145 protein-coding genes and 2 pseudogenes (1 of these 147 cut by a window edge) are annotated in these 182,157 nt (G+C 40.8%); 21 read left to right on the top strand and 126 right to left on the bottom strand.

The window, feature by feature from the left end:
- The 6 genes from RIL182_RS04695 to RIL182_RS04670 all read right to left on the bottom strand — a co-directional run.
- Positions 1–2,646: the 5' portion of a fibronectin type III domain-containing protein gene (locus tag RIL182_RS04695; protein WP_006856437.1), read on the bottom strand. Its footprint begins 507 nt before the window's first position; 2,646 of the gene's 3,153 nt are visible here — the first part of the coding sequence; its start codon is at positions 2,644–2,646; its stop codon lies beyond the left edge, outside the window.
- A 65-nt stretch (positions 2,647–2,711) separates the two neighbouring features.
- Complete coding sequence (locus tag RIL182_RS04690; protein WP_006856438.1) at positions 2,712–3,311, bottom strand: hypothetical protein; 600 nt, start codon at positions 3,309–3,311, stop codon at positions 2,712–2,714.
- 157 nt (positions 3,312–3,468) lie between these two features.
- Positions 3,469–3,879 carry a hypothetical protein gene (locus RIL182_RS04685; RefSeq protein ID WP_015559362.1) on the bottom strand — a complete coding sequence of 137 codons (411 nt, stop codon included), beginning with the start codon at positions 3,877–3,879 and terminating at the stop codon, positions 3,469–3,471.
- A 111-nt stretch (positions 3,880–3,990) separates the two neighbouring features.
- Positions 3,991–6,438, bottom strand: a complete 2,448-nt coding sequence (locus RIL182_RS04680) for an ATP-dependent Clp protease ATP-binding subunit (protein WP_006856440.1) — start codon at positions 6,436–6,438, stop codon at positions 3,991–3,993.
- 22 nt (positions 6,439–6,460) lie between these two features.
- A complete protein-coding gene (locus tag RIL182_RS04675) occupies positions 6,461–7,837 on the bottom strand; it encodes a cadherin-like beta sandwich domain-containing protein (protein WP_006856441.1) in 1,377 nt (458 codons plus the stop codon).
- A 69-nt stretch (positions 7,838–7,906) separates the two neighbouring features.
- Positions 7,907–8,773, bottom strand: a complete 867-nt coding sequence (locus tag RIL182_RS04670; protein WP_006856442.1) for a radical SAM protein — start codon at positions 8,771–8,773, stop codon at positions 7,907–7,909.
- Between the two features lie 131 nt (positions 8,774–8,904).
- Between RIL182_RS04670 and RIL182_RS04665 the strand changes: the two genes are divergently transcribed.
- Entirely contained in the window at positions 8,905–10,146 is a 1,242-nt protein-coding gene (locus RIL182_RS04665; RefSeq protein WP_022111945.1) for a 6-phosphofructokinase, read from the top strand.
- On the opposite strand, the gene RIL182_RS04660 is transcribed toward RIL182_RS04665, so the two are convergent.
- The 3 genes from RIL182_RS04660 to RIL182_RS04650 are packed head-to-tail and all read right to left on the bottom strand — an operon-like array spanning position 10,121 to position 13,039.
- Positions 10,121–11,047 carry an alpha/beta hydrolase gene (locus RIL182_RS04660; protein WP_006856444.1) on the bottom strand — a complete coding sequence of 309 codons (927 nt, stop codon included), beginning with the start codon at positions 11,045–11,047 and terminating at the stop codon, positions 10,121–10,123. The two genes, RIL182_RS04665 and RIL182_RS04660, sit on opposite strands and share 26 nt — an antisense overlap.
- 35 nt (positions 11,048–11,082) lie before the next feature.
- Positions 11,083–11,748, bottom strand: coding sequence for a DUF6320 domain-containing protein (locus tag RIL182_RS04655; RefSeq protein ID WP_006856445.1), 666 nt, complete (start codon positions 11,746–11,748; stop codon positions 11,083–11,085).
- Positions 11,741–13,039, bottom strand: a complete 1,299-nt coding sequence (locus RIL182_RS04650; protein ID WP_044998809.1) for a hypothetical protein — start codon at positions 13,037–13,039, stop codon at positions 11,741–11,743. The genes RIL182_RS04655 and RIL182_RS04650 overlap by 8 nt, the downstream gene beginning before the upstream one ends.
- A 275-nt stretch (positions 13,040–13,314) precedes the next feature.
- Between RIL182_RS04650 and RIL182_RS04645 the strand changes: the two genes are divergently transcribed.
- The gene (locus tag RIL182_RS04645) at positions 13,315–14,061 is read left to right on the top strand and encodes a hypothetical protein (RefSeq protein WP_006856447.1); all 747 of its coding nucleotides are present in this window, start codon (positions 13,315–13,317) and stop codon (positions 14,059–14,061) included.
- Positions 14,062–14,082: 21 nt separating this feature from the next.
- Positions 14,083–14,907, top strand: a complete 825-nt coding sequence (locus RIL182_RS04640; RefSeq protein ID WP_006856448.1) for a hypothetical protein — start codon at positions 14,083–14,085, stop codon at positions 14,905–14,907.
- An 88-nt stretch (positions 14,908–14,995) separates the two neighbouring features.
- On the opposite strand, the gene glyA is transcribed toward RIL182_RS04640, so the two are convergent.
- The 12 genes from glyA to RIL182_RS04580 all read right to left on the bottom strand — a co-directional run bounded on the left by glyA (position 14,996) and on the right by RIL182_RS04580 (position 29,120).
- Positions 14,996–16,237, bottom strand: a complete 1,242-nt coding sequence (gene glyA, locus RIL182_RS04635) for a serine hydroxymethyltransferase (protein WP_006856449.1) — start codon at positions 16,235–16,237, stop codon at positions 14,996–14,998.
- Positions 16,238–16,376: 139 nt separating this feature from the next.
- A complete protein-coding gene (locus tag RIL182_RS04630; protein ID WP_006856450.1) occupies positions 16,377–16,781 on the bottom strand; it encodes a DUF1294 domain-containing protein in 405 nt (134 codons plus the stop codon).
- A gap of 74 nt (positions 16,782–16,855) precedes the next feature.
- Positions 16,856–19,015 (bottom strand): protein translocase subunit SecDF, encoded by a 2,160-nt coding sequence (locus tag RIL182_RS04625; protein WP_006856451.1) that lies wholly within the window; start codon positions 19,013–19,015, stop codon positions 16,856–16,858.
- Between the two features lie 25 nt (positions 19,016–19,040).
- Positions 19,041–20,414 carry a thioether cross-link-forming SCIFF peptide maturase gene (gene scfB / locus RIL182_RS04620; protein ID WP_006856452.1) on the bottom strand — a complete coding sequence of 458 codons (1,374 nt, stop codon included), beginning with the start codon at positions 20,412–20,414 and terminating at the stop codon, positions 19,041–19,043.
- A 286-nt stretch (positions 20,415–20,700) separates the two neighbouring features.
- Positions 20,701–20,841 carry a six-cysteine ranthipeptide SCIFF gene (gene scfA, locus RIL182_RS04615; RefSeq protein ID WP_044998835.1) on the bottom strand — a complete coding sequence of 47 codons (141 nt, stop codon included), beginning with the start codon at positions 20,839–20,841 and terminating at the stop codon, positions 20,701–20,703.
- A gap of 147 nt (positions 20,842–20,988) precedes the next feature.
- Entirely contained in the window at positions 20,989–22,380 is a 1,392-nt protein-coding gene (locus RIL182_RS04610) for a uracil-xanthine permease family protein (RefSeq protein WP_172606698.1), read from the bottom strand.
- A 142-nt stretch (positions 22,381–22,522) separates the two neighbouring features.
- Entirely contained in the window at positions 22,523–22,915 is a 393-nt protein-coding gene (locus RIL182_RS04605; RefSeq protein ID WP_006856482.1) for a TIGR04086 family membrane protein, read from the bottom strand.
- Between the two features lie 118 nt (positions 22,916–23,033).
- On the bottom strand, positions 23,034–23,912 hold the full coding sequence (locus RIL182_RS04600) for an aldose 1-epimerase family protein (protein WP_242655514.1): 879 nt from the start codon (positions 23,910–23,912) through the stop codon (positions 23,034–23,036).
- A gap of 120 nt (positions 23,913–24,032) precedes the next feature.
- Complete coding sequence (gene trhA, locus RIL182_RS04595; RefSeq protein ID WP_006856484.1) at positions 24,033–24,686, bottom strand: PAQR family membrane homeostasis protein TrhA; 654 nt, start codon at positions 24,684–24,686, stop codon at positions 24,033–24,035.
- 264 nt (positions 24,687–24,950) lie between these two features.
- The gene (asnS, locus tag RIL182_RS04590) at positions 24,951–26,342 is read right to left on the bottom strand and encodes an asparagine--tRNA ligase (protein ID WP_006856486.1); all 1,392 of its coding nucleotides are present in this window, start codon (positions 26,340–26,342) and stop codon (positions 24,951–24,953) included.
- A 54-nt stretch (positions 26,343–26,396) separates the two neighbouring features.
- Positions 26,397–27,680 (bottom strand): trigger factor, encoded by a 1,284-nt coding sequence (locus RIL182_RS04585; RefSeq protein WP_006856487.1) that lies wholly within the window; start codon positions 27,678–27,680, stop codon positions 26,397–26,399.
- A 246-nt stretch (positions 27,681–27,926) separates the two neighbouring features.
- Entirely contained in the window at positions 27,927–29,120 is a 1,194-nt protein-coding gene (locus tag RIL182_RS04580; RefSeq protein WP_243128698.1) for a transposase, read from the bottom strand.
- Between the two features lie 260 nt (positions 29,121–29,380).
- Here RIL182_RS04580 and RIL182_RS04575 point away from each other — a divergent pair, with 260 nt between their 5' ends.
- Entirely contained in the window at positions 29,381–29,674 is a 294-nt protein-coding gene (locus RIL182_RS04575; RefSeq protein WP_006856490.1) for a hypothetical protein, read from the top strand.
- Between the two features lie 19 nt (positions 29,675–29,693).
- Here the strand turns inward: RIL182_RS04575 and RIL182_RS04570 are convergent, their stop codons facing one another.
- The 4 genes from RIL182_RS04570 to RIL182_RS04555 are packed head-to-tail and all read right to left on the bottom strand — an operon-like array spanning position 29,694 to position 32,859.
- Positions 29,694–30,440: a hypothetical protein gene (locus RIL182_RS04570; RefSeq protein ID WP_006856491.1), complete on the bottom strand. Its 747-nt coding sequence runs from the start codon at positions 30,438–30,440 to the stop codon at positions 29,694–29,696.
- A gap of 34 nt (positions 30,441–30,474) precedes the next feature.
- Positions 30,475–31,758: a diaminopimelate decarboxylase gene (locus tag RIL182_RS04565; protein ID WP_015520098.1), complete on the bottom strand. Its 1,284-nt coding sequence runs from the start codon at positions 31,756–31,758 to the stop codon at positions 30,475–30,477.
- 17 nt (positions 31,759–31,775) lie between these two features.
- Positions 31,776–32,108: a branched-chain amino acid transporter permease gene (locus RIL182_RS04560; RefSeq protein ID WP_006856494.1), complete on the bottom strand. Its 333-nt coding sequence runs from the start codon at positions 32,106–32,108 to the stop codon at positions 31,776–31,778.
- Positions 32,098–32,859: an AzlC family ABC transporter permease gene (locus RIL182_RS04555; RefSeq protein WP_006856495.1), complete on the bottom strand. Its 762-nt coding sequence runs from the start codon at positions 32,857–32,859 to the stop codon at positions 32,098–32,100. The genes RIL182_RS04560 and RIL182_RS04555 overlap by 11 nt, the downstream gene beginning before the upstream one ends.
- A 163-nt stretch (positions 32,860–33,022) precedes the next feature.
- Between RIL182_RS04555 and RIL182_RS04550 the strand changes: the two genes are divergently transcribed.
- The gene (locus RIL182_RS04550) at positions 33,023–34,117 is read left to right on the top strand and encodes a lytic transglycosylase domain-containing protein (protein ID WP_006856496.1); all 1,095 of its coding nucleotides are present in this window, start codon (positions 33,023–33,025) and stop codon (positions 34,115–34,117) included.
- A 103-nt stretch (positions 34,118–34,220) separates the two neighbouring features.
- Here RIL182_RS04550 and RIL182_RS04545 read toward each other — a convergent pair whose 3' ends face one another.
- The 4 genes from RIL182_RS04545 to RIL182_RS04530 form a co-directional block, all read right to left on the bottom strand.
- The gene (locus tag RIL182_RS04545; RefSeq protein ID WP_006856497.1) at positions 34,221–34,676 is read right to left on the bottom strand and encodes a MarR family transcriptional regulator; all 456 of its coding nucleotides are present in this window, start codon (positions 34,674–34,676) and stop codon (positions 34,221–34,223) included.
- Positions 34,677–34,845: 169 nt separating this feature from the next.
- Positions 34,846–35,757, bottom strand: a complete 912-nt coding sequence (locus RIL182_RS04540) for a S1 RNA-binding domain-containing protein (RefSeq protein ID WP_006856498.1) — start codon at positions 35,755–35,757, stop codon at positions 34,846–34,848.
- 400 nt (positions 35,758–36,157) lie between these two features.
- Positions 36,158–38,452 (bottom strand): sensor histidine kinase, encoded by a 2,295-nt coding sequence (locus RIL182_RS04535; RefSeq protein ID WP_006856499.1) that lies wholly within the window; start codon positions 38,450–38,452, stop codon positions 36,158–36,160.
- A complete protein-coding gene (locus RIL182_RS04530; RefSeq protein WP_006856500.1) occupies positions 38,424–39,131 on the bottom strand; it encodes a response regulator transcription factor in 708 nt (235 codons plus the stop codon). The genes RIL182_RS04535 and RIL182_RS04530 overlap by 29 nt, the downstream gene beginning before the upstream one ends.
- A 350-nt stretch (positions 39,132–39,481) precedes the next feature.
- On the opposite strand from RIL182_RS04530, the gene RIL182_RS04525 reads away from it, so the two are divergent.
- Complete coding sequence (locus RIL182_RS04525) at positions 39,482–39,775, top strand: DUF4870 domain-containing protein (RefSeq protein ID WP_015559342.1); 294 nt, start codon at positions 39,482–39,484, stop codon at positions 39,773–39,775.
- 125 nt (positions 39,776–39,900) lie between these two features.
- On the opposite strand, the gene RIL182_RS04520 is transcribed toward RIL182_RS04525, so the two are convergent.
- The 8 genes from RIL182_RS04520 to RIL182_RS21145 all read right to left on the bottom strand — a co-directional run bounded on the left by RIL182_RS04520 (position 39,901) and on the right by RIL182_RS21145 (position 51,438).
- The gene (locus RIL182_RS04520; RefSeq protein ID WP_006856503.1) at positions 39,901–42,360 is read right to left on the bottom strand and encodes a glycogen/starch/alpha-glucan phosphorylase; all 2,460 of its coding nucleotides are present in this window, start codon (positions 42,358–42,360) and stop codon (positions 39,901–39,903) included.
- Positions 42,361–45,552, bottom strand: coding sequence for an isoleucine--tRNA ligase (ileS, locus tag RIL182_RS04515; protein WP_134523062.1), 3,192 nt, complete (start codon positions 45,550–45,552; stop codon positions 42,361–42,363). It abuts the gene before it with no gap.
- 494 nt (positions 45,553–46,046) lie between these two features.
- The gene (locus RIL182_RS04510; protein WP_006856506.1) at positions 46,047–47,030 is read right to left on the bottom strand and encodes a DHH family phosphoesterase; all 984 of its coding nucleotides are present in this window, start codon (positions 47,028–47,030) and stop codon (positions 46,047–46,049) included.
- Positions 47,027–47,680 carry an HAD family hydrolase gene (locus RIL182_RS04505; protein WP_006856507.1) on the bottom strand — a complete coding sequence of 218 codons (654 nt, stop codon included), beginning with the start codon at positions 47,678–47,680 and terminating at the stop codon, positions 47,027–47,029. The genes RIL182_RS04510 and RIL182_RS04505 overlap by 4 nt, the downstream gene beginning before the upstream one ends.
- Before the next feature lie 56 nt (positions 47,681–47,736).
- Positions 47,737–49,239: a carboxypeptidase M32 gene (locus tag RIL182_RS04500; protein ID WP_006856508.1), complete on the bottom strand. Its 1,503-nt coding sequence runs from the start codon at positions 49,237–49,239 to the stop codon at positions 47,737–47,739.
- A gap of 218 nt (positions 49,240–49,457) precedes the next feature.
- Positions 49,458–50,522: a branched-chain amino acid aminotransferase gene (locus tag RIL182_RS04495; RefSeq protein ID WP_044999375.1), complete on the bottom strand. Its 1,065-nt coding sequence runs from the start codon at positions 50,520–50,522 to the stop codon at positions 49,458–49,460.
- Positions 50,523–50,710: 188 nt separating this feature from the next.
- Complete coding sequence (locus tag RIL182_RS04490) at positions 50,711–51,250, bottom strand: ECF transporter S component (protein WP_015559335.1); 540 nt, start codon at positions 51,248–51,250, stop codon at positions 50,711–50,713.
- On the bottom strand, positions 51,247–51,438 hold the full coding sequence (locus tag RIL182_RS21145; protein ID WP_172606697.1) for a hypothetical protein: 192 nt from the start codon (positions 51,436–51,438) through the stop codon (positions 51,247–51,249). Before RIL182_RS21145 ends, RIL182_RS04490 begins: the two co-directional genes overlap by 4 nt.
- Positions 51,439–51,586: 148 nt before the next feature.
- Here RIL182_RS21145 and RIL182_RS04485 point away from each other — a divergent pair, with 148 nt between their 5' ends.
- Positions 51,587–52,096 carry a flavin reductase family protein gene (locus RIL182_RS04485; RefSeq protein WP_006858173.1) on the top strand — a complete coding sequence of 170 codons (510 nt, stop codon included), beginning with the start codon at positions 51,587–51,589 and terminating at the stop codon, positions 52,094–52,096.
- A 75-nt stretch (positions 52,097–52,171) separates the two neighbouring features.
- Here RIL182_RS04485 and RIL182_RS04480 read toward each other — a convergent pair whose 3' ends face one another.
- Complete coding sequence (locus tag RIL182_RS04480) at positions 52,172–53,128, bottom strand: Rpn family recombination-promoting nuclease/putative transposase (protein WP_006858174.1); 957 nt, start codon at positions 53,126–53,128, stop codon at positions 52,172–52,174.
- A 376-nt stretch (positions 53,129–53,504) separates the two neighbouring features.
- Between RIL182_RS04480 and RIL182_RS04475 the strand changes: the two genes are divergently transcribed.
- Positions 53,505–54,020, top strand: coding sequence for a hypothetical protein (locus RIL182_RS04475; RefSeq protein ID WP_006858175.1), 516 nt, complete (start codon positions 53,505–53,507; stop codon positions 54,018–54,020).
- A gap of 61 nt (positions 54,021–54,081) precedes the next feature.
- On the opposite strand, the gene RIL182_RS04470 is transcribed toward RIL182_RS04475, so the two are convergent.
- The 19 genes from RIL182_RS04470 to RIL182_RS04375 form a co-directional block, all read right to left on the bottom strand.
- On the bottom strand, positions 54,082–55,815 hold the full coding sequence (locus RIL182_RS04470) for an ABC transporter ATP-binding protein (RefSeq protein ID WP_006858176.1): 1,734 nt from the start codon (positions 55,813–55,815) through the stop codon (positions 54,082–54,084).
- A gap of 3 nt (positions 55,816–55,818) precedes the next feature.
- Positions 55,819–57,603 carry an ABC transporter ATP-binding protein gene (locus RIL182_RS04465; protein WP_006858181.1) on the bottom strand — a complete coding sequence of 595 codons (1,785 nt, stop codon included), beginning with the start codon at positions 57,601–57,603 and terminating at the stop codon, positions 55,819–55,821.
- Between the two features lie 122 nt (positions 57,604–57,725).
- Positions 57,726–58,346 (bottom strand): TetR/AcrR family transcriptional regulator, encoded by a 621-nt coding sequence (locus RIL182_RS04460; protein WP_022113251.1) that lies wholly within the window; start codon positions 58,344–58,346, stop codon positions 57,726–57,728.
- A 188-nt stretch (positions 58,347–58,534) separates the two neighbouring features.
- Positions 58,535–59,098, bottom strand: coding sequence for a GtrA family protein (locus RIL182_RS04455; protein ID WP_006858182.1), 564 nt, complete (start codon positions 59,096–59,098; stop codon positions 58,535–58,537).
- Between the two features lie 47 nt (positions 59,099–59,145).
- On the bottom strand, positions 59,146–62,049 hold the full coding sequence (locus RIL182_RS04450; protein WP_006858183.1) for a glycoside hydrolase family 3 C-terminal domain-containing protein: 2,904 nt from the start codon (positions 62,047–62,049) through the stop codon (positions 59,146–59,148).
- A 414-nt stretch (positions 62,050–62,463) separates the two neighbouring features.
- On the bottom strand, positions 62,464–63,777 hold the full coding sequence (locus RIL182_RS04440) for a sensor histidine kinase (protein ID WP_006858185.1): 1,314 nt from the start codon (positions 63,775–63,777) through the stop codon (positions 62,464–62,466).
- Complete coding sequence (locus tag RIL182_RS04435; protein WP_015559327.1) at positions 63,774–64,484, bottom strand: LytR/AlgR family response regulator transcription factor; 711 nt, start codon at positions 64,482–64,484, stop codon at positions 63,774–63,776. The genes RIL182_RS04440 and RIL182_RS04435 overlap by 4 nt, the downstream gene beginning before the upstream one ends.
- 182 nt (positions 64,485–64,666) lie before the next feature.
- The gene (locus RIL182_RS04430; protein ID WP_006858186.1) at positions 64,667–67,063 is read right to left on the bottom strand and encodes a glycoside hydrolase family 3 C-terminal domain-containing protein; all 2,397 of its coding nucleotides are present in this window, start codon (positions 67,061–67,063) and stop codon (positions 64,667–64,669) included.
- A gap of 157 nt (positions 67,064–67,220) precedes the next feature.
- Positions 67,221–67,937, bottom strand: a complete 717-nt coding sequence (locus tag RIL182_RS04425; RefSeq protein ID WP_006858187.1) for a hypothetical protein — start codon at positions 67,935–67,937, stop codon at positions 67,221–67,223.
- A gap of 142 nt (positions 67,938–68,079) precedes the next feature.
- Positions 68,080–69,480, bottom strand: a complete 1,401-nt coding sequence (locus RIL182_RS04420) for a sensor histidine kinase (RefSeq protein WP_006858188.1) — start codon at positions 69,478–69,480, stop codon at positions 68,080–68,082.
- Between the two features lie 3 nt (positions 69,481–69,483).
- Complete coding sequence (locus tag RIL182_RS04415) at positions 69,484–70,158, bottom strand: response regulator transcription factor (RefSeq protein ID WP_006858189.1); 675 nt, start codon at positions 70,156–70,158, stop codon at positions 69,484–69,486.
- Between the two features lie 226 nt (positions 70,159–70,384).
- Positions 70,385–70,831 carry an Hsp20/alpha crystallin family protein gene (locus RIL182_RS04410; RefSeq protein ID WP_006858190.1) on the bottom strand — a complete coding sequence of 149 codons (447 nt, stop codon included), beginning with the start codon at positions 70,829–70,831 and terminating at the stop codon, positions 70,385–70,387.
- Positions 70,832–71,084: 253 nt separating this feature from the next.
- The gene (locus tag RIL182_RS21930) at positions 71,085–71,612 is read right to left on the bottom strand and encodes an acyltransferase family protein (protein ID WP_330369051.1); all 528 of its coding nucleotides are present in this window, start codon (positions 71,610–71,612) and stop codon (positions 71,085–71,087) included.
- Positions 71,521–72,036: an acyltransferase family protein gene (locus RIL182_RS21925; protein WP_006858231.1), complete on the bottom strand. Its 516-nt coding sequence runs from the start codon at positions 72,034–72,036 to the stop codon at positions 71,521–71,523. Before RIL182_RS21925 ends, RIL182_RS21930 begins: the two co-directional genes overlap by 92 nt.
- A gap of 97 nt (positions 72,037–72,133) precedes the next feature.
- Entirely contained in the window at positions 72,134–72,568 is a 435-nt protein-coding gene (locus RIL182_RS04395; RefSeq protein ID WP_044999388.1) for a helix-turn-helix domain-containing protein, read from the bottom strand.
- Between the two features lie 257 nt (positions 72,569–72,825).
- On the bottom strand, positions 72,826–74,322 hold the full coding sequence (locus RIL182_RS04390) for a glycoside hydrolase family 43 protein (protein ID WP_006858191.1): 1,497 nt from the start codon (positions 74,320–74,322) through the stop codon (positions 72,826–72,828).
- A 275-nt stretch (positions 74,323–74,597) separates the two neighbouring features.
- Complete coding sequence (locus RIL182_RS04385) at positions 74,598–75,932, bottom strand: sensor domain-containing diguanylate cyclase (protein ID WP_242655606.1); 1,335 nt, start codon at positions 75,930–75,932, stop codon at positions 74,598–74,600.
- A gap of 220 nt (positions 75,933–76,152) precedes the next feature.
- Entirely contained in the window at positions 76,153–77,733 is a 1,581-nt protein-coding gene (gene hcp, locus RIL182_RS04380) for a hydroxylamine reductase (RefSeq protein WP_006858192.1), read from the bottom strand.
- A 28-nt stretch (positions 77,734–77,761) separates the two neighbouring features.
- Positions 77,762–78,472 carry a 4Fe-4S binding protein gene (locus RIL182_RS04375; protein ID WP_006858193.1) on the bottom strand — a complete coding sequence of 237 codons (711 nt, stop codon included), beginning with the start codon at positions 78,470–78,472 and terminating at the stop codon, positions 77,762–77,764.
- Positions 78,473–78,667: 195 nt separating this feature from the next.
- On the opposite strand from RIL182_RS04375, the gene RIL182_RS04370 reads away from it, so the two are divergent.
- Positions 78,668–79,342 (top strand): Crp/Fnr family transcriptional regulator, encoded by a 675-nt coding sequence (locus RIL182_RS04370; protein WP_006858194.1) that lies wholly within the window; start codon positions 78,668–78,670, stop codon positions 79,340–79,342.
- Here RIL182_RS04370 and RIL182_RS04365 read toward each other — a convergent pair.
- From RIL182_RS04365 to RIL182_RS04300, 16 genes are all read right to left on the bottom strand, one after another.
- The gene (locus tag RIL182_RS04365) at positions 79,339–80,427 is read right to left on the bottom strand and encodes an HD-GYP domain-containing protein (protein ID WP_006858195.1); all 1,089 of its coding nucleotides are present in this window, start codon (positions 80,425–80,427) and stop codon (positions 79,339–79,341) included. The two genes, RIL182_RS04370 and RIL182_RS04365, sit on opposite strands and share 4 nt — an antisense overlap.
- Before the next feature lie 8 nt (positions 80,428–80,435).
- Positions 80,436–81,455, bottom strand: coding sequence for an HD-GYP domain protein (locus RIL182_RS04360; protein WP_118592240.1), 1,020 nt, complete (start codon positions 81,453–81,455; stop codon positions 80,436–80,438).
- 74 nt (positions 81,456–81,529) lie between these two features.
- On the bottom strand, positions 81,530–82,294 hold the full coding sequence (locus RIL182_RS04355; protein WP_006858197.1) for an HAD family hydrolase: 765 nt from the start codon (positions 82,292–82,294) through the stop codon (positions 81,530–81,532).
- Positions 82,295–82,442: 148 nt separating this feature from the next.
- Positions 82,443–83,189 carry a SigB/SigF/SigG family RNA polymerase sigma factor gene (locus RIL182_RS04350; RefSeq protein ID WP_006858198.1) on the bottom strand — a complete coding sequence of 249 codons (747 nt, stop codon included), beginning with the start codon at positions 83,187–83,189 and terminating at the stop codon, positions 82,443–82,445.
- A gap of 1 nt (position 83,190) precedes the next feature.
- Positions 83,191–83,640, bottom strand: coding sequence for an anti-sigma F factor (gene spoIIAB / locus RIL182_RS04345; RefSeq protein WP_015560890.1), 450 nt, complete (start codon positions 83,638–83,640; stop codon positions 83,191–83,193).
- Between the two features lie 184 nt (positions 83,641–83,824).
- The gene (locus RIL182_RS04340; protein ID WP_006858199.1) at positions 83,825–84,136 is read right to left on the bottom strand and encodes an STAS domain-containing protein; all 312 of its coding nucleotides are present in this window, start codon (positions 84,134–84,136) and stop codon (positions 83,825–83,827) included.
- Between the two features lie 136 nt (positions 84,137–84,272).
- Positions 84,273–85,637: a tetratricopeptide repeat protein gene (locus RIL182_RS04335; RefSeq protein ID WP_006858200.1), complete on the bottom strand. Its 1,365-nt coding sequence runs from the start codon at positions 85,635–85,637 to the stop codon at positions 84,273–84,275.
- A 48-nt stretch (positions 85,638–85,685) separates the two neighbouring features.
- Entirely contained in the window at positions 85,686–85,829 is a 144-nt protein-coding gene (locus RIL182_RS21140; RefSeq protein WP_015560889.1) for a hypothetical protein, read from the bottom strand.
- 178 nt (positions 85,830–86,007) lie between these two features.
- Positions 86,008–87,384 carry a DUF342 domain-containing protein gene (locus RIL182_RS04330; protein WP_006858202.1) on the bottom strand — a complete coding sequence of 459 codons (1,377 nt, stop codon included), beginning with the start codon at positions 87,382–87,384 and terminating at the stop codon, positions 86,008–86,010.
- 340 nt (positions 87,385–87,724) lie between these two features.
- Positions 87,725–90,388: a valine--tRNA ligase gene (locus tag RIL182_RS04325; RefSeq protein ID WP_134523059.1), complete on the bottom strand. Its 2,664-nt coding sequence runs from the start codon at positions 90,386–90,388 to the stop codon at positions 87,725–87,727.
- A 423-nt stretch (positions 90,389–90,811) separates the two neighbouring features.
- On the bottom strand, positions 90,812–94,714 hold the full coding sequence (locus RIL182_RS04320; protein WP_044999379.1) for an efflux RND transporter permease subunit: 3,903 nt from the start codon (positions 94,712–94,714) through the stop codon (positions 90,812–90,814).
- Positions 94,715–94,950: 236 nt separating this feature from the next.
- Positions 94,951–95,100, bottom strand: coding sequence for a hypothetical protein (locus RIL182_RS21135; protein ID WP_015520035.1), 150 nt, complete (start codon positions 95,098–95,100; stop codon positions 94,951–94,953).
- Between the two features lie 222 nt (positions 95,101–95,322).
- Positions 95,323–96,183 carry a carbohydrate ABC transporter permease gene (locus tag RIL182_RS04315; RefSeq protein ID WP_118412780.1) on the bottom strand — a complete coding sequence of 287 codons (861 nt, stop codon included), beginning with the start codon at positions 96,181–96,183 and terminating at the stop codon, positions 95,323–95,325.
- 5 nt (positions 96,184–96,188) lie between these two features.
- Complete coding sequence (locus tag RIL182_RS04310) at positions 96,189–97,103, bottom strand: carbohydrate ABC transporter permease (RefSeq protein WP_022112430.1); 915 nt, start codon at positions 97,101–97,103, stop codon at positions 96,189–96,191.
- Positions 97,104–97,303: 200 nt separating this feature from the next.
- Positions 97,304–98,740: a type 2 periplasmic-binding domain-containing protein gene (locus RIL182_RS04305; RefSeq protein ID WP_134523057.1), complete on the bottom strand. Its 1,437-nt coding sequence runs from the start codon at positions 98,738–98,740 to the stop codon at positions 97,304–97,306.
- Positions 98,741–98,884: 144 nt separating this feature from the next.
- On the bottom strand, positions 98,885–99,895 hold the full coding sequence (locus RIL182_RS04300) for a LacI family DNA-binding transcriptional regulator (RefSeq protein WP_006858210.1): 1,011 nt from the start codon (positions 99,893–99,895) through the stop codon (positions 98,885–98,887).
- Between the two features lie 437 nt (positions 99,896–100,332).
- Between RIL182_RS04300 and RIL182_RS04295 the strand changes: the two genes are divergently transcribed.
- Positions 100,333–102,777, top strand: coding sequence for a GH36-type glycosyl hydrolase domain-containing protein (locus tag RIL182_RS04295; protein ID WP_134523055.1), 2,445 nt, complete (start codon positions 100,333–100,335; stop codon positions 102,775–102,777).
- 67 nt (positions 102,778–102,844) lie between these two features.
- Here the strand turns inward: RIL182_RS04295 and RIL182_RS04290 are convergent, their stop codons facing one another.
- A complete protein-coding gene (locus RIL182_RS04290) occupies positions 102,845–103,690 on the bottom strand; it encodes a helix-turn-helix transcriptional regulator (RefSeq protein ID WP_006858244.1) in 846 nt (281 codons plus the stop codon).
- Positions 103,691–103,843: 153 nt separating this feature from the next.
- Here RIL182_RS04290 and RIL182_RS04285 point away from each other — a divergent pair, with 153 nt between their 5' ends.
- Entirely contained in the window at positions 103,844–105,181 is a 1,338-nt protein-coding gene (locus tag RIL182_RS04285) for an MATE family efflux transporter (protein ID WP_243128731.1), read from the top strand.
- Positions 105,182–105,247: 66 nt separating this feature from the next.
- Here RIL182_RS04285 and pyk read toward each other — a convergent pair whose 3' ends face one another.
- The 3 genes from pyk to yihA all read right to left on the bottom strand — a co-directional run bounded on the left by pyk (position 105,248) and on the right by yihA (position 108,914).
- Positions 105,248–107,026 carry a pyruvate kinase gene (gene pyk / locus RIL182_RS04280; protein WP_006858213.1) on the bottom strand — a complete coding sequence of 593 codons (1,779 nt, stop codon included), beginning with the start codon at positions 107,024–107,026 and terminating at the stop codon, positions 105,248–105,250.
- 70 nt (positions 107,027–107,096) lie between these two features.
- Positions 107,097–108,029, bottom strand: a complete 933-nt coding sequence (gene arcC / locus RIL182_RS04275; RefSeq protein ID WP_015520028.1) for a carbamate kinase — start codon at positions 108,027–108,029, stop codon at positions 107,097–107,099.
- Positions 108,030–108,287: 258 nt separating this feature from the next.
- Positions 108,288–108,914 (bottom strand): ribosome biogenesis GTP-binding protein YihA/YsxC, encoded by a 627-nt coding sequence (gene yihA / locus RIL182_RS04270; RefSeq protein WP_118412774.1) that lies wholly within the window; start codon positions 108,912–108,914, stop codon positions 108,288–108,290.
- Positions 108,915–109,191: 277 nt separating this feature from the next.
- Here yihA and RIL182_RS04265 point away from each other — a divergent pair, with 277 nt between their 5' ends.
- A complete protein-coding gene (locus tag RIL182_RS04265) occupies positions 109,192–110,361 on the top strand; it encodes an IS110 family RNA-guided transposase (RefSeq protein WP_134523052.1) in 1,170 nt (389 codons plus the stop codon).
- A gap of 202 nt (positions 110,362–110,563) precedes the next feature.
- Here the strand turns inward: RIL182_RS04265 and lon are convergent, their stop codons facing one another.
- From lon to RIL182_RS04210, 11 genes are all read right to left on the bottom strand, one after another.
- The gene (gene lon / locus RIL182_RS04260; RefSeq protein ID WP_006858216.1) at positions 110,564–112,888 is read right to left on the bottom strand and encodes an endopeptidase La; all 2,325 of its coding nucleotides are present in this window, start codon (positions 112,886–112,888) and stop codon (positions 110,564–110,566) included.
- A complete protein-coding gene (gene clpX / locus RIL182_RS04255) occupies positions 112,881–114,152 on the bottom strand; it encodes an ATP-dependent protease ATP-binding subunit ClpX (RefSeq protein ID WP_006858217.1) in 1,272 nt (423 codons plus the stop codon). Before clpX ends, lon begins: the two co-directional genes overlap by 8 nt.
- A 20-nt stretch (positions 114,153–114,172) precedes the next feature.
- The gene (gene clpP, locus RIL182_RS04250) at positions 114,173–114,769 is read right to left on the bottom strand and encodes an ATP-dependent Clp endopeptidase proteolytic subunit ClpP (RefSeq protein ID WP_260048015.1); all 597 of its coding nucleotides are present in this window, start codon (positions 114,767–114,769) and stop codon (positions 114,173–114,175) included.
- Positions 114,770–114,871: 102 nt separating this feature from the next.
- A complete protein-coding gene (tig, locus tag RIL182_RS04245; RefSeq protein ID WP_006858219.1) occupies positions 114,872–116,215 on the bottom strand; it encodes a trigger factor in 1,344 nt (447 codons plus the stop codon).
- Between the two features lie 157 nt (positions 116,216–116,372).
- The gene (locus RIL182_RS04240) at positions 116,373–117,416 is read right to left on the bottom strand and encodes a non-canonical purine NTP pyrophosphatase (protein WP_006858220.1); all 1,044 of its coding nucleotides are present in this window, start codon (positions 117,414–117,416) and stop codon (positions 116,373–116,375) included.
- 25 nt (positions 117,417–117,441) lie between these two features.
- Positions 117,442–117,921, bottom strand: a complete 480-nt coding sequence (locus RIL182_RS04235) for an NUDIX hydrolase (protein ID WP_006858221.1) — start codon at positions 117,919–117,921, stop codon at positions 117,442–117,444.
- Between the two features lie 75 nt (positions 117,922–117,996).
- Positions 117,997–119,790, bottom strand: coding sequence for an ABC transporter ATP-binding protein (locus tag RIL182_RS04230; RefSeq protein WP_006858222.1), 1,794 nt, complete (start codon positions 119,788–119,790; stop codon positions 117,997–117,999).
- Positions 119,790–121,520 (bottom strand): ABC transporter ATP-binding protein, encoded by a 1,731-nt coding sequence (locus tag RIL182_RS04225; RefSeq protein WP_044999386.1) that lies wholly within the window; start codon positions 121,518–121,520, stop codon positions 119,790–119,792. The genes RIL182_RS04230 and RIL182_RS04225 overlap by 1 nt, the downstream gene beginning before the upstream one ends.
- Positions 121,521–121,893: 373 nt before the next feature.
- A complete protein-coding gene (locus RIL182_RS04220) occupies positions 121,894–123,567 on the bottom strand; it encodes a hypothetical protein (protein ID WP_134523050.1) in 1,674 nt (557 codons plus the stop codon).
- 725 nt (positions 123,568–124,292) lie between these two features.
- Complete coding sequence (locus RIL182_RS04215; protein ID WP_006858223.1) at positions 124,293–124,931, bottom strand: hypothetical protein; 639 nt, start codon at positions 124,929–124,931, stop codon at positions 124,293–124,295.
- Complete coding sequence (locus RIL182_RS04210; RefSeq protein WP_006858224.1) at positions 124,928–126,457, bottom strand: hypothetical protein; 1,530 nt, start codon at positions 126,455–126,457, stop codon at positions 124,928–124,930. The genes RIL182_RS04215 and RIL182_RS04210 overlap by 4 nt, the downstream gene beginning before the upstream one ends.
- Before the next feature lie 91 nt (positions 126,458–126,548).
- On the opposite strand from RIL182_RS04210, the gene tnpA (RIL182_RS04205) reads away from it, so the two are divergent.
- The 3 genes and pseudogenes from tnpA (RIL182_RS04205) to RIL182_RS04195 form a co-directional block, all read left to right on the top strand.
- Entirely contained in the window at positions 126,549–126,887 is a 339-nt protein-coding gene (gene tnpA / locus RIL182_RS04205) for an IS66 family insertion sequence element accessory protein TnpA (RefSeq protein ID WP_006855327.1), read from the top strand.
- Positions 126,880–127,233 carry an IS66 family insertion sequence element accessory protein TnpB gene (gene tnpB, locus RIL182_RS04200; protein ID WP_006855325.1) on the top strand — a complete coding sequence of 118 codons (354 nt, stop codon included), beginning with the start codon at positions 126,880–126,882 and terminating at the stop codon, positions 127,231–127,233. Before tnpA (RIL182_RS04205) ends, tnpB (RIL182_RS04200) begins: the two co-directional genes overlap by 8 nt.
- 146 nt (positions 127,234–127,379) lie before the next feature.
- A pseudogene (locus RIL182_RS04195) lies at positions 127,380–127,670 on the top strand (transposase domain-containing protein); the annotation flags it as partial.
- 92 nt (positions 127,671–127,762) lie between these two features.
- On the opposite strand, the gene RIL182_RS04190 reads toward RIL182_RS04195, so the two are convergent.
- Both RIL182_RS04190 and istA read right to left on the bottom strand, forming a co-directional pair.
- Positions 127,763–128,500 carry an ATP-binding protein gene (locus tag RIL182_RS04190; protein WP_006855323.1) on the bottom strand — a complete coding sequence of 246 codons (738 nt, stop codon included), beginning with the start codon at positions 128,498–128,500 and terminating at the stop codon, positions 127,763–127,765.
- Positions 128,500–130,125 (bottom strand): IS21 family transposase, encoded by a 1,626-nt coding sequence (gene istA, locus RIL182_RS04185; RefSeq protein WP_006855322.1) that lies wholly within the window; start codon positions 130,123–130,125, stop codon positions 128,500–128,502. The genes RIL182_RS04190 and istA overlap by 1 nt, the downstream gene beginning before the upstream one ends.
- A gap of 163 nt (positions 130,126–130,288) precedes the next feature.
- On the opposite strand from istA, the pseudogene tnpC (RIL182_RS04180) reads away from it, so the two are divergent.
- The 5 genes and pseudogenes from tnpC (RIL182_RS04180) to RIL182_RS04160 form a co-directional block, all read left to right on the top strand.
- Positions 130,289–131,644, top strand: a pseudogene (gene tnpC / locus RIL182_RS04180) (IS66 family transposase); the annotation flags it as partial.
- Positions 131,645–131,870: 226 nt separating this feature from the next.
- Positions 131,871–132,209 (top strand): IS66 family insertion sequence element accessory protein TnpA, encoded by a 339-nt coding sequence (tnpA, locus tag RIL182_RS04175; RefSeq protein WP_006855327.1) that lies wholly within the window; start codon positions 131,871–131,873, stop codon positions 132,207–132,209.
- Positions 132,202–132,555 (top strand): IS66 family insertion sequence element accessory protein TnpB, encoded by a 354-nt coding sequence (gene tnpB, locus RIL182_RS04170; RefSeq protein WP_006855325.1) that lies wholly within the window; start codon positions 132,202–132,204, stop codon positions 132,553–132,555. Before tnpA (RIL182_RS04175) ends, tnpB (RIL182_RS04170) begins: the two co-directional genes overlap by 8 nt.
- A gap of 146 nt (positions 132,556–132,701) precedes the next feature.
- The gene (tnpC, locus tag RIL182_RS04165; protein WP_134523047.1) at positions 132,702–134,348 is read left to right on the top strand and encodes an IS66 family transposase; all 1,647 of its coding nucleotides are present in this window, start codon (positions 132,702–132,704) and stop codon (positions 134,346–134,348) included.
- Between the two features lie 298 nt (positions 134,349–134,646).
- Positions 134,647–135,816 carry an IS110 family RNA-guided transposase gene (locus RIL182_RS04160; protein WP_134523045.1) on the top strand — a complete coding sequence of 390 codons (1,170 nt, stop codon included), beginning with the start codon at positions 134,647–134,649 and terminating at the stop codon, positions 135,814–135,816.
- Between the two features lie 218 nt (positions 135,817–136,034).
- Here RIL182_RS04160 and RIL182_RS04155 read toward each other — a convergent pair whose 3' ends face one another.
- From RIL182_RS04155 to RIL182_RS04025, 28 genes are all read right to left on the bottom strand, one after another.
- Complete coding sequence (locus tag RIL182_RS04155; RefSeq protein WP_006856636.1) at positions 136,035–136,556, bottom strand: GtrA family protein; 522 nt, start codon at positions 136,554–136,556, stop codon at positions 136,035–136,037.
- Positions 136,557–136,601: 45 nt separating this feature from the next.
- Complete coding sequence (rfbG, locus tag RIL182_RS04150; protein WP_006856637.1) at positions 136,602–137,666, bottom strand: CDP-glucose 4,6-dehydratase; 1,065 nt, start codon at positions 137,664–137,666, stop codon at positions 136,602–136,604.
- Positions 137,659–138,621, bottom strand: a complete 963-nt coding sequence (locus tag RIL182_RS04145) for a glycosyltransferase family 2 protein (RefSeq protein WP_006856638.1) — start codon at positions 138,619–138,621, stop codon at positions 137,659–137,661. Before RIL182_RS04145 ends, rfbG begins: the two co-directional genes overlap by 8 nt.
- 15 nt (positions 138,622–138,636) lie before the next feature.
- Positions 138,637–139,698: a zinc-binding dehydrogenase gene (locus tag RIL182_RS04140; protein ID WP_006856639.1), complete on the bottom strand. Its 1,062-nt coding sequence runs from the start codon at positions 139,696–139,698 to the stop codon at positions 138,637–138,639.
- Positions 139,695–140,618, bottom strand: a complete 924-nt coding sequence (locus RIL182_RS04135) for an NAD-dependent epimerase/dehydratase family protein (RefSeq protein ID WP_006856640.1) — start codon at positions 140,616–140,618, stop codon at positions 139,695–139,697. The genes RIL182_RS04140 and RIL182_RS04135 overlap by 4 nt, the downstream gene beginning before the upstream one ends.
- Positions 140,615–141,763: a class I SAM-dependent methyltransferase gene (locus RIL182_RS04130; protein WP_006856641.1), complete on the bottom strand. Its 1,149-nt coding sequence runs from the start codon at positions 141,761–141,763 to the stop codon at positions 140,615–140,617. The genes RIL182_RS04135 and RIL182_RS04130 overlap by 4 nt, the downstream gene beginning before the upstream one ends.
- A 60-nt stretch (positions 141,764–141,823) precedes the next feature.
- Positions 141,824–143,665, bottom strand: coding sequence for a thiamine pyrophosphate-binding protein (locus tag RIL182_RS04125; protein WP_006856642.1), 1,842 nt, complete (start codon positions 143,663–143,665; stop codon positions 141,824–141,826).
- A gap of 23 nt (positions 143,666–143,688) precedes the next feature.
- Positions 143,689–145,029 (bottom strand): lipopolysaccharide biosynthesis protein RfbH, encoded by a 1,341-nt coding sequence (gene rfbH, locus RIL182_RS04120; RefSeq protein ID WP_006856643.1) that lies wholly within the window; start codon positions 145,027–145,029, stop codon positions 143,689–143,691.
- A 22-nt stretch (positions 145,030–145,051) separates the two neighbouring features.
- Positions 145,052–145,828, bottom strand: coding sequence for a glucose-1-phosphate cytidylyltransferase (rfbF, locus tag RIL182_RS04115; RefSeq protein WP_006856644.1), 777 nt, complete (start codon positions 145,826–145,828; stop codon positions 145,052–145,054).
- Between the two features lie 55 nt (positions 145,829–145,883).
- The gene (locus RIL182_RS04110; protein WP_006856645.1) at positions 145,884–147,767 is read right to left on the bottom strand and encodes a glucosyltransferase domain-containing protein; all 1,884 of its coding nucleotides are present in this window, start codon (positions 147,765–147,767) and stop codon (positions 145,884–145,886) included.
- A gap of 208 nt (positions 147,768–147,975) precedes the next feature.
- Positions 147,976–149,058, bottom strand: a complete 1,083-nt coding sequence (locus RIL182_RS04105; protein WP_006856646.1) for a hypothetical protein — start codon at positions 149,056–149,058, stop codon at positions 147,976–147,978.
- A gap of 20 nt (positions 149,059–149,078) precedes the next feature.
- The gene (locus RIL182_RS04100; protein WP_134523043.1) at positions 149,079–149,912 is read right to left on the bottom strand and encodes a glycosyltransferase; all 834 of its coding nucleotides are present in this window, start codon (positions 149,910–149,912) and stop codon (positions 149,079–149,081) included.
- A gap of 2 nt (positions 149,913–149,914) precedes the next feature.
- The gene (locus RIL182_RS04095) at positions 149,915–151,354 is read right to left on the bottom strand and encodes a class I SAM-dependent methyltransferase (protein WP_006856647.1); all 1,440 of its coding nucleotides are present in this window, start codon (positions 151,352–151,354) and stop codon (positions 149,915–149,917) included.
- Positions 151,347–152,651 (bottom strand): ABC transporter ATP-binding protein, encoded by a 1,305-nt coding sequence (locus RIL182_RS04090; RefSeq protein ID WP_006856648.1) that lies wholly within the window; start codon positions 152,649–152,651, stop codon positions 151,347–151,349. Before RIL182_RS04090 ends, RIL182_RS04095 begins: the two co-directional genes overlap by 8 nt.
- An 18-nt stretch (positions 152,652–152,669) precedes the next feature.
- Positions 152,670–153,455 carry an ABC transporter permease gene (locus RIL182_RS04085; RefSeq protein ID WP_006856649.1) on the bottom strand — a complete coding sequence of 262 codons (786 nt, stop codon included), beginning with the start codon at positions 153,453–153,455 and terminating at the stop codon, positions 152,670–152,672.
- A 17-nt stretch (positions 153,456–153,472) separates the two neighbouring features.
- A complete protein-coding gene (locus tag RIL182_RS04080; RefSeq protein WP_049938245.1) occupies positions 153,473–154,312 on the bottom strand; it encodes a glycosyltransferase in 840 nt (279 codons plus the stop codon).
- A 66-nt stretch (positions 154,313–154,378) separates the two neighbouring features.
- Positions 154,379–155,290 carry a glycosyltransferase family 2 protein gene (locus RIL182_RS04075; protein WP_006856650.1) on the bottom strand — a complete coding sequence of 304 codons (912 nt, stop codon included), beginning with the start codon at positions 155,288–155,290 and terminating at the stop codon, positions 154,379–154,381.
- Entirely contained in the window at positions 155,287–156,102 is an 816-nt protein-coding gene (locus tag RIL182_RS04070; RefSeq protein WP_242655531.1) for a glycosyltransferase, read from the bottom strand. The genes RIL182_RS04075 and RIL182_RS04070 overlap by 4 nt, the downstream gene beginning before the upstream one ends.
- 115 nt (positions 156,103–156,217) lie before the next feature.
- On the bottom strand, positions 156,218–158,287 hold the full coding sequence (locus tag RIL182_RS04065) for a glycosyltransferase (protein WP_006856651.1): 2,070 nt from the start codon (positions 158,285–158,287) through the stop codon (positions 156,218–156,220).
- Positions 158,284–158,892, bottom strand: coding sequence for a sugar transferase (locus RIL182_RS04060; RefSeq protein WP_006856652.1), 609 nt, complete (start codon positions 158,890–158,892; stop codon positions 158,284–158,286). Before RIL182_RS04060 ends, RIL182_RS04065 begins: the two co-directional genes overlap by 4 nt.
- Positions 158,889–159,290, bottom strand: coding sequence for a hypothetical protein (locus tag RIL182_RS04055; RefSeq protein ID WP_243128729.1), 402 nt, complete (start codon positions 159,288–159,290; stop codon positions 158,889–158,891). The genes RIL182_RS04060 and RIL182_RS04055 overlap by 4 nt, the downstream gene beginning before the upstream one ends.
- 88 nt (positions 159,291–159,378) lie before the next feature.
- Positions 159,379–160,662 carry an AAA family ATPase gene (locus tag RIL182_RS04050; protein WP_006856654.1) on the bottom strand — a complete coding sequence of 428 codons (1,284 nt, stop codon included), beginning with the start codon at positions 160,660–160,662 and terminating at the stop codon, positions 159,379–159,381.
- Positions 160,663–160,674: 12 nt separating this feature from the next.
- Positions 160,675–162,543: a polysaccharide biosynthesis protein gene (locus RIL182_RS04045; RefSeq protein WP_006856655.1), complete on the bottom strand. Its 1,869-nt coding sequence runs from the start codon at positions 162,541–162,543 to the stop codon at positions 160,675–160,677.
- Positions 162,544–163,106: 563 nt separating this feature from the next.
- Positions 163,107–163,358: a hypothetical protein gene (locus tag RIL182_RS21590; RefSeq protein WP_006856656.1), complete on the bottom strand. Its 252-nt coding sequence runs from the start codon at positions 163,356–163,358 to the stop codon at positions 163,107–163,109.
- Between the two features lie 32 nt (positions 163,359–163,390).
- Positions 163,391–163,531, bottom strand: a complete 141-nt coding sequence (locus RIL182_RS21130; protein WP_006856657.1) for a hypothetical protein — start codon at positions 163,529–163,531, stop codon at positions 163,391–163,393.
- Between the two features lie 219 nt (positions 163,532–163,750).
- A complete protein-coding gene (locus tag RIL182_RS04035) occupies positions 163,751–165,778 on the bottom strand; it encodes a hypothetical protein (RefSeq protein ID WP_241070766.1) in 2,028 nt (675 codons plus the stop codon).
- Positions 165,779–165,809: 31 nt separating this feature from the next.
- Positions 165,810–167,774 carry a hypothetical protein gene (locus RIL182_RS04030; RefSeq protein WP_006856659.1) on the bottom strand — a complete coding sequence of 655 codons (1,965 nt, stop codon included), beginning with the start codon at positions 167,772–167,774 and terminating at the stop codon, positions 165,810–165,812.
- A 363-nt stretch (positions 167,775–168,137) separates the two neighbouring features.
- Positions 168,138–169,880, bottom strand: a complete 1,743-nt coding sequence (locus RIL182_RS04025; RefSeq protein WP_006856660.1) for an IS1634 family transposase — start codon at positions 169,878–169,880, stop codon at positions 168,138–168,140.
- A gap of 204 nt (positions 169,881–170,084) precedes the next feature.
- Here RIL182_RS04025 and RIL182_RS04020 point away from each other — a divergent pair, with 204 nt between their 5' ends.
- Positions 170,085–173,150, top strand: coding sequence for a right-handed parallel beta-helix repeat-containing protein (locus RIL182_RS04020; RefSeq protein ID WP_243128728.1), 3,066 nt, complete (start codon positions 170,085–170,087; stop codon positions 173,148–173,150).
- Positions 173,151–173,233: 83 nt separating this feature from the next.
- On the opposite strand, the gene RIL182_RS04015 is transcribed toward RIL182_RS04020, so the two are convergent.
- The 8 genes from RIL182_RS04015 to RIL182_RS03980 form a co-directional block, all read right to left on the bottom strand.
- Positions 173,234–174,463 (bottom strand): polysaccharide pyruvyl transferase family protein, encoded by a 1,230-nt coding sequence (locus tag RIL182_RS04015; RefSeq protein ID WP_006856661.1) that lies wholly within the window; start codon positions 174,461–174,463, stop codon positions 173,234–173,236.
- A 20-nt stretch (positions 174,464–174,483) separates the two neighbouring features.
- Positions 174,484–175,566: an NAD-dependent epimerase/dehydratase family protein gene (locus RIL182_RS04010; protein ID WP_243128727.1), complete on the bottom strand. Its 1,083-nt coding sequence runs from the start codon at positions 175,564–175,566 to the stop codon at positions 174,484–174,486.
- Positions 175,567–175,585: 19 nt separating this feature from the next.
- Positions 175,586–176,347, bottom strand: a complete 762-nt coding sequence (locus RIL182_RS04005; RefSeq protein ID WP_006856663.1) for an IspD/TarI family cytidylyltransferase — start codon at positions 176,345–176,347, stop codon at positions 175,586–175,588.
- The gene (locus RIL182_RS04000; RefSeq protein WP_006856664.1) at positions 176,344–177,195 is read right to left on the bottom strand and encodes an ABC transporter ATP-binding protein; all 852 of its coding nucleotides are present in this window, start codon (positions 177,193–177,195) and stop codon (positions 176,344–176,346) included. Before RIL182_RS04000 ends, RIL182_RS04005 begins: the two co-directional genes overlap by 4 nt.
- Before the next feature lie 8 nt (positions 177,196–177,203).
- Complete coding sequence (locus RIL182_RS03995; RefSeq protein WP_006856665.1) at positions 177,204–177,989, bottom strand: ABC transporter permease; 786 nt, start codon at positions 177,987–177,989, stop codon at positions 177,204–177,206.
- A complete protein-coding gene (locus RIL182_RS03990) occupies positions 177,986–179,263 on the bottom strand; it encodes a CDP-glycerol--poly(glycerophosphate) glycerophosphotransferase (protein WP_006856666.1) in 1,278 nt (425 codons plus the stop codon). Before RIL182_RS03990 ends, RIL182_RS03995 begins: the two co-directional genes overlap by 4 nt.
- Before the next feature lie 21 nt (positions 179,264–179,284).
- Entirely contained in the window at positions 179,285–180,073 is a 789-nt protein-coding gene (locus tag RIL182_RS03985; RefSeq protein WP_006856667.1) for a LicD family protein, read from the bottom strand.
- 290 nt (positions 180,074–180,363) lie between these two features.
- A complete protein-coding gene (locus tag RIL182_RS03980; RefSeq protein ID WP_006856668.1) occupies positions 180,364–182,118 on the bottom strand; it encodes a CDP-glycerol glycerophosphotransferase family protein in 1,755 nt (584 codons plus the stop codon).
- Between the last annotated feature and the right edge of the window lie 39 nt (positions 182,119–182,157).

Here is a 182,157-nt window from a genome sequence, read left to right as displayed (position 1 = left end):
ATCTTTTGCGATCAGGTTACCTGTTGCTGCATAAAGTTTTTCGTCCGTATTACATAACGGCGTATATACAGAACGGACGACTTTATAATATTTCGCACCTTTTACCTTTTTCCAGGTAATCTTTACTGCATTCTTTTTCGTATCATAAACAGCTTTGATGGATTTTACTGTTGCAAGTGATGTAGATTCTTTTGACGATGACCATCCACTGTATTCTTTTTTGGAATTATAAGCCCTTACCGATACATTTACGTATTCTCCGCTCGATAATCCTTTAATGGTGTATTTATTTTTCTTTACCGTTACATATTTTTCTGCAACTGTTTTTTTCTCACCATATTTATCATATACCATGTATCGGATCTGATAGCCTGCAGCGTACTTGTCCGCATCCCATTTAACGCTTACATTTTTGCCTTTATTGGTAAGGACGAGATTTCGCGGCTCCTCGAGCTGCATTTTAACTCTGGTCGACGCGGTAATGTATTTTAATGTTTTTCCGTCTTTATAATATGCACAGATCAGATAGGTGTAACTCTCACCGAATTTTAACTTTTTGTCCGTGTATGTTGTCGTTTTTGCGTTTGTGATCGTTTTCACCAGTTCATACTTTGCATTTTCTACTGTTACGGCACTGTTGCCCGAATTGATCCATCCTGAAATTTCTGTGATATCCTTGTCACTCTCAGAAGTTCTGTAAATCTCATATTTTGTTGCAAAACCTACTTTTGTCCAGGTCAGTTTCACTGTATTTTTTGAGTTCTTAGCCACCTTTAATACAATGTTATTTACACGGCTGGTACTTACAGTAAAATTTTTATATATACTGTAACTTTTCGTTTTTCTGTCCGGATCATAATAATAAGAGCGTACCTTGTAGGAGTATTTTGTGCCTGCCTTTAAATTCTGATCTGTATAGACATAGTCTGTGGTCGTTGCTATTTTCTTATATTTTTTACCTGAAAGACGATAAATCTCATATCCGGTACAGCTTCCTCTGGTAAAAGATAACTTTATACTGTTTTTTCCCGCCTTTGTATATACACGCGGTACGGATACCTTATCCGTATAGCTTACCATATTCGAAGCAGGACTCATTGCCGTATAATAAGTCATGCCAACAGATATATTTTTATATGTTTGATTTTTTTGAGCATCTGTTACTTTTATTTCCTTATTTACGGTAAACACCGGCTTCTTTTGTATGTTATAAAGAGAACTGCCTGCATCATAGGTATGCGCAACAAATGTATATTTTACGCCCGGTTTTAAAGAGATTGCACTGTATGATCCATCGATTCCCTTCACTTTGTAAGAACGTACATAACTGCTTATTTCCTTACTTTCAAGCTCCGTAAGTGCATCTTTTAAATAAAGTTTTTTCTGCTGTCCCTGACCATCCGTATAGTAACCATAAGCGTTCAAAAGCTCATAATTATAATGCGCCGGCTTCTTTCCTTCTTCAAAAACATAAATGACTACATCCGCATCGATTGGCGTCCATGAGAGCTGCCAGTCATCTCCATTGTACGTCTTTTCTATTTTGAGATTTTTTACTGTCGGTATGTTTCCATTAATGCTGGCCGTTGCAGTTATGACATCTGAATAACTTCCATCTGAAAAATATCCTTCTTCCGCAGATTCCAGTCTGACGGAACAATAAAAATATGGCAGTCCTGAATCTATTGTAATATTACAATACGGATCTGATGCATACTCTGAATCCGTTTCATAGGAATCGTTTTCTCCTTTTGCATTTACATAAGCATCGTACAGCGTTCCCCTCTTATTGTAAAACTGTAAAAAGCTCTCTATATTCGTAATATTTAACGGTTTGCTGCTTCGCAGGTAATACACACGATAGCTATCCACTCCGTTTTGTGCATTCCAGGTAACTGACATCTCTTTTCCCTTTTCAGAAACTTTTGTACCGGTTACCGGTGATAACTTCTTTAAAGAGTAATTTTTATAAGTATAGGTGTCCGACCATTTACCATACATGTCCACCACATATTTCGTCTGTTTCGATTCTATAATATATTGGCTATTATCATTCCAGTTCCAATATACCTCCTGTTTGTTACTTGTCACTTCATGATAATATACAGCACGGACTTTTACGCTGACCTGCTGTCCTGAATTCAATATGACATATGGCAGTCTTGCTGCATCTGATGTTATCATCTCATGTACGGTTCCGTCTGACGCATCCAAAAATAATCCCGGCATATTATAGACCTTGGTATTTCCATCGCAGACCACTTCATATCCAACCTTCATCATGTCTCCGGCTTTATTTTTCATTGTGGCCGTATCATTATTAACCGGATTCCAGCTTATTTTTACATAAGTTTTTTCAAAAGAAATCTCTTCATAAGCATTTGCATATACAACATATTTATATTTTTTCGATGCTGAATCATATACCGATTCATACGTTAATTGCTTATAAAAATGTCCATTATAACTATAATAAAGAACCTGTGTATCATTTTTTACTGCATACTCATCTATCCGCTTTTTGGCATTTTCCGATGAATCACTTACAGTAATTTCTGTAATTTCATCACCTTCTGTCACATAATGATACCCTGTCGCATCACATGACCGCAATGCTCTATACGTCTTACCATTGACTCTATACATTCCATATGCATCTTGATATTTATCTGTGTTGCCTTTCAGTATGGCTTCTGCCTTATTATACAGGTTTACAAATCCATCAATATCCGTACCGCTGCAATCACTCCGTTCTGGAACCGATTCACATAAGCATATCTCAACTGCCGGCCAGACGCTGTTGTTATAATACTTCCGTCATCTTTTCCTCTTACATTGATTACCTTTGACGGTTTATCAATTGCAGCGAGTTCTTCCTCTTCTGTCTCTTCTTCGGTCTCTTCTTCTATTTCTTCTTCCGATTCTTCTTCCGATTCTTCTTCCGTCTCTGTTTCCATCACTTCGGTATCATCAACAGCCTCCGTATCATTCACGTTTTCTGTCTCTTCTACAGTTTTCTCAGTTTCTGATGCCTCTGATGTTTCTGGAATTTCCGATGCCTCGCTGTTCTCTGTCTGCCCGCTGTCATTTTCTGCAGACTCACTGTCCGTTTCGCTTTCTTTCTCTGTCTGTTCTGTTGCTAAAGCTGCTTCCATCGCATCTTCTTCCTGTATCACAGCCTCTGTTACTGTCTGTACATCTGTCTGCGGCAATCCAGCAGCACCTACTGATGTCCAATCTCCGACCGTCAGCGTAAGCGCCATCGCAAATGCCGCCATACGTTTCCAACCCGTGAGTCTCTTTCTTTTCATAACTTTTCTCCTTCTGATTTATTGCACATTGTCACGCGCATTTTTTATGTTAATGTAACAGTTTATCCCCGTCAATCGTACTTTCGTACTTGAAAGCGTAAAAAAGCTTACATGCCCTTTTGACATGTAAGCTTTTTTTGATCTCACTTTTCCGTTCTTAACACTTTGTAACTTTTACATCTACCGGATGGTCGCCAAGTTCTACACTTAAGCTTAATTTGCCGCCAAGATTTGTCTTCATCTTTCCTGCATCTGCGCCATCGATCGTGATGTCGTACTCTGACTCATCCTCAAGTTCTACTGTGATCTGTGCATCTTCCGGTCCCTCTACCTGAAATGTCAGGCCTGTATCTGTTGCATTCAGATTCATGACAGCCGTTCCCGGAACAGATTCATATACGAACATGCCATTGCGCTCCAACTTGGTGATCTCGGAAAATGTCTTCACCTTGTAGATATCTCCCTGATGTTCGAAATTATCAAGTTTCGCCTTTGCACCTAATGTGTAATCCCCAAAACTGATCGTTCCATCTGCTTCTGAACGAATTAATTCGCTGATCGTTGCCATTTTTTCCTCCTGTGATAAAGTAGTTTTCTCTTTATCGTAAAATTTTGTGCCCTTATTATATAATATCCCCGTCACGATTTCCAGTGCTTTCCCGGATATTTCAGTAAAATTTTATTTTGTTTCGAACACGACTTTTTCTTTGTGGATCGTCACGACCACTTCCGTATCTTTTTTCACTTTGCCGGACAGGATTTCTTCTGCCAGTTCATCCTCGATATCGTTCTGGATCTGACGGCGCAGCGGTCTTGCACCATACTTCGGATCATACGCTTTATCGACAATATGCTTTTTGACGCTGTCACGCACGGTAAGGTGGATTCCCATCTGTTTTTCACAGCGGTCTGTAAGTTCTTTTAACATCAGTGCAACGATCTGTTTCATATCGTCTTTGTTTAACGCTCTAAATACGATCGTCTCATCAATACGGTTTAAAAATTCCGGTTTAAAAATACGGCGTACTTCTTCCATCACGCTGTTTTTCATGCGGTCATAATTCTGTTTTTCATCATCCGAAACTGCAAATCCAAGTTTTTTCGGCTCAATGATCGCCTGTGCTCCGGCATTTGACGTCATAATAATGATCGTATTTTTGAAATCCACTTTGCGTCCCTGGGAATCCGTGATATGACCGTCGTCTAACACCTGCAGTAAAATATTAAATACATCCGGATGCGCCTTTTCGATCTCATCAAACAGGATCACCGAATACGGATTTCTGCGCACCTTTTCGCTGAGCTGTCCTCCCTCCTCATGGCCTACATATCCTGGCGGTGAACCAATCATCTTTGATACGCTGTGTTTCTCCATATATTCCGACATATCAACACGGATCATAGACTGTTCGCTGCCAAACACTGCCTCCGCAAGTGCCTTTGAGATCTCTGTTTTTCCGACACCGGTCGGGCCTAAGAACAGGAAAGAACCGATCGGGCGCTTCGGATCTTTTAATCCGACACGTCCTCTTCGCACAGCTTTTGCCACTGCACTCACCGCATCCTCCTGACCGATGACACGTTTGTGTAAGGTAGCCTCTAATTTTCTTAAGCGGGCAGCCTCCCCCTCGGCAATCTTTCTTACCGGGATCTTCGTCCATCCGGATACCACATCCGCAATATCGTCTTCTGTCACTTTTAACTTTTTACTGCGGCTGTCTTTCTTTGTCTTTGCCTGTATTTTGGCAAGCTCTTCTTCACACGCTTCTTTTTCGTTCTTCTTCTGCTTTGCACCTTCCACATCACCATCGTGCAGAAATTCTAACATTTCCTCTTCTAACAGGTTGATGCGATGTCTTAATTCAACGACTTCCTCCGGTTTTCCACCCGCGCGCAGACGTACCTTTGCTGCAGCCTCATCCATCAGATCGATTGCTTTATCCGGCAGGAAACGGTCATTGATATAGCGCGCAGACAGGCGTACTGCTGCCGATACCGCATCATCCGTAATCTTTACCTGATGATGTTTTTCATACTGTTCCCGCAGTCCCTCTAAAATCTGCACTGCCTCCTCTTCCGACGGCTCTTCTACCGTAACCGGCTGGAATCTGCGCTCTAGCGCAGCATCTTTTTCAATATATTTGCGGTATTCATCGATTGTCGTTGCACCGATCAGCTGCAGTTCCCCACGCGCAAGTGCAGGTTTTAATATATTGGAAGCATCGATTGCTCCTTCCGCTCCGCCCGCTCCGATGATTGTATGCAGTTCATCGATGAAGAGCAGGATATTGCCGGCTGCCCGTACTTCCTGAAGTACCTTTTTAATGCGCTCCTCAAACTCACCGCGATATTTTGAGCCTGCCACGATTCCGGACATATCCAAAGATACCACCCGCTTTCCCGCAACGGTATCCGGAACCATTCCGGTTGTAATACGCTCCGCAATTCCCTCAACGATCGCAGTCTTTCCAACGCCCGGTTCACCGATCAGACATGGGTTATTCTTTGTCCTTCTGCTTAAGATCTGGATCACACGGTCGATCTCTTCCTGTCTGCCGACTAACGGATCTAATACTCCCTCTGCCGCCAATGCAGTCAGATCTCTGGAGTATTGATTTAATACCGGTGTATCCGATGCTGTTTTTTTCACCGGCTTACCATTCATGAAATCTTCTTTGTACAGGCTCGCATCTTCTCCCATTGCGATCAGGATATCCACATACATTTTCTGGATATTGACCGCTAAGGTATTTAAAAGGCGGGATGCCACACACTCTGTCTCTTTCATCATCGCGATCAGGATATGCTCCGTCCCGATCTCCTCTGCATGAAAACGAGCTGCCTCCCTTGCTGCCCCTTCTAACACCTGCAGTGCCCTCGGCGAATATTCCTTAGCCTCTGCCGTCAGCACCTGTGCATCCGGTGCAATGAGTTCCTCGATCAGCTGCATGACTTTGTCAAGTTCTACTCCATTATCATTTAATACCTGCGCAGCGACGCCCGTTCCTTCTTTTAAAAGTCCGATCAGGATATGCTCCGTTCCGATATAATGATGATGCAGTGATTTCGACATCTTTGAAGCCTGATCGATTGCTTTTTTTGCTTTTGATGTATATCGTATCTGCATAGTTTCTCCATTCTTTTTCTATTTATAAATCATTTAAATCGATGATCTCTAAATCATCTTCTTCCTCTTCTTCTCTCGGAATGTGTTTTTTCTCCGGAGTATGTTTCCGCTCCGGCTTTTCTTTTCTCTCCGGCCTTTGTTTCTCCTCCGGTTTTTCTTTTCTCTCCGTGCGCTGTTTTTCCTCCGGTTTTTCTTTTCTCTCCGGCCTTTGTTTCTCCTCCGGTTTTTCTTTTCTCTCCGGACGCTGTTTTTCTTCCGGTTTTTTTCTTTCTACCGGCAGGAAATCTTCGTCCTCTTCCCAGTCCTCATCGTCAAGATCGTCAGACATGCCACGTCCAAACAATCCCGCACGCACTTTATGGATCTTTGATACGCCGACTTCGTTCTCTGTATCGTTTTCTTCCACATCATCCGGCTCTTCTTCCACTTTTTCTTTTGGTTTTCTGTGGAAAAATCCTTTTCTCTGTGTTTCTTCCTCCTCCCAGTCAGCGTCTTCCGGATCATCTACTTCCAAATCATCTTCTTCCACGCCAGGATTCTCTTCTATATTATCATCTTCTTCCAGATCAGTATCATCTTCTGCGTCCTGATCCTTTCCCTGTTTTTCGGACTTCCAGTCCCAGTCATCCTCTTCCTCATCCCAGTCGTCACTCTTACGTCCTCTCAATAGAAGATTGATAATAATAACGACAAGTACTGCGATCACAAAAGCCATAATTCCCATCATATTTCTGGAAAAAGACTTTTCTTTTGCATATTGTTCAGAGAGATCATTGTATTCCTGCTGGAGATATTCCATATTAGAAACATCTTCCGCTTCTTCTGTTTCAAACTCTGCGTTCTGGTCTGCTGCCTGTCCATCTGTTCCATCCGCCGGCTGGTCTGTTGTCTGACCGTCTGTTCCATCCGCCGGCTGGTCTGTTGTCTGACCGTCTGTTCCATCCGCCGGCTGGTCTGTTGTCTGACTGTCTGTTCCATCCGCCGGCTGATCCACTGTTCCGTCTGCTGTCTGTCCATCTTCTCTGGTCAGTGTGATCGTATACTGGGCGAGTGCTCCGTTCTGCGCCTTCACGACTACTTTTATCGTATTTGTACCGACCTGCAGATTGTCATTTCCTGTGATCGACTGCACCGTCGCAAATTCATTAACCGGTGTTGCCGTCACTGTAACGCTTGTGACATCATTTGGTACGGTAGCTGTATATTGTACTGTCTTTCCTGTAAAGTCCGGGGATAATGTTCCCGCAGAAAGTGATAACACTTCCAGCGAATTATCTGCGGAAAGTGTTGTCTGTGCAGCAGCCACCTGGATTCCGGCAGCCTTTATGTCTGCCGCAGGTTCTGTCGCAAGACATCCCATGCAGAAAAGTGCAGCTATGAATCTTACTTTTCTCTTCATTCGTTTCACACTCCCTCTATTGCCATCATTACTATGGAATTATATGAGATATTCGAAAATGCGTCAACCTCAAACTCCCTCATTGTCAAATTCCGGAATAAAACTCTCCTCCGCCGTCTCCCCCTCCTGGATAAAACCGTTTTCAATCCCTATATCGATTGCAAAATCAATAACCTCATCATATTCCCGATCCGTGATCTTACGGTTTAATTCCGGATATTTTTTCACGTTAGAGAGCGGTGTAAACTGGTGCATGATACTGATATATATTTGATTCTCATAGGTTTCATGCAGATATTTCAAAACTGCTTTGGAATCTTTCGTGCACCCCGGCAGGATCAGATGGCGCACGATCGTACCACGCTTCATCAGGGAATCCTCCCCGTTTTCAAAAACTGCCGCACCCGTCTGACGCACCATCTCCGCTATCACCGCCTTAGCCACAGCAGGGTAATCCGGCGCATGGGAATATTTTGCACTCAAAGCGGTATCAAAATACTTAAAATCCGGAAGATAGATATCCACAATTCCTTCTAAAGAACGGATCGTATCCACATTTTCATAGCTGCTGGTGTTATAAACGATGGGTATCTTTAAATTCTGATTTCTTGCAAGCTCTACCGCTTTTATGATCTGTGGTACAAACTGCCCCGGTGTCACAAGGTTGATATTATTTGCACCCTTTTCCTGGAGTTCCAGAAAAATTTCGCCAAGCCGCTCCGTACTTATCACCTTACCAGCCGTGCCATTTGCAATATTTTCATTCTGGCAGAACACACAGTGCAGTGCACAGCCGGAAAAAAAGACCGCACCGGAACCCATCTCCCCGGAAATGCAGGGTTCTTCCCAGAAGTGCAGTGCCGCACGCGCCACCTTAATCTCTGTGGTCTGTCCGCAGATGCCGCGCTCACCGGATTTTCGGTCCACAGCGCACATTCTAGGACACAATGTACATATTTTCATGGTATACCATCACTCTTTCTATTTAATTTAATGATTGCGCAACCGTGCCTTTTTTTGTATGATAGACATTGCAAAAAGAAGATCAAACACAAAGGAGTTTTCTTATGAGTCCAAAAAACTGTATGGTAGCACAGTCAGGCGGCCCTACTGTTGCGATCAATGCCAGCCTTGCCGGTGTGATCGACGGTGTAATGCGTTCTGACATGTATGACACGGTTTATGGTTCCTTAAACGGAATCACAGGTATTTTAAACAACGATCTGACGAATCTTTCTGAATTAATGCAGCAGAATTCGGAATATCTCGACCGCTTAAAGGTCACTCCGGCAATGTATCTTGGCTCCTGCCGTTACAAACTGCCAAATTATTTAGATGATGATTCTTCCTATGTATTCATTTTCAAACAGTTTGAAACTTACCATATTGATGCCTTCTTTTATATCGGCGGCAACGATTCTATGGACACCGTCTTAAAGCTCTCCGAATATGGCAAAAAAATCGGCAGTCCGGTGCGTATTGTCGGTATTCCAAAGACCATCGACAATGATCTCTGTGAGACAGACCATACACCAGGATTCGGTTCTGCCGCAAAATATATCGCATCTTCTCTTTTAGAAATCGCACATGACACATTTATCTATGCAGTCAAAAGTGTGACGATCGTGGAAATCATGGGACGTGATGCCGGATGGCTGACCGCTGCTTCTGCACTGGCAAGAAACGGTTATAATACAGCACCACATCTGATCTATCTCCCGGAGGTTCCATTTGACAAAGAGGACTTTTTACTGGATGTAAAGCGTATGCTTTTCGAGCGCAATAACGTGATCGTTGCCGTATCTGAAGGTATCCGCGATGCTTCCGGCAACTATATCAGTGCTTCCGAAAGTTCTGTTGACACCTTTGGTCACAGCCAGTTAAGCGGAGCCGGAAAAACACTTGAATTTTTAGTCAAAGAAAAACTAGGCGTTAAAGTCCGTTCCGTGGAAGTCAACGTATTACAGCGCTGCGCTGCACACCTTGCTTCAAAGACTGATCTTGATGAGGCTTTTACTCTCGGTCAGAAAGCGGTTGCTCTCTCCGAGGAAGGTGTTACCGCTTCCATGGTAACAATACGCCGTATCTCTGATTCTCCGTACGAAATCGCCTATGAGCATGCCGAGATCCGCCACATTGCAAACGAGGCAAAATCAATTCCGAGAGAATGGATCAATGATGCAGGCAATGATGTCACACAGCCACTGATCGATTACCTTTCACCTCTCATACTCGGTGAAGTTCCGGTAAAATACGAAAACGGTATCCCTGTCTATATGGATGTCAGTCATTTAGCAAAACATCAATAAATTTACCGATCTCAACCCACGCTCTTTTAGATTCCGGCAGCATTTTTGCTGCCATCTGAAAGATGTGGAACATTCCTTCATAAATACTGATTCTTACTTTTACTCCCTGTTCTCTGGCTTTTGCAGCCACATCCACAGAATCCGAGAGCAGCATCTCATAGGAACCAACCTGTATCAGCATCGGCGGAAATCCCCTGAAATCCCCATATAAAGGCGAAATATAAGCATTATACGGATCGTTATCCCCAATATAATCTTTATTATAAATAAGGCTGTCCCTTGTTTTTCCAAATAACGGGTCGCGCTCAAAGTTTGTCTCGTAAGATTCCCCGCTCGCCGCAAGGTCTGTCCACGGTGACATGGCTACGATCCCACACGGAAGCTGCTTTCCGTGATCTTTCAGATAATGGCATAATGCCATCGCAAGACCGCCTCCTGCGGAATCTCCTGCGATGATGATCTGCTCGGAAAACCACCCCTGTTCCAACAGATAACAGTATGCGGCATAGGCATCTTCTAAAGCCGCCGGATACGGATGTTCCGGTGCCACACGGTAATCGGGTGTCAGAACACTCATTCCATGGCTGACTTCACAGTAAAGTCCGGCAAACATACGGTATGCATTCCGCATCGCTCCGACATATCCGCCTCCGTGAAGCTGTAAGATTACTTTTTCCGTATTCGGATTTTCTTTTGCCTGTAAATACTCCATGGAGAAATTATCCATCTCGATCACATCTAATGAAAAACAGTCCGGACATTTCCACGGCGGCTCCGAATCCCCGATTTTTTTCCTCAGTTCTCCATTTTTTATCTTTTTCCCAATCAGGTGATCATTTGTCACATGGGCGATCAGGTCCCTCATGACTCTTCCCCTGATACTCGCTTCGCTCTCTCTCATCCGATTGCTCCTGTTCTTTTTATTCTAAATATAACTCAGCGGACATGAAATCTTCGTTTCAGTTCCACCCTTGCCCTGCGGTCTCCGATGATCAGTGTTCCAAGAAACAGAAACAGGGAAAACGCAAATGCGATCAGTGCAAAAAGCTGTGCCGTCACGATACCGGTAAAAATCAGTATTACCGGAACAATGCTGCATAAAATCATAAAAATCTGCCACATCATATAGCTCTGCCAGTTTCTGCGGTTTACGATCATACAGATGATAATACCAACATCGACTAAAATGATCGCCGACGGCAATGCATAATTGACAGACCATCCGCGGTAGCCGACCAGAAAATCGATTGCGATCACGATCAGTATCGCCATCAGCGTGAGTACCGTGATTTTGGCGCGGTAACCTGTCTTTCCAAGAATTGCAAAACGGATCAGCATATATCCGTAAAAGAATCCAAGCCCCGTGATCGCACTCCATGCAATCTGTGACTCGGTGACCACATTGATATAAATGAGCAGCACCTCAACCAAAAGTGCACAAAACAGATAGATTTTACTGATCATTGTCATTTTCCGGGTGTGCACTCTCACATCCGGGTACATATTCTCCACTTCACCTGTGTATTCTAACACGGATCCGCAGAGTGGACAGCGCTCTGTTTCATCTGATATCTCCACATTACAATTTCTGCATTTACTCATAATTTACTCCATTACTCTTTATTTCTACCGCAATCCCGTCCGAGGCTATTTTCCGGAAAAATCCACGCTGCACAGACGCATCGACAAGATCATAACTGAAACTGAATACAAGTGTATCCCCGTAAGAGCAGATCGTTCCTTTCAGATGCTGCCCCTTTGACATGGCAAGAAATGCATGAAACATTTCCACATAAGGGCGGTACTCTTCTGTCACGGAAATATTGCCGATATTTGTGATCGTCGCAGTATTGGCAAGTGCAGAAGTTGTATATACATACTTCATTGCAAGGTTTTTCAGGAAAAGCGGCACAACTCTTGCAATCAGCAGTTTTTCATTGGAAACGTTATAGGAAAACAGCTTTTCAAGATTTTCCCGGTTGATCTGGCTTCGCAGGCTTTCCTTCACGATTGCAGCCACCTCTGCAAACGTATAGGTCTCTTTGGTCGGATGAAATTCTGCGGACACCATGACAAAAAAGTTTTTCGTGGTAATAGAATTAAAATACGGCCGCAGATTAACCGGCACCGCAACACGGATCGGACACTTTGACGGCATGCCGTGCAGACATTCTGTATAAACGCTCCAGATGTACACACTTACCAGATATTCGTTGATACTGATTTCCATCGCATGACAGACCCGTTTCAACTCCGGTATTTTCATATAACCGTGCATCACGCCGAACTCGCCCGGTCTTAACTTTTCTCCACGGATCAGATATGCCTTTTTTGTCTGGTATCCTTTTGCGGAACTTTTTTTGTAATTTTTTAAGAAACTGTCTTCCCGGTTCAAAGACGTATCAACACTTAATGAATCTCCCAGCTTTTCCTGCAGGTCTTTATGTGCCAGACGCAGATACTGGTAAGTCAGCTCTTTTAAGAAATTGATTCCTCCCATTCCATCCGTCAAAACATGGAATACTTCCAGATTGATCCTGCATTTATAATAGGTCACACGGAACATATAACTGCGGTTTTTATTCTGCTGGATATATCTACATGGAAAATTGTTCTCCATGCGAACCTTTGGCGCCGCTTTTCCGTTTTCCTCAAAATAATACCAGAACACCCCCTGCCGCAGTCTTAAGTTAAACCCGTCAAACTTCGGAAGCACCATATCAAGTGCCCTCTGCAGTAATTCCGGATTGATCTCCTCTTTCAGTGTAACACTGATCCTGTACACATTGCTCATGCTCTCCCCGGCAATGACCGGAAAAAGGTGTGCTGTATTATCAAGTCTGTCCCAACGGATATCACGGTTTGTCGGAACTCCTTTATTCTGTTTTTTCATATATTCCTCGTTTCTGCATATTTTACAGGCAGGCTGGGTTTCTGTTTTTTCTTCTCTCCCCCCGCTCATAAAATACACAATCTATTGTATGCAATTATAAAATAACCTGACATAAAATACAAGTTTGGGCATATCAAAATTACCTGATATAATGCTATAAATTTTCTTAAAATTCCCTTATTTATTTTTTAATTTATGATTGTATAAAATTTTCCTTCATATTATAATGTTTTTGTAACATCTATAAAATATTTATAAACAAGAAGGATTCACTTATGAAAATTTTCAAACGAACAGTCAGCTTATTTTTAGCTTTCTGTCTCTGTGCCGGGATGCTTTTACTGCAGCCGCAGTCAACGGTATCCGCAGCCGTCAGGAACAAACCGACCACCACTGTACTTCGCATGTCCAGTAATTCTTTCGACAGTTCTGCAATCTATGTCAATCTGCCAAAAGCCAAAGTATGTTATATCAAAAACATCAAAACCAGCAGTAAAAATCTGATTGCAAAAAACACCCACTATTATACTACCAGTTCAGACGATACATACACGGATACCTTTGCGTCTATCGGCCTCTATGCCAAAAAAACCGGTAAATACAAAGTCACCTATAATATCTGCGATAAATCAGGAAACAAACTTTCTTCGGGTAAAGTAACGGTATATGTAAAAAATGACCTGCCAGTCAAATCTGTCAAATTTGCAGGTAAAGAAGTTAATTATGCCCTTACGAGCAAAAAATCCGGCAAATTATCTGTTAAAATGAACAAAGGTTACACGCTGAAAAAAATCACTGTCACCACTTACAATAAGGCAGGTAAAGAAGTTGTAAAAACAATGAAAAACAACAGCACCTTAAAGCTTGGCGAGTACGCATATATATTTGATAATTCATATTCCAGCGGCAGAAACTATTCTACCTCACTTGCTGCGCGTACCAAGATCACTATTACTTATATCGACAAATATACCAAGCAGAAATGTGAGAGTATTTATTCCATTTCCCGTCTTGCAAAATAATCCAACAGGAGGATATCTGATATGAAATTATTTAAGCAAATTACTTGCGCTGTTCTTACACTTTGCCTGTGCGCCGGATTATTACTGATCCCTTCTGCGCCGGTATCTGCTGCAACAGGTCCAAGCGCCCCAAAGGCTGTAGATGTTTCTTATTACAAAAATTATCCGATGGTCAATGATTCGGCTATCTCCGTACAGCTCGGTACAAACGGAAAAAACATCAAAAATATCAAAACATCGAGCAAAAACCTGAAAGCCAAAGTAACAAGACTTTCACTTTCCAGCTCCAGTAATTCCGGATACGTTGGTGTCTATGCCAAGAAAACCGGTAAATACACAGTATCTTTTGATGTATATAATGCACAGAATAAAAAGATTAAAAAATTTACTGTCAAAGTCAATGTAACAGAGCCGACATTCTCTAACAATAGTCCTTTTAAGAGTGTGACCTTTGACAACAAAGAATATGATTACGCAAAGACAGTCTACAATAAAAATTCTGTCAAAGTCAATGTCAAAATGAACAAGGGTTATAAATTAAAGAAGATCGAATACTCTACTTACAGCAAGCCAGTTGCAAAAACAAATTCTTCCTATTCAACCACTTATTCAAACTCCGAGATAACAAAAAAGGTAAAAAATGGAAAGAGTATCCAGTTAGGACATTATGGATACTATTACGGACATGACTACTCTTACGCATATGGTACTTACTCTTATGAGTCATACAGCCGTGATGGTGATATTATGGCACCGACAACCGTGAAAATCACATATCTCGATAAAAATAAAAATACGATTTCTACCTCGTACACACTGTACCGTATTGCAGATGATATAAAATAACAAACTCAAAAAGCACAAAAAACGAGGAACCTGTCACGAAACAGGTTCCTCATTTTTTATTCATTATTAAATTATATTCTATTCTCTTTTATCTCTCCAGCGGATATTTCTCTGTCAGCGATTTTACGATTGCACGCGCTTTATCAGCTGCCGGTTCACCCTCCTTGATCATCATGGCGATTGCCTCTGCAATCTGATCCATATCCTCTGTGTTTAGTCCACGGGAAGTAACTGCCGGTGTTCCAAGACGTACACCGCTTGTTACGAATGGGGACTTCGGATCGTTCGGGATCGTATTCTTGTTGCAGGTAATATTGACAGAATCGAGAAGTTTCTCCACTGCCTTTCCGGTCTGATCATAATTTGTCAGATCAACAAGCATCAGGTGATTGTCTGTACCGCCGGATACGATTTTAATATCACGGCTTAACAGTCCCTTGCAGAGTGCCTGTGCATTGTCAATGATATTCTGCTGGTATACTTTAAACTCCGGCTGAAGTGCCTCCTTAAAGCAGACTGCTTTCGCTGCGATCACATGCATCAAAGGTCCGCCCTGGATTCCAGGGAAAATAGCTTTGTTAAAGTTATATTTGTCTGCGATTTCCTGACTGGATAAGATCATACCTCCACGCGGTCCACGCAGTGTCTTGTGTGTTGTGGTTGTGACAACGTGTGCATACGGGATTGGGCTTGGATGAAGTCCTGCAGCGACAAGTCCTGCGATATGTGCCATATCGACCATCAGAACTGCTCCGCATGCATCTGCGATCTCACGGAATCTCTTGAAATCAATGGTTCTCGCATAAGCACTTGCACCTGCGATGATCATCTTCGGCTTGCACTCCATCGCGATCTCTTCTACTTTGTCATAATCAATAAATCCCTCGTCATTGACACCGTAAGGTACAATGTGAAAATAAGTACCGGAAAAGTTTACAGGGCTTCCGTGTGTCAAATGTCCACCGTGATCTAAGTTCATTCCCATGACCGTGTCACCCGGTTTTAAGATGGCAAACTGTACAGCCATATTCGCCTGTGCACCTGAATGTGGCTGTACGTTCGCATACTCACAGCCAAACAGCTCTTTCGCACGCTCTCTTGCAAGTTCCTCTACAACATCCACACACTCACATCCGCCGTAATATCTTTTCCCCGGATAACCTTCTGCATATTTATTTGTAAGAACGCTGCCCATCGCTGACATCACTGCCTTGCTTACCCAGTTTTCGGATGCAATCAGCTCAATATGACTGTTCTGACGTTCAAATTCATCGGTGATGGCATTTGCCACTTCCATATCAACTGCCTGAATATCTTCCAGTGTATACATACTCCGTAATTCTCCCTTTCTTTGCTGTTTGATCAATGTGTCTTTCTACGAAAAACACTTGTCTTTTGCTATGTTTATCATTATATATGACTTTCCTTTTTTTGGCAATTCCAAAAGCCAGAATAGTTATATCAAATAATTATAAATGATATAAGCCCTGACGATAAAGCCAGATGGTACCTGCGATCTGTAAAATGAGGATCAATGGCATTCCTATAACAAAATACCAGTGTCTCGTCTTGTGGCGGAACACATACATTCCCGCCCACGTTCCGATACTGCCGCCTAAAATGCTGACTAAAAAAAGCATTCTTTCTGAGATCCGCCATCGATGCATTTTCGCCCTTCTTTTATCCTCTCCCATAATAAGGAAGCCCACCAGATTTAAAAAGATCAGATAAGCTGCGATCGTATCCATATGTTTCTCCTTTTTTCTAAAATAGAATCCTGTCCTACAGGATTCACCGCCTGCGGCGGTGTCGCCTCCGCGACATAATTCATCTCCGACGCAGTGTGATCCCGCCCGGAGGGCTTTAAGATTCATAGGACGTAATTTCCTATGAATCTTAAAAGTCCCGGCAAATAACTGCCAGGACTTTCACTTTTCTTCAACAGATCTTATTCTGTTATTTTATTTTTACCAAGATGAACTTTCATCACATACCACAACTCGGTTGCAATGCAGATAGATGAATATGCACCGCAGATCATACCTGCCATCAGTGGCAGCGCAAATTCACGAATACTTGCTACACCAAGAAGGAACAGCATAAATACCATAATAAATGTTGTTATGGATGTGTTGATGCTTCGTGATAAGGTCTGTGTCAGGCTTCGGTTTGCTACTTCCATCAGATCTTCCCTTGTCTGTTTACCATGCTTTAATGCAAGGTTCTCACGGATACGGTCAAAGATAACGATCGTATCGTTGACAGAATAACCAATGATCGTCAGCATACATGCGATAAATGTATTGCCGACTGAAATACGCATCAGCGCATATACGGTAAGTACAACCAGTACGTCGTGGATCAGGGCAATGATCGCACTGGCACCGAAACGGATATCTTTAAAACGGAACCAGATATAGATCAGCATACAGATTGTTGAGATAATAACCGCCTTGACTGCATCCGCACGCATCTCACCACTGATCGTGGAACTGATACTCTGGAATGTAATGGTGGATTCATCTACATCAAAACTGTCTGCCAGCTTATTATTCAGATCATCACGCTCTTCTTTGGATAAAGTACGTGTCTTGATCGTAATCTGAGTTGTTCCCTCTACTTTGTTTGCCTGAATATTGCTGTCTCCAGTTACTTCTTTTACAACCGGGATAATCTTATTTTCAATATCTTCGATCGTATATTCTTCGCCAAAATCAGCGGTAGTGGAAGTTCCTCCCATGAAGTCAAGTCCATAATTCAGGGAGTTCTGACCAGATGCCTTATGTACTCCCATACCGATAAATCCGGCAGCTATAACTGCAATAGAAATTGCAAAGAATACATATCTCTTCTGCAGGAAATTGATCGTCTTTCTCTCTTTTGCACGTCCGTAGAATTTTTCATCTCTCAGTCCTAACCAGTAGAAAGAATAAAGGATCCATCTTGTGACAACAAGTGCTGTAAACATGGAAAGGATAATACCGATCATCAGTGTATATGCAAATCCTTTTACAGTACCGGAACCTAATCCCATAAGAACAATCGCTGCAATCAATGTTGTGATATTACCATCTAAGATTGCAGACATCGCTTTGTGGAAACCATTCTTCATTGCAGTAATCACGGATTTTCCTGATGCAATTTCTTCACGGATACGTGCAAAGATGATAACGTTCGCATCTACTGCCATACCAATACTTAAGATAATACCGGCAATACCAGGTAATGTTAATGTGATCTCGAATAAGTATAAAGTTGCAATCACAAGTGCTGTATAAATTGCAAGTGCTAAAGCTGCTGCGACACCCGGAACTGCATATACAATGATCATAAATACCATTACGATCACAAGACCGATTGCTGCCGCTTTTAAACTGGAGGAGATTGCCTGGCTTCCAAGCTGTGCTCCTACCACACTGGACTCTAACTCTGATAACTGCAGGGAAAGAGAACCGATTCTGATCTGTGTTGCTAAAGTCTGTGCCTCTTCAAAGGTGCTCTGACCGGAAATCTGTGCAGTACCTCCGGTAATTGCCTCCTGAACAGTCGGATAACTGATAACTTCTCCATCGTATACGATTGGAAGTGCTTTTCCGACGTTTTCAGAAGTAACTTCTCCGAAAGTCTTTGCTCCCTCATCTGTCAGTGTAAGCTGTACCACATACTGCTTGTTTCCATACTGATCTGTGGTTGTTGCAGCCTGTGCATCTGCCACCTGGTCACCCGTCATAAATACGGTACCATCTGAAAGCTGGAACTCTAAGGAACCCGGATTACCAAGTTCTTCCAAAATCTTGCTTGCGTCCGTAACACCCGGGATCTCAACGGCGATACGATCATCTCCAACCTGATATACGGATGCCTCTGTACTGTAACTTTCCACACGCTTCTGAAGTTTGTAAATCGTATCACTCATATCCTCTGCGCTCGGATTTTCATCCATGACCTGATAGGTGATCGATACACCACCGGACAGATCAAGTCCAAGCGGAATACTCATTTCTTCCCCAATACCGGTCGATGAAAGAATAATAGATGCATAATAGGCAAGTCCCGCAAATGCAACGAGAATCGCAACTAATATGACTGCTGCTTTACTCTTTTTCATTTTCTTTTTCCTTCCTGTTTCTTATTTATTCACAATCGGCCTCGGCAGCCTTGATCATGATCGCGCACTCAATACGTTTTTTCTGCAATTCACATCCGATATCATATGCCCCACAGATGTCACCGCTGAAATTATACGCATTTGCTGCACATCCGCCGCTGCAGTAGAATCTTGCGAAACATTTTCTGCATTTTTCTTTTGCATAGACATTACAGCACTTAAACTCATCACGGATCTCTGTATTTTTTATACCTTCATCCACATTGCCAAGTAAAAACTTTTCATTGCCGACAAACTGGTGACATGGATAAAAATCTCCCCATGGTGTCACTGCAAGGTACTCGGTTCCTGAACCACAGCCGGACAGACGTTTTGCCACACATGGACCGCCCTCAAGATCGATCATAAAATGGAAGAAGTTAAAATCATCTCCCTCTTTGTGACGTCTTACCATCTCCGCTGCAAGTTTGTCATATTCCTCAAACAGCTGTGGAAGATCTTCCTCTGTGATCGCATACGGTTCACTCGGTTCTGCAACTACCGGCTCCACGGAGATCTGTTTGAAACCAAGATCCGCAAGATGAAGTACATCTGCCGCAAAATCAGGATTGTAGTGTGTGAATGTACCACGCACATAATATTTGTCCTGATGTCTGCTCTCTGCAAATTTCTGGAACTTTGGAACGATCAGATCATAACTTCCTGCCCCTTTGCGGAACGGACGCATCTTATCATGAACTTCCTTTCTTCCATCGATACTTAAGACCACATTTGCCATCTCTTTATTACAGAATTCCATGATCTCGTCATTTAAAAGCACACCATTTGTGGTCAGTGTAAAACGGAAATTCTTGTCATGCAGCTTTTCCTGCTCTCTTCCATAGGCAACTAAGTCTTTTACGACCTGCCAGTTCATAAGCGGCTCGCCGCCAAAGAAATCCACCTCAAGATTTCGTCTGTTACCTGAATTGGCAATTAAGAAATCCAGTGCTTTCTTTCCAACTTCAAAGGACATCAGTGCCCTTCTTCCATGGTACTCTCCCTCCTCAGCAAAGCAGTACTGACATGCCAGGTTGCAGTCATGTGCAATATGCAGACAGAGTGCCTTGACAACCGTCGGGCGTTTTTTGAAATCCATGATATAGTTTTCGTAAGTGTCCTTTGTAAAAAGTGACTCCTCATCGATCAATGTCTGGACTTCATCGATTGCTTCCTCCACTTCCTCTTTGCCGTATTTTCCGGACAGTGCAGATACGATCTCATCCCTTGCATACGATTCCGGCTGGCTCTGATCGATCATCTCAATGACATCATAAGTCACGTCATCCACCACATGAATCGCTCCGCTGTTTACATCTAAAACAATATCATAGCCGTTGTTCTTATACTGATGAACCACTATAATATTTCCTCTCTTTCTATCTGATTTTACAGCAAAACATTTAAAGTTTTCTGCAAATCAATGTATTTTTTTCAAGTATTACGGCATTTTAATGTTGCCGATAAAACGTACAAATGACCGCACGCTATGCGAACGGTCGTTTGCAGATTTCACTTATATCCGACCGTATGATTTTCATCGTTGTATCACACAGTCATTTTGTATGATGCCATGATGGCATATCCGGCACTCATATGCACAATTTTTACCATGCTATGCATGCCCGGCTGTACCAGCTCAAATCTTATTTGTGCTCGCAGCTCTGGTTTCCTACTGTACAGGATGTTTTGCATGCAGACTGGCAGGATGTCTGGCACTCGCCGCAGCCGCCTTTTTTGATTGTGTTCTGTAATCTCTTGGTATTTAATGTCTTTACATGTTTCATGATGCTTCTCTCCTTTTTTGTAATTTCCGCACACATGGGATACGCCATTTGCCCGCTCCCCGTAATACTATGTATTTATTCGCTTTCGCGCGGAGTTCTGTTAACTTATACAGTATAACATAACTTTTTTCATATGGGAAGTTTTTTTTATTCCGCATCCTTCGGCAGGATAATATTAAAGATGATCGCCACAATGGCTGCCGGAACAATACCGGAACCGCCAAAGATCAGCTGGATGCCCTGCGGCAGATGTGCAAGGATGCCGCTGCTGGATCCGATTCCATAGCCAAGTCCCAATGCGACGGAGACGATCGTGATATTGCGCATCGTCATCGGTTCTTTGGTAATAAGCTGGATTCCGCTGATCACGATGGATGAAAACATCATAACGGCAGCTCCTCCAAGTACACTCTGCGGCATGATTGAAATCAGTGCTGCAAGTTTCGGGAATAAACCACATAAAATCAGGAATACGGCTCCAGATGCAAGCGCCATACGGTTTACGATTTTCGTCATTGTGACAAGTCCTACATTCTGACTGAAAGAAGTATTCGGCAGAACACCAAAAAGTGCTGCAAGCGAAGAACCGATTCCATCACAGATGACACCGCCGGAAAGTTCTTTGTCGGTAGCTTCTCTGCCCATTCCACCTTCCATAACACCGGAGATATCTCCGACTGTTTCAACCGCGGTAACAACAAACATGATCAGAACCGGAATGATTGCTCTCCAGTCAAATACCAGTTTGACCGGCATTAATTTTGGAACGGAAAACCAGGCTGCATTTGCAACCTTATCCCAGTTTAACACCCAGGCTTTTGTGTATTCCACACCATCCGCATTGACTGCTGTTGTCGGCAGTACCAGTCCCATGATCGCAGCAATGATATAGCCTGCCACAATACCGATCAGGATCGATGATGCACTCGCCATACCTTTCATCCAGTGTTTCACTGCTACAATGATCAGTAAAACAGCTGCTCCGAGCAGTAAATTTTCTACTGAACCAAAGTCGTTTGCCGTATTGCCGCCGCCAAAAGAATTGACGCCGACCGCGATCAGTGACAATCCGATCGACAGTACAACGGTTCCCGTTACAACCGCAGGGAAAAATCTGCGGAGCGGCTTTAACAGAAATCCAAGGATTCCCTCAAACAGACCACCAATGACGGATGCACACATAATGGCTCCATATGCAAGGATTCCTCCTCCCATTACCTGAACCACACTGTTAAACACACCGATAAATCCGGAACTCGTTCCCATGATGATCGGTACCTTTCCACCAACCGGTCCGATCGCAAATAACTGGATCAGTGTCACGATCCCGGCGATTAACATCGCATTCTGCAGCAGATCGACCTGCAGACTGCCGAACTCCTCACCTGCAATACCACATGCCCCTGAGATGATCAGGATCGGTGTCAGGTTTCCCACAAACATTGCCAGCACATGCTGTAATCCCAGCGGGATTGCCTTTTTCAGCGGGAGTTTTCCGTAAAACTCGTACTCTGCTCCCTGTCTCTTCTGTCTTTCCATGTCTTCCTCCTCGTGCGTATCTTTTTCTGCATGAAACATTGATAATTTTTTTCATTCATGCACATTTTCTTTGAGTATAGCACGCCGCTGATATTCTGCGCAAGTCCTGTCTATATGCTAATTGGCACCCTGACAGTAACCACTAACTTATCATTCCGCCCGCCATCCCGGATGCCGCACATAGAATAAATGTTGTCGCCACTTTCGGCAGTTCCATGGAAACTCCCTGTTTAACCAGCACTGATATCAGGAATAAAATGCAAAAATAAATGGCTCCCGCTGCAAATCCCCATAAAAATTTCTGTGTTTTCATGATCTTTCCCATGAAAAATCCACCGATCACTCCGGAGACGATATAAATGACAACGATTCCCACCTTTACTGCCGATTCACTCAGATCAAACTTATATAACAGTGCAGCCAACAGTAACAGGAACAGGCAGCTTAAAAGGAACATGACCAGCACGGACACCAATACCGCAGTGACCGGATTGTTTTTTGCATCTCTTGTTTTCATTTTTGACTGTATATTCATTGACCACTCCACAGGTTTTCGATTCTGTTTCACTATATGAAAAAAACGCAAAAGCTATGCTCTTTTTACATGCTTTTGCGTTTTTTATTTTTATGATCCACCTTTTGCTGACTCTATCTTACAGATATGCAATACTATAAGCTGCCTTGAATGTTCCGCCCTGCGGCAGCATGTTTTCGTAGTCGCGCTGCTGCAATGTGCCGGTAAAATCTGTGGCATCGCATCTTCCGTACCATGGTTCAATGCAGACGAAAGGTGCATTTTTTCCTTCCGGTGACCATACTGCAAACAGCGGGGTGTCAAATTTTACGGTTACATACGGGATGCCTTCACGGTCAAGCAGGGAAACCTCTCCGGTCTGTTTTCCTTCGACCATGTAAGTGCACTCATCAAAGAATCCTTCCGTAAATGTCACACAGCCATCTTTCAGTGCCAGGACTTTATCCTCCATCACCGCCATACCGTCCGGTGTGTTTCCATGATGATGAATAGTATCTGCCAGGCCGCCAAATTTGAGACCATATCCGGTTTTATTTTCCTCTCCGTGAACCGGGCAGTTGAATGCCGGATGTGCACCGATGGAAAAATATAATTCTTTTGTGTCGGTGTTTTCCACAGTCCAGTTTACTTTCACCTCGTTTTTGCACAATTCATAACCAATGTGCAGTGCAAAATGAAATGGATATTTTTCACAGGTTTCCGCAGTATCGGTCAGTACAAATGAGATGTTCTCTTCCGTCTGTGCCTCTAATGTAAACTCCATATCTCTTGCAAATCCGTGCTGTCCCATCGTATAAGTTTTTCCGTCATAACGGTATTCTTTGTTTTTCGGCGCACCGACAAACGGAAATAATACAGGGGATGTTCTGCCCCAGTACTTTTTATCACCACACCACATATATTCAAAGTTATCTGATTTTCTTTTTACAGATTTGATCTCTGCTCCAAATGAGTCAATCTCCACTTTTAAATTTTCATTTTCCAACGTATATCTCATATCTGTCTCCTCTTCATACAGGCATTTCATTTCTCATCTGCCTGTCACTGCTCATTTTTCATTGCTGTTACATTATAACCTAACTTTTCCATAAAATCTATCCGGCAATCGTTTTATTTTTCACGCTACATACTGATACATGAATACAAAATGGCAGATGCTTCCAGCCATGACAAACAGATGAAATACTTCATGGGAGCCAAACTGACTGTGCTTCGCGTTGAACACCGGCAGTTTTAATGCATAGATCACACCGCCGACAGTATAGATCAGACCGCCTGCAAGCAGCCACAAAAATGCTGCCTGGGAAAGAGTGGCTAACAGTTCCCGGAATACAAACAGACACACCCATCCCATTGCGATATAGATCACGGATGAAAACCACTTCGGGCAGTTGATCCAGAGCACTTTTATCAGCATTCCTGCCGCCGCAATGCCCCACACTGCCGCAAGCAGCGTATAACCCGACTTCCCGCCAAGTACGATCAGACATACCGGCGTATAAGATCCGGCAATCAGGACAAATATCATCATATGGTCGAGTTTGCGGAATATCTTTAAAATTTTATCCCGGACAACAAGCGAATGGTACACCGTACTTGCACCATAAAGCAGCACCATGCTTCCCATAAACACTGCCATTGCCAGAATCGTTGTATGATTTCCATTCAGCGCAGCCTTGACTAACAACGGTGATGTGGCAAATATTGCCATCATCATAGCTATAAAATGTGTAATGGCGCTTCCCGGTTCACGAATCCCTATCTGTAACATAATATGACCTCCTTTTAGCAAAATAGTATTTATTATTTTTACATGTAGTATTTGTTACTATATCTTTTGTATTTTGATACTACTACTTATTATACATTATGTCAATTATATTTATGCTACATTTTTTCTCAATTTTTGCAGGTTTTTGGGAGGTTTACACAAATTTGCAGAACGCATTTTCCTATGAAGATTCGGATATCAAAAAACTGCCGCCCGCAGAATCTTATTCATCCGGGCGGCAGTCCTCTGTAACTCTATTCTTTTTTATAATTCGCAGTTATTTACGGTTCTTGGGAACGGAATAACATCACGGATGTTAGACATTCCTGTCAAGTACATAACGCAGCGCTCGAAACCGAGTCCGAATCCCGCATGTCTTGCAGAACCATATTTGCGGAGATCCAGATAAAACTGATAATCTTCTTCTTTTAAGCCGAGTTCATTGATTCTTGCAAGAAGTTTATCGTAATCATCCTCTCTCTGGCTTCCTCCGATGATCTCACCGATACCAGGTACCAGACAGTCAACGGCTGCTACGGTCTTTCCGTCATCATTCATCTTCATGTAGAATGCCTTGATCTCCTTCGGGTAATCGGTTACGAATACCGGACGTTTGAAGATCTCCTCGGTCAGATAACGCTCATGCTCCGTCTGAAGATCAGTTCCCCAGGAAACTTTATATTCAAACTTGTCATTGTGTTTCTCTAAGATCTCAACTGCCTCTGTGTATGTCACGCGGGCAAAATCGGAATTTGCCACATGCTGCAAGCGCTCTAAGAGTCCTTTGTCAATGAAGTTGTTGAAAAATGCCATCTCTTCCGGTGCATTCTCCAGTACATAGTTGATGATGTATTTTAACATGCTCTCGGCTAAGATCATGTCATCTTCCAGATCTGCAAATGCGATCTCCGGCTCGATCATCCAGAACTCTGCTGCATGTCTGGTCGTGTTGGAATTTTCTGCACGGAACGTCGGTCCAAATGTGTAGATGTTCTTAAATGCCATCGCATAAGTCTCACCGTTTAACTGTCCGCTTACGGTAAGGTTGGTCGGCTTATTAAAGAAATCTTTGGAATAATCCACGGTTCCGTCCGGATTTTTCGGAAGATTGTTCATATCCAGTGTTGTTACCTGGAACATCTCTCCGGCACCCTCACAGTCGCTTCCTGTGATCAGTGGTGTGTGTACATATACAAAATCTCTCTCCTGGAAAAATTTGTGAATTGCATATGCAATCAGGGAACGTACACGGAAAACTGCCTCAAATGTATTTGTTCTCGGTCTTAAGTGGGAGATCGTTCTTAAGTACTCAAAGCTGTGTTTCTTTTTCTGAAGCGGATAATCCGGTGTGGAAACACCCTCGATCTCGATCTGCTCTGCCTGGATCTCAAACGGCTGCTTGGTTCCCGGTGTCGCAACAAGTTTACCTGTCACGATGATCGCTGCACCGACATTTAACTTTTCAACATCATCAAAGTTCTCTAAAACATTGGAATATACGACCTGAACCGGTTCGAAAAATGTTCCGTCGTTCACCACGATAAATCCAAAATTTTTGGAGTTACGGATGCTTCGCACCCATCCGCCGATCGTCACGGTCTGATCCACATATTCTTCCTGTTTCCGGAATAAATCCCTTACATTTACCATATCCATAATTGAATCCTCCAATCCCCATCTCTTTGGTCTTCTTTTGGGATATTTATTTGATTAATTTGCTGTTTCTGTCTCGGCAGCGTCGACAGCTTCCTGCGGTTCTGCACTCTCTGTGCCCTCAGTACTCTCTGTCTCCGCCGGAGCTTCCACAGTCACATCCGCATTATCTTTGACAGACTGCAATGCAAGATTATCAACATAGACCTGTCTTAAATATTTTTCACCATAAGCTGCATCACCGTAGCCATAGTTCTTATATAAATCGTCTTCAGATGACAGACTGTTATTGCTCATCAGAGTCTGCACATAAGAAGAAAATCCGTCCTCGTCAAGCTCGGTGCCCTCTTTTGCTGCGATCGCACCTGTGATAAACTCCATGGAAATATTTTTCTCCATGCCTGATTTCCACTCCTGACGCACCTCATCAAGTGTCATGTTGTACTGGCTGCTGACGTAATCCTCAAGTTTGGATGCATCCCCATCACAGTAATTCTGTACATACTGTTTCTCATAATCATTGACACGGGCTGTCAGATAATCTTCCGGGATATCCACTTTACAGTTTTCTAACAGGTACTCCTGCACTGCTGTGTAAGTGTCACTGTCCTTATTGCTGCTGGCCTGACTTTCAAGGAATGATTTAATCTGTGCATACATATCATCTACTGTGTCAGCCTGAAACTGTTTCTGCGCAAAATCGTCATCCACATCATCGAGTGTCATCTCTTTCTGGATTGAGTTGACGGTAAATGTGAATACAACCTGTTTTCCGGCAAGGTCTGCATTGCCATAGTTATCCGGGAATGTCACATCGCTGTCAATAACATCACCGACAGATGCACCTTTCAGATCATCTGTAAAGCCGTCAATAAAGGAGCTTGACTGGCTTCCTGCGGAACAGTTATTGTCCACATCGATATTCTGATCCTCGGCACTTCCATTATCAAATGCCACTCCGTCTAATTTTCCAACATAGTCCACGTTTACGATATCACCATCTCCAACGGTTGTTTTGGTATCATCTGCAACGTAGAACGGTCCGTAATAAGAAAACATCTGCTCAAAATAATCTTTTGCATCCTGGTCATCCACATCATAATCGCCTGTGATCGTAACCGGAACCCTGCTGTAATCACAGAGTGTCACATAATCGGAAGGATCCAGATCATAAGAAGGACTCTCATATTCCACTGTTTCTGTTCCTTCTGCTGTTTCCGTGCCGTTTACTGATTCTGCAGCCTCTGTCCCCTCTGCGGTATCATTCTTCTTCCCGCCGCATCCGAGTGCAGTGACTGCCATCATCGTACAAAGCATTAATACTACTACTTTTTTCTTCATAATTATAATTACCTTTCTAATCCTTTAAGACAAGCTTTTCCGTCTAACTTTAATAACATACCACAATTTCTGCAAAAATAAAAGTATGTTTGACAAAAGTCAGGGATTTCGCTTTTAACTTTTTTATCTATGCATTTTTATAAATAATCCAGTTATCAGCATTCCATCTGCGGTTACCCTTCGTTCCTGGTCAATACGCGCAAAATTCCCCCTGCTTTTTCCCTATATATTTTTTCTGCTGATTTTCTATCCGCCTTTTTCACATAAAATCTGTTTCACTTTTTCTGTTAGCAGCTCATCGCAAAAAATCCGGTTTATGCTCTTTCGGCTTATACCACTTCCTGCAAAGTTCCGGCTTCTTCGGTACAAATATAACTCTCTTACATTAAAGCCTATGATTATCAGATTAAATATGGTTTCAACCGCATCTCGACAGTAACAGTGCTTTGCGTGGTAATACGTTTTCAATTGATGGAAACCATTCTCCTCAATGTCCCACCTGCGGTGCATCATTTCCCATAAGACTCGGTAGTCTGCCGCTTCCAGAGTCGTTACAAGCCACATGAAACGCTCTGTTTCTTTTCCATTTTCTTCCCACTGCTCATGATACCGCACCACACGCAGTTTATATGGACACCCTTCCATCTTAAAACCAGAAAGATCCCATACTTCAATCTTCTTTTTCCCTTTCCAGAAAGATGCCTTTTTTCCCTCATCCTGTTTGAACAGACGCTCTGCATCCTGAAAAATCATTCTTCTTTCGTCTTTCAGGCGTATCACCCCTTCCAGACCATTTTCCTTCAGAGTGTTGATAAATGGAGCATTCAGATATAACGCATCCGCCACAATCACATCCGCAAAATGTCCATGCCGTTTCTTCAGCCGCTCAATCAACCTTTTTCCGCCTGTCAGTTCTCCTTCGTCTTTCCCAGAACCATCCCTTGGTTTTAACATTTCCTGCCCCAGAATTACGTGTGGCGATTTACCTATAATCATGCACACCACACTCCGGTAAAAGTATTCGGTTTCCCCTGTGTGTTTTTTTCGGCTCAGACAGTTCGGACAGGATTTTTTTGTACTGCTGAATAATTCCACACCATCGAGACCTGCCACAACATATCCGCCTATCGTTCCTTCCCGGAATACCCGGTTACGTTTTATGATATCAATCATTTCTTCATGTATGCTGCGTATTTCATCCGGGTTTATTCTGGAGAGAAGGTCGCGGACTGCATCAACTTTTGGAATCCTTCCACTGATACAGTTTTTCAGTCTTTTCGACATGCTTTCAGGGGCTGAAAAAATGGTATGGAAACTTTCATACTGCAGCATCAGAAAAAGCAGTACCGGCATGACAATGTTAAACAATGGAATAGATTTTCTTTTTCTTTCGTCCGTTAAACACTTGATTTTTTGCGGGATTTTATATACACTCTTCATATAAGTTAGCAGTTTCTTCAATGCTAATTTTTCATTCAGGACACCTTCTTTCGTATGTTTTGTTCCATAACATAATTATACAATAAAAGGTGTCCTTTTTGAGTGATTATACAGAAAAAAACAGTAATTTGATACCCAAAATTGATATCCCCTGCTTTGCCTGGAATTCACAGGCAGAACAGGGGCTTTTATTTTTTAAAGCGAAATCTCTGGACAAAAGTTATCGTATATGATAGTTTTTTGAAAAAGGGGAAGAAACTATGGGAAAAGCACTTATATTAGGAAAAGATACAAAACATCTCGACAAAGATATAGAGTTATGCCGCACAACCAATGAGCGGATCAGTGATCAGGCGGCACAGTTATTGATTGAAAATCAGATTCCATTTACGCGGAGTTTTATTAAGATACCATTTTTTCTGCGCGAAAAATACCGGGGTGCACACCAGTTTTATGTCATCCATACCAACCGCAACCGCTATTCCCAGGCAAGACATACACTCGATCATATGGATTCCGTGTTCCGGCGCAGACTGATCGTGAGTAACTATTAAAATCCAGATACCCTTTTTCTTATATCTCACAGACTTTATACAGGTAACTATTCCCCTGTTTTCCCACTCTGTCCACGATTTCTAAATCCGTCAGAATTAGAAGCACAGTCTGTGCAAGCGACAACGGAATTTTTGCAGATTTTGAAAAATCTTTCGTAGTAAAAGGTTCCGGCAGGTCAAATGGGATAAACTGCATATAATCTTCCCGTCTCTCAATACAGACTTCCTCCACAAACTGCACCGGGATCCGGTCGTAGCGCTCACTGCCTTTCTTTTTATCTCGGCTCCAGCCGTTTAACAGGCGGTACTCCTCCATATCGATCAGTGCAAACCGAAATCTTAAGTTTTCATTTTTTAAAAACGGACGTATTTTATACAATTCTTTAAATGCCACATACGGATTTCCTTTTTTGGGGGACTTGCGCTTCGGTGACATCTCGCCACTCTCCTCATCGATCCACGAAAGCCATTTGACATGCGGGATCGGATAGACGATCGTGACCGGATAGATTTTTAAGAACGCATCCAGTTTTCTCCGCATAACCTGAAAGGAGCGTGTCTGTATCTCAATGATCTCGGTCCCCGTAAAAATGTCCGCCACAAAATTTTCGATTGGGATTTCGTGCATATCCGTATCCGGCGCATAATAATTTTTCAAAACGGCATGTACCGTTTTCTCTGAGAGCGTCCCGATTCCCTGACGCTCCCTGTTTATCCAGATCACTCTGTTTTTTGCAGCTTCAAACCTCAATTCATCAATACACATGACACATGACACACTCCTCTTGCAGAATGAAGTCTTATTTTCTCTCCGGATGCTTCATATCCTTTAAAATATCAAAGCAGTCAAAAGTTCTGAAGTAGTCATCCGGTGTCTCCGCACGGCGGATCAGCTGGGTGGAACCATCCTCTTTTAACAATACCTCTGCGGAGCGCAGTTTTCCGTTATAGTTATATCCCATGGAGAAACCATGTGCTCCTGCATCGTGGATCACAAGCAGATCTCCCATATCGATCTTCGGCAGCATACGGTCAATGGCAAATTTATCACAGTTCTCGCAGAGGGAACCTGTCACATCATATTTGTGGTCGCAAGGCTCGTCCTCTTTTCCCATAACGGTGATGTGATGATATGCCCCGTAAATTGCCGGACGCATCAGGTTGACTGCACAGGCATCCACACCGATATACTCTTTATAGGTGTGTTTCTCATGGATTGCTTTCGTCACAAGGCAGCCGTAAGGTGCTAACATGAAACGTCCCATCTCTGTATAAATAGAGATATTTCCAAGTCCTGCCGGAACTAAGATCTCCTCAAAAGCTTCCTTGACCCCCTGTCCGATCACGCGGATATCGTTCGGTGTCTGATCCGGTGTATAAGGCACACCGACACCGCCGGAAAGGTTGATAAACTGGATATCACATCCGGTCTTGTCACGCAGTTCCACAACCAGTTCGAACAACTGTCTTGCCAGTTTCGGGTAATATTCATTTGTCACGGTGTTGCTCGCTAAGAATGCATGTACGCCGAAATGTTTTGCGCCTTTTTCTTTTAAGATCTTAAATCCCTCGATGATCTGCTCATGTGTAAAACCATATTTGGCATCACCAGGATTATCCATGATGCCATTGCTCATCTTAAAGACTCCGCCCGGATTATAACGGCAGCTGATCGTCTCAGGAATTTTGCCGATCGTTTTCTCTAAAAAGTCAATGTGGGTAAAATCATCTAAGTTGATGATCGCACCAAGTTCATTGGCAAATTTAAACTCCTCGGCAGGTGTATCGTTTGAGGAAAACATGATGTGCTTTCCGTCAAATCCCTGAGAGTCTGCCAACATCAGTTCTGTTAAGGATGCACAGTCGCAGCCGCAGTCATATTCTTTTAGGATATCAAGGATGTACGGGTTTGGCGTTGCCTTTACCGCAAAATACTCACGAAATCCGGGATTCCAGGAAAATGCTTCCTTGACCGCCTTCGCATTTTCACGGATTCCTTTTTCATCGTAGAGATGAAACGGTGTCGGATATTTTTTTACGATCTCTTCGAGCTGTTCTTTGGTTACAAAAGGTTTCTTCTTCATAATATTCCTCCATTTTATTAAAATACAGCCTGTATCAGCACCATATAAAGCACTGTCCCGACGCCGATACTAAGCAGGTTGTTTCGTTTCCAGACATGAAGCAGTATCACTACTGCCACCGCTATAAACTCCGGTAATCCATATGGATAGGATGTGATACTTACCGCCTTTAAACAATAAATCACCAACATTCCGATGACTGCCGGCGGCAATACTTTTCCAAGATACTGTATCACCGGCGGGATCGGTTTTCCCGGCGGAAAGAATAAAAACGGGCAGAGTCTTGTAAAAAAGATCGTTCCCGCAACTGCTGCAATGATAACAAGTGAACGCGCCACACTAACCGGCATGATGCTCTACCTCCTTTTTCTGGTCTGTTTCTTTATCCAAAAACTTTCTGCACGGAAGCAGGATCAGCATAATACAGATCATGGTCGGCAGAATAAAATTGTCTGCGCCAAAGATCAGAAGACAAACCAGTCCGCATCCAAGTCCGATCCGTACGCTCGGACGGTTTTTTGACTCCATCCACTGCTCCACCATGATCACGACGAACAACGCCGTCATCGCAAAATCAATTCCTGTCGTGTCGATTGGAAGTACTGATCCAAGCAGTGCCCCGATTGCGGAACCGATGATCCAGTAAAGCTGGTCTAACAGTGCGATTGCAAATAAAAACTGTCCTTCTTCCACATCCTTTGGCACCTTCGTGACAAAAAATAAGGAATATGTTTCATCTGTCAGGGAAAAGATCATATACAGACGCTTCTTCCCCATCTTTGCAAAACGTTCTAATAACGACAGACCATAAAAAATATGCCGGATATTTAACATAAACTCCATGAAAATTACCTGTAAAAGACTCACGCCCGGCGCAAAAAAATTCACGGCGAGATACTGTCCACTCCCTGCATAACACAGGACGCTCATCAGTATTGCCCACAGAAAATTATACCCTTTTTCCTGAATCATCACTCCAAAAGCCATACCGATAAACAGATATCCCGTCATGACCGGTATTGTATATGGAAATGCAGCTTTAAACGCTTTTTCATAGGAAGCTTTTTTACTTACTTTGTTTTTTTCTATTTCACAATCCATTTCTTTTTTCTATCCCTGTTACTTTATCACTTTAGCTTGTCGCACTATGTACTCTACAACAATTTTTGTGATACATCAAGACAATTTTCAACAAAAACTTCACTATTGCAAAAACATGTGCTATACTCTTTTTAGTCGCGTTTTACACGAAAAGGAGTTATGAATGAGTATTACCGTTTTAAATTATATGGATCACGCATTAGTCAGCCGCATCAATGAACAGGCTGCAAAGCGTGCCGAAGCTGCAAAACAGTCTAATACGGATGATTTTGCGGCTGCGTTAGCTGACAGTACAAAAGCTTTGGAAAACAGCCAGAATACCTCACAGACCGGTACCACAGGCGCAGATACATCAGGGATATCCGCAGCCCAGACAACTGCATCCTCTGCAAATTCCTATACTTCAGGCGAACTTGACTCTATTTTTGAAGAGGCCGCCAATTCCTATGGTGTTTCTTCTATTATATTAAAATCGATCGCCAAAGCAGAATCCGGCTTCAATCCCTCTGCCGTGAGCAATGCAGGCGCTGTCGGGATCATGCAGTTAATGCCATCTACCGCTGCTGCTCTTGGTGTTTCCAATTCCTATGATGCAAGAGAAAATATCATGGGCGGTGCAAAATATATCAGCCAGTTATTATCCAATTATCAGGGAAATATCTCCCTTGCGCTCGCCGCTTACAATGCCGGCAGCGCGAATGTGGACAAATACGGCGGCATCCCGCCTTTTACCGAGACACAGAATTACGTCAAAAAAGTACTCTCTTATATGGAAGAATTTGGTTCTGCTGTTTCAAATACCGTATCTTCTGTTTCAGATCAGCTTTCTTCTATTTTTAATCTGACCGGAAGTGCGAGAGATGAGGCAAATCAGATGCTTGCTGATTTCTTCTCATCCAAAAATATCAGCAAAGATGCACTCGATATCTTAACCGCTATTTTAAAATTGAAAAATATGATATCTGGTCAGACAACATCAACAGATGTCTCTTCTGCTTTACAGAATACGGATACTACATCATCTGCTGTGGGAAGTACCTCTGAAACCCCATCCGACCGCACTGCAGTCCTTACTTCCATAAATTCTGATTCTGAAACAATTGAAGATATCACAAAAGACATCCCTGTACGCGTGATTCCTTCTGCAGAAACAGATACGGACGAAGATACTGATACTGAAACAAACACAGATATTGATGCAGCTGTCAGCACAGATACTAATGACGATGTCAGTACAGACACTGACAGTGAATCTTAAATATCCTGTTGCCTGCGGATTGCCCGCAGGCAATTTTTATGTCGATCCTATGGATCTCAAAACTTCTGTCTGATCCGTAACTGTTTCATACTTTCCTACATCGTTATGATAATTCTTCAATCTGTCCCTCTAAGTAGTGATTAAATTCTTTCATAAACTGATACACCGTCTTTACATCCTCTGTAGAATAATGGGACAAAAACTCCATATCCCTTTTTTCCCAGCGTTTGTGACGTTTTGCATGTTCCTCAAACAACATTTTTCCTAGATCCGTCAGTTTAAAATAGACTTCTTTTTTGTTCGATTCCAAAGTGTATTTTTCAATCAGACCTTTCGCTAACAGCTTCTTTGTCATTTTGCTGATCGCGCCTCTTGTCATCCCCATATGTTCTGCGATCTTTGTGACATTCGGCAGCTCTAACCTTCCGATATAATCAATACAGTGTGTCTCGGAATATCCATACTCATCGAGACATTTCCCTTCGGTCAGCTTCGAGAGCATGTCCTGCCGCTCTAACATCAGCGCAAGCTCTTTTAACAGAAGTTCCTGCTCTTTCATACATCCACTCCCTTACATAAAAGCAAATATTGTTTCCTTGTCAACAATTACTTCTGTTTTAATATAGCGCAAGTTTGTTTCCTTGTCAACAATGTATGACAAAGATTCTGGGGCAAAAAACAGAGGCGTCAAGATTCTTGTCTCTTGATGCCTCTGATGTTTTTACTGCTTACGCGTCAAAGTGAAATCCTGCCAGTAAAGAGCCCAGGCTGGTGCCTGTGGATTCTGTATCGGTATATTTTTCTAATTCTTCCTCTGCAACACCTTCGGTATCAACCATCTCTTCCTGCAGTGCTTTCATGCTGAGGCTGATCTTATTATCGTTGGTATTGACAACTTTTACTTTTACCTTCTGTCCCTCTTTTAACACTTCGGACGGCTTTTTGATACGGCGCTCACAGATCTGTGAAATATGTACCAGACCACTCAGTCCGTTTCCAAGGTTTATGAATGCACCATATGGCATCAGTGACTCAACAGTTCCTTCCATGACAGTGCCAGGCACGATCATGGAGATCTTGTGGTTACGTTCTTCGGCTTCTGCCTCTCTTGCTACTGCCTTGCCGGATAAAACAAGTTTTTCTTTTTCTGCATCCACAGTGATCACGCGTACCTCGATCTCTTTTCCGATCCACGCGTCAGTATCTTCCACATAGTCAAGTGTGATCTGGGATGCCGGGATAAATGCACGGATGCCTTCCAGATAGGTGACAACGCCGCTCGGTACGCTCTCTTTGATGCGGACTTTGACTGTTGTCTCATCTTCCATCATCTGTTTTAATTTATCCCATGCGAGTATATCGTTCGCTTCTTTTTTGGAAAGTACGATATTTCCGGCACCATCGTCCGTCTGTACCACAGTTGCCTCGATCACATCTCCCTTGTGTACCTGTTCCATGATATTAAAATCAGGATCATTGCTCAGATCAGCAACTTTGATGATTCCCTGCGCATAATATTTTAAATCCAGAGTCACTTCCTCTTCATTTACATCAATGACTGTACCGGAAATGATGTCTCCCTCGTTGATCCTGCGGAAAGAGGCTTCCAGTTCGTCTTTGTAGTCGTCCATTGTTTCCATTTTGTTATCCTCCCATTTGTTAATATCATTTTCAAATCGTCAGTATATATGATGTTGGGATCAAATAGTGCATTTAAGATTTCTGATTGGCAACTTACACAAAGTCGTGCCTATTTTGTTCCGATGTCCGAAAATAAGAAAAACTAAGTATGCCTGAATTAGATTTTTTCAAAGTGACGTGAACGGCAGCAACGAGTCATCCCTGACTCGATGCTGCCTTGTTCTGCCATCCATGGCAGAACATCACTGTGAATAGACAGACATACTAAGATTTTCTAATTTTCTACCAAAGTCACAAAAATAATCCCGGCTTTGTGCAAGTTGCCAGCCGTTACGTTGTGAATACACTATTTAATCCCAACATCATTATATTCTAAACGGTATTATAACACACCCGTCCCTAAAACAAAATGACAACTTTGAACAGGTCCCCGTCGACCTCGACGTGGAATTCGCCGCCCTGGGCTTCGGTAAAACTTTTTGCGATCGCAAGACCAAGTCCGGAACCTTCTGTGTTTCTTGAACTGTCGCCGCGCACAAATCGTTCCGTGATCTCATCACCGCTGATATGTATTTCATCGGCGGACATATTTTTTAAGATTATTTCCACAAGGGATGCTTTCTTTCGCACCTCCAGATAAACCCTGCTGCCCTGCATTGCATATTTGACCACATTGACAAACAGATTCTCAAAAATACGATAAGTCTTTTGATTGTCCAGCATCAGCAGTACCTTTTCTTCCGGCACATTCCACTTAAGTTCGAGTCCCCGCTCTTTCATCTTATCCACATGTTCAATGCTGACCTGTTTGATCAGGTTTACAACGTCAAGTTCCATCTTATTAAGTACGATATTATTGCTGTTTGCCTTGCTGACTTCAAAAAGATCTTCGATCAGCACCTTAAGGCGCAGTGATTTACGCTCTAAAGTATCAATGTAAGAACGCCTTTCTTCCTCCGTGATGTCTTCTTTTTTCAGCAGTTCAATGTATGTCGTGATGGCAGTGAGCGGTGTTTTTAAGTCATGTGAAACATTTGTGATCAGTTCTGTTTTCATACGCTGGCTCTTTACCTCTTCCTCCACTGCTTTTTTCATACCGGTCTGGATCTGCGCAAGTTCGTCCCGGAACGGATTAAATATGCCAAAATCCCCCTGAATCTCCTGATCAAGATTACCTTCTGCGATCGTCTGCATGGCATCTAACATCGCATGATAATCTTTATTGATCTGCTCATAATGTTTCTTTATAATAAAAAACAGGACGATCGAATAGACAACTAATGCACCGATCCCAAAGAACCAGAACAAGGAACAGGCTGCAAGCACTGCAAAGTTTATAACGACAACTTTTAAGATCAGTTTTGTCGTTTCCTCACTGAAATCAATGTGTGTGATCTCCCCGGAGAGTGTGTTCCACCACTGTCTGATCCGGTTGCCTGTCTTTTTAAACTGTTTTTTTATCCATGGGAAGATCTGATAGACCAGACTGTATCTTTTAACATATTCCCATAGTCCGACTGAAAATACCGGTCTCAGCAGATATGCGGCTGCAAACCACATTGCATAGATCAGCCACAAAGTTCCAACTGCAGTAAGTACGCTGATCACAACATCATAAACCTGTCCACCCATCAGTTCATCTGCCGCATCCGAAAATGAATCAAATCCATATGACCAGATAAGTTCCATAAAGTAATTCTGCAGACACAGTCCGCAGATCACACCTGTGACTCCAAGTTCTGCCGCGTAAGCATGTACCTTTCCATCATTTAAGATATTGCCTCCGGCTTTTTTCCCTGTCATAAAAAACATAAATGCGATCACCGCTACAACAGATGCGCCATACAATGGAAGTGCCCCATTAATTTTATAGGCGGACAGCTTTTCAAAATAATCTTCTTCCTCATCACTGCCAGAATCATAAAGAATATTTTCAGATGCTTTCTCTTTGGAAATACCGATCACAAACTCTATATTTTCCGGTCCTTTGAGCACGGGCATGTCTGTTGGATTAAAATACTCTTCCAGATTAGTTTTTAACAGTTCACTGCGTTCCTGTGCCCCTAAGGATTTTACTAAAAGATCGCCGCTATTTTCCCTGTCTGACAGCAGAGGAATTACTTCCATCGCCCCGACTTCATTAAATTTTACCGCAAACAATTCGCTGTAATATTGTGCCAGTTGTTCACTGACATCCTTTTCCTCTCCACCGAGTACGCTCTCTAAATTCTGCGTTGTATTTTTCAGTTTACTTCCATCTTCGGATTCCATGACGCAATAATCAATCTGGGAACGGATTTTTTCAAACTGACTGCTCCATTCATCCATCACCGACAATACTTCATCATTGGTTACCTGCTCTAATTGTTCCTGTGACTCCCACCTGTCGGTTTCATCCGCTTTTGCATAAGATGCGATATAAAGATCTGTTGCTGACATCTCCGTCTCACTCTTCTGATTCTGATATTCCAGATCGAGCAGATAAAATCCCTCATACAGATTTTTCAGAAACTGTGTCCGAATCTGCGTATCACTGTCTGCACCTGTTTTTGCTGCTTCTGTCTTTTGCATCCAGTCTTTGCTTCTGCGATTGATTCCCGGATAGCATAAAAAATTGATAACTGCTAAAACAAGAAGAAACCCTGCTGTTATCACAATCCCCGCCTTACGGCTGTTTTTCCATTTTATATCCAACGCCCCACACCACCTTTAAATATTTTGGTTCTCTCGGATTGATCTCGATCTTATCCCTGATATTTCTCACATGCACCATGATCGTATCTGTATTGATTGCTTTTTCATTCCAGACACGTTCGTAAATCTCGTCTGCCGAATAAACTCTTCCCGGATTTTTCATCAGAAGTGCTAAAATCTTAAACTCGATCGGTGTCATTTTCACAGGTTTACCATCCACAAATACTTCAACCGTATCCTCGTTCAGTTCGATTCCGCCGATGACATGCACCCTGTCGTTTTCTTTTTTGTTCTGCCCTCTGTTATTGAATTTTGTGTAACGTCTGAGCTGGGAATTGACACGCGCCATCAGCTCTAACGGTGTAAACGGTTTGGTCACATAATCATCCGCACCGATATTAAGCCCAATGACCTTGTCCGTCTCCTCCGACTTTGCAGAAAGCATAATGACTGGAAAATCATGATGTTCCCTGAGTTTTAATGTCATTGTGACACCATCCATCCGCGGCATCATGATATCCACGATCGCAAGATGTATCTCTTTGCTCTCAATAATCTCTAATCCTTCCACACCGTCTGCCGCTTTATAAACATTGTAATTCTGACTCTTTAAAAATATCTCGATTCCATCACGGATCTCTTTGTCATCTTCTACGATTAAAATATTGTACTGTTCCATTATTTTTGTCTGTGTGAAAGATTTTCACACTTCTCCCCTTTTCTTTCTGTGCCGCAGATATTCCTTTTTGCCACACTTCCTATCAGTATATCATTTACCTTATCAAAATGAAACAAATCTTATGTTATTTCCGGCACACCTGAATTATTTCTGCTCTTATCCTCCTTTGTGTATTATCTTACCTTCCGAATGCAAAGAACGCCCGCAGAAAAAGATAAAGATTTTCAAAAGATTTACTTTACATTTTCCTTAATTTCTGCAAAATTTTCTTTTTTTCTCTATATTTTTTGCATTTTGCTGATAGGAGTGTTAGAATACAAATGTTATTAAATTTTCGAGGAGGTTTACTTATGGACAAGAAAACAACAGGAATCGTTTCCTACATCACGCTTATCGGCTGGCTGATTGCATTCTGCGCCGGTGACAAAGAGGGTGCAAAATTTCATTTAAACCAGTCACTGGTGTTATACCTTGCATCACTGATCAACAGCATTATTATTTCGCGCATTCCGATCTGTGGATGGGCTGTCAGCGGCATTCTCTCCATTGTATTCTTTATTTTCTGGATCATGGGATTAGTATATGCCTGCAAAGATGAAGAAAAAGAGCTTCCACTTTTAGGAAGTATTAAGATTTTAAACTAAGATATTAAAAAAACATTATTATGTAAAAACCCGGCTTTAAGGTTCATGACCCCAAAGCCGGGTTTCTTTTTTTGTGCACAGACCTGCCTGCTAAAACAGGCAGTCTGCTATCTTATACGATTTTCTTATACCTCTACGGTAATTTTGTCTAAGTGCCAGATATCATCCACATACTCCTGGATCGTACGGTCAGAGGAGAATTTACCGGCATGTGCGATATTTAAGATTGCACTCTTTGCCCAACCTTCTTCATCTTTGTATGCTTCCATGACGCGTTTCTGTGCTTCTGCATAAGAACGGAAATCTTTTAAGATGAAATAGGTATCTGCAAACTGTGTACACTGTGTATTGAGCAGTGAATTGTACAGGTCACGGAATAACTCAGGATCATTCGGTGAATAAAATCCATTGATGAGCTGCATCAGTACCTTGCGGATATCCTGATCACTGTTGAAGATCTGCATTGGATCATAGTCACGGTTTCTCTCATGTGCAATGACTTCATCGGAACTCATACCGAAAATAAATGCATTTTCTTTACCGACTTCCTCGACGATCTCAACATTGGCACCATCCATCGTTCCGAGTGTCAGTGCACCGTTTAACATGAATTTCATGTTACCGGTTCCGGATGCCTCTTTACTAGCTGTGGAGATCTGCTCGCTGACATCTGCTGCCGCAAAGATCCACTCTGCGATCGATACGCGGTAATCTTCAATAAATACGACTTTGATCTTGCCGTTAATGCTTCTGTCATTGTTGATAACGTCCGCCACATTGTTGATCAGTTTGATCGTAAGTTTTGCGTTCTTGTAGCCTGCTGCTGCCTTTGCACCAAAAATAAAGGTTCTCGGATAGAAATCCATATCCGGGTGCTCTTTTAATTCATTATACAGATACATGACATGTAAAATATTCAGCAACTGACGTTTGTATTCATGCAGACGTTTTACCTGCACATCAAAGATGGAACGCGGATCTACTTCGATGCCGTTGTGCTCTTTGATGTATTTTGCAAGACGCAGTTTGTTCTGATATTTGATATTCATGAACTCCTGCTGTGCTTTCTTATCAGTTGCATAAATCGCCAGCTTTTCAATATGGGCAAGATTTGTGATCCAGTCATTTCCGATATGCTCACTTACCCAGTCTGCAAGCAATGGATCACCATGCATTAAGAATCTACGCTGCGTGATTCCGTTCGTCTTGTTGTTGAACTTCTGCGGGAATAACTCATAAAAATCATGAAGCTGCTCATTCTTTAAAATCTCTGTGTGGAGTTTTGCCACACCGTTTACAGAATATCCTGCTGCGATCGCAAGATGTGCCATCTTTACCTGACCATCATAAACGATTGCCATACGGGCAACCTTGCCATTATCTCCAGGGAACTCTGCCTGGATCTGTAAAATAAATCTGCGGTTGATCTCCTCAACAATCTGATAGATACGCGGAAGCAGCCTTGAGAATATCTCGATCGGCCATTTTTCAAGTGCCTCAGCCATGATCGTGTGGTTGGTGTATGCACAGGTCTTTGTTGTGATCTCCCATGCCTCATCCCAGCTTAATCCTTCTTCGTCAAGTAAAATACGCATAAGTTCTGCCACTGCAACAGTCGGATGTGTATCATTTAACTGGAATGTCACTTTCTCCGGCAGCTTGTGGATATCATCATGATGTTTTTTGTAACGTGCTAATGCACGCTGTACACTTGCAGATACAAAGAAATACTGCTGTTTTAAACGAAGCTCTTTTCCTGCGATATGATTATCATTCGGATAAAGTACTTCCACTAAGTTGCGGGCAAGATTTTCCTGCTCTACTGCCTTGTGGTAATCTCCCTTGTCAAAGGAATCTAACTCAAAGCACTCCATCGGCTCTGCATCCCAGATCATTAAGGTATCTACCACATGATTGCCATAACCTACGATCGGCATATCATACGGTACCGCTAAAACAGACTGGTAATTTTCCTGTATAAAACGTGTTTTTCCCTCTTCTGTCACTTCTGCACGGACATAACCGCCGAATTTAACTTCATAGGAATACTCCGGACGGCGAAGTTCAAACGGATATCCATTCTTTAACCAGTTATCCGGCACTTCCACCTGAAAACCGTCTTTGATCTTCTGTTTGAACATTCCGTAACGGTAACGGATACCGCAGCCGTAAGCTGCGTATCCAAGTGTTGCCAGTGACTCCATAAAGCAGGCTGCAAGACGTCCGAGTCCGCCATTTCCAAGTGCCGGATCCGGCTCCTGATCCTCGATCTCATCTAAGTTCAGACCGATCTCCTCGAGTGCCTCTTTGACCTCTTTGTACATTTTTAAATTGATCATGTTGTTGCCAAGCGCACGACCCATTAAAAACTCCATGGACATGTAGTAAACCATCTTGGGATCCTGTTTGTCAAACGCTTTCTGTGTGGCAAGCCAGTCATCAATAATGACATCTTTTACCGTGTAGGAAACTGCCTGAAAAATCTCCTGCTGTGACGCCTCATCTAACGTTTTGCGGTAAAGATTCTTTACATTTTCTTTTACATCCTCAATAAACGCTTCTTTGTTGAAAACATTTTCCTTCATCTAGTTTTCTCCTTTTTTGACTCCGAGCAATACTTTTTCCCCATTGATGTTCCATTCTTTGCAGTAGATTCCGTTTTCTCCGGAGTCAAAAGAATCAGCTTCTGCTACAACCTCAGTACCTAAAACATCACCCATGATGTCATTTTCGTACTTATTAAAGATGTCGGCTACTTTTTCATCTGCATGATAGTAAATGGAGATTTTATCCATAACCTCAAATCCTGCTTCCTTACGCATGGTCTGAATCTTACTGATGATCTCGCGGACAAATCCTTCCTCTACCAGTTCCGGCGTCAGGTTTGTATCAAGTACGACAGTCACAGTATTATCGCCCTCTGTCACATAACCTTCCATCTGTGTCATGGTGATTAAAAGATCTTCCTCAGATAATTTTACATCATCACTAACTGACGGAAGTGTAAGTACACCGTCTGCCTTTAATTCAGCCATTGCCTTGTTTCCGTCTAACTCTGCAAGTGCTTTCTGGATCTGTCCTAAGAACTTGCCATATTTCGGTCCGACAGTACGAAGCTGTGGTTTGAACGTATAACTTGTATATGCACTGACATCCTCTGTGAAGTTTACTTTCTTCACATTTAACTCATCCTCGATGATCTCCACAAAATATTCTGGCAGTACATTCGGTGCTTTGACATACATATTTCCGATTGGCTGACGATTCTTGATATTTGCAGAGTTACGGCACGCACGACCCATAACAACGATCTTTAAGACCTCATCCATATTTTTCTCTAAATCTTTGTCGATCCATGCATCATTGACAGCCGGGAAGTCGCACAGATGGATGCTCTCCGGTGCCTCTGTATTGATGGAACGTACCAGGTTCTGATAGATCTCCTCTGTCATGAACGGGATCATCGGTGCAGCAGCCTTGCAGATCTCAACTAATGCAGTATAAAGTGTCATATATGCGTTGATCTTATCCTGCTCCATGCCTTTTGCCCAGAAACGGTCACGGCTTCTTCTGACATACCAGTTACTCATGTCATCCACGAACTCATCAAGTACCTTTGCAGCTTCCGGAATGCGGTAATTTGCAAGGTTCTCATCCGTTCCCTTGATTGCGGAATTCAATTTTGACAGCAGCCACTTATCCATAACGGATAATTTTTCATAATCTAAGGTATATTTTGTTGCATCAAACTGGTCGATGTTTGCATACAGCACGAAGAATGCATAAGTATTCCACAGGGTACCCATGAATTTACGCTGTCCTTCCTGTACCAGCTTGCCACTGAAACGCTTCGGGATCCATGGTGCACTGCTTGTATAGAAATACCAGCGGATCGCATCTGCGCCGTAAGTCTCTAATGCATCAAACGGATCAACTGCATTTCCTTTAGACTTACTCATCTTCTGTCCGTTCTCATCCTGTACATGTCCAAGAACGATGACGTTCTCATACGGAGCTTTGTTAAATAACAGGGTGGACTCTGCCATCAGAGAGTAGAACCATCCTCTTGTCTGGTCAACTGCCTCGGAGATAAATTTCGCCGGGAACTGTTTCTCAAAGACGTCTTTATTCTCAAACGGATAATGGTGCTGTGCGAATGGCATTGCTCCGGAATCGAACCAGCAGTCGATAACCTCCGGTACACGGTGCATTTCTTTGCCACAGTCCGGGCATTTGAAGGTAACTGCATCAATATACGGACGATGAAGTTCTACCTTTGCATCCTCCGGATTTCCGCTTCTCTCTGCAAGTTCTGCACGGCTTCCGATGCACTCCTGATGTCCACATTCACACTCCCATACCGGAAGTGGTGTTCCCCAGTAACGGTTACGGGAGATACCCCAGTCCTGGATATTCTCAAGCCAGTCACCGAAACGTCCTTTTCCGATAGAATCCGGGATCCAGTTTACAGTATTGTTGTTGCGGATCAGGTCATCTTTGACTGCAGTCATTTTGATAAACCAGGATTCTCTTGCGTAGTAGATGAGCGGTGTGTCACATCTCCAGCAGTGCGGATATTCATGCTCGAACTTCGGAGCATCGAATAACAGTCCCTTTTCATCGAGATCTTTTAATACCATAGGATCTGCTTTCTTTACAAAAACACCGGCATATGGTGTCTCTTTGGTCAGCTCACCTTTTCCGTCTACAAGCTGTACGAATGGAAGGTCATATTTTCTTCCGACAGCGGCATCATCTTCACCGAATGCAGGTGCGATATGAACGATACCGGTACCGTCTGTCATGGTTACATAGGTGTCACATACAATGTAATGCGCTTTTTTGTGCTGTTTTTCAATGATCTCTTTTGCACAGTCAAATAACGGCTCATACTCTTTGTACTCTAAATCGCTTCCTTTATAAGTCTCTAATACTTCGTATGCCTTTGTTCCCTCTGGCGCATCCTTGTCAAGCAGTTTGCCAAGTACCGTGTCAAGCAGTGCCTCTGCCATATAATAGGTATATCCGTCAACCGCTTTTACTTTGCAGTAAGTCTCTTCCGGGTTCACACAGAGTGCGACGTTAGACGGCAGTGTCCAAGGAGTTGTAGTCCATGCAAGGAAATATGCATCCTCTCCGATTACTTTAAAACGTGCAACTGCAGAGCGCTCTTTGACCGTCTTATAACCCTGTGCAACCTCCTGGGAAGATAACGGGGTACCGCAGCGCGGACAGTAAGGAACGATTTTAAATCCTTTGTATAAAAGGTTTTTGTTCCAGATTTCTTTTAATGCCCACCATTCGGACTCAATAAAATTGTCATCGTAAGTAACATATGGATTGTCCATATCAGCCCAGAAACCAACGGTCTTTGAGAAATCTTCCCACATTCCTTTGTATTTCCATACGGATTCCTTACATTTTTTGATGAAAGGCTCCATACCGTATTCTTCGATCTGCTCTTTTCCGTTTAAGCCAAGAAGTTTCTCAACCTCAAGTTCTACCGGGAGTCCATGTGTATCCCAGCCGGCTTTACGCGGAACGAATTTTCCTTTCATGGTCTGGTATCTCGGAATCATATCTTTGATCGTACGGGTCTCCACATGTCCGATGTGCGGCTTGCCGTTTGCAGTTGGCGGGCCGTCATAAAAGGTGTAGGTCTCTCCTTCCTTGCGGTGTTCCATGCTCTTCTTAAAGATGTCATTGTCATTCCAGAACTTCTCGATCTGTTTTTCTCTGTCTACGAAATTCAGATTCGCATCAACTTTCTTATACATTGTTAACCTCCATTGATTTAATAAAGAGTCGCTTGCGACTCTTTCGCGCCCGAGCGGTGCTGTTTACAGCAAACTTCTTCTCCGCGAAGTGCGCATCCCGCCCGGAGGGCTTTTTAATTCATAGGACGTAATTTCCTATGAATTAAAAAAGCCCTCGTCCTGTATATAGGACGAGGGCTTAAATACTTCGTGATACCACCTGATATACAAATGTACACGGAACTAATAAACTCCGGATACACGTTCCCTGTAACGCAGGAAATGCGTCAGCGCTTACTCTGTCACGGAAAATCCCAGTCGTGATCTGCCTTGACCATTTCAGACTGCGGCTTGGAAGTGATTTTCATTCAGCAGATACTCGCACCGGTTTCCACCTGCTCCGGCTCTCTGTTGCTTTTCCTGATGAACTACTGTCTTCGTCATTGCCTTTTGCCAAAAATCTAGTCTTTAGTATAGACTCGGAAAGTGAGAATGTCAAGAGGGCTTCATGCTTTTCACAGAGCACGTTTTTTCACATCTGCGATCACGTTTAAAAACCGCTCCTTCATCTGTGCCTCTAACAGTTTTACATCCATGTCGCTGCCCGTACACGGCACAAATCCTCCAGCCATCGATGCGTGGCCGCCGCCATTGCCAATTCCTTTCAGTGCCTCCGCCACAATCTTTCCTGCATCGAGCATACTCTTTTCACTGCGCACGGAAAGTTTGATTCCGTCTGACTTTCTCGAATACACGACGGAAAATGACACTTCTTTTAAAGCAAGCATGAAATCGGATATATTTGCAATGACCGGACAATCCTTACCAGTATTGCAGAAACTGATGTCATCATATACTTCAATACTTGAAATCGCACTCGAATATGCCATCAGATCATCAAAACACAGATTACTGTTTTCTAACATATGGATGACCTCATAATCACATTCATCAAACATCCGGTAGAGCATCTCAATATCGAGTTTTGACACTCCACGGCTCAGATTATTGGTATCGATCCGTACACCGTATGTCAGAGTCGTGGCGATTCTTCTATCCATCGGGATATTATTTTCAAAGAAATACTGTGCAACGATCGTCGCACATGCTCCCACTTTCGGCCGGATGTCTTTAAACCGGTATGGAAACTTTTCATTTTCCGGATGATGATCGATGCAGATGATCTCGTCCCCCGTAATGTCAACGATGTTTGAATTACCCTTTTGTGCATCCACAAGGATCACTTCATCCTCATCTGTCAAAATGGTACTAAGATCCTCCACATTCAAAAGTTCGATCTCCATCAGTTCACGCAGCTTGTCGGTACTGTAACGGTCTATTTTTCCTTTATAACAGATCGTGGAAGAAATTCCATTGTGCTTTAACAGCTCCTGGATCCCAAGCGCACTCGCAATGGCATCCGGGTCAGGGAAATTATGCGTCTGGATATACACATGCTTCCGGTTGATCTGTTTTAGTAGTTCTTGTAATTTTGTCATATTAATCCTCTAAAATATGTTTCTGCCACCCGTTTTGTCACAAGTTCTGAAAATGCCTGTATCTTATACTGTGCTTCCTGTACGATTCCAAAACCGTATGCAGCATGGATAAATCCAACGCCCGCTTTTCTGCTGGCATCATAATCTCCCTGGATATCGCCCACATAGACTGCTTCCTCTAAATGGTTCCGGTCTGCAAGCAGTCTGATATTGTCCCCTTTCTGTAAAAGATTATTTCCGTAACATTCGATATCGGAAAAATAATCCCAGAAATGATAATGATCCAAAAATGCCTCAATGTAACCTTTCTGGCAGTTGCTTACAATGTAAAGTTCATATGTCTTTTTTAATTCTTTGAATGTATCCTCAAGATCCGGATAAAGCACTCCGCCATGTTCTCTTAAATAATCGTTCTCGATCCTGCAGCACTCCGCTAAAAGTGTCTCCTGCTCTTTCTCAGAAATTTCCGGGAATAACAGTTTTGCGATCACATCCATGGTCTTTCCCATAACACCCTTGATATCGGCTTCTGTGAGTGCCTTATTTAACCTTCCATCCTGACGGATCGCTTCATTCCAGGATTCTGCCACATTGGCGGCTGAATCCCAAAGTGTGCCATCCATATCAAAAATAATTCCCTGTTTTTTCATATAAGTCCCCCTTCCTGCGTGTAAAAATTCTCATTTTTCACACGATTCTGCTTCATTTATTTTAAATCGTAAACGCTGGCATATTTTTTTTCAAAATAACGCACCAATGGCTCTGCTGATACTTCTTTTCCACACACATTTGCAATCACTTCTTTTGGTGTGCGTGTGCTGCCATACCAGTGGATCTTTTCATTCAGCCATTTTGTGATTTCTTTGATTCTGCCCTCTTTTAAGATCTCATCTACCGGCCCTAACTCTTTTTCAAGCTCCTCTAAGTACATGCCGTCATAGATGCTTCCTAACAGATAGCTTGGAAAATAGCCGAAGGAACCATCTGACCAGTGCATATCCTGTAAGATTCCCTCCGCATCATTTGCCGGAGTGATATCTAAATATTCCTTCATTTTCTGATTCCAAAGTTCCGGAAGCTTCTCAACCGGAACATTGTCACGAAAGATTGCCTTCTCCATTTCATAACGCAATATAATATGGAAGCAATAGGTCACCTCATCTGCCTCGGTACGGATCAGGCTGTTTCTGACATGATTGATCTCACGGTAAAACTCATCCAGTGAAATGTCCTTCATCTGCGGCATCAGTTCCTGCACTTTCTCATAGACAGGAATCCAGAAATTCTTATTGCGCCCTAAAATATTCTCATAAAAACGGGATTGGCTCTCATGCACGCCCATATAACGGCAGCTTCCTGCAGCCGTGTTGTCATATTCCGGATTGACATTCTGTTCAAAAATCGCATGACCACCCTCATGGATAGCCGAAAACATGGCAGAAATCGGATCATGTTCATAATAATGATTTGTCACCCGGACATCCTTGGAAGAAAAATTCAGTGTAAAAGGATGCTCTGTCTCTCCTACTGCACCGGCATCTTTGGAAAATCCGATGTAGGAAAGCAAAAGATCCTGCACTTTTCTCTGATCATCCGGATCAAAATAAGCATGGAATTTTGTATCATCCGGCTGTTTTGCGGCAAGTATTTTTTTCACAAGCGGAATCAGCGCTTCCTTTAGTTCACCAAACAGACGGTCAATCGTTGCAGAATCCATTCCCTCTTCATATTTATCTAACAATACATCATAAACTTCTTTGCCCGGATCTGTGTAACCTGCCATTTCTTTGGTAAGTGCAATCATTTTCTCCAGATGCGGTGCAAAAATGGAAAAGTCAGATGCATTTTTTGCATCTTCCCATGCATTTCCGGATTCTGCCTGCTCACGGACCATCACTTTATAACGGTCTTTTGGAATCCGTCTGTCTTTTTCCATATCGCGCTGCATGCGTGTCACGATAAATTTCATGGTATCTGACAGCTGTGCAAATTCTTCCGGTGTCTTTAAGGTCTCTAACATGCCGTAAAGTTCATCCGAAGTCGACATCGCAAAGCTCTCGGTTGAAAAATAAGTCAGTGCATCGATATGTCCTGCCTGCCCCAGTTTTGGTGCACAGGTTCTCATGTCCCAGTAAAGAAGCGTATTGATATGTTCATATTTTTTCATTTTATCGAGATACTGCTCGAATTGTTCTAATGTTTTACTCATAGTCGTCCTCCATTTTCAGAACGACGCCGGTCTGGCGTGTTACATTCCGTTCTTTCTGTTCCATATTAACACAGGACACCTGACCTGTCACTTATTTTTAGTATAACCAAAAACACCACGAACATGCGATTTTGCATGTCCATGGTGTTTTTCATAACAATCAGTCTGCCCGTAGTGCGTGCAATCTGTTTTTTCATCGGAAACCCTGACGCAACTACTTATTTTACCTCTACTGTCCAGCCATATTTATCCGGCAGTTTGCCCCACTGGATTCCGGTTAAGGTATCATATAATTTCTGTGTCAGCTCACCGATCTTGAAATCGTTGATCGTTACAACATCATCTTTGTAGCGGAGTTCTCCGACAGGGGAGATGACTGCTGCAGTACCTGTTCCGAATACTTCCTCAAGTGTGCCATCATGTCCGGCTTTCATCAGATCGTCTACGGAAAGTCTGGTCTCATTTACTTTATAACCCCAGTCTCTTAACAGATGGATCATGGAATCTCTTGTGACACCCGGAAGAACAGTTCCCTCGATCGGTGCTGTGTAGATCTCGCCTGCGATCTTGAACATGATGTTCATGGTTCCAACTTCCTCTACATATTTCCGATGTTCACCATCTAACCAGAGTACCTGGGAATATCCCATCTTCTCTGCTTTAACCTGTCCTAAAATAGAACCTGCGTAGTTACCACCGCATTTTGTAAATCCGGTACCACCTTTTACGGCACGAACCAGTTCATCCTCAACTAAGATCTTAACCGGGTTGATTCCCTCTGCATAATAAGCGCCAACCGGGCAGCAGATAATCATAAACTTATAAGCAGATGCCATATGTACGCCGAGTGCAGCTTCTGTTGCAAACATAAACGGACGGATGTAAAGAGATGTCTCCGGCTCTGATGGAACCCAGTCCTCTTCTACCTTTACCAGTGCTTTTACCGCCTCAACAAACATATCAACCGGGAACTCCGGCATGCAGAGTCTTGCGTTAGAGTTGATCATTCTCTTTGCGTTCATCTCCGGACGGAATAACTGGATCTTACCCTCTGCAGTACGGTATGCTTTCATACCCTCGAATGTTTCCTGTGCATAATGTAACGTTACACATGCCGGATCCATGGTGATTGGTCCTTCCGGAACGATTCTTGCATCTTTCCAGCCCTCTTCCTTTGTCCAATCCATAACAAACATATAGTCTGTCATATATTTTCCAAATCCAAGATGTTTCTGATCTGGTTTTTCCTTTAAATGTTCTCTTTTTTCAAATCTGATATCCATAACATATGCCTCCGACTCTCTATCGTTTTTTTTCTGACCACCATTATGATACTTTCTTTTTTGAGTGTCAAGATTATTCCAAAGGCTTATATTCGTCATTACTCAAATTCATATTAACGTTTATTTTTTATAATCATGCGTTATGATATGATTTTAAAATGTTTTGGAATTTTTGCCCTGAAAGTTTTTTAGTTCTGCTCTGCAATTACCTTTTTTAAAGGAATCCAGATAATAAATGCCAGCACACTTCCGATTACTGCTGTGATAAGCTGTGTCACGGAAAATGTTGTCTGGAACACTGCCATCTTTGGAACCATTGCCTCCGGAAGCAGGGACGGAATCAGAACCAGTGCAATCACGACTCCCATAAATAATGCCTTTACAATGCTGCCGGCTGCCATACCTGCGATCAGACCTGCATTGCCTTTGATTTTCTTTGCAATCAGACTAACTGCAACTACAAGAATGATATTTCCGATCATAACGCATGGGATGATTGCCGGGATCGCTGACATGATCGGGCTTCCTGTAATCAGGAATGATGTGACCGGTGTGATCACAGATAAAATAATTCCGCATGCCATTCCTGCACCCAGTGCCGCAATGATCAGACATGCATTGATGATCGGTCCTGTGATGTACACACTTGTGTTTTTAAAGAACTGGCTCACGATACAGATTGCCAGTAACACTGCTGTTGTTGTGATTTGTTTCGTTGTGATTTTCATAAATCCTCCTTGTTTTGCGGAGCAAAATGCGACTGCCTTTGCAGGAGCAGAGGATTTTCCTCCTTTGTTTTGCGGAGCAAAATGCCTGCTATGCCGCCTTTGCATAGCATGTGCCCTTGCAGGAGCAATGCCCAACACATTGGGCAGGATTTTCCTCCTTTGTTTTGTACAATTTTCGCAACCATCATAGTACAACACTTATGAAAAGTCAATTTTCCGTACACGGCTCACTCTGCCCCCGCAAACAACCGCAATTTTCTCTTGTCATTTAAACCAGGGAATTTTATAATAAAACCAACATATAAATATTTCGTATAAATATAAGGAGATTACGTTATGCATACATTTCAACCTATGACAGCAGATATGATGGAATTTGATCCATTTACAAAGATTGGAAAAGAATGGGCGCTGCTCACCGCAGGTTCCAAAGACAAAGCAAACACCATGACCATAAGCTGGGGCGGTGTCGGCATCTTATGGGGCAAAAACGTTGCCTTTGTATTTGTCCGTGACTCAAGATACACCAAAGAACTGATCGACAAAAATGAATTCTTTTCTCTCAGCTTTTTATCTGAAAAATACCGTGATGCATTAAATTACTGTGGAAGTCACTCCGGCCGCGACGAAAACGATAAGATCTCAGCCGCCGGTTTAACCCTTACCTCCCGCCACAGCATTCCGTTCATCGATGAGGGAAATATGATCCTGCTGTGTGAGAAAATGTCCGCAACGCGACTGACTGAGGATTCCTTCCTGATGCCAGAGATTGCGCAAAAATGGTATGCAGATCATGATATGCACACGATGTATATTGCGGAGATCATTGATATTCTGGCAAGATAAGAAAAACAGGCAGGTGGGAGTTCATATACGAAAACTCCTGCCTGCCCGTTTTATGTTTTTCAGATATATAATCTCTTAATCATTTTTTGTTCCATACATTCTAAAATACTCATCCGCCTGCTGCATAGATATGTTTAATTTATCCTGCAATCTTTTTATAATACCCTTTTTCGGTATGTTCATTTCGAGACACATTTCTATCATTCCCTCTGCTTTGCCACGAACTTCTCCACGCGCTTCGCTCTCCGCAATTAATTCTTCAATCGCCTGACACATCTCTATCCCCTCCTTTTCCTCTGATATCTTAATTGGTGTCTTCGTGATGGTTTTTATAACTCTGGCTGCATTCATTTCTATACTTTTATGGGTATCTGTCCTCAAAAAATCCAGCAGTTTTTCTTTATTATTAGAGTACTTGATATATCCCATAACCTCTCTCATACTTGTTGAAAATTTGTTCAGTTCTTCTTCCGTAAGTTTTGCCGGATCGATCAGGTGTATCCTGTAGTTCTCCACATAACTTAAAATTTCCATATCCCTTATCGGCATCATTTCATGTAAAGATAACGGTCCGTCCCATTCCTCTGCCCCAAAATGAATCACAAGTGTGATAACTGGTTTAATGTGATCTTCCTTTAAAAATCCCGATAAATATTCTCCACCGGTTTTTCCTGAATAATCTTTTTGGCTCCGTCGGTGCCCTGCCGCTATATCTGACACTTGTTTTCCATATTGTAAGGCATCATAGATAGCGTTTCTGACCGGCATTGCATAATGGACATCTGTCTGATTCTCAACCCCTAATAAAACATACGACATCTTTTCATCCTGTTTGATGACTGCTGCTTTTAAAACATCACGGTATTTTTGCAGTGCATCTTTTTTACCCACTGCCGATGTAGCAGTGTCAATCTCTGTAAGTCCTGCCGGATCGATCACCTTTTTTCCACCATAGATAAGATAATTAAACGCATCTGCAAATATAGCATTCTCCCGCATATACTCTTTTGTTACAATATCAACCGTCCCCATTCATTTCTCCTCCTTTGTTTAATCCGGGAGCAATTCGTGGTTTTCAAGAATTCTCCCTGCTTATATGTGTGAATGATAAAAGCATTGGAAATTCTTAAGTTGAATGTATAACTTTTTATACATTTTTCACTATGATAAAAGAATGGTCTATAACCATGTAGATGATTTCAGAATATCATGCTTTGTCTGGATTTTAGCATACTGTTCTTATAATGTCATTAAAAAGCCGATATTCCAATGATATTTGTAAGTTTTGCACAAAAAATCCAGTGTATAAAAACAGATATAACATACACACACCTTGCTTTTTCCAAAAATCAATGCTACAATATTTTTTGAGTTTTGTTCTAAAAAGTAAATATATGGAGGATTATTTATGAGCCCAGTTACTATCGTATTACTGGTTATCTTAGCCGTCTTAATCATCGGACTTGTTGTCCTTTATTTTCTCGGGAAGAAAGCACAGAAAAAGAAAGCCGAACAGGATGAACAGCTTGCCGCTGCCGCACAGACCGTATCCATGCTGATCATAGATAAGAAGCGAATGCGCATTACCGAATCCGGTCTTCCGCAGGTTGTGATCGACCAGACACCGAAGATGATGCGCCGTACCAAACTTCCAATCGTAAAAGCAAAGGTTGGACCAAAAGTAATGTCTTTGATCGCCGATGAATCTGTATTTGATTACATACCGGTCAAAAAAGAAGTGAAAGCTACCGTGAGTGGTATCTATATCACAAAAGTTACCGGTGTACGCGGACCTCTTGAAAAACCGGAAGGTAAAAAGAGCTGGAGGACCAAATTAAAAGAAAAAGCAAATCGCGCAAATAAAGAACTCGAAAAAGAAAAAGCTGAACTTGAAAAAGAGAAAAGTAAGAAAAAGAAAAAATAAGTGATGAAACCTGAAAATACCGCAAATGTGAAAATCGCATTTGCGGTATTTTTATCATGAACTACAGTACCCAGCCTGCCGCCTGCATCTGTGTCTCCACCATATGGTGATAGATTCCATCTTTTCCGGACAGCTCATCAGGTGTGCCTTCCTCTGCAACCACACCGTCTTTTAACACAACGATCTTATCTGCGTTTGCAACCGTTCGCATCCGGTGCGCAATGATAAGAACTGTCTTATTCCGGATCAGTTTTGACAATGCCTCCTGGATCAGTGTCTCATTATCTACATCCAGTGATGCGGTCGCCTCATCTAATAAGATAATCGGTGCATCCTTTAAAAACGCCCTTGCGATCGAGATTCTCTGACGTTCTCCGCCAGAGAGTTCTGATCCGTTTTCACCAATCATCGTCTGCCAGCCGTCCGGCAGCTTTTGGGCAAATTCATCACAGTGTGCTAACTTGGCAGCGACAATGACTTCCTCATCCGTCGCATCCTGTCTGCCGATACGGATATTTTCCATAATCGTATTATTAAAAAGTGTGACGTCCTGAAATACAATGGAATACAGTGACATCAGAGTTTCCGGATTGATCTTTGAAATGTCCATGCCTCCAACTGTGATCTTTCCCTTTTCAATGTCCCAGAATCTAGCCGCAAGTCTTGATACGGTCGTCTTTCCACCGCCGGATGGTCCGATCAGTGCCGTCACCTCACCCTGTTTTGCAGTAAATGTTACATCCTTTAATACAGACTCCTTTCTGTCGTAAGAAAATCTCACATTTGAAAATGTAATATCATATCCTTTATGGCTTAACTGATCTGTTCCTGTCTGAATTTCATGGGAGAGGATCTCGTCTAAACGTTCGCTCTGTATATTTGCGCTGATCATTGCCGCTAAATTCTGCAGGGAAATCTGCATCGGATCATAGATTCTTGATACAACAAGCAAAAACATGAAAAATGTCAGTACATCGATACTTCCCTTTGCAAGAAGGATTCCCCCTGTCAGGGCAACCGTTGCAATACCAAGTTTTAAGATCATCTGGGCACTTGCGACAAATACCGCCATGCCAAGTTCTGTCACGATCGCATGTTTCTCGACCGCTTTAATTTTTTTATCCAGACCTTTCATATAATCATCCTGTGCATTGTTGGCGCGGAGATCACGGACCGTCTCAAGTCCTTCCTGAATCCCGTCGGCACAGTCCATTTTCAATTTCATCTGTTTTCTGCTCAGACTGTTTTGTACTTTACCGGAACAGCCAACGATCAGAAATGAAACCGGAAGCACCCACAGCGCCGCTAAAGCCATTCTCCAGTCAAAGAAAAAGAGACTTAATGCCACGAGTGCCGTAGAAATACATGCTCCGATCAGTTCCGGTATCACATGGGAAGAAACCGTCTCCATCGTCGCACAGTCCGCCATGATCGTGCTGGTCAGATCCGACAGATCTTTTTTGCCAAAGAACGAGAGTGGTATTTTTCTCAGTTTTTCCGCGAGTGTGATGCGTCTGACACCACTCTCCACATAAGTTGCAAAAAATGTTGCATTATACTGGATATAGGTAGTAATTGCGATCAATGCCAGACAGATCAGGCTGCCTGCAAGATAAAACCCGCCTCTTCCACCAAGTGTTCCTCCCATATAATCCTTTACCAGAAAATAAAGCATTCCTACCGGAAACATCAGCACAATATCCGATATCGTGACGGAAACAAATGCTTTTATCATATCCTTCGCACCCTGCTCTGAAAGTGCATATTTATGCTGTATTTTTTCTTTGAATGACATTTTTTATTCCCCCACTTTCCAACGAACCGATTTATTGTATGCATCCCCCATATGAGCATACAGTTTCTGTGCTTCTGACAGTTCTTTATGCGTTCCTGACTCCACGATCTCTCCGTCCTTTAACACGCAGATCCGGTCGGCATCCACAACGGAGGACAGACGATGTGCGATCATAATGACCGTTTTTCCTGTGGATAATTTTGAAAATGCCTGCTGCACCTTCGCCTCATTGTCCGGATCAGCAAATGCGGTCGCCTCATCTAAGATCAGGATTGGCGCATTTTTTAACATTGCCCTCGCAATCGAAAGACGCTGTGCTTCACCGCCGGACACATAAGTTCCCTTTGCTCCGATCACCGTATCAATACTATCCGGCAATTTTTCGATAATATCTTCGCACTGTGCATTCTTTAATGCTTCCATAACTTCCTCTCTCGTCGCATCTTTCCTGCCCATGCGGACATTTTCATAAACAGACATCTTCAAAAGTTTACTGTCCTGAAATACAAATGACACCATATCCATAAGCTGTTTCGACGGGATATCACGCACATCCACGCCACCGATCCTGATCTTCCCTTCTGTTGCATCAAAGAAACGTGCGATCAGGCTTGCAAGTGTCGACTTTCCACCACCGGACGGCCCGACAAATGCGACATGTTCGCCCTCTCGGATCTTAAGATTGATGTTATGTAATGCATCTTTTGCGGCATCCTCATAACGGAAAGACACATTTTCAAAAGTAATGGACATATCTTTCGGATCCGCTTTTCCTGCTGCCTCTGTGAGCGGCTTCTTTTCTAAAATACTGTCGATCCTGGTCAGCGCATCCTCAACGATCATCTGGTTTTCACTTGCATACATGATTTTATTTAAAGTGACTGTAATGATCGGAGTGATGATAATATAGAACATCAGATTTAATAAGAACGTGTCGCTCTCCCCGCCTCTGACCACATAAAAAGTAACTGCGATCAGAACAGCAAATGCCGCATTGATGATCGTCGTATAAAAGGTCATCGGAAGTCTTAATTCTTTTGTGTAAGCGATTGTCCATTTTTCATATTTCTTTATCGAGTCGCGAAAACGCTTGAATGAAAATACCGACTGTCCAAATGTTTTTACGACCGGAATGCCGCGGACATATTCCACGGCCTCACTCGACATTTCTTCAAGTGCATTCTGGTACTCTGTCATTTTATCTTTCATGCGCTGCCCGGTCATGCTGCCCATAATTAAAAATGCTGCCACTACCGGGATCAGACTTAGCAGTCCAAGCCGCCAGTCAAACATCAGGAGCAAAACCAGAAGACCGACCGGCGTTGCAATGGCGCCCGCCTGATCCGGTAACTGATGTGCAAGATAGGTCTCTGTCGCTTCACTCGACTCGTTGACAATCTTACGGATCTTACCGCTTCCGTCACTGTCCATAAATCCCATCGGTAATGTCATGATATGGTGCATCAGCTGTGAACGTATCCCTGCCTGCACATGAAACGCAGACAAATGGGAACAAAGCAGTCCGCAAATGTAAAGAAACATGGATAGAATTGCAAAACCGACTGCATGCCACCCATAATTTGCAAGATTCCCTGCATTTTCATAATGAGGCGCCACATCTAAAATTTCCTTTATCACTCTCCAGATATAATAAAACGGTACCAGCGCAATCCAGGCACTGACCACAGAAAATATCCACGAGAGGATCGTCAGATATTTATAATTCCCGGCATATTCAAAAAGCCTTGCCAAAGAACTTTGTTTTTTTAACTTCGCATCACTTTCCATCTCAAAGACTCCCTTTCCATTTTTAGTTTTTGTTATACATCACTACTTGAAATTAGTTTTCGCTAACCAATGATTTTTTTAGAAGGCTGTCATCCTGTTACCAGAAATGTACAGCCCATCTCTTACTCCCATTTCAGAATTGCATTCCAGCCTCCATAATGGTATTTTTCAAGCATATCCATATAACGGAGTGCCTTCTCCTTCGTCATTTTATGGCGTACCACCTCAAACATACTCTCAAATAATGCCCTCGTCATGATATGGATAAAATCCTCGGTGATCACCTCGCCATCTTCTGTCCGGTAATGAATGACGTCCATATACTTATAAGTATATTCTGTCTCGATCTCGACAAGCCGTTCCACAAAATCCTGAAACTTTGTTCCGTAGGAAGCATCCAACAAAAGCTCAAACACTTCAAAATTGTCGTAAATATAATCGATCATCTCCACCATGCCGGATGACACATAATGCTTCATCTCTTTCGGCTGCTGTTCTTCCTCAAGCCCGTGAAATGTCTCCTGCGTATGTAAAAACATCTGCACCAGATGATCCGCCGCCGGTTCCACAATCGCGGAAAATAATCCTTCCTTGTCTTTAAACCGCGAATAGATGGATCCGGTCGTTGTTCCTGCCTTTTCGGCGATCGTCCGCAGAGATGCGTCGGAATATCCTTTTTGCAGGAACTCTTCCTTCGCACAGGCTATGATTTTTTCTGAAACTCCTTCTACTTGTTTTGTCACTGGTTCCTCCACTCATTTATAACAGTGTTATATAACGCTGTTATAAATATAAACATTTCTGTTTTGTTTGTCAATATGTGAATCCTATTCCTATTTAAAATACAACAAAAAAAGCATGCTCTGCAATTCTTTTGAATCGTAAAACATGCTTTTTATATGTGCTTATTTCGTTTTTCACATACTATTTTTTACGCTTTCGCTTCCCCTTCCGGGAAAATGATCTTATTGACAAAGAAAAATACGACCATTGAAACTCCGCCGTTTAACACGGTCGTTCCTATATTGTACAGCCAGTCCGGCACGAACATACCGGCTACTGCTACCCAGATACAGTTGATGGAGTTTACGATACAGGTCACGATGCAGAATGCGATCAGATACCAGAATGCCTGATACCAGATATTTCCTTTGCTGCGGAACACGAAAGTTCTCTGGATCGGGAAATTGATGCATTCTCCAATCACCATGGCAACCATGTATGCACAAAAATATGGAAGTCCACCGTGTGCGGCATCATAACCGATAATATTCCATTTGAATGTTTCTCCAAATAATGTGATGTCGATTCCCGGGAATCCAAAGTCAATGTTTGGAAGTCCGGCAAATGCGAGCGGCAGAAACAGTAACATCAGGTATTTAAATACCGTGATCAGGTTACTTACGATCACGAACAGACCGCCCTCCCGGACCCATTTGGAGGCTCCGGGATGTTTGTCTGCAAAGTTCTGCCATAGATTTTTTATACTACTCATTGTACGCTTTCACCTCTATGTATTGTAATCTCTGCAAAGTTCTGTTTTTATTCTGCTGATGTTTCATTTACGGTCTGCACCGGTTCTTCTGCTGCATCTTTTTTATATTTCCTGATCGTAAGAACCTCTAAGAAGATTACCAGTGCTCCAAGGATGATATCGATCACGATTGCCAGGATCTGCCAGTTCATCAGACCTGTCTTTAAGTTTTCAGGATCATATGCACGGCTGTTTACAACGGTATACATGATATTTTTGGATGCCTGACGCATTGCTTTTACACCTGTTGCGCTTGTGGTATCTGTCACATGGTTGGTCTCCGTATCGTATGCAACTAACATACAGTCTGTACCACCGCGGATACCCATATCAGAATCCATGTATCCGTAAACACCAAAGTAATCGGTTAATACAAATCCACGGAATCCCCACTCATCACGAAGTACGGTTGTCTGTAACGGGTAGGTTCCGCCTGCCCACTGTGTACCGATATAGTTGAAGGAGGACATGACTGCCTTTGCTCCACCTTCTTTTACTGCGATTTCAAAAGGTTTTAAGTAAATTTCACGAATTGCCTGCTCATTTGACCATGTACAGAGCATTCCGGTACGGTTTGTTTCCTGATCATTTAAAGCAAAATGTTTGATATATGCGTAAACACCATATTTTTCAGCACCGATCACTGCATTTGCGGCCATTTTTCCGGAAAGGACACCATCTTCTGAATAATACTCAAAGTTACGTCCTGCAAATGCATTTCTGTGTGTGTTCATTGCCGGTGCATACCATCCGGAAACATCCATCTCGTCTGCCATCTTACCAATGCTCTCACCGAAAGAAAGTGCAAGATCTTTGTTCCAGGTATTTGCGATCATAACTGCGGACGGGAATCCAATGGAGCCTGTTCCTGTAAAGTTGTTGTTGATGGATGCAGGTCCGTCACAGTCAACGGTCATAACTTTTCCAACACTTGCAGCTGCAGATGTCTGATATCCGCCAAGAGCGATCATTGTATCCATATCGGAAACTGTCAGCTGGTCAAGAAGTGTATCCCATTTTTCATCATCATAGGAAAGACCACGCATATCAGCAAGTGTCATTCCATTTTTCGCGCCTGTTGCCGGCATTTCGTCCGAATCATTGTTGTAATTGTTTGGATCATAATTGCTGTTATTTAAGAACTCAGCTTTCTCATCCTCTGCTAATGTAAAGTTTGAAGGAGCTGCTGTTGCTTTTGCATAGTTTGCAAATCCATCTGCTCTTGAAAGGTATGTTACATCGCCTTCTGCATATGCAAACTGATTTGTTGCAGCTACATCATCGGTAGAACGTGCATTATTCTCATCATATACAACGGTATCTGCAACACTTACGGTCTGTGATGCGATCGTATTGTGTGAATCAGAGTTGATAGAAATCTCATAGTCACCAGCCTCTAATACATAGCATCCATTCCCATATGTATCATAGGAAGCCATATCTTCTTCTGAGAAACTTACATTGATTGTCTGGGATTCACCCGGCTGTAACACATCTGTTTTTGCAAAATCGATCAGATTTGCAGATGCTTTTTCAATTCCACCGTTTGTATATGGCGGATTGTAATATACCTCTACCACATCTTTTCCTGCGGCAGTTCCATTGTTTGTTACGGTAACGTCAAAGGATACTTTACCGTCTGCTACGGTAACATCTCCCATCTTCTGTTCAAAATCTGTATAAGAAAGTCCGTATCCAAATGGAAACTGAACGGTCTTATCATAGTCGATCAGACCTTCCACTGCCGCTGTCTCATAGAAACGATAGCCAACATAAATGCCTTCTACATAGTTGACAAAAGATGGAATTGTTGCTTCTTCTTCGCCTGTTCCGAAGTTTTTGGATGTAGCGGCAAACTCATCCATATTGTCATACAGGAAGTTTCCAAAATTGTTGTAAGTCGGTGTTGCTGTCAGATCATATACAAATGTATCGCTGGTTTTTCCGGATGGATTTACCGTACCGGCTACGACTGCGCCAAGAGACTCAAATCCGGACTGACCTGTTCCAGGACACCAGATTGCACCCTTGATCTGTTTGTAATCATTTAAAAATCCAAGTTCCATGGTGTTTGCACCGTTGTATACGACAACAACGTTGTCAAAGTTGGCACAAACAAGGTCTAACATATCTTTTTCTGTCTGGCTTAACTGTAAGTAATGCTCACCAGCTTCAAAATCTTTGTAGTTTTCAGAGTTATCTGTGTAAGTCACCTTGCTCACATCCGTTGGAAGATCTGCTCCCTCACCACCAACACGGGTAATCACTACCATCGCTGTGTCAGAAAACTCTTTTGCATTGTTCATCAGTTCAGTGCTGTAGGAATCTGCTGTCGGTTCCGGCAATGTCCAGTCCTGCGCCCACATACCAACTTCCGGTCTGTCCTCACGGTATGCTTTGTAAAAATCAGTCAGTTCTGTATTGATCTTATATCCGGCATCCTCAAGACCACCGAGAAGTGTTGTTGTCTCATATGCATCGGATAATGCTCCGGATCCGGTACCACCATAACAAGGATTGGTGGATGCCCATCCAAACACGTTGATATTCTGTGTATTTGTAAGTGGCAGGATATTGTCTTCATTTTTTAATAAAACAATACCTTCATCTGCAATATCCTCGCAAAGTGCGGTTGCCTCATTTGAGGTTTCCTCTGTGATCGTACCATTTCCCATTGCAAGTGAGATCATACTTGACATTGGAATAAAGCAGATCAGGTTGATAATCACAACTGCTGCCATAAGGAATGCAATCCATGCTTCCTTTCTCACCAGTTTCTTTACCGGTTTCTTCAATTTCATGCATGCCACAGTTACAATAATTGCGAGTGCTAATGCAATACCCAGAGCAATCATGTATGGCTTACAGGAATTGAGAACGTTGATCACGTCATCCATGTTAATTGCTAACATTTCTAAATCCTCCCTTGTTTTCCGAAGGAAAATGCAATTTTACAATGTAAAATTTATCTGCTGACGAGCAGAGGATTTTCCTCCCTTGTTTTCTTTATCCGTTTCGGATCTTGTAACTGTATCCTACCATACCACACGTCCTTTGGTAAAAATCTTCACAATCTGCACTTTTTTTGCATAAACTGTTTTGCATGTTGGAAGTTTTAGACAAAATAAACGCCATATTTTTATGCATTGTACACAAAACATGGCGTAAAAGATTCTTTTTACCAGGTCATTGCCTGCCCGCTCTTTCATTTCCATATGCTTCCACCATGTCAATCAACCGGTATCCGGCTTTTAATGCCTCGCAGATCGACCGTTCACATACTTCCCTATTGTTTAAACGACTGCATCAAAGAGGTCTGCCACAGATCAGTTTTCCCGCATCGGGATCAGGATCTTTAAATCAAACCAGTTCTCTTTTGTATCAATGCTGACCGCACCGTCATATTTGTTGACCGTATAGCGGATACTTTTGAGTCCGTACCCGTGATATTCTTTCTCTTTTTTGGTCGTGACCAGTTTTCCCTCCTGATATTCCAGATTTCCTTCATAATAATTTTCAAACCGGAGGAGCAGAAAATTTTTCTGTTTTGAAACCGTCACATGTAAAAGGCGTTTCTCTTTATCTGGTATTTTCAGCTCACACTCAATTGCGTTATCGAGCGCATTTCCAAAAATACTGCAGATATCCATCACATCCATGAAATTAAGCAGTGTGCCGTCCGCAACACAGGTAAACGTGATCCCATGTTTCGCGCAGTATAGGCTTTTGGTAGTGAGCACCGTATCGAGCACTTTGTTTCCGGTCTTATTCTGTGCCTCATACTGTCTTATCTCATCCTCCATGCGGTTTAAATATTCTTCGCGTTTTTTCGGATCATCCTCACTCCGCAGGAATGCGATCTGGTGTTTTAAATCGTGATATTTATAATTGATCAGTTCGATGCTCTCTCTCGACTGCTTGTACTGCACATACTGATTCTGCAGCACATTCTGCACGGATTCTAGTTCTTTTCTCACACGCAGTTCCCGGCACTGGATCAGATGTGCATAAAGGATCGCGATACCGCCAAGATCTACTAATGTACGGATATTTCCGATCTCAAACGAATAGCGACCGGAAAACGGTGTATTTTCCGTGAGAAAACTCATGTTGCTGACAGCAAACACCGCAACTGCGATCAGTCCGGCGGAAATATATTCCCGGTGGCTGATATTCATTTTCCCATCTTTAGGCATATGTACCCGCAGAATTTTATACAGGATCAGTGCGATCGCACCATAGATCAGAACAAAAAGACCTCTGCAAAGCCACCAGTTTGTCATCGCCTCGTCGAAAAAGTAACATACAACCTGCCATTCGAACGATGCCATAAATTCCGCGACAACAAATGCGATCATCCCAAAATAGGCAGCATCGGTAAAAGTAATTTCGCAGCAGCTGTAGATAAATACGATCATTAAAAATACAGCCACGATCATACAAGGAATCCAGAAATAAATCTTAATATCATCCGTCATGACTAAAAACACACTCTGTATCAGAAGCACAGCCGCCATAATGCCTGCCGTCTGCCATTTTTGAAATCTCTTTTTGACCGGCAGGATAAATAACATGCATGCCATCCACTCTGCGACCGCTGTGTAGATTCTTGGTATATCCGGCATAATATGTTCCATCATTTGATAACCTCTCCCCAGTATTTTGTCAGTTCTTCCATAAATTCTTTTTTGCGCGCACGGCTTAATACCAGCTGCTCACCTTTTACCATGGCACAGCCGTCCGTGATCCCGTCCACATGCGCTAAATTGATGAGATACCCCTTGTTACCACGGCAGAAGTTCATATCAGCTAATTTTTCTTCCATCTCTTTCATTGTGCCTGTTGTCTCATAGTCGCCAAGAATTGTGTGCAGGATCAGCGTATGCCCCTGGCTTTCGATATAATAAATATTTGCGATATTGATCCGCACCGTCCCGCCTTTCATGCTGACCATGATCATCTTTGTCTCTCTTTTTTTCATGCGCCCGATCGCACGGCTCAGTCTCTGTGAAAATGCAAAATACGACACCGGTTTTAAAACATAATCGAGCGCATCCACCGCATAGCCGCGGATCGCATACTGTGCCATGTTTGTGATGAAAATGATGACGACCTCCGTGTCCACTTTTCGGATCTCCTCCGCTGCCGACATGCCATCCATAAATTTCATTTCCACATCCATCAAAATGATGTCATACTGTGACTGATATTTATTGACGATCTGATCCCCATCCGAATAGATCGTGATATCAAAAGCCTCCCCATTTTCTTTTTCATATTGATGTAAAAATTCCTCAAGCTGCTTTGCATACATCGCTTCATCTTCTACGATTGCAATTTTTATCATATATTTTTCTCCATTTTCTTTTCCAGTGTACCTGCTCCAATTCGCCGTTCGGCAATCATGTGAACATGTTGACTCACTTGCGCTCATGATATCATCCCCCACGAACGTTTTATAAACGCAAATGGGGACCTGTACCTCAGATTTATTTTAGTACAAGTCCCTGATATTTGCCACTTATTTATCTAATCCCGTTTCACTGCCGCTTTGATCAGGTGTGCCGTTCCCCTGATGCGGTGTCCGTTTGCCATCTCCGTCAAGGCTTCTGCCATCTCCATAGTGACAAAACCCCCCGTCATTTTCGCATAGCCGCGGATCGGCATATTATAATTAAACAATACATTCAGATTCGGTTTTCCCTGCCATTCGCTGATCTTTAACAGAATGCGCAGCACTCCGTAGAAAATTTTACCGAAAATTCCCTTTCCATAATAGAGCTGGCAGACTGCATCATTCATACGGATTTCTCCGCTCCAGCTTCCATCCGGGATCTCTCTGCCATACAGTCTGCGGAATGTATCATCGGAAATGTTTTTGATCTCACCATTAAAATATTCCGGCAGGCTTTCTCTGCTGTAACCACCCTCTGTGACAGTTCCATTTACCGCAAGTGATCCCGCAAGCAGCATTTCTTCCGCATTGCTTCCGATCATGATCTGATAGGTTCCCGTTTCCACTTCCCAGCTGTCTGTCCGTGTATCATAAAAACGAAATGTCTTATCGTCAAATAAAATCCTTACTTCTTTTTCCTCTCCCGGAGCGAGTGTCACACGCGCGAAGCCTTTCAGTTCGCGCAGCGGACGGAACACGGAATCAGATTCTTTTCCGACATAAAGCTGTGCGATCTCTGTTCCGGTCACATCTCCGGTATTTTTAATTTTAAATGTCACACCATCCTGATCTACCGCCAGATCACGGTAGGTAAATGTGGTATAACTGAGTCCGAAACCAAACGGGAAACGCACTTTTTTACCTACTGTCGTGTAGTAGCGGTATCCTACATAAAGTCCTTCCCGGTATTCGCTGCTTCTCTCTTTGCTCGGATAATATTCATACGCCGGCGTATCTTCATAATGAAGCGGATAGGTCTCATTCAGTTTTCCGGACGGGCAGACTTTTCCGGTCAGAACGTTAAGCATCGCTGACGCACCCGCCTGACCGCCGAGGTAACCGTGCACAATTCCTTTGACATACGGATACCACGGCATTTCCACGGAAGATCCCGCTGAGAGGACTACGATCACATTTTTGTTTACTGTGGTAAGCTCATTGATCAGTTCATCCTGTGCCACAGGCATATGCATATGGGCACGGTCGAGTCCCTCCGATTCGCTGATCTCGTCAAGACCTCCGAAAAACAGCACCACATCCGCATTTTTTGCTGCATCAACAGCTGCCTTTACCAGTTTAGCATTTGGTTTTCTGTTTCTGATATAACCCTGTTCACAGGCTGTCATCGTAAGTCCGCTGTCTTTTATCTCCTCTAATATGGACTCCGGCGGCATTTCCGGATTCACTAAGGAAGATCCTGCTCCCTGATATCGCGGAGTCTTTGCAAAGTCTCCGATCACAGCCACTTTTGTCCCCTGTTTTAATGGAAGGATCTGCTCTTCATTTTTTAAAAGGACGATGCTCTCCTCGGCCGCTTTGCGTGCAAGTTTATGATGCGCTTCCTTATTGAAAGTAGTTCCTTTTCCATCCACGGTCGCCTGATGCGTCGCAAAAATGACACGGAGCAGTTCATCTAAGCGCTGATCTAACACACTCTCTTCTAATGTTCCGTTTTTCACGGCATTTACGATATCATGCATTCCGGATTTTCCGGTGCCCGGCATCTCAAGATGACTTCCGTTTTTCACGCCGAGTGCGTGGTCGTTGCTTCCACCCCAGTCGGATACCACATATCCGTCAAAGCCCCATTCATCGACTAAGATTTCCTGTAACATGTGGCGGTTCTCATTGGCATAGACACCGTTTACTTCATTATAAGAAGACATGATCGACTTCGCTTTTCCTTCTTTTACCGCGATCTCAAATCCGGTCGTATAGATCTCGCGGAAGGTTCTCTCATCCACAACGGAATCATTTGCCATACGGCGCAATTCCTGGCTGTTTGCTGCAAAATGCTTCGGGCAGGCTGCGATTCCTTTGCTCTGGATTCCCCTTACATAGGCTGCCGCCATTTTTCCTGCATGGTACGGATCTTCGGAAAAATATTCAAAATTTCTTCCACAGAGCGGGCTTCTCTTGATGTTTAATCCCGGTCCTAAGATCACATTGACATCCATGGTCACGGCTTCCTCTGCTAATGCCGTTCCGATCTCCTCACCTAATGTTTCATCCCAGCTGTTTGCAACCGAGGCTGCGGTCGGAAAACAGGTCGCAGGGAGACTTGCATTTAATCCCAAGTGGTCTCCGGCTCCCGCCTGTCTTCTCAATCCGTGCGGTCCGTCAGACATCGCCATGGACGGGATTCCGTATTTTTCAAAATCCACTGTCTCCCAGGTGTTTTTGCCGGACATCATCAGGGCTTTTTCTTCGAGTGACATCTGTTTTATGATAGATTCGTATTTTAAACTCATGATTGATCCTCTCTTGATTTGTGATCTGCACATCTTTCACTTTCGTAATTTCAGCATAGCACAAACAAAAGATGACGAGGGAGTATTTCACAAATGGGGGCATTTTTTGCATAAACTGTCAAAAATGCCCCCGAAGAGTTTTCGCTCTCAATCATGCTCAATCATAGTCATCATAATAGTCATCATCGTAGTCATCATCATCGTAGTCATCATCATCCGCAATAACATTCACGGTATATACTACTTTTTTACCCTTTGCCTTACCACTTGTACATGTACAGGTTACCCGTACTGTTCCTGTCTTTTCCGCATAAAACTCAACGTCCGTTCCGGTTGTTTTTCTTTCTGCAAACGAGACAATACTTGTATCACTGATCTCCCATTTTAACTGACTGTTCTTTATTGAGGATCCTTTTTTGACCTCTAAATCAAAATCATCCCATGCTTCTACATATTTGACCGATTCTCCAACCTTTGCCAATGAATAATCACTCTTTTTCTTCGTCACAGTTACAGTTATCGTATCACCATATTTCTTCTTACTCTTTCCCTGTACATAACACCTGATTTTTGCTTTTCCTGGTTTTACTGCAATGAAATCCATTTCATCGCCTGTGCGGTCACGATCCTCAAATTTTACATATTTTTTTCCTGAAATAATTTCCCAGCGGATATAATCGTCCTCAGCATCTATTGGAGTTACTTTCGCTCTGATTTCAAACTCCTTTCCCTGAGAAACCTTTTTTGCCGACTGCGCTATGGAAACCTTCTTCGGTTTCCAGTTATAATCTGCCTGTGCTGAAATGTTTCCCGTACCAATTACCGCCATCACAACCAAAAGTACAATTAAAACCTGTTTTGCTGCTCTCTTCATAAACAAATCCTCCTTTTTTCATGAGAGTTTCTCATTTCTAATTGTTTTGCTTTGTACTTTGATTATATCATGCATTTATTAGAACATTATTAATACGACAAATTTTTTATAATCATTATTGATTTCCATATGTCTGCTTTTATCAAAGCGGCAGTTTTACCTGAAAAACACTCCCACTGCCTGCCTCACTTTTCACTTGGATTTTTCCTCTGTAAAACTTCACAATTTCATAAACCATGGCAAGCCCAAGTCCACTTCCCTCGCCTCCTCGCGATACATCAGTCTGATAAAACCGCCGGAAGATCTTTTCCTGCTCTTCTTCTGCAATTCCTATCCCATCATCCGTTACAGACAAAACAAGTTCCGTTTCTTCTTTCTTTAATTTCACAAAGATATGCCCATTCTCTTTCCCATAACGATAGGCATTGCTGACAAGATTAACGAGAATTCTTGATAAAAGTTCACGATTTCCATAAAACACTGCCTGCTCCGTCTCATAATCAAGCATAATTTCCTTTTCTCTTATCAGCTTCATATCAGAGCAAATAGATGCCACCAGTTCTTCCATATCAACAGTTTCCTCTGCATATTTTCCTGATTTCATTTCCAGTCTGGCAAAGTCCAGCATATGATCAATAAGTTTTGTCATTTTCCGCGCCTGACGCCTGATTACCCGCAAGGCATCTTCATATTCCCCTACGCTTCTTTCTTTTTCAAGTGTATACTCACACTGTGCTGAAATGACAGCCATCGGTGTTCTTAGTTCATGTGAAACGTCAGATGTAAATTGTTGTTCCTTTTCAAATGTACTTTCCAGTCGTTCAAACATCTCATTAAATATATCCGCAAGCTGGTGCAGTTCATCATTCCCTTTTCCAAGATTGATCCTGCATTTCAAATCATTTTCTTCTCCAATCTTTCTTGCAGTCCCAGCTATTTTCTGAATTGGATTTAATGTACGTCCAGCAATAAAATATCCTCCCGCAGATGCTATTACGACCAGAACCGGCAGAAGAACCAGTGCAATCCGCATAATCCCAAAGCTCTGACGCTCTCCCTGTTCCTCTGATACCACTCCACGAAGCCATAATCCGTTAAGTCCTTCTGCTGTGAGTTTCCGGTCAAAAATATAATACCCCGTTCCATCCTTCATTACTTTTTGAATCTCGGAATCCACAAATTCCAGATCTGCCACTTTTGCAGCTATTGGATTTTCTCCATAAATAAGCCTTGACTTTTCATCATACAATCCTGTATAGACTTCATTTACCTTGCTCAGAAAATCGTCGTCAATTTCCAGATACCCTTTCCGGTAATCAATCAAATAATCAATATCCGCATCTGTACGGATTTCATCCATCCCAGAAAAATATTCAATCTCATCCACATTATTTTCCACTGTCTCCACCAGACTATCCTGTATTGTTTTTATCAAAATCTGACGGCTGACGACAAAAATCATCAGATATGCAAATAGTACTATTACCACCAATGCTGCAGTAAACCAGATTGTTATTTTCAGACGGATTGAGAATCTCCCCATATCTTAAATTTCCTCTCTCATTATAAATCCTCTTCCACGGACTGTATGAATCAACTTTTTGTCATATCCACCATCAATTTTTTTTCGAAGATAGCTGATATAAACATCCACTACATTCGTGCCCCCTTCGTAATCAAAATTCCAGACATGATCCTCTATCATCTCACGAGACAGCACACGCCCCTGATTGTACATGAAATATTCCAGCATGGCATACTCTTTAGCCGATAATGTGATCTCTTTTCCCCCCCGCATTACCCTGTGGGAAGTGCAATCCAAAGAAAGATCCGCAATATGCAAAACATTGTCAGTAACTCCGAAAGATCCCCTCATCATTGCGCGCAGACGTGCTGACAACTCTTCAAACGAAAATGGCTTCACAAGATAATCATTTGCCCCACTGTCTAATCCCTTTACTCTGTCCGAAACAGCATCCTTTGCTGTCAGAAATAGCACCGGTGTTGTCTTTCCCATTCCCCTCAGCGCACGCAGCACTGTAAATCCATCTGCTTTTGGCATCATAATATCAAGAATCACTGCATCATACTCCGTACAGGAAAGGATATCTATTGCTGTCCTGCCATCAAAACAATGATCCACACTGTAACCATCCTCAGTCAGTTTTTGAACAATAATGGCATTTAAATCCTGTTCATCTTCCGCCAAAAAAATTCTCATGTTTATTTCCTTCTCCTTTGTTTTTTACCGCGTCATTATAATCCCCTTTAAATCCAATTGTTATATAATGAAAGTAACGAAACCAACATTTATAACATTCACGAAAGAAGATATTTCTTGCAGATACTATACAACATTCATTTCTCATATACAACCTGTAAAAATCTTCTTACGCACAAAAATGCCCCCGAAGAGCTTTCGCTCTCCGGGGGCATCCTCTCATCTGTTATCCCTCAATGGATATGTATCGTTTTTCCGGAACTTTCTTTGCTTCTTCCTTCGGGACATCCAGTGTTAAAATACCATTTTCGTATTTTGCGTGGATATCGTTTTCGGTAACACTCTCGCCTACATAGAAGGTACGGCTCATACTTCCGGCGTAACGTTCACGTCTGATGTATTTGTCTTTCTTATCCTTCTCTTCCTTGTCGAGACCCTTCTCAGCGCTGATGGTAAGGTAACCATCGTTTAACTCAAGCTGGATCTCGTCTTTCTTAAATCCTGGAAGATCAACGGCTACTTCGTAACCTTTCTCGGTCTCCTTTACATCTGTCTTCATCATGTTCTTTGCATGTTTACCATACAATGTTTTATCAACATCCGGAATCTCTGGGAATGAGAAATCCATCCAGTCATCAAATAAGTTTTCTCCAAAAATGCTAGGCAGTAACATAAGTCATCTCTCCTTTTTCTACCGGTCCACTTTCTGTGGAACCTCCCATGTTTTTTACCTTTGTTTTGGAACCTCAGACGAAGGAACTCTGGGGAATCATCTTCTCTTTTTGTTCCCTCTTCCTTTGTTCTGACTATGTTATACCACCACTTATTAGCGCTGTCAAGAGGTGAGTGCTAATTTTCTGTGAACTTTTTGTGAAATCATATTTTAGCTGATATTTTTATCAAAAAAGTCCATTATATCTCGCTTTTCAAACGTTATTCCGTTGTTTCCGAATCCCCAAAATCCAGTATCTAAGCACCGGGATCCGACGTATCACTTCATATAATAAGATTGAAACCACAAATCCACCCACCAATTCAATACCATAGACTACAGTCAATGGCAGCTCCTTTCCAGCCAGAAGATAATTGATCACTAAAAGTACCGGGATATGTAATACATAGATACCGAAACAGCATTTTCCCATATAATTCGTAAAATTATTGGAAAAATCAAGCCATTTTGGACCTGCACCAAGCACGAGCAAAACCATAAAAAATGCATACAGGTTTAAATCCCATCTTGACAGTACATCTTTGTCCGTATATGCCATTCCATAACATCTTACGATATAAAATATGCCGCTTACAGCTGCACAAATGCCCAATAGGAGCACTGCATTTTTTATTTTTTCCATGACACTTTCATTCGAAAACAGGTAATATCCGGCTAAAAATGCCGGAATATAAATGCCGTTCCGGTAGGACGTGATAAGCAGCGTTGCATTTTCCTGCAATTTTCCGGATCAGAAGCAGAAATAGTGCTGCCACAAACAATACATGGCAAAACCACAGTGCCCCGATACCACAGCATAAGATGATAATGACTCTCACAAAAGCCGGTACACTCTCCGGCATATTGCCACGCGCAGTGTGAAGATAGATCACATATCCACCGAGCCAGCCAAATGCCAGAACACCAAGTGTCGACGGCGCCAGAATCTTATCCACCCTCTCTTTCAAAAACTGTCTTTCTGTCCTCTTTTCCAGTGCATATCTTGCACTGATTCCGGCGACTACAAACAGCAGTAACATAAACCACGGGTATACAAAATACTGGTAAATCCCCGCAAATGTAACTGCTCCTTCATACGGTTTTAAACCGGCAAACATCGCCTCGGTTCCAATATTATTGTAATAAAAATAAACATGAAAGATCACAACAAAAAAATCGTCAGAAACCGGATATTATCCAGATAATGTTTTCTCATAAAAATCTCCATTTCCTCCTGCAGTGTTTTCCTCACTTTTTTGTGTCTTAGTTCTTATCCTTTTGATTTGCCATTTTTAATGCCTGCTGCACGAAATCTATCATATCATCTGCTTTGACCAGGGCAATCCCCTGTGCTTCATCACCTAACACCATGATCGTATCTCCCGCTTTGATCTGAAAAACTTCTCTCGCCTTCTTTGGCAGAACGATCTGTCCTCTCGCTCCGACTGTAACCGTTCCAAACATATGCTTCCCTTTTGGCGGAAGTGGAAGACTTTTATTTTTTTCCTCATAATGCAGCATATCCTCCAACGCCACACCAAATGCTTCTGCCATCCTGTCACAGGCGATCACATCCGGAATACTCTCCCCAGATTCCCATTTTGAGACCGTCTGTCTGCTCGTTTCCGTCAGTTCCGCTAACTGCTCCTGTGACATTCCTGCCCGTTTTCTAAGTAACTGTATATTATCTGAAAGCATGTTTTTCCTCCCATCTCCTCTCGTGTTCTCATACATTTCATACTTTTCATACTTTATTGTAAACATACGAAACATCATTTTCCAGCAAAAGATATAACAAAAAGAGACCACATATGTTATTTTTTTTAACATGGGTGATCTCCTGAAACATGTTTTGTTTTTCCTCTGCTTCACTATACAATACCGTTGTAAAAACCAATGTCCAAAGTAGGAAAAATTTGAGTAAATTCCGACACTTATTTTATGCAGTTCTATCTTTATGAGATTTCATCAACATCATAATACTTAAAATCCCGGAAGCAGGCACTTCCTCCTGTTTCCTCTGCCGCATAGCAGAACAGACCAAACCGGCAACCAGTAAAATGATCCAGTTTGAAGTACAGCTTATGCACGTTTCCGATGGGTAGCCAGTCTCCCTTATTTACCCGGTAATAGCAGCGTGCTTCATCCTTCATGTTACAGAAATCTGCTTCAAGACGAAAATCCATCTGATGTGATTCAACAACAGTTCCTTCCGTCATATCCAATATACCATCTTCTTTTTTATCCAGCATAAGGACTTCATATTTTCCATGATGTTTTGTAATGCCAACTGCAGCATAACAGCTCTGCAACGCACACAAACCTGCGACATCGCCCTCTTTCAATGCAGAAGCATCAACAGTAACCTCAGCTGCGCAGGACGGATAACTCATCCTTTGCGTAAGCGTATTTACTGCCTGTGTAAGCTCTGTACAAACTTCCCGTGTTGTAATTGTATAGGTTCCCTGCAATGCATCCAGATGATAGTACCGTGGATCTGGATCATGATTAAACTGCCAGCGCGGAAGCAGCCCATTACAGAAATCATCACTTCCCACTAATGGCTGATAAATATATCCTGGTCTGGTACTGTGAACCTCTATTTCTTCCGGCACATGTCCGTTCTGTCCAAAAAACGGAAAATGATCCTTCCAGGTAACCGGAAGCAGAATAGGAATCCGTCCAACTGCTCCGGAATCCTGAAACAGCATTGCATACCACTTTCCATCCGGCGTATCCACTATTCCTCCCTGTGCCACGCCCTGCCCACAATATCCACGATCATCACAAAGTACATCTCCACCCGTGAATTCTCCTTCCAGAGAATCACTGTAAAAGCATGCTTCCGTCCGCATCCAGCGGTCTCTCAGGGAATGAACCAGAAAAATATAATAATAGCCGTTTATTTTTTGAATATGAGAACCCTCATAGCCTAGCTCCGGGTTCTTATGATCACTGACTAAAAGACGATGTAATCCGTCCTTCTTTGGTGCAGTCAAATCTTCATTCAATTCTGTAATCCAGATTTCATCATTTCCATATACAATATAGTTTCTGCCATCCTCATCAAATAATAAAGAGCCGTCATGATAAAAGCCTTCTATCAGCTGCTTTTTCCATGGACCATCTATTTTTTCCGAAGTATACAAATAAGTCTTACGGGTATCATTTGCCACAAAGCAGATATAAAATCGGCCTTCATGATAGCGCAGGGAAGCTGCCCACATGCCCTGTCCGTAAATATTCTGACCGCTTTTCAGTTGCTGCGCATCCGTATGATCCAACGTCTCATAGACATAAGTCACATGCTCCCAGTGCACCAGATCAAAAGACTGCAGAATCTCACAGCCCGGCATAAAGTGCATGGTTGTGGATACCATATAATAGGTGTCTTCTACGCGGATCACGTCCAGATCTGGATAATCCAATCTTGTTATAGGATTTACATTCATTGTTTATTCCTTTCTGTTTTATCTCCATATTCTTTCTTTGTTCTATTCTATTTTTACTATTTTATCTTTGTTTCTTATCCGTCTGCCTTTTCAACTCTTCTCTGCCCCATTTCACTATTGTTAATATCACAATCTCACAGTAAAATATAATAATCGAAAACGATCCTGCACCATGTTATTCATCAGAAATTTCCGGTTTGCACAGATTTACCGGGAATAAACAGAAGGAGACCAGCATGAAGGAAATATAACATTTAATTCTGCAATACAAGGATTTATCTGCGCCGTTTCAGTCCGTGTTCCTTATAATACCTGTCTTTATCCTCATACATCAGGCGCTCCGATTCGTTTAAAAGCAGATCAATATCCTTAGGACCGTGTTCTTTCCATATCATGCCAACCGCCATTGTAACCTGATGTTCTTTCATATCCATGCGCAGTTTCTCAACGTGTTCCCTCAGGTCTTTTTCCTCAATTCCAAGACAAAGTACTAAAAATTCATCGCCGCCGATCCGATACAGACCATACCCCTTAAATACACCCGCTAAGCACTCACATGCCCTGATGATCAACCGATCTCCGGCTTCATGCCCCTGCTCATCATTGACCTTTTTCAGCCCTGTGATATCGCAGTACACTACACCGATCTGTTCCCCATTCCACTCATGCTCCACAAACCAGTCGACCGCATAACGATTGCCAAACTGAGTGAGCTGGTCACGATAACTCATGCGTTCTAACTGACGGAGCAGATTTCTTCTCCGAATGGAGGAAACAATAAAAGATCCCATGATATGAAGCATATCGGAAACATAATCTAATGATTCTGCCGGTGGATTATCCACTCCGTAAAATCCAATGATCTTTTTCTCCCAATAAAGTGGAACAACCACCAGTGAATGGATATCCTGACGTTTCAGATTCTTATACTGTTCCGAATCTTCCTCTCTGATGTTCTCCAGATTTTCAATTACAATGTTTTTATCTTCTTGAAAATTCCGATACCAGTTGGCACATAATTCTGGTGGAAGGTTCTGTAAATTATCTTTCTCCGGCTTGATTCCATTTGCAACCCACTCGTAAGTGTTGTCATCGCACCCATTCTCATTATGCTCAAAAATATATGTCCTCTCTCCATCTAATGCCTTTCCTATATATTCCAGAATGATGTCCAGCGATTTATCCGCAGAAGATGTTCCAAGGGCAAGACGCAGTCCCTCATTAACGATTTTTTCCAGTTTTTCGTAGCGGCGTACCACATTTTTCTGATGTTCCTGAGAACTTATATTCAGAGCAATCTCTATTCTATATCGTCTGCCATTGTCCTCCACAACAGTATCCTTAATTTTAAAGTATTTATTTAAAAGCGGGTTAAAATACCGCCACTCCTTAAACTGTCCCTCCTGCAGTTCATCATTATTGCAGATCGTACAGGGCAGGCTTGAATTCTGAAGCAATTCATAACATTTTTTGCCGGCAAGTTCTTCTTTTGAATGTATCCCATAAGTATCTCTCATCTTTTTATTCATATAAACCAGTTCATGGGTATCCGCATCTGCAACATAAACATATTCATTCATATTTTCAAAAAAATTCCAGATTCTTTCCATACCATTCCCCATTTCGTGCTTTTTTATAAAAACAATATTCTCATTCCTGACAAGCCTGAATACAAACTTATTATCTATTATAACTCAAAATTCGACAATATACAGTATATTTTTTCATTTAACCAGAAAAAGGAAGTATGAAAAATAAAAAATCATTTTTCACACCCCCTTTTCTCATTTAGGGTGACAGAAAGGTTCCCAAAACATTTATTTTATTGATTTATCCAAGGATCTCTGCTAAATCTGCTTCCGGTGTCGTAATCGGTGCGATTCCATAATTATCTACCAGATAATTCAGGATATTTGGTGAAATAAATGCCGGCAGTGTCGGTCCTAGCTTTATATTTTTTATACCAAGGTGGAGCAGTGTCAGTAAAATGCAGACTGCTTTCTGTTCGTACCAGGAAAGCACCATGGAAAGCGGCAGCTCATTCACGCCACAGTCAAATGCCTCCGCAAGTGCCACTGCGACACGGATCGCACTGTAGGCATCGTTGCACTGTCCCATATCAAGGATTCTCGGCAGTCCACCGATCGTTCCAAGGTCAAGATCATTGAAACGGTATTTTCCACATGCAAGTGTTAAGATCATGGTATCCTTTGGCGTCTGTTTTACAAACTCTGTATAATAATTTCTTCCCACACGGGCGCCATCACAGCCTCCTACCAGGAAGAAATGGCGGATATCACCGGATTTTACGGCTGCGATCACCTGATCTGCCACGCCGAGTACCGTTCCGTGTCCAAATCCTGTCATGACCTTTGTTCCACCGTTGATTCCGGTAAATGCAGTATCCTCTTTGTAACCGCCAAGCTCTAACGCTTTTTCGATGACCGGTGTAAAATCCTTATCCTCTCCGATGTGAACCATTTCAGGATAAGATACTACCTCCGTTGTAAACACGCGGTCCGCATAACTCTCTTTGACCGGCATCAGACAGTTTGTCGTATAAAGAACCGGTGCAGGGATATTTGCAAACTCCTTCTGCTGATTCTGCCATGCGGTACCAAAGTTGCCTTTTAAATGTGGGTATTTCTTTAATTCCGGGTAGGCATGTGCCGGCAGCATCTCGCCGTGGGTATAAATGTTGATTCCCTTATCTTTTGTCTGCTCTAACAACAGTTTTAAGTCATAAAGGTCATGACCGGTAATGACGATAAACGGTCCCTTTTCCACCATCAGAGGAACTTCCGTCGGTACCGGGGTTCCAAAAGTTTCTGTGTTGGCACGGTCTAACATTTCCATGCAGGTAAGGTTTACTTTCCCTGTCTCAAGCACGAGTGGAAGCAGATCTTCCATCTCGAAATCCTCTCCGACTGCAAATAATGCACGGTAGAAAAAGTCGTTTACTTCCTCATTTGTATAGCCGAGTACCATGGCATGATAAGCGTATGCTGCCATACCGCGGATTCCGAATAAGATCAGGGATTTTAAGGAACGGATATCCTCATCTGCCTCCCACATCCGCTTCATATCATAATCGCTGGTATTGCCGCACGGTGACATGCAGGCTGCACATCCCGGCACCACTCTTCCTTTTTCTTCCCGGACACGGGCGATCATCTCACGCAGTGTCTCATCATTAAAATTCACATTCGTGATCGTTGTGAATAAACCTTCTATTATAATGCGGTCTGTCTGCTCTGTCTTTGGATTATTCATGCAGGCATGTGCAAGTCCCACAAGTGCTCCTGTCAGTTCATCCTGTAAATCCGCTGTCACGCTTTTCTTTCCACACACGCCGGCTGCCCCTGTACATCCACTGCATCCCGCTGTCTGCTCACACTGAAAACAAAACATATGATTCTCCCTTCTACTATCCTTCTTTTTAATCTAAAATTTTTCCGTCAATTGAGATCGTTACAACATTCCATGGAATGAATTTTCCACTGTTCTTTAATGCGGTCACTGCTGCATGTTCCAGTCCGCCACAGCAAGGCACTTCCATTCGAACGACCGTCACGCTCTTGATATCATTATTTCTGATGATCTCCGTCAGCTTTTCACTGTAATCCACATCATCTAATTTCGGGCAGCCGATCAGCGTCACTTTTCCACGGATAAAATCCTGGTGGAAACTGCCGTATGCGTATGCGGTACAGTCTGCTGCGATTAAAAGTTTTGCCCCGTCAAAGTATGGTGCATTGATTGGTGCAAGTTTGATCTGTACCGGCCACTGCCGCAATTCGGAGCTGACCGGTAAACCTGCATTCTGATTTTCTTCTGCAGGTTTTCTTTCAAGCTGACGCATTCTTGAACCCGGACATCCGCCGGAAAGTGCCTGTCCCATCGCCTGCATTTTTTTCTTTTTATTTTCCTGTACGGCTGCCTCATCATAAGCTGCTGCCTCACGCTCGATAAAAGAGATCGCTCCGACCGGACAGTTTGGCAGACAGTCGCCAAGTCCGTCACAATAATCATCACGAAGCAGTTTTGCCTTTCCGTCCACAATGCCGATCGCGCCCTCGTGGCATGCCTCCGCACAAATTCCACAACCGTTACATTTTTCTTCGTCTATCTGGATCACTCTGCGTACCATATGAATTCCTCCTGTTTTCCGCTTCCATTTTCTTTTTCTTTCGTTCTGTTCACAGGTTACTGTTCACAGATTCAGGCTACTCATCCTGTCATCTGTGCCCTTGACATTACTCGTACACTATACTAGAATTTTTTTCAAAAGTATGTTGTCATAACAACATTTTTAAAAATTTTTGAAAAAAGAAGGTTTTCTTTTATGGATTATCAGTTTTTAAGTCAGACAATGCTGTTTTCGGGCGAATCGCCGGAAGAAATCAAAGAAATGCTCTCCTGCCTCGGTGCAGTCACAAGAAGCTACGGAAAAGGTGAGATCATCTATCATGCCGGAGAATGCGTGCATTCGATGGGACTGGTGCTCTCCGGAAATGTTCAGATTGAAAGTGATGATGTCTGGGGAAATCACAGTGTACTAGATGACATAACTCCCGGCTTTTTCTTCGCCGAAACTTATGCGAGTCTGTCAAAAGAACCTCTGATGGTCAATGTTGTCTCTGCGGCTGCAAAGACAGAAGTGTTATTTTTAAATATAGGACGGCTGCTTACCACCTGCACGAACAGCTGCACACATCACAACCGCCTGATCCACAATTTGTTTTTTATTTCGGCACGGAAAAATCTGCTGCTTTCGCGCAGAATCTTCCACACCACACCAAAGTCAATCCGCGGGCGGCTACTCTCTTATCTGTCTGCGCAGTCTGCTGCCGCAAACAGTCTTGATTTTACAATTCCGTTTAACAGACAGCAGCTCGCAGACTACCTGAATGTAGACCGCAGTGCACTTTCTGCAGAACTCTCAAAAATGCAGCGGGAGGGTCTCCTTACAACGGAGCGCAATCATTTTACCCTCTGCGAAGATCCTTTAGAATCTTAAACCATATGTACGCAGTACCAGTCTTCATCCACCTGTCTCACTTCTTCTCCGACAGAAACGATCGGATGATCCATATCGTTTAATGGGATATATTCCACGCACCCTTCCCTGCCGTCTGACATGATGACCTGCTGTTGTCTGTATACTTTTACCATATTTTTGATAAATATATTGAGAAGATTCTGGTCAATTCCTTTGCTGCCCTCGGTTACAAACCATTGCAGTACATCAAACGGAATCTTCTCTTTTTTGTAACTGCGTGCAGAAAGCATCGCATCATAAATATCAGAAATCGTTGTAATCCTTGCAAAATAAGAAATAGATTCTGCCTTTAAGCCGTCCGGATAACCTTTTCCATCCAGCTTTTCATGATGCCAGCGTACTGCATAGCGTACATCCTCGCTGATATCATCCCCAAGCAGTTCAAAAGAATATAGCGGATGTCTTTTCATAACCTCAAATTCTTCCGGTGTCAGTTTCCGCGGTGCATTTAATATTTCTTCCGGGATCTTCGTCTTTCCGATATCATGAAGCACACCTGTTAAAATCAGACTCCGGATATCTTTTTCATCGAGTCCTAACCACTGTCCCATGATCCCGTTTAAAAGTGCAACGTTTAGGGAATGTCTCTGTAATGCCTCGTCAACCGGTCTTGGCACGGTAATACACTGGAAAATCTCCCCCGCATCCACGGATACCATTCTGCCATATACTTTCTCCATCATGCCTTCCACTTCAGCATGATTGACAAACATCGCATTTTTACTCATCTGAAGCACATGGTCGATGCCTTTGCGCAGTTCTGTATACCCGGTCCTGTTTTCCAACATTTTCTGCTGTATTTCAGCCGGACGGTCTTTTCCCTTCATGATATACTCATAAGATCCGCGGAATGTTGTAATATAATTGTTGCCATCACTGAAATTGATCAGTTTATCAAGTTTGCTTTTCGTGATAACTTCTCCGCTTGGCACTAAAAGTACGCTTCCATTATAATTGTAAAGATTATCTGATAAAACAAGTCCCTCCCACAAATACTCCATCGGTACTTTTTCGAGACGTTCTGTTTTTTCGTATTTTGCCATAACCGGTACTAGACCTCCTTGTCAACCTTGATTCCTTTTAAATCTGCCTCTAAAACCTTCATGCTGCTTTTAATGTCATCAAGTCCCTGCTCCACACCGTTCATCTGCTTATGTTCTGTCGTGAGTGTCAGCATCTCATCTAACTTCATATCCGGTGCCTCATGTTTCTGCTGTTTTTCCTTTGCACGGTCCACAGCCTCTTTGGTGCCCTCGATCAGAGCTTTTTCTACCGCACGTTTTTCCTCTAAGGCATCTAAACGTTCCTGACGCTTTTCTTTTTCGTCTGCGACATCCTTTGCATCCTCTTTTGCCTCTTCCATCTTCTCATCAATGCCATCTTTCACATCAGAGACAAGCATGGAGACCACATCATCGTTTGCAGCATCCATGATATCATCGGCAGCATTTTTCGCATCCACCATTCCATGTGTCTTTAATTTTTCGATCATAATACGCTTCACATTGCCGACGGCAGCCTGCATTCCACTGGTTGTATCGCGGATCGTAACCTTTTCTTCTACCGCCTGGGCATGGATCTCAAGTGCCCGTTTCTGGTACTCTGTGAGTGGCTGCTTATCGATCTCATTTAACTTTTTCCACTCATCCCTAGTCAGTTTCTCACCCACACCGCGCCTGTATTCCTGTCTCTTTTCCAACAGGTTTAAATCCTGCTGTTCTTTGGAATCGTCTGCTACGTTGCACTGTTCCTTCAATGTTTTTTCCTGGTCTTCATAACCGGCAAGTGCCTTCTTTGCCTCCGTCCGCTGTGCGTCTAATTCCGCATAGCGTTGTCTTTGCGATGCGACCGTTTTTTCCACAGCCTGGTCGTTATCCCACGCATCTTTCACCAGTTTTAAGGCACTTTTCTGTGCCATCTTTTTTCGCTGTTCGATCTGATTTTTTGTTGTCAGTACCGGACTTCCCGCAAAAAATGCGCTTTTTCCCTGTTTATTTGCCTGCTCTGCTTTGTGCCCTGCCGCTGTATTCTGTACATTTGAAAAACCGTTTGCATTGATCGATAAATTCATAAACTCATTCCCCATTTATTGCATCCGTGAAAATCGATTCCTTTATAAATGTATCGGCATTTTTTTCTGTCACATTAATCAGAAATCAGGATCTGCCGCACTTTTGCCAGATCCATCTGCATCAGCACATGATCTGCGTCCGGTTTCTTCTCTGTGTCCGGTGAAATATTTGAATGAATGTAGAATGTATGCAGTCCGACCTCTTTTGCTCCTTTGATATCACTGACCGCATCGTTTCCGATCATAATACTCTCTTCCGGCAAAATGTGATGTTTATCCAGCAAAAGATGAAAGAAACGCGTATCCGGCTTTTTCACTTTGCACGAGGATGACAGAAAGATATCATCAAAATAAGGCTCCAGTCCCAGAAGTTTCAATTCATACGCCGTAAAAATACGCTGTGCATTCGAAAGCAGATATACTTTTTTTCCTGTTTCACGCAATGCCGCAAGAAGTTCCTTTGCCCCGTCATAAAGTCTGATATATTCTGTGGAAAGGATCCGGAAAAACTGTCCAGCATGAATGGCAAGTTCTATGTCTGCCTGTACCCCTTTTTTCTGAAACAATGAAAGAAAAACCTCCTCGATCTCGATCTCTGGATGTGCTTCATGTGCATCGTCTTTTTTCATGGCTGCATCAGATCCCATCTCCTGCCGCAATGCATCCTCTTTCTGCCCCGTGAGGCACGCATACGCGTTTTTCAGTTCCTCTGCAGTATAAACCGCACCATAATAACCGTAAAACTGCGCCAGTTTCTCCCAGAGTTCTGTTTTTTCTTCATCTGTGTGGATATCCACCAGAGTTCCATATAAATCAAATATGTAATTTTCGTATTTCATGTCAATCCTCTCTTTTGTACAAAAGTCTTATTTTTCACAAAATTCTTATTTTTTCATGCCGTTTTCCACTTTACACAGCTTTGCTGCACACAATCCTGTGCATTTTATAAAATTTAACATGTTTATCTGGGAAAATCAACCGGATACATCACGAATCACACGATCCTAAATTTTTTCTGAGACACAACAGAATCTTTTTTTCAAGCCTGCTGACCTGCACCTGTGTCATTCCCAGTTCTTTTGCTGTTTCACTCTGTGTCCTGTTTTCAAAATAACGGCACCGGATGAGATTCTGTTCCCGCTCATCGAGCAGTTCCATGAGCTGCTCGATCACCATCCGGTTTAATACTGCCTCTTTTTCCGGTTCATCCCTTCCGTTTTCTTCCTTTTCACACAACTGATCGACCATCAGTAACTCGTCCCCGTCTTTCTCATAGACCGGCTGATAGATGGATTCCACATCTCTTGCCGACTCCATTGCCATAATGATCTCACCGCTGCTCAACCCTGTCCGCTCTGCGATCTCAAGCAATCCCGGTTCTCTTCCAAGTTCCCCCCACAGTTCTTCCTTTGCCCTCCCTGCCTTATAAGCGTTTTCTTTTAATGTCCGGCTTACCTTTACCATACCGTCATCTCTTAAAAATCTGCGGATTTCCCCCATGATCACCGGAACTGCATAAGTGGAAAATGCAAGATTTAACGAGAGATCAAATTTATCAACCGCCTTCATCAATCCAATACATCCAATCTGAAACAATTCTTCCCTCTCATGTCCCCGGTGTTCAAACCGGTTTGCGATAGTATGTACCAGTCCCAGATTTCCTGCAATCAGCGTATCCCTTGCACCTTTATCTCCTCCATGTGCCTGCTGCATCAGTTCCTTAAAACCCTCCATATCAGACGCCCATCCCTGCACCGATCTTTTTTTTCATCGTAACAGTTGTTCCTTTTCCGGGTGCTGAATGTACCTCGACTTCATCCATAAATGCTTCCATAAAAGCAAATCCCATGCCGGAACGCTCCAGTTCCGGTCTCGTCGTAAAAAAAGGTTCCATGGCTTTTTGTACATCCGCAATCCCGTGACCATGATCTTTCACTGTGATCTCTGCATGGTTTCCGCACAGTTTACAGGACACCTCCACCTTCTCCTCCGGACTGTCATACCCGTGGATGATCGCATTTGTTACTGCCTCTGAAACTGCTGTCTTAATGTCAGAAATCTCATCCAGTGTCGGGTTTAATTCCGCCACAAACGCAGCCACCGCCATTCTGGCAAATCCTTCATTCACGGACCGCGCATCAAATTCCAGTTTCATTTCGTTTTCATTAATCTGATCTGCCTGCATATCGATTCTCCATTTCCTCTTTTTATTCTTATTTTCTTCCAAAATCCCACATATCCCATTTCTCTTACCGGACATTCCCTTGTCTGGTCTATTTCAACTGTTCGCGTAAATTCGCTGATTTCCTCTTTTCCTGGCGGATATTCCCTGCCTGGCCCATTTCCAAGTCAATTACATGTGTCTATTTTTATACCGTATCGATCCGGATCAGCTTTTGCAGGCCTGACACCATAAAAATCTTTTTTACGCGCTCATTCATATTGGCTGCTGCCACTTCGCCGCCGGAAAACCCCATGCTCTTGCATCTTCCAATGATCACACCGATCCCGGAACTGTCCATAAACTCTGTTTCCCGAAAATCAAACACAAGCCGTCTGACATGATATGCCCCGATCAGAAAATCTGCCTCCATCTTAAGCCTGCCCGCCTCATGATGATCTAACTCTTTTGGCATCTGTATCGTCAGACATCCTTCTTTTAACTGATACTTTTCTTCCATAAATGCTCCTTTCCTGTTACTTTTTTAATTGGTTTAAAAGTCACCTTTTGCTTTCAATACCCTATGAATAAAAAAAGACGTCTAATATCACTTAGACGTCTTTTGTATCATCTTTATTTAATTTTTATAATGATTTTTACTCTTCAATATTGATGTAATTCTGTGCATTCGCCGCGCGCTCTGTACCCGGATACAGTTCTACGATCTTCTGATAGTAAGTCTTTGCCGTTTCAAGATCATTATTCTTACGGTAAGCCTGTGCTAAATAGTACAGTGCATATCCATCTTTGTAGGTTTCCTCCATGTCCACAACTTTTTGCAAGCTGGTGATGGATTCCTCAAATTTCTGACTGTTATAATCGCTGTATCCCTGATTATATAAGGACTCCAGATAATCAGCATTGACCTGCGCATTAATCGTCTCATAAACACTCTTTGCGCTGTCACTTAAGTATTCCTCATTGACATTGCCAAGCGCATTGCCTGCTGTCTCAATATCTCCATCCGAATAGGATGCATATGCGGATAATAACTGGTCATATGTGCTGATCTTATTCTCGGAACCTTCTGCGCTGTCCTTGACCTCAGTGATCTGGCTCGTCAGATCATCAATCTGCTTCTGCAGTGTACTGATCTCCTGATTCTTGGACGAAACAGTGTTATTCGCATCGAGCACCTGCGCTTTGGCATCATTCTGCACCTGACGGCGCACACCCGGTACAACCAGAAATCCGGTAATTGCCGCACCGATTGCAATACCGATGACCATATTAAGAATCGTACTCATTGCGGAATTGTCCTTTAAATACTTCGGCTGGATAATCGTCTCATTGCCGCTCTGGTAGGAAATCTGTTCCTCCTTCTGTTTCTTACCCGGCGTATTCTCCTTTAATCCTGCATTCACTTCTTTTAAATAACGAAGTGTGATCGTGTTATTTGCATCAATCTTTCCGGCGTTGCGCAAAGACTTCTTGGCAAGATCATATTTGCCCTCCTGAATATAGAGCAATGCTAAAAGCTGATGTCCACTGACTAATTTCGGGTTCAGTGACAGTACCTTTTTCAACTGGATAATCGCAAGATCACGGCTGTCCTGTCTGCAGTACAATAACGCCTGATTGTATTTTTTAATGGTCTGATTGATTGTCTCAAGTCTTGATCTGTTATTCTGTATTTCATCCAGATAACGACTTGCGGCATTCTCAGCAGGCTGATAGTTCTTACTGATGACCCACTCTGTCAATGCCTCCACCACTTCGCCCATCTCAAAGTAGATGAGTCCCAGCAGATTTCTTGCATCTATATTTAATTTATTGAATTTCAGGCTTGTTTTCAAGCTTTCTATTGCTCCTGAAAGATCACGGACACTCGCCTTTGCCAGTGCATCATTGTAATATTCATTGGATGCCATGACAATTTTTTTATATATTTTTACATTTACGCCGCATTCAGGGCAGATATTTTCCCTTCCAAGCTTTGCTCCACAATTATAGCACTTCATTCTTTCCCTCACTTCATGAATTTACATTCGACTTTTCCAAAAGATGTCTTACATATTATGTTTTAACTCCTGCATCATCTCTTTTAAAACATCTGTCATATCTGTTAATTCATGATTATATATTGCCTGTTCTGCCTCTTCTACCTCTAAGCTCGGTTTAAAATTCTTTAATTCTTCTTCAAAATTAATCATAATCGACCTGTCCTTTTCTGCCATTTGTTTATGGCAAACATCTATTTTAAGATTCTTCTCTCCACCACATAATTAAGGGCAAAAAGAATCACCACTATATTATAATATAGTGGTGACAATAATCAAGTAAATTTATATTAAGTTTTTCGTAAAACTTCTGCCATATTCGACAGCAGTTTTATGAGCATTCTCTCGTCTTGATCTTATCCTGCAGCTTGTAAAACTCAGCTGCTTTTACATAATTCTGTACAAGCAGCTTGGTATCCTCGATCTGGATCACAGCTCCCGGATAAGTCCCCCGCAAAACGGTAACACATGCACCGCTCGCACTCTCGATCAGATTGCGCAGCTGCTTTGCCTCTTCTTTGCTGTGTGCTAATGTCGCAGTATCACGGATCTTGATACGGAGCAATGTCACTCGCCTCGGATCGTCTTTGTAGCTGACTCCACGCGCTTTTTCCAGCTCTTCAAACTTGCGCAGCCCCTCTTCAATCTGTGCCAATCCCTGACTCAACTCCTGAATCGTCTTTTCCAACTGTCTGAGTTTTGCATATCCTTCCGGACTTGCACCAGCCATAATAACGGTCTTTTTCTCGGCATCATTTCCTAATGTCGTAACCTCGATTCCACACACTCCATGTGTAAGGCCACCGATGATGCTTCCGCGTTTTCCATTCATGATGATCTTTCCAAAGCACTGTACCTGACAATCCATCAGCACATCTGCACGGATATCGCCTGCACATTCAATACGGGTAAATTCAAAAAACTTTGCGGTAATACTGCCTTTTGTCTTTACTGATGCCTTATTTCCACCGAGCATTCCACTTCTTAAAATAATATCTTTCCCTGCCTCTAAAGTACATGCCTCGACGATTCCATCCACTGTGATCGTACCGCTTGCTTTTACTATAACGCCGCTTTCCACGCTTCCGTGGATCACAACATCACCATGAAAATCAATGTTGCCACTGGAAAGATCTGCATTGCCGGACAATTCATGTACCGGAAGGATCACAACCCTGTCATTCTGTGTCTCGATCTTACCACTCATCAGCGCAACATAGGTATTATCATCCTTGCGTTCAAATCCTTTTCCTTTCAGTGGAAGCTGTTCTCTTCCCCGCTTTGCAGGTATCGGCTTTCCAGTGACTGTCTTGCCGTCCATTCCCTCCACACAAGGATGGTACTCCGCGATCACCTGATCCTGCACCACAGACTCTATCGACTTTACAGACCAGTAATCCACGGTTCCATCCGGCCGCATCAACGGTTTTTTATCAAAGTTGCAGTTAAAATTGTAATCATAATAACCGTCTTTTCCGTCTACCGGCTCTGTTCCCTGCGCAACTAACGTCTCCACACCATATTTTTTTTCATCAATCAGCTCCGTCAACGCTGCTTCATCTATTCCGTACTTGACACCTCTGTCATCCAATGCTTTCTGCAATGATTCAATTGTATATTCTCCCCCATCGTCTGGTGTTATAAGCATAACATACGCTTCCATGCTATCTGCCGTCATCCGTACGATTGGTTTTTCTTCTGTTACCATAGGCGTGCTCCCCAATTCTTTCTGATGTATGTATACATAGTAACGTAGAATATTCCTTATCCTATATAATACTAGTACTTTTATGCTTTTTCAAGTAAATTCTTTAACACAACGCGTCCTTTTTGGTGCTATTTTACCAAAAAGAGCTATACAAGGCAGGCACCACTTTACCGGCTGACCAGTAAAGATGATACCCATCGTGCATAGCTCCTTCTTATTATATCATGAAGCAATGCTTCATGATCATGATCTACACGAGCTTCGCTCGGCAGTCTTATTATATCATGTGCAAAATCAGCACATGATACAATTCGCCGTTCTTGCGCTCATTATCTTGCAATTATTTTGACATCTGTGCCAAACGTTCTTTGACCTGCTCCATCATCTGTTCGTATCCGGCAAGTTTGTCCTTCTCTTCCTGCACTTTTGCTTCCGGTGCTTTGCTTAAGAATTTTTCATTCGAAAGCATTCCCTTAGAACGTGCAAGCTCTTTCTCTAAACGTGCCTGCTCTTTTAACAGACGCTCTTTTTCCTTCTCGAAATCAACCAGATCTTCTAATGGCAGATACAGTGTAGCGCCAGGGATCACAACAGATACTGCATCCTCCCCGATGCCTGTCTTATCCTGCTGCACCATGACCTCACTTGCTCCGGCAAGGTTTGCATAAGCCTCTTTGGTCAGTTCAAAGGAATCACGCAAAGCGGCATCTTCAGCAACAATAAAGATTTTCGCTTTTCTTGATGGCAGAACATCCATCTCTGTGCGCACATTACGGACACCTTTTACCAGATCCTTGCAGTGCTCTAACATTTCTTCCTCTGCCGGGAAATTCCAGTCAGCACGGTACTCCGGCCATTTTGCAAGCATGATCGTGTCTTCTTCCGGATGCAGTGTGCAGAAAATCTCTTCTGTGATAAACGGCATGAACGGATGAAGCAGTTTTAATGCCTCTGTCAGTACGGTCTTTAATGTCCAGAATGCTGCGTTTGCAGATGCCGGATCATTTTCTTTATTATAAGTACGAGTCTTAGTGATCTCAATGTACCAGTCACAGAATTCATCCCAGATGAAATCATAAACTTTCTGTACGGCGATTCCCATCTCGTACTTATCCATATTTTCTGTCACGTCTTTTGCAAGTGTGTTTACCTTGGATAAGATCCACTTATCTGCCGGTTTTAACTCACCCAGTGACGGCTCCTTGATCTCGCTTCCCTCAAGGTTCATCATGATGAAACGGGATGCATTCCATACTTTGTTGGCAAAATTTCTGGATGCCTCAACACGCTCCCAGTAGAAACGCATATCATTTCCCGGTGCATTTCCGGTGATCAGTGTCAGGCGGAGTGCATCTGCGCCGTATTTATCGATTACTTCGAGCGGATCAATACCGTTTCCTAAAGATTTACTCATCTTGCGTCCCTGGGAATCACGAACCAGTCCGTGGAACAATACGGTATGGAACGGTGCTTTGCCCATCTGCTCATAGCCGGAGAAAATCATACGGATGACCCAGAAGAAAATGATATCGTATCCGGTTACAAGTACATCGGTCGGATAGAAGTAATCCAGATCTTCTGTCTTATCCGGCCAGCCTAATGTGGAGAACGGCCAGAGTGCGGATGAGAACCAGGTATCTAAAGTATCCGGATCCTGCTCCATGTGATCACATCCGCATTTCGGACATTTCTCCGGTGCAGCCTTTGCTACCACCATCTCACCGCAGTCCGGGCAGTAATAAGCCGGGATGCGGTGTCCCCACCAGAGCTGTCTGGAAATACACCAGTCACGGATATTGTCAGTCCAGTTAAAGTATGTTTTCTCCATACGTTTTGGAAGTAACTGGATGTCTCCGTTTTTCACTGCTTCCACAGCCGGTTTGATCAGTTCATCCATCTTTACAAACCACTGCTGTTTTACCATCGGCTCAACGGTTGTGCCGCAGCGGTCATGGGTTCCTACGTTGTGGGAATGCGGCTCTACTTTTACAAGCAGTCCCTGTTTTTCAAGATCCTCCACCAGTGCTTTTCTGCACTCGTAGCGGTCCATGCCCTCATATTTTCCGGCATAATGGTTCATTGTTGCATCGTCGTTGATGACGGTGATCTCCTCTAAGTTGTGACGTTTTCCAACCTCAAAGTCGTTCGGGTCATGTGCCGGTGTGATCTTTACACATCCGGTTCCGAACTCTTTGTCAACATAAGCGTCTGCGATCACCGGGATCTCGCGGTCTGTCATCGGAAGTTTTAACATCTTTCCGACGATGTCTTTGTAGCGGTCGTCGTCCGGGTTCACTGCAACTGCGGTATCACCAAACAATGTCTCCGGTCTTGTCGTTGCGATCTCAACAAATCTTCCCTCTTCGCCGACAACCGGATAGTTGATGTGCCAGAAGAATCCGTCCTGCTCTTCGTGCTCTACCTCGGCATCTGAGATGGAAGTCTTACATACCGGACACCAGTTGACGATACGGGAACCTTTGTAGATCAGCCCTTTTTCATATAATTTTACAAATACCTCAAGTACTGCCTCAGAGCAGCCCTTGTCCATCGTAAAACGCTCTCTCTCCCAGTCTGCGGAAGATCCCATTTTCTTTAACTGGTTGATGATGCGGCTGCCGTACTCGTCACGCCACTCCCAGCATTTTTCTAAGAATCCCTCTCTTCCGAGATCACGCTTGTCGATTCCCTGTTTTTTCAGGTTCTCGATTACTTTCACTTCTGTTGCGATGGAAGCGTGGTCTGTACCCGGCTGCCATAATGCGTTGTAACCCTGCATTCTCTTATAACGTGTTAAAATATCCTGCATGGTGTTGTCGAGAGCATGTCCCATGTGAAGCTGTCCTGTGATGTTTGGCGGCGGCATCACGATGGTAAACGGCTTTTTGCTGCGGTCAACTTCGGCGTGGAAATAGCCGTTGTCTTCCCATTTTTTGTATAAACGGTCTTCAATGCTTTTTGGATCGTAGGTCTTTGCTAATTCTTTACTGCAATTCTGACACATAATCTGTTCTCCTTTTTTAGTTCTGATAGATAGGCGGTTTTGATTCACAGGACATAATTTCCTATGAATTAAAAAAAGCCCTTCGTATTCCATACGGAATACAAAGGGCGAATATGATCGCGGTACCACCTTTGTTGGTGCTCATGTCCAGCCAGTTCCATATCTGACCGGTCATCCTGTAACGTGGATGAGTCGTGAATACCTGTGCATATCTGCAATGCCTGTTCTTATATCCTGTCATACAGCTATGCTTTCTCAGCATTCCGGTTCAAAAGCTACCTTCCACATATCTTTCTCTGGGATGTCTTTCAGCCGGTGAACTTCCCTCTCTGCAAAGAGTTTATGTGTACTCCTCTTTCTCACAACCTTTGTTTTTTGCTGTTTTTATCATACGAGGGGACGCGGGGTTTGTCAACTGTTTTTTTAGATCTCTTCCTCCACCATACTCTTATTCCTCGTAAACAGATCATAGATACATGGCACCACGATCAGTGTCAGCAGCGTTCCATATAGCATACCGCCCTCTGTCACGATCGCCATCGGCTGCATCATCTCCGAACCGCTTCCAAGTCCCATCGCCATCGTGGACATTGCAAGGATCGTGGTCAGTGCCGTCATTAAGATCGGGCGCAGTCTCGTTCTTCCGGCTGTGACAATCGCCTCCTTTTTATCCATGCCCTCTCTTCTCAGCTGATTGATATAATCGACTAACACGATTCCGTTATTGACGATGACACCCGCTAACATGACAAATCCGATCATGGATACCACGCCGACTTCATTGTCTGTCACAAACAGAGCAAAGAAACCTCCCGTAAATGCAAGCGGAATCGTGAACATAATAATAAAAGGCGACAAAAATGACTGGAACTGTGCAACCATGATAAGATAAATAAATACCACCGCTAAGATCAGCATCAGATACAATTGGTTCATCGCATCCCGGATCGTCTCATCCTCCCCGGTCATGGAGATCTCATATCCATCCGGCAGCTTGATCTTATCTAATCCTTTCTGGATCTGGTTACTTACCAGCGTCACATTGTGATCTTCATCCACACCGGCTGTCACGCTGATATAGCGCGTCTGCGAGCTTCTGTTTATCACATTTAAGGACTCACCTTCCTCAAACTCTGCGATATCTTTCAGGGGAATATCTGTTGTCTCTCCGCTGATACGGTCTGTATAAGGAAATGTCAGCTTACGGATATCCCCTGGCGTGACATCCGCCTGTTCCCCACTCTGCACATATACTTTATAGTCTTTTAAATCCGTCGAGATCGTTGTGGATGACGTATTCGATGCAAGCTGTTTATAGACAAGCTGATACACCTGCGCTGTTGTCATGCCATATTTTGCAGCTTTTTCTTTGTCCACTTTTACCGTGAAAGACGGTGTCGTATCTCCAAGACCATCGTCCACATCTACAGTGCCCTCCGTCTTTTCCACGACTTCTGCGATCTGCCCTGCGAGTTTCTGCAGCTTATCTAAATCTTTTCCGCTGACCCGCACGGAAATACCGCTTCCGAAAAAGGAACTCATATCCGACGCAGAGCTGTCCGTATTCACGTCGCAGTCAAGATCCGCTGTAAGCGCCTGTATCGAGGCAGTGATCTCACTGCCAGTCGCCCCGGAATCATCGATGAGCACGTACATGGTCACACTGTCCGTACTGCCGCCCATCGACATGATTCCACCGCCGCCTGCCATGGCTCCGATCGAATCCACACCGGAGATGCCAGAGATCTTATCCACAACCTCATCCGCGCGCTCCGTCAGTTCCTCAAATGTCAGCTTTTCATCCTCTTTCGCTGAAACCGTGACCGTGAGCTGCTCTGTCTCCATATTCATGTCCATAAAGGTAAATCCTTTGGAAACGGAAAGCGTCACACTTGCCACCAGAAAAACTACCACACAGATCAGTACGATCGGTTTAAACCGCAGTGCCACACGCAGAACTTTTTCATATCCATCTAAAATGCGGTCAAACCACGGATGTTTGATTTCCCTGGTATTCTTCAGCGCACCGGATGCCATCATCGGTACAAACGTCAGCGCCACAATCAGACTTGCCGCTAACGTATAGGCGATCGTGAGTGCAATATCCACAAACAGCTGCCTTGTGATACCCTCCGTAAAAATGATCGGCGCAAACACACAGACCGTTGTGAGCGTGGATGCAAAAATAGCTCCTGCCACCTGTCCTGCTCCTTCAACTGCTGCCTTCCGGATCGATAATCCCTGATTCCTGAGCCGGTAAATATTTTCGATCACGACAATCGAATTATCTACAAGCATGCCGACGCCAAGCGCAAGACCGGACAATGAAATGATATTTAACGATATTCCGGTAAAATACATCAAAACGATTGCAAAAACCACGCTGAGTGGAATAGAGCATGCGATCACCAGAGTCGGTTTGATATCCTTTAAAAACAGAATCAGAATAAGTACGGCAAGAATTGCACCTACAATCATATTTTCCATGACTGACTCCACAATGGTATCAATGTAAACTCCCTGATTCATCAAAATCGTCATGTGAAGTTTGTCATTTTCTTTTTCCAGTGATTCAAATCTGGTTTTGATCCGTTTTGTTACATCCCCGGTAGAGTACCCGGTCTGCTTCTCAATGGAAAGCATAATCGCAGGATTTCCGTTTACCTTGGAATAGGAATCTCCCGTATCGTCCACCACTTCTGTTTCTGCAACATCCGATAAGCGGATTGGCTCGATTCCATCCAGTCCTACATCCACAAGCACAAGATCTTTTAGTTTCTCCACCGACGAAACTTTGTCCCCGACACGCACCAGATATTGTTTCTTATCTTCATTGACATAGCCAGCCGGCATGGAAAAATTCTGTGCTGTCAATATTCCGCCTAATGTTTCCACCGACAAAATCTGATTCAGATCTGCAGAATCAAGCGCGCTCTGCTTTGACTCGTCTAATTTTTCCTGTCCCTGCTCTAACCGGACTTCCCCGACCGCAAGCTGTGCAGACGCTTCACTCATCTCTAAGATCCCGTCGATCTCCATCCGGTTTAACGTTACATACGCATCATCTAAGGTAGTTTTTCCATCTGTAACCTGTTCCTGTGCAGTCTGCAGAGCTGCCATTGCTGTTTGGATCTCAACCTGTTTTTGTGACAGCTGCGTAATCACCTGCGGAATATCATCGATCGAACTAAGACTCACATTTAACGCTGCTAACTGATCTGCCCACTGCTGATTTAAGGATGTATTCAGTTCTAACAGTTCTTCCTGTAATAATTCCAGACGTTTTCCTGCTTCCGCAATGCTCTCCTGATTTTCCCCGGTCATCGCAAGGATCTGATTGATCTGTTCCTGATCTCCGGAAATCTTCGCCTCCTCTAAAAGTTCTTCTATACGTCTGCTTCCATCGTCACTGTTCATCTGGGCTTCTTTTTGTGCCTGTTCAATGTCTGCTTTTAATCCCATTCCCTGTTCATAAATACTCTGGAGTTCCGGGATTGCCCGCTTTATCAGCTCATCGGTCGCTTTCAATACTGTATAATTCTGACTCAGATCTGATTCTGCCACAAACGCCTGTGACTTACCATTGATCACTTCATTTTCTGCCTGTCCAAGCTGGTTTGCAAGCTGATCTTTTCCGCTTTCCATCTGCCTGCGTCCACTCTCCACCTGCTCGGCAGCCTGATCGAGCTGTTCCTGCGGTTCAGTAAACTGTTCCTCGATCTTACTCTGGATCTTCTGATTCAGTGCATCGATTTTATCCTGATCTAATGTGACATGAATGTTCTCTTCCACAGTTCCGGTTGTAGAAACAGATGCCACACCGTCGATACTCTCAAGCACCGGCGAAAGTTCATTTTCCACATAATCCGAAATCTCTGACTGCGTCATGCCTTCCACATCGGCAGATGCCACCATTACAGGCATCATATCCGGGTCGATCTGCATGATCATCGGCTTCCCGGCACCATCCGGAAAACTGCCCTCTAACTGGTCTAATTTCTGCTGGATCTCGATAATGACCGAATCCATATTGGCATTCTGCTCATACTCTAAGATCACCATCGAATAATTATCGTAGGAGGCAGAACTCACATTTTTGATGCTCGAAGTCGTCGCCATGGATGCCTCGACAGGTGCTGTCACATCGGATTCCACTTTCTCCGGGCTTGCCCCCATATCCGTCGTAATGACTAAGGCATATGGCAGACTCATATCCGGCAGTAGATCTGTGGTCATTTTGGTTAGGGATACGGCTCCTAACACAATGACTAAGATCACGCCTACGATCACAGTATACGGTTTCTTCACACTTAATTTTGACAACACTCTCTTTTGTCCCTCCACCTGAATACGCAAGACATTTGTAATAAACACCTGGCAGCAAATATTTTGCCACAATATATTTAGTTTACCTGTTTCAAAATGGATTGCAAGACTTTCGTACCAGTTTATATTTTTTTAGATTGCTGATTAAGGCAGAATCCTGTGCACAAAAAAGCCCCTGTCAGCTATACACCTATACAAAACTGACAAGAGGCTTTTCTCTTATACCTGCTGTATTCCTACTCTTCCTCTGATTCCTCATCATCCACGATCGCTGCCGTAGCACCTGATACTGCTGACACTACTGCAACCACAGTCGCTATGATGACTACTACAAGTAAACAAATCAGAAAAATCCATAATCCTGTCTCTGTCATATTCCTCTCCATTTCTATGTGTATTTTACAAAGATCCAGCCTGTCCGTTCTTGTCTGCACCCATGTACCCCAACACATCCGATCCTTTATTTCTACTAATCATAGATAATAGTATAGCACACAACCGGCTTATTTACCAGTGACATTGTCAAAGATTTTCATCAAAAATAAGAGTTAAAAAATGAGACCACCCATATGGCAGTCTCATTTTTATGTAGTACAGCAATCCGTTTATTAACCCTTTACGCTTCCAAGTGCAACACCCTGTACGATGTGTTTGGATAAGATCAGATATACAATGATAACCGGGAAGATGGAAAATGCGATCATCACATATACCTGCCCCATATCAAACTTGAGCCAGTCAGCCGCACGCAGCTGTGCGATTAAGATAGGCAGTGTTTTTTTCTTGTCATCATGTAAGATCAATGCCGGTGTGAAGTAGTTGTTCCAGCTGCTTACGAATGTGAAGATCATCTGCACAGCAATTGCCGGTTTCATCAGTGGCATTACAATTGCATTGAAGGTACGGAATTCACCGGAACCATCGATACGTGCTGCCTCGATCAGTGACAACGGCAGTGTACTCTCCATATACTGTTTCATATAGAAAAATGTAACCGGAGCCGCAATCGTCGGCACGATCAGAGGTATAAAGGAATCCTCTAAGTTCATGTTGGAAACAAGTTTGATAAATCCAAGTGCAGTTACCTGTGTCGGAATCATCATGATCATCAAAATAAACGGATAAATGTATTTTTTCAGTTTGAAATCATATGCATGGATCGCATAAGCTGTCATCGTTGAAAAATATACGCTGAGTACTGCACTGAGCGAAGAAACGATCAGACTGTTGAACATACCGTTCCATACCGGAAGCGTTCCATTTCTCAAATTCTTCCAGTTTTCCCACAGATGGCTGCTCGGAACCAGCGTAAAACCTGACTGTAACTCACCGTTTGATCTGGTTGCATTGATAAACAGTACATAAAACCAGAACAGACACAATATGGAAACAATGATCAGTACGATATATGCGATCAGTCTTCTTGCATGAATTCCTACACCTTTTTTCAGATTACGATTTTCATTCATGATCTTCACCCCTTCCTCTTATCATTGCCGGTTATCTTAAATACTACCAGGCTTAAGATACCTGTAATGATAAACAGAACAACTGACAATGCACCAGCCATACCATAGTTCTTGCTGTAGAGATGTTTATTTAAGAACATGATCAGCGTCATGGTAGAACGCATCGGGTCACCGGTTCCATTGGTTAAGATCTGCGGTACATCGAATAACTGTAAACCACCGATCAGAGATGTAATAACCACATATACAAGAATCGGACGTAACAATGGCAATGTGATCTGCCAGAATACCTGGGAAGAAGTTGCACCATCAACTTCCGCTGCCTCAAACAAAGAGGTATCAATACCCATCATACCTGCCATTAAAAGGATCGTTGTATTACCAAACCACATCAGACAGTTCATTAACGCGATCAGCCCTCTTGCACTGCCCGCATTGGATAAAAATTTGTACGGTGTATCAATAAATCCGATCTGCATCAGCATCGAGTTGATGGGTCCTCCATCGGAGAACAATGTAAAGAATAACATGGAAAATGCAGATGCCATGATCAGGTTTGGCAGATATACGACTGTTTTAAAGAAACGGGTTCCTTTTAATCTGAGACGTACATCAGAGAACCATGCTCCAAGTACCAGTGACAAAATGATCTGTGGTATGAAACACATGATCCATAATAACATGGTGTTTTTGGTATAAATCCAGATATCTCCATCGGAGAAAAGCTTTTTATAGTTTGCAAGTCCGACGAAATTCGGTCCGACCTGCGTCAGTCCTGACATATAGTTTTCAAAGAAACTGTTGTAAATAGTGCTGATCAACGGAATCAGCTGAAAAATAACATATACTACAATAAAAGGAATCAAAAAGATATATCCCCATTTATTGTATCTTACTACCTTTCCACTGCTTTTTTTCATAACAACCTGACCTCCTTTTCCAGAGTGCATAATTTTCGCCCACAGAGCTCACAGCATCCCTCACCTTTACCCTGTGTAAGTCTGCTGTCAGCTCTGCGCTTACAGTTTTTACACAAATTTGGATATAAAATGAGCCGCGCCCGCCTCCCTTACGGTCCGGCAGGCGCGGCATCAAATCATTTTTTATACCATTCGTCTGCTTAGTATGTTAACTCCGGATATTTCTCTACAACTGCTTTGTAGAACAGATCTAATGCCTCTTCTTTTGTAGCAGTTCCCTCGAAGTAGTTCTTCATTGCGTTCTGGAACTCTTCGTTACATCCCTGATCGTATGCAGAAAGGTTGCTTAAATCAAGTTTGGAAACACCTGCGCTGTAAATACCAAGTGGATTCTGTCCGCCTAAGATCTTGCTTGAATAAGAGCTGTCAGCCATCTCAGCGATTACATCCTGGTTATTTACGAAATCGTCATCTTTCTCGATGATATCTTTCATAACATCATCATTGGTTGTCATCTGAAGCATGATATCTTTTACAAGGCTCTGGTTATCAGTTCCGTTTGCTGCACAGATCCATGTACCACCCCAGAAGAAGCCCTGCGGTCCTTCGGTTGCGCCCCAGCCACCGTTGTAACCGATACTGCCTTCGGTATCTGCTGCCATTGAAAAGTTTACTAACCATGCAGGTCCAAAGTAGCAGAATACATTTCCTTCCGGATAGAAACCTTTCTTCCAGTCATCACTCCACAGTTCGTATGTTCCTGTCTCGCCTGCATCTACAAGTTCTTTGGAATCATCAACCCATTTCATAATGTTATCATCAATATTGATTTTGCCATCAACAACCCATTTGGAAGAAACGTTGTTGGAATATACACGGTATGTATCATTTACGGAAGATGTGATGGTGTAGCCGGCATCTTTCATCTTCTTTGCTGTATCATTAAATGTATCCCAGTCTTTCACATAATTCTGAACCTCTGCCGGATCATCAGAACCTAATACTGCTTTTGCTGCATCTCTGTTATAGAATAATACGCCAGGACAGCCCTGCCATGAAACACCTTTTAATACGCCGTTAGAATCTGTAACAACATCTTTGGTGTACTGATACTGTTTGGAAAGATCTGAATCAGTAATTCCAAGATCAGATACTGCCATTGTGTAATCGGTATCTACATATTTCAATGCATAATCAGCTTCTACTAAGAAGATATCGATCTTGTCATCTGCTGATGCATCAGCCTGTTTTAATAATGTTGCATCCAGATTGTTCTGATATGCATTGTCATCGTTTGGTGTAATGTTCCATTTTACAGTTACATCACCGATCGTACCTGTGGTTGCATCCACCTCAGTATATCCCGGATAATGATCTGTAACACGGCTCTTAAACTCTTCGTTCCAGCAGTAGATGTTAAGTACTTTTCCTTCATCTGAAGCACTTGCATCTGAAGCTGCAGCTTCGGTCGCCGGTGCTGCCTCATCTGTGGTTGCTGCGTCACTGCTGCCCGTATCTGCTGAGCTGCTGTTTCCGCTGTTTGTGCTGGTGTTTGCTGCGTTATTACCGCCGCATCCTGCCATCATGGTTACAAGCATTGCTGTACATAATAATGTGCTAACGATTTTCTTCTTCATAGAAAACCCTCCTCCTTAATATGTGGTCTTTTGACCATTGTTTTTGTTGTTTTGCTGCTTTGAAAGCAGATAGTCCGGAATCTTCTGCCGCTTCTCCGCATACATCTCTGCAAAAATGCTGTCCGCATGTAGCTGCAACTACATTTAAATGCGTCCAACAGATTTACCTGCAACTAAGATCCCTTCTATAACGACTCTCTCTACGAGAGTTGTTCTCGGTTTCTCAATGGAGCCAATCAGCCGCTTGGCTGCCTCACTCCCGATCAGCTCTGTGTCCTGTCTGATCGTCGTAAGCTGAGGATGTAACAACTGCGACATCCTCGTTCCGTCATATCCTGCAATCGAAATATCCCGCGGAATCCGAAGTCCCATCTCTATGATGACGTTCCTTCCTCCTATTAAAGAGGTGTCATCCGGATAAATGATACAGGTTGGCGGATCTTCTAAATTGAGCAGCTCTTTTGTCTGTTTTGCTGCCTCCCTGGTCTCTAAGTAATCTGCTGTCCGGATGTATTCATCCGGAATCTTCAGACCAAGTTCATCCACCGTCCGGTAGAAACTTGCCAGCCGGTCTTTCGTAACGTAAGAAGCCTGCTGCCCATGAATATATGCAATTTTCCGATGTCCCTGCCCGTATATATATTTTACAAGATCTTCCATACCCTGAATATTGTTGGAACTGACTGCCGTACAGTTATGATGTACATAATCAATCGTAACGACCGGCAGGTCACTATTCATCAGTTCTAAGACATCCGGGTCATTGAAATCGGCACAGACGATCGCAACTCCTTCAAAATTCCGGTATCTGCAATGTTCATAATAGGACATCTTGCGATTTTCAAAACAGGTATTGATAAATGTAATGTCATATCCCTGTTTCTCCGACTGAACTTTTAATCCATTCAGCACTCCGGAAAAATACTCATGTGTCAAACCGCTTCCCGCCTCTTCTTCAAAGAGAACTCCTATATTATAAGAACGGTTTGTCTTTAGTGCTCTCGCCGCCGCATTTGGAAAATAACCAAGTGCTTCTGCTGTCTTTCTGACACGGCTCTTTGTCTCTTCGCTGATATCTCTCTGGTCATTTAAAGCCTTGCTTACGGTGGCAGTAGATACTCCACATTTCTCTGCAATCGTTTTTAATGATACCATGGAAACCTCCAGCTTCTCTTCGAAAACGAAATCCTGTTTCTGAAATATTTCTTAATCGTTTTCGTACTTTTACTATATGTCATCCATAAGCAAATTGCAACTGGTTTTTGGCAATTCGTCGCTTTTTACACTTTTTTGCAGTAGTTTTTGTGCATTTTTACATTAAATATTAGACCAATTATCTGTAATCTCAGTACTTTGTATCTAATTCTTATACGTTTTCGTAAAATATTTTAATTATTCATCAGAAAATAGCTATTGTCGCTTTCATCCATAAAAGTATATTTTTTTTGTCTAATCTGCTATATTTGCCTGTTTTTCAATGTTTTGTATTGATTTTTATTCTTTCTGAATATATACTTTTTATTAAAGGATGAAAACTTAATCGTTTTCGAAATCGTTACTTATCAATATTTATGTATATGGAGGATTTTATTATGAAATTCGGTTATTTCGATGACACCAACAAAGAATATGTCATCACATCTCCAAAAACACCACTGCCATGGATCAACTACCTTGGTTCCGAGAACTTCTTTTCCCTGATCTCAAACACCTGCGGCGGTTACAGTTTCTACAAAGATGCAAAGTTACTCCGCCTGACCAGATACCGCTATAATAATGTACCGCTCGATTCCAATGGACATTACTACTATATTAAAGATGGTGACACGATCTGGAATCCGGGCTGGATGCCTTCCAAAACAGAACTGGACGCTTACAGCTGCCGTCATGGTATGGGTTATTCCGTATTTAAAGGAACCAAAAATAAACTGACCGCAGAGCTTACCTCTTTTGTTCCGGTCGGTGAGACATGTGAAGTCGGCAAACTCTCCCTTACCAATGAGAGCAATGAAACCCGTAATTTTTCTGTTTTCTCATATGTAGAGTTCTGCCTGTGGAACGCAATGGACGATATGACCAACTTCCAGCGTAACTTCTCCACCGGTGAGGTTGAGATCCACGGTTCTGCTCTTTATCATAAGACCGAATACAGAGAGCGCAGAAATCATTACGCTGTTTACGCTGTCAACGCTCCGATCGCCGGTTTTGATACAGACCGTGACTCGTTCTTAGGCGCTTACGGTGAAAACTCTGCTCCGGAAGTTGTTGTAAACGGAACTTCAAAGAATTCTGTTGCAAGCGGCTGGGCACCGATCGGTTCCCACCACCTTGAAGTATCTCTTGCTCCGGGCGAGACAAAGACCTACGTTTTCGTACTTGGTTATGTTGAGAATCCGGTAGAGGAAAAATGGGTTGGACGTGCTGAGGATGGAGTCATCAACCGCAAACGTGCCGATGAACTTCTCTCCCGTTTTGATACCGCAGAAAAAGCAGACGCAGCACTCGTCAAATTAAAAGATTACTGGAACGAACTGCTGTCCCATTTTACCATTTCTTCCAGTGAGGAGAAATTAGACCGTATGGTAAACATCTGGCACCAGTATCAGTGTATGGTTACCTTTAACATGAGCCGTTCCGCATCTTACTTTGAGTCCGGTATCGGCCGTGGCATGGGATTCCGTGATTCCTGTCAGGATCTGCTCGGTTTCGTACATCTGATCCCTGACCGTGCGAGAGAGCGTATCTTAGATATCGCAGCTACCCAGTTCGAGGACGGAAGTGCTTATCATCAGTATCAGCCGCTCACCAAAAAAGGCAACTCTGACATCGGAAGCGGCTTTAACGATGATCCGTTATGGCTGATCGCCGGAACTGCAGCTTATATCAAAGAGACCGGCGATTACTCAATTCTCGACGAGATGACACCATATGACAGCGATGCTTCCAAAGCAACCACTTTCATGGAGCATTTGCGCCGTTCCTTCCATTATACAATGGAACATCTGGGACCGCACAATTTACCGCTGATCGGACGTGCCGACTGGAACGACTGTCTCAACTTAAACTGCTTCTCGACTGAGCCGGGTGAATCTTTCCAGACTTTTGGTCCTTCCGAAGGCCCGAATGCTGAATCCGTATTTATCGCAGGTATGTTTGTCCGCTACGGAAAAGATTATGCAGCAATCTGCCGCCATCAGGGCATGACGGAGGAAGCAGAACTTGCAGAGAAAGCAATCGCAGAGATGGAAAAAACCGTTATGGATGCCGGCTGGGATGGCGAATGGTATCTGCGTGCTTACGATCATTACAAAAATAAGATCGGTTCAAAAGAATGCGAAGATGGCAAGATCTTTATTGAGCCACAGGGCTTCTGTGTTATGGCTGAGATTGGTTTAGAGGAAGGCTGCTGCTTAAAGGCAATGGAATCCGTCGAAAAATATCTCGACACGAAATACGGTATCGTACTGTTACAGCCGCCTTACCACAGATATCATGTGGAACTTGGTGAGATTTCTTCTTATCCACCAGGATACAAAGAAAACGCAGGTATCTTCTGTCACAACAACCCATGGATCTCTATCGCGGAGACTGTAATTGGCAGAGGCAACCGTGCTTGGCAGGTATATACAAGAACCTGTCCTGCATACATTGAGGATATCAGCGAGATCCACCGCACAGAGCCTTATGTATACTCCCAGATGATTGCCGGAAAAGACGCCCCGAACTTCGGTGAGGCAAAGAACAGCTGGCTGACAGGAACCGCCGCATGGACCTTCCTCAATGTTTCCCAGTTTATCCTTGGTATCCGCCCGGATTATGATGGTCTGACTGTTGATCCTTGTATTCCATCCAAATTAGATGGTTTTACCGCCAAACGTGATTTCCGCGGTGTCAGCTACCATATCACCGTAAAGAATCCAAATCATGTGGAAAAAGGTGTGCTTTCCATGATCGTGGATGGACAGCCGGTAGAGGGAACTACGATTCCATTCTCGGCTGAGAAGAAAGATGTAAATGTAGAAGTAACGATGGGCTAACCTCCCTGCCTGTCTTTACCTGACAAAAGAAGCCTTCTTTTTATGAAGGCTTCTTTTGTATCCCAAACTAAAATGTTTCATTTTTTCTGTATTTGCGTGGTGATATACCTTTTATCTTTCGAAACGAATCCCCAAAATAGTTACTGTCATTAAATCCACATTCAAAAGCAATATCTGTGATAGATTTATTCGTTTCCAGCAGCAGCCTGCATGCATTCTGTATCCGGAGATTAATAATATATTCTTTAAACCCGAACCCCGTCGCTGTCTTAAATCTCTTAGACAAAAATGACTTATTCATGTCAAATTTATCCGCCACATCTTCCAGTAAAATATTTTCCGTATAATGTTCAAAAATATATGTTGCAACTTCCTGGATTTTTCGGTTATCAACATCAATCTCTTTTATAACATTGTCCTCATACTCCTTGCATCTTATGATAAACAGCAAAAGTTCAACAAGTCCTGCTTTTATAAATGCCGTTGATAATATGTCCGGCGTATCATTTTCAAACATTAACTTATCCAGCAGGGAATCCACATAGTTTCTGCGTTTTTCCGGTATATTGATTACCCCCGGAACCATACAGTTCTTAAGATATTCCGCTCCGATCTGTTCTTTGATCCAATCCGTAATCTCCTGCCGGAAACTGATAACAATCCTTTCATGAATTCCTTTCCCGGTATATACTGTCTTATGCAGACAGCCACCCGGAACGATTACAAGATCACCTTTTCCAAACTTATAGATATTGTGATCAATAAAGCTGGTGCACTCCCCACTGGAAAGATAAAAAATTTCATGAAATGGATGTACATGTGGCTCGCAGTTACTTTCAGATATCGTATTACTTCTTCTGATCTTCTTAATATCAAAATCTTTTGACATATCCTGAAACATATAATTCTCCATTTTTCTGTACTTTTATGTGTTTTTATCATTTTTTTCAAGGAATATACTGTTTTTTTGTCATATTATGAACCATATGAATACAACCTGTCAACATATTTTATAAATCCACAAGGAGATCCTATGCCAAAACAAATATCTGAAAATAAACGAAATATGATTCTAAATGGAAACCTGTCCCAGGCAATCCTTATGCTCGCCGTTCCGGTCATGATCAATAGTTTTATCCAGTCGATGTATAATCTTACGGACACATTCTGGCTTGGACGGATCGGAACAGAAAACCAGTCTGCCATAACGCTCGTATCACCATTTCAAAATATCCTTAACAGTTTTGGCAGCGGCATAACAACCGCAGGTGCAATTCTTATATCGCAATACCTTGGTGCCAGAAAAGATGAACAGGCAAACAAAATGGCAAATCATATCTGTATTACGTCCCTTGGCTTCTCCCTCATCTGTGCATTACTGTGCTGGCTGATATCCCCGGCATTAGTCACCTGGCTCGGTGCCAGGGGAGTGGTCTATGAGTACGGTCTTACTTATTTAAGAATTGTGGTCCTTGATATGCCATTTCTGTTCATGATCAATTTATTCACAGCCGTGAAACAGGCGCAGGGGGACACTGTAAAACCCATGCTTCTCAATCTGCTTGGTATCATGATCAATCTGATATTAGATCCTCTTTTCCTCATTGTGTTCCACTTTGGAATCGGAGGCGCAGCATTTGCCACGCTTATAGCAAAAATCCCCTGCGCTCTCATTGGACTGATCCTTCTTACAAAATCAGATCAGCTCATACGGATTTCTTTTAAAAATTTTGTCTTTGACCAGAAAATGATACGCGCCATTATCAAAATTGGTCTGCCAACTGCGATTGGCGGCAGCACCATGCAGCTAGGTACGCTGATCATGACCAGAAATGTAAATGTTTATGGTTATATTGCAACCAGCGCCTATGGTATTGGCAACAAAATCAACAGTCTTATCACAATGCCAGCCAGTGGTGTCGGTTCCGCCGTTTCTACTATAGTTGGACAAAATATGGGAGCCGGAAACACAGAGCGGGCGAAGAAAACCTTCCATTATTCATTAAAAATGTGTACCTTATTTTTACTTATTCTGGGATTCATTTTTTCAAGACGCCCTGTTTCCCAGACTATGGTATCATTCTTTTCAACAGATGCCAAAGTCATCCCTCTGGCTGCAGACTATTTATCCATTATTGCATTCTGGTGCTTTACAAACGCTTTTTATAATGTATCACAGGGATTGTTCCAGGGATGTGGGCATACACTGATCACAATGCTCGTAGATGCTTCCCGGATATGGCTATTCCGTCTGTTGTCTCTTTGGATATGCGCAAATGTATTTCATATGGGAGTGGCATCCGTCTGGTATTCCGTTGTAATCAGTAATGGAACCTCTGCCATAATCCTGTATCTGCTATACTGGACCGGAATATGGAAAAAAGGATATGCAGACCCTCTCTAGAGCCTTTCATATCCTTTTCTCTTTCACTTTAATCTTCTATTTCCAGTTAACAAAATTTGTTGCAAATTAATTTGCTGTCACAAGTCCGTTCTCACAATCCAATTCTACATATGCACTGGATTTTAAGACATCAAGCGCATGTTTAGCACCTATCAGAACCGGAATATCAAGGCTTAATCCTGCGATTGCTGCGTGGCAGTTTTCACCGGATGCTTCCACGATGAGTCCGGATGCCTCACGCATCTGTGTCATCATGGCATTGCTGGTATCTTTTGCAACAATGATGTCCCCGACTTTAAAGTTTTTAAGATCTTCTTCATTGTGACAAACGCAGAGATTTGCAGAAATCTTCTGTGTTCCGATTCCTTGTCCCTCCACTAAGATATGTCCTGCCACCTGCACCTTGATCAGGTTGGTCGTACCGGATACACCAAGAGGAACTCCTGCGGTTAAGACAACAACATCTCCTTTGGAAATGATTCCTGCTGCTTCTGCTGCATCGACTGCATAGTCAAACAGTTCTTCTGCCTGTGTCTTTTCCTCGATCATAAGCGGGATCACACCCCAGGATAATGCAAGCTGACGGTAAATCTTTTCTGTCAGACATCCTCCGATAATCGGACAGTTTGGACGATATTTGGAAACCATGCGGGCGGTACGTCCTGATTTTGTTACCGTGATGATTGCTGCCGCATTCAAATCTCCCGCCATTGTACATGTCGCATGGGAGATTGCATTGGTCACATCCGGGTTGCTCATGGTTTTGCGCATTTTAAAACGCTGTAAGTAATTGATATCCTGTTCCGTACGGACTGCAATACGCACCATGGTCTTTAAAGCCTCGATCGGATACATACCTGCAGCTGTCTCTCCGGAGAGCATGATCGCACTGGTTCCGTCGTAGATTGCATTTGCAACGTCAGTTGCCTCTGCTCTGGTCGGACGCGGATGTTTCATCATGGAATCAAGCATCTGAGTCGCTGTGATAACCTTCTTGCCTGCATCGTATACTTTTTTAATTATCATCTTCTGGATCACCGGTACATCCTCTAACGGGATCTCAACACCCATATCACCACGCGCTACCATGATTCCATCGGAAACACGGATAATATCGTCAATATTCTGTACACCCTGCATATTTTCAATTTTTGCAATGATATTGATATCCTCGCCGCCTTTTTCTGCAAGGATCTTGCGGATTGCAAGCACATCATCTGCGGTACGGACAAAAGATGCAGCAATAAAATCATAATCATGCTCTACCGCAAATACGATATCACCATAATCTTTTTCGCTGATATATGGCATGGACAATTCTACATTCGGAACGTTCACGCCTTTTCTGTTGGAAATCACACCGCCATTTAACACCTGGCAGATGATATCTTTTGGCTTATTGCCATCTTTATCTGCCTTTGCGCCAGATGTCACCTTGATTTCTTTTACTTCCATTCCGATCAGACCATCATCGATCAGAATGCGATCTCCCGGTTTTACATCCTCCGGCAGGTTTTTATAAGTAATGGAAACACGTTTTGCATCTCCCATAATCTCATCGGTTGTCAGGGTAAAAGTCTGTCCATCCTTAAGTTCGACTTTTCCGTCCGTAAAATCTCTCAGGCGGATCTCCGGTCCTTTTGTGTCAAGCAGTGCTGCGACTGGACGCTTTAATTCCTTACGAAGTTTCTGTAACATCTGAAGGCGTCCTAACTGCTCCTCATGGTCACCATGGGAAAAATTAAAACGGGCAACGTTCATTCCCTCTTCGATCAGGCGTTTTAATACACCTTCCTTATCTGTTGAAGGTCCTAAAGTACAAACAATTTTTGTTTTTCTAAACATCTTTTTTCCTCGTAAAAAAATTTATTTTCGGCAATCGATTCAGTCTTATTATTACCATAAAAATGGCAGTTTATTTCGTGATCATCGTACCCGGTCCACCGCTCACATAGGTGCCGTCTTTGTTCAGCTTTGTAATAAGTACGGAACGGATTGCGGAATCTCCAATAAAATCAATGGCAGCCTGAATCTTTGGCAGCATGTCATCCTCTCCGAACTGACCTTCTTCCATATACTGTTTTGCTTCTGCAACAGTCATGGTCGAAAGAGGTTTCTCATTCTCTGTGCCGTAATTCAGACATACATTGTCCACACTTGTTAAAATGACTAACATGTCAGCATCTAAAAGTTCTGCTAATTTTCCTGCTGCAAGGTCTTTTTCAATGACTGCACTCGCACCTTTTAAATTATTGTCCTGTGCAAGTACCGGAATACCGCCACCTCCGCAGGCAACAACAACCTGATCTGCATCCGATAATGCACGGATCGCATCGATTTCAACGATATCCATTGGCTTCGGTGCTGCAACGATACGGCGGAATCCTCCTTCTACTGCTGTGACATGATTTCCTTTTTTCTCCTCTGCCTCAGCTTCTTCTTCTGTCATCACACGTCCGATCACCTTACCTGGTTTGTAAAAAGCCTCATCATATGGATCGACAACAACCTGTGTCAGAACTGTGGAAACTGTCTTATAAATGCCTTTATTCAGCAGCTCGGCACGGATAGCATTCTGTAAATCGTAACCGATATATCCCTGACTCATTGCAGAACATACAGACATTGGCGTAGCGGTATACTCCGGATATAATCTGCAGAACTCATTCATTGCTGTATGGATCATACCAACCTGTGGCCCGTTACTGTGTGTAATGACTACCTGATAATCATCGCGGATAAAATCAGCAACCGCTTTTGCAGTGCGTTTTGTTGCCTCTTTCTGCTCCGGTAATGTGGTACCAAGTGCTTCATGACCAAGTGCTATTACGATTTTTTTCTTTTTCATGGCTATCCTCCGATACTGACTCTTCGTCATAGTGATTATTTTAGCATGAACCTCATACAGGCGCAATCTGATAAGAGTTTGCTTCCTGTTAAGATTTTCTGCTTTTTGTAAATTTTTATAGTTTCAGCATACCATATTCTGACATATTTTTAAACAATAGAATGCTCGCTTTGCGTACATTCTTTTATCCTGAACAATAGAATGCACGCTCCGCAGACATTCTATTGGCATGAATAAATGTATAACTCCGCGAACATTTTATTTTTCTTCTGCATTTTCAACGGATGGCGCATCCTCCTGCGGCAACACAAATGAATCGATCAGCTCCCATATCTCATCACGCCCCTGCTTTGTCTCTGCTGAAAACGGAATGATCATAGTGCCAGGCTGCACGTTTAAGCCCTCTCGGATCGCTTTGACATTTTTCTGGATCTGGCTTCGTTTGATCTTATCGAGTTTGGTCGCAATAATGATCGGTGCAAATCCCTGATATACCATCCACTCATACATCATCCTGTCGTTTGCGGAAGGATCGTGGCGGATATCGATCAGGAGAAATACTGCTTTTAACTGTTTGGACGTGTGCAGGTAATTCTCAATCATTTTTCCCCACTTAGCCTTTACTTCCTCGGATGCTTTTGCGTAACCATATCCCGGCAGATCCACAAGATACATGGCATCGTTGATATTGTAAAAGTTGATGGTCTGTGTTTTTCCCGGCTGTGCAGAAGTACGTGCTAACGCTTTACGGTTCATCAGAGCATTGATCAGGGATGATTTTCCAACGTTTGACTTTCCTGCAAAAGCTACCTCCGCATATGCAGTATCCGGCACTTTACTCGTCACACCGCAGACAATTTCCAGATTTACATTTTTTATTACCATGTTATTCTTGTATGATAATTAGGAAGTTAATTATCACATATTTCCTTTCTTTTAATATCGTGGTTCAATACAATTCAGATACTATGGACTTTTGATTTGTTTTCTGTAGCTTGACTACTCAACTGGAGTGTATTGCCACTACCTTTATCTGAATTGTTTATTAGCTGGATGTTGCCGGAGTGTTTTTCACTTAGAGTACTTATTTCTATCAAGTCTACGATGATAATCGTTGGTGGACATCATGGTATCAGACTTTAGGAAAGGGAGGTACAACCTCATGAAAATTTACGTAGGCATTGATATTGCCAAACTTAATCATTTCGCCGCTGCGATTTCTTCCGACGGTGAAATAATCATTGAGCCGTTCAAATTCACAAATGACGCTGATGGCTTCCAACTGCTGGTCTCTAAACTCGAATCATTCGATAAGAACAGCCTCATCATCGGTCTTGAGTCAACGGCACACTACGGTGACAACCTTGTTCGATACCTTGTTACTGAGCTTTACCAAGTGTGTGTGTTGAACCCCATCAAAACCTGTCAAATGCGAAAAAATAACGTTCGCAAAACTAAGACAGATAAGGTCGACACTTACGTGATTGCTAAAACTCTTATGATACAGGACAACCTCAGATTCGTCAGCTTCTTCGATCTCGATATGATGGATCTTAAGGCATTGGGACGTTTCCGTCAGAAAACCATAAAGCAACGTACCCGATTGAAAATTCAACTGACAACCTATGTTGATCAGGTCTTTCCGGAGATTCAATACTTTTTCAAATCCGGTCTGCATCAACACGCTGTCTATGCTTTATTAAAAGAAGCACCTTCTCCAAAAGAGATTGCTTCCATGCATATGACTCATCTGGCAAATCTGCTCAAAGTGAACTCACACGGACACTTTACCAAAGAACAGGCCAAAGAATTAAGAGTTCTCGCACAGAAGTCTGTCGGTGCTAACGACAGCGCTATATCTATTCAGATAACTCAAACCATTCAACAAATCGAGTTACTGGATAGCCAATTAGAAAAGATTGAAGCTGAGATGACGGATATCATGAAATTCAACGATTCTGTCATCATGACCATTCCTGGTATCGGTTATATCAATGGTGGAATGATTCTTGGTGAAATAGGTGATATTCACCGTTTCTCCAATCCAAACAAGCTGCTTGCTTTTGCTGGTCTGGATCCTTCTGTTTATCAGTCTGGTAACTTTCAGGCTAAGACAACAAGGATGTCCAAACGTGGCTCTCGTGTTTTACGATATGCCCTTGTAAATGCAGCTTGGAACGTTGTCAGAAACAACGCAACCTTCAAGGCTTATTATGATGCCAAGAGGGCTGAAGGCCGGTCTCACTACAATGCACTTGGGCATTGTTCCGGCAAACTTGTCAGAGTCATCTGGAAGATGCTCACCGACAATGTCGAATTTAACCTCAAATAAGAGGTCTGTATACCAATATCGATAGATTTTGAAAAAGCACCCTAAGGGAGCTCTATTAAAGTTACCCTTTTTTACCACCGATATGAAAAAGAAATTTTTTACTAATTTATGGTTGACTTTTCATAGCTGGTCTCCTCATTGTTATCTTCATTCACTTGCTATGATTTCTAAAACATTCTTTTTTATTTGCCGGCAGAAAATCTTATTTTTGTCTTTTTACAAATGCCACGTTAAGTACATCCTGCATTTTCTCTACAAATACAAGTTCAAGACCTTTTTTGATTTCTGAGGAAATTTCCTCCACATCCTTCTCGTTTTTCTTCGGAATGCAGATCGTTTTGATTCCGGCATTCTTCGCTGCAAGGATCTTTTCTTTTAAGCCACCGATCGGGAGAACTCTGCCGCGCAGTGTGATCTCTCCTGTCATTGCGACATCCGCACGGACCGGAGTCTGTGTGATCGCAGAAAGCATTGCCGTCGCCATCGTGATACCTGCGGACGGTCCGTCTTTTGGCACTGCCCCCTCCGGGATATGGATATGAATGTCATTTTCCTGAAAAAACTTCTTTGGAATATGATATTCTTCCCCTACCGAACGGATATAACTTAAGCCTGCCTGTGCGGACTCTTTCATCACATCTCCGAGTTGTCCGGTAAGCTGTACTTCGCCTTTGCCCGGCATCACGTTGACCTCGATCTCCAACGTATCACCGCCGACGCTCGTCCATGCCAGACCGCGCACGATTCCGACCTCATCGTTCTCGTTTTTCTGATCAAACGTATATCTCTCTTTTCCAAGATATTTTTCTACATTCTGACCTGTAACTTTTACGCATTTGACTTCGGATTCGTATACTTTCCTTGCAGATTTTCTTGTAATTTCAGACAGCCTGCGCTCTAAATTACGCACACCTGCTTCCCTTGTATAACCGGAAATGATCTTTTGCAGCGCACGGTCACTGATCTTTAACTGTTCCGGCTTTAAACCGTTTTTCTCTTTTACCTTCGGCAGCAAATGCTCTTTTGCAATATGGAACTTCTCATTTTCCGTATAGCTGCTCACCTCGATCAGTTCCATACGGTCAAGCAGTGGACGCGGGATATCCTGTACAGAGTTCGCCGTCGCAATAAACAGTACCTCTGACAGATCAATCGGAACCTCGATATAGTGGTCGCGGAACTTACAGTTCTGCTCTGCGTCGAGCACCTCAAGCATGGCAGATGCAGTGTCGCCCTTATAATCGCTGCTCATTTTATCGATCTCATCAAGCAGCATCAGTGGGTTTTTCACGCCGGCACTGCGCAGACCATTGACAATACGTCCTGGCATCGCACCGACATAAGTTTTCCGGTGTCCACGGATCTCTGCCTCGTCACGGACGCCGCCTAAACTGATTCGAACATACTTTTTATCAAGTGCACGCGCCACGGAACGGGCAATGCTCGTCTTTCCGGTACCAGGCGGTCCGACTAAACATACGATCGGGCTCTCGCCCTTTTTCGTCAGATTACGCACAGCAAGGAACTCTAACATACGCTCTTTTACTTTTTCCAATCCGTAATGATCTTCATTTAAAATGCGCTCTGCATTTTTCAGATCCTTGTTATCTTTGGATGCCTTATTCCACGGCAGTTCTAACATGGTCTCGATATAACCGCGGCTGACTGCACTCTCCGAAGAACTTCCACTGATATTTTTAAAGCGTAAGATCTCTTTTTTGATCTTTTCTTTGACTTCTTTGTCTGCCTTTAACTTTTTCAACTGTTCTAAATAGGCATCCGCATCTGACTCCGTATTATCCTCGCCGAGTTCTTCCCGGATCAGCTTCATCTGTTCACGCAGGATATATTCCTTCTGGTTCTTATCCACACGTTTCTTTACTTTTGCCTGGAATTCATTTTTGATCGCAGTGATCTCAATTTCTTTTAAAAGAAGCGCCATCAAAACTTCATAGCGCTCCGTCAGTGAAACTGCCTCTAATATTTCCTGCTTCTGTTCATAATAAAAAGGAAGATTGTTGGCGATCAGATCCATGATCTTCGGCAGATTCTTTTCTTCCCTGACCTGTCTGCGCATTTCACCTCCGACACGCGGGTTGACAGTTACATATTTTTCAAATGTGTCCTGTACACTGCGCACCATAGCCGTTTTTGCCTCGTCCGACAATCCCTCATCAATTTCTTCACACCGCGTGAGTTCCACCTCTAAAAAGTCCGTCTGAGAAACAAAAGCGGACAATTGTGCCCGCTCTGTTCCTTCCACTAAAACTCTGACGATGTTGTTTTGTAATTTTATGACCTGCCTGACCTCTGCAATAATACCGATATGATATAAATCTTCGATGCCAGGCTCTTCCTGCTCCACATCACGCTGTGCAACAAGGAAGATCTTCTGTTCATCCATCATACTCTGTTCTACTGCATGAATCGACTTTTCACGGCTCACATCAAAATGTGCGATCATCCCCGGAAGGATGACCATTCCGCGAAGTGCCACCGCAGGCATTTTCATCGCTTTATTATCCAACCTGTTTTTCCTCTATCTTTTCAAGTTCACGTTCTTCGATCGCAAGCTGTTCATCCACCATCTCTTTTGTGATCTGGCACTGTGTAATAGATTCATCCGATGGAATGTGGTACATCAGATCTAATGTAACAGCCTCCATGATCGCACGAAGTCCACGCGCTCCTGTCTTGCGCTCTAACGCTTTATCTGCAATCGCCTCAAGTGCTTCTTTGTCAAAGTCAAGCGCTACACCGTCTAACTCAAACAGCTTCTGATACTGTTTGGTCAGCGCATTTTTCGGCTCCTGTAAAATGCGGATCAATGCGTCCCTGTCAAGCATATCCAAAGATACCGTTACCGGCACACGTCCGATAAACTCAGGGATCAACCCGAACTTTACAAAATCCTGTGGAAGTGCATGTTTTAACACATCACCGATATTGTAATCTCTCTTGTCACGGATATCTGCATTAAATCCGATCGTCTTCTGATCCATTCTGGTCTCAATGATCTTCTCAAGTCCGTCAAACGCACCGCCGCAGATAAATAAGATGTTGGTCGTGTCGATCTGGATCAACTCCTGCTGCGGATGCTTTCTTCCACCCTGTGGCGGAACAGACGCAACAGTTCCCTCTAAGATTTTTAATAATGCCTGCTGTACACCCTCACCGGATACATCTCTGGTGATGGATACATTTTCAGATTTTTTGGAGATCTTGTCGATCTCGTCGATATAGATAATTCCGCGCTGTGCACGTTCAATGTTATAATCAGCCGCCTGAATGATCTTTAAAAGGATATTTTCAACATCCTCTCCAACATATCCGGCCTCCGTCAGTGTGGTCGCATCTGCGATTGCAAATGGAACGTTTAAGACTCTCGCTAATGTCTGTGCCAACAGTGTTTTTCCGGAACCGGTCGGTCCTAACATCAGAATGTTGCTCTTCTGAAGCTCTACACCGAGGTCATCTCCGGCCATGATTCTTTTATAATGGTTATAGACAGCCACAGACAGCACTTTTTTTGCCTGATCCTGTCCAATGACATAATCATCCAAAAATGCCTTTAACTCTTCCGGCTTTAACAGATTAATCTGCTCTTCCGGCTCTGCCACTTCACCTGCTGCCTCATCATTTTCTAATTCTTCATCGATAATTTCAGCACAGATATCCACGCACTCGTCACAGATATATGCACCGTTTGGTCCTGCAATCAGCTTGCGAACCTGATCCTGCGTCTTCCCGCAAAAGGAACAACGGAATTTATCGTCATTTCTTCCTGCCATAATTGCTGTTTCTCCGTATTCTATCGATTTGTGATGACATCATCAATCAGACCATATGCCTTTGCTTCTTCCGCAGACATATAATAATCACGCTCTGTATCTGCTGCGATCACATCATATGGTTTTCCGGTATTTGCAGCAAGGATCTCATTCAAACGTTTTTTCGTCTTTAAGATATTCTCTGCTGCAATCTGGATCTCTGTCGCCTGACCTTTTGCTCCGCCGGACGGCTGATGGATCATGATCTCTGCGTTCGGAAGCGCAAGTCTCTTTCCTTTGGTACCGCCGGAAAGTAAAAATGCTCCCATACTTGCTGCAAGTCCGATACAGATCGTGGATACATCACATTTGATGTACTGCATTGTATCATAAATTGCAAGTCCTGCTGTTACCATTCCACCCGGGGAATTGATATATAACTGGATATCTTTTCCAGGATCTTCTGACTCTAAGAAAAGTAACTGTGCTACGGTAAGACTTGCTGTTGTCTCATTCACTTCTTCTCCGAGGAAAATGATTCTGTCTTTTAATAAACGGGAGTAAATATCATAATTACGCTCTCCCCTGCTGGTCTGCTCAATGACGTAAGGTACTAAACTCATTTTGTTTTCCTCCAATCCATTTTGTTTATAAAAATTTAATTATTGCTTATATGCTTAAACAGACCGGCCCGAATGAGCCAGTCTGTTGTATGTTGTCCGCTTTCGACGAAGCCTCTCTTATTCTTCTGCGTTTTCTTCAGCTTCCGCTTCTTTTTCTTTCTTAGTCTTAGCTTTTGCTCTTTCTTTTACGTTCTCCATAACAAGATCAACTGCTTTTGTTACGGAAATATCTCTCTTCATGGATTCTTTCTCAGCGTCGCCCATGTATTCTTTGAGCTTGTCTGCTTCCATGCCATAAGCTTTTGCCATTTTCTCGATCTCAGCGTCGATCTCTTCCTCGCTTACTTCGATGTTCTCGTCTTTTGCGATCTGCTCTAATACAAGACTGCTCTTAATACGTGTCTCAGCTTCCGGACGAACCTGCTCTTCTAATTTGTCTAATGTAAGACCGGAGAACTGCATATACTGCTCCATGGAAAGTCCGCTCTGAGCAAGTCTCTGAGCAAATTCATTTACCATGTTCTCGCACTGGGTTTTGATCATTGCTTCCGGAATCTCCATTGTAGATTTGTCAATGATCTTCTGGATTGCCTCATCCTCTTTTGTGCGTTTTGCTTCGTCCTCTTTCTGAACCTCTAAGTGTTTCTTTAAGTCCTCTTTGTACTCTTCTAAAGTATTGAACTCAGATACATCCTGTGCGAACTCATCGTTTAACTCCGGAAGTTCTTTTGCTTTTACTTCGTGGATCTTAACTTTGAATAATGCAGGTTTTCCTGCTAAATCTGCTGCCTGATATTTCTCCGGGAATGTAACGTTTACGTCTACTTCATCTCCGGCATTCTTTCCTACTAACTGATCTTCGAATGTATCGATGAAAGAGTTGGAACCGATCTCAAGCGGATGATTCTCTCCTTTGCCGCCCTCAAATGCAACACCATCAACGAATCCTTCGAAATCGATCACTGCTGTATCTCCCTCAGCGATCGGTCTGTCTGTTACAGTAACAGTTCTGGAGTTCTTCTGTCTCTCTTTTTCAAGCTCTGCTGCAACTTCCTCATCAGATACTGTTGTATCGATCTTTGTTACCTGTACGCCTTTGTATTTGCCAAGTTTTACTTCCGGTCTTACAGCAACTTCTGCTGTGAAAATGAAAGGTTTGCCAGCTTCGATCTGTACCACTTCGATAGTCGGTCTTGAAACGACGTCCACACCGCTCTCTTCTACTGCCTGTGCGTAGTTCTCCTGGATCAGGGTATTTGCAGCATCCTCATAGAATACGCCTGCTCCGTACATTTTCTCGATCATCTTTCTCGGCACTTTACCTTTACGGAAACCTGGAACGCTGATCTTTCCTTTCTCTTTCATATATGCAGCCTGGATTGCATCCTCTACCTTCTCAGCTGCAACTTCGATCGTAAGTTTTGCCATGTTCTTTTCTAAATTTTCCACCTGTACACTCATTATTACTCATTTCCTCCTTCAAACTTTATATGAATACTTGATGTACTTTTTTCCGTTCATTTCATTCTATGTTCCTGTCGAGCACCCCCGTTTTTCAAGGGTTTCGCCTGTCTTTCGGAAAAAAGGGCGTACTACGACTATCACAGTCATTTTAGGATTATAACATATTGTGTGGGAAAATACCAGTTATTTTTTCAAAAAACCGCCGACTTCCGTCTTCTGCGGCAACCTTTCCAAGTTCTGCCGGATCGAGGTCATAATAGTACTTTCCGGTTGTAAGATCCACCGACAGGCAGTCAAGTGGAAATCCCTCCCTGCGGATTCCATCCGGGTGCGGGACCGACGTGATCAGAAATGGTTCGCTCGAGAACGTTTCATCCATCGACTCATAAATATGTTCCTCATCCATGATAAGACAGATGGCATTGCGGTAGTATGCATGCAGACCACCATACTCTGCAGCAAGTCCGCTGTAATATGCAAGCATTTCCGCGTCTGACAGATTTTTTCCATTCACCCTCCTGACATGCACGCCCGGCTGTTTATCTTCCGGGACATTTTCAAAATACAGACCTGTGTCACAGGAAAACACCGGAATCTGAAAAGCCTCGTAATAACACTTTGCCTTCTTCCTTGCATTTTCCAGCGGCGAATCGCCATCCTCGTCTGCCTGTGGTACTGCCACATCAATATCCGATAACCCAACGATCTCTATCTGCAGCTGTTCTAAATTTTTCCGCATCAGACTTAATTTTGCAGGATTTCCAGTGCCGTAAAGCAGACGTTTCCCGATGCCCTGTTTTTTCCGCTCAAACAGTGTCGGTGTGATCGCCGGATAAGTCAGTTTTTCCGGCAGTTCGTCAAAGGTGCGTACCTCTGCCATCTCACTTTCCGGCATGGCTGACAGCTTTTTTACCTTTGCAAGAAAGACACGTCCATTTCCTTCTTCTTTGGTCTGCACCTCTCCCGCCCAATAGTCGCACAACGGCTCTATCTCAAAATCCACTGCCCCGGACTCCTCGTAAAGTTCACGCTTTGCCGCCATAAGCGGTGTCTCTCCCGGTTCAATCTTTCCGCCCTGTGTCTCCCATGTGGTGCGTTTTTTGTGTCTGCTCAACAAAATTTTGCCCTGATATTCAGATAAAACTACTACATATTTATAAGCAGGCAGGGTGCCGACCGGGTAAGTTTTTGTTATCATGTTTCTCTCCTTTGTTACCGGCCTGTCACTCTGCTTTCTGTTCTTTCCCGGCAATGATAAGTTTTTTATCGACCAGCGTATCGCCTTCGTATACCAGCTTCAGCGAAAAATATTCCTCACACTCATCCAAAAGCCGCAGGAATATTTTGTCACCTTCCCACAGTTTCAGGTCTTTGATCTCCTTTTTCGGAACCCAGACAAGTTCTCCCTCGTCGCAGTCAGTCATCTCCCCGGTAAACTGGTCTGCCGTAAATAAGTGCATATATTCGATACCCCACTCGTTGGAAATAAAGGTAATGACGCCCCGCGCGCGGTAAGATGTCAGGGTGAGACCTGTCTCTTCCTTTACCTCACGCAGCATACATTCTTCCGGCATTTCCCCCGCTTCAAACTTGCCGCCGACACCAATCCACTTGTCATGGTTCAGGTCGTTTTCCTTTTTTACCCGGTGCAGCATCAGGTAACAGTCATCTTTTTCGATATAACAAAGTGTGGTTAAAAACATCGCATCCTCCTGTAGAAATTTTCTGTTTCGTTTTTGCTGCCGTTCACACGTACTGTGTGAGCAGCAAATATTTTTTTACTCCTGCAGACCTGCAAACTGCGCCATATAAAGTTTATAATAAGCGCCCTTTTTCTCCATCAGCTCTGCCGGACTTCCTTGTTCTAAAATACCGCCCTTGTCGATCACAAAAATGCGGTCCGCATTCTGAATCGTGGAGAGTCTGTGTGCGATCACAAAACTGGTTCTGCCGGAAAGCAGCGCCTCGATTCCCTGCTGCACTAAAAGTTCTGTATGTGTATCAATGCTGGATGTTGCCTCATCTAAAATGAGGATTTTCGGCATGGAAATCATCGTTCTCGCAAACGCGATCAACTGCCTTTGTCCGATGGATAGTCCTGCTCCATGTTCTTTTAATTCCGTGTCATAACCTTTTTCCATTTTCATAATGAAATCATGCGCATTGACTGCCTTTGCAGCCGCGATCATTTCTTCATCTGTCGCATCTAATTTCCCATATAAAATGTTGTCACGGACTGTTCCATGAAAGATAAAATTATCCTGCGTCATAACACCCATCTGACGCCTTAAGCTCTCAATGGAAACCTTTGTCAAGTCGTAACCATCCACTAAAATTTTGCCGTCTTCAATGTCATAAAAACGGCTGATCAGATTAACGATCGTTGTTTTTCCTGCTCCGGTCGGTCCTACCAGTGCGATCGTCTCACCCGGTTTTACAGAAAAACTGACATCGGAAAGTACCTTTGTTTCCGCCGGTGTTCCCTTATCATAAGTAAAACTTACATGTGAAAATTCAACACTTCCCTCTATATCCGGCAGTTCCGTCACATCCTTTGCGTCCACAATGTCAGCGTCGGTATCTAAGATATCAAAAATACGCTCTGCCGCCGTAAGATTTGTGACAAGATTGTTATAAAAATTGCTCAAGTTCATGATCGGGTTCCAGAACATATTGATATAAGTTCCGAATGCAACCAGAAGTCCGACCGATACTTTTTCAAATCCCAGAAAACGGATGCCGACCAGATAAAGCATCATCGCACCAAATCCCCAGCAGAAATCAATGACCGGGCCAAACATGTCAGCATAAGTTACCGCATCCACAAATGATCTCTGATGTTCGTCCGTCAGTCCTTCAAAAATCTCCTGTGTCTCATCTTCTGCCGCAAAACTCTGAACCACATTCATTCCGGCAATATCCTCATGCACATAAGCATTTAAGTTTGATGCCTTTTTCCGGAATATCTGCCAGCGTTTGTGGGATGCCGTCTGTACAAACCAGATCCCCGCGATCATAAGCGGGATCGTAGAGAGTGATGCAAGCGCAAGCCGCCAGTCTTTTACCAGCATGATCACGACAACCCCGACTACCGTCACAAATTCCGGCACCATCGTCGTGACCACATTGACCAGCACATCTTTTAAAGAATTGACATCCCCGATGATACGCGCAAGGATTTTTCCGGTCGGTCTGCTGTCAAAAAATGAAAACGACAGCGTCTGGATGTGCTCATAGAGATCCTGGCGGATCTGAAGCAAAATTTTGTTGGAGATCACCGCCATTGCATACATTCTGAGTTTTACCATCACAATAAAGATCAGGTTTAACACGAGTGCAAAAATTCCAAGCCCAATCAGCCCATGCAGATCGGACTGTGCAATATAGTGATCGATTGCTTCCTCGATCAAGAGCGGGTTTACCAGTGAGATCGCCACCGTAATTCCCATACATACTAACACGGCAATAATCGTGCCTTTATACGCAAGCAGATAGGAAAACAGCCGCCGCATGATTTTTTTCTTGTCGGTATTTTCCATAAATTCGTCTTCACGATACGAATTGACTGCCATTACATCGCCTCCCCTCCTAAGAACGTGCCATACTGCGCCATGTAAGTTTCATAATAAAGTCCGCGCTTTGCAAGCAGTTCCTGATGCGTTCCGCGCTCCGCAATCCCTCCGTCTTTCAGATAGATGATCTCATCTGCATGACAGACCGCAGAAATACGGTGCGCAATGATCACTTTCGTTGTATCTTTTAATTCATTTAATGTTTTCTGGATCTCATGTTCCGTCTCCATATCAAGCGCGGACGTGGAATCGTCTAAAATCAGAATCGGCGCCTTTTTTGCAATGGCACGCGCAATACTGATACGCTGCTTTTGTCCGCCGGAAAGTCCGACACCGCGCTCACCGATGACGGTCGCATACTGTTCATCCATTTTTTCAATGAAATCCTTTGCCTGTGCACAGTCTGCCGCTCTGCGGATCTCATCGAACGGCATTACCTTTCGCTGCCCCATCTTGATATTTTCCTCGATCGTGTCGGAAAACAGAAATACATCCTGCAATACAACAGAAATACTGCTGCGAAGCTGTTTTAAAGAAAGTTTCCGCACATCCGTGCCATCCACTTTTACAGCGCCGTCCGACACATCATAAAAACGCTGTAACAGATTGACGATTGAGGATTTTCCCGAACCGGTCGCACCCATGATTCCGATGGTTTTTCCTGCCGGAACCGTAAAGTTAATATCAGAAAGGATATTTTTTCCCTCAATGGAAAATGAAACATGTTCGAAAGAAATGTCCCCTTTCACCTGTTCTAACACGACAGGCTGTTCCTCATCTTTGATCATCGCCGTCTCCCCGTAAATCTTCTTGATCTTCTTATAAGAAGCAACGGCAGAGGACAAATCATTCGTCAGCCAGCCGAGCATCTCCATCGGCCAGGTGCAGTTTCTGCTGTATTCGACAAATGCGACCAGCGCACCGAGCGTCATATTTCCATGCATCACGGAAACACCGCCCAAAATCGTCATGGCTACCGGAAGTGCTTTTCCTACAAACTGAAAATACGGGTAATATTTTACCAGCACCTTCGACTGGCTGATATTCAAGTCATAGTAACGCTTGTTGTGTGACAGAAATTTTTCAATCTCAAATTTTTCTCTGGCAAATGCTTTTACAGTGCGCACACCTGCAAGATTTTCCTCCGCAACCGTGGTCAGCACCGCATTTTCCTCACTGATATCCTCGTAAATTTTATCCAGTTTCCGCTCCATGATGATCGCGATCGCACCGCAGGAAATCATCGTCACAAGCGGTATCAGCGCCAGTTTCCAGTTCAGATGAAACATACAGTAGAGCACCATGCTCACATGGATGACGACCTCGATCGTCAGCATGCCGACATATCCCATCGCATTCCAGATCTTGTCAACATCATCCTTGACTCTCGCCATCAGTTCTCCGGTGTTCGTATTGTCAAAATAATTCATCGACAATGTCTGAATGTGCCGGAACAGATCCTTACGGATCTGTGCGCCGATCTTAGAACTTAAGACGTCAAACGAAAACTCTTTGCAGTATCCAAAGATGCAGCGTCCGATCCCAACCGCAACGATTCCCACCAAAAGCCCGGTGAGCAGTTCCATTTTCCCGCCGATGATGACCTCATCCACGATCCGCTGTGTGATCTGTGGATAAACCATATCCAGTCCGGTCGCTATAATCATGGAACATATTGCGAACAAATACCCATACCAGTAATGTCCGATATATGTATGTAACTTTTTCATAAATTCTTGTGATTCCTCCTTACTTTCCCCTCTTACACTCCCCGGTCTCTGACATATTTTTGTACCGTGACGCACCACTCTGACAGCCGCCTGCACGCTTCACAAGCAGCCCCCTTAGCACAAAAAAATCCCGCGGTGTCATATCTCACCACGGGAAGTATGTCAAAAAACATTCTATTTACTTTTGCATGAATTTATGCCAGCGTAACAGAATTAACCGAGGTAATTGTATGATGATTATGCAGTTCGTTGATTGTAACATTTGTTAATCTAATCATTACTTTTACCTCTCTTTCTTCAAAATTTTAGATTACTTTGCAAGTATACGCTTGAGGGGGTGGGGTTGTCAAGGGGGCTGGGGAAGAAATTATGTTTATCCGGCAAACTCCTCTATTCCAATTCTTTTATATACTATCCCACAATTTTCCATTTTATATTCAATCAAATTCTGGATTTTTTCATTACATGTTACAAAAAAAATCTGATGCATTGGTCTATCAGATCTCATCAGCTGATATTTAATAAGATCTAAGAAAGCAAGCATATTGATATCATCCATACAACTTGTAATATCATCAATAAAATAAACTGGAAATTTCTCACTCCCCTGCAATCTGAAAATATTTCCGAAAAAATATGAGAGCATAAACACACTCAGTTGTCCATCACTAAACATGTTGATCAACGGTTTATTACTTTCATCAAGTATAGCCATTTTTTCGCCCTTTGCTCTCTGCATCTGAATCTTTTCAATCTGTACATCTCGTGAGAGTTTACAAAATAATTTGTATAAATAGGTTCCAACCTGCTCAAATTCTTCCTGCTTCATCTTATCCATTTGTTCAACGATATTTTGTCTACGTTTTTTAACATTTTTCTGAAGGTCTTTATAATTATCAATTTCTTCTTGAATTGCCTTCTTCTTTTCATCCAAAGCTTTCTGATCATTACTGTTTTTCGTATATTCCATATTATCAAGGAAACTTTTTACAGAACTGATTTTTTTATTCAAAAGTTCCTCATTATATGTAATTCCATCTGGCGCATATACAGATTTTGTTTTAAAACTATTCAACCGGCTTTCATCAGTCATTCCCTGAATCGTTTCATTTACCATCACAGATATCCGGTTGATTTCTGTCTCTATTGCAATTTTTTCGTCAGAGCTTAAAATTTTACTTTCATCAAATGCAATAGCAGCAACAATATTTTCTTGTAATAACATATTTTCCAATGCAAATTTTTCAGCAGCTTTCTTCTGCAGCTTATCTAAAACCGTGAAATATTCTTTTGAAGCATTATACAAATTTGTCACCAAATCAAGCTCTTTCTTAGCCTTATCTCTTGCTTCTTCCAGTGCCATATTTGCTGTTTTCAATCGTTTTTCCCAAATATCATTTTCCTGTTTTTTTATACCATCTAACTCTTTCTTTTTTGTTTCAATTAAATCTCTATGTTCTATCTGATAGCTCTGTGCCTGTTTTGTAATATCATCTTCTGCAATTTGATCAAATTTTTCAGACCCACATACTGGACACAACACAATTTCTTCCGGATTTTTCTGTTTCATTTTCAAACGATAATTGATCAATCCAGCTTTTTTTGTGGTAAGCGTTGTAAGAATGTCTAATATTTCATCTCCCCTGCTCAGGATCTGAATCTCATTATTTATTTTCTCTTTCGTTTTCTTTAATTCTTTTAAGTTTTCTTCTGTTTCCTCCCAAAACTCTTTATTAAATTTTTTATTCTCTATCTGAAATAACATCTGGCGATTTCCTTCTAAATTCACCACTGTTAATTCTTTCTTCTGGTATTTTTCGAAATCAGCTTCGGCTTTTTTTAAAACGTCATCCTGATATACTTTCTTCTCTGCAGCCTGTCTGATTTCTTTTTCATGTATCGTAAATTCACTTTTTAATTTCTCAAGTTCATTTTTTTGCTTTTCTGCATTCATCCCTGCAATTTTCCACTCAAGCAAATGCACTCCTCTTTGATATCCGCATGCATACAAATTTCTTAGTCGTTCCTGCAGCTGCTCTGTTGTCATTTTTACAATATCCGTATTTTCATTTTCAAATAATTTTTCCTTTTCGTATGGCAGGATCTCTGGAACATTTTCAAAGTCTTTCAGTTTGTCTCTCAGTCTTTGAACCGATTCTTCCGTTCTTTGTTTCTCGCCTTCTTTTTCTTCAATACGGAAACCAAGATCCTGTTCAAATATATTAAGATTATCTACCACATTCTGCACGTCTGTATAGTCTGAAGCAAAATCCGAAAACTCAGCATCTATATTTCCTCTGCTCTTACTTAAAAAACGATATGTTTTCTGCATATCACAGAAATGATACTTATAAAAATTCTTAACATCTATCAATTTTCTCAGTTCTTCTTCCGCCTGCTCCCCTGTAAAATCATTTATCTTTATTTCGCCTGTATCATCTAACGTATCCTTGTCCTGCTCACGATGAATGGTATACTCTTCATTTTCCGCAGTAATCAACATTTCTACTATTGTTTTTTCATCAGGATGATTCTTATTTTTTAAAATTGCTCCTGCGTTCTGTTTTCTCTCTGTTACATTTGTATTGCGGTCATTGTATCCTTCATGCAGTCTTTTTATGTCACCTGTCATGCACCACTCAATCGCATCAATAACTGATGTTTTGCCCTTACCATTTGGAGCTGTCAGCATAACAAATGGTTTTCCTTCAAACTCGAATATTTTTTCTTCGCTGAACCCACGAAAATTGATAATTTTTATTTTTTTAATATTCATTCTGACATCATCCATCCTTTCACAAGTTCTAATTCTTCGTCTGTATAACTTAGCCGCTCCTCTTTCGTTTTCACACTACGTCCATCGATCTTTTTACGCTTTTCATATAAAAAAGATAGCGTTTTTTTATCCGGCAATATTTTCATTAACTCATCATCCTGGTCCAATTTAATTTCCATTGTCTCAAACTCATCATATAAAAAAGGTAAACGAACCTTCTCATTTTCTTCTAATTCACCATTTTCATCACACTTTAAAAATATTTTTCTGGAAATATCAACTGATTTTTCCAAATCCTTATTTTGTAGTTTTTCTCTGTGTAATATGATTTGTGTGATGTTATATTTTATTTTTTCTATCCATGCGTGATCGGTTCCGTAATCTTCACCAAAATTAATAAAAGCTAATATTTTAGCATCCCATTTATCGGATAACTTTTTTGCATCCATATCTGGTTCCATCTGTAGTATTATAAATAATTCATCTTCCTTTTCGCTTAAATACACCTGTTGTAATTCATCTGGTTTCTTACCATCTTCATAAAACATTTCCATTAATATCTTTTCATTTTCATTTTTATCTTCTGATATCAACGATTTATATTTATACTTTTCAAAACAAGACTGCCAATTCATTCTTTTTTCTCCTTTAGCTTTACACACTTATGATCAAAAATACACTCGTTACATTTTTCGATTTTATTCCACCCATCCATGTCAACATCAATACATTCCATACACTCAATTTCAAATTTATTTGGATCAGTTGCGGTAACTTCATATCCTTCTTTATCTAAATTTTTTATATCTGATATATTCATCGTATATAAATATTTACCTCTATATCCGGCTTCCATATACCACTTTTGAGGTTGAAATTCTTTCATACGACCAAATATAGCAGTCATTTTAGTTTTAGTTGAACCGCCTAATATATTAGCTAATATAACTCCATCTACAACATTATCCCCTGGGAATTTTAAACTGATATAATTCTTTTCATAACTATTTATATAGGTTTGAGGCATTAATCTTTTTCTTTGTTCATCCGTAGTCTCTATTTCTTGACTTAATATCTCAATATTTATATCTATCATTATTTTCCATAAATATTTCAAAAAATCATTGATACTATCATAATGCTCACATATTATCTCGCGACGCCTTGTTATAGGCATTTCACAAAAATTTTCAAGCTTACTTTGATTTTGCGAGCTCACAGTATTCAACAGTTGCCTTTGTCCCTGTACATTACTCCCAAGTTCAAATAACCACTGTGCTGTATAATCTCTGATGCACTCCAACATATCACTCACTTTTTCATCTACAAGATCACTTCCATTTTGAATTTGTTCCCAACACTCAATGACTATTAAACGTAAATAAGCTCCTATTGTTTCTTCTGTTTCCGTACACATCTTTTGTCTCAGATATTCAATAAATTCTGTTCGCTTACACTTTCTTTTTTCAAAATTTTCCTCTCCCTCCATAGATTCATCGTATCTTTTTTGAATATACTGGATTGCCAATCCCAACAAAATCAGCTTTCTTTTTTCTCCTTCAATTACACATCCATCAATCTGAATTGTACTTAACTGATCACCTATATCTTTTCGATACTGTTCTATCTCTTTATATTCTGGATCAATTTTATATGCCTCCAAAAATTTACGCATTGATTCATTATAAGCAAATTTTTCAAATAGTTTTGTCGCTGCATCATTCTTTTTTTCTGAATATACATTATCTTCTAACCATTTCTCAGGATTCTCTATGTCCGCCGGCTTTTCTTCTCTATTTACATTTATATAATCCTCTCCTTGTAGAATTGACAATGCCGGCTTTGTTATATTATTTAAACTATATACTGCCAAGACAGGAATCACTTTCTCTGTATATTTTTTGACTTCCAACCTTAAATACTGATAATACAAATCACGAATAATATCTTTATGTTTCCCCTTAATGTCCCCTTTCGGATAATACTTTGCCTGAATAACATATGCTGTTTTATCCTCTGTATACACAAAGACATCCTCGATATACTCGGGTATAACATATACCGTTTTTTCATCCAGCAACTTACTAATCGCAACTAAATCCTGAAATAAAAATCCCCTGATTTTGCTGCTTGCATCACGATTTTCTTCTCCATGATACATTTCTTTGTAAGTACGTAATCATTCGTATCTGTCAGCAACTATATTTTTCTGATACACTCTTTTCATAACAAAGAAAGGAAACTGTATCATTATGAAAACAGATGAAAAAATCACGCTGTGGTCTGAACGAATCCATGAATTTCAATTCAGTGGGCAGACTTGCAAAACATGGTGTCAGGAACATCACGTTCCAGTCTCTACAATGAATTATTGGATGCGCAAGCTGAAAAAATTGGACGAACAATCAGATACAGATATGATTTTTGCAAAAATGCCAACGGAAAAAGAGATTTCAAAGAATGAGACTTTGAATATCAGCCCGTCTCCAGTCCGCATTTTTATCACAAACGCTATTCGGATTGAAGTGATGCCTGAATGCCCGCCGGAATTTTTTCGTGTTCTGATCCAGGGGCTGAAAGATCATGCTTGATCTGGCAGGTGGCACAACCGTTTACCTTGCCTGTGGAGCTACCGATCTGAGAAAAAGCTATCACGGACTGGCTGCAATTATCAAGCTAAAATTCAAACTTGATCCCTATTCGCGCTGCATGTTTGCGTTCTGCAACCGCAGGCGGACTTCTATTAAGATTCTGCAATGGGACGGATCCGGTTTCTGGATTCTGATGAAGAGGCTTGACAAAGATTCCTTTCACTGGCCGGATACTCCGGATGAATTACAGAAAGTGACCCTGAAAGAGATGCATTGGCTGTGTGATGGTCTTTCACTTACTCCGAAGGGAGCTTTTGAAGAAAGACATCCAAAGATTGTTGTATAAAGAACGGATTTGTCAATTCGCAAAAAGCACGAAATACTCGTGGATATCGGTATATATTCCTACACAGTAAAACGTTGATTTTTCTCGAACAGCTGGACTTTCTATGCTATACTGGAATTATCATATAAGAGTTTGGAGATTGCCGGATGGATCCGTTTTTTACAGAGGAACAGCTGAATAACATGAGCCGTGAAAACATGATGGAAGTTATGCGAATCATGCAGAATCAGGTTCAAAAAAAAGAGACCGAGGTACAGCTTCTGAAAGACAAGCAGAAAGAACTGGAATTTATGAACGCAATGCTTTCAGACCGTCTTGCGCTTGCACAAAGAAGACGTTTCGGTTCTTCCAGTGAAAAATACGCAGATGGATATGAACAGATGGATCTGTTTAATGAGGCTGAAGTCAATGCAGATATGGATACTGCTGAGATTGATGCAGTTTACGACGCCCAGCGGTCTCCATTCTGTTTTAGAACGGCCGTTTTCCGAAGCCAACGGCCGCCCATTTTTAGTTAAAAGATCACCACTTATCGTGTGTTGATCTTGATAGTGTAGTGCTTTGTGGCTCTCTTCATAATGGAATTAGCAGATACCTCATCGTTGAGAATCATTGCTTTCCAGTTATCCGGATCACGCTGGGAGCATACGATAGTGCTTTTTCTCTGTTCGTTCCTCTTTTCGAGCAGCTCGAACAGGATTTTTATTTCCCGTTCGTCAGTGATCGTGTGGAGCAGGAAATCATCTAGGATGATCAGTTCCCATTTGAGATACTTCTTCATCTTGCGAGCATATTTATCATAATCCTGTTCTTTAAGGGCTACCATGCTTTCCAGAAGCTCCTCGCTGTGGAAGTAACCGACGTTATACCGGTTGCAGGCCTTTATGCCGATAGCTTTGGCAAGATAAGACTTTCCAGCATCTGATTCTCCTAGAATGCAGAGATTATAGCCTCTTTCGATAAAGTCAAGGGAAAAAAGCACCTCGGTTATACCTGCAGGCAGATACTCACGCTTGTCAGAGTCCACACAATCCGCCAATTCCTCCGGAGATCCTTTCAGATGAGCTGCTGTCAGCCGATTCTTCAGTGTCGTACTGACTTTTTCCTGAAACTGCGGACCAATCAGTTCTGCAATAAGCGTGAGACGATCCATCTCTAAAAAGCCGGGTCTGTGATACAGATCATCTAAGGTGGCTGCCATTGTTGAAAGTTTAAGCTCATTCAGTTCATCGACAAGCTCGTTCATGAGAGCGGTTCCTGTAAGCATCAGTCATCCACCTCCTCGCGCATCTGATCAGCAAGGGCTCTGCTGCGAGATAAAAGGGTGTCTATACTGGAAGCTTCCGGCGGCATTACATACCCGCCGCGTACCGGTTCTTTCTTTACCGATGTGGAATGATGGTATCCCGCCTCTCCGAGATCGTCTGCTACAACAGATATCGTATTCTTGATGAAGGTGTATTTCTGCTTATTCAGAGCAATCGCCTGCTTACAGCACTCTTCAAGAGCCTTATTACTGTACTTCTTTGTAAAGTTCAGAATACCCAGGCACATACGATAGGTCTGTACTTCATATGGTCTGGATTTGAGAATCGTACGAATAACAGTCTCTGTATTCTTGCCAATGAGCTGCGCTTTCTGGATAAAGTAAGGAGCATTCCACTGGGTAAACCCTTTATAGTTGTCCGGCAGGTGATCAGGATTTGTTGACCACTGACCTTTACGGGTTGCCCTTGGCCATTCGCAAAGGAACTCTCCGGTAAGAGAATAAATACGAACAACAGTTGAAGATGCCTTAATAGATACTTTCTTATGCAAAAACGCTTTATCTACGCTATAATAAGCATTGTCAAAGCGTACGTGGAAGTCACTTGACACCTTTGCCGTTTTTCTCTCCATGTACTCGTAATGCATGGAGGGGAGCGGCATCAATTCAAGTTTCTCTTCTTCCCAATAATAGTATCTATTGTGTTCTTTCTTCTTGAATGGTTCTTTATTCAGAGCCTCCAGTTCCTTCCAAAGATCCTTATTAAACTGTTCCAGTGAGAAATACTGGCGTTCTTCAAGTTTGTGGAAGAAGCCCTTCTCGAGAATGCCTACTGCGTTTTCTACAGAACTTTTAAACTTCGGCTTACGAACCTTCGCTGGAAGAATAACGGTGCCATAGTGGTCAGCCCAATCAGCATAATCTTTGTTTAGTTCAGGTTCAATCCAGTCTTGATTAACGACAACAGCCTGTTTGCAGTTATCACAGACTACTAATGCAGGAACTCCACCAAAGTAATCCAAGGCATGATTGTTGACATCAATCCACTGTGGTTCCTTTGTTGAGAGCATTCCTTCTGCATAGATATACTGTGAATAAGGCAGGATAGCTACAAAAACGACGATGGTCATAATCTCACCGGTAAGAGGATCTGTCATGGAGAACGTCTGTCCAGCAAAGTCAACTTCCATCTTTTGTGCGATAACAGCATCAAAGTGGGCGGTCTCATAATTCTCTTCGCACCACTTGTTGTAGAGCTCACAATACTGACTGTATTGATAGAAACGAGCGCCTTCTTCTTCGCACTTTTTCTTATAGCGGTTCCAAAGAAACATGAGTGTCATGTTTTTACGGGTAGCCATAAGCTTGGCAGCATCTTCATAATCAGGTAACTCGATGTTCTCATTTCGTCCTCCTGATCCAGGTACAGCTCCATACACCTTCAGGGCAATACCATAGTTAGTGATGCCTGCTGGTAATGGATAGCTCAGATCTTCGCACTTCTTGAATGCTCTCAAGAAGTCATTAACACCAGACTTGCTGAAACCAGCCTGACGAGCTATTTCGCTACCGGACATTGATAGCGCGTAGTGTTTGATGATGATGTCCTTGTAATCCAACTGCATACATTATCCTCCTTAAAATGATGTATTCACCATCCTTGGGATGGTTACTATCATTATAAGGATTAGATTACACAGACTGGTAGCAATTCGGCTGTTCAAAAACGGAATGCGACCGTTTCGCTCCGCAAATCCGGCCGTTTAGCTTCGCAATATGCAGATTGAAGAGGAAATCGTGATTCCATCGCACAAACGGAAAAAACGCACCGGCAAAAAAGAAGAAGATCTCTCTAATTTCGAAGTAACAGAAACAATCGAATATAAACTGACCGGCGAAGACCGCTATTGTCCGGACTGTGGAACAAAGTATAAAGTCGTCACAAAAGAAGTCGTAAAACGACTGAAATTCATCCCCTCCACCTTTGAAGTGGTTGAAGAAGTAACCTATGTATACAGTTGTCCAAAATGTGGTGCTATGATCCGGCCGGAAAAAGAGTTTCCGCTGATCAAGGGAAGCATTGCTACACCTTCGCTGGTTGCCGGAATCATGAATGCAAAGTATGTCAATGGCATGCCGCTGGCAAGACAGGAACGGGAATTCGCAAGGTATGACTTAAATCTTTCAACAAAAACAATGGCAAACTGGATCATCAGCTGTGCAGACCGGTATCTGGGACTGCTTTATGGGCAGATGAAGGAAGAATTCCTAAAGAGCAGATACATCCATTGCGATGAAACCAGGATCCAGGTGATTGATGAACCGGATCAGAAAGGATCATCTCAAAACTGGATGTGGGTATATCTGACAGATCATTACAGTGAATCCCCACAGATGGTTCTCTTTGATTATGAGAGAACGCGTGCCGGATATCACCCGGTAAACTTCCTTGGAGATACATTTCATGGATATCTGACGTGTGATGGATACCAGGCGTATCATGGACTGAACGATTCCATTACCGTAACAGGATGCTTTACCCATGCGAGACGCCGTTTTGATGCTGCGCTCACGGCATTAAAAAAGGATTTCACAAAGGAGCAGCTGAAAGAAACAGTTGCATATCAGGCAATGACGAGGATCGGAATCCTGTATAAAGTAGAGGAACTGATCAAAGATAAGACACTGGAAGAACGGTATCAGGAACGCCAGAAGCAGTCGCGTCCAGTAGTGGAAGCTCTGTTTGAATGGCTGCATTCGATGGAAGATTCTGTAGACAGATCTTCCCTTATTGGTGATGCCATTTTATATACGCTGAATCAGGAAAACTATCTTCGCAGGTACTTGGATGACGGGCATCTGAGCATTGATAATAATAGTGCGGAGCGTGCAATCAAAAATTTTGCAGTAGGCCGCCGGAATTGGCTGTTTGCCAAGAGTATCCGTGGTGCAGATGCCAGTGCTGTTGTTTATAGTATCGCAGAAACAGCCCTGCTGAATGGTCTGAAGCCGTATGTATATCTTTCCTATGTATTAGACGAGCTTCGTAAAATGGGACCTTTTCCAAAGCCGGATGATCTAAATCGGCTTTTGCCATGGTCAAATGAATTACCGGAAGGATTTCGAACCAAAAAGAAGAAATAAAATGTGCCGCCCTGATGGGCGGCATGTTTTTTAAAAAGGCAAGGTACAGATGATTACGTACTTACCTTTCTTTTAATATCGTGGTTCAATACAATTCAGATACTATGGACTTTTGATTTGTTTTCTGTAGCTTGACTACTCGTAAGTACGTAATCATTCGTATCTGTCAGCAACTATATTTTTCTGATACACTCTTTTCATAACAAAGAAAGGAAACTGTATCATTATGAAAACAGATGAAAAAATCACGCTGTGGTCTGAACGAATCCATGAATTTCAATTCAGTGGGCAGACTTGCAAAACATGGTGTCAGGAACATCACGTTCCAGTCTCTACAATGAATTATTGGATGCGCAAGCTGAAAAAATTGGACGAACAATCAGATACAGATATGATTTTTGCAAAAATGCCAACGGAAAAAGAGATTTCAAAGAATGAGACTTTGAATATCAGCCCGTCTCCAGTCCGCATTTTTATCACAAACGCTATTCGGATTGAAGTGATGCCTGAATGCCCGCCGGAATTTTTTCGTGTTCTGATCCAGGGGCTGAAAGATCATGCTTGATCTGGCAGGTGGCACAACCGTTTACCTTGCCTGTGGAGCTACCGATCTGAGAAAAAGCTATCACGGACTGGCTGCAATTATCAAGCTAAAATTCAAACTTGATCCCTATTCGCGCTGCATGTTTGCGTTCTGCAACCGCAGGCGGACTTCTATTAAGATTCTGCAATGGGACGGATCCGGTTTCTGGATTCTGATGAAGAGGCTTGACAAAGATTCCTTTCACTGGCCGGATACTCCGGATGAATTACAGAAAGTGACCCTGAAAGAGATGCATTGGCTGTGTGATGGTCTTTCACTTACTCCGAAGGGAGCTTTTGAAGAAAGACATCCAAAGATTGTTGTATAAAGAACGGATTTGTCAATTCGCAAAAAGCACGAAATACTCGTGGATATCGGTATATATTCCTACACAGTAAAACGTTGATTTTTCTCGAACAGCTGGACTTTCTATGCTATACTGGAATTATCATATAAGAGTTTGGAGATTGCCGGATGGATCCGTTTTTTACAGAGGAACAGCTGAATAACATGAGCCGTGAAAACATGATGGAAGTTATGCGAATCATGCAGAATCAGGTTCAAAAAAAAGAGACCGAGGTACAGCTTCTGAAAGACAAGCAGAAAGAACTGGAATTTATGAACGCAATGCTTTCAGACCGTCTTGCGCTTGCACAAAGAAGACGTTTCGGTTCTTCCAGTGAAAAATACGCAGATGGATATGAACAGATGGATCTGTTTAATGAGGCTGAAGTCAATGCAGATATGGATACTGCTGAGATTGAAGAGGAAATCGTGATTCCATCGCACAAACGGAAAAAACGCACCGGCAAAAAAGAAGAAGATCTCTCTAATTTCGAAGTAACAGAAACAATCGAATATAAACTGACCGGCGAAGACCGCTATTGTCCGGACTGTGGAACAAAGTATAAAGTCGTCACAAAAGAAGTCGTAAAACGACTGAAATTCATCCCCTCCACCTTTGAAGTGGTTGAAGAAGTAACCTATGTATACAGTTGTCCAAAATGTGGTGCTATGATCCGGCCGGAAAAAGAGTTTCCGCTGATCAAGGGAAGCATTGCTACACCTTCGCTGGTTGCCGGAATCATGAATGCAAAGTATGTCAATGGCATGCCGCTGGCAAGACAGGAACGGGAATTCGCAAGGTATGACTTAAATCTTTCAACAAAAACAATGGCAAACTGGATCATCAGCTGTGCAGACCGGTATCTGGGACTGCTTTATAGGCAGATGAAGGAAGAATTCCTAAAGAGCAGATACATCCATTGTGATGAGACCAGGATTCAGGTAATTGATGAACCGGATCAGAAAGGATCATCTCAAAACTGGATGTGGGTATATCTGACAGATCATTACAGTGAATCCCCACAGATGGTTCTCTTTGATTATGAGAGAACGCGTGCCGGATATCACCCGGTAAACTTCCTTGGAGATACATTTCATGGATATCTGACGTGTGATGGATACCAGGCGTATCATGGACTGAACGATTCCATTACCGTAACAGGATGCTTTACCCATGCGAGACGCCGTTTTGATGCTGCGCTCACGGCATTAAAAAAGGATTTCACAAAGGAGCAGCTGAAAGAAACAGTTGCATATCAGGCAATGACGAGGATCGGAATCCTGTATAAAGTAGAGGAACTGATCAAAGATAAGACACTGGAAGAACGGTATCAGGAACGCCAGAAGCAGTCGCGTCCAGTAGTGGAAGCTCTGTTTGAATGGCTGCATTCGATGGAAGATTCTGTAGACAGATCTTCCCTTATTGGTGATGCCATTTTATATACGCTGAATCAGGAAAACTATCTTCGCAGGTACTTGGATGACGGGCATCTGAGCATTGATAATAATAGTGCGGAGCGTGCAATCAAAAATTTTGCAGTAGGCCGCCGGAATTGGCTGTTTGCCAAGAGTATCCGTGGTGCAGATGCCAGTGCTGTTGTTTATAGTATCGCAGAAACAGCCCTGCTGAATGGTCTGAAGCCGTATGTATATCTTTCCTATGTATTAGACGAGCTTCGTAAAATGGGACCTTTTCCAAAGCCGGATGATCTAAATCGGCTTTTGCCATGGTCAAATGAATTACCGGAAGGATTTCGAACCAAAAAGAAGAAATAAAATGTGCCGCCCTGATGGGCGGCATGTTTTTTAAAAAGGCAAGGTACAGATGATTACGTACTTACCTTTCTTTTAATATCGTGGTTCAATACAATTCAGATACTATGGACTTTTGATTTGTTTTCTGTAGCTTGACTACTCAACTGGAGTGTATTGCCACTACCTTTATCTGAATTGTTTATTAGCTGGATGTTGCCGGAGTGTTTTTCACTCAGAGTACTTATTTCTATCAAGTCTACGATGATAATCGTTGGTGGACATCATGGTATCAGACTTTAGGAAAGGGAGGTACAACCTCATGAAAATTTACGTAGGCATTGATATTGCCAAACTTAATCATTTCGCCGCTGCGATTTCTTTCGACGGTGAAATAATCATTGAGCCGTTCAAATTCACAAATGACGCTGATGGCTTCCAACTGCTGGTCTCTAAACTCGAATCATTCGATAAGAACAGCCCCATCATCGGTCTTGAGTCAACGGCACACTACGGTGACAACCTTGTTCGATTCCTTGTTACTGAGCTTTACCAAGTGTGTGTGTTGAACCCCATCAAAACCTGTCAAATGCGAAAAAATAACGTTCGCAAAACTAAGACAGATAAGGTCGACACTTACGTGATTGCTAAAACTCTTATGATACAGGACAACCTCAGATTCGTCAGCTTCTTCGATCTCGATATGATGGATCTTAAGGCATTGGGACGTTTCCGTCAGAAAACCATAAAGCAACGTACCCGATTGAAAATTCAACTGACAACCTATGTTGATCAGGTCTTTCCGGAGATTCAATACTTTTTCAAATCCGGTCTGCATCAACACGCTGTCTATGCTTTATTAAAAGAAGCACCTTCTCCAAAAGAGATTGCTTCCATGCATATGACTCATCTGGCAAATCTGCTCAAAGTGAACTCACACGGACACTTTACCAAAGAACAGGCCAAAGAATTAAGAGTTCTCGCACAGAAGTCTGTCGGTGCTAACGACAGCGCTATATCTATTCAGATAACTCAAACCATTCAACAAATCGAGTTACTGGATAGCCAATTAGAAAAGATTGAAGCTGAGATGACGGATATCATGAAATTCAACGATTCTGTCATCATGACCATTCCTGGTATCGGTTATATCAATGGTGGAATGATTCTTGGTGAAATAGGTGATATTCACCGTTTCTCCAATCCAAACAAGCTGCTTGCTTTTGCTGGTCTGGATCCTTCTGTTTATCAGTCTGGTAACTTTCAGGCTAAGACAACAAGGATGTCCAAACGTGGCTCTCGTGTTTTACGATATGCCCTTGTAAATGCAGCTTGGAACGTTGTCAGAAACAACGCAACCTTCAAGGCTTATTATGATGCCAAGAGAGCTGAAGGCCGGTCTCACTACAATGCACTTGGGCATTGTTCCGGCAAACTTGTCAGAGTCATCTGGAAGATGCTCACCGACAATGTCGAATTTAACCTCAAATAAGAGGTCTGTATACCAATATCGATAGATTTTGAAAAAGCACCCTAAGGGAGCTCTATTAAAGTTACCCTTTTTTACCACCGATATGAAAAAGAAATTTTTTACTAATTTATGGTTGACTTTTCATAGCTGGTCTCCTTTTGGAATTCTGGACTTTCTGGTGTTTGCCATAATGTTGTCCTCCATAATTGTAGTAAAATAGACTAACCACAATTATTTACTTATTTCTGTTTAAACGCCCAAAACTTATTTATCACAAAATTCAATGGTACACTTATCAACAGATTAATAATTGGTGCAATAAATTCTGAAATTCCAACTACCTGCACCCACAAAATCAGTAAAATACTATTTAAAAACAATCCTGTAAAAGAATACGAAACATATGTCTTTAATAACGCTTTCCATACTGAACGCTGTTTTCCTTCTTCCAAAACAAATACCAGCTTGTTGTTCCAGTAAAACGACCATAACACACTTAAAACAAATGCAATCACCTGTGCAACCAGATAATCACTTTTCGGTAAAACTCCCGCCTTTTGAAACCCAATAAGACTGACAGCATACAATACATATGATATAACCGTGTTACTTACACCCACAATTCCAAACTTCACGAACTGCATAAATGCATCAAACTGACTTTGTGTCAGTTCTTTTCCAATTAATTTAAAAAACAGATTTAAAACAGCATGTGCAATTACCTCGATCCAATGCCATATCACGGTTCCTACATTTTGCATTTTTATTTTCAACCTTTCATTAAAATAAGGCACTCCACAGAGTGCCTATTCTGTTATAAATTCTTCAATTTGACGTTTCATACAGTCTGCTACATCACCATGCTGCAGATAAATATGTGACCATTCCACAATCTTTTCCATGGTTGTCTCAACGTTCCATCTTGGTTTCCATCCAAAGGTACGCTTCAGTTTAGAACAATCTAATTTCAAGAAATTTGCCTCGTGCGGTCCACCATCGTAGCGATCAATCCATTTTATAGAATCGCCTGTTGCCCTGTTCCATTTTTCACAGAAAAGAGTTACCAGGTTACCTGTTGTCCAACAATCAGTTTCATCCGGTCCAACATTATAATTTCCAGCATATTTTTTATCCTCATACTGGGCTTTCGCAATCATAAGATACGCAACAACCGGTTCTAAAACATGTTCATATGGTCTTGTGGAGAAAGGATTTCTTACAATGATATCCTCCTTTTTCTCCGCTGAACGGATGCAATCAGGGACAATACGATCTACTGCAAAATCACCGCCTCCAATTACATTACCGGCACGCGCTGTTGAAATTGCAACATCCATATCTTTAAAAAATGAATTCAGATAACTGCTGGTTACAAGTTCGGAACATGATTTCGAATTTGAATACGGATCATATCCATTTAATTCTTCATTCTCTCTGTATCCCCACTCCCATTCTTTGTTCAGATATACTTTATCTGTCGTAACATTTAAAAATGATTTAACTGATGAAGTTAAACGGACACATTCTAAAACATTTACGGTTCCCATCACATTCGTTTCATAGGTATATACAGGATTCTTATAGGATTCTCTCACAATTGGCTGCGCTGCCATATGAATCACGATCTCTGGCTGTACCTCATCAAAAACTTTTTTCATATGGTCTAAATCACGCACATCCCCTATGACAGACTGCATATGGTCTGCAAGATGACACATTTCAAATAAACTTGGATCTGTCGGTGCTTCAAGCGCATATCCTGTTACTTTAGCTCCTGCCATAATAAGTAACTGACACATCCAGGATCCCTTAAATCCTGTATGCCCGGTAATCAATACCTTTTTATCTTTGTAAAAAGAAACATCAAGCATTTGATTTATCCTCCTGTTCCTCCGTAAAATTCAAACGTTCTTCTTCAATAACCAGCGGACGATTCATGATACGTTTGTTCATACTCATAACATATTCACCTAATAAACCAATAAAAAATAACTGTGCCGACCCGAGAATACATACTGCAAGTAAAATCGGAATTGTTCCAGCAACAAACCTGTCCCAAAAAACTAATTTCATAATCAGATAAACCAATGCAACTATCAAACTAACCATTGAAAATATAAATCCAATAATAGTGGCAATTCTTAATCCTACTTTCGTGTAAGATGTAAAGCTTAACATAGCTGCATCGTATAATGTTGCCCAGTTATTATGTGTCTTTCCTGCCTTACGTTTTGGCTGAGTATACGGTATATCTTTTCTTTTATATCCTAACTCAGCAACAATTCCCCTGATAAATGGTGTCGGATCCTTTAAATTGCGTAATACTTCAATAAAACTTTTATCATACAGTCCAAAACCAGTAAAATGCTCAATTTGTTCAACATCAGACATCTTCTTAATCATTTTATAATAGCAGGTTCTTAAAAACCGCATTATTTTATTTTCTTTACTTCCTGTCTTAATTCCACTTACAATTTTATAACCATTCTCCCATTCTTTTACAAATACCGGTATTAATTCTACAGGATCCTGAAAATCACAGCAAAGACTAATTGTACAGTCCCCTGTCGTCTGACACATTCCATAAACTGGTGAATTAAACTGTCCAAAATTCTTAGCATTAAAAATTGCTTTCACTTTAGGATTCTTTTTACACATTTCTCTCAAATATTCTCTTGTCTTATCCTGTGAACAATTATCAATAAATAAAATTTCGTAATCATATGAAGACAATTCTTTTTCTAATACATCAATAACTGCTGCACATATTTCCCTTACATTTTCCTCTTCATTATAACAGGGAATCATCACACTTATTTTTTTCATCTGTTCTTTTCCTTTTTATTCACAATGCACCATTACTTTAACCAAATCTGCTGGCTTATCTCTCATAAGATAAAGTGCTTCTTCCACTTTGTCAAGTCCATATAAATGATGTGTAACCAATGGTGTCGGATCAACTCTTCCAAATTCAATCATGGACATGATCCTTTCAATACGAGCCCGGCCACCTTTTGCCAATTCCATGTGCAATGTTTTTCCGCACATACCTCTTCCACCTGAAAAAATTGGAAGGGGCAGATACCCGGTTCCTCCAAAATAATTAATATTGGAAATAGTTCCTATGCCATATCTCGTCATATCATATGCCTGTGTCAGCACTTCTGCAGTTCCTCCTGCAATAATCGTCGCATCAACACCTATTCCATTTGTCAATTCTTTTACCTGCTGTACAATATCCCCTTCTTTGTAACTTAAAACATCTGTTGCTCCATAGTATTTTGCTAATTGTACACATTTAGGGCGTGTTCCTACTGCAATAATACGAGCTGCACCTCGTAATTTTGCTCCTGCTACCGCCATTAAACCAATAGGTCCAATACCAATCACACATACAGTATCACCAATCTTAATATCAGCATATTCTGCCCCGGTAAATCCTGTCGTTACCACATCTACACTCATCAACGCCTGCTCTTCTGATATTTTCTGCGGAATATGTGCCAATGTAGTATCTGCATCCTTAATTAAAAAACGTTCTGAAAAAACACCTGGCTGTGTTCTTCCCAACTGATGTCCAGAAAATGGCGCTGACGCATGTCTGTCATTTCCCTCCTGAATACTTTTCTCTCTCCAATCAGGTGTAATAGCAGGTACAGCTACACGATCACCAGTTTTAAAGTCACATACATTTTCACCTACACTTACAACTTCGGCGATACACTCATGTCCTAACACTAAATTATCCTGCTTTTTAGAACCACCACCAAATACTGTATGTACATCAGACGAACATGGAGTCACAGCAACCGGTTTTAAAATAGCACCATATGGCACTAATTGCGGTTCTGGTGCATCAAACCACTTTACCTTTCCTGGTTCTGCTAACACAAACGCTTTCATACAAAACTCTCCTCTTCAATCCTTTTCATAATTTCTCTTATTCCATCACTAAATGTAGTTATTTTATGAGTACCAATTACACTATCTACTTTTTTAATCACTGGTTCTAAATCAGGTGTTCCCTCAGGATTTACTATATTATTTCCAAATTCATAATTTCCTGTTTGATTTGATAAATGATATATCTCCGTTACAAACTCTCTCAAAACCCGGGTATCTACTCCAGAAATATTATATATCCCTGTATCTATGTTTTTTTCCATCATACGACTAATCATATCAGTAAAATCATCAATATATAAATAATTCCACTTTTGAGTGCAATTACCTAACTGCACAGTTTCACCGCTATTAAACTTACGCACACATGTATCCACCAAGGTTCCAGGTCTGTCATCGGCACCATAGATACTAAAAATACGAAGATGTATAAAACGAATTTTTTTATCTCTGCAAAATTCTTCTGCCATATTTCCAAATTTCAACTTTGATTTGCCATATTCTGAAACAGGATGACATTCCATTTCCTCGCTAATTGGCTCATGTTTAACTCCATATTCCGCCTGCGAACCTGGAAACCAAAAACTTTCACACCCCAGTCTGTCTGCAATTTTTAACGCCTCCATAGAATACCAGACATTTTTGCTCTGAATTTCATAATTTGCTCTTCCTGCATTTCCCGATCCATCCCATGCAAAATGTACAAAATAATTTGCTTCTTTTATATAATCCTCAATACATGTCAAATTCTCTAATGAACCATACATCAAATGAAATCTTTCATTTTCTTCAGGCAATAAATGAATCGACGCAGAATTTTTTCTTACTAATGCAAAAACTTCATATCCCTTTTTTATAAAAGTTTTAACTAAATTTCTACCGAGAAAACTGGTTGCACCGGTCATCACAATTGTTTTCACTGTTTAATATCCTCATACATCTGTAAATTTTTTGCTTTCATCACTGCAATTTCTGTACCCTGTCCAAAATCTCTCTTAATGATCGCAGCTATTTCATCCGTATATCCAGGTGCCATAATAATAATAGCATCTACAGAATGTAGTAACGCATCTGCCGGTGAAATAATTGGTATATGCGATGCAGGCGCATATTTTCCCTGTTTAAACGGTGCTGAATCAATAATATATTCAATTTTTTTTGTAAGTTTTGCTGTTGCAGCAAGTGTGAATCCCTGATGACTTGCTCCCCAAATTGCCACTTTTTTCCCCTGCTTCTTTAATGCATCAACGTAATCATTTATCTCTTTACAGACAACGTCATAACTCTCTTTTATCTTACTAACATCAATCTTTTGTTTTTTCCGAACAATCACGGATAATGTATCCCTATTAACCATTTCCTGCTCTAACACTTCAAATCCATTTTTTTCCAACACAAACTGAAGTGTATCAAATGTATAATATACCAAATGATCCCTGATCAGTTCATAATAGCCATTATATTCTAAAATATATTCAAGACTTGGAACCGTAATAAGACCCATTCCATCTTCTTTCAAATTCTCATAAATCCCCTGTAACATTCCATTCGGATCCGGTTGATGTTCCAAGAAATTAAATGATAAAAATACATCAAACGGTCCATTTTCAATTACCGTATTCTTATTTTCAACAAATGCCTCACTAACATTCAAACCACGTTTTCTGGCAATCTCAACCAAATCATGCTTATGTTCCACTCCATATGCATCCACTGGAAATTCTGTCAAAACTGACAAAAATTCTCCCTGTCCACAGCCCACTTCAATAAATTTCTTATTTTCTAAATGATATGATTCTATCAAATGTCTATACTGGCTTTTGCGCAACTCAACCATTGTGGAAGAAAATCCACCTGAACGAATAACATCCCTATAATAATCCACTGGCTTACAATCAAACTGGACTAAACCACAGCCTTTACACTGATATAACTTCAAGCGAATTCCCTTATCCTGCTTTATTTCCTCTTCATTTGGAATATTCTGAGCAGATTCCGGCATATTATTAAAATCTAACAATGGCTCTTTCAATAACTCCGAACCACATACTAAACATTTTTTCATCTTCACACTCTCTTTCTAACAACTTTAGCCAAAACATAAAAATGTTTTGGCTAAAAAAATCTATTCTTCAATTACTGGTATAAACATATTTTTTATGATCTCTTCCCTTGGCAAAAATGGCGCAAGATCTTCCAATGGAGGACTCACAAGTGTTCCATCCTCTAGACGCTTAGTAGCACTCTTTGGCTCAAAATTCTGTTCTGCCGATACAAATATCTCGCAAAAAACTGCCCCATCTATTTTCAATGCCTGATCTACCATTTTCTTCATTTGCGCATTGGAATGAGCCTCCAGATAAGTATATCCAAACGCTTCCGACAATTTGGAAAAATCAGGGAATGATAAATCTCCACTCTCCGGTCCAATACCAATTTTACAATGTTCTTTAAACAGATTATTCTGTGTCTGACGAATAGAATGATATCCCTGGTTATTAATCACGAATATCTTAATTGGAAGCTGGTTTGTCAGAACCGTCTGTAACTCCTGCAGATTCATCATAATACTTCCATCGCCTTCTAAGCAGATAGTCGTCTTTCTTCCTGTTGCAATACATGCTCCAATTGCCGCTGGAAGACCATATCCCATGCTGGCAACTGCACTATTAATCAGGAATCGAGCCTCTTTTTGGATCACATAGTTATGGCTTCCCACAACACAGGCACTTCCGTTCGACACAACAGTCATATTTCCCTGTGGAAGATTCTGACTTAAATATTTGATAAACGCATACACATTTGCATACTTTCCATCTTCTTCCCAATGTTTTGGCTGTGTAACCGGGTAGTTTTTCTTCCACTCCTGACATTTACGGATCCATTCTTTACCAGCAAAAACGGGTACGTCCTCATCTGCAAGTTGCTCGTTCATCTGTACAAAGAAATCTTTTGCATCTGCACAAACCGGCAGCTCAACATGCAATGTCGTCTTTTTCAATTCTGCCGGATCTACATCAACCATAATCACATATGCTTCTCTTGCCCAGGTTTTCCAACTATACCCTACCTGGCGGATAGACAGACGGTTTCCAACAGCCAACACCAGATCAGCATTCTGTACTGCGAAATTACCTGGGCGGTCTCCCATGATACCGCCTCTTCCAACATATAAAGGATTTTCATCCTCAATTGCATCAATAGAATCCCAACAGGTTACAACCGGTATTCCCAGTTTTTCAACTGCTTTTCTAAACGCTCCATATCCTTCTGATAAACGGATTCCATTTCCTGCATACAACACCGGTCTCTTCGCATCTTTGATCTTCCCGATGACTTCTGCTATGACTGACTTTTCCACTGGCGCCGGATTTTCGTTTACATCCTCTGACGGATCATACCCACGCAGCTCGTCTGTTTCAATATAACATCCCTGGTAATTTACCGGAATATCAATCCAGGAAGGTCCTCTTCTGCCCGTCATTGCAAGATGATATGCCTTTTCTAACGCATATCGGATATCCTTGGGATCTTCAATCATCACAGCATATTTGCACATACTAGAAACCGATTTTGTAATATCGTATTCCTGATCGCCAACTGCACGCAATGGCAACCCATCCGTATACTGACTCATGTATCTTGCAGTCGTATCATAACGCACCTGACCAGAAATCACCAACATCGGTATAGAATCCAGCCAGCCACCTAAAACACCCGTAATCGCATTCGTTCCACCTGGTCCGGTGGTCACACATAAAGCCGCTATCTTATTATCGACTCTTGCATATGCTTCCGCTGCAATTGCACATGCCTGTTCATGATGATTGTAAGTGCAGTGCAATCCCTCTTTATGCCCTAATGCATCATTCAAATGCATGGCCCCACCACCAACTACCATAAAGCAATCTTTTATTCCGTGATTTACCAGAAAATCTGCCACATAATCCGCCAGTCTCTGTTTCATATCTTTTCTCCTCGTACTCTAACTTACTGGTTTACTGCTTCCTTAATTGTTTTTGCCATATAGTCAATCATTTCATCTGTCATTCCCGGATATACACCAACCCAGAACGTATTATTCATTACACGATCTGTGACACTGAGATCTCCAATCACACGATATCCCTTTCCTGACGCACGCATCTGATCAAAGCACGGATGTTTAATCAGATTACCGGCAAATAACATACGTGTCTGAACTCCATGTGCCTCGATATACGGAACCACTTTATTACGATCCACACCCTCTTTGCAGGTAATTAAAAATCCAAACCAGCTCGGTCTTGCATTATCGCAAGCCTCTGGAAGAATCAGTTTATCCTCGCATCCTGCAAGTGCTGCTTTCAGACGATCAAAATTATGAATTCTCTTCTCTACAAATGTTGGAAACTTTTTAATCTGTGCACATCCAATTGCAGCCTGCATATCGGTTGCTTTCAGATTATATCCAAAATGAGAATACACATATTTATGATCATAGCCTAATGGAAGTTCTCCATACTGCTTATCAAATCTGTGTCCACATAAATTATCTTTTCCTGACGGGCATACACAGTCACGTCCCCAGTCGCGGAAAGAACGGATACATTTATTTAATAATGCATTATTAGTATAAACAGCTCCCCCTTCTCCCATTGTCATATGATGTGGTGGATAAAATGATGATGTTCCAATATCACCAACTGTACCTGTAAATTTCTCTTCTCCATCAATTGTATATTTTGACCCAAGAGCATCACAGTTATCTTCAATCAACCATAAATTATGTTTATCACAAAACTCTCTCACAGCCTTTAAATCAAATGGATTCCCCAATGTATGTGCTGCCATTACAACTTTTGTCTTGTCAGACAAAGCCGCCTCTAACTGTGTCACATCCATATTATACTGTGGAATTGTAATATCAATAAAAACAGGAACCACACCGTACTGGATCGCCGGAGTCACCGTTGTTGGGAATCCAGCCGCAACTGTAATCATTTCATCTCCCGGTTTTACCTGACGTTCTCCAAGTAAAGGAGATGTCAATGCCATAAATGCATTTAAATTTGCAGATGATCCGGAATTCACAAGGGAACAATATTTCACGCCAAGATACTTTGCAAATGCTTTTTCAAATTCATCGGTATATCTTCCTGATGTAAGCCAGAATTCCAATGCAGAATCTACAAGATTGCACATCTCTTCATGATCATAAACACGCGATGCGTATGTAATACGATCTCCCGGCTCAAACTCTTTCTTCTTATTGTGAAATGTATCGCAATACTCTGCTACCATATCCAGTATCTCTTTTTTTGCCTGCTCTTCTGTTTTATTTTCAAACATCTTTTTCCAATCTCCAATCTATTTATTCCCATGATTTCCAAGGTGCTTTTCCATTGTCCCAAAGTTCATTCAGCTTATCCATCTCACGCTTTGTATCCATACACTGCCAATAACCATCAAACATATATGCTTTTAACTCACCCATTTTGGCAACTGTTTCCAATGGTTCTTTTTCAAATACCGTCGTATCACCTTCTATAAAATCAAAAATCTTTGGTTCCAATACCATATAACCTGCATTGATCCGCGCTCCATCATCCATGCTTTTTTCCCGGAACGAAGTAATTGTTTCATCTCCTGTAATATCTAAAACTCCAAATCTCTGTCCCATTGCTGCAGCCGTCAATGTTGCTATTTTGCCATGCTTTTCATGAAAAGCTACCAAATCCTTGATATTGATATCGCACACACCATCTCCATATGTCAGCATGAACGGTTCATCTCCGACATATTTTTGAATTCTCTTTACACGTCCACCTGTCATAGTATTTAATCCTGTATCTACCAAAGTTACTTTCCATGGTTCCGCCACATTATTATGTACAGTCATTTTATTATTGTCACTAAAATCAAAAGTGACATCACTATTGTACAAATAGTAATCCGCAAACCACTCTTTAATTACATGCTGTTTATACCCACAACATATAATAAACTCATTAAATCCATAATGTGAATATTCTTTCATTATGTGCCAAAGAATTGGTTTTCCACCAATTTCAAGCATTGGCTTTGGTTTTAAATAACTTTCCTCGCTGATTCGTGTACCGAATCCTCCCGCTAAAATTACAACTTTCATTTTTCTCACTCGCTTCCTTTGCCTGCATTTTTCACTTGCAAAATGATTATAATAATTAAAACTTATTTCGTTTATTAAATCCTTCCATATTAATGGAAATAGTATTATCCTTGTCTAAAACAAGCTGTCCAGTAGCAATAAAGCAACTCTGTAGAAAGTCTAATGCCTCTCTATCATCTACATTTCCAACATAATACCATCTACTATACATATCATCATGCATATAATAGTTTAATAATTTATTTATTTTTTCTTTTCCTAATATTTTTGTCATATTATCTAATTCATTATCATTAAAAATAGAAATATAATAGCTGTTATCACTTTGTATTATATTATAGTCATCTGGATTACGCTCTAATTCAATCAAAATATCTTTTACTGCAAAAATAACATATTCTCGCCCACCAACATAGGGACTGATACTTCCCTGAACTGTAATTGTATCTATATTTTCACCTGAATCAATTTTTGCAGCTATTGTATTTGCTAAATACTCATACGAATCTCGGTTATAATTGACCCATGAATTTTCTGCATAATTATTACTTTGTAAAGCAATAATAACAATTAAAATAGCTAACAATCCGTTCTCACTAATTGACAATTTCCATGATTGAAATAACTTTCTTTCTTTTATAAAATCCACCAATATACAAACTGCATCCCAAATATACCATGTAAATAATAATATAATTGCCATAGCATAATATGTAAGATACGTACTCTCTGGTAAAATTAAAAAAGGCCAAAACGACAATGGAATACATACAATGGATAAAGCAAAAAAAGCAATACTTTTTTTTCTACAAGAATTTACTACAATTGATGTTACTATTAAAGCAAATAAAATAACTGTCAAAAAAATCCCAATTACCTTTTGTGAAAACGTACATTGATAAAACATATTATTTTGTTCAAATAACTTATTTCCACATATAAATGCAATAATTCTTCTTAAAGATTGCGGACACACATCTGTAATAAACCAAAATCCCTTATGTACTAAATCATCAATTGAAAATACGATTGTTGACCTAGCACTCTGACCTGCCTCAACGTCTGTTAATATTTGTATTATCTTTGTTAATAGTAAATATAAAATTGCTGTTATTCCATAAAAAATTAAATATTTAAATGCATTCCAGCATCTTTTTTTTTCAGAAATCTCTCCATTATACTTTTCATGAATTATATACATCAAAAACACTATCGGTGTACCAACCTGATACATACAAAAGGCACTCACAAGAGTGATGATCGAAATACATAAATAGAAAATTCTTTTTTGATTTTCTGATTCCATTGCTTTTAAATATGTAATAAAAGAGATTGCAGAGATTAATAAAGAAGCATTTATAGGATAAACACTTGCATATGCAATGCAATCAACTGCCGCACAACCAGCAACTGACAACACTGCAAAAAACCAGGCTCTTTTCACATTTTTTGTTTCATCTACCATAAAACGAAACATAACGCAGCCAAATAAAAATAACGTAAGTCCACAAAAAATTCTAACATTATTTATAGATTTAAACGATGTATCAACCAAAAATCCATTTAAGAAACTAACAAAAGGTCTGCTATAATAAATACCACCACTTAATGATCCATCAAAATCCCTACTATATCCCCATAAATCATCACCATACATAAATGTTTGTGTATACAATGGCAGGAAAGCAACTGTCTGTACTACCAGTAAACCTAAATATCCTGTTTGAAGTGTTTTGTGTGAACTGATTTTGCTTTCTTTAATCAATAAATAATAACTTATCAAACTTAATGTTATAAATGAAAATACTGTAAATGTTAATTCAAGGAATTTATACCCAAAGCCTTTATTAACAATAAAGATTTCACGTTGTCCCCATATTAAAAAAATAAAAATTCCCAAAGATGCAATTAATATTTTCTTTTTTATTTTATCCTTCACTTACTCAACCTTCCTACGTTTTTGTTCACAAAATTTGTACTTAATACTTTCTTTTAAAACTATCTCTTCAATTGTTTATCAAATAAACATACAATGCAAACTGCACCTTAGAATTCATAAAAATGGACATCATGAATTTTCTTTAATATCATCAAACACTACTGCTATTTCCATTTTAATAAAAACTTGTAGCATATATACAAATCAATTATTGTATTTTATAATTCAAACATCTTTTTATAGTATTTTTCAACCCATTATCCCTAAAATATTTTATTCCTTTTTCAAATAAATTAGCTTTAGATGGATTCAACATCTTTTTCATTTTCTTATTACTTAACGCAAATGGATCGTCAATTGAAAACATGACATCATTATTCTTTCTATATTCCACTCGCAGATTGTCATCAATTTTTTCTCCAGAATAATATTGGCTATAGCTCCATGGTGTTTTAGAAACTCCATCTTCATTATTTTTTTCATGTAATTTTGAATATTCACGATATAACTTTCGGAAAGGATGATCACCTTCTGGTAACCAATCATTCATACATTTTTCAATTGTTGCTCCATATCCAGAAAAATGAATAAACCGCAACGGATCGCCTTTTACAAAGAACCTTCCATTCTCCTCTGTCATCCCACAATCTAACAATGACCAAGTTGCAAAATCATATCCTCTATGTTTTAAAATTTCTACATCAAAAAAACAAGGTGCTAAATCTATCCATTTTTGATCTGTAAATATGCCTCTCTCAATATCATCATAACAAAACAGATATAAACGATCTGCCCACCAATTAATAAATTTCTTGGCCTCTTCACTACGATTTACAGCCAAAAATCCTAAATTATATACACCATGTGCTGTTGACGAAAGCTCCATATCAATATTTCCAGGCTGTAACAAATGCGGACACACAACGATAGGACGTTTATCTAACAGATCCCGTAATTCCACAAAATCAGAATATACATAACAATCAGGATCAAGATAGACAAATTTATCTTCATCTGCGTATTTTTCAATAATATATTTAAAAAAGTGTCCTTTAACAGAAGTAGATGCCTCTACAATGGCATGCTTAAAAATGTATCTGTTAAAATTGCCCTCCCACATATCTTTTGACAAAATAACATCATCAAAATAGCTGCAATCCATTGACTTTGGAACTTCTCTTTCGGTCAGGCATACCAAAAATTTCGCATCTGGAATATTCTTCTTCACAGATTCCGCAAGTGTTCTGGCTTTATGTGCATAATTAGTACATATTGATGTAAAAACAACCATTAAATTTCCTCCATAAAATTCTAAATTAATTTTTTTAATACTTTTCTAACAATCGGTATTCTATAATATCTTTCAATTTTTTCAAATTGTTTCTCATACTTAGAACGAATCGCTATCTGTTCTATTAAAGCATCCCTTAAAATTTTGTCATAATCTTCCTGATGTATTTTATAAAAGTGTTTGTGATTATCATAAATCTGACGATATACTTTTTGGATTTGAATATAATCTGACTGAAATCCTGTTGTTCTAGATACAGGCTTTATTCGATAATGAAACAGTATTTCCGGAATCTGATAAATTTCCTTTCCCAGTTCTAATATACCAAGCCAGAAATCATAGTCTTCCATTCCTGCTTCCATATTGGTGTTAAAACCACCGACAGATTCCCAGTCTTTCTTATAAAACAAAGCTGTTACGAATACAATATTATCTAATAACATTTTATCAAAGGAGTATTGCGGAAGTTGCCATTTTCCTGTTTTTTCTCCAAACAAATCTGCCTCGCAATACACAACTCCTATTTTGTCATTGGATTCTATTTTTTTTACAGCCTTTTCCATATATGTTTTTTCAATTTTATCATCCGAATCTACAGGTAAAATATATATTCCATTTGCTCGTTCTATCCCATAGTTTCTGGCTCCTGCCGGGTGCAAATGATTTGTATGATATATTTTTATATTTTCATCCTGTATTGAATCTATAATTCTAATTGTCTCTTCATCATCCGATCCATCATCAACAATAATAAGTTCCCAGTCCTTATACGTCTGTTGTCTTACCGAATCAATTGCCTCCATAATGTATTGTCCATCATTATAGCAAGGCATAATCACGCTCACCTTATTCACAACTAAATCCCCTTCCTATGTAATCCTTTATATATTTTCATATAAATTCGATATAGTATATTAGACTTAATAGTCGTCAGTTCTTTTTCTAATTCATTGTTTTTTTGTTCTTTATCAAATAACTCCTCCAGTTTATCTTGCAATTGTTGATTAATGTCTTGTATTTCATCTGCCATTCTGCCTTTTTCCATCTGTAATTGATGATTTTCATATTGCAATTCATTAACCTTTATGCAGATTCTTTCTTCATTTTCCTTTTTATTCTGTATTTCTTCCTCCAACCTTGTTTTTTCTAAATTTTTCTCATTAATAATATCCAATAATTCGTTTTTTATTTTATTTAACTTTAATGCTTTTTGAACTAAAAGCTCTGATTGCAGCATACATTTAAACAAAACTTTAATTTTTTTCGTGCTTGTACTGATAAGATAATTGATTTCCCTACCTTCATCCGTTAAGATCACACAAGAGTTGTCAATTTGAATCCCAGTTGTCCAATTATAGTTTAATTCTATTTCTTTTTCATTTTCATCTATTTCATACACCTGCAAATCGTATATCAGCGCTTTTTTTTCTATTGGTACCAATCTTATGCTATTGGCATTCTTGTATGCAGCCATATCTATCTCTATAGAAACATTTTCATAATGATTTCTGAACACTAATTCATTTTTTATCATGCCATCCACTAATATTTTGGTTTCACACATATCTTCTTGGATTATTCCATCGTTCAAATAATCCATTATTTCAGACTGCTCTTTTCCTAATATAAATAAATACTGATATGCATCTGCATACTTTCTCATTTTTAAATACTGTTCAACTTCAGGTGGCACATTTTCAAAATCAACTTGTATTTCAGTATCCGTTACACCTTTTTTTATAGCATTTATATAGCTAATATATAATTCCGCATTTTTAATCATTTTAATTATTGACTTATATGCAAAAAAATGAACATGTGTCTGATCCAGTAATCCCAAATCATGATAGCGGAAATCATTGTTTAATAACTCCAAAATCACTGCATTATGGGCTAAATTTGGAATTGAAAGCAATATTTTTCCATCTTTTTGTAACAGCTTTTTTAAAAGTATCAAAACATGCTCTGGATTTTCTAAATGTTCTAAAACATCTAATGCAATTATATAATCATATTTTTCATTCTGTAGATTGTCATACCATACATCAGAATTTAAATTACCATTTATTGGTCCAATCTGGGCATTTTTTGCAAATTCTGCAGTTCTTTTTCCGTCCTCTTCGTTAATCTCTACAATATCTACCTGACACATTTTTTCATTTGTCAGATGAAACGTCAAATTACCGATTGCAGGGCCCAATTCCAATACCCTACAACATTTTTTTTCAACCATCTCAAATGCCCATTTATTAGTACTGCCTTGTTCTAGTTCATATCCAAAATCATATTTACTCATTTTCCATTCCTTTACTATAAATTTTCACTTCCGTATCAAGTTTTAAAATTCCGTCATTATTTCCAACGTTTGTAATTTGTAAATATAATACATTATATAACCAGGTTAGAACACTAAAATCCATTATACTGCCTTCTGAAATGGCAACTCCTATTACATAATCACCATTCATCAATTTAGGCATTACAAATTCAAAATCTATTTTATTTATAGAATCATGTACTATAGAAAATGTCTCTTCCAATCCAGATGTTAAACTATTACAGTTTATCACCCAAAGACCCTTTACGGTTTCTATTACAAATCCTGCTATACACTGTGAAATATCTCGCTTAGATGAGAATACTATGGATAATGTATAACGTTCCCCTGCCAAGCACGAAGAAACTCTTTTTCCATTATGATCTGATATAAAACTAGAAATAATCTTTACTTCTTCGTTTAAAATACTTTCATTTGTATATGTTATCGCAGGGAATTCCTCTAATTTCAATTTTTTAGATATCAAAGTTGTTTTTTTATTTTGTACGGCACCATTTTTTTCGTATTCTACTCCCCGCTTTTTCAAAATACTATTTGAATATTCATTACAAACCTCAACACTATCCCCTAACATTTGCTGCTCGCCATGTTCTATCCATAAAACACGTGAGCATAACTGTTTTACTGTCCCAATATCATGTGATACAAATATTACCGTAATATTCTTTTCTCTTAATTCTTCAAATTTTTTATAACATTTATTCTGAAAGAATACATCACCAACCGATAAAGCTTCATCCACAATTAAAATTTCAGGTTCAATATTAATTGCTACCGCAAAAGCCAAACGTGCAAACATTCCACTTGAGTAAGTTTTTACCGGCTGATAAATAAAATCTCCAATATCTGCAAACTCTACAATTGATTCTACTCTCTGCTTCATTTCCTCCCTAGAGTATCCCATCATTGTTCCATTTAAATAGATATTTTCAATTCCTGTATAATTTTTATTAAACCCAGCTCCTAATTCCAACAACGCAGAAATCTTTCCATTTACTTCTACCGAACCACTCGTGGGTGTCGCTACGCCTGTAATCATTTTTAACAAAGTAGATTTTCCTGCACCATTTGTACCAATTATTCCAAAAGTTTCTCCTTTTTTTACTGAAAAATCAATACCATTCAAAGCATAATATTCACCATGATATTTTTTTCCACTAATACTAAGAATCTCTTTTAATCTGTCCGATGAGTTGTTATATAAGTTATATACTTTAACCAAATTTTTAACTTCTATTGATAAATTACTATCCATCTTTTCTCCAATTTACTTTTACAGCACATCATCAAAATGAGCTTTTGCTTTTTTATATAATCTAGTTCCGATCAACCAAATCACAATAGTTACTATCCAGAAATATGTCATCAATACAGGATGTTCATAAAAAGGGACATCATATACAAAACAGTCCCTATATCCCATGCAAATATAATACATAGGATTCATCTTCATAAAAAAAGCAGCTGTATCTGTCAATGCCGATGGATCCCAAAATATAGGTGTAATCCAGAATCCCAACTGGATAATAATAGAAATAATATTAGAAATATCTGCTGCGAATGGTGCAATTGCAGAACAAAGCCATCCAATTGCCAGAGAAAATACCGCCGTGCAGAATAAATAATATATTACTTGCAAATAATATATTGTAGGCATCTTTCCATAACACAAATTCACAAATATAATAAAGAAAATAAAGAAAAAGTGAATTAGTGCATTAGAAACCACCTTAATGGGCGGTATAACTTCTACATCAAAATTTACCTTTTTTACCAGGTAGCTGTACTCTAGCAGACTATTTGTTGCCTGACTTGTTGCTTCCTGAAAATAATTCCATATAAGAAATGCCGGCATATACCAAATAATAAAAGGAATATCACCACTCAGATTAGATGATTTAAATCCAACCTGAAACACCAACCATATAACAAGCATATTTATAAGTGGTTGAAGTATTGTCCATACAACTCCCAATATTGACGATGAAAATCTGGCTTTACAATCGTTTTTCGCCAATTCCCATATAAGTTTTCTATCTTTAATTAATATTTTAATCATTTTTCCTCCCGTTCACCTTATCTTTCACCAAAGAAAAGTGCTCTAAAAAACATTCGTATATATCGAATAATTCCATTATTTTTATATTCTCTAATTACATATGTCATTTCTTTATTAATATCTCTTATATTCAAGCTGATTTCATAATTAGAAAAATTTTCATAAATTGCATCTCTATATTCACTCAAATTCTCAGCACGTCTTTTTTTTAATTTCTTTTCATAAGGAACATGATAGCATGATGTTGTTTTTTCTACAAAACAAAAGTCGGTTTTTGTCGAATATCTTACCCATAAATCCCAGTCTTCCAAGGCATCTAAGTGTTCATCAAATCCACCTAGTTGTTCATATAAGCTCCGATGAAACATAATAGACTGAATTGGAATATAATTAAATGTATATAAAAGCATTCGATTGTACGGCTGCTTAAATCGAATACTTTTTCCTTTAATTTTATAATCATTAGGTGTCGTATTAGATATTTTTAGCCTACGTTCCTCAGCTATACTATATGCCGCACGATTTTTTACTTTTTTTAATGTTTCAACCAAGGTCTGTACATGATTTTCAAACAACATGTCATCATCATCAAGGAAATTCAAGAAAACACCTTCTGATAATTCCAGCCCTATATTTCCAGCTTTTGCTCTTCCCACTTTCTTTCCAGTGGCAACATAACATATATTAAGCATTGAAAAATTTTCTTTTATAAATTTTTCTGACTCATTATTGCCATCTTCAACAATAACAACTTGTATTTCAGGATATGACTGTATCACAATACTTTCCAACGCTCTTTTTAAAATGTATGGTCTCTGGCAAGTGCGAATAATAATTGATACTAAAACTCTATTCATCTTTTTCTCCATTTTAACTCGAGTTTATTATATCTTTTTAAAGTATAGACGTCAACACTATTAATTTCAAGCATCTTCCAATTCTTCTCGTGTCATCTCCCGAAACCATTTCCAGTTTTTTCTGAAATCTCTGTACTTTAAACAGCGAATCAGGTATAGGCATACTCTATACCAGTATAGAGGATATATTGCAGCGTCCGAGGCCTTTAAGTATTCTCTGCAGTAATATATCTCACTTTTCACGTTATGTGCAAACGCAAAAGCCTTTACATGCTTTGTACTTGCGCCATGCAAATGCTCTATCACTGCATCCGGATGATATACCGTACGATATCCAGCCTGTTCCATCTGAATTCCAAGTATCAGTTCTTCTTCATACAAAAACGGATGCTCATCTAAAGGCGTTACTGCCTGTGCACATTCTCTCGTCATCAAAAAACAGCAGCCTAGCACAGCATATACCTCAAATGTTGTATTGTAGTCACGATCTAATCCAAAATAAGTAGCATGCTCCTTGCGAAAGATGGCGTTCAGTCGGGTTCTTACCAGATATTTTTCTTTCATTCCTGTCCGTCTGCATAAATTACTCTTCTGGATTCTTCCATTTTTGTCCAGAATCTTTGGACCAACAATTCCAACATTCGGATGTGTTTTAGCATATTCCCATAATTTCTGAATACAATCTTCTGAAAAACACACATCATTATTACTGATTAAAATTGCATCACATCCCAATTCCAGAGCTCTGGCTATTCCTACATTATTTCCTGCATTATATCCCTTATTTTTTTCATTTTGTATGTATACAATATCATATTTTTCTATGATATCCCGCAAATCAAATTCCGGAGCATTTGGAGATGCATTATCCACCAAAATAATTTGATATTTCTCCTGAGGTGGATTATCTGCAATGCTTTGTATACATCGCAACGTATCTTGCCAATTCCGGTAATTTAAAATTACAATTCCTATCATCCCTCTTTTTCTCCAAATTGTCTCTTATGCAGCTTCTGCAGCACAAATCCAGGTAACACTCCTACCACCAGTGGCTTTATTATATATTTCATACTTCCTTTTCGTATTCCGAGTTGTCCAAATCCAATATAACGTACTTTGGCTTCATTTATTCTATAACGATATTTTCTTTTCGCAAATGCATTTCTGTCTTCGCGGTACAAAAATAATTTTTCCTGTAAATTGTACCCTTTTTCTCCTGCTGCATATAAACGCATAAACAAATCGTAATCTTCTGTTCTTTCTGCATAATCCGCTGTCGTATATCCATTCATATTCTGCAGGACACTTGTTTTCATCATAATCGACGGATGTATAAATGGGGATGTCCACAAAAAATCTGTTTTCTGTGGTCTTTCTGATGGCTTACGTTCTCCCCAAATCCCCCCCTCATCAATCAGGCTGACTGCGCTTCCTGTAAATGCGTATTCCGGATGTGTTTTTAAAAACATAACTTGTTTTTCAAAACGCTCCGGCAACGAGATATCATCCGCATCCATTCGTGCAATATATTCTCCCTTTGCATATTTCAGGCACCTGTTCAATGCCTTTGACAACCCTTCATTTTTTTCATTTCGAAGGAGATGAATCCGTTCGTCTGTCTTACAGTACTCCTGCAGCCACAAGAAGAATTCTTCTGACGAACCATCATCGCAGATAATAAATTCAAAGTTACTGTACGATTGATTTAAGATAGATGAAATTGCCATCTCTACCTGTTCTTTTTTCTTTTCATTATATATTCCCATTAATACAGATATATCAGGCACCATTCTCATTCCTTCCAACATATTACTTTACAATACTTCCAACTGTATTTCCGATATCACATTTCCATGCATCATCTCAAAACAAACTTTATAACAATATACATTGCAATAGTATTACCTATTTTCCAATATTCTTATATATCTCCCACATAATCTTATCCACATTTTCCTTGCTAAACTCTTTCATTTTACACTGATTCGCCTGTCCCATATTTTCAAATCTATGTGGTTCTTTTTGTTTCATCTCATATAATTTTGTAAACGCTTTTCTGTACTCACTTTCTTCTCCCGGTGCTACCAGATAGCCTCCAACACCATTTTCGACCAGGTCAACATTGCCTCTGATTTTTCCACAAACAACAGGAAGTCCCTCTGTCATTGCTTCCATCAATGCCACAGACAGTCCCTCTTGATAAGAAGACAAAACAAAGCAATCGGCACAATCTAAAATATCATCTATATCTGTTCGAAATCCCAAAAAAAGAATCCGGGACTCCATTCCTCCCTTTCTCACCTGTTCTTCCAGCTCTTCTTTTTTTTCTCCAATTCCACACATCACATAGTAGATGTTAGGCTCATTTAATTTTTCCACTGCCGTAATCACTGTTCTCTGATTCTTTCTTGCAGTTAACTCCGCCACCTGTGCTATCAGGAAAGCATCTTCTGGTATGCCAAGTTCTTTTCGTTTTTTTATTCTTTTTTCCTCGCCGGAATACTCTATATTATTCTTTGCATCCCCAAGATTAACCCCAACTCCTGGCACATAAAGAATTCTTTTAGCATGCATATGCTTCTTTGCTCTATCATAATCCTCTCTATTGATTGTCACAAGTGTATCTGTCCAGAAACTAAGCAACCATTCTACTGGATAAAACAGCAGCCAGTTTTTCTTTGGTGCTCCCTGAAAAAAATGAAATCCATGTGCTGTATAAATTACCGGTATATGGTATTTATGTGCAGCTAACCGTCCTAACACACCACCTATAGGACTATGGCAATGTATAAATTGATATTTTTTTTCTGACAAAAGTGTCTTTAACTGTTGATACGCTTTAGCATTTTTGCCAAAATGAAATACATTTCTCTCAAAATCAATCTGAAACCATTTTATATTTTTTTGTTCAAGTTCCTTTTTAAATTCCTCGATACGCTGTGCGGAACTGACATTTCCGACTTTAAAATTAGCTGCAACATGTACTTCATACCCCATTTTCTGAAGCATTTCAATATTTCGCATGTTAAACAAGTCTATCATCGAAGATACATGTGCCAACATTAATACGCGTTTTTTATGTTCTGGCCGAATACCATCTTCCATACCATATTTTTGATAGTCAAATATATCATTTTTACTTATTTCACTGTCATAAACTAATGTTCCAAATGCTTTCCGCACCATTCGCCCAACTTTTCCAGGCGCATATTTTCCAATATCCACAAACGGATTAAATATTTTACATTTTCTTATTTTTTTCCCATTAGCACTTGCTATTGCTGCCACCATATCTGCTGTATTGACATATTTTCGATCCTGAGGAAAAAAAACACCTTCCATCTGATTTTTTATTACCTGAGCCATAAATTCACTCAGATTATCCACAAATAACATGCTTCTTCCATTCGGATAATCAGGAAAAACCGGACATATTTTTGCCAATTTAACCAATGTCTGAAAATTCCCTTTGCAGCCCTCACCGTATACCATAGGTGGTCGTATGATCACCAGTTTTGTTTTTTGTTTATTTCCATTGTTTTGAAATATTTTATTTAATCCAACTTCTGCTTTCCACTTACTTTTTCCATAAGGATTTTGCGGATTCGGTTTTGTACTCTCATCAACAACAACCGGCTTCTTAGAGTCACCTATTCCGTAAATACTCATAGTGCTTAGGAATATATACTGTCCAACACCTTCATTTATTGCTTTTACAGCCGCTTCACATGCCAGAGTACAATTAATATCATTATATTCTTTGATTTCTGCTTCCGTAAATCGTTCATTTGTAATATGTACTTTTGCAGTAACATTGATCACACTTTCATACTCCGACCAGTCATCCTCTTTCCACGCCTCACCACGCAGACTGACTTTATGAACCTCATACTGGTCATTATAATTTTCTCCAATATATTTTTGAAATGAGTTGCCAATATAGCTGTTGGCACCTAAAATCAATACCTTTTTCATTTCCCCTTCATGCTCCCTGTTCCACCTTCAACCACTCCATCCTGTCTCAAAACGCTTAAGAATGTACCAAAGAAACACCGTACATCCATTGTAAACCCATATTTTTTCACATACTCGCCATCTAATTTTGCCTTGACCGGAATTTCAAGTTCGTCACGTCCGTTGATCTGCGCCCAACCGGTCAGACCCGGTGTCACATCATTTGCACCGTATTTGTCACGCTCTGCGACAAGGTCATCCTGATTCCAGAGTGCCGGGCGGGGACCTACGATACTCATATCCCCCTTAAAAATATTAAAGATCTGTGGCAGCTCATCGAGGCTGGTCTTACGAAGAAATCTGCCGGTTTTTGTAATGTACTGTTCCGGATTTGCCAGCATATGTGTCGGCATATCTTTCGGTGTATCGGTGCGCATGGTCCGGAATTTATAAATCTGGAAATATGTCTTGTGGATGCCGACTCTCTTTTGTGTAAAGAAGATTGGTCCCGGTGAATCTAATTTGATCGCAATGCATAAGATCAAAAGCAGCGGGGACAATATAATAATCGCAAGCCCGCTGAGTAAGATATCTATGATTCGTTTTATATAACGGTATCCTGTCATTTTCTGTCTGTCCCTTCTAATTTTTCAAACTTTTTTACAAACAATTGTTCAAATTGCTCTTTGGTATATGTATTGGTTTCATCAAGAATATAGCTTATATTTTCTCTGGAAAATTGATAATCAGGGATCATTCCTGCTTCTATCAGCATAATAAGACTGTCATATATTTTCCGGTAAATTTCATCCTTTTTTATGCTGCCATTTTTAAACTCCACAAAATACCACTTTCCATCTTCTGTACAATACAATGCATCATTGGTTTTCGGTTGTTGTGCTATTTTAACCACTTGGCAATAATACTTTGAAAAACGATCAAAATTGACAGCAAGTAATCTGCTTTCCGTCATATAATCAAAACTTGCATCGTCCTTAGAACAGTGTTTTAATGTTGCAGTCATCGACTGCATAACTTCCGGAAGTTTTTCTATTGCCTCTTTTGTCATTATATCCCCATTTCTTCAAAATCAAATTCTTGCCTGCTTTCTGCTATTTAGACATCTGAATACTTTCTAATTTTTCAAACGGTTTTGCTAACAACTGATACACAGACTGCAGATTTTCTGTAACATCTTTCATAACCGTTTCTTTTCCATCTGCCTGTGCAAGGTAATAATTCGTAATATGATCCACATTATGTTTTTTCGTATATGTTTCAATCGCCTCTAGAAAATAAGGACTGTGTGTAGTGATTAGTATCGTAAGATGAAGATATTTTTCCAGTAATACGATCAATTCTGCATATATAAGCTGCCATTCCGGATGTAGGTGTATTTCCGGCTCATCTAGCACCATCACATCTTTCTCATGGATTTCGCCTTTTTCTAACAAAGTGCGAATAATTGTAAATGCCTTGATTCCCATGGATAAATTTCCAATTTCAAAATAATGCATTTCTTCATCTGCCAGAAAAAAATCCCCATCCTCATTTTTTATTACTTTTCCGATCGTTACCTCAGATAACATTTTCAGTATATCACTGATTTTTTCTTCTGCCATCAGTTTTCCAATCGCATTGTCCGGTATATTCGCACTTAATTTCTGAAGCAAGTGCAAATCCTGTTCACTCAGCCCATCACTGTACTCCCACGAATTCATATAATCCATAATTGCCGGCGAATCAATTGAGATTGCTTCATGCATGACAGATATTTCTCTTTCTATCATATATTCACTATTCTGTTTTATCCCAACCTGTATTTTTTTCCCTTGAATAAGCAATATTGCTTTCGCCTCGCTTTCTGGCTCATACAGATCATTCATCTGACCATAAAAATATCTGCCAAAAGTGTCTGCTATCAAGGTCTGCTCCACAGCCTCATTTTTTAAATTTAATATACTATTTACTTTCTCTAAAACTTCATGGCACAATGCATCTCTGCTTTCATCATCAATCACATTTCTGAGATTATCATATAATTCAGAAATAATTTCTATTTTTCTCTCCTCATCTGCTGCCATAATCAATTCTGCTGCATTTGCATATCTTTTTCTGCTGGTTCGGGAAGGTACATTCACAGTTACTCTCTGATCATCATTTTTCAAATTATGATACCAGCTATTCTGCCAGTTATAACGGAGCAGTGACTCTATCTGTTCTTTCTTCTTCTGTGAAGCTTTTTCATCCACTTTATACATGGAATTAAACATACATGACAAAATCTTTCCTACCGTACTCTTTCCCGTATTATTTTCACCGGCAATCACAGTAATTCCGTCAAGTTTGATAGATGCCTGTTTAATTTTGGAAAAATGCTGAATTTCCAGTCTCATACTTTCCCCTTTCTACTCCTCCTTCGGCTGATACGTCGGCACAATTTTTTTCACCCACTCACGAATATCAGATGGCTCTGTCACTACATACTCTTTTAATTCTTCTAACTGCTCTAAAAACTTTCCTTCATCCAGTTCGATTGGTTTTCCGATGTGGATCAGGTTATTCTCGGTATCCTGCAGTCCTTCTTCATCCATCAGCATCTCTTCGTATAATTTTTCCCCAGGACGTAGTCCGGTAAACACGATCTGGATATCTTCATCCGGTTTATGACCGGATAACAGAATCAGGTTTTTGGCTAGATCAAGGATTTTGACCGGTTCTCCCATATCCAGAACAAAAATCTCTCCGCCTTTTGCATAGGCTCCCGCCTGTAATACTAAGGATACAGCCTCTGGTATTGTCATAAAATAGCGCACGATATTCGGATCTGTGACAGTCACCGGGCCTCCACGTTCGATCTGTTTTTTAAATAAAGGGATCACGCTTCCGTTACTGCCAAGTACATTTCCAAAACGCACTGCCACATATTCCGTCTCAGAGCGCTTATTGTAAGTCTGAATGATCATTTCACAGATTCTTTTACTTGCGCCCATGATATTGGTCGGATTGACCGCCTTATCGGTAGAGATCATCACAAACCGTTTTACATGATAACGGTCTGCAGCCTGCACGATTTTCCATGTGCCAAGGACATTGTTCTTGATTGCTTCATTCGGACTCTCCTCCATCAACGGTACATGTTTATGAGCTGCCGCATGGTAAATGATCTCCGGATGATAGGTCTCAAAAATCCAGTTCATTCGATTGGTATTCCGCACAGAACCGATCAGCACAACCAGATCAAGATCCGGGAATTTTACCTTTAATTCATTCTGTATATCATATGTGGTATTCTCATAAATATCTAAAATAATCAGCTGCTTTGGTTTGTGTCCCGCGATCTGTCTGCACAACTCACTTCCGATAGAACCACCCCCACCGGTTACCATGATAACTTTCCCGGACACATAACCCATGATAGACTCAAGATTCACCATGACCGGTTCTCTTCCAAGCAGATCATTTACATCAACATCTTTTAATTTGCTGATACCAACTTCACCATTGACAAGCTGATAGATTCCAGGCAGACGTTTTAATTCGCAGCCGGTCTCTTTACAAATATCAAGAATCCCCTTCATCTGTTTCGGGGAGGCTGATGGCATCGCTATAATGATCTCATGCACATGCAGTTCCAACACCTTATCCCGGATGCAGCTTCTGTCACCGATCACCTTTGCTCCATGGATATAATTACCAATCTTCGTCTTATCATCATCAATTACACCGACAACTTTTTTCTTTACATAACGGCTATTGTTAATCTCTTTAATCAGCTGATTACCAGCCTCACCTGCACCGATTACCAGTACATTCCTACGATATGTGCCGTCTCTTCGCATATTCCGGATTGCCCTAAGTCCACGATAGGAATATCTGCATCCCATGATCAGCACAAGTAAAAATAACCCATATAAAATATAAAAGCTTCGTGGAACCGGGAACATATCTCCCCAGTTACGTACCAAGATCAATGCAGCTACCACGATCGCATCCAGTATACATGCCGAAACAACATACATCATTTCAAGTGCCCCTGCATAACTCCACAGACTTGAATATAATCGGAGTGCCCAGAAGATGATCAATGTGATCACCATCATATACGGAAGTGTTCTCCATACTTCATTCAGATATTCTGTCGGTACATTGTAAAAGTTCAGATCAAACCGTATTATCAGCGCAAACATACTCGCAACAAATACAGCAAGCATGTCATAACACATCAAAAAAATACGGCGCATAAATAACTGTCTATCTTGAATTAACTGTTTCATCTATTGTTATTGTCCTTTATATTCAAAATGCTGTTATACCCAAGGGTATAACAGCATTATTATAGCATATCTATTCTGTTTGTGTAAACCGATTCCCTTTTTTCTCAGGGATTTCGCTTTTAACTTTTTTATCTATGCATTTTTATAAATAATCCAGTTATCAGCATTCCATCTGCGGTTACCCTTCATTCCTGGTCAATACGCGCAAAATTCCCCCTGCTTTTTCCCTATATATTTTTTCTGGTGATTTTCTATCCACCTTTTTCATATAAAATCTGTTTCACCTTTTCTGTTAGCAGCTCATCGCAAAAAATCCGGTTTATGCTCTTTCGGCTTATACCACTTCCTGCAAAGTTCCGGCTTCTTCGGTACAAATATAACTCTCTTACATTAAAGCCTATGCTTATCAGATTAAATATGGTTTCAACCGCATCTCGACAGTAACAGTGCTTTGCGTGATAATACGTTTTCAATTGATGGAAACCATTCTCCTCAATGTCCCACCTGCGGTGCATCATTTCCCATAAGACCCGGTAGTCTGCCGCTTCCAGTGTCGTTACAAGTCACATGAAACGCTCTCTTTCTTTTCCATTTTCTTCCCACTGCTCATGATACCGCACCACACGCAGTTTATATGGACACCCTTCCAGACCATTTTCCTTCAGAGTGTTGATAAATGGAGCATTCAGATATAACGCATCCGCCACAATCACATCCGCAAAATGTCCATGCCGTTTCTTCAGCCGCTCAATCAACCTTTTTCCGCCTATCGTTCCTTCCCGGAATACCCGGTTACGTTTTATGATATCAATCATTTCTTCATGTATGCTGCGTATTTCATCCAGGTTTATTCTGGAGAGAAGGTCGCGGACTGCAGCATCAGAAAAAGCAGTACCGGCATGACAATGTTAAACAATGGAATAGATTTTCTTTTTCTTTCGTCCGTTAAACACTTGATTTTTTGCGGGATTTTATATACACTCTTCATATAAGTTAGCAGTTTCTTCAATGCTAATTTTTCATTCAGGACACCTTCTTTCGTATGTTTTGTTCCATAACATAATTATACAATAAAAGGTGTCCTTTTTGAGTGATTATACAGAAAAAAACAGTAATTTGATACCCAAAATTGATATCCCCTGCTTTACCTGGAATTCACAGGCAGAACAGGGACTTTTATTTTTTAAAGCGAAATCTCTGCTGTTATCTACACTTTCTCTTCCTCCCGCATAGAAAACAAGAACCCCCCTAACAATATAAACACAAACCATACAATCCAATGGAATGGAATATCTACATTGTCCATCATGTTCTCTAAGAAAAATACAACATATATGATCAACGGCAGACATGCATAATAATTTCTATTTTCCGCACTTTTACAATACCTGACCGCCCGCGAAAAATATCCAACAAACATCATTATATAAGGAACTATTATATAAACTCCATACATATGTGCATATGCCAATACTCCATTATGAGCAGAATTAATATTTGATCCATAAACAGTTGCTCTTTTTGTATGACCAAACAAATTCATCTGACTCAGATACGTCGAATAGTGGTATAGCCTGCCTGAAAATAAACCATTTATCGAATTCGAATTTAATAACTTTTGTCTGATTCTCTGTGAAGTTTGGGACATATCCTCTCTTTCTGCTGCATAAACATGTATGGTTCCAGTTAAATCATCTAAATCTCTGACAGATGCATATTCATAATCCACCGGATATACAATCTGCGTTCCGATTGCCTCTGATATATTGGTAATTCCCCACTGTAACCCCATTGAAACGGGAATATAACATATCACAAAACACATCACTGCGATCATAGTTTTTTTCATGTGTCTTTTCAGGATCTTTTCTATTCCCCAGCACAATGCACCGCACAGAATTGCTAAAGTAGCTGTTGTGCTTTGTGTTTTTTTCAGGAAAAAAAATGCTGTTGTCAAACCAATGGCATATGGAAGAATCTTTAAAATTTTAACTTCCTTACATTTTATGTAATAGTCTATTTCACATAAAAAGACACCTATCATAACAGCCATATATAATCCAAATGGATTTGGATTGGTATAAAATCCTTTATATCTGTATCCATCTGTTTCCGGGCGAAACATCAGGCAATACACCACACATAATACAAATGTTATTTCCAGTGCCTTTAATAATTGCCACAACATCTTCTCCCTGTTTTCCTGATTATTCCATACAAAAAACAGAAAACCTGTCGGGAACAGTATAAAATATCCATAAAAAGAGAAATACGCACTTTTTTTTGTTACAATAAAGTCCGAAATACAAGTCAGTACCCATAATACGATCCAAGATATTACCAACAAATTATTCCAGTTACGATATTTCAAAGGTTTTCGTATATTCAATCCAGCTATCAATAACATACATCCAATTAAAACAAACATTGTATATGCATGTGTCATTTTTTTAAAGAATAGGCCATATACATTTATAAATGACAAAAAAATAAACATCACCGAAAAAAGAAATATACTAATAAAATTTCTCATTTTTTCCGGTACATTTCTAAGCTTTCGCCAAATCTCATTTCCCACCAATATATAAATACTTTGTAATCCCCTTCCCCATTTATAATTACCTTTTCTGCCATATCTTATTTTCAGCCAATATAAAATTCCTGTTATGATCATACAGATTATTGAAAATAATACACTTACAGCTGGCAGCTTTTCATCATCCTTCATTTTATCTGTAGAAATTTCAAATTTATTAATTGAAAATTCTTTTCCTTGTTCATTTTCAAAACAAAATACCACTTTTGAAAAACTCTCTCCATTTAGCTGATATAGATTCTCTCCCTCCATTAAATTCAATTCTTGTTCCCCTACATTTTGCCATGTCCGATCATAGAAAACAATTTGTGCAGTTATTGAGTCACAGTTCATATTATACAAATCCGTTTTCAAGTAATTCCACTGGTTATTTTTATTTAAACTGTCAAAAACAATTTGTGCAGTGTCTCCCTGTATAATAAATTTTTCATTTTCAAATGATATATTCTGCAGATTGTTTACAATTTTTTCTGTATAAAACTGCAAAGAGTCGCCCCTATTATAAAATTGGGTTATATTTCCTCCTGTTACATACCAGGCTGCACAGCTAATCCCTGTAATAATTGAAAATAATATCCATATACAGATTTTTACCAAAAATATTTTTGTTTTCATCAAAACATCTGTATTTCCTGACATAAATTTCTCCCTGTAATGTATTGCAAACCTTTCACTCTTTAAAATAAACGCCATTAAAAAGGAAATAACACCATACTGCTATGTTTCCAAAATTGACAGACGCATTCCCAAACACACAAAATACTGTAAAAATAATATTAACACATAGTACAAATATATACGGATTTTTTTTGCCAAAAAATCTTCTACATTTTTTTAATGATATACAAAACCCATAAATTTGATATAATACAAATGGAATTACTGCAAAAATACCGTAATGATACATCAAATCCAGATATCCATTATATGCCTGAACGGGCTCCCTGTTTCTATATATCTGCGTTGCATTTCCATATAACCCCATCATTCTTGCATAATTTTTCCAACTTCCCATAACATTGATAGTGTCTTTCGATGTCACATTTTCCAATGTTATTGGAAACATCTGCTGATAAAGCTGCAATTCATCCTCTGGTAGTACACTGACCAATTGTTCATCCTCAAACACAACCGTTGTCTGCAAAATATCTGGCAAATATTTGACCGAAATATGTATAACTACCACACATAAAAATGAAAATGCAATTGCCGTCAGTATTTGCTTCCACCGATATCTAAAACTAACCCTTTTCTTCACCCATATATAAACGCACCCATATAAATATGTTATGGCTACAAGAATCAATGCAATTTTTGCCACTACTCCGCCTGATCTAAGTACAAAATATAGTGCTGACGCTGCCCCCATCCCATAACCTATCCACTGAAGATATGACGCATCATTATCAATTAACCCATATATCTTCCATACAAACAGGGCAAATATTAACAGGGCATACATCGCAAAATCCTCTGGACGTCTGCAAATTCCATTATAATAAACTGTTATAATCTTAGGTCTAAAAAAGATACAAAACAATACAACCAGAACATAATCTATTTCTAATGCCCTTAAAAACAGACATATCACCGCATCCGCTTTAAATCGCTGATTATACGCAAAAATAAAAAAGCCTGCTGAAAATATCATCACATAAGAAAAAAACTTTTCCCCATCCTCTTTAAAGACATCTGATAATGCCATCATGATCCATAATCCGTACCATGATTTCAGGACTGATGACATAACTCCTGTATTTTTCCATTCTTTTTTCCACAACAAACATCCACAGGCAAATAAAATAACAGCACATCCCAATGAAAAATAACGATAGCTTTCCCCTTTTGTCCATCCCATTATTTCAAAAAACAAAATCCATGCAAAAAAAACACATAACAAAATTTCAACTGTCACTTTTCTGTCTATTTTTCTGCACTTCTGAATTGCCTTTTTTCCAACAATATTCCCCTGCAGCACATAAAGACTCTGCAATATATATAAGAGTCCAGTATTTTTCTCCAAAGCATAATTTTCTGTATTAACATATTTTTTTCTAACAGAATATCCCATGAATATCACACATCCACAAATAAGTAGACTCATTCCCATACATTCATAAAACTTCTGCCACGAAAATCCAGCCTTTTCACTTCGTATCTCCATTGAATCCATAGAAAAAAAGATACCTTTCGCATCACGAATACGTATGCCTATGCGATATATCTCTATAGTTTCATTAAGCTCTATCTCATTTTCTCCATTGTAAATTACAATGGGCTGTTCTTTTAATATATTTTTTTCTTTATCGTAATATTCTAATATTGCGTGTACTTCTGACACTGAACAATTGCTAATTGTCAAATATAAATATTTCCATGTCCTGACATAGCGATCTACACGATATTTATTAACCGCATTATTCTTGACAATATAATATCCATTTTCTTCTTCATGATATTCCCATCCTTTTGCATTTTTTATCATATCGGTTTCTGGAAAATCATATATTGCTTCTGATCCAAGAAAATACGTCAGACTTTTAAATCCTCCCAAATACATCAAGGTAAACATCAGACATATTGTACATCCAAGCAGCGCAACAAACAGGCTTTTTTCATTTTTGTAGTTTTTCATTTTCTATCCCTCAAGTTATTCCTTCAATCTGTACCTTTTCCCCTCAAATGCAATTCCAAAATAATGCCGTTATTTTCAAGCAAAATCTGTAACGCCTGTATTCCGCTTGCTGCTATTCTTTCCATGATTTCTCCAATATAACGGATAACTAAAAATATCCTTTTGATTCTTTGCTATCCTCTGACTTAGTATATCGGATTTCCATCCAAATTACAATATTTATTCCTCCCCGCACATTTTACATTCCATTCCCCATCTTTGACAGTTGAAAAGCAAAAAAATGGTCGTAAAGCCAGTAAAATCAAGGCTTACAGCCGTTTTTTGTTTCGCAGTGATATGTGTTATTGTGCTATATTTTTTACACTATGGTAAATCTATTTCTTTTGTTTGCTTGATGATGCTTCGCATCGTAGATTTTTTGATAAATTCATAGTCTGTCCGAAAACCAAAAGTTTTGTGTAAAGAGTTCGTTATTTCAGTTCGGGTGTAGGATGGAACATAGCCATTAGCGGTATTTAACAGTGTCATTTTCATGGATCGCAGAGTCTCTATGATCTGCTCTGTTGTATAGCTGTTTCCTATTTTCTTTTCTAACAGACGGTAGAGAAGAAGGCTGATGTAACAGGTCATGAAATGTGCCTTGATCCGGTCATCTCTTCTGACATAAACAGGTCTGGCTTCGAATTCTGTTTTCATGATTCTGAAGTTTTCTTCAATTTCCAAGCGCTGCTTGTTAATCTTTATGATTTCCTCGATATTTCCCTCCAGATTTGTCATAACCGCGTAGAAACCATCGTAAAGTTCTTCTTTGGCTATCTGTTCCTCATCAATCTCATATACTTTGTTTTCTGCAATCTCACCATCGTTTGTTACGGCAGTATTTTTCACAAAACGCATTGGATCATTTTGATTTTTGCCCTTTCGTTTTTTGCAAGGAGAGTTAATAATCATCTCTGCACGCTCGATTTGACATGACCGTATTCTTTGCTGATAAGCTTTATATTTCGGTGAGTATGTAACGATCAGCGTCTCATCCAAATCTCCGGTAACAACAGGGACTTCCTTGTAGTAAATGGAGTTAAAAACTTCATCATCAGTTTCGTCCAAAGTCCTGATATCTATAAAATCTGTCGAACCAGCTTTTCTGAACTGTGTTGGATTCAGGGCAATATCACGGTCTTCCTGCTTCATCTTTTTAAGGGAATGCGTGATGACATAAGCCCGATTCCCGATGCTGTTAAACGCTCGGTTATTTGCACTTCCAAGACCGGCATCTGAACAGAAAATAAATTCACTACAGTTAAAATCTTTTATGATTTTCTTCTCCAGAGGCTTAAGCGTTGTCTGCTCGTTTTGGTTACCTGGAAAAACATCAAATGCAAGTGGAATGCCATCAGCATCCATAAACAGCCCCATACCAACAATCGGATTTGGACGGTTCTCCTTGCCTTTTCCATAGTGCTTCAAACCGCTTTCTTCCTCAATCTCAAAGTAATAATTCGTACAGTCATAGTAAAGTATCTTCTGATTTCTTGGATGGATGAAGTTTGAATTTTTGTATAGTTCACTTTGGATAAAATCCGACTCTTCCGCGATTACAGATAAAGCTCTGTAAACATCCTGAATCTCATACTTTGGTGGTTCAAGAATCGTTTTGCAAAAATTATAACTGCTGAGCTTGCTTGAAGGAGAGAGAACACTTGCGTAAACGAGATCAGTCAGAATCGCATGAAGATCATACTTAAATTTATGGCGCCCTTTAATCACACGGCAGATGTTATCAAGGCGTAGCTCCGTACATAATTGTTGAAGAAATAGATAACCGGCATGAAAAGAACGTGTCTCGTTCATAGGAATGCAGGCAGCTTGAGAGAATTCAACCGTTACTTTCCCCGTACGCTCATTGTAGAGATCTGTTTCTTTGGCAGCTTCGCTTTTCGCCCAAGCCATAAGTTTTTCATTATCACCATCAAACTGTTCCAACAAGGTGTTGTATTTTCCAAGCTTCTTATAAATACGAGAGGATGATTTTCCGTCTTTTTTTCGGAATGATTGATAAATGTAAATATCTTTATTATTTTTACTACCTGTAACTGCAATATACATAACACAAACCCCTTTTCTTTTAAGTATACCACACTATTGCAAACAAGTACATATCAAAACGAAAAATTTGACATAAAAACGCAGGTTTTATGCGACCTGCGATAACTTTTTTAATATTCAACTGTCAAACTCCCGTGATTATCTTGTCACATAGTACCTCAGGTGGTACACTAGCACTATAATATTATTTATGGAGGTATATTTATGAAAAAGAAATGTTTTTTTAAGACAGTATGCAGTTGTATTCTGGGTACAGCTTTATTACTGTCATCCACTTCATCATCATATGCATCACCGAATATTCAAGATATCGATTCTATTGCGGATACAGTATCTGAAATGTTCAAAAAATCCGAGGAATTGAAAACAACTGAAGTGTCGGAAATGACCGAATCATCAGAAACTACTGAATCATCAGAAACTACTGAATCATTAGAAACTACTGAATCATCAGAAACTACTGAATCATCAGAAACTACTGAATCATCAGAAACTACTGAATCATCAGAAACTACTGAATCATCAGAAACTACTGAATCATCAGAAACTACTGAATCATCAGAAACTACTGAATCATCAGAAACTACTGAATCATCAGAAACTACTGAATCATCAGAAACTACTGAATCATCAGAAACTACTGAATCATCAGAAACTACTGAATCATCAGAAACTACTGAATCATCAGAAACTATCGAAGAATCAGAGAACAATGATAATTTCGAAATTATCGAATTAACGGAAGATACTGAAATTTCCGAACAATTTGATACTCCCAAAGGAGCTGTTTCCAATGGGTATTATGTTATTAATGTAACCAAAAGTGAAATTTCTTCCACCAGTGCATATGCCGCTATACAATCTGCACTAGATGAAGCTCAGGAAAATGCAACAACAGACTTACCATACAAAGTTTTTGTAGATCCCGGAAAATATTCTCTCACACAAGGACTTCGTATTTACAGCAACACTTATCTTTGCCTGACAGGTGTTACCCTTACTCAAAACAAGGGAAGCAATTACAACATGATAAAAGTGGGCGACAGTAATGATACACATTCAGGTTATTATTACCAAAATATTACCATTGATGGCGGTATCTGGAACGAAAATGGCAATAGCAATACCGCCATCAAGATCTGTCATACACAGAACATTACTCTGATGAATGCCACATTGAAAAATTGTTCCAATTCTCACCTTATGGAGATTGCTGGCAATAACGGTATCACAATTCAAAATTGTAATTTTGCCGATCAGGCATTATCGACAAGTGCCAAACCCTATACCTATGAAGCCATTCAGCTTGATATTTTACTAGAATCTCACTTGTCCGGTTATCTATCTGAAGATCTTCCTTTAAAGAATGTAAAAATTACCGGTTGCTCCTTTAAAAATGTTCCACGTGGTATTGGTAGTCACACTGCAATACTAAACAATCCAGTAGACACGATAGAAATTTCCAACAATACATTTACCAGTCTTAAGAGTCTAGCTATACAGGCAATGAATTACATCAACTGTACTATTACAGGCAATACCATAACTGATACTCCGCAAGGTATCATGATATATTCCGTTCGTGAAAGTGGTACTTTTCTTGCTTCCACAGCAGTAAAAGAAGGACATATTCCATCATCAACCCCGGTTACATATCAAACTCCTGTGAACAATCAAAAAATGGTTATCAGCAATAATACAATTGCAGCTTCAGGTAATGACCCTTATGAAGATTACGAAAATGCCGCTATTTTTGTCAGTGGTTTAAATCTAGGTTCTGCCACTACCGGCTCTGGAGATACAATTCCTGCAGGTAATTATTTTATCAGCGGCATAACCATCTCCGATAATACGATCAATACGGATGGACATGGAATCCGTCTGCAAGACGCCAGGAACTCAACAATAACTGGAAATACAATAACTTATTCTCAGGTTTCAAAGCCTAAAAATACCTTCTATGGCATACAGTTACGCGAATCCTCTACCAATGGAATCATTGACAATAATACAATCAATAAGCCCCTTTCCGGCATACATATATTTGAAAAATCCTCTGCAAAATCCATTTCAGGGAATACAGTAACTACACCAACTAACAATGCTATTATGATAGAAAATGCCAGTGCTACGAATATTTCTTCAAATACGGTTAACAAGCCTGGTATCAACGGAATATTTATTTATAATAATTCTAATGTTGACTTAATCACAGACAACAATATTTCTGCCGGAAATGTCAACATTAACATTGACGGAAGCACAGTCACTGAAATAAGTAAAAATACGCTTTCTTCTGCAAAAACAAACAGTGTATTTTTGCATAACAAATGTACAGTAAATAAACTTTCCAGTAATACCATTAATGCTTCTGGAAAACATGGTGTATTTATCGATTGTGCTACTGCCAAAACCATAAAAGCCAATACGATACAATCACCTGCTATTACTGGTGTACATGTATATAACAACAGCAAAGTTTCTACCATTGCGAATAATCAAATTACCTCACCTGGTAAGTATGGCATCTGTGCCGAAAAGAGTACTGCAAGAACTATCTCTGGCAACTCAATCAGCAAACCTGCCAATACAGGTATTTTTATCTTTACCAAAAGCAAAACAGGTACAATATCCGACAATACCATTACCTCTGGAAAAGATAAAGGAATTGCGATCAACTCTGTAAAGTGCAAAATGACGATCAGTGGAAATACAATAAAAAAATGCAAGGCTTACCCTATTTATTGCAACCCTGCCTCTACCTCCTACGCAATTACGTTGAAGAAAAATATCATAACAGGCAATTCAAAAAAAATTGATGGTATCCGTGCTGACTCAGGTAAACTTATTCTTAGCAGCAATACAATCTCTTCCTGTAGTAGGGCGATTATTCTTTCTTCCAAAGTAAAGGGGACTGTTTATCCGAATACTTTCAAAAAGAATACTTATAATAATGTAAAAGTTAATTCCAGTTATGTTAATACATTAACTGTAAAATCACTTTCCGGAAAATCAAAGTCAGCAAAAACAGCTACATTAAATTGGAAAAAACTTTCATCAGCTTCCGGCTATGTTGTTTATCGTTCAGCCTCCAAAAATGGCAGCTATACAAAAATTTCTACGATAAAAAAGAATAAAACCATTACCTATAAAGATTCTAAATTAAAGAGGAAGTCTACTTATTACTATAAAATTGTTCCATACACTACAATAGGAAAAACTACAGTTTATGGACTAGATAGTAAGATTGTATCCATCAAGATCAAATAACCAATTTTTATAATACAACTACACTATCATAACAAAAGCAGATGGCATTTGAATCTTTCAAATAAACCATCTGCTTTTTATAATCAAAACATTTTTTTAATTTTCTTCCAAATTTTATTTTTGAAAGCATCTCGCTGCAATTGCTGCTCTGATTTCGGTGTATCCTCCACATCAGGAAGCTTAATTTCACTAATAATTCCCTGACTTTGTAATTCATCTACATATTTTTTGTACTTTCTCAGGTTTTTTAATGTATCCTTATATTTTTTTTCAAATAATTTTTTATCATCCAGAAGTTTTCTGCTTTTCTTTAACCACTTCTCTAACACTTCTGTTTTCATGTTATTCTGCCACTCTAAACGCTCCAACGGTGTATAGGTAGTCTTCCGCACCTGTTCTAATGGCAGATCACAATTCTCATACTCGGCAACAAAATCCTGTACATCCTGAATCAGCTTTTCGCGTAAAGCAAGATATCCTTTTTTATTTTCTGGCGGATTATTGAAATCATACTCAAAATTACCAGATAAGAAATCTTCATTATCAATACAACGAACCGTATCCATATAACATCCCCAGCGTGTCCCATTTCCTTCCGCATCCTTGAGATCAACGATTGACAAAACGGGGGTCTCTAGTGCAAGACAAGGCAATGTTACATGCAGCCTTCGCGTAATAACAAATTTAGCATTTTGATATAAAGTAAGTATCTCCTCTGCTTTTGCCATTCTCTCTTCAAATGTTGCGTTCGATTTTCTATAATCACAATTATGACTTATAACCCGAATTTCTAGTCCTGTATCTTTCAGATATTCCATTGCTTTCGCTCTGATCTTATCGTTTAAATCAACCAAACAGACATATGTTCCCGCATCTTCCGTTTTCTCCTGTTTCGGAATTGTTAATGTAAGACACCCGCTAAAATAGCAATCTATACCCTGTTCTTTAAAAAAATCAAGCGATGCCATATCTCTGCATCCCACCGGACCATACTTCTTAAAAAACTCTCCTCCACATCCCTGCGCCCATTCGGCATAAATTGGAGATGATTTTCTTGCAACCCCATAATTATTAATATGCATGCTCAGTAATTTGGGGATAATACAGTCTGCAGGCGGCCAGTTCCATTTTTTCCACATCCACCATGCATTCATGATAACAGCTACCGGTTCATCATTTTCACTTTTAAAATCACTAATATATTCTCTATCTATCTGATAATCAACATGAGGCAATAATTTAGCTGCTGCATAGGTCTGAATATCATCCCCCAAATTCATTGTCGGTTTGTGAATCACTACACCAAATTTCATATTGTAGATCTCCTTTCAAATTATTTCTTCATTCCCTTTATCAAACGCTCAAACATCTCTTCTAATCCAATTGTTGCTTTCCAGCCAAGCTGCATTAATTTTTTACTATCCAATCGGATTATCATTTCCGGATTATATCCGAAAGAGGCTAAATCCTCAGGAATATCGATCACAGTTTTGATTTTTCCACTTCCAATTGTCTCACAGACCAATTCTGCCATTTCCTTAATCGACACCGCAGTATCCATATTCGTAACATTATATGCTTCCCCTGCTTTACCGGAAATTAAAATGTATAATAATGCAGAAAGTGCATCTTTTGTGTAACAATAACTTCTTACCGTATGTCCCTGCGTATGCAGTACAATATCCCGCTGTTCCAATGCACAGCGTGCAAATTCCGCAAACACCCTTCCATCTTCGTATGCAACTCCCGGTCCAAAGGTCTGAGAAAGTCTGGCAATCTTAACCGGTACACTATATTCGTGTGCATAAGATGCACACAAACACTCTACCATACGTTTTCCTTCGGAATAGCTGCTTCTTACACTGAGCGGTTCAATATATCCATAATCATTTTCTGTAATCAGATCTGCATCTTTCTCCGGTGTTCCATATACCTCCAAAGATGACAGATACACCATCCCATTTATCTTTTTTTCTGTAGCAAACTTTAAGATATTTGACGTTCCATCCAATGCCGTATAAATTGTTTCAACAGGATTAGACACAAAATATTTTGAACTGGTTGCACTGGCTCCGTGTATAATGTAATCTACAGAATCCGAATATACCACTGGTCTATTTATATCACCAACAAGCAATTCAACATCCCCACGCCCAATCAGATGCGAAAACATCTTTTTCCCTTTTTCTTCATTACGCACCATAGCAATAATATGAATCTGAAGGTTACGCATTCGGTTATAACATGCAAGCAAATATACCATCTGCGAACCAATCAATCCTGTCGCACCTGTCACAAGTACCGACTTACCCTCTAATGCTGTAATTGGCAGATCACTATCTACAAGCATCTCCAGATCTTGCTGCATAATTTCATTTTCCATGCACTCGTTCATTTCAACTTCTCCATTCTCCATATGTTTATACTTACCTTTTCTATAAAGGCTTTCTTCCATTTCCTATACGATTTGTAATACCCAGTCCAAATGCCTGTTCATTCTCTTTGTACTGTAACAATGCACGAAACGTATACACATCTTCCGGTGTCGTAACTTTAATATTGCCTCTGTTTCCTTCCACCATATGTGCTTCAATCCCCTGGCTGCGAATAATCGTACACGCATCAACCATATTTTCATATTTTGTAGGTGTACTTCTAACTGCATCATGTGCAGCAATAATATCTTTTAAGTAAAAGCTCTGTGGTGCCTGCGCTGCAAACGTTTCCTTACGATATGGAACAGAGTCGACGTGACTCCCATCCTTACTGATCATGATTGTTTCAAAACAAGGAGTACAGGTAATTGCATTGCCTTTTTCCTGTACAGAGCGAATATTATTACTGATCACTTCATAAGATACAAATGGGCGTACACCATCATGCAATAGTACGATAGAATCCTCTGCATTTTCACTTTCTGCTTTTTTTAACGCATTATAAATCGAATCCTGTGCAGTCTCTCCACCTGGAATAACATCTGCCACCTTATTCAAACGGTATTCATCTACCAATTCTTTCATATAAGGGATATAATCAGCAAGTACTGAAATATATATTTTATCAATCATATCATGGCACTGAAAAAGTTGAAGTGTATGAACAATAATCGGTTTCCCATTTATTTCCAAAAACTGTTTCGGGACACCGGCTCCCATTCTGACTCCGCTTCCACCAGCAAAAACAATCGCTATATTCATGATTCTTCCATAACCTCCCTTTTATCTTCCTGTTTGATTTTTTCTGTTTTCTTTTTTTTATTCTTTTTTTTCACAAGATTTTTCTGACCCACTGTTAACTCATCCAGTTCACCCGTCATTTCTGCATAAACCTGTGCCACTTCATCTACATCCCCAAAAGCAATCATTTTTCCCCCTTCAAGGATCATAGCTTTATTGCAGATACGTTTTACCTGTGCAAGTGAATGTGACACAAATAAAACCGCCGTACCATCCTGCATCATATCAAGGATTTTCTTTTCACTCTTCTTTCTGAACTTACCATCTCCTACAGAAAGTACTTCATCTAAAATTAAAATTTCCGGTTCAGCTATCGTTGCGATTGCAAATCCCAACTTTGATTTCATACCTGATGAATAGTTTTTAATAGGTACATCCATAAAATCCTCTAATCCGGAAAACTCTACAATCTGATCATATTTTTCTTCCATGTATTGACGACCATATCCAAGCACTGCTCCATATAAAAATATATTTTCCCGGCCTGTATAGTTCTTATCAAATCCTGCTCCAAGCTCTAATAATGGTACTATTTTTCCATTTCTTATTACTCTGCCCTCTGTGGGTTTAAATACTCCTGCAACCACTTTGAGTAACGTACTTTTTCCTGCTCCATTTAGTCCAAGAATTCCTATTCGTTCTCCTTCATGAATACTAAAATTAATATCTTTAAGTGCCCAAAACTCATCCTTCTCTAACTTTTTACCTTTGAGCATTCTTATTACATATTCACGAAAATCATTCACTCGTTCTTTACTTAGATTAAATTTCATTCCTATGTGTTCTACACGTAATAATTCCTTTGCCATCTTAACCTCTATATCTGCAAAATAAAATCATCCTGTTTTTTATAAAAACAAATCACGCCTAAAATCAACACTACAATAGAACATACTGCTGCATATGCCGTCAACCCCATGTCCATAGCTTCCCCAAACATTGCATTACGAAAACTCTGGATCATACAATACAACGGATTCCATTTTAAAATCCACGCATACCCGCTGTTCATTAAACGTTCCGGATAATAAAAAATTGCACTTGAATACATAATAAGCATTAAAAGCACTTCCCATATATATTCCATATCCCGAAAGAATACATTGATCGTTGTCAATATCATTCCAACTCCAAATGTTAAAATAAAAAGAAGTAACAGTGGGATAATTGCCTCAATGATATGCCATGTCACAGTTACATTACAATATACCGCCAACGGAACCATTACAATTAACGAAATAGCAAAAATCACATAATTATATAATACACAGGATAGCGGATATAAATATTTCGGAATGTATACCTTTTTTATCATCGCTGCATTTAACCTGATAGATTTGGATGCTGTTTTAGTTCCCGTTGCAAAAAAAGAATATACCAGCCTTCCACATAAGATATATAATGGAAATTCCTTATCATTATTTCCAAACAACGTTCCAAATACAATTGTTAATACAATTGTGGTTAATATCGGTTCTAACATAGACCATAAAATACCAAGATACGAACGACGATATTTTAATTTAATTCCCTTTTTTACCAGCTCATATAACAGAAATCGACGATTCCAAAATGTCTTCACATGTTTCTTATTAATACTCATCCTCTAATTTCCTTTTCTGACACTATACTTTCTATTAAGTTGCATACACGTACAGATGCTTCTCCATCTTCCACCGATCCTTTTTTCTTTAAGAAATCTTCCACCTGCATGCTATATTTTTCCTGATTAAAATTTTCTATATTATGAATAAGTTCTTCATTTGTATGTGCGATTGGAAAAGGAGTTTCTTCCAATTTATAATAAAACCCTCGTTCCTGATCATAATGTTCTAAATCAGGCACAAATAAAAAGCCAGGTCTTACTGTTAATAAAAAATCAAAAATACAACTGGAGTAATCTGTGATCACCACTTGTGCTGCTGCTAATAACTCCTGAATATCAGGATAAGCATCTGCTTTCACAATCTGTTTTTTTTCATCTATACAAACCTTTTCCAACGAATTCTGCATCCTTGGATGCAGTCTTACAACAATTTTCCAGGATTGGTCTGTTTTCTTTTCCAAAGCTTTTTTTAATTTTTCAATATCCAGTTTATAATTAGGAAAATCAAGCTTTTCTCGGAAAGTCGGCACATATAGCAAAATTTTATCTTTTCCATCAATTGATAAACTCTTGCGCACTTTTTTCTCCACAAGATCCTGTCCATCCTTAAAAAAGATATCATTTCTGGGATGACCTAATTTCAAAATATTTTTTACCGACCAAAAAGCATTCTGATATACTTCATCTTCGAAAAAACTATTCGAAATCCAAAAATCGGTATTCTGCGAATTTTTTTTGGCAAGATATGTCCAACTTTGACTATTGGTTAAACAATCACAGTTTTTTTCGATCTTTTTTATTCCAAATGATCCATGCCACATCTGAATATAATACTGTCCAAATCTTTTTACCAGTCCCTGATTCCAATAATGAATCAAATGATAATTACATACCCATACAGCCGCTGTATAATATTCAAACATAGCTTCTTTAGATCCATATTCAACCAGCCTCACCTTGGGGGGAAATTCCCCTTTATGTGCATTTGCATCTTTCACAATCCAAACTAAATCAAAATCCGTTCCGCGACGTATTAATTCTTCCGTCACATACTTACAATTGCATCCGTATCCATGTCCCATATAATTATCAAATATAATCTTTTTTGTGTTTATGGAAGTATTACCATATTGTTGAAATGTTTTTTTTATTAATGATTTTTTAACAGTAAACGGTGTGTACTTTAACTGATATACTCTGGTATCATTTTCGATTTTATATGTTATAAATAACTTTATTATTCGTTTTAACTTTTTTTTGATTGCCTGCACGATTTTCTTTACACCACCCGGTTATTTTTTATATAGCTCATGTATCTTATGTCTGGGATGCTGCTCCATCTCAGGAGGCATTTTCTTATAATCTCCATACAGCCTTTTCAAATACGGATCATAATTTCCCGGTATCATAAAAACTTTATTCTCAAAATCAGCCTCTTTTAATGGAAGCAGATAACTTTTCGGCATCACTTCCCTCTCATACCCGGCAACCCCAAATAAGCTACAGATATACTCACTATCCGAAGTTCTCCATGATGTCATGATCTTTTTACACACTCTCATATAAAACCGGAATATAAAACCGGGGGTTATTTTAAGAATTACCTTTGAAATATTCCGGATTGCTTTTCCTTTATTTTTAACTGGAAGACGATATTCTGACAAATAATAAATAAGTGATGTCCACTTCTGAACCTTCTTTAATACTCCCGATTTTGGAACACCATCAATCGGATGTATGTCTATTTTTGCCGTATTTTCATATCCGGCATCTGCATGCAAGGTATCATATAAATAACCAATTGGCGCATCCGGTATCATATGCTTCTCGACCGGTGAATATATAAATTCACCCAGCCGGTCATGCTGCAGACTCATCAGGTATTCCATTTTTTCGAAATCTTCCCGCATCATTGCAATATCCACGTCGTCGTCCCATGGTATAAATCCCTGATGTCTGACTGCACCTAACGCACTTCCGCCTACCAGAAAAAAAATCATTCCATTCTGTTGTGTAAATTTCTGAAAAGACGACAGCATTTCAACTAAACGTTGCTGCAATTCTTTTAATCCATTTTCCATTGCATTCACTCTCCATTACGACTAATGCAACCTTATTACCATAGATAATAGAATGCACGCTTTGCGCATATTCTCTTACCATGAATTATAGCATACACCAATTTTTCCGTCAATTTTGCGTCTGTCTATACCTTTTGTATCTGTATTAGTCATGTTACTGTTCACTCGCAAGTTTGACACTTGCTGTCAAACTGTGCGCCAAAGACTATATTATGCCAGATTACAGCCCCATGCATCGAAGATGCATGGGGCTGTAATTGCTACTGCTCACACAGTGTGTGAACAGTAGCTTAGTCATCCTGTTGTACCAACATACCTGTAGCAAAATCAAGCTCATGCATACGCTGTATTTCTTCCTGTTTTTTCTTAATCGCATTACTGATATTCTCAGGCATCTTTCCAAGTAAAATCCAATCTATCACACGATCCGATGCACCGCTGTCTATATAATCAAAATGATGTGTGATATATTGTTCAACTTTTTCATATTCAAAGTCCTTATCTGTAATTGCAGAAAGCACCTCCTCAAATGAATAACATACCTTACCCGGTGCAGATTCTTCATAATCTCTATGAAATCCTCTGGAAAAAGAATACTGAATCTTGTCGAATGCAAAAAACAGCATCGGTTTTCTCATGAGTGAATATTCAAAAATATTCGACGAATAATCTGTAATTAATAAATCAACAATATAGAACAGATCATTAATATTCGGGTATTTTTTTACATCCAAGAATTTATCCGCATATTTTTTTCCAATCACAATATCTTTATTTACCCATGGATGCATTTTAAATAAAACTACATATTCATCTCCACAGATCTGATATAACTTTTCAAAATCGATCAATTCATACGGATAATATGCTGTTTTTTTATTTCTTCCACGGTAGGTAGGTGCAAAAAGTATGACTTTTTTACCTCTGCACATTGGAAACTGCTCATACAATTCTTTTATTTTTTCATTCCTATGCTGCTCATCCAAATACTCATCCATACGGGGCATTCCTGTTGGCAATACTTGCTCATCATTAATTCCCCATACTTCCGAAAAAAACGGTGCGATATTTTTTGAGCCAGCAATTCCGTACTTATATTGTCTGTGGCAGGACTGCGGTGAAGGACATCCTTCATGTCCCCAGCGACTGTAGCCTGATGATTTAAACCCTGCTCCTGCATGCCATAATTGAATCAGCGTTGTATCATCATCCAGTTTTAGCCAATCCAGTACCGGTGCATGATCGTCAATAAAAATAGTGCCGCTCTGTGCCAGTAATTTCATAAGACCAATCCAGCTTTTTTTACTTTGCGGCTCTGCCGCTGCAGGACGTGCAGAATACAATAACCGATATTGCTGATCCAGCTGTCTGTCAACCATTCTGTCTGAAACTGCTTTTAAATTTGATGCAATTTTCTGATCCTGTTCTGTCATAAAAAGGACTGTATTTTTTCGTCTGCTTTTATACAAAAATGAATACCATTTATATACTCTTCTTAAAACAGATCTGCTAGATAAATAGCAGTCTTTCAATGCTTTTATCAAATTTATTTTTTTGAGGAAGCTTGGATTCTGTGGAAATGTAACCCCTACTGCCCCTAATGCGATACAATGCATACGGAATGGCAGTGTATCCGTTCCATCTTCTATATAAAATGTAACATTGTAAGATTTTCCCCTTTCACCGTACAAAAAGTTTCTGGACATTGCTTCTAATTGATCTGCAATATCAGGACTGGTTTCACACTCTGCCAGAACACAATCTTTTTCACATACAAAAATACGATATGTTCCCCTCGGAATACAACGTAGTTCACCACTATTTGTTACATTAACATGAAGTTTGATGATATCTTCTTTCCTGCGTACATCGAACTTAACTCCACATCCCCCCAAATTATTTACCGCATAAAATTCCATCTTATCTATATCATACGTTTTCTGCCCGTCAATATGCAGCCTTACTGTAAGAATCAAGTGTATTCTTTCCCATTCAATATTTTCAATTGTCGCTGATACACCACTCTCATTGATTCTCCAATTCATTTTCTAACTCCTTTTTATCTATTCCATGTATTCCAAAAG

Source organism: Roseburia intestinalis L1-82 (assembly GCF_900537995.1).
Lineage (GTDB): Bacteria > Bacillota > Clostridia > Lachnospirales > Lachnospiraceae > Roseburia > Roseburia intestinalis.
The sequence above is the reverse complement of the archived record's forward strand: the minus strand, read 5'-3'. Positions and strand labels throughout refer to the sequence as shown.

Coding starts and splice junctions, on each gene's coding strand:
- RIL182_RS04690 (WP_006856438.1), bottom strand. CDS start 3,311: ATGAAAAGAAAGAGACTCACGGGTTGGAAACGTATGGCGGCATTTGCG.
- RIL182_RS04685 (WP_015559362.1), bottom strand. CDS start 3,879: ATGGCAACGATCAGCGAATTAATTCGTTCAGAAGCAGATGGAACGATC.
- RIL182_RS04680 (WP_006856440.1), bottom strand. CDS start 6,438: ATGCAGATACGATATACATCAAAAGCAAAAAAAGCAATCGATCAGGCT.
- RIL182_RS04675 (WP_006856441.1), bottom strand. CDS start 7,837: ATGAAGAGAAAAGTAAGATTCATAGCTGCACTTTTCTGCATGGGATGT.
- RIL182_RS04670 (WP_006856442.1), bottom strand. CDS start 8,773: ATGTGCGCTGTGGACCGAAAATCCGGTGAGCGCGGCATCTGCGGACAG.
- RIL182_RS04665 (WP_022111945.1), top strand. CDS start 8,905: ATGAGTCCAAAAAACTGTATGGTAGCACAGTCAGGCGGCCCTACTGTT.
- RIL182_RS04660 (WP_006856444.1), bottom strand. CDS start 11,047: ATGAGAGAGAGCGAAGCGAGTATCAGGGGAAGAGTCATGAGGGACCTG.
- RIL182_RS04655 (WP_006856445.1), bottom strand. CDS start 11,748: ATGAGTAAATGCAGAAATTGTAATGTGGAGATATCAGATGAAACAGAG.
- RIL182_RS04650 (WP_044998809.1), bottom strand. CDS start 13,039: ATGAAAAAACAGAATAAAGGAGTTCCGACAAACCGTGATATCCGTTGG.
- RIL182_RS04645 (WP_006856447.1), top strand. CDS start 13,315: ATGAAAATTTTCAAACGAACAGTCAGCTTATTTTTAGCTTTCTGTCTC.
- RIL182_RS04640 (WP_006856448.1), top strand. CDS start 14,083: ATGAAATTATTTAAGCAAATTACTTGCGCTGTTCTTACACTTTGCCTG.
- glyA (WP_006856449.1), bottom strand. CDS start 16,237: ATGTATACACTGGAAGATATTCAGGCAGTTGATATGGAAGTGGCAAAT.
- RIL182_RS04630 (WP_006856450.1), bottom strand. CDS start 16,781: ATGAATCTTAAAGCCCTCCGGGCGGGATCACACTGCGTCGGAGATGAA.
- RIL182_RS04625 (WP_006856451.1), bottom strand. CDS start 19,015: ATGAAAAAGAGTAAAGCAGCAGTCATATTAGTTGCGATTCTCGTTGCA.
- scfA (WP_044998835.1), bottom strand. CDS start 20,841: ATGAAACATGTAAAGACATTAAATACCAAGAGATTACAGAACACAATC.
- RIL182_RS04610 (WP_172606698.1), bottom strand. CDS start 22,380: ATGGAAAGACAGAAGAGACAGGGAGCAGAGTACGAGTTTTACGGAAAA.
- RIL182_RS04605 (WP_006856482.1), bottom strand. CDS start 22,915: ATGAATATACAGTCAAAAATGAAAACAAGAGATGCAAAAAACAATCCG.
- RIL182_RS04600 (WP_242655514.1), bottom strand. CDS start 23,912: ATGAGATATACGTTGGAAAATGAAAATTTAAAAGTGGAGATTGACTCA.
- trhA (WP_006856484.1), bottom strand. CDS start 24,686: ATGTTACAGATAGGGATTCGTGAACCGGGAAGCGCCATTACACATTTT.
- asnS (WP_006856486.1), bottom strand. CDS start 26,342: ATGGATATGGTAAATGTAAGGGATTTATTCCGGAAACAGGAAGAATAT.
- RIL182_RS04585 (WP_006856487.1), bottom strand. CDS start 27,680: ATGAAGAAAAAAGTAGTAGTATTAATGCTTTGTACGATGATGGCAGTC.
- RIL182_RS04580 (WP_243128698.1), bottom strand. CDS start 29,120: ATGAAGAGTGTATATAAAATCCCGCAAAAAATCAAGTGTTTAACGGAC.
- RIL182_RS04575 (WP_006856490.1), top strand. CDS start 29,381: ATGGGAAAAGCACTTATATTAGGAAAAGATACAAAACATCTCGACAAA.
- RIL182_RS04570 (WP_006856491.1), bottom strand. CDS start 30,440: ATGTGTATTGATGAATTGAGGTTTGAAGCTGCAAAAAACAGAGTGATC.
- RIL182_RS04565 (WP_015520098.1), bottom strand. CDS start 31,758: ATGAAGAAGAAACCTTTTGTAACCAAAGAACAGCTCGAAGAGATCGTA.
- RIL182_RS04560 (WP_006856494.1), bottom strand. CDS start 32,108: ATGCCGGTTAGTGTGGCGCGTTCACTTGTTATCATTGCAGCAGTTGCG.
- RIL182_RS04555 (WP_006856495.1), bottom strand. CDS start 32,859: ATGGATTGTGAAATAGAAAAAAACAAAGTAAGTAAAAAAGCTTCCTAT.
- RIL182_RS04550 (WP_006856496.1), top strand. CDS start 33,023: ATGAGTATTACCGTTTTAAATTATATGGATCACGCATTAGTCAGCCGC.
- RIL182_RS04545 (WP_006856497.1), bottom strand. CDS start 34,676: ATGAAAGAGCAGGAACTTCTGTTAAAAGAGCTTGCGCTGATGTTAGAG.
- RIL182_RS04540 (WP_006856498.1), bottom strand. CDS start 35,757: ATGGAAACAATGGACGACTACAAAGACGAACTGGAAGCCTCTTTCCGC.
- RIL182_RS04530 (WP_006856500.1), bottom strand. CDS start 39,131: ATGGAACAGTACAATATTTTAATCGTAGAAGATGACAAAGAGATCCGT.
- RIL182_RS04525 (WP_015559342.1), top strand. CDS start 39,482: ATGGACAAGAAAACAACAGGAATCGTTTCCTACATCACGCTTATCGGC.
- RIL182_RS04520 (WP_006856503.1), bottom strand. CDS start 42,360: ATGAAGGAAAATGTTTTCAACAAAGAAGCGTTTATTGAGGATGTAAAA.
- ileS (WP_134523062.1), bottom strand. CDS start 45,552: ATGTATAAGAAAGTTGATGCGAATCTGAATTTCGTAGACAGAGAAAAA.
- RIL182_RS04510 (WP_006856506.1), bottom strand. CDS start 47,030: ATGACAAAATTACAAGAACTACTAAAACAGATCAACCGGAAGCATGTG.
- RIL182_RS04505 (WP_006856507.1), bottom strand. CDS start 47,680: ATGAAAAAACAGGGAATTATTTTTGATATGGATGGCACACTTTGGGAT.
- RIL182_RS04500 (WP_006856508.1), bottom strand. CDS start 49,239: ATGAGTAAAACATTAGAACAATTCGAGCAGTATCTCGATAAAATGAAA.
- RIL182_RS04495 (WP_044999375.1), bottom strand. CDS start 50,522: ATGGATATCAGATTTGAAAAAAGAGAACATTTAAAGGAAAAACCAGAT.
- RIL182_RS04490 (WP_015559335.1), bottom strand. CDS start 51,250: ATGAAAATCACAACGAAACAAATCACAACAACAGCAGTGTTACTGGCA.
- RIL182_RS21145 (WP_172606697.1), bottom strand. CDS start 51,438: ATGATGGTTGCGAAAATTGTACAAAACAAAGGAGGAAAATCCTGCCCA.
- RIL182_RS04485 (WP_006858173.1), top strand. CDS start 51,587: ATGCATACATTTCAACCTATGACAGCAGATATGATGGAATTTGATCCA.
- RIL182_RS04480 (WP_006858174.1), bottom strand. CDS start 53,128: ATGGGGACGGTTGATATTGTAACAAAAGAGTATATGCGGGAGAATGCT.
- RIL182_RS04475 (WP_006858175.1), top strand. CDS start 53,505: ATGAGCCCAGTTACTATCGTATTACTGGTTATCTTAGCCGTCTTAATC.
- RIL182_RS04470 (WP_006858176.1), bottom strand. CDS start 55,815: ATGTCATTCAAAGAAAAAATACAGCATAAATATGCACTTTCAGAGCAG.
- RIL182_RS04465 (WP_006858181.1), bottom strand. CDS start 57,603: ATGGAAAGTGATGCGAAGTTAAAAAAACAAAGTTCTTTGGCAAGGCTT.
- RIL182_RS04455 (WP_006858182.1), bottom strand. CDS start 59,098: ATGAGTAGTATAAAAAATCTATGGCAGAACTTTGCAGACAAACATCCC.
- RIL182_RS04450 (WP_006858183.1), bottom strand. CDS start 62,049: ATGTTAGCAATTAACATGGATGACGTGATCAACGTTCTCAATTCCTGT.
- RIL182_RS04440 (WP_006858185.1), bottom strand. CDS start 63,777: ATGATGGAACATATTATGCCGGATATACCAAGAATCTACACAGCGGTC.
- RIL182_RS04435 (WP_015559327.1), bottom strand. CDS start 64,484: ATGATAAAAATTGCAATCGTAGAAGATGAAGCGATGTATGCAAAGCAG.
- RIL182_RS04430 (WP_006858186.1), bottom strand. CDS start 67,063: ATGAGTTTAAAATACGAATCTATCATAAAACAGATGTCACTCGAAGAA.
- RIL182_RS04425 (WP_006858187.1), bottom strand. CDS start 67,937: ATGAAGAGAGCAGCAAAACAGGTTTTAATTGTACTTTTGGTTGTGATG.
- RIL182_RS04420 (WP_006858188.1), bottom strand. CDS start 69,480: ATGGGGAGATTCTCAATCCGTCTGAAAATAACAATCTGGTTTACTGCA.
- RIL182_RS04415 (WP_006858189.1), bottom strand. CDS start 70,158: ATGAGAATTTTTTTGGCGGAAGATGAACAGGATTTAAATGCCATTATT.
- RIL182_RS04410 (WP_006858190.1), bottom strand. CDS start 70,831: ATGTTACTGCCTAGCATTTTTGGAGAAAACTTATTTGATGACTGGATG.
- RIL182_RS04395 (WP_044999388.1), bottom strand. CDS start 72,568: ATGCTTTCAGATAATATACAGTTACTTAGAAAACGGGCAGGAATGTCA.
- RIL182_RS04390 (WP_006858191.1), bottom strand. CDS start 74,322: ATGAATGTAAATCCTATAACAAGATTGGATTATCCAGATCTGGACGTG.
- RIL182_RS04385 (WP_242655606.1), bottom strand. CDS start 75,932: ATGGAAAGAATCTGGAATTTTTTTGAAAATATGAATGAATATGTTTAT.
- hcp (WP_006858192.1), bottom strand. CDS start 77,733: ATGTTTTGTTTTCAGTGTGAGCAGACAGCGGGATGCAGTGGATGTACA.
- RIL182_RS04375 (WP_006858193.1), bottom strand. CDS start 78,472: ATGGTACGCAGAGTGATCCAGATAGACGAAGAAAAATGTAACGGTTGT.
- RIL182_RS04370 (WP_006858194.1), top strand. CDS start 78,668: ATGGATTATCAGTTTTTAAGTCAGACAATGCTGTTTTCGGGCGAATCG.
- RIL182_RS04365 (WP_006858195.1), bottom strand. CDS start 80,427: ATGGCAAAATACGAAAAAACAGAACGTCTCGAAAAAGTACCGATGGAG.
- RIL182_RS04360 (WP_118592240.1), bottom strand. CDS start 81,455: ATGAATTTATCGATCAATGCAAACGGTTTTTCAAATGTACAGAATACA.
- RIL182_RS04355 (WP_006858197.1), bottom strand. CDS start 82,294: ATGAAATACGAAAATTACATATTTGATTTATATGGAACTCTGGTGGAT.
- RIL182_RS04350 (WP_006858198.1), bottom strand. CDS start 83,189: ATGGAGGGTTTTAAGGAACTGATGCAGCAGGCACATGGAGGAGATAAA.
- spoIIAB (WP_015560890.1), bottom strand. CDS start 83,640: ATGCAGGCAGATCAGATTAATGAAAACGAAATGAAACTGGAATTTGAT.
- RIL182_RS04340 (WP_006858199.1), bottom strand. CDS start 84,136: ATGGAAGAAAAGTATCAGTTAAAAGAAGGATGTCTGACGATACAGATG.
- RIL182_RS04335 (WP_006858200.1), bottom strand. CDS start 85,637: ATGAAGTGCTATAATTGTGGAGCAAAGCTTGGAAGGGAAAATATCTGC.
- RIL182_RS21140 (WP_015560889.1), bottom strand. CDS start 85,829: ATGATTAATTTTGAAGAAGAATTAAAGAATTTTAAACCGAGCTTAGAG.
- RIL182_RS04330 (WP_006858202.1), bottom strand. CDS start 87,384: ATGGTAACAGAAGAAAAACCAATCGTACGGATGACGGCAGATAGCATG.
- RIL182_RS04325 (WP_134523059.1), bottom strand. CDS start 90,388: ATGTGTCAGAATTGCAGTAAAGAATTAGCAAAGACCTACGATCCAAAA.
- RIL182_RS21135 (WP_015520035.1), bottom strand. CDS start 95,100: ATGGAGAGGAATATGACAGAGACAGGATTATGGATTTTTCTGATTTGT.
- RIL182_RS04315 (WP_118412780.1), bottom strand. CDS start 96,183: ATGAATGAAAATCGTAATCTGAAAAAAGGTGTAGGAATTCATGCAAGA.
- RIL182_RS04310 (WP_022112430.1), bottom strand. CDS start 97,103: ATGAAAAAAAGCAGTGGAAAGGTAGTAAGATACAATAAATGGGGATAT.
- RIL182_RS04305 (WP_134523057.1), bottom strand. CDS start 98,740: ATGAAGAAGAAAATCGTTAGCACATTATTATGTACAGCAATGCTTGTA.
- RIL182_RS04300 (WP_006858210.1), bottom strand. CDS start 99,895: ATGGTATCATTAAAAACGATTGCAGAGAAATGTGGAGTATCTACTGCC.
- RIL182_RS04295 (WP_134523055.1), top strand. CDS start 100,333: ATGAAATTCGGTTATTTCGATGACACCAACAAAGAATATGTCATCACA.
- RIL182_RS04290 (WP_006858244.1), bottom strand. CDS start 103,690: ATGGAGAATTATATGTTTCAGGATATGTCAAAAGATTTTGATATTAAG.
- RIL182_RS04285 (WP_243128731.1), top strand. CDS start 103,844: ATGATTCTAAATGGAAACCTGTCCCAGGCAATCCTTATGCTCGCCGTT.
- pyk (WP_006858213.1), bottom strand. CDS start 107,026: ATGTTTAGAAAAACAAAAATTGTTTGTACTTTAGGACCTTCAACAGAT.
- arcC (WP_015520028.1), bottom strand. CDS start 108,029: ATGAAAAAGAAAAAAATCGTAATAGCACTTGGTCATGAAGCACTTGGT.
- yihA (WP_118412774.1), bottom strand. CDS start 108,914: ATGGTAATAAAAAATGTAAATCTGGAAATTGTCTGCGGTGTGACGAGT.
- RIL182_RS04265 (WP_134523052.1), top strand. CDS start 109,192: ATGAAAATTTACGTAGGCATTGATATTGCCAAACTTAATCATTTCGCC.
- clpX (WP_006858217.1), bottom strand. CDS start 114,152: ATGGCAGGAAGAAATGACGATAAATTCCGTTGTTCCTTTTGCGGGAAG.
- tig (WP_006858219.1), bottom strand. CDS start 116,215: ATGAGTGTACAGGTGGAAAATTTAGAAAAGAACATGGCAAAACTTACG.
- RIL182_RS04240 (WP_006858220.1), bottom strand. CDS start 117,416: ATGATAACAAAAACTTACCCGGTCGGCACCCTGCCTGCTTATAAATAT.
- RIL182_RS04235 (WP_006858221.1), bottom strand. CDS start 117,921: ATGTTTTTAACCACACTTTGTTATATCGAAAAAGATGACTGTTACCTG.
- RIL182_RS04230 (WP_006858222.1), bottom strand. CDS start 119,790: ATGGCAGTCAATTCGTATCGTGAAGACGAATTTATGGAAAATACCGAC.
- RIL182_RS04225 (WP_044999386.1), bottom strand. CDS start 121,520: ATGAAAAAGTTACATACATATATCGGACATTACTGGTATGGGTATTTG.
- RIL182_RS04220 (WP_134523050.1), bottom strand. CDS start 123,567: ATGACAACAGAGCAGCTGCAGGAACGACTAAGAAATTTGTATGCATGC.
- RIL182_RS04215 (WP_006858223.1), bottom strand. CDS start 124,931: ATGAATTGGCAGTCTTGTTTTGAAAAGTATAAATATAAATCGTTGATA.
- RIL182_RS04210 (WP_006858224.1), bottom strand. CDS start 126,457: ATGTATCATGGAGAAGAAAATCGTGATGCAAGCAGCAAAATCAGGGGA.
- tnpA (WP_006855327.1), top strand. CDS start 126,549: ATGAAAACAGATGAAAAAATCACGCTGTGGTCTGAACGAATCCATGAA.
- tnpB (WP_006855325.1), top strand. CDS start 126,880: ATGCTTGATCTGGCAGGTGGCACAACCGTTTACCTTGCCTGTGGAGCT.
- RIL182_RS04190 (WP_006855323.1), bottom strand. CDS start 128,500: ATGCTTACAGGAACCGCTCTCATGAACGAGCTTGTCGATGAACTGAAT.
- istA (WP_006855322.1), bottom strand. CDS start 130,125: ATGCAGTTGGATTACAAGGACATCATCATCAAACACTACGCGCTATCA.
- tnpA (WP_006855327.1), top strand. CDS start 131,871: ATGAAAACAGATGAAAAAATCACGCTGTGGTCTGAACGAATCCATGAA.
- tnpB (WP_006855325.1), top strand. CDS start 132,202: ATGCTTGATCTGGCAGGTGGCACAACCGTTTACCTTGCCTGTGGAGCT.
- tnpC (WP_134523047.1), top strand. CDS start 132,702: ATGGATCCGTTTTTTACAGAGGAACAGCTGAATAACATGAGCCGTGAA.
- RIL182_RS04160 (WP_134523045.1), top strand. CDS start 134,647: ATGAAAATTTACGTAGGCATTGATATTGCCAAACTTAATCATTTCGCC.
- RIL182_RS04155 (WP_006856636.1), bottom strand. CDS start 136,556: ATGCAAAATGTAGGAACCGTGATATGGCATTGGATCGAGGTAATTGCA.
- rfbG (WP_006856637.1), bottom strand. CDS start 137,666: ATGCTTGATGTTTCTTTTTACAAAGATAAAAAGGTATTGATTACCGGG.
- RIL182_RS04145 (WP_006856638.1), bottom strand. CDS start 138,621: ATGAAAAAAATAAGTGTGATGATTCCCTGTTATAATGAAGAGGAAAAT.
- RIL182_RS04140 (WP_006856639.1), bottom strand. CDS start 139,698: ATGAAAGCGTTTGTGTTAGCAGAACCAGGAAAGGTAAAGTGGTTTGAT.
- RIL182_RS04130 (WP_006856641.1), bottom strand. CDS start 141,763: ATGAAAAAATGTTTAGTATGTGGTTCGGAGTTATTGAAAGAGCCATTG.
- RIL182_RS04125 (WP_006856642.1), bottom strand. CDS start 143,665: ATGAAACAGAGACTGGCGGATTATGTGGCAGATTTTCTGGTAAATCAC.
- rfbH (WP_006856643.1), bottom strand. CDS start 145,029: ATGTTTGAAAATAAAACAGAAGAGCAGGCAAAAAAAGAGATACTGGAT.
- rfbF (WP_006856644.1), bottom strand. CDS start 145,828: ATGAAAGTTGTAATTTTAGCGGGAGGATTCGGTACACGAATCAGCGAG.
- RIL182_RS04105 (WP_006856646.1), bottom strand. CDS start 149,058: ATGGTTGTTTTTACATCAATATGTACTAATTATGCACATAAAGCCAGA.
- RIL182_RS04095 (WP_006856647.1), bottom strand. CDS start 151,354: ATGAGTAAATATGATTTTGGATATGAACTAGAACAAGGCAGTACTAAT.
- RIL182_RS04090 (WP_006856648.1), bottom strand. CDS start 152,651: ATGGATAGTAATTTATCAATAGAAGTTAAAAATTTGGTTAAAGTATAT.
- RIL182_RS04085 (WP_006856649.1), bottom strand. CDS start 153,455: ATGATTAAAATATTAATTAAAGATAGAAAACTTATATGGGAATTGGCG.
- RIL182_RS04080 (WP_049938245.1), bottom strand. CDS start 154,312: ATGAATAGAGTTTTAGTATCAATTATTATTCGCACTTGCCAGAGACCA.
- RIL182_RS04075 (WP_006856650.1), bottom strand. CDS start 155,290: ATGATAGGAATTGTAATTTTAAATTACCGGAATTGGCAAGATACGTTG.
- RIL182_RS04070 (WP_242655531.1), bottom strand. CDS start 156,102: ATGGTGCCTGATATATCTGTATTAATGGGAATATATAATGAAAAGAAA.
- RIL182_RS04065 (WP_006856651.1), bottom strand. CDS start 158,287: ATGAAAAAGGTATTGATTTTAGGTGCCAACAGCTATATTGGCAACTCA.
- RIL182_RS04060 (WP_006856652.1), bottom strand. CDS start 158,892: ATGACAGGATACCGTTATATAAAACGAATCATAGATATCTTACTCAGC.
- RIL182_RS04055 (WP_243128729.1), bottom strand. CDS start 159,290: ATGACTGCAACATTAAAACACTGTTCTAAGGACGATGCAAGTTTTGAT.
- RIL182_RS04050 (WP_006856654.1), bottom strand. CDS start 160,662: ATGAGACTGGAAATTCAGCATTTTTCCAAAATTAAACAGGCATCTATC.
- RIL182_RS04045 (WP_006856655.1), bottom strand. CDS start 162,543: ATGAAACAGTTAATTCAAGATAGACAGTTATTTATGCGCCGTATTTTT.
- RIL182_RS21590 (WP_006856656.1), bottom strand. CDS start 163,358: ATGATTGATATCATAAAACGTAACCGGGTATTCCGGGAAGGAACGATA.
- RIL182_RS21130 (WP_006856657.1), bottom strand. CDS start 163,531: ATGAAGAGTGTATATAAAATCCCGCAAAAAATCAAGTGTTTAACGGAC.
- RIL182_RS04035 (WP_241070766.1), bottom strand. CDS start 165,778: ATGTCAGGAAATACAGATGTTTTGATGAAAACAAAAATATTTTTGGTA.
- RIL182_RS04030 (WP_006856659.1), bottom strand. CDS start 167,774: ATGAAAAACTACAAAAATGAAAAAAGCCTGTTTGTTGCGCTGCTTGGA.
- RIL182_RS04025 (WP_006856660.1), bottom strand. CDS start 169,880: ATGTATATTGCAGTTACAGGTAGTAAAAATAATAAAGATATTTACATT.
- RIL182_RS04020 (WP_243128728.1), top strand. CDS start 170,085: ATGAAAAAGAAATGTTTTTTTAAGACAGTATGCAGTTGTATTCTGGGT.
- RIL182_RS04015 (WP_006856661.1), bottom strand. CDS start 174,463: ATGAAATTTGGTGTAGTGATTCACAAACCGACAATGAATTTGGGGGAT.
- RIL182_RS04010 (WP_243128727.1), bottom strand. CDS start 175,566: ATGGAGAATGGAGAAGTTGAAATGAACGAGTGCATGGAAAATGAAATT.
- RIL182_RS04005 (WP_006856663.1), bottom strand. CDS start 176,347: ATGAATATAGCGATTGTTTTTGCTGGTGGAAGCGGAGTCAGAATGGGA.
- RIL182_RS04000 (WP_006856664.1), bottom strand. CDS start 177,195: ATGGCAAAGGAATTATTACGTGTAGAACACATAGGAATGAAATTTAAT.
- RIL182_RS03995 (WP_006856665.1), bottom strand. CDS start 177,989: ATGAGTATTAATAAGAAACATGTGAAGACATTTTGGAATCGTCGATTT.
- RIL182_RS03985 (WP_006856667.1), bottom strand. CDS start 180,073: ATGGAAAATGGATTAAAAGAATTGCAGCAACGTTTAGTTGAAATGCTG.
- RIL182_RS03980 (WP_006856668.1), bottom strand. CDS start 182,118: ATGAATTGGAGAATCAATGAGAGTGGTGTATCAGCGACAATTGAAAAT.